Below are 230,686 nucleotides of genomic sequence, written 5' to 3' on the forward strand. Positions count from 1 at the left end.
GACAGGGCGATCGCCAGCAGTAGGCTCAAGGCCGTCGCGCGCCCGTAGTCCCCGGATACGAAGGCGTACCGGTAGATCAGCATGAGGATCGTGACCGTGCGGTTCTCGGGACCGCCATTGGTCATGATGTAAGGCTCGGTGAAGACCTGGAAGGTGCCGATCAGCTGCAGCAGCATCATCACGAGCAGCACGCCGCGCATCTGCGGGAGAGTGACGTGCCAGAACCGCCGGAGTGCATTCGCCCCGTCTGTCTCCGCGGCGTCATACAGCTCGGTCTGTACGCCCATCAGCGTGGCGAGATAGATGATGGTCGCAGTTCCGAACGACGCCCAGGTGGCCTGCAGCACGATCGAGGTCATGGCGAGGTCGCCGTCGTTGAGCCACGACAACGGGCCCAGCCCGGCCCATCCGAGGATGGTGTTGAGCACGCCGGTCGGGCTCGGGTCGAAGAATGCCTTCCATAGCAGGACGGCGACCACGGGCGGGAAGATCACGGGCAGGTACACGAGCGCCGAGGCCAGTCCGCGGGTGCGGCGCAACTCCGCGATGAAGACCGCCAGGATCACCGGCACGGGGAACCCGATCACGAGGGCCAGCAGCGCGAACCACAGCGTGTTGAGCGCGGCCGTCAGGAGCAGCGGGTCGGCCAGGACTCGGGTGAAGTTGTCGAGGCCGACCCAGTCGGTGGTCAGGAAATTGGTGCGCTGGACGCTGAGCGGCAGCGACCGGAGGATCGGCCACCACGAGAACAACCCGAACGACAGCAGCACTGGCAGGAAGAACACGAGCGTGGACAGTCCGCCCCGGCGTACCCAGTTGATGAGGCCGCGCGAACGACGGCTCGGCACGGCTTCGTGCATGCGGTACGCCGGCCTGGACCGGGCAGGGACGGTCAGGGGAATCACCTCATCTGTACGCGGGCGGATCGCTGTCGCGCCGCGGGAATCGCGGCGCGACAGAGACGGTCGGATGACGAATCAGCCGGCGGCGATAATCGCCTGCACCTTGCGCTGGGCGTCCTTCAGCAGCGCGTCGATGTCGGCGTCTTTGCGGGTCAGGACCGCTTGGACCACAGCGTCAAGCGCCCCGTACGTTTCCTGCGCCTTCGCCGGCGGCTCCGGCACCAGGGCCAGCGTCTGCGCCGTGGCGAAGTACCCGGCGTAGTTCTGCCGCGGCACGTTGACGTAGTCCTTCACCCAGCCCAGATACCGGTCGGTCGTCGCCTGGTCGAACAGGGGCAGCGCGGGGGCGCCCACCGGCTGCTTGTCAGCGACCTTGGCCTTCGCGTCCGCGACGGCCTCCTGCTCGCTGCCGTACTTGCGGAGGTTGACGAACTCCAGCCACTTGATCGCGGCCTTGACCTCGGCTGCCGAGGCGCGCGGGTTGATGATCGCGACGGTACCGCCGCCGAGCGCACCCAGCCCCTGGGCCCCCTGCGGCAAGGGCGCGAGGCCGAAGTCGTCGGGCTTCATGCCCATGTTCGACACGAGCGTCGTGTACGCGTCCGCGCCCTGCACGAACATGCCGATCTTGCCGCCGGCGAACGCCTTCATGGCGTCGTTGTAGCCGATCAGGAAGTTCGAGCCGAACGTGTTGTCCTCCCACCGCAGGGAACGGTAGAACTCCAGCACGTCGCGGGTGGCGTCGTTGTCGACGGTCGCGTTCTTGCCGTCCGCCGACTCGATGGTGCCGCCGTTGGCGTAGCTCATCGTGGTGAGCACCCAGCCGCCGGTGTTGTCCTTCGTCATGCTCCCGAAGCCCTGTACGCCGGTGGCCGCCTGGATCGCCTTGGCGTCCGCGCGGACCTCGTCCCACGTCGTCGGGGGCTTGTCGGGGTCGAGGCCCGCCTTCTTGAACAGGTCACGGTTGTAGAGCAGACCCATGCTGTACGCCTGAATCGGCACCCCGTAGACGTGGTCGCTCGAGTCCTTGACCACCTTCATGACGGACGGGTTGATCCGGCTGACCATGGAGTCGGCGCCGATCGCGCTGGTGATGTCGGCGATCTGCTTGCGGGCGATGAGGCCCTGCATCTCGGTGAAGGGGACGTAGAATACGGTCGGGAGTTTGCCGCCGGCCAGCAGGGCCTGGAACGTCCGCACATCGAAGACGGCCTCGTCGCCGACGACCTTGACGTCGGGGTTCGCCTTGGTGAAGTCGGCGATGTTTCGGTTGAAGTTGTTGAGCAGCTCCGGCTGCTGATTGTTGGGCATGCCCGCGACAGTGATCGACACCGGCCCGGTTGCCTTGCTGTTCGACTCGCTGCACGCGGTGACGAGGGCGAGCGCCGCGACGGCCAGGACCGCCGGCGCGAGAAGCCGGGTTCTTGTGCTTTTCATGGGTCTCCTCGAACGGTGTTGGTGGTGGATCACTCGGTGTGAGTGGTGCTGCCGGTCAGGGAGCGATGAGTCCTCCGTCCCGGCCGCGGACCCGCGCGGCCCACGCGTCGTGCCCGGAGAGTCCGGCGGGGAACCGGGCGGCGGCGGCCTCGTCGAGGTCGATCCCCCAGCCCGGTGCCTCGTTGGGGCGCAGCCAGCCGCGCTCGATGCGCAGCGTCCCGGGGAAGACCTCGTGCACGGCGGGGGTGTACACATGGCCTTCCTGGATGCCGAAGGCCGGGCTGGTCACATCCAGCGCGACGTTGGCTGCCGCACCGATGGGCGATGTGTCGCCGGGGGCGTGCCACGCCGTGCGCACCCCCACCAGTTCCGCGGCGGCGGCGATCTTGCGCGCGGCGGTGAGGCCGCCGATGCCGGAGACGTGGGAGCGGATGAAGTCAACGCCCCCGCCGAGCACGAGGCGCGCCGCGTCCGTCAGCGACGTGGTGAGCTCGCCCACCGCGAGGGGCACGGGTGAGGCTGCCCGTACCTCGGGCAGGCGGTCCCAATGCTCGGGCGCGATGACGTCCTCCAGGAAGAACAGGCGGTACGGCTCGAGTGAGCGGGCGAGCACGACGGCCTGCTTCGGCGAGAGTCGCGAGTGCACGTCGTGCAGCAGAGCGATGTCGGGGCCGAGCCGGGCGCGGGCCGCCGCGAAGAGTTCGGGGGTGAGCCGCAGGTACTCCTCGACGTTCCAACCGCCCGGGTACTGGTGGTCGGCGGTTGCGGTGTGGGGCACCGCCGGGGCACCGTAGTGGCCAGCACCCGGCTGACCCGTCTGCAGCCGGATGTGCCGTAGCCCCTCCTCCCGGAGGTGTTCTGCCTGGTCGAGGGTCTCCTCGACGGTCGCGCCGGCGGCGTGCAGGTAGGTGTCGGCCGCCGCGCGTACCTTGCCGCCGAGAAGCTCGTGCACCGGCCGTCCGGCCCGCTTTCCCGCGATGTCCCACAACGCCTGGTCGAGCCCGGAGACCGCGTTGTTGCCGACCGGGCCCTCACGCCAGTAGGACGAGAACCTGGCGAGGCGGACGAGGTCTTCGATGTCGCCCGGGTAGCGGCCGATGACCAGCCGGGCGAGATGCTCCTCCACGTAGGTCGCGACCGCCCGCCAGCGCTGGGTGAAGGTCGCACAGCCCAGGCCGTACAGGCCGTCGTCGCTCGTCTCGACCTTGACGACCAGCAGCGGAATGCCCTCCGGTGCGGTCGCGATCGCCCGGACCCGGGTGATGCGCACGTCGTCGGGTGCTTCCCAGGGCTGGGCGAAGGGGGACGTCGCGTCCTGCGTGCTCATGCGGATGCCTCCATGACGGATGCCTCGCCGTCGGCGAGCGAGACGACGGGAGCCCAGCCGAGTACGCGGCGCGCGGCGGACGTGTCGATCGGCGCTCGACGCCCGTCGAATCGTTGCCTGCGTTCGACGTGGGCGGCGTAGCGGTCGAGAAGGTCGTCCGTGGACTCGTTCAGGATGGTGTCCGCAGCGGCGACCAGAAGCGTGTGCATCCCGGAGATCGGCTGGGTGAGGCCGCGCAGGATCGCGTCGACGGCATCGGCCATCTCCAGGTACGCCCACCCCTCGCGGGCGAGGCGCGCCCGTTCATCGGGAATCGCGATCATGCGCCGCACCGTGTCCCGCAACGCGGCGAGCTCGCGGACGAGCGGGAAGCGCAGCGCGACGACGGTCATGTCCCAACGGCTGCAGGCGAACGCGGCGATCTGCTCGTCGACCCACTTCGACAGCGAGTACGCGTCGTCGTGCGCCACGGGCGACGCCTCGTCCAGCGGGTAGTACGCCGGCATCACGTCGTGCCGGTTCATCGGTACCCCGAAGGCGTTGATCGAGCTGGCGATGACCGCCCGGCGGATGCCCGCCTCCCCGGCGCACGCGAGGACCGTGAATGTCGCGGAGGTGTTCCCGACGAACACGGCACGCGGCGTGTCGAGGTCGGGATGCGCCGTCGCCGCCAGATGAACGACCGCGTCCACGTCCGCGAGCGCCTCTCGCACCAGGACTTCATCGGCGGCGTCGCCCGTGAAGACCCGGTCCGCCGGGGTCGGCGCGGACCAGGTACGGGACAGCGCGGTGACGGCGATGCCGCGGTCGACGAGCGCCTCGACCGTCGGCCGGCCAACGGTCCCGTCGGCACCGGTGACCAACACTCGGGCGGGTCGGATGAGCTCAGGCACGCCGATAATCCTCACTGTCGGAGCCAGAGTTGCGAAACTGCTTTCGCAGCAGAGAAGCACAGGCGCCAGAGGATGTCAATACACGGATGTCGACGGCCCGCTCCGGCGCACGCCGAGGCACGGCAGTCCCATCAGGACTGCCGTGCGGTCAGGAACGCTGTGCGGTAAAGGCCGTGCCGTCAGGAGGAAGGACCGCGCACCAGGGTCGGCGCCACGAGGTGCTCGCCGGGCGCCCGCTCGGGAGAAAGGACATCGGCGGCGGCGAGCCGACCGAGCCGCTGCAGCTCCAGATCGACGGTGGTGAGCCGACGGATGCCCTGGTCCAGGACGATGCCTTCCCAGTTGTCGACGCCGACGACCGCGATGTCCGCGGGCACCCGGAGGCCGCGCGCGGCGCAGACCTCAAGCACGCCCAGGCCGATATGGTCGTTGCCGCAGAACACGGCGTCGATCTCGGCACCGGAATCGAGCAGGTCGGACATCGCCTCCGCACCCCATCCGTGAGACCAGGATCCGTGCCGGGTGTCGCCGGCCTGCTTCAGCCCGGCAGCCTCCAGTTCCGTACGCATTCCGCGCTCACGCAGGCGCACGGCGATGCTGTCCCGACTGCCCGTGATGTGGGCGATACGCGTACGACCACGCTCCACCAGGTGCCGCGTCGCGACGCGGCCCGCGCCCTCGTTGTCAGGCAGGTAGACGACATCCTCGCGCTGGTCCGACGCCGCGAACGCGTACGTCACGGGTACGCCGAAATGATGCGTCACCGAGGGCGACACGCGTTCGTGACCGTCCCCGACGACGAGAAGACCGTCGATGCGGCGCGCCTGGAGCGCCCGGATGCTCTTGGTCATCTGACGCGGCACGAGCAGGTCCTCGTCGAACACGAGAGACGCCTGCTGCAGCTCGCCGAGCTGCAGCACCGCGCCGATGAGAACCGGACCTGCGAAGGTACTGGCCGCGCGGTAGGTCAGGACCCCGATGGTCCGGCTGCGCCCGAGCGCGAAGGAGCGCGCCAGCGCGTTCGGCTGAAAATCGAGCCGCTCCGCGACCTCACGCACGCGCGCCCGGGTCTCCGCCGAGATCCGATCGCCCCCGTTCAGGGCCTTGGACGCGGTGGAGAGCGACACCCCGGCGATCGCCGCGATGTCGCTCAACCGGACGTTGCGGTTCGACGGCATGCCGAGAGCATACCGGCGCGAAGGCATTGACAGAGTCCGACCGCCCGGCGAAAAATGCCGAACTGCGAAACCGATTTCGCACCGCAAAGCCTCCCCGTCCCCCGATCGCGATCATCCGACGCCTCATCGAGGAGCGCTCATGCCCAGGACGATCTCTCCGCTTTCCGAAAAGGCGCTCTCCCGCCGAGCGCTCGCACTGCTGGCCTCCCTCGCCGCCGTCATGGTGCTGCTGTCCGCCCCACAGCCCGCCGCCGCCGACACCGGGCCCGTCGTGATCGGCGACTTCGAACACGGCACCGATCCGTGGTTCCCGGTGACGACGGGCGGCGCCACAGCGACGCTCACGACCACCACCGACACCCCCGCCGGTGGCACCGCGTCCGCCCGTGTCCAGGCCAACGCGCCGAGCGGAACGGTCGAGATGGCGCGCGCCGTCCCGTCGGTCGACCTGCGAAGACTCGACCTCTCGGTACGCAGCGCCCAGCTGACCGGCCTGGTCCTGCGCCTCGTCGACAGCACCGGGCAGGCGCACCAGCAGACCCTCACGCTCTCCCCCGGCACGCAGTGGCAGAAGCTGTCGGTCACCACCTTCGCGGGTGGAGCTCAGTACGTTCACTGGGGCGGCGCCAACGACGGTGTGTGGCACGGGCCGCTGACGCAGATCTCGCTGCTGATCGACGCGTTCCGCATCTCTCCCGGCCCCGCCGTGGCGCTCGACGTCGACGACGTCATCGCCCAGGGACCGCCACCCCCGCTCGCCGTCAGGCCGACCACGCTCGGCAACGCCTTCACCACCGGCGACACCGTCTCGTTCGGCGTCGACACGGCCGCAACCTCCCTCAGTTGGTCGGCGCGGGACGCGTCCGGGGCCGTCGTCGCCGCCGGCTCCGGCACCCCGGCGCAGCTCGGGAACACCATCTCCCTCGGCACCCTGGGGACCGGCTGGTACACGGTTGACATCGCCGCCGTCCAGCCCGATGGCACCACCGTCAACGGCGGCACGGACGTCTCGGTGTTGCCCGCGACCACGCTGCGGGAACGGCGCATCGGTGCCGCGACCCACTACGGCGGGAGGTGGCCGACGGCCTCCGCACCCTTGCTCGGGAAGGCTGGTCTCGGCTTCGCTCGCGACGAGGCGTACTGGTCGGAGGTCGAACGGGTCAAAGGCACGTACGCCTTCCCCGCGCGCGTGGAGAACGCCAATGCGGCGCTACGCGCGAACAGCGTGGACTTCCTGCAGGTCCTCGACTACGGCAACGCGCTCTACCACCAGGGAGAGGCGCCCGCGACCGATGAAGGGCGAGCCGGTTTCGCCGGGTACGCCCAGGCCTCCGTCGATCACTTCGGCACCGCGCGCGCGGCGTACGAGGTGTGGAACGAGTGGAACATCCGCGACGTGACCGGACCCGCGGGGGCGACGCCGCAGAACTACGTCGCGCTGCTCGCCGCGACGGCCACGAAGGTGAAGGCGACGCATCCGGACGCGACACTGGCCGGGCCTGCCCTCGCGCCAATGAACGACTGGCAGGGCTGGCTCGACGGCTTCATCGCCGCCGGCGGCCTCGACCACATCGACGCGTTCTCGACCCACCCGTACAACTTCACCGCCGAGCCGGAGGCGTTCCGGACCCACGTGGCGATCCTGCGGCAGAAGTTCGCCGCGGCGGGGCACCCCGACATGCCGATCTGGTTCACCGAGCACGGCTGGTACACGACGCAGAACCCACCCGGCGTAGCGCCCGGCGTACAGGCACGCAACCTCGCGCGCGCCCAACTCCTGGGCCTCGGCGACGGGATCGGGCGCTACACCGTCTACGACTTCAAGGACGACGGCACGAACCCGGCCGATGCCGAGCACAACTTCGGGATGATCCGCAACGAGGTCGACGCTCGTGGTGCGTACGTCCCCAAGCCCGCATTCACCGCCGCGGGCGTGCTCACTCGCCAGACGGCGGAGCGCCCCGTACGCGCGGTCATGTCGCTCGGCACCGGCCGCTACGGAGTCGAGTTCGGCCCGCGTACGGGCGAATCCGCCGACACGCGGATGCAGGCGCTGTGGGCACTGACGCCGCAGACGTGGAGCGTCCAGGCGACCGGCGCGGTAACGGTCACCAACCTCTACGGCGGCACCACTGTCCTTGAGCCAGACGCCGACGGACGGGTACACGTCTCCGTGGGTGCGGAGCCGATCTATCTGCAAGGCGCACTGGGCCAGGTGGCGACCACCTCGCCGTTCTCGCTGGCCGTCACGGGTGCCGTCGGTGCAAGCGCGCCGGATGCCACCTGGCACATCGCCAACCCGGGGACGGCGGCCCGCACCCTCTCGCTCGTCTCCGACGGGCTGACCACGCAGGCGACCGTGCCCGCCGGGGCGACGCAGGACGTCGCGGCGGCGCTCGCACCCGCTCAGGTGGGGCAGCGCACCTGGACCGCGGTCGTACGGGAGGGAGGTCACGCGATCGGCGTCCTCACCGCCGCCGCGCAGGTCGTTCCCGCATTGCAGCTGACCGGTGAGCACGCGCTGAGCGCTGCCGGCACGGACGTGCTGCGGCTCAAGGTTCTCAATCGCAGCACGCACGCGGTACGCCTCGACGGCGTCACCTGGACCGTCGGCGGTTCGAGGGGAACAGCGCTGGCCGATGCGCAGGTGGCAGGCGGAGCCACGGCCGTACAGGATGTTCCGCTCACCGCCTTCGGTGCGTGGTCGGCGACCGTCTCCGGACCGGCGACCGACACCGCGAGCGGCGTCGTCGTGGCGGCGAGTTCGGTGGGGGTGGACGTCCCGTACCAGCCGGTGAAGATCGACGGCGTGGTGGACCGCGCCCTGGAGAAGCTCCCGGCCCAGACGCTGGGCAAGGACGAACAGGTGATCACCGGATGGAAGGGCCCGCAGGACCTCAGCGGAAGCCTGTGGATCACACACGACGACAGTCGGCTCTACCTCACCGCGCAGATCGTCGACGACGTCCAGGCACAGCCCGCGAGAGATGCGGCCATCTGGCAGGGCGACAGTCTCCAACTCGGGTCGTCCCCCGGCTGGCCGGGCGAAAGTGGGCGCCCCGTCGGCGAGGTCGGCACCGCCCTGACCGACGCGGGACCGGTCGACCTCACCCGATGGCTACCCGTCAGTGGCGGGACGGACGGCATCGCGACCATGGTGAAACGGGACGAGAAGACGAAGACGACCACCTACGAGCTGGCAGCGACGTGGACGGCGCTCGGGGTCGACCCGGCCAATCGCATCATGGCCGCCACCATCGCGATCAACGAGAATGACGGGTCGGGCCGCCGCGGCTGGAGCACCTGGGGCAAGGGTGTCGCCGAAACGAAGGATCCGAGCCTGTTCCACGCCCTGCGGCTCATGCCTCCCGGCGGTGACGAGGTGGACCTGTCGACACAGGCGCGTACGGTGTGCCTTGCGTCCGGTGGCGCCGTCGCGGTCGACGTGACGAACCGGGAGCTGCTGGCAGCCGCTGTCCGCATCACCACTCCATGGGGTCGCAAGGAGTTCCGCGATGTGCCGCCCGGTACGCGGGTCTCCGAGACCTTTCCCACCGGGTCGGTATCGCTTCCCGCCGGGAAGGTGACCGTGGATGCTTCGGTCGTCGCCGCGAGCGGCCAGCCGTCCTACCAGGTGCGGCAGGTGCCCTACCCGCCGATCCACTGCCCCTGACCGAGCCACCCGGACGACGGCGGAGAGGCCGCCCCTCTCCGCCGTCACCCTTCAACACAGTCACAAGCCAGCCGGCTGGCCGCGGCACGGCTCGCCCCGGGCCCGCTACATCGCGGTGGCGGGCGAGGGAGGGCGGTCCGAGAGCAGGCCGCGTGCCGCGCGCACCTGGCTGACCGAGCGGCTCAGCGCCCCGGCGATCCGCTCCTCGAGTCCGGGGCCGAGCCGCGCGATCGGGATGGACAGGCTCACCGCGTCGACGGCCGGGCTGTGCAGGGGTGCCGCCACCGCGAAGCACGCCAGGCCCTCGGTGTTCTCCTGGTTGTCGATCGCGTAGCCACGCTCGCGGGTGGCCGCCAAATCCTCGTACAGGGCATCGGGGTCGGTGATCGTGTCCGGGGTCAGGGCCGCCAGCGGCCAGCTCAGCAACCCGCGAACGGCCTCGTCGGTGCGCTCGGCGAGCAGCACCTTGCCCAACGCGGTGGCGTGCGCCGGCAACCGCCGGCCGATCGCGCTGTAGAGCCGCAACGGATGCACCGATTCCCGTTTGGCCATGTAGACGACGTTCGGGCCGTCGAGGCGGCCGAGGTGCACGGTCTCGCCGAACTGCTGGGACAGATCGTCGAGCACACCGGCCAGCAGGCTCACCGTGTCGTCGGTCTCCAGGTAGGCGGCGCCGACCTGGAGCGCACGCACACCCAGCCCGAATCGGGTTCCGGTTTCGTCGGCCTCGACCCAGCCGCGCTGCATCATCGTCCGCAGGATGCCGTGCAGGCTGCTCTTGGGAATGTCCAGCGACCGCGCCAGGTCGACCAGCGACCGCCGATGCCCGGAAGCGGCCAGGGCTTCCAGCACCTCCAGCGTGCGGTCGGCCGACTTGACCGGTTGGAACCTCTCCCCCGACATCACGCCGCCACTGTAGCGGCATTGACATGGGGCGCGGCATCGCTAGGGTCACATACATGACCGATATTCATCCTCGTGAACAAACGCCGAGGGGCTCGAGGGCCGTGGAGGCCATCGCCGCCGGCCGGATCCTTCCGGTTGTCGTCCTCCACGACGCCCGGGCCGCCGCCCCCTTGGGAGCCGCGCTGATCGCTGGCGGCGCCCGGAGTGTGGAGGTGACCTTCCGCACCGACGCGGCCACCGACGCCATCGGCGCCCTGTCCGGCAACCCCGACCTTCTCGTCGGAGCCGGCACCGTGCTGACCACAGCCCAGGTCGACCGGGCCGTCGAAGCCGGGGCCCGGTTCGTCGTCAGCCCCGGATTCAGTCCTGCCGTCGTCCACCACTGCCAGGCGCTGGGCATCCCCATCTTCCCGGGCGTCGCGTCAGCGACCGAGATACAGATGGCACTCGACGCGGGCCTCGACACGGTGAAGTTCTTCCCCGCCGAACAGCTCGGCGGAGTAGCGATGATCAAAGCCCTGGCAGCGCCCTTCCGCTCGGTGCGCTTCATCCCGACCGGCGGCGTGAACCCCGCAAACCTGCGCGACTACCTCACCCAGCCCGCCGTCCTCGCGGTCGGCGGCACCTGGATGGTCGCCCCCGACCTGATCACCGCCGGCAGATGGGACGAGATCACCGACCTGACCGCCGCGGCCGTGTTCGCCGCCCGGGAATGCTGACGAGGAGCCATGCCGCCGTTCGACCTACGCCCCGCTGAGCAGTGCCGCCACGACCTGGTCTCCCTCGGTGAGGTCATGCTCCGTCTCGACCCGGGCGAGGCGCGGGTCCGCACCACCCGCACCTTCCGCACTTGGGAAGGCGGCGGCGAGTACAACGTCGCCCGCGGACTGCGCCGCTGCTTCGGGCTACGTACCGCCATCGTCACCGCGCTCGCCGACAACGAGGTGGGCCGACTGATCGAGGACCTGATCCTGCAGGGCGGAGTGGACACCTCCTTCATCAGCTGGATGCCCTACGACGGCGTCGGCCGCGCCGTGCGTAACGGGCTCAACTTCACCGAGCGCGGGTTCGGCCTACGGGGCGCCGTCGGCACCTCCGACCGCGGCCACACCGCCGCCAGCCAACTGCGACCGGACGACGTCGACTGGGACCACCTGTTCGGCGAGCTCGGGGTGCGGTGGCTGCACACCGGCGGCATCTACGCCGCGCTGTCGCAGACCGCCCCGGACACCATCGAAGCGGCGATGACCGCCGCACGCCGGCACGGGACGATCATCTCGTACGACCTGAACTACCGGCCCAGCCTCTGGAAGGCGATCGGCGGGCAGACCCGCGCCCAGGAAGTCAATCGGCGGCTCGCTCGGCACGTCGACGTGATGATCGGCAACGAGGAGGACTTCACCGCCAGTCTGGGCTTTGCGGTGCCCGACACCGACGAGAGCCTGTCCGAGCTGAAGGTGGCCAACTTCCAGCAGATGATCGAAGACGTCACCAAGGACTACGACAACTTCCGGGTCGTCGCCACCACCCTGCGAACCGTGCGCACCGCCACCATCAACGACTGGGGGGCCATCGCCTGGTCCGCCGACACCGGCTTCGTCGAGGCGACCCACCGCCCCGGCCTGGAAATCATGGACCGGGTGGGCGGCGGCGACAGCTTCGCCTCCGGTCTGATCTACGGCCTGCTGGAGCTCGGTGACCTGGCCACTGCGATGGAGTACGGCGCGGCCCACGGCGCACTGGCCATGACCACACCGGGCGACACCTCGATGGCCAGCCACAAGGAGGTGGAGGCGCTCATCCGAGGGACCGGCGCCCGCGTCCAGCGTTGACCCAGATGGCCGGACCGCCCAGTGCCGCTGACAGCGACGACCGTCGGCCTCGCCGAGCCGGTCGGCGATGACACGCCGTACGCGCGGCCAGCCAGGCGGCCCCGACCTCGCCCGGCACCGCGACAAGCACCAGCGCCGGCCATCGGCGGGTGAGTCGCCGGCGGACCGCGTCCGGGAAGATCCGACCGGCGGTGAGGACACTGCGGGCGAGCACGATCGGCGTGGTGTCGGCGCGCTCGCGGACCGCGGTGACGGAGGCTACCAGCCGATCGGCGGCCGAGGTTCTCGCCTAACTGCGAGGGACGAGCGTGGGGCGCTGTAGTTGTACGGAGATGGTTGTCAGGCCGACTCGCAGGTTGGCGAGGCGGGCTAGGTGGTGGGCGATGATGGTGGTGATCAGGGCGGGAATGGCGCTTGCGAGCAGCAGGGTGGCTCGGGCGCCGAGGTGCTCGGTGAGGAGGCCTAGTGCAGGCCCGCCTGCACATCCGCTGCCGAGGAAGACGAACAGGTGGGTGCCGATCACGCGGCCGCGGAGCGTGTCGGTGGTGGTCAGTTGTACTAGGGATTGTGCTGAGGTGAGCAGGGCGAGGTAGGTCGCTCCGACGGCAGTGAGGAGCAAGGCCAGGATGGTCTGGGTGTGCGCGGCCGCTGCCAGGAGGAGTGCCAGGGCGAGCAGCATCGCGGAGCCCGCGATGGTGCGCAGGCGAAGCGGGCGTGTTCGACGGGCGGTGAGGAGGGCACCGAGAAGTGAGCCGGCCGCCAGGGAGATGCTGAGCAGTGCTACCCCTGTGGGTCCGGAGTCGAACTCGTCTTTCGCGAACGTCGTTAGCGTGGCCGGCAGGTTGACCATGAAGAACCCGAACGATCCCACGATCAGTGATGGCCACAACACGGTCGGCGTGCGAATCGCGTAGCGGAGTCCCTCGCGGACTCCAGTCCGTGGTGCTGCACTGACGTGGGTCCGACTGGTCGCACTTGGCAGCCGTGCTGCAACGGTGGCGGGGACCACGTAGGCGATGGCGGCGGCGCCGAAGGCATAGTCCGTGCCGAAGGTGACCATGAGAACGCCACCCAGTGCGGGGCCGATCATCGCGCCGAGTTGGAAGGCCAGCGAGACGAGGCTGATTGCGTTGCGCAGGTGGCTGGCTTGAACGGTTTCGGTGAGGAACGAATGGCGGGCTGGGCTGTCGATGGCGTAGACCACGCCGAGTGCAATCGCGAGGCAGGTGACTTCCCATACCTCCACATGGCCGCTGGCGGTGAGCATGGCGAACGCCGCCGCTAGCACACATTTCGCGCTGTTGGTGACGAGCACGATCCGACGGCACGGGAAGGTGTCGGCGATCGCGCCGCCGTGCAGACCGAGCAGGAGCGTCGGGAGCAACTGGGCGGCTGTCACGAGGCCTACTGCGGAGGGGCTGTTGGTCAGTGTGAGGACGAGCCAGTTCTGGGCGAGTAACTGCATCCAGTAGCCGGTTCCGGCAGCGAGCCATCCAACCAGCAGCATGCGAAAGGTGCGGTTCTCCATGGAGGCGAAGGCGCGGGGATAGCGAGCTGGGGTGGTGGCGGGAGGGGCGGGCTCCGCGGTGCTCATGGGGTCCTTCTGAGAGGCGTCGGTTCGTCCGATCCTCCCCCGCGACGACATATACTTGGATCCAATCGCTGCGATAACTCCGATTGGGTTCAGTAATGACTCTGAGAGGACCTCGGGGAGGAACCGGTGTATGACCCGGAGCTGCTGCGCACGTTCCTCGGCGTCGCCGAGGGGCTGAGCTTCACTGCAGCCGGACGAAGGTTGGGACTCAGCCAGCCCACGGTGAGCCAGCACATTCGCCGACTCGAGGAGCAAGTCGGCCGCGCACTGTTCGTCCGCGACACCCGCAGCGTGACGCTGACGGCTGATGGAGAGGCGCTGGTCCCGTTGGCCCGCGACATCCTCGCCGCCCACGAACGCGCCGTCGAACACTTCACCGGTCCGACCCTCGCCGGCCGGTTGAGGTTCGGTGTCACCGACGACCTCGCCCTGACACCCCTGCCACGAATTCTCCGCAACTTCCGGCAACTCAACCCGCGAATTGGCCTCGAGCTCACCGTGCTGCAGAACGACGCCTTGTTGCGTCGCATCGAGTCAGGCCACCTCGACATGGCCTTCGTGAAGCGGAGTGCGGGCGTGCCAGCCGCGAATCAGGGCCAGCTGGTCCGCCGCGATCAGTGGGTCTGGGCCGCAGCAGAGGCCAGTCCGGTGCTGGCGCAGCCGGTACCACTGGTGGCCTACCAGAGCCCGAGCCTGAGCAGATCGATGAGCGTCGAGGCTCTTGAGGCGGCAGGTATGCGTTACCGGATCACCTGCGTGGCTCGAGGGGTCAACGGAGTCCTCGCCGCAGTCAGGGCCGGACTGGGCATCGCGGTGTTCGCACGATCCCTTCTGCCCTCGGACCTCGTCGAGCTACCCGCCTCGACCGGGCTCCCAGTACTGCCCGCTCTCGACCTGGTACTGCTGACCAATCCTCACGCTCCCGAGCAGGCCACCACCGCGCTCACATCCGCAATCTTGTCCCGCAGCATGCCGTTGACCCCCGCACCGGACTGAGCACCACCACGGTCCCGAGGGCAACCCGTGCACCAGTGCATCCTTGGGCGGCGGCTAACCTGCCCGGCCACGACACGTCCGCATCACAAGCCGAGGGGCAGGGTCTCCGCCGATCTGGTCCGCTGGTACTACGACGGCCTCGCCGCCTTGGTCGAGACCTTGTGCACGACGGCGGACGACGCCCCGGCGATGGTGTTCCTCAGGGACGCTCCGGCGCCCCGTCGATCCTGGGCGCGGCGCCAGGCCCATGAGACGACCATTCACGGCGTTGACGCGATCTCGGCCGTCCAATATCCAGATCCGCTGGAACCGACGGGCCGGCGAGCACGGGCGGAACGACAACTTCGTGTGAAGGTTTCCGCCGGATTTGCTGGTCGGCCTTGAAGCTTGTTTTCGGAAACAGATACCCTCCGATGGAAGATCCACCGTCCACCTGGGAGGTATGGACCATGCGCAAGCTGATGTCAGCGCTCGGCGCGGGGGCGCTGCTGACGGCCGGGCTGTTCGCCGGCGCCGCTCCGGCACAGGCGGCGACCTGCACCCTGGTGCAATCCGAGATCTACAACGGCGCCAACATCATCTCCTGGGCACGAGGCTTGGAGGGCTGCTCCGGCGACGTCTACTGGGAAGTGCAGTCGGGCGACAGCGGCACCTGGCAGGTCGCGCAGAGCGGCACCACTCACTACGACAACACGGTCACGAGCTACTACGGCGACGTCGATCTGCCGTGCTATCTGCGGGTCTACGCGAAGTTCGGCAGCCAGGAGAAGCTGACGCAGCCGGCGCGCAACAACAACTGCGGCGTGGGCTGAGGCGCGACGCACGACGCCGCCCAGCGGGACCATCTTGGTCGGGCGCCGAGTAGCACTCCGTACCTGACGAGACGGCCGGACCTGGAAGGTCCGGCCGTTTCGGTTGGTAGCGGGGGCAGGATAATGGTGCTCTGCTCGATGTCAGAGCGTCATGAAGCGCTCGTTCTCCGGCCGCTGGGGGCCTGGAAGCCGGTGAGGCCGGGTGTGTCGTTCGTGGTCAGGGCGATCTGGTTGAGCACCAGCCCCGCCTCGCGAGGTGCCAGCGTGATCGTGTGCTCACCGGGCTTGAGCGCCAATGCGGCCGCAGCGACGCTGGTGCTGCCGTACCAGGTTTCGAACCCGGTCTCCGGCCCGGACTTGTTCGACTGGTATCGCCATTGCCCGTCGACGAGCACGTGGTAGGAGTCGGCGTCGGCGTTGGGGTTGCTCGAGTTGACGAACAGGTAGTACGTGCCACCGGTCTGGATGTCGACGGTGAGGTCGAGCCGCGGTGGTGCTCCTGGCGCGGAGCTCCCGTTGACCTTCTGCGTCGGGCCGGCCTTGAACAACGCCTCGGCCTGGGCCGCAGAGGTGGCCAGCCACTGCGCCTTCGCGCCGGCGTCGGCCGGCGGAACGACCTGCAGGCCGTTACGAGCCAACGCCCAGCCGTGCGTCCCGTTGTTGCTGTCGGTCGCACGGGCGGAAGCGCTCTTCTCCAGCGCGTCCGCCGGATCGATGACCACCAGGCCGTCCTGCTCCAGGTACGGGCCGGTCGGCGCACCTTCTCCTCTGCTCACCGTGACAGGCACCACCCAGGTCTCACCACGGCCGTCGGTGATGGAGACCTTGGCCGTCCCGGCCCTGTGCCCGGTGATCCTGGCCTCGCCGTCCTGGACGGCGGCCGTGGCGGCGGTCTGGTTGTCCGACTTCGCGGCCACCGCGGCCGCCACGCCCTCGACCGTGCTCGTCCGGCCCACCGACGCCTGGATCGCCGGCAGCCGGTGGCCCCGGCCGCTGGGCGTGAGGAATCCGGAGAAGCCCGGCGTGCTGTTCGTGGTCAGGGCGATCTGGTTGAGCACGATCCCGGCCTCGCGAGGCGCGAGCGTGATGGTGTGTTCGCCCGGCTTGAGCGCCAGCGCGGCACCCGTGACGCTCATGCTGCCGTACCAGGTCTCGAACCCGGTCTCCGGTGCGCTCTTGCCCGACTGGTATCTCCATTGCCCGTCGACGACAAGGTGGTAGGAGTCGGCGTCGGCGTTGGGGTGGCTCGAGTTCACGAAGAGGTAGTACGTGCCGCCGGTCTGGATGTCGACGGTGAAGTCGAGCTGCGGTGGTGCTCCTGGCGCGGAGCTCCCGTTGACCTTCTGCGTCGGGCCGGCCTTGAACAACGCCTCGGCCTGGGCCGCGGAGGTGGCCAGCCACTGCGCCTTCGCGCTGGCGTCGGCCGGCGGGACGACCTGCAGGCCGTTACGAGCCAGCGCCCAGCCGTGCGTGCCGTTGTTGCTGTCGGTCGCATGGGCGGAGGTACTGTTCTCGACCGCGTCGGCCGCGTCAAGGACGACCAGGCCGTCCTGCTCCAGGTACGGGCCGACCGGCGCACCGTCCGCCCGCCGCACCGCGACGGTCAGCACCCAGGCCTCGCCGCCACCGGCGGTGATGGAGACCTCGGCTCGCCCGGCCCTGCGTCCGGTGATGCTCACCGCACCGTCCTTCACCGCGACCGACACGGCGGTCTCGTTGTCCGACTCCGCGGCCACCACGCCCGCCACACCCTCGACCCTGCTCGTCCGGCCCACCGACGTCTCGATCGCGGGCAGCCGGCGAAGCTGCGGCATCACGCCGGGAAGTGCCGCCACGGTCGCCGCCTGGGGTGCGGCGATGTTGTTCGGGCTCTCGGGCGGGCCGACCAGGCCGTCGCCGACGGCGCCGTCGCGAGTCTCGATGATGATCCGGTCGAAGAGGATCGCGGTGTCCGAGCGGTAGACCATCAGGTCGTGCCAGCCCGGCGTGGTCACCTCGACGGTGAAGGTCAGGGGTTCGATCCCGTGCATGATGTTGAATCCCCAGGGGCTGGTGCTCGTACCGGCGACGGAGTTGCCGCGCAGCAGGCTGGGGACCTGGTTGTCGAGCCCGACGGCCGTGCGCGCGGTGCGCGGCGTGCCGTTGTCCTCGGTGCCTTCGTTCAGCGTCGGAATTCGGTAGAAGGTCCCGGTGAACCTCCCGGTGGAGGTGAAGTGGACCCGGTATCTCAGGCGGGCGGTCGTCTCGAAGCCGGAGTCGACCCGGGGCGCGATCTCCGGGAAGCTGCCCATCGATGCCCCGCGCTGGCCCACGCCTTCAAGGGGGGCCCACCGGCTCCCGTCGGCGCCGGGCACGTTCTCGGAGAAGTGCTCGGCCTCGAGGGCCACGTATCCGTTGGCCTCCAGGTGCGCCGGCTCGGCGACCCGGCGCAGGTCCACGGCGGCCCGCTTCGCGTCGACCGTGAACGTCGCGACCGGGTCGCCGGCCTTGGCGCCGTCGGCGGCGTTGAAGACCCGGATCGTTCCCGTCGTGGCCGGGTGGTCCTTGGCGACCGTCACCGTCACTCGGTGCTCTGTCGCGGTCGTGCCTGAGCGCTGAGACAGGGTGATCCACGCAGCGTCCGCCTCGGCGATCCACTCCTGCGGCTTGGCGACGTCGTCGCGGGAGAACACGTCGAAGAACCGCTTGTCATCGGGCGCCGCCGAGTTGAACGTCAGCGTGCCGCGCCCGGGCTCCTTGCTCCCCTCGGCGGCGGCGCCCACCGCATCGGTCGGTGCGGCCACCCGGGCATACCGGTCGTTGGTGAGCATGATGGCGCCCTCGTTCGGAAAGCCTTCGGGATGGCTGTGGCCGATGGCGTGGTCCCACTTGCCGTCGCTGATCGTGTTCCAGTAGTCCTCGTCGGCGAGGATGCGCTCACGGGCCTGCTTCGAGAGCAGCTCGTAGCTGCCCGCGCTGGCGTAGCGGCCTTGGGCGGCGGCGAGCTGGTTCTTCCAGTAGTAGCCGATCTGCTCCGCCATGTTGCGGTAGGACCGGACCCGGTGGAGCACCTGCTGATAGAACGCGGAGCGATAGCGCGGGTCGAGCTTCGCGGAGACGCCCTCGAGAATCCTCACCAGCTCATTGGACTCGTTGATGTAGCGCTGGAGTTCATCCCCGTCCGAGGTGGCGCTGAACGGGAAGACCTGACCGGCGTGGATCCTGCCTGAGTTCGCGTTGGAGGAGTTGATCTCCCCCCAGAACTCGGCGCGCTTGGTGTTCTCGAGCGCGTCGAACCTTTTCAGCGCGTCGGCGACCACGGCGGCGTTGTTGCCCCTCAGCCGGAAGTCTCGCTGCACGTGCTCGGTGAGGAACCTGCTGCCGATGTTCGTGTCGTCGTAGCCCTCGACGTCCCACGCGAGCTTGGCGAACAGGTCGAGCTTGATCTCGCCGGGCTTGATGTCCCCGACGTTGAGGATCCAGTAGCGCCCCGCACCGGAGTTCCACGCCCGACGCAGCTGCTGCACCATCAGGGACATCGGCGTCGAGTTCAGCCACAGGTAGCTCTTCGGCTCGCCCCAGTAGGAGATGTGGTAGTAGACGCCGTTCCCGCCGGACCGGGCGGCTTCTGTCCGCGTGGGCACCTGGCGCAGATAGCCCTGGTTGTCCTCGGCCCACATCAGGGTCACGTCGGCGGGGATGTGGTCCTTCAGCCCGGCGTTGTAGAGGTCGTTCATCTCCTTGTAGGGGATGAACACCTGCGGCACCGCGTCGGCGCTGCCGTAGACCGCTGCGATCAGCGTGCGCTGCTCGCGAATGACGTCGGCCTCCATCTCGACCTTGTCCTTGAACCCGTACGGGTTACCGGGTGTGAACACCGGATCGCTGTCGTGCACGCCGCGGATACCCAGGGCAAGGATGTTCTCGAAGTCGGCGTTGGCGACCACCCGCTGGCGCCAGTACTCCAGGATCGCGGGCTTGTTGATCGAATAGTCGAAGGCGGCCACGGCGTCCGCGCCCTTGATGTGGAGCGCGTCCTTGTTGCGGTCGTACCACTGTCGCCACTCGCCCTCGTTGTTGCGCAGCATCAGCTCCGCGTGAGACGAGGACGCGACCACACCGAACGCTGCCGCCTCGCGAGCGTTGATCGGCGTCCCCGTGTCGTACGTCCCGGTGTCGGTGACCGCGTTGAACGCCCTCGAGGCCAGGTGCATCGCCGGCCACAGCGTGTTCAGCCTCAGCCGCAGCATCAGCTCGAAGACATGCCGGTAGAAGTTGACATCAGGCGTGCCGTTGCCGGTGGGGAACTTCCTCTTCGCCCACGCGACGGTGCGTTCCTCATCGTTGATGAAGAATCCGCGGTACTTGACGTCCGGCCCGTCGTCGACCCGGGTCTTACCTCTGACGTCGATGTCGTCGCGCTGCTTGACCGGCACGTCGCTGTACCAGTACCACGGCGAGACGCCGATCTCCTCGGAGATCGAGTAGACCCCGTAGATCGTCCCGCGGGCATCGCTGCCCGCGATCACCAGTGCGTTGTCGACCCCGGGGACCGGGTTCTTGACGGTCTTGGTCGCGTACGCCTCCCACTTGCCCTTGATCCCGGCGGCCTCGTCGAACTTGCCGGCTGCGACGATCTCGTCGATCAGCCAGCTCTGACCGATCTGGCCGACGATGATCGCGTTCTGCTGACCCGCGGCCTGGGTCAGCAGGGCCGGCAGCTTGCTCTGGTCGGCCTTCGCCAACCGCGCTTCCTTGGCCGACTCGTCGTCGACGAACAGGCTCTGCACCTCACCGGGATCGATCGCCCCGGTCACCATGGCGACGTCCTGGCGCAGGTCCTGAACCGCGCGGCGCACCTGCGTGTAGTCCCGGTCGGCGTGGTCGCCGCCGTAGGACGGGTCGATCAGGATCGGTGAGGTCGTGTGACCGTTGAAGATGGTGAAGTCACCCGACGATGCGTGCGCCGGCGCCACCCCCACCGACGTCAGGGACGCGGCCAGCACAACGCCGGTCACGACAGCCGCGAACCATCGCCTGGCCCGACTGCGCTTGCCGTGTTGCACACCTCGACCTCTTAGCCCGGGCTGCGACATCCCTCGCTCCTCTCGTCCGACACGGTCACCGTGCGGCCGGCACGGTCGCAACCTAGGAACCAGGTGACAACTTCTGCAAGGTGTTGCCAGAATTGCCATTGTCGTGTCTAGATGCGTTCGTGGAGCCCACCATCTTCGACGTCGCGCAAGCTGCCGGCGTGGCCGCATCGACGGTCTCCCGGGCGTTCAACAAACCCGGCCGGGTCAACGAAGCGACGCGACAGCGGATAGTCGCTGCCGCCGCACAGCTCGGCTACCAGCACAGACCGCAGAACCGCGCCCTTCCGGGTCCACGCCACCGCACCATCGCCATGGTGCTGTCCGACATCACCAATCCCCACTTCTTCGAACTGATCCGCGGCGCGGAGCAGCGCGCGAAGGCGTCCGACATCACGCTCGTGATCGTCAACGCCGAGGAGTCCCGCCGCATCGAGGAGAACCAGATCCGCGACCTGGCCTCCAGCGTGGACGGATTCCTGCTGGCCTCCAGCCGACTCCGCGACGAGATCCTGCGCGACCTCGCCAAACTGCACCGGATCGTCCTGTTCAACCGAGAGCTGCCCGGGTTGACCAGCGTCACGTTCGACACCGCCGCAGGCTGTCAGCAGATCCTGGAACACCTGGCCTCGCTCGGGCACCAGAACTTCACCTACTGCGCCGGGCCACCCAGCTCCTGGATGGGTGCGGCGCGCTGGGCGGCACTGAGCGCCGGCGCCGAAGCACACGGTCTGACGGCACACCGGATCGGTCCGTACACCCCCAACGTCGCCAACGGCGGGGCCGCCGCCGACGGAGCACTACGCACCGATGTGACGGCCGTCGTAGCCCACAACGACCTCCTGGCGATCGGCATCATCCGACGCCTCGCCCAGCGCGGTGTCCGAGTCCCGGCCGACATCAGCGTGATCGGATTCGACGACATCTTCGCCGCCGACTTCGTCCATCCCTCGCTGACCACCCTGGCTGGACCCGGCTCGCACGCCGGTCGGCTCGCGGTAGAGCTCGTGATCGAGCAGTTCGCCGCACGACAGGGCGAGGGCGAGGCGATCCGTCTGCCCACCGAGCTGGTGCTTCGCGAGTCGTCCGGCCCAGCCGAACGCCGCGCCTGAGCGGCGCGGCCGCGGCGAACGCGACGAGCGCCTGCAGACCACCAATACCAACGGAAACCTCGACGCCTTCTTCGACGTGGCTGTACCAGAAGGGCAAGCCGGCCTCCTGATGAACGTGCGGCGGCTGGGTGACCACCAGCCCGACCAGTGCCGCAGCGGGCTCGGGGGCGGGTGGCCGGATCCGGCCGATTTCGCCGGCAAGGGTTGTAGCCGCCATCGGTGCCTTTGTAGCGTGACCCGGATCCTTGAATCGATTCACGTTCGCCCCGAACCGCGAGGCATCGTCCCGCCCGCCCGAGGAGAGGCGCAGTGATGACCGAAGAACGCAGAATCAGCCGACGCACTGTCCTGCGGGGAGCCGGCGCGCTCGCCGCCGCTCCGTTGATGGCCCAGGTCCTCGCCGCGGAGGCCGCAGCGGCGCAGGTGCCCCCGCAGCCCGGACCGCGCATCGACCGGCGAGCGGTGGTCTCCCGCCACCCGGTCGTCCGGTACGCCAACGACCGGGAACTGCCGGTCCAGGTGGGCAACGGCCGGTTCGCCTTCGGCGCCGACGTCACCGGCCTGCAGACGTTCGTCCCGTTCTCCACCCTGTCCGACTGGGGCTGGCACAGCGACGCCCTGCCGCCGGGGAAGACCATCGCCGACTACAAGGGCACGGTCTGGAACACCTACGGCCGGCCGGTCTACTACTGGACCGGCGACAAGAACGAGCCGGAGCTGCACAACTGGCTGCGGGGCAACCCGCACCGGATCAACCTGGGCCGGATCGGCCTGCACCTGCTGAGGGCCGACGGCACCGAGGCCACCGAGGCCGACCTCACCGACACGGTGCAGCGGCTGGACACCTGGACGGGGGTGCTGCACAGCAGCTTCCGGCTGGACGGGCATCCGGTCACCGTGGAGACCTCCTGCCACCCCGGCATCGACGCGGTCGGCGTCCGGATCACCTCGCCCCTGGTGGCGCTCGGCCGGCTCACGGTGTTCCTCGACTTTCCCTACGCGACCGCCGCCGGGCAGGACAAGTTCTCCGCCCCGTACGTCGGTTTCTGGGACCGGCCGCAGGCACACACCACGACCCTGTCCTCCCGCGGCAACGCCGGCGCGACGATCACGCACGTCCTGGACGAGACCGAGTACCAGGTCGCACTCACCTTCACCGCCGGCGCGACGGTGACCCGGGAGGACCCGGCGCGGCACCGCTACCGGATCACCGGCGGGCGCTCCGAGGGGCTCGACCTCACCTGCCACTTCGCACCGGAGGTGGACCGGGCGGCCCCACCAGCCGCCGAGGTGTCGGCGCAGAGCGCGTCCTGGTGGCCCCGCTTCTGGCACACGGGAGGGGCGGTCGACCTGTCCGGCAGCAGCGATCCCCGGTGGCGGGAACTGGAGCGGCGGATCGTGCTCAGCCAGTACCACCTGGCCGTCAACGAGGCGGGCAATGAGCCGCCGCAGGAGTCGGGCCTGGTGAACAACGGCTGGTACGGCAAGTTTCACATGGAGATGTACTGGTGGCACGCCGCGCACTACGCGCTCTGGGACCGGTGGCCGCTGCTGGACCGCAGCACCGACATCTACTCCCGGTTCCTGCCGCGCGCCCGGCAGCTCGCCGCCGAGCAGGGTTTCCGGGGCGCCCGGTGGCCGAAGATGACCACCGCGGTCGGTGACGCGACCGGACGCGAGTCGCCGAACGTGCCGACCGCCCTGCTGCTCTGGCAGCAGCCGCACCCGATCTTCCTGGCCGAACTCGACTACCAGGCCCACCCGACCCGCCGGACGCTGCTCAAGTGGCAGACGGTGATCTTCGAGAGCGCCGAGTTCATGGCGTCGTTCGCCCACGATGACGGCACCGGCCGTTACGTCCTAGGGCCGCCGCTGATGTGCGCCAACGAGCGCAACCCCGCCGGGGCCACCACGAACCCGACCTTCGAGTTGTCGTACTGGCGGTTCGGGCTTCGGGTCGCCCAGCAGTGGCGCGAACGCCTCGGTTTGGGCCGCGACGCGCGCTGGGACGACGTGCTCACCCGGCTGGCGCCGCTGCCCGTGCAGGACGGCCGGTACGTGCTCTACGAGGGTGTGCCGGACATGTGGACCCGGTTCAACACCAACCACCCCGACCCGGTCGCCCCGTACGGCATGCTGCCCGGCGACGGCGTGGACGTCGAGACCATGCGGGCGACCACCGCCAAGGTGTACGAGACGTGGCCGGTGACCGACCTGTACAGCTGGGACTTCCCGCTGCTGGCGATGAACGCCGCCCGCCTCGGCGACCCCGTACGGGCGGTGGACTTCCTGCTGCACGAGCGGCTCGGCTTCACCGACACCGGGCTGCCGGCCAGTGGCAAGAAGGGCGTCCCTTCGCCATACTTCCCGGCCGCGGGCGGGCTGCTCTACGCCGTCGCGATGATGTGCGCGGGCTGGGGTGACTCCCCAGACGTGCCGGGCGGGGCGGCCGGGGCGGCCGGCGCCGACGGCACCGCACCCGGGTTCCCGGAGGGCTGGGTGGTTCGGTGGGAGGGGCTTGCTCCGGCGTTGTGACGGACGGTCGGGGGGGGGGGGCGGCGTCGCCGGGGCCCCCCCCCCCCCCTGCCCCCCCGCTAACCCCCCCCCCCGCCCCCCGGGGGGTGGGGAAGGTGAGCCGCGGATTATAGGGCCGGGCGGGCCGAAGTGGCCCCCNTACGGGCGTGGGGGGGGGGGGGGGGGGGGGGGGGGGGGGGGGGGGGGGGGGGGGGGGGGGGGGGTTTGGGGGGGGGGGGGGGGGGGGGGGGGGGGGCGCCCCCCCCCCCCCGCCCCCGAGTTCACTCCTCGATCGCCCCGCCCACTGCCCGCAGGTGTTTCCGGAAGGTCAGCGCCGGATTCTCGGCCCGGGCGGCCAGATGTGCCCCGAGGCTGATCTGAGCGGACGGCGGTTCCCCGGCCCACCTCCGGTCGGCCTGCCGTCGCTCCGCGTCTCTGATCGACTCGGCGAGGTCGAACACCTCCCCCACCCGGTCGGCCGGCACGACCAGCGCGCCGTCCTCGTCGGCCAGCGCACCGTCGCCGGCGTCGACCGTCCACGGGCCCACCCGTGCCCAGTGCACCGGGACGCCGGCCCGCAGGCAGGCGTCGGCGACGTGGGCGGTGGTCAGGTCGCCGGACCGCCGACGCAGCATCTGCGGGATCGACCTTCGAGGACGAGGCGGCGCCTGGCCGCACGGATCGGGGCGCGAGATCGTCTCCCGGGTGGCCGCGCGGTTCGGTGCGGCCACCCGGGGAGAATGGTCAGGGACTTCAAGAGGTGCCTGTGTCGGCGGCCACGTGGTAGACGATCGTGTTGATGTTGATTCCGTTGAACAGGTTCAGCGCGACATAGTGACGATCGGTGTACCAGTACTGGTCGTCGTTCAGGGTGATCGTGCCGCTCGTGAAGGAGCCGTCCGCGTTCATGGTCACCGGAATCGCCGTGCCACTCCTGTCCACGAAGATGCGGGCCGTGCCGCCGCTTACAAAGCCGGGATATGTGGCCAGGTCGACCTGGCCGGTGATCGTGAAGCTGTGTCCGGAGACCTTGTTGATCACATTCGGGTTGCTGGTGCTCACCGGTGTCAGTTGCACGGTCTGATCACCTGCGTGAGCTACCGTCTCGTCCAGGACGTTCAGCGGTGTCGTGTGGTAAACCGTCTCCGCTCCGGTCGACGGGTCGATGTAGGTCACATTCTCGACAACCAGGTTTTTTATGTTCTTGTTGGAGTTGAAGGCGGCCTGCAGCGTGTTGCTCGTGTGGAAGGTCGAATTCCGATAGTAGACGTTCTCCACCGGTGAACGCGAGGCTGCGCTGGAGAACTGGAACGTGGTCCTGCCTGGTGTCATCGTCGGCGCGGTGTTGACGTCGTCCAGGTAGATGTTGCGGACTGTCGGGTTGAAGATGTCGGCGCTGGGGAACGACACGGTTTCGGAGTAGTTGCTGTCGAGTTGGACCATCGCGGACCGCGCCATCTTCAGCAGGTTGTGCCGGAGATAGATCTTCTCGACGAATCCACCCCGGTACGAGTTCGTCTTGATCTTCAGGATCATCGCCAGCCCAGGTCCACCGAACTCGTTGTGTTCGATGAACACGTTCCGGATGCCTCCCGACATCTCGCTGCCCATCGAGACCGCGGCTGAGTAGGTGCCGATGTTGTCGTTGTTGTACAGCGAGTCCCGGACGATGATGTTCTCGCTTGGTTGCCGATGCAGCCTGCCGTTGACGTTTCGGCCGGCCTTGATCGCGGCACCGTCATCGCTGACCGTAACCCGGTTCCTCTCCATGACAACGTTCTTGGAGGACTCCGGGTTGGTGCCGTCGTCGTTGTTCCAGCCGGTGGCCTCGAAGTCTTTGGTCTTGTCGCTGTAGATGTCGAGGTCCCTGATGAGTACGTTCTCGGAGTTGAGCGGGTGGACGATCCAGAACGGCGTGTTCCTGATCTTCACGTCCTCGATGAGGACGTTGCGAGAGTGGTTCGTTTCGATGAAATGCGGACGGAAGGTCGACTTCATGGCCACCGCGTCTACTGGCGGCGGAACCTGCTTCACCGTGTCCCCGTCGAGCACCGGGATCGTGCTGGGCATGTGCCCGTCGTCGGTGAATATCCGCTTCCTGATCGGCACGTCCTCGAAGTTCATCTGGTTGAGGATGCCGTTTTCACCGTACGGAGCGTCGAGGCTCTTGTTCTCCACCGACGGCTCACCCCAGTAGCCCTTCTTCCACGGTCGCCAGTTCCACATGTCCTCCTGGCCGTCAAGCGTCCCGCCGCCGGTGACTGCGATGTTCGTCTGGTTGAGCGCGTAGATCAGCGGAGAGAAGTTGTAGAAGTCGGTCCCCTCATAACTGCTCAGGACGACCGGGTAGTACTCGTTGGTCTTGTTCCGCATGAACTTGACCACGGCACCGGTCTCGATCCGCAGGTTGACGTTGCTCAGGAGGGTTATCGCCCCCGAGTAGTAGGCGCCGTTGGCGTTGCGTGAACCCATGGCGGGGATGACGACGATACCGCCACCGCTCTCGTGACAGTCTCTGATCGCGGCATGAATCGCCTCGGTGTAATACCACACCTCCTGCGAGCTTGCGACCAACGGTGACGTCTTGTTCGCCGGGTTGTCGGCCTCATTACCGACGTAGAACGTCTCGGTGGCGCGTCGCACCAGGCCGGCATACTTCGGATCGGTGATGTCGCAATAGTTGTCTTTGAAGGTCGGCGTGTTGGCGTTGACCGTCTGGTCTATCTCGTTGTACTGGTCCTCGTTCCAGTACGCGCCGTCTCTTTTCTTGGCGTCCGGGTCGTAGATTGCCAACCGATAAGCGAATCGGTCCTCGCCGTTCTCGGCGGTAACCTGGAGCTTATCGCCGTCGGCGATAGCGCCCGACCGCTTCTCCTGATGATCTTTGTTCACCACGATGTGGCTTTGTCTCGACGTGTCCTTGGCGACGATCTGCGCCTTGAGCTGTTGAACGGTCACGCCGTTCCTGACAGTGATGGTCGAGGTCCCGACAGTTTTTATCATGCCGGATTCGTTCTGTTTGGCGACAACTACGGTCCCGGTGGAGCGCAGTTCCACCGTGCTCGCCTGGGATTCGACGGGATCTGCCCATGCCACGCGTGGTGCGCTTGCGACCACCAGCGCGGCCACCGCGACGACCATGACCCGTCTCCTACCTCGCCTCTTCATCGGTATGACCTCCGGTGTGCGTGTCGTTACCGTTCATGTTTCGAGGAACAGCCGAACTGATGGCTGGCGCGTTCGTCCCGCGTCATCCAGTCGGCGCGGCCAGCTCGCTGCACCGGGCCCCAAAAGGCCCGGCGAGCACGACGATCTCCGGCCTTTCCAGAGCACCGTGGGACCGAACACCACAAGACACTCTTCGGCTCGGGTCCTGGCCAGGCTCAGATCACCAGCTCCACGCCGTTCTGGCGGACGTTCTTGAGGACGAGGTCGTCGACGTACTCGACGACGTTGGGCTGGCTGGTGGCGCCGAAGTCGATGTCGGTCAGGGTCATCCCCCTGATGTGGTCGTCCGCGTAGCCGCGGAGGTTCAGCGCCCGGGTCGCGGTCCCCACGATGACGTTGCGGACGTCGATGTCGCCGACGATCGGGTTGAAGCCATGGCCGGGACCCTCCTCATAGAAGAAGTTGATGTCAATCACGGATCCGCCGACCTCCCCGATGGTCAGGTCGCGGGCATGGAAGGCCTCGATGAAGCCGCCGCGAACACTGTTGGTCTTGAACCGCAACGCGATGTTGAGGTTGGGGCTGGACATCTCGCAGTCCCGAACGAATACGTTGCGGGCACCGCCGGACATCTCGCTGCCGATCGTCACCCCGCCGTGGCCGTCGCGCATCGTGCAGCCCTCGATGAGGATGTCCTCGCTCGGCACGTTGACGCGACGGCCGTCGGCGTTCCGTCCCGACTTGATCGCGATGCAGTCGTCTCCCGTGTCGAAGGTGCAGTCACGGATGACGACCATGCGGCTGGACTCCGGGTTGCAGCCGTCATTGTTCGGCCCGTGCGAGTTGACGGTCACACCCTGCACGAGCACGTTCTCGGACAGCACCGGATGGATCTCCCACATCGGTGACCCGACGATGGTGATTCCCTCGATGAGGACGTTGCGGCAGCGGTAAGGCTCGACGAAGGACGGCCGCAGGTAGCCGCTGTCGCCGAACACCCGTTGCTCGACGGGAACTCCCTGCTCGGCCTGCGCGAACAGCGCATTCCTGGCCTCGGTCTGCCGCGGGTCACCCGGCTTCCAGCCGAACTTGGCCGCACCGCACCAGGGCCACCAGTTCTCCATGTCGGCCTGGCCATCGAGGACGCCGGAGCCGGTGACGGCGATGTTCTCCTGCTCGTACGCGTAGATCAGCGGCGAGTAGTTGTAGAGTTCGACCCCTTCGAACCTCGTCAGCACGGCGGGCAGATAGTCGGCGGGGCGCCGGCTGAACAGCACCACCGCGTCGGCAGTGACGTGCAGGTCGACATTGCTGAGCAGGTGGATCGGACCGGTCAGCCACCGACCGGCTGGCACGACCACGTGACCGCCGCCTGCGGCGTGGCAGGTCTGGATGGCCCGCTTGAGCGCTTCGGTGCAGTTGGTGACGCCGTCGCCGACGGCGCCGAACTGCCGGATGTCGTACGAGCGGTCGAGGAAGTGGGGGCGGCGCACCTTGCCGCTGATGTACTCGGCTCGGGCCCACGGGCTGCCCGGCGGCAACGGGGACGCCGCGGCGCTGCCGGACTGCAGCGCATAGGCCGCCAGACCCATGGCGCCGATGCTGCGGAGAAACGTGCGGCGGCTCGGTTGGCTCGGCATGTGCAAGTCTCCTCGGTCGGTTGACAAGTGGAGGGTAAACCTTTTCCTTGTCGTCGTCGTCTCCCTTACTCGGCAAGACCCTTCAAGAGCGGAGCGCTGCCCCGACGAGCTGCGGGGCTTCGGCCTCACAACGCGGGCACGAGTCCCACCCGGCGCACCACCCGGCATGGTGCCGGCAGCGTGGCCGCCGCCCCGTTGGTCGCCAGTGCTCTCCAACCCGGGCGGGCGCGCACGCCTAGCCGGTGCCCGGCTTCCGGCGCGATGGCGCAGGACGACACGTCGGGCAATCCTGCGAGCCAGAGTATCGAGCCATCGAAGCAGGTCGCTAGTATCTGGCCGGATGTGGCCAAATCCCGTCCTCTGTCCGGCTTCTCCGGCCATCCGCCACAGAACTGAACCGCGTCGACTCTCACGTCAGTTCCAGTTCCGCCGCGCAGCGGACGGCGTCCGAGGCGACCTGCAGCCCCGGGGGGCAGGGGCTTGGGTCACAACACGTCAGCCAGTAGGTGCCCGTACGCCTACCGCAGCTCGCGGCGGTATCCGAACACCGACGACTTCAACCCGTGCGGTCGCCCTGTTAGCGCCGTCCGCGCTGCGCCACGTACAGGTCCTCGACCGACGGTGCTGACCCGTGGGCGGCGAGCAGCGATTCCAGGTCGCCGGAGAAATCGCGGGACAACCCGCTGCTGGTGTTCTCGACGCCCTGCACGCCCAGCGTGACGCTGCGCGGCGCCACGTCGGCGATCGTGATCGCGTACTGGCGGCCGTTCGTAATGCGGACGTTCCAGTGGGTCATCCGGGCGCCGAAGAGGGGACCCGACGCGGCGGAGCCACCCACCCGCCCGTTGTTCTCGAGCGTGATGTTGGTCCGGGCGTTCTCGAAGGGCATGGCCCGGTGGGAGTCGAACGTTCCCTCGGCCATGCGGCCACCCCGGTAGACGTTTCCGGCCGACAGTCCCTCCAGGTTCAACCCGTGATGGACGGCGTCGGAGGGAACGGGGACGGTGAACCGTTCGATCTCGAAGTCTTCCACCAGGTTGTCGTTGGACTGCATGCGGCAGGCGAAGCTGTGGTGGGCGGCGCGTCCGCCGACGGTGACTCCCGTGATGGTGATCGACTTGGCGGAGGTGAGTCCGAAACCGAGGTCGCAGTTCTCCACTCGTACGTCCCGCGCCCAGCAGTCATGGACCGCCTGGAAGCACACCCCGTTCGAGCCCGGATGCCTGTTGTGCGCGGTCTGCGGGACGAGCTCGTTCCTGATCGTGAGGTGCTCGACGCCGGCGTCGTGGACGGTGGGGCCGATGGCGCGCAGCCGGGCCGGCCATCCGGGCCGGAGGTCATACTTGAGTGGCTGGGCCAGCCGGACCGTCCGCTCGCCGAGCACTGCTTCGACCCGCACCGGCCACTGCAGGGTCGCGTACTGCACGTACTGCCCGCCGGACCCGGTGACGAGTTGGGGCGCCCCGCGTGGCCAGTCGTAGTCCCGGGTGCCGGGCACGTCGCCGGCGAGATACTTCAACAGGCTCGCGTCCGGCGGGTTCTGGCACTCCAGGACGACCATGTCCCCGGCAGTCAGCCGGCTCGTGCTGGACACCATGAGGGTCCGCTGACCGCGGGAGGCGACGCCGACCTCGGCGAGCACGTCACCGAGCAGCCACCCTTCGGTTCCTGCGTAGTCCTCGGCCTCTGAGCGGGCGCGGCGCTCGGGCGAGACGAACCAGATCTGGCCGCCGGTCCAGGACCAGCGGCTGTTTCCGTTGGGCTGGCGGTTCGGCCGGTAGCCGCCCTCGAGGTGACGGGTGAAGTGCAGCACGGTGGAGTCGCGGCCCGCCCCGCGCAGCACTACTGAGGACCAGTGCATCCAGACCGGCCCGGACAGCGTGTAGGTCCCCGGCGGCACGAGGACGACTCCCCCGCCGTGCTCGCCCGCGTGACGTACGGCGGCGTTGAATGCCGCCGTGCAGTCCGTCCCGTCGGGGCGGGCGCCGAAGTCGGTGACCTTGGCGATGACCGGGGGCGTCGGCGGGCGCTCGCCGAGCCGGTAGCCGGCGGCGGACACGTCCGGCACCAGCGGGTGGCAGCCGGGAGCCTCCCGCCACTGTTGCAGGAGTTCAGTGGAGGCGTCCTTCGATGGCTCGGCGGTCTCCGCGGCCGCCGCCCGCGCCGGCCGAGCGGTGCCGGCGAGCGTCGTGGCGGCGGTGGCGGCTGCCCCCAGGCCGAACAGCCCTCGTCGGGTGATGGTGGGATGCGTGATCGGCGGCATGGCAACTCCTCCGAACCCTGCTCGTGTACGGCAAAGGATTGCAATCGTTTGCGGTGCGAGGTTCACGACACCAAAGGGCTGGCCGGCGGTCAATGCGTGACGAGACTGAAACTTGTTTCAATCGTTGATCGGCTCCCACCGAGTACGACCCGGCTCACCTGATTCGCATGAGCCGGGCCGCCCAGCGTTGCGTGACGGTCCAGGGCGCGGACGACTGCGGCTATTCCCCGGCGGCTGGGGCGTACGCCTGTTGCGGCAGGCGGTATGCCAGGTCGATCGCGGTCTCCACGGCCTCGTCCTCCGACAGCCGGTGCTCCAGGACGAGCCGGGCCAGGTAGCCGGCGTCGATGCGGCGGGCGAGGTCGTGGCGGGCGGGGATCGACAGGAACGCGCGGGTGTCGTCGACGAAGCCGGAGGTGTTGTAGAAGCCGGCGGTCTCGGTGACCAGTTCGCGGAAGCGGCGCATCCCGTCGGGGCTGTCCAGGAACCACCACGGCGCCCCGAGCCGCACCGAGGGGTACACGCCGGCGATCGGGGCGAGCTCGCGGGAGTAGACGGACTCGTCGACGGTGAACAGGATGAGCCGGAAGTTCGGGTCGCGCCCGAACGCGTTGAGCATCGGCCGCAGCGCCCGGGTGAACTCGGCGCTGACCGGGATGTCGAATCCCTTGTCGGCGCCGAAGGCGGTGTGGATGGCGGTGTCGTGGTCGCGGAGCACCCCCGGGTGGATCTGCATGACCAGGCCGTCGTCGCACGACATTCGCGCCATCTCGAACAGCATGTGACCGGCGAAGGCGGCCGCGTCGTTGTCGCGCACGCCGCCGTCGCGCGCCTCGGCGTAGATCCGCCTCGCATCGGCCTGCGGCAGGGGCTCGGCGGCGGCGGTGAGGTGACCGTGGTCGGTGGCCCGCGCTCCGGCCTGCGCGAAGGCTTCGCGGCGGTTGCGCAGTGCGGCGAGGAAGCCGTCGTAGTCGCCGGTGTCCACTCCGGAGAGCTCCTGCAGCTGCTGGAGCCGCCGGGCCCAACCGGTGGAGCCGACGTGGGTCAGGGCGTCCGGGCGGAACGTGGGTATCACCCGGGCGCCGAGGCCCGCCGCCGCGAGCCGGGCGTGGTCGTCGAGCGTGGAGGTGGCCGGATCGGTGGTGGAGATCAGCTCGATGTTGAAGGTATCGAGCAGTGCCTGCGGCCGGAAGCCGGGTTCGGCCAGGCGGGCCTCGATCAGGTCGTACAGCAGGTCGGCGGTGTCCGGGCCGGGAGCTACGTCGATCTTGAGGACCTCGACGATCTCGTGTTCGAGCCAGTAGCGGCTGGGCGTGCCGCGGAAGAGGTGCCAGTGGGCGCAGAAGCGCCGCCAGATCTGTCGAGGGTCGCTCTCGACCGCACCCCCGTCGGCCCTGGGGACGCCGAGGCTCTCCAGCGGAACGCCCTGGGACACGAGCATCCGGGTCACGTAGTGGTCCGGCACCACCAGCAGCTGCGCCGGGTCGGCGAAACGGTCGTCGTCGGCGAAGACGGCCGCGTCGACGTGCCCGTGCATGCACAGCAGCGGCAGCGCCTGCGTCGCCTGGTAGATCCGGCGGGCGACGGTGCGGATGTCGTCTCCGGCTGGCAGGGCTCGGTCGGGGTGCAGACGCAGCTGGGCCACGCAAATCTCCTTGCCGGCTAGGGCTGAACAACTCCTGCAAAGGATTGCATCGACCTCGCCCACCGACAAGGGGAAGCTGCGTCCGTCTCCCGGAAACATTCACGTAACCGAGTATTGACACAGAACTGCAATCGGTTTCAGACTGCGAGGCACGCCACGGAGCAGGGAGGTGAGCCGTGCGAGCGACGATCCGCGAGGTGGCCCGCGAGGCGGGTGTCTCGGCGTCGACGGTGTCGCGGGCGTTGTCGACGCCGGAGATGGTCAACGACGCCACCCGGGAGCGGGTCCTACGAGCAGCCGAACGACTGGGCTACGCGCCCAACCGGGCTGCCCGTGGTCTGATCACCGGCCGCACCGGCAACCTGGGACTGATCGTCCCGGACCTGACCAACCCGTTCTTCCCCAGCGTGGTCAAGGGGGTGCAGGCCAAGGCACGGGAGGCGGACTACGCCGTCTTCCTCGCCGACACCGACGAGGACCCGGCCGCCGAGATCGGGCTCGTGCGGGTCCTCGCCAAGCAGGTGGACGGCCTCATCCTGTGCTCCCCCCGAGCCCGGGAGGAGGAGATCCGCGAGCTGACCGAGCACACCACGCTCGTCATGGTCAACCGCCGCTTCGGCAACCTTCCGTCCGTCGTCTTCGACAACGCGGAGGGCGTGCGACAGGCGATCGCCCATCTCCAGGCGCTCGGCCACCAGCGAGTCGCCTGGGTCGGCGGGCCGCGGACCTCATGGTCCACCCGGGACCGGATGCGTGCCATGCGCGCCGCGACCGGCGCCGCCGGCATGGAACTGTACGTGGCCGGTCACTTCCCGCCCTACTTCGAGGGCGGGGTCGCGGCGGCCGATCTCGTCATCGCCTCCGGCGTCACGTCGGTCATCGCCTACAACGACGTCATGGCACTCGGTCTGCTCAGCCGGCTGCGGGACCGTGGCGTCGACGTGCCGCACGACATCAGCGTGATCGGCATCGACAACATCCAGATGTCGGCGATGTCCTCGCCGGCACTCACCACCGTTTCGCTCGTCAAGGAACAAGCGGGCCGAGCCGCGGTCGACCTGTTGCTCGCCCTGCTGTTGCAGCCCGACAGCGTGCGCAACACGCGTCGGGAACTGCCCGCTCAACTTCTCGTGCGCGGCTCCACCGGGGTTGCGCGAACCACCTGACCACCACCTCCCCGACCGCCGGCCCACGGCCGCGACCTTCGGGGTGACCGAGGAAGGGACGTTCCATGGGGATCACCCGGCGCAGTGCCTTGATTGCCACCGCATCATCCGTACTCACGTTCGCCGTCGGCTGCGGGGCGCCGAGCGGCCCCGGCTCGGACAGCGGCGACAGCAGCGCGCCCGTGCCCGACAAGCCGAAGAAGGCCGTCACGCTCAACGTCCTGGACGTGGCGGGCAACCTGCAACTGACGCAGGGGATGATCGACGAGTTCGTGCAGAAGAACCCAGACATCATCTCGCGGGTCACCTACTCCAAGTCGCCTGCCCCGGAGCTGGCCGGCAAGATCAAGGCGCAGCAGAACGCCAACCGGGTCGACATCGGCCTGGTCCTGACCGGCGTCGACGGCCTCGCCGCCGGCATCGACCAGAACCTGTGGATGGACCTGCTGCCCACCTACGCGGACCGGCTGCCGGGAATGAACGACTACCAGGAACCGGCCGCCGCGATGCAGAAGCTGGCCGGCAACGCGGGCGTGACGGTCACCTACTACCCGTCCGGTCCCCTCCTGGAATACCTGCCGGCGAAGGTGTCCAACCCGCCGACCAGCGCCGAGCAGCTCCTCGCGTACGCGAAGGCGCACCCGGGCAAGGTCCAGTACGCCCGCCCGGCCAACTCCGGCCCGGCCCGAACCTTCCTGATGGGACTGCCCTACATCCTCGGCGACAAGGACCCCAAGGACCCGGTGAACGGGTGGGACAAGACCTGGGCCTACCTCAAGGAGCTCAACCAGTACGTCGAGTACTACCCCAGCGGCACCGCCGAGACGATGAAGAACCTCGCCAACGGGACCGCCGAGGTGATCGCCTCGACCACCGGCTGGGACATCAACCCGCGGGTGCTCGGCACGGTGCCCAAGGAGGCGAAGGTCAGCTCGCTGCTGGGCTTCCACTGGGTGACCGACGCCCACTACGCCGTCGTCCCCAAGGGCGTCTCCACCGACACCCAGGCCGCCGTGCTGGCCCTGCTGAAGTTCATGCTCACCCCCGAGCAGCAGGCCAAGGCGTTCGACCAGGGCTACTTCTACCCGGGGCCGGCGGTGAAGGGCGTCGACCTGTCGATGGCGCCGCAGAAGAGCCAGGACGCCATCAAGGAGTTCGGCCGTCCGGAGTACGAGCAGCTCATCGCCAACAACCCGACCGAGGTTCCGCTGGACGCCAAGGCGCTCGTCGCGGCGTTCGACCGCTGGGACCGCGAGATCGGCAGCGGAAAGGTGAAGCAGGGATGAGCACCGCGACCTCAGGCTTCTCCGAGCTGCGGCTGGACGGTGTGTCCCGCCGCTTCGGAAGCCAGGACGCGCTCAGCGACCTCGACCTGACCATCCGGGCGGGCGAGTTCATCGCCCTGCTCGGCCCCTCCGGCTGCGGCAAGTCCACCGCGCTGAACTGTCTCGCCGGGTTGCTGCCGCTGACCGCGGGCAGCATCTGGCAGGACGAGCGCCGGGTCGACACCCTGCCGCCGGAACGCCGCGGGTTCGGGATGGTGTTCCAGAGCTACGCCCTGTTCCCGCACATGTCCGTCCGCGGCAACATCGCCTTCGGGCTGCGGATGCGGCGGCTGCCGAAGGACGAGATCCGCCGGCGTACGGCGGAGGCGATCCGCCTCGTCCGCCTCGAGGAGCACGCCGACAAGCTGCCCGGTCAGCTCTCCGGCGGACAGCAGCAGCGGGTGGCGATCGCCCGCGCGGTCGTGCTCGAACCGTCGCTGGTGCTCATGGACGAGCCGCTGAGCAACCTGGACGCGAAGCTGCGCCTGGAGATGCGCACCGAGATCCGCCGGCTGCACCAGTCGCTGGGACTGACCACCGTCTACGTGACGCACGACCAGGAGGAGGCGTTGTCACTGGCCGACCGCCTGGTCGTGCTCCGGGGCGGCCGGGTGCAGCAGATCGGGTCGCCCGAGCAGCTGCACACCCGACCGGGCAACTGGCACGTCGCGGACTTCATGGGCTACCGCAACCTGTGGCCGATGCGGGTCCAGTCCGTACGGGACGGCCTGGTCACGGTGGAGGCCGACGGGCTGCGGCTGGTCGGCGACCCGGTCGGCGACATCTCGCCGGGTGACGCGGTGATCGCCGGGGTCCGCCCGGAGGACGTCCGGGTCGCCGAGCCGGGCGCACCGGACGGCGTGCCCGCCGAGATCGAGGTGGTCGAGTACCAGGGCCGGGAACTCGCGGCCGAAGCCCGCACCGCCTCCGGCCTGCAGGTCCACGTCCGCACCGAGCAGCGCCTCGCCCCCGGCGACGCGGTCTCGTTGCGCGTGGCACCGCACCGGCTGCTGGTCTTCCCGACCGACTCACCCGAGCGGCCCCCCGCCGCCCCCGTTGACCCGGCGGACGCGGTGGTCGAGGAACCGGGGCTCGTCGGATGAGTGCCACGGCAACCCGCCCCACAACGTCCGCCGGTGCGCCGCAGTCTCCTCGGGCGCACTGGCGGCACCGCCTGGCCGAACGGGGCGTCGATGCGCAGTTGTGGCTGCTCGCGCCGGCAGTGCTCTTCGTCGTCCTGCTGTTCCTGTACCCGTTCTTCTACGGCCTCGGCCTGTCCTTCCAACCCACCGAGGGTGGCCCGTTCAGCGACTACGCGCGGTTCTTCGGCGACGCCTACCAGCGGGACACCATGTGGATCACGCTGCGCCTCGCCCTGCCGGCGGCCCTGCTGAACGTGCTCGCCTCGGTGCCCATCGCCTACCGGATGCGGGGGCGGTTCCGGGGCAAGCGGCTGGTCACCATCCTGCTGGTCGTACCCATCACGCTCGGGACCGTGCTGACCGCCCAGGGCCTGCTCAACTTCCTCGGCCCCACCGGCTGGTTCAACCGCGTGCTGCTCGCGCTGCACCTCACCGATGAGCCGGTACGGCTCGTGCACAACTACTGGGGCGTCTTCTTCTCCCTGGTCATCACCGGGTTCCCGTTCGCCTTCCTGCTCGTGCTGTCCTACCTCACCGGCATCGACCCGACGCTGGAACGCGCGGCGGCCACGCTCGGCGCAGGTTGGTGGCAGCGGTTCCGCATGATCACCCTGCCGCTGCTGGCGCCAGGGCTCGCCACCACGTTCTGCCTGACGTTCGTGCTGGCCTTCAGCGTGTTCCCGTCCGCCGTGCTGGTCGGCAACCCGGCCGGCGAGACCCGGGTCATCTCCATCGCCGCGTACCAGGCGGCCTACGAGCAGTACGACTACCCGTACGCGTCGGCGATCGCCATGATCATGGGCCTGATCGAGCTGGTCGTCATCTCGGTGGTGCTGCTGGCCCGCACCCGCCTCTACACCGGATCAACGGGAGGTAAAGGCTGATGAGCACCGCCACCGGCATCCACCGCGGCGACGCCATCGCCGCCGGCGACCCTCGACCACGACGGCGGATCGTCGCGCGCCCCGCCGCCTGGCTGGTCTGGGGCGTGGTGATCTTCTTCTTCCTCAACCTGCTCGGTGTTGTCGGATCGGTCCTGGTCAGCTCCTTTGGCCAGCGCTGGTTCGACACCTGGCTCCCCGACGGCTACACCGCCAAGTGGTACGGGCAGGCGTGGCACGAGTTCGCGCTCTTCGACGTCATCGTGGTCACCCTGCAGGTCTCCCTGCTGGTCGTGGCGCTGTCGCTGGTGGTCGGGGTGCCGGCAGCGTACGTGCTGGCCCGGCGCAACTTTCCCGGCAAGCGGCTGGCGTTGCTGGTCTTCCTGCTGCCGATCCTGATGCCGCCGATCACCTACGGCATTCCACTGGCGACGGTGCTCTACAAGTTCGGCCTGGCCGGTCACCTCTCCGGCGTCGTGCTGGCGAACCTCGTGCCGTCGGTGCCGTTCGTGATCCTCACGATGACGCCGTTCATCGAGCAGATCGACCCGCGGATCGAAAGTGCCGCCCGGATGTGCGGCGCCGGGCTGTGGTCGGTGTTCCTCCGGGTGCTGTCGCCGCTGCTGCTGCCCGGGATGCTCGCCTCGGCCATCCTCGTCCTGGTGCGCACCGTGGGCATGTTCGAGCTGACGTTCCTCACCGCCGGCCCGGACTCGCAGACCCTCGTGGTCGCCCTGTACTACTCCATGTCCGCGGCGGGTATCCGGGCACAGCAGTCGGTGGACGCCATGGCCGTGATCTACACATCCATGATGTTGGTGCTGCTCGTGGTCAGCCTGCGCTACGTCAACCCGACGCAGCTGGTCGCCCGGGTCAAGGAGGAGCCAGACTCGTGACCGACCTGATCACGCTGCTGCGCGGGCAGCGGGTCCTGCCGGTGCTGCGGCTGCCGACGGCGGCCGAGGCCAGGGCCGCCACCGCCACCATGTTCGGTCACGGCCTGCGCGTGGTCGAGCTGACCGCGACGACCCCGGACTGGGCCAGCGCGGTGCGCGACGCGCGCCGCGGCGCGCCCGACGGCACGCTGGTCGGCCTCGGCACGGTCACGAGTACCTGCCCGGGCCGCAACCTCGTCACCCTGAAGATCATCACCGATGAGGGCGTCACCGTGGACACCGCCCTCGAAGACGGCACGGTGCACCCATGAGCATTGCCCCGGACGTACTCGTCCTCGGCGAGATCCTCGTCGAACTGACCGCGCTGGAACCGCTGCGCGACGGCGCGGCGCTGCGGCTGGGATTCTCCGGCGACGCGCTGAACGCCGCCGCCGCGGCCGCCGCGGCCGGCGCGCACACCTGCCTGTTGGCCCGGGTGCCCGACGACGAGTTGGGCGACGAGTTGGTGGCCCGGGTGGCCGCGCTCGGCATCGACGCGTCGTGCCTGATCCGCACCCCGGGGCAGCACGGCCTTTACCTGCAGCACGCCGACCCGTCCGGGCAGCGGGAGTTCGTCTACGTCCGGCGTGGCAGCGCCGGCTCGTGCCTGTCCCCCGCCGACGTGCCGCCCGACGTCGTCGAACGCGCGGGCGTGGTGCTCTCCAGCGGCGTCGCCTGCGCGATCTCGACCACGACGTTCGAGGCGGTGCAGGTAGCCGCACGCGCAGCGAACTGCTTCGTCTACGACCCGAACTGGCGGCCACGACTCGTCGACGCGGACACCGCCGCCGGCCACCTGCGGGCGCTGGCCCCGCACGCCCGGCTGGTCACACCGGCGTGGCCCCGCGAGGCCGCAGCCCTGCTCGGCGCCGCGGTCACGGATCCCGCCGAGGCGTGCGCCGCGTTCCGCGCGCTCGGGGCGGCAGCGGTCGCCCTCACCCGGGGCGCCGACGGCGTGCTGCTGGACGACGGCGGGCAGCGGACCGAGGTGCCCGCGTACCCCGCCGACCGGATCGTCGACCAGACCGGCGCCGGGGACGTGCTGGCCGGCACCGTCGCCGCCCGGCTCGCCCTCGGCGACACCCTGCCCGACGCGATACAGCTGGGCGCGGCCGCGGCGGCGCTGTCGCTGCGCGGCCACGGCGGCACGGGTTACCTGCCGGCGCTCGACGAGACCCGCCGACTGGTCGCGCAAACCGAAGTGGAGGTGCCGGGATGAGCCTGGTGGTGTTGCACGAGGGCGACGACGTCGCGGTGGCGACCACCGCGCTGCCGGACGGGACGTCCGTCGTGGTGCGCGGGGCGGGCGAGGTGACCCTGCGTGGTGACCTGCCCGCCGGGCACAAGATCGCCCTGCGGGACCTGCCCGCCGGGGCGCTGGTGCGCAAGTACGGCCAGGTGATCGGGCGTACCCTCGCCGAGATCCGTGCCGGGGAGCACGTGCACGGGCACAACCTCGGCATGCCGCAGGACACCGCCGCCCGGACGGCGCAGGGACAACCAGCGCCGGCGCCGCTGCCCGCCGACCTGCGGCGGACGTTCCACGGCTACCGCCGGCCGGACGGCCGGGTGGCCACCCGCAACTACGTCGGGGTCCTGACCACCGTCAACTGTTCGGCGACCGTGGCGCGCAAGGTCGCCCGGCTCACCGAGGACGTGGCCGAGGAGGTCGACGGAGTCGACGGGGTGGTTGCCCTGACCCACGGCACCGGCTGCGGCATGGCCGCGCAGGGTGACGGCTGGGAACTGCTGCGCCGCACCCTGGCCGGCTACGCACGCAACCCGAACATCGGTGGGCTGGTCGTCGTCGGGCTCGGCTGCGAGGTCAACACGGTGACCGGCCTGATGGCTGACCTCGGCGTGGCCGACCACGTACCGGTGTCGTCGTACACCATCCAGGAGCTGGGCGGCACATCCTCGGCGGTGCGGCGCGGCGTGGAACTGGTCCAGGGCATGATCGACGATCTGGCCGGCGCGGCCCGCACCGAGGTCGACGTGGCGGAGCTCGTCCTCGGCCTGCAGTGCGGGGGGTCCGACGGCTGGTCCGGCCTGACCGCGAACCCGGCCCTGGGCGTCGCCTCGGACCTGCTGGTCGCCGCCGGCGCGACCAGCGTCCTGGGTGAGACGCCGGAGGTGTACGGCGCGGAGCATCTGCTGGCCGCCCGGGCCACCGACCCGGCGGTGGCCGACGCGCTGATGGCGCGCATCCGCTGGTGGGAGGAGTACACCCGGCAGCAGGGCACGACGCTGGACGCGAATCCCTCACCGGGCAACAAGGCCGGCGGCATCACCACCATCCTCGAGAAGTCGCTGGGCGCGGTCGCCAAGGCAGGCCACAGCCCGCTGGCGGCCGTCCGGGAGTACGGCGAGCAGATTCCCCGGCCGGGCCTGGTGTTCATGGACACCCCCGGCTACGACCCGGTCTCGGTGACCGGCATGGTTGCCGGCGGGGCGAATCTGATCTGCTTCACCACCGGCCGCGGTTCCGTCTTCGGCAGCCGCCCCGTGCCGACGGTCAAGCTGGCCACCAACGCCGAGCTGGCCACCCGGATGGCCGGCGACATCGACCTGGACTGCTCCGCGGTGGTCGAGCAGGGCGTACCGCTGCCGGAGATGGGCCGCCAGGTGTACGACCTGCTGCTCGACGTGGCGTCGGGCCGGCGCACGGCCAGCGAGGAGCTGGGCCTGGGCGGCGAGGAGATCGTGCCGTGGCAGCTGGGAGCGGTGCTGTGACCGACGGGACGGGAACCGGGCAGCGGCTGCGCCTCGACACGCTGGAGCGGATCACCGGGCCAGGCCAGAGCTGGCGCGGCCCGCAGGTGAATCCGCGCGCGCTGCGCGTCGGGATCGTGCACCTGGGGATCGGCGCGTTCCACCGGGCCCACCAGGCCGTCTTCACCGAACTGGCCGCCGCGGCGACGGGCCGCGACGACTGGGGCATCACCGGCGTCACCCAGCGGTCGGCGTCCGTGCGGGAGCAACTGACGCCGCAGGACGGCCTCTACTCGGTGCTCGAACGGGCCGCCGACGCGGCCTCGCTGCGCGTCATCGGCAGCGTCCGGGAGGTCGTCTTCGGCGGCGCCGACCCGGCGGCGGTGGTCGACCGGATCGCCGACCCGGCCGTACGCGTGGTCACGCTGACCGTCACCGAGAAGGGATACCGGCGCGACGGCGCCGGCGGCCTGGACCGGAACGATCCGCAGGTCGCGGCCGACCTCGCCGGCCGGCCGCCCGCAACCGCTGTCGGCCAGCTGGTGCGCGGGCTGCAGCACCGCCGGTCGCGGAGCGGCGCACCGATCACCATCCTGTCCTGCGACAACCTGACCGGAAACGGGCAGGTGCTGCGCGCCCTGGTGGACGACTTCGTGGACGCGCTGCCGCCGTCGCAGGCGGCGGGGCTCGCCGACTGGATCGCGACGTCGGTACGGTTCCCGTCCTGCATGGTCGACCGGATCGTGCCGGCCACCAGCGAGGAGGACCGCGCGGACGCTCGCCGGATGCTCGGCCTCGAGGACCGGGGCGTGGTGGTCGCCGAACCGTTCAGCCAGTGGGTCATCGAGGACGACTTCGCCGCCGACCGACCCGCCTGGGAACGCGCCGGCGCGGTCCTGACCAGGGACGTCGCCGGGTGGGAGGCGGTGAAGCTGCGCATGCTCAACGCGAGCCACTCGCTGCTCGCCTACCTGGGCGCCCTGTCGGGACACGACACCATCGCGGGCGCCCTGTCCGACGACCGACTCGCGGCGGCCGCCGAAGCGCTGATGGTGCAGGACGTGGCGCCCACCCTGCGGGTGCCGGACGGGCTTGATCTCGACGACTACCGGCGCCAGGTGCTGACCCGCTTCGCCAACCCGGCGCTGCGGCACCGCACGGTGCAGGTCGCGATGGACGGGTCGCAGAAACTGCCGGTGCGGCTGCTCGGCACGGTTCGGGACCGCCTGTCCGCCGGGCAGGTGCCACGGCACGCGACGCTCGCGGTCGCGGCCTGGATGGTGTACGTCGCGCAGGGCCGCGACCTGCGGGGGCGAGAGCTGCCGCTGGACGATCCCCTAGCTGACCGGCTGAGCGCCGCGGCGGCGCCGGCCGACGGTGACCCGCACCGTCTCGTCGACTCGCTGCTGCGCGTACCGGAGATCTTCGGCGCGGACCTTGCCGAGCACGACGGCTTCCGGGCGACGCTGATCGACCACGTCGCGCGGTTGCTGAAGGGCGAGCCGGTCTGACCCGACGGCGGCGCTGTCCCCTGCGGAGTCAGCGCCGCCGTCGGTTGTCTAGGCGATCAAGGAGCTGGCGGGGAGGAAGCCCTCGTGGGGTGAGCAGCGGCCGCCGCCCAGCCCGCGAGGGACCACATCCGTACGTTGGCGGGATCGCGCGGGCGACGGTAACCGGTTACAGTCCTCGAAACCGGATCAACCACGACCGCCAGGAGGCACCCGGTGACGAACCCCAGCGGAACCCGGCCGTCCGACGCCCGGACCGATTGGGAAGCCCGCATAGCGCGCCGCAGCGACGAAGGCGGCACGGCCGCGCTACCCGACCTGCCCCCGCCTGCCGGGCTCACCGCCACCCCGGGCCACGGACACGTCCGCCTCTCCTGGCAGCCCGTCGACGGCGCGGTCGGCTACCTGGTGCACCGTGCCCCGCTGGACGGCGACCGGGTGTCCGGGCCGTTCACCCCGGTGGACCACCTCGGCGGAGACGTGCTCTCCGTGCCCGACACCTGGTACGTCGACACCACCGGTACCCCGGGCGAGCGGTACGCGTATGCGGTGGCCGCCGTACCCGAGGTGACCGTGACCGGCGCGCTGAGCGGCCCGGCCCCGGCGGCCGCCCTGCCGGCCGGCGGTGAACCGCCCACCGTCACGCTGCACCTCGACGCGGACGCCGCGGGCACCACCCTGCACCGGCCCTGGCAGCCGATGATCGGCAGCGAGCGGCTGTCCCAACTGCTCTGCCGGGACCGCTCCGGCGGCCGGGAGATCGGCGCCGAACTGCTGGCCGCGCTCCGCCGGGTACGCGACGAGATCGGCGTGACCACCGTGCGGGCGCACTCGATCCTGCACGACGACCTCGGCGTCTACCGCGAGGTCGACGGCGAGCCGGTGTACGACTTCAGCCGGGTGGACCAGGTCTACGACCTGCTGCTGGGCATCGGCATGACGCCGGTGGTGGAGATCGGGTTCATGCCCCGCGACCTGGCCAGCGACCCGGACCGCACGGTCTTCACCTACCGCGGCATCATCTCCCCGCCGCGCGACTGGGACCGGTGGTCCGGGCTGGTCCGGGCGCTGGTGGCCCACCTGCTGGACCGGTACGGCGAGCAGGTGCTCGGTTGGGACTTCGAGGTGTGGAACGAGGCCAACCTGGAGGTGTTCTGGTCCGGCAGCCGCGAAGAATGGATGCGGCTGTACGACGTGACCGCCCGCGCGGTCAAGGACGTCGACCCGCGGATTCCGGTGGGCGGCCCCTCGTCGGCCGCCGCCGGTTGGGTGGACGCGTTGCTGGAGCACGCCGCCCGGTCCGGGGCGCCGGTGGACTTCGTCTCCACCCACACGTACGGCAGCCCGCCGCTGGACCTGCGGCCCACCCTGGCCCGCCTCGGCTTCCCCGACGCGCGGATCCTGTGGACCGAGTGGGGGGTCACCCCCACCCACTTCCACCCGGTCAACGACGGCACCTCGGCCGCCACCTTCCTGCTCACCGGCATGCGGTCGGCCGCCGGCCGGGTCGACGCGCTGTCCTACTGGGTAGCCAGCGACCACTTCGAGGAACTCGGCCGGCCGCCGAGGCTGCTGCACGGCGGGTTCGGCCTGCTCACCGTCGGCGGCATCGCCAAGCCGCGCTACCACGCCCTGCACATGCTCGCCCAGCTCGGCGAGACCGAACTGCCGGTGCGGGCCGCCGGCGACGGCGCCGACGGCCTGGTGCAGACCTGGGCCAGCCGGCGCGCCGATGGCAGCCTCGCGATCCTGGTCTGGGTGGCCACCCTCGACCAGGACAAGCGGGATGGTGATCCGGCGCTGGCCCGGCGGATCCGGTTGGTCATCGACGGCGCGGCCGGCCGGCCCGCCGTGGTCTCCCGACTCGACCGGGAGCACGGCGACATCACCACCCTCGCGGACCGGTTGGGCGTCGCCGAGTGGCCGACCGATGAGCAGTGGGCCGCGCTGCGCGCCGCTGACCAACTCCCGGTGGAGAAGGTGCAGCCGGTCGCCGAGGCCGGGGCCGCGGTGATCGAGCTGGACCTGCCGCAGCCCGGCGCGGTGCTGGTCGAGGTCTTCGGGGCCTGAGGCAGGCCCGAGAAGTAGGCCCTCAGCCGGTGGCTGAGGGCCTACTTCCTGGATCAAGCGTGACCAGGGCATTTGCTAACCGAACGACGCACGCCGCGATCCACGGGTTGGACAGGTGCTACACCTGTGGCTCGATGTCACTCGTCGTCATGAAGCGGCCCGGCGCAGCTGCGGAAGGTCCTGGTTGGCCGGAACGTTGAACGTCTCCTGTGCGATCAGTGGACGGATCCGGCCTTCGAACTGCGGCGAGACGAACGCGCGGCGGACGAGGTCGTTGGCGAGCTCGTTGCCGAGCGCCCCCATGATCATGGCCTGGTCGAGCGAGAGGTGGCGCTTGGCCACGGTGCCGCTGCCGACCGCGATCGCGTCGTAGAAGCCGCCGGGGCCGTACGAGTCGAAGTTGGCCTTGAGCCGGGCGAGGTTGTCGACGACCGGTCCCTTGGCGTACGGGAGAGCGAGGAACGCCGCGTGCGGGGTCACCACGCCGTCGCCGTAGTCGGGGTCCGGGCCGGCCGGGCGGCAGTCGCCGAACCCCGCGTCGTACTTCGAGCGCTCCATATCGGACGGGTAGCCGTCGGTGTCCATGCCCATCGCGTCGACACCCCAGGCCATGTAACCGCCGGCCGGGTCGCTGGCTGGGGAGAAGCCCCAGTAGCCGTACCCGGCGTCATTCATCCCGTGCTCGATCTGGCCCGCGACCGTCGCGGGGTGGTTGCGGCCCCAGCTGTTGGGTGCCCACCTTGCTTCGGGCACGAACAGGTCGGGCATCAGCGCCTCGAACATGTCGCCGCCCCAGCTGGGTACGAACTGGATGCCGCGGTACTGGTACGCGCCCTCGTACACCGGAACGCCCTCGTAGGTGGTGTTGAAGCCGACCGGCTGCATCTCGTGCCAGCTCCAGTCGCAGGTGGCCGGCAGGGTGCGCATCGTGTTGTAGTAGGCCTTTGGCGGGATCTGGCCCATCGCGATGCCGAGGTACGTCGCGATGCGCGGTTCGGTGACCGTGATGTCGTAGTGGTTGCAGGTGAACCAGACGCCGTCGCGCTGCCGTGAGCATCCCGGGGGCGGCGCGTCCCAAAAGCCGCCGGCGATCAGGCCGCTGGCCCCGAACGGGGTGGCCGCCGCCGGGTTGTAGTAGAAGCCGAAGTTCATCTTCCGCAGGATCGCGTCGGCCTTGCCACGCAGCTCCGGCACGGCGCCCTTGACCACGTTGAGCGCGGCCGCGAGCCAGCCGTTGTCCACACTGGACAGGAACGGGTAGACGGTGCTGCCGTTGTCGGGCCAGACCGTGACGACGGAGCCGTCCCGCGGGTCGTACCAGTTGTAGTACATGCCTGACGCGGTGTGGTGCTTGAGCCCGGCGAGCGTGTCGAGGGTCTTGGCGATCCGGTCGCGGGCTTCCGCCTTGGAGATGATGCCGAGCTCGCGGGCGACCACCGCGGACCACATGTATCCGCCGATGTTGGTGGGGGACGTGTAGGTGGAGCGGCCGCCCGCGGCCAGGTCACCGGTGATGTTGTCGGCGACCAGGCCGGTGCCGGGGTCGGTCATGGCGACCATCGACCGCCATGTGTCCTTGGCATAGCCGAGCAGTGCCCGGTCGGCGCCGCGCTCGTCGGGTGCCGCGACGGCGGCCGAGCCGCCTGCCAGCACGAGTGCCAGCGCGAGGAGTGGTGCGAGAAGGCGTCGCATGGGTCTCCTTGTCTGGTTCCGGGGATGGACTATTTGATTCCAGTGGTCGCGATGCCGCGCAGGAAGTGCCGCTGGAGGAGCAGGAACACGATGAGCACCGGAAGCACGACGACGACGGCTCCCGCGAGGAGCAGACCGTAGTTGCGTTCGTTCTCGCCGACGCTGTAGAGCGCGAGGGCGACCGGCAACGTGTACTTGTCCTCCGTGGTGGCGACCACGAGGGGCCACAGGAAGTTGTTCCAGGAAGCGAGGAACGTGAGGATCCCGAGGGTGGCCAGTGCCGGCCGGCACAGGGGCAGCACCACCCGCCAGAAGATCCGGAACTCGCCGGCGCCGTCGACCCGGGCCGCCTCGATGAGCTCGTCGGGGATCGACTGGAGGAACTGCCGCATGAGGAACACGCCGAACGGTCCGACGAGGAACGGCAGGATCAGGCCGGCGTACGTGTTGGTCAGGCCCATGTTGCTGACCAGCACGAACTGCGGGACGAAGGTCACCATGCCAGGCACCATGAGCATGCCGAGCACGGCCAGGAAGAGCACTCGCTTGCCGGGGTACCGCAGCTTGGCCAGCGCGTACCCGACGAGCGAGCAGAACAGCAGGTTACCGACCGTGACCAGGGTCGCGACCAGCGCCGAGTTGAAGAAGTAGAGCGGGAAGTCCAGCCGGGAGAACAGCTCGCGGAAGTTGTCGAGCGTGGACGTCTCGGGCCACCAGGTCGGCGGCACCTGGCGGATCTCCCGTTCCGGCTTGAGCGACGAGAGCCCCATCCAGACGAACGGTCCGGCCACGGCGAGCAGCCCGAGGACCAGGACGACGTAGAGCACGGTCTTGGCGACCCGGTCACGGGTACGCAAGGCGGTGTCCTTTTCGACCATCGTCAGTTCCTCTCCCCCAGCAGGCGGAACTGCACGACCGACAGCGCCACGATCGCCAGGAAGAGCACGTAGCTGGCGGCAGCCGCGTAGCCGTAGTTGCCGAAGCCGAACTGGTTGTAGATGTGGAACGACACCGACAGCGTCGAGGAGAGCGGGCCGCCCTGCGTCATGACGAACGGCTCCTCGAAGAGCTGGAGGTAGCCGATGCCGGTGATCACCCCGCCGAAGAGCAGCGTCGGCCGAAGCATCGGCAGGGTGACGTTGCGGAACTGCTGCCACCGTGTCGCGCCGTCGAGCGTCGCCGCCTCGTAGAGGTCGGCCGGCACCGCCTGGAGTCCGGCCAGGAAGATCACCATCAGGAAGCCGAAGTTGCGCCACGCCGCCATGACGATCAGCGACGGCAGCGCGAGCCTGGTGTCGAACAGCCAGCTCGGCCCGTCGACCCCGACCAGTCGCAGCAGGTTGTTGACCAGCCCGATCTCGGGGTCGAGCAGGAAGCGCCAGACCACCGCGATCGCCACGATGCTGGTCACGACCGGCAGGTAGAAGCCGACCCGGAACAGCGCGCGGAAGCGTACGAGCCCGGAGTTGAGCGCCGTCGCCGCCGCCAACGCCAGCACCATGGTCAGCGGCACCCCGACGACGACGAAGGCCAGCGTGTTGACCGACGACCGCAGAAAGAGGTCGTCGGAGAACAGGCGGGTGTAGTTGTCGATGCCGACGACGTTGACGGCGAGCGGGTTGCGCAGATCGGTGGAGCGCAGATCGGTGAAGCTCATGACCAGCGACGCCACCACCGGCAGCGCCATGAACACGAGGAACAACACGGTGAAGGGCGCGGAGAAGGCCCAGCCGGTCAGCGCCCGCCGCAGGCGTTGACGCCGCCGGACCGACCCGGCGGGCCGGTCGGGGCTGGTCGCCCCGGCCGGTCGCGCCGGTGCCGTCGCCGCGGAGGCGCCGGTCATGTCAGCTCCCGGTCCCGATGGCGCTCGCCTGCTGCTGGATCGCCTTCGCCGTCGCGGCCGGATCGACGTTCTGCTTGCACAGCTTCTCGACCTCGAGGTCGAACGCGGCCGCGATCTGCTCCCAGGTAGTGATCGCCGGCGGTGCCTTGGCACTCTTGAGCTGCTGGCCGAACGCGGTCAGGAACGTGTCGCCGGTGATCGTCGAATCGTTCCAGGCCGACTGCACGGCGGGCAGGTCCTTGACCGCCTGGTACCACTTGACCTGCACCTCGGGCTTGCTCAGCCACTGCACGAACTTCCAGCCGCCGTCACGGTTCTTGGCGTCCTTGAAGACCGCGAGGTTGCTGCCGCCGATGAACGAGGTCGACGACTTCTTCATCGGCATCTGCGCGACCGCGTACTTGTCCTTGAAGCCGGCGCCGCCCTGCTCCTCGACGATGCCCATGTGCCACGGGCCGGAGATGAACGCGCCGATCTCACCCTTGACGAAGCCGGGCTCGAGCGAGCCCTCCGGCAGCGCGGTCGGGGACAGGCCCTCCTTGAAGAATGACTGGTAGTAGGCGAGCGCCTCGGTCATCTCCGGGGTGTCGAAGCTCAGCTTGTCCGCGCTGGCCACGTCGGCGCCGTTGGACCAGGCGAACGGCAGGACCGACTGCCAACTGCCGGTCTTGCCGGGCTGGAGGTTGAGGCCCCACTTGGCGCCGGCCTTCTCCTTCATGCCCTTGGCCATGGCCTTGAGGTCGTCCCACGTCTTCGGGCCGTCCGGGAATCCGGCCTTCGCGGCCAGGTCCTTGCGGTAGTAGATCAGCCGGGTCTCGACGTACCACGGGACGCCGTACGAGGTGCTGTCGACGATCGTGGTGTCCCAGGCGCCGGGGAAGAAGTCGTCTTTCTTGATCAGATCCGACGGAGTCGGGTCGAGCGCGCCGGTCTTGGCGAACTCGCCCTGCCAGGTGGTACCGATCATCGACACGTCCGGCGTCTGCTTCGCGGCGATGGCGCTCGCGATCTTCTGGTGCGCCGCGTCCCAGGGCACCGCCGTCACGGAGACCTTGGCGTCGGGGTTCTCGGTGGAGAACTCCTTCGCGAACTCGGCGAGCTTCTCGCCTTCGGTGCCCATCGCCCAGACGGTGATGTCCCCGCTCGCCTTGCCCGCGCCGACGGACTTCGCCTCTTCCTGGCCGCTGCCCGAGTCACGGCCACAACCGGCCAGCGCGACCGACGCGGCCAAGACGACCCCAGCCGCGGCGGCTAACCGCTTACTTCTCATGTCGTACCTCCAGGGGGTTGGTGGTTTTCAGGGGTGAGCTGTTCACCTGCCGGTGCCTCCGGTCGGGGGCGCCGGGCAGCCGCAACTGCGGCGCAGGACGAGTTCGGTGGGCAGCACGAGACTGCCCGCAGGGGTGTCGCCGGGCTGGCCGGCGGCACGCAGGATCAGCCGGGCCGCTTCGGCGGTGAGCTCGCGGACGGGTTGCCGGACGGTGGTCAGGGCGGGGGTGACGAGAGCGGCGGCCGGCATGTCGTCGAAGCCGGTGATGATCAGGTCCTGCGGCACCCGCAGGCCCCGGCCGAGGGCGCCGACCAGCACGCCGAGGGCGATCTCGTCGTTGGCGCAGACCACCCCGGCGGGCCGGGGGGTGTCGCCGCCCAGCAACTGGTCGGCGGCGAGCACCCCGTCGGCCTGCTGCATGCTGACCGCGACCGGCTCGGCGGGTGGCTCGATGCCGAGGTCGTGGTGCGCCCGCCGGAAGGCGGCCCAGCGTTCACTGACGTCGGGTGAGCCCGCCGGGTTGCCGACGAAGACCAGGTCGCGCAGGTCGTGGTCGGCGAGCAGGTGTCGGGTGAGCGCCAGCATGCTGCCGGCGTTGTCGGCGCGTACCGAGGGGATGTCGCCGGGGCCCTCGCCGGCGACCACCACCACGGGGACCATCTTGGCGAGCCGGAGCAGCGTCTCGTCGGAGATGGTGCCGCCCATGACGGCGACACCGTCCACCCGGCGGCCCATCTCCAGCACCTGGTCGTCGGAGTCGGAGCGCAGGTGCGTGCAGAGGATGTGCACGCTGGCCCGGGACGGCACCGCCTCGGACTCGAAGCCCTGGATCAATTCGGTGAAGTAGGGGCCGGACAGGCCCGGGAAGACCAGGCCGAGAGCGCCGTGCCGGCCCGCGGCCAGGGCCCGACCGAGGTGGTCGGGGCGATATCCGTGCTTCTCGATCGCGTCCAGCACCCGGCGGCGCATCTCCTCGGAGACCTGGCCGGTGCCGTTGGAGACCCGGGAGACGGTGGCCACGGAGACGCCGGCGAGCTTCGCGATCTCGCGAACCGTCATGCGGCTGTTGCTCATCGCTCCCTCGATCCGTAACGTGCGGTTAACAGAAACCGGTTTCAGCCGACCATAGGCAGCCGAGACGAAGTTCACAAGTCTCTGATCCACAATCTCCCGTGTGAGGAGCTCTGCCCCATATGACAGAAGTGCTGCTCCGGGATCGCAGGATCCTCATCAACGGCCGGCCCGAGCTGCTGCTCGCCGGCGAGGTGCACTACTTCCGCCTCGCCCGGACCGACTGGGCGGACCGGCTCGACCAACTCCGCGACTGCGGCGCCGACACCGTCGCCACCTACGTGCCGTGGCTGTGGCACGAACTGCCCGACGGCTCGGTCGACCTGACCGGGCGTACTCACGAGCAACGCGACCTGGCCGGCTTCCTCGACCTCGCGCACCAGCATGGGCTGCGGGCCGTGGTCCGCCCCGGCCCGTTCATCATGGCCGAGGTCAAGAACGAGGGCATCCCGTACCGGGTGTACGACGAGCACCCGCACCTGCTGCCCACCACCTGGGACGGCGCGCCGATCAGCACCCGCACCATCGACTACCTGGCGCCGGAGTTCCTCGCCGCGGCCGACGGCTGGTACGCCCAGGTGATGCCGCTGGTCGCGGAGCGGCTCGCGCCGCGCGGCGGCCCCGTGGTGGCGGTCCAACTCGACAACGAGATCGGGATGCTGTCCTGGGTGACCAACTCCCCCGACCTCACCGACGGCCTCTGCGCCGACCTGGCACGATGGGCCGTCGAGCGGTACGGCAAGGACGCCGCCGCGGCGCGGATCGGCGCCGACCCGGCCGATCCGGCGGCGTGGGCGGCCGCCCTGCGTACCCCGGTCGAGGAACGCTCCCTGGCCCTGCACGACGACCTCGGGCGCTACATGCGGGACCGCTACCGCCGGTACGTGACGGCGCTGCGAGCCAGCGCCGAGCGATACGGAGTGACCGGGGTGCCCTTCCTGGTCAACGTGCACGGCACCGGCGGCGGGCGGGGACGCACCTTCCCGATCGGGATCAGCCAGCTCATGGAGGCGTACCGCGGGCAGCCGCAGCTCACCTCCGGCTCGGACTTCTACCTCGGCGACCTCACCGTCGGCAACGTCGCCGACCTGTACGTGTCCAACGCCTTCCTGGCCGCCGCGCACGACGGGGACCAGCCACTGACCTGCCTGGAGTTCGAGGCCGGCAACGGCGACTACGGCGAGGACCTGTCGACGCGCTACCCGCCCGAGGCGATCGACCTGAAGACCCGGCTCTGCGTGGCGCAGGGCAACCGGCTGCTCAACCTCTACCTGTTCGCCGGCGGACACAACCCGCCGCTGGCCGAGCCGGTCGGCGACGGCAACGACCGGATCGCGTTCACCGGCGAGCGGCACGGCTTCGCCGCCCCGGTCGGCCCGGAGGGGCAGCTAAACCCGACGTATCCGGCGGCCCGGCGGGCGCTGCACGCCGTACGCGGGGTGGCCGACCTGCTCGCCGACGGCGACGAGGAACACGACGGGCTCGCCCTCGGTTTCGTACCCGACCACTACCTGACCGAGTACCACCACCCGGCGTCCACCAACCGGTCCGAGCAGGTCGCCGAGCTGGAACGGTTCCGCGGCATGGGCGCGCGGGACGTACTGGCGCGGGCGCTGCTGCTCGCCGGCTACTCGTTCCCCGCAGTGAACCTGCAGGCTCCGGCGGGCGGCACAGCACAGGGCCCGGGAGGCACGCCGCCCGTGCTGGTGCTGGCCACCGCCCCCACCCTCGGCTCGGACGTCCAGCAGCGGCTGGTCGACCATCTGCGGGCCGGCGGCCGGCTGTTGCTGCACGGACCGCTGCCCACCCGCGACCACGACGGCACGCCGTGCACCCTGCTGGCCGACGCGCTCGGGGTGCGGGCGGACGGTTGGCTGGAGGGCGGCCCACACTACTTCCCATCGGTGGTGGGCCAGGCCTGGGCGGCCCGCCCCGCCGAGGTCCGGGTCGGCTACGCCCAACTGCTCACCGGGTCGGGTGAACGGCTGCTCACCGAGGTCGGCTCCGGCCGGGCGTGCGGCGTCGAGGTGACCGTGGGCGCCGGCCGGGCCGTGCTGATCGCCACCGACTACCCGTGCCACCTGGACTTCTGGCGGTCAGCGCTGGACCGGCTCGGGGTGCGGCCCCGGCTCCGGCACGACGCAGGCGAACCCGGGCTGCTCCTCACCTCGACCGTGGACCGATCAGGCCAGCGGCTGCGTCACCTGATCAACGTCGCGCCGTCAACGCTCGAGTTCAGCCTGTGGCACCGGGACGAGCCGGTACTGTCCGGCCGGCGGCTGCGGATCGGCGCCCGCGCCGGGCTGATGCTGCCCGCCGGGGTCCGCGTCGGACCGGCCACGCTGCTGGAGAGCAGCTGCGAACTGGTGGCCCGCAACGGCTCGGAGGTACTGCTCCGGCCGACCCAGACCGAGGATGTCGCGGTCTTCGCCACCGACCGGCCGGTACACGCCGACCGGGGCGAGGTGACCGTCGCCGGCGGTCGAACCACCCTGACCGTCCGGGCCACGGATGGCGAACCGGTCCGGGTCAGAATCGGCTGACCGCCGCTCCCCGGTGGGGCACGTGGCGTCAGCCCGCCGCCAGCGGTCGGGCCAGCCAACTGGAGAGCCAGTCGAACGCGGTTGGCTCCATCGCCAGCCAGGTACCGGCGTTGTGGCCACCGCCGTTGATGTACCTGGTGGTGACGCTCATCGGCGCGCGGGCCAGCCGGGCCAGGGTGATGGCGCTGCGCAGCGACGAGTGGTCCGCGCGGGCGCAGCCAAGGTAAAGCGCGATGGCGGGTGGCGGTAGGTGCTGCAAACGCCAGGCATCGTTGTTCAGCGTGTTCTCGGAGCCGTCCCCGACGGTGATGCCTGGGGTGGTGTAGCCGGAGAGGCTCGCTGCGGCTGCGTATCCGGTCGGGTGGCGCAGGGCCAGGTTGGCGGCACAGAAGGCGCCCGCCGAATAGCCGATCAGCCCCCAGCCGGCCCGGTCGGTCCGTACGCGCAGGTGGCTCTTGACGGCCGCCGGCACGTCGACGGTCAGGTACGTCTCGGCCTGCGGTCCGTGGCTGAGGTTGGTGCACTCGGTGTCCAGCAGTTCGTTGGGCGTTATGTACGGGAACAGCACCACGGTCGGTGTCATCCGACCGGCGGCGATCTCCCGGTCCAGGTATTCGGGTGCGTGCAGGGTTTTTGTCCACCCCATCGGTGACGACGGGTAGCCGTGCAGCGCCTCGATGACCGGGAAGCGGGCGGCGGGGCGCGCGTCGTAGGCGGCCGGCAGGTACGCCGTCACCGGCAGCGAGAGACCGCTGGCCCTACCGGGGACGGTGAGGTTGACCAGGCGTCCACCGGATCCGCCGCCGGGCGGCGGCGGATCCGACAGCGCAGCTGCGGCCGGTGGTGCGCCCGTCAGATCGGACCACGAGGTGTAGGTCTCGACCTGGCGGTTGACCCATACCAGGGCGGCGGCGAGGGCGGTCGCCACGCAGAGGCTGGCGCTGCTGGCCCGCAGCGCCACCCGCCACCATCCGCTGCCACGCTCCCAAGCCAACGCCAACGCGACGGCGGCCACGACCGCCGCCGCGACGGCGAGCACCAGGAGCGCGAGACTGTCCGGCGCCATCTTTCCCTCCTAAGCGGACGTGTTGGCAGCGCCGACGGGCGGCTGCACCGGGGCGGGGCGGCGCGGCGGCACCGGGCTGGCCTGGCCGTGCGGTGTACGCACCTGCCGCACCAGTGGCGCGGGCTCGGGCAGCGGGGCAGGCAGCTGCCGGATCGCCCAGAGCAGCGCCGCCCGCAGCGCGTCCAAGCCGGCCGGCCGGGTGGAGCCGACACGAGGCACTGCGGCCGGGCCGCCGGTGGCGGTACGCGCCGGAGTGCCCAGCACGGCCACCGTCACGCCCACCGGCAGCCCTTGCGGTGCGGCCGCGCCAGCGGGCCGGCCGCGCCCCGCACCGACGGGAACCACCGCCAGCGCCGGATAGCGGCCGGGCGCGGCCAGCACCACCTGGCGGGCCAGCGGCTCCTGCCGCGCTGACGACACCAGGGCCCAGCTGTGCCCGGTGACGCGCAGGTCCCGGCTCAGTTGGGCGGGCAACGTCATGGCCAGCGCCGGTACCGATGCTGCCGAGGTGGTGTGGGCGAAGATCAGCACAGCCGGTCCTGCCGCCGTCTCCGCCGAGCGGGCCAAATCAGCCTCGGCCGCATCGCCCCACCCGTCCCCCGCGCTGCTGAGGACCAGCACCGCCGGGTATCGCCAGCCGGGGTTGCGCAGGTAGTCGGCGGGTACGGTCACCCTCGGTGGGGCGGCCAGGTGCCAGTCCGCCCACCCGTCCGGTCGCCACTCGAAGGCGAACGGCTGTGCGGAGTCGCTGTGCTCGTGCTGGCGCACCCACTGGTCCAGCTGGCCCGGCGTGCTGGCATGGTGACGGCCGCCAGCGATGGCCTGAGTCAGCAGGTCGTCCCAGTTCGTATAGAACTGCGCGGAACGGTTGACCGCCAGCCCCACGGCCAACAGCACCAGGGCCTGGGTCAGCAGCACGCCCACCACCCGCACCGGGATGCGGAGCCGGCCGAACCGCCGCCAGCCGACAACGGTTGCGGCGGCCGCCCCGACGGCAGCCAGCCCCGCCAGGACGAGCAACGAAATGCCGGTCAGTGCCATGTGCACCTCCACGCCCTGAGCCGTGCCGGTAGGGCTGATGGTCCACCCGTTCGCTGAGAGAGGCTGCAAAATTTGCTGGAGGATCGCTGAACGCGGCGGTGTGGGCCGCTCAGGTCACTCACAGCGCGCACGCTGATGGGGCTCAGCGAGGCGGCCGATGATGGCCCCATGGCGCCGCAAGGAGGCACAGCATTCGTCGGCGAGCCCTGGCGGCCACGCCCACCGCTGACGCGGGCCGGCGTGGCCCGGCTTGTGCAGGTGGCCGGCGTGTTCACCATCCTCACCTGGCTCCTGCCGCCGCGTCGTGGCGGGCTGGAGGCCCTGGCGGAGTACCTGCCGATCACCGGCATCCTCACCGCCCGCGCAGCCACGGCGGTCAGCGGGGTGCTACTGGTCTACTTGGGCGGGGCTGCGACGGGGCAAGCGCAGCGCCTGGCGGTTGGCCGTCTTCCTGGCCAGCGTCGGCATGGTCCTGCACATCGCCAAAGGGCTCGATTTCGACGCGGCGGCGGTCTCGGGCGCACTGCTGGCCATGCTGGTCGCGGTGCACGGCCAGTTCCGGGCGGTCGCCGATCCGCGCAGTCCGTGGCGCGCGCTGGCGGCGTTCGCCGGCTTTGCGGGCGCCGGCTTCACGCTCGGCATGCTGGAGATAGCCCTACGGCCGAACCGCCTGGTCGGCACGCCGGGCGTGCGGCTGTGGGCGGAGCACGCCGCGCTCGGTCTGGTCGGCGCACCCGGCCCGCTGCGATTCCGGCACCCGCTGGGCGCCGAGGCCGTCAGCCTCACCACCGGCGCGTTCGGGCTGCTCGCGGTCGGCGCCGCCACGGTGCTGATGCTGCGCCACGCCCGGCGCGGTGCCGACGAGCGGACTGCGGAACAGGACCACCGGCTACGCGAGCTGCTGCGCCGGTACGGTGCGGCCGACTCGCTGGGCTACTTCGCCCTGCGTCGGGACAAGCTGCTGATGTGGGCGCCATCGGGAAAGGCTGCGGTGCCGTATCGCGTCATCAACGGGGTCAGCCTCGCCACCGGTGACCCGATCGGCGACCAGGATGCGTGGTCGCAGGCGATCGACGCGTGGCTGGCCGACAGCGCCCGGCATGGGTGGACCCCGGCGGTGCTCGGCTGCGGGCCGTCCGGCGGACGGTCGTACCGCCGCAGCGGCCTGGACGTGGTGGAGCTCGGCGACGAGGCAGTGGTGGACACGGCCGGGTTCAGCCTCGAGGGCCGGCCGATGCGCGCCGTGCGCCAGGCGGTTGCCCGCGCGAAGCGCGCCGGGTACACCAGCGAGGTGATCCGCCAGCGCGACCTGTCGCCGGCCGCACTGGCGGAGGCGGTACGTGCGGCGAGCCAGTTCCGGGACGGACCGGTGGAACGCGGCTTTTCGATGGCGCTGTCCCGCATCGGCGACCCGCAGGACGGCGACTGTGTGCTCGTGCTCTGCCGCGACGGCGCCGCTCGGCTGCGTGGCGTCCTGCAGTTCGTACCATGGGGCAACGACGGGCTGTCGCTGGACCTCATGCGTGGCGACCGCTCGGCGGTCAACGGCGTGATGGAGCTCATGGTGGTCAGCGCGATCGAGGCGGCGCCCGGCCTGGGCGTGGGACGGCTCTCGCTGAACTTCGCCGTGCTGCGCTCGGTCTTCGCCCGCGCCGAGGGGCTGGGGGCCGGGCCGGTCCTGCGGATCTGGCACCGGCTACTGCGGCTGGCCTCCCGGTTCTGGCAGATCGAGTCGCTGTACCGGGCGAACGCCAAGTACCAGCCGGCGTGGCAGCCGCGTTACCTGTGCTTCCCCACTGCCCGCGACCTGCCCCGGATCGCCATGGCCGTACTGAAGGCGGAGGCGTTCCTGCCGACCGGGTGGCGCAGTGCGCGGCGCGCAGACGGCGACGCCTGCGCGCCATCCCTCGAACCGCTCGGGGTGAGGTGATGGCAGAAGGGGCGCGGCGACGCACCGCCCTGCGACGCGCCGCTGCGATCGCCATGCTCCTGTCGACTGCGATCAGCGGCGGCGAACCGCCGCCGCCCGCAGCCAAGCCCGCCGCGGGTGCGGTGGTCGCGCTCGGCGACTCCGTGCCGGCTGGGTCGGCCTGCGACTGCGTGCCCTTCCCGGACCTGTACGCCCGCATGCAGGTGCCCGCCGTCCCATCCGTCAACCTCGCGCGCGGCGGCTTCAGCTCCGACGATGTGTGGGCGCAGCTCGAATCCCCTGATACGCACGAGGACCTGCGCCAGGCTGGCATCATCATGATCATGGTTGGCGCCAACGATCTGGCCGCCGCGTTCGACGCCGACGGCGACGACGCAACCTATCGGCGAGTCGCGGCGCGAGTCGGCGCCAATGTGGCCGCCACGATTGACCGGATCCGCGAGTTGCACGACGGTCCCGTCACGGTGCTCGTGCTCGGCTACTGGAACGTCGTCAAGGACGGCTCCGTGGGGCTTGCCGAGTACGGTGATGCCGGCATCGCGCAGTCGGCTACCGCCACCCGGTACGTCAACCAGGCCCTGCGCGACGCGGCGGCTGAGACGGCTGCACTCTACGTGCCCACCTACCCGGCGTTCAAGGGCGTCGCCGGCGACCAGGACCCCACCGACCTGCTCGCTGACGACGGCGATCACCCCAACGCGGTGGGCCACGAACTCATCGCCCGCGCGGCGAACGCCGCCGTGGCTGCCAGCAGATGACCATGGCCGCCACCGCGATCGCCGGGCCGACGAACACGTGGCCCCGGACGACGGTGCGGACCAACCTTTCCGCGTAGGCGTTCGCTCGCGGACGCTTCGCCACCTGCTGACCGAGACCTACCCCTCCATGGGTGTGCCTGCCGTCAGGGCGAGGCCGGTCACGGCCAGCAGGTCCGGACGTCGGAGGTGGTGAGCAAAGTGCGGCGCCTACCTCCAGTCGAGATTGCCGTCGACCCGGTCGCCGTTGATCATGAGGTTGTCGAAGCGGAGTCGCTCGACGTTCTCGAGGACGAACGGCTTGTCAGCCTTCTTCACCACGATGTCCTTGAGCAGGACGTCCCGCAGCGGCGCGGCCTGCGGACCGTGGACTTCGAGCACCTGACCGGCGGCCTCGACGGTGATGTCGGAGAACACGATGTCGCGGTACACCGGCGGGAAATTGCCGCCCAGTTCACCGGGGTAGTTCAGCTGGAACCAGATGAAGGTGTCGAAGGACTCGACTGTCATGTTCCGCACGCGGATGTGCTCGACCGTGCCGCCCCGGTCGAGGTTGCCCTTGAACCGGATGGCGGAGGCGCCGGTGCGCAGCACGTTGTCGGTGAAGTAGACGTGGCGGATGTCGCCCGACATCTCACTGCCGAGGGCGATGCCGTCCTCGCCACCCATGTCGTTGTTGCGCACGACGATGTATTCACTCGGCCGGCCGATGGTCCGCCCGTCGAGGTCTCGGCCCGACTTCACCACCACGGAGTCGTCGCCGGTGCGGAAGGTGTTCTTCTCGATGAGCACGTGGGTGCTCGAGTCGACGTCCACGCCGTCGTTGTTCGCCCGGTGGCTGTCCACGACGAGGTTGCGCACGATGGCGTCGTCCGTGTAGACGAGGTGGTTGATCCAGAACGGGGAGTTGTGGATCGTGTAGTCCTGCAGGAGCACCCGCGTGGCGTGGAAGAACTGGACAGCGCTGGGCCGCAGGTAGGTGCCGGCGCCGAAGATCCGCTGCTCGACCGGCACGCCGGTGAAACCCATCTGACGCAGCCGCAGCTGGTCACCCTGCTGCTTCCCTGTCCAGCTGTGGAACTCGTGCTGCTCGTTGCCGTCGATGACGCCCTTGCCGGTGATTGCCACGTCGTGCACGTCATTGGCGTAAATCAGCGGTGAGTAGCCGAACAGCTCGGTGCCCTCCCAGCGGGTGCGCACGACGGGCAGGTAGTCCTTGGCGGCCGGGCTGAACAGCAGCGTGGCTCCGCCGGACACGTGCAGGTCGATTCGGCTGGCCAGATGGATCGGCCCCTTGCTGAACCAGCGGCCGGCGGGCAGGACCACCCGCCCGCCACCATCCTGGGAGGCGCGCTTGATGGCGGCCATGATGGCCGGACGCGCGTCGGCGCTGCCGTCGCCCACGGCACCGAAGTCGGTGACCACATAGTCCCGATTCGGGATGGCGGGCGTCTCGATCTTGTCGACGATCCGCTGGATCATCGCCGAGTCGGCGTTGGCGCTGGCTCTGGGGCTTGCGTCGGCTCCGGCGGCCGCGGTGACTGTCGAAGTGAGAGCCAGGGCCAGCAGGACGAGGACGGCACGGGGACGGCGTCGGCCTCGTGGTGCTCGCTTCGGTTCCGGCGGTTGCGTCGTCACGGCATTCCCTTTCGGTTCGGGGGAACGGACGGGTGGTGACGGTGGTGCGTTGCCTCGTACGGCGTCGGGCCCGGGACTGCCCCGCGGAAACCCGGTCGGGGTCTGCGCATTGTGGGGCGTCGGAAGTCCGGAGGTGACCGTCCACCGACGATCAAGCATGCAAACGTTTGCATGGATTATTTCGACCATCGCCGCTCCTTGTCAACGGCCCTGAGGCAACAGATCCGCCGGCAAGCGCAGATCAGGGCCGACCGCCCCGGTGCCGAGGCGTGGGACGCTCCAGACCCGCGTCGGACGCCCGAGCTGCTTCTGTCAAACGTTTGCATCGAATGGCGGCTGAGGTGGTCCGCGCATCGAACGCCCCGGTCGTACAGTGGCGACCAGCAATCGGATCAGGAGGTGCGGTGTGACGGGCGGAAGGCGGGTTCGTCTCGTCGACGTCGCACGCGAAGCGGGCACGTCGGTGTCGACAGTCTCCCGGGTCCTCAACGGCTCGGAGCAGATCTCGTTCGAGGTGAGCAACCACGTCCGCTCGGTCGCCGCGCGGCTGGGCTACCGGGCCGACGGCGCGGCGAAGGAGCTCAAGCTCGGCCAGGTCCGCACCATCGGGGTGACCGTGCCCGATCTGGCCAACCCGTTCTTTCCCGAGGTGCTCAAGGGCCTCGGCGCCGGGGCGCGCGCGGCGGGCTACCGACTGCTGATCAGCGAGAGCGGGGAGGACCCTGACGAGGAACTGCGGCTGACGGAGGAGTTGACCAGCCACGCGAGTGCCCTGGTGCTGTGCAGCTCACGGCTGCGACCGAAGCACCTCGCCAGGATCCTCGACGGGCCGATCCCGGTCGTCTGCGTCAACCGAACGGCGAAACAGGCGGGGGTGGTCTGCGTCGACTACCGCTCCGGCAGCCGGCAACTGCTGGACCACCTCGCGAACCTCGGCCACCGGCGGATCGCGTACGTGGGTGGGCCGCCTGCTTCCTGGTCGGACGGGCAGCGTCGCCGCACGTTGCGCACCCTGACCCGGAAGATGGGCATGGAACTGGCGGAGATCACCGGGGGCTGGTCCGGCGACCACGGGTACGACGCCGGGCCGGAGGTGCTGGGCATCGGCGCCACGGCGGTGATCACCTTCAACGACCTGGTCGCGATCGGGCTGCTGAGCTGGTTGCACGACACCGGTGTCGCGGTGCCCGGCGCGGTGTCGGTGACCTCGTACGACGACATCCCCGTCGCGGCGTACGCGCGACCGCCGCTGACCTCGCTGCGCAACCAGCGCGCACAGCTCGGCCGGCTGGCCTGGGATCACCTGTCGGCGCGCCTGGCCGGTGACCAGTGGCCACAGCCGGTCATGCTCACCCCGACGCTGATCGTCCGCGCCAGCACCGGGCGCCCCTTGGAGAACGGCGAGGCCGATCCCGCCTGAGACCAGGGCGTGTCCTGCCGATCATGGGCTCTGTGGGTCGTCCGGGGCAGCGCCGACACCCAACCGGATGCCATAGTGCCGCCATGAAGGCAGACCTATACAGCTATTTGAAGGGCGGCCGTGACGCGCTGCTGTGGAAGCTCGACGGGCTCAGCGAATACGATATTCGACGTCCGTTGACCCCGACCGCCACCAACTTACTCGGTCTGGTGAAGCACTCGGCGGCCATGGAGATCCTCTACTTCGGCGTCGTGTTCGGCCGGCCGTTCGAGCAGGAGCTGCCGTACGTCGGCGACGGAGCGGAGACCAATGCCGACATGTGGGCGACTGCGGATGAGACCCGCGAGGAGATCGTCGCTCTTTACCGTCGCGCGATCGCTCACGCCGACACCACCATTGAAGCCCTTGCACTGGATGAGGTCGGCCGTGTGCCGTGGTGGGGCGATGCAGCGGTCACGTTGCACCACGTCCTGGTCCACGTGATCGCGGAAACGCAACGGCACGCCGGCCACGCTGACATCGTGCGCGAACTCATCGACGGCGCGGCCGGGCTGCTGCCAAGGAACGACAACCTGCCCGCCGCCGACGAGTCATGGTGGCTGGACTACCGCCAGCGAGTGGAGCAGGCCGCCCTCGACGCCAACAAACGCAGCAACTAGGTTTTCTGTCGCATGGAAGCCAGATGATGGCGGCGATGAGTACCGGCGCACCCGTGCGCAGCTTCCACAGGATCCCGTTGATGACCTGGCGGTGATCCCGCCACCGCCCCCGCGCACCGCCCGGCTCCGGCAGAGCACATCGTCAACGATCAACCACTAGAAGATCGGCAGAACAGCCCTAGCTGCGCCCCGGGCGGGGTGGGGCGGTCGAGCCGCGGACGGCGAGCTCGACCGGCACTCTGGTCGCCGTCGTCGACGGTCCGGTGCCCTCGGTGGCGAGCCGCTGCCAGGCCAGCCGGCCGACGGTCCGCTTGGGTACGGCTACCGTGGTGAGCCCGGGCGGGGTGAGGGCGCTGAGCGGGATGTCGTCGAAACCGGTCACTGAGACATCGTCCGGCACCGTGACGCCGAGTTCGGTGAGCCGGCTCAGGACGCCCAGCGCGACGTAGTCGTTGAATGCGACGATCGCGGTCGGCTTGTGCCCGAGTGCTTCCTCGGCCATGCGGTGTCCGTCCGGGGCGGTCGAGCCGCATGGGATCTGCACGACGTCGAGTCCCCGGCCGGCGGCGGTGCGCAGGGCGCGCCGGCGCTGCCCGTCGGACCAGGCGTGGGGCGGGCCCTGCAGGTAGACGAGACGGCGGTGTCCGAGCGATGCGAGGTGGGCGCACAGCTGTGTCATTCCTTGGTGGTAGTCCACCAGCACGGCCGCCACCGACGGGTGTCGTACCAGGCGGTTGACCAGGACGAGGGCCGGGAGCTTGGTGGCCAGCTCTCGGAGTCGGGGTGTGCTCATCCGGGGTGAGCACAGCATCACGCCGTCCACCCACCGGCCCAGCTCGGTGGCGGCCCGGTATTCGACCTCGGGATCCTCGTCGGTGTCGGCGACGAGGGTGCGCCAGCCGCGCTCGGCGGCCGCCGGCGTCGCGCCCTTGAGCACCTCGGCGAAGTAGGGATTCGCGAGGTCCGGGACGACGACGCCGACGGTGTGCGAGCGCCCGCTGAGCAACACCTGCGCCGCAGGGTTGGGCCGGTAGTCCAGGTGCGCTGCGGCGTCGCGTACCCGTTGGGCCAGGTCGGCCGAGACCGGCTTGGCGCCGGTCAGCACCCGGGAGACGGTCGCGGTGGACACCTGCGCGAGTCGGGCCACGTCGTGGATGGTCGACCGGGTCGGTGAGCTGCGGGGCGTTCGCTGCACCGCCACATTTGACCATGCGGCCCCCGGTGCTCCGGACACTCAGGCCGACGCGAGCACGAGCGGTTGCCCGTTCTCGACGACGTTGCGTAGCACGAGGTTGTCGACGTACTCCACGACGCCCGGCTTCCCCGTGGTGCCGAAGTCCACGTTCGTGAGGGTCACGTTGGTGATGTGGTCGTCGGCGTAGCCGCGAAGGTTGAGAGCGCGCCCGGCCTGGCCGACGGTCAGGTCCCGGACGTCGATGTTGCGCACCACCGGGTTGAACCCGTAGCCGGGACCCTCCTCGTAGAAGAAGTTGACGTCGATGACGGCGCCGGCGACCTCGCCGATGCGGATGTCGCGGGCGTAGACGTCGGTGATGAACCCGCCGCGGACGGAGTTCGTCTTGAACCGCAGGGCGATGTCCAGGTTGGGGCTGGACATCTCACAGTTGCGGGCGAAGACGTTGCGCACCCCGCCGGACATCTCGCTGCCGATGGTCACCCCGCCGTGGCCGTCGCGCATCAGGCAGTCCTCGATGAGGATGTCCTCGCTCGGGACGTTGACCCGGCGCCCGTCGGCGTTTCGCCCGGCCTTGATCGCGATGCAGTCGTCACCCGTGTCGAAGGTGCAGCCGCGGATGACGACCATGCGGCTGGACTCGGGGTCGCAGCCGTCGTTGTTCGGGCCGTGGGAGTTGACGGTGACGTTCTGCACCAGCACGTTCTCGGACAGGGTCGGGTGGATCTCCCACATCGGGGAGCGGACGATCGTGACCCCCTCGATGAGCACGTTGCGGCAACGGTAGGGCTCGATGAAGGACGAGCGCAGACAGTCGCCCTCGCCGAACACCCGCTGCTCGACCGGCACGCCCTGCTCGGCCATGGCGAACAGCCGGGCCCGGGCGGCGTCCTGCTTCGGGTCGCCCTTCTTCCAGCCGTACTCGGCCTTGCCCTTCCACGGCCACCAGTGCTGGTTGTCCGCCTGGCCGTCGAGCACACCGGCGCCGGTGATCCCGATGTTCTCCTGCTCGAAGGCGTAGATCAGCGGCGAGTAGTTGTAAAGCTCGACGCCCTCGAACCGGGTCAGCACGGCCGGCAGGTAGTCGGCGGGGCGTTGGCTGAACAGCACCACCGCCTCGGCGGTGACGTGCAGGTCGACGTTGCTGAGCAGGTGGATCGGCCCGGTGAGGAACCGGCCGGCCGGAACCAGCACGTGCCCTCCCCCGGCGGTGTGACAGGCGGCGATCGCCTGCCTGACCGCCTGCGTGCAGTCGGTGGCGCCGTCGCCGACGGCACCGTACTGCCGGATGTCGAACCAACGGTTGGGGAAGTGCGGGCGGTGCACCTTCGCGCTGATGTACTCGGCGCGAGCCCAGGGGTTGCCGGGAGGCGTGGGATCGGCGCTTGCCCGGCCGGCGACCAGCGGCGCGAAGGCTGCGGCGGAGGCGGTCACCCCGGCCCATCGGAGGAAGTCACGTCTGCTGTGTTCGGTCGTCATGAAAGCTCTCCTGGTCTGGCCGGAACGGGTAGGTAAAGCTTTTCCTACCGGCCAAACGCATCGGCGTCAACGGATTGGCGGAGGGTGGCTATCGCCGGCCATTGGACGCCGGGCGAGGCTCCGTCCAACGGCAGGTCACGGGAAGTCGTCGGGCTTGGTGTCGGGCAGCGCGGCGAGCAGTTGGGCGGCCAGCCGCCGTACGGTGCTGTCGTCCTCCTGGTGGGCGAGCCGGACGAGGACCTCCCGGGTCCGGCTGTCCCCCCGGTAGTGACGGGTCAACGCGAGCAGCGCGGTGCGGCGGATCTCCCAGTCGTCGTCGTCGGCCAGCCGCAGCAGCAGTTCCCGTACCCCCATCCGGTCGGCCAGCGTGGCTCCCAGCTGTTCCACGGCGCGGCGCCGGACCTCCAGGTCCGGGTCGTCGCGGACCAGCCCCACCAGCAGTACCCGAACCTCCGGATCGGCCCCGAAGTGCTCGCCGAGCGCGGCGGCGATGCGGGCGCGGATCGCCGGGTCCTGGTCGGCCAGGCGGCGCATCAGCCGCAGCGTCACCGCCATGGACGCCGAGCCCCGTTCGGTCAGGCAGCGTACCGCCGCGTCGAACACGGCCGGGTCGGTGTCCGATTCGACGCATTCCAGCAGCACGTCGGTCACCACGTCGGGGCTGCCGTACGCGCACAGGGCCTGCACGGCGGCCAGTCGGATGCCGGCGTAGCTGTCTCGGCGGGCCCGCCGGCACAGCGTCTCCAGCAGGCTGTCGGCCTGGCCGTGGCGGGCGAGTGCCTGTGCGGCGGCGCGCAGCACGTTCGGGTCGGGGTCGCGGCTGACCTGCTCGGCGAGGCATTCGCGCACCTCGGGGTCCGGTGGCTCGCCGAGGTGGGTCAGGCTGCGGGTGACCCGCAGCCGGACGATGGGGTCCCGCTCCTGGGAGGCCCGGCTGATGAGCAGGTCGCGGGTGGCGTGGCCGAGCAGCGGCCGGCCGGTGAGCAGGTCGACCGCGGCGAGCCGGACGCTCGCGGTCGGGTCCCGGCGGGCTCGTTCCAGCAGCAGTTCCCCGGTGCGGTGGTCGGGGTAGGCCTCGGCCAGGGCACGCACCGCGGCGAGGCGCACGGTCGCGTCGTCGTCGGCGCGCGCGGCGTACGCCGCTACGGTCCATCCGGAGTCGTCCGCGCGGTCCTGGTCGAGCAGTGCGGTCACCGCTGCGGCCCGCACGGACGCGTCCTCGTCCTGCTCGATCTGGTCGACCAGCCGGGCTCGGCAGCGCCCCTCCGGATCGGGTACGAGCGCCAGCCGCTGCACGGCGACCGCGCGCAGCCGCGCGGAGGTGGCTGAGCAGGCCAGCTTCAGCAGCAGTTCGGTGCCGTCGGGGCTGGGCCCGTCCGGCAGCAGTTCGGTCACCAGGCCGCGCCGCACCTCGTCCGGGGCGTCGCCGGTGACCCGCTCCAGCGCCCGTGTGCGGGCCGTGTCGGCGTGCTCGGGCAGTGCCAGCAGGCCTTCCAGCGCGCACTGGACCACTGCGGGGTCGGTGTCGGTGTCCAGTAGTCGCTGCAGCGTCTCGGGTACGTCGGGCAGGTCGGCGCAGCGGGCGGCGAGGACTCCCACGGCGGCGCGCCGCACGGCGGTGGCGGGGTCTTGGGTGGCCCTCGCCAGCACCTGGCGGACGTCCTGGGACAGCTCGGCCCGGCCGCCGAGGGACTGCACGGCGAGCGCGCGTACCGCGGGGTCGGGTGATTCGGTGAGGTCGCGCAGCACGTCGATGAGCTCGGGGTCGGCGCTGAAGTGTGCGACCAGGGCCCGGACGGCGGCCTGCCGTACCGCGGTCGACACTTCCGCCTGTGCCTGGGCGAGGAGCAGGTCCCGGCACCGGCGGCGGCTGGGGCTGGTGGTGTCCAGCCGGCCGGCGGCCTCGGCCAGCCCGGCGACCATGGTGAGGTGGGCCTGCCGTTCGCGGCCCTGCCCGAGTTCCCGGACCAGCAGCTCCTCCAGCTGTTCCTCGGCGGTGGACAGCACCGCGGCGATGCGGGTCGCGAACGCGGAGCCGGAGCGCCAGCTGGTGCGCACTCCGCGGCGGCGGTACCAGTGCAGGAAGGCAGCCCGGCCCGGCCAGTGCCGGCCGAGCGCCCGGATGGAGGACAGCAGTTCCTGTTCGGTGAGTTCCACCAGGTTGGGGTCGTCGGCGGAGATGCCGTGTTCGACCAGGAGCACGATCTGGCCCAGCACGGCGTCGCCCGCGCCGGCCAGCTCGGCCGGCTGCGGCGCTTCCGCCACGCACTGCGCGGCCAGCACCAGGTTCCATGGTGGGCCGGTGAGGTTCAGCGGCGGCCAGGGTTGGTTGACCTCGGTGGCGAGGAGGGTGACCAGGTCGTTGGCGGTCGGGGCGGGCAGCGCGCTGGCGACCAGCCGGAGCACCTCCCGCCAGGACGGGTCGGCCCAGTGCTCGCGGAACAGCGCGCGCAGCTGGTCGAGGCCCCAGGCGTCCGGATCGTGCTCGAACCTGTCCACGATCTCCTCGGCACAGAAGAACTCCAGGAACGTGCGGTGCACGAACCCGAACAGTCGCAGGCCGTACCGTTCCAGGATGAAGCTTCGCTGGCGCAACTTGTCGATCATTGAGTAGGCCATGGCGAGCGCCCGCTCGTTCTCGAATCCGTAGAAGTCGACCAGGTGGTCCCGGAAGATGCGCGCCAGCTCGTCGGATTCGATGTAGTTTCCCGCCGGACCGGACTCCCGGAACTGCATCCGGAACGCCAGGTGGCGCAGCAGCCTCCGCTTCGCCTGCGGGTCCAGCGGCGGCACGTCGCCGTGGCTTTCCCGCAGTTGTTTGGTCACGTCCCACTCGGAGATCAGCACGTCGGTGACGTGGGCGTAGAGGCGGCGCCGGTTGCGTGGCAGTGGGTGGCCTCGGCCGACGATGGCCATGAGCATCAGCAGCAGCGGGTTGCCGGCGATCTCGTGCATGGCCCGGGATCTGCGCACCACGTCGAGGATCTGCCGCCGCTGCCGGTCCGCCTCGGCCGGCGGGGTGGGCATGACGTAGCGGTACCAGTTGCCGAGGAACCGGGCGATCCGTTCGTCGTCGAGGTCCTCGAGGGTGAAGTGGTCGAAGCCGGCGTTGGCGAAGGTGTGTCGCAGGTAGCCTGCTGCCCGCGAGGTGACCACCGTCCGGACACCGGGGTATTCGTTGGCGAACGTGGCGATCTGTGCGGCGACCTCCTCCCGCTGGGCGGGGTCGAACACCTCGTCGAGGCCGTCGAACAGGAACAGTGCCTGGCCGCCCTGGCGCAGGTACGACTCCAGCACGTCCTGGTCGATTCCGGCGAGGCCCTGCTGGTGGCGGTGGCCGACGTAGTCGAGCAGGCCGTCGCACCGGCCGTCCCCGCAGTGCACGGCGTACGAGCGCAGCTCGATCAGGACTGGCAGGTAGCGGTCCAGCGCGGCCAGTCGGGGCTCGACGCAGGCGCCGGCCAGGGCCAGCGCCAGATAGCGTGCGGTCGCTGACTTGCCGGAGCCGGGGTCGCCGAGCAGCACGATGGCCCGTCGGCTCGGATCGCACACCACGTCGAACAGGGCGAGCGCGTCCTTGGCCGCGTACTCCTCCCAGAGCCGCTCCACTTCCTCCGGGTCCACCACGCCGGGTAGGCCGCCGGGGTCACCGTCCGGTGTGGAGCCGGCCCAGCGCCACCACGCGAGGGGCATTTCCGGCCGGGCGTCCTCGTGTACCCGGGGTTCCACGAACACCTTCGGCAGGCCGACCGTGAGGTATCCGATGGTGGGTCGTGGCGACACCCCGTCCAGGGGGACCGCCTGGTAGCGCAGCGCCAGCTGCTTGTAGTAGTGGTTGCGTACGGCGTCTGGCAGGTGGGTGTCGGGGTCGGCGGGTTCGCGGGCCGGGGAGCGGCCGCTGCGCACGTCGGCCAGCGCCACGGTGACCTTGGCGGACAGGTCGTCCACACTGGAGAAGAAGGCGCACAGGTGGCGTTCCTTGAGTTCCCGGCGCAGCGCGACGACCTGCTGCCAGTCGGCGTCCCGGTCGATCATGTCCACCGGCCACGGCGTGTCCTCGGCGAGCAGGAAGATCAGGCAGGGTTTCCCGGCCGCGAGGGCCTCACGGTATTCCAGTTCGGTGATGGAGGATTCCTGGCCGGGCGGCCGGAACCCGTACCGCCAGGCGAACAGCCCCACGTAGAGGTCGCAGCGGCGTACGTCGGCCAGGCAGCGTTCCAGGGGTGGCCTGATGTCGGCGCCGTACGCCTCCATGGCCACGTCCTCGATCTCGAGGCGACGTGCCACGGCGTGCACGGCAGCGCGATATTCCAGCAGGTCCTTTTGGGTGGCCGAAATGTAAACCTTCATGAACGGCAAACTCCAGGGGGTAGCTGGGGACCGCACCATTGAAAATATCAGCCGACGTCACATCCCTCCGACCCGCGAACGCCCGGCAACCCCCGCCACACATGGGATTCCCGCCAACGGGGGGCCTATGATGTCCACTGGACAGATACGGGCCCGGAACGGGCGGAATCCCGTGCCCACGGGTGTTTCGGCATTTCCCGCACGGGTCCGTGTCGGTGCGGGTCACGGCGGCGTACGTCAATCACCATGGGACCGCATTCCGCGGGCGACCGCGGATCGGTGGCGGCGATGCGGAGGAAGCCATGCTCACGGTGGGTGAGGTGCACACCAGCCTGCTGCAGCACAGCACTGCGCTGGCACAGGAGCAGAGCGCCGAGGTGCTCAGCCTGGTCGAGGGCGAGGCCGTGCTGACATCGCGGCGCCCGTCGCTCTACGCGGTGTCGCCCGACGTGCGCACCGGCGTGGACTGTTGGCTGCCCAGCGCCAAGAAGCGCCAGCTACGCGGCGTGGGCGCGGTGGTCACCCGGGCCATCATCACCGGCGGCCGGATCGGCCAGGCGTCCTCGGTCATCCAGGTGGTCCCCGGGGAGCGCCGCCAACCGTGGTCGCACTACCTGGCCAGTCCCGGCGTGCTGGAGACGGTCGGGAAGCTGGACGCCGCGGACCTGGCGGCGGGCTTCCTGCACGGCAACGCCGCCGACGTGTTGAACCTGGAGGCGATCACCGGCCGGGTGCTCGACGGCGTGCAGATGTCCGACCTGCTGGACCGGCGCCCGCCGTTGCGCGCGGCGCGCACCCGGCTGCGCTGGACCGCGCGGATCGCCGAGCGACCGGACCAGGTCTCCTCGGCGGTGGTCACCGTGGACTCCCCCACGCTGCGCACGGTCGAACTCGTGGTCGGCCCGCAGGACGTGCCGGCCGCCGTGGCCGGCCTCTGCGAGGATCTGGCCCTGCACGACTGGCTGCTCACCATGCTGTCCGCCGTCGTGGAGGCCGCGGTGACCCGATCGGTCTCCGGGCAGGAGCACATCGAGCGGCTGCGGCCGGTGCTGGAGCACCTGCTGCACCTGTGGCTGCCCGGCGCGCGGGTGGACCCGCGGCTACGGCCGATCTGGGACCGGCTGGAGCAGGTACCCGGGTTCAGCCGGCAGTGGAAGTCGTCGGTCAACTGGATCCGGGATCAGATCAGCGTGAGCAACCAGGCCCTGCTGCGCGACCTGGCCGGCCGGGTGGCGGTCAACCAGCCGTGCCCACGCTGACCACGTTCACTCGCCGATGAACACGTAGCTCAACCGGTCGACCAGCTCGCTGGGCAGCTGCAGGCCCTCCCCGCCGGCCCGCTTGGCGACCTGCCGGGCGACCGGCGGGGGCACCGCGACCTGACCGAGGATGGTCCGCACGGCCAGCTCCACCGGCAGGTACCGGGTGTCCATCAGGGTCAGCGTGCGATACGCGCAGAACGGCGCGGCGACTGGGTTCAGCTGGACGACCGACGGCAGCTCGTCCCAGTCGGTGGGCAGTTCGCCGGCAAGCCGGCACGGCTGCGTGATCGTCTCACCCCGGTGCCGTAGCACGCCCAGCCGAGTCATCTGCCAGACCGAGGCGAGCAGCGCGCAGGCCCACACCCGCGTGTTCGGCTCGTCGGACCACAGCTCGACGTCGACGAAGATGGAGTGCTGGGGATCGCCGGACTGCACCGGCGGGGACCACGGCAGTGGCAGGGTCATCGCCGGCGCGTCGACATGTCCGGGCGAGCGCTTACCGTTGGACAGCCAGCCCGACTCGCTCAGCGGCGGGCGGCTCCCGGTGGTGTGCCGGGGCGGCTCCACCACCAACGTGTCGACCACCAGTTGGGCCAACTCGACCCCGTCGTGCCGGGCGAAGCAGGACTCCCGAGCCACGTAGTCCAGCGTCAGGCCGTGCTCCGCCGCGGCGCTCTGCACCTGCGGGATCACCTCGCGCGGGGTGCCGAACCGGTGGAAGTAGTCGTCCACCAGGAAGCAGGTGCTGATCCGGGGCTGCCGGTTCGGCGGCAGTCCTCGTCGGGCCAGCGCCGGGATCGCCCCCGCCCAGTCCGCGATCCGCTCGAACTTGCGCCGCAGCTCGTGGCACCCGTCGCCGAAGTCCTCCGCGTAGAAGTGCCCCAACTCCACCGACAGATGCGAGTACGCCACGCTCTCCGTACGACGCACCGCAGCCGCCTCCTGGAACCTGACATCCACGCCGATCACGCGGTCTCCCATGCCGTTTCGTCGAAGAGCTTCTCGGTCAGATCCACGAAGGCGTCCACGGTCTTGGCGTTCGCGATCTTGGTCTGCACGTCGTGGTCCGAGATGAGCTGCTCACGCCACTGCAGCAAGGGATCCAGCGGCACCGCGCCGAGCAGCGTGGTGCGCCCGACGCTCCGCCGTCGGGCCAGCTCCGACAGCTCCGCGTCGCACTTGCGCAGGAAGGCCTGCTGCGCGAGGTCGAGGTGGCCGACCTCGGGACCGCGCGAATCGATCACCGCGGTGCGGATGAACCGCAACGACTCCCGCAGCCGCTCCGGCTCGTGGCCGTATTCCTTGCCCATCGCCAGGATCCCGCCGGCCTCGAAGGCAAGGTCCGCGGCCGCCGTGACGTGCTGGGGGGTCCACCGGTGGAAGACCAGCCAACGAACGGTCACCTTCCGCAGGGTGGGGGTGGCGGTCGCCGCCAGCGCGATCTGGCTGGCGTAGGACCGGCCGGCGCTGAGGTCCACCAGAGTCAGGTCGAACTCCTCCTCCAACCGGAGGAAGAGCTCGGCGCAGCGCTTGGCGATGTCGTTGGTGAAGCCGAACTCGCTGCCGTTGCGCTGCCCGGGCAGCAGCACCAGCGGACCGGACCCGATGGGCCGCTGCCGCAGGCTGGCCCGCTCCGAGGTGCCCCACACGTCCAACTGCTCCGGCGACGGGATCTCTCCGCGCAGGTACCGGTGCAGGCCACCGCCGTTCGGCCCGGCGCCCTCCACCCCGTTGACCGCCTGCGGGATCTGGAACGTGATACCGGCCGTCGGCGAACCGAAGTCGTAGTCCAGATAGCAGGTGGGGCGGCCGGACAACGCGCTGCGGTAGGCGATGTTCGCCGCGGTCACCGAACGCCCGGTGCCGCCCTTGTGCGACGTGACGAAGACCAGCATTCAGATCCCCTCGCTGGCTTTCTGCTGCCCGGTGGTGATGTCGTTGAGCAGCAGCAGCAGGGTGTTCGCCAGAGCGGCCGCCGTGCCAGGCCGTTCGTCCACCAGCATCTGCGCCCGGCGCAGGCTGGCCCGGATGCTGCGCATGCTGCGCTGCATCGCCTCACCGGCGAACGTGCCGCGCATCAACTCCCGGTCGAACAGGTACTCGGCCTCGTCGATGAGATCCTGCGCGTACGCGGCGAGCCGGCCGGCTCGCGGGAACGGCCGCTCCCAGAGCAGCTGACCGGCGCTGACCAGCGCCTGCACCACCCGCTCGGTCAGATACCAGGAGGGTGCGTCCGGCTTCGGCGCCAGCCCGGGGAAGGCACCGCCGGCGTGGTCCCACAGCCCGCGGTGCCGGCCGTCGGGGATACGCCGCAGCAGCAGGTGCTCCCACACCTCGTCGGCAAGTTCGAGCAGCTCGCTGCGCTGCCGGGCGTTGCTCAGCAGACCGGCGACGGTCGCCGCCCGCTGCAGCAGCACCGTGGAGAACTCGTTGACGTTCCACGTCATGATCGGCTTCGACGTGTCGTCGTTCAGCGTCACCCGCTTGCCCGGCGCATGCACGATCAACGCCGGCTCGTCCGGCGAGGCGCGCCGGGTGATCCGCGACCGCTGCGCCAGCTCCACGAGCACCGCGGCGATCCGCCCGAGCTCCTCGTCGGCGCCGCGCCCACCGGCGAGCAGTCCCTTCACCGCCAGCGACGTGGCCTGCAGGGTGTAGTAGTCGGTGCGGTCACCGTCAGTCGTCCGCCACGGGATGTCCTCGATGGGCCACCGCCGCCGGTTGCCGAAGGTCGCCACCGTCGCCCAGTAGGTGCGGGTCAGCTCCCAGCGCAGTTGCAGTGCCCGGGACAGCCGCTGCTGCTCCTCGTTGAGCAACCCGAGCAGGCGGGTGCGCTCGGAGTTCAGGTCTTCGATGGCGTCCATCGCGATGACCGTGAAGTAGAGGTAGGGAGCGTTCTCCGCCGAGCCCTCGCGCTGCTGGCCGATCGGTTCGGTGGTCGGGACCTCCTCGGCGCCGGCGATGGTCCCCCACGACCAACCGCACTCGAACAGCATCTCGCTGTTGTCCAGGTCCTCGGTCACCCGACCTGACCCGATCACCACGCTGCGCAGGCTGGCCATGGTGTCCCGCAGCTGTTCGCGCAGCGCCGCCACGAGCTCGCGGCGGGGCAGCTCGTCCTGGTTGACCATGTCGCACAGCCGGACGCCGTACTCGTCGGTGGCGGTGAAGACGAAGGTACTGAAGCTGCGCAGCAGCCCCACCATGGCCGCCGTGAGGCGCGCGCTGGCCATCGCCTCGAGGTTGTCCAGTTGCGCCAGCAGGTCGCGCCGCTGGGTGGCGCCACGGTAGACCTTTACGAAACCGATCGTCGCCAGGGTGAGCGTGACGGACACCGCGAACGAGTCGACGATGTCCTGGGAGCGCTGCTCATCGGTGAGGTCCGGGCCACCCTCCAACGGGTTGAGGTAGCTACCACCGTCGAACAGCGGGGTCCCGGTGTCGTCGGTGTACCGGGTGTAGTAGTCGATCATCACGCCGACCAGGCGACGGGGAATCTCGATCGCACCGCCGATCGGACCCAGTGCCTCGATGACCTCCTCGTCGGTGCGGTCCGGGTCGTCCAGCGACAGGACCGGGACCTTGGCCGCCGGGAGCAGCAGGGTCAGCAGTTGCTCGGCGTCGCTGATGGAGTTGCTGCCGCTGCGGCCACCCCAGTGCCATTCACCGTCCTGCCAGCAACTGCGTACCGTGGCCCGCCAGATGTCGAGGATCTCCTGGCGCGGCTGTATCCGCATGATCCACCGCCGTCTGCTGTAGTCGTCGACTCGAAACTGCTGGTGTTGCCGTGCGCACGAAGATCCACGATGGTGTGTGCCACCACATCGTATCGGTCGCGTCGAGTACCGCTAGAGCGGCTTCGATGGCCGCGTGTCGGCGACGGCAACCGGTCGTCCAGGTGCGACTCGCGCCCCGATCTTCGGCGGAAACAGTCCACGACAAGATGTGAGTCCACTTTCGGCGCCATCCCCGTTGGACGCGGGATGAAAGCGAGCCAGCTTCATCGTGGGAAGTGGCCCTGAACGGCGCAACGCAGCGCATCGACCCCAGCCGCACGGGACCGCCACGATGACGCCGCCGTGGACGTGGATCAAGCCCTCGGCCAGCCGGGTTCAGTGCCCGTTCTTCTGGGCTGCCGCAGCTCGTGACCGCTGCCGGCGCGGGCGTTCCTCCCGACCGGCCCAGCTGCCGCGCACGTGGCCGATGTGCGCCTTGATCAGCCGCTCGAGGCCACGCCGGTCGTTCGCGGCGATGAGATCGAGCATCTGGAGGTGTTCCGCGGCCGAGGAGGCCAACTCGCCGTTGGCGGCGAGCCGGGTGAGGCCGTACAGCCTCGTCCGGGAGCGCAACTCGCCGACGAGCGAGACCAGGTTCGCGTTGCCCGCCAGTGCGAGCAGCTCCAGGTGGAACACCCGATCCTGCTCGATGTACGCGATCAGATCTTTCTCCTGCGCCGCCTCGACGATACGTTGCGCGATCGGCCGCAGGCGGGCCAGGTCATCGGCGCCTGCGACGCCAGCCGCCCGGATGGTCATCGGAACCTCGAGAAGCTGTCGGATCTCAGTGATGTTGTCCAGTTCCTCGTCGGAGAGTTCGGTCGGCCGGAAACCCTTGTTCGGCACCGTCTCGACCAGGCCCTCCTTGACCAGGTCCAGCATCGCCTCCCGCACCGGCGTGGGCGACACGCCGAACTGCGCGGCGAGGGCGGGCGCGGAGTAGATCTCCCCGGGGCGCATTTCACCGGCCACGAGGGCCGCACGCAGGGCGTGGGCGACCTGGCCCCGCACGCTGCGCCGCGCCTCGAGCATCGGCAAATGTAACGACTGCGCCATTACTGCACCCCCTCCGCTTGGAGGATAGTTGGACCGGATCCACCGCCTCGCACCACCCGGATCGTGTCGCATCCCCAGGTCGGTACGACCGCCTTGGGGACCGGGTGCAGCGCAGTGTAGAACCCCGGCGCGGCCCGGCCCTGCTCCCGGTGGCCGATGCGGGAACCCCGCTGTCCACCGAGCGGGAGGACGTGGTTCGGCATGCCCCCGGTGTGCGAGCAGATCGCGTGGAACAGCCGCTTGCCGCGCACGTGTCTACCGCCCTTCCACTACCGGCACCCGGCGGCGGTCGCCTTCTCGGTGGCCTCCCGCACGGCGCGCTCCTGCTCGGCGGTGAGCGGAACCCGCGGCGGCCGACACGGCCCGCCATACCGCCCGACGACGTCCATCGACAGCTTGATCGCCTGGACGAACTCCGTCTTCGAATCCCAGCGCAGCAGCTGATGCAGCATCCGATAGAGCGGCAGGGCGGTGGCCAGGTCACCGTTGGCGGCGGCATTGAACAGCTGCACACTCGCCCGCGGCAGCGCGTTGACGTAGCCCGCGACCCAGCCCCGCGCTCCGGCGAGGCACATTTCCAATGCCACGTCGTCAGCGCCGACCAACACGTCGAGGTCCGGGGCCAGCTCGGCGATCTCGTAGCTGCGCCGGACGTCGCCGGAGAACTCCTTGACGCCCACGATCAGTCCCTCGCCGCACAGCTGGGCGAGCAGGGCCGGGGTGAGATTGACCTTGGTGTCGATCGGATTGTTGTACGCCACCACAGGTATGCCGACCTTCGCCACCTCGCGGTAGTGCTCGACAACGGCCCGCTCGTCGGCCCGGTAGGCGTTCGGGGGCAGCAGCATGACCGCCGCACAACCGGCCTCAGCGGCGTCCTCGGCCCATCTCCGCGCCTCCAACGCACCGTACGCGGCGATGCCGGGCATCACGGTGAAGCCGTCCGGAGCGGTGTCGACCGCCGTACGCACCACGGCGCGTCGCTCCTGCTCGGTCAACGTCTGGTACTCCCCCAGCGACCCGTTCGGGGTCACGCCGTCGCAGCCCTCGGCGGCCAGCCACCGGACGTGCTCCGCGAACCGATCGAGATCGACCTGCAGCCGGTCGTCGAAGGGCAGCGCCGTGGCGACCAGCACCCCGTGCCATGGCTTCAATCGCGCGTGCATCCCGTACTCCCTGTCTTGTGTCGCATCCGTCCGGCCGAACCCGACCTGAATCCCGTCGCCGTCGTTGAAGGCACCACCACGACGGAGGGGCGTACAATGTCACAGTACAACAGCGCAAAGGAAAGACTCCAGCCGTAACGTCGCATAAGGTGCACCCGCCCGACCACCTCCCCGCACCCGGCGGCGTGATGGCACGCCGCTGCGCCGGCGGAGCACTGGCAGTCGCCTCGTGATCAGACCCGGCCGCCGCACGACCATCGCCGCCACCGCGACCTGGTCGTCATCAGGAGCGCGAATCGCAGACACGCCTACGCCTGTGACGCCACCCGAACCGGTTTGCCGGACCGGGCCTGGACCGAGGACCCGATCACCGGCGAACCTCATCACCGAGCCCGGCTTCTACGGCTGGCCCCTGTGCATCGGGGGCCAACCGGAGCCGGCAGCGAGAACCTCCTCGTCTCCGACCCAGGGGTCCGGCCCGGAACGACCTCACGCTGCTGTCCGATCAGCAGCGACGCGTCCTGGCCGACCAGGCGCTCGACGACACGGGCGTTCGGCCGGGTGGTGGACGACCACGCGCGCCGGACGCCCACGACCATGGCGCCGGTTCGCGTACGCCTGGCCCAAACGTCGCGCCGGCACCTCACCGTTGGCGGTGCGGCTCCCCGACGGCGTCGAGCCGTACCAGCACGGCCTGCTCGGGTGCCAGCAGTGGTGGCGGCAGCCCCAGCACCCCGAGCACCCGACCGCCCACGTCGACCGAACCCGATTCGAACCAGGCAGGGTCGGATCGGCCAGCCGTGGCGGGCGGTCCGATCTGATCGAGGAGGGTGACCCGGTACGAGCGGTCCGGATCAAGGCCCGGCATCCGCCAGGGGGCGGGCACGGCGTCCACGGACGTGGCCAGCTGTACGTAGGCGAACACCGCGGCCGAGCGGTCCGCCGACACCACCCCGTGCACCCAGGCCGACGGGTCCGGGTGGTCGACGCGGACGACGGCTCCCCCGTGCAGCAGCGGGCGGAGCCCTCGATAGGTGGCGATCGCCCGGCGCAACTGCCGTCGCTCCTCGTCGGTGGCGGTGGAGACGTCCCATTCCAGGCCGAGATGGCCGAAGATCGCGGTCGCCAGGCGGAAGGACAGGTCGTGGGTACGCGAGGTGGTGTGTGAACGCGACGGCCCGACGTGCGAACCGATCAGTTCCGGGGGCAGGAACAGCCCCGTCCAACGCTGGATCGCCTGGCGCTCCAGCGCGTCGTTGCAGTCGCTCGCCCACACCCGGTCGGTGTACTCCAGCATCTGCAGGTCGATCCGTGCCCCGCCCGAGGAGCAACTCTCTATCTCCACCCCGGGGTGTCGCCGGCGCAACTCGGCGAGCAACCGATACACGGCGAGCGTCTGGTCGTGTACCGACGCCAGGCCGTCCTGGCCGGCGTCGACCAGGTCACGGTTGTGATCCCATTTGAGATACCTGATGTTGTGGTCCCGCAACAAGCTGTCGAGCCGGTCGAGGATGTACCGGTACGCCGCCGGATGCGCCAGGTTGAGGACCTGCTGTCGGCGGATCGTGACCGGCAGCACGCCCGGCGCCGGGCCGAGGACCCAGTCCGGGTGCGACCGGAACAGGTCGGAGTCCGGGTTGATCATCTCCGGTTCGACCCACAGCCCGAACTCCATGCCCAACGCCTCGACGTGGTCGATCAACGGCCCCAGGCCGTCGGGCCAGACGTCCGGATCGACGAACCAGTCCCCCAGGCCGGCGCTGCTGTGCCGGCGCCCGGCGAACCAGCCGTCGTCGAGGACGAACCGTTCCACGCCGACGTCGGCGGCCGCCTCCGCCAGCGCACGCAGCCGGGCGTGGTCATGATCGAAGTAGACGGCCTCCCACGTGTTCAGCACTACCGGCCGCGGCCGGTCCGGCACCGGGTGCTGCGGCCGCGACCGTAGCCACCGATGAAACACCGCGCTCAGGCCGTCGAGACCGGCGGGGCTGTAGGCGGCGTAGATCCAGGGTGACCGGTACGCCTCCCCCGCGGCCAGGATCACCTCGCCGCTGAGCAGCAACTCACCGCCGCCGAGCGTGGACCGGCCGTCGGGCAGACGCTGTGCGTAGGTGAGATGGTTGCCGCTCCACGCGACATGGATCCCCCACACCTCGCCGCTGCGGAACCCGAAGCCTCGGGTGCCGGCCACCAGGCCGATGGTCGCGTCATGGCCGGTACGGCCGTGTCGGCTCTCCCGAACCCACGCGCCCCGGTCGAACGCCCGACGCTGCGGGTGGCGTTCGCGTGCCCACCGGCCGGTGAAGTCGAGCAGCTCGTCGGCGTGCGGCGGCACCGGAAGGGCAACCTCCAGCCCCTCCAACACGTACGCCGTGGCGCCGCGGTTGGTCAGCTCGTGACGCACCCGCACCAACCCCGACGGCCCCAGCTCCACCTCGGTCACGAGCTCCAGGTCGGCGCGGTGATCGACTGCGGTGAACCGGCTCGTACCGGCGGTGACCGCGACGTCGGTCAGTGCGAAGGCCGACGACCAGCATGTTCCCGTGCGGTGCCCGCGCAGACCGGGGCGACCCATGTGTCCGGTGGCCGCCTCGGGCAGCATCGCCAGCGGCACCACCGGGTCGGGCGAGTTCACCGGCAGTGCCTCGCCGAAACCGAGACCGACGCTGCGCGCGTCCGCCTCGCTCAGCTCCGGACCCCAGTACCGCAGCACCGGCAGCCCCGGTCCGCTGGCGTCGATGACGATGCTGACGGCGCCGCCGCGCAGGTGCACGACCTCCGGCTTGAGGTCACCGCCCATGGGACTGCCGGCCAGTCAGGAGCTCCGCGGTTCGCGCTGCAGCGGGCTGCGGCTGTCTCGGTGCCGCCGCCCCGGACCTCGGCGTGGCGGTCGCCGCCGGCTGGATCCGGCCGGCCTCGATCTCCTTCGCGTAGTGGCAGGCAACCTGATGCCCCGGCGCGACCGTGTGCAGGGCCGGCCGCTCGTCGGCGCAGCGAGTGGGCTGGCGCCACGGGCAGCGGGTGTGAAATCGGCATCCGGCGGGCGGATTGGCCGGCGACGGCAGGTCGCCCCGCAGCAGGATCCGGTTGCGGGCGACTTCGACCGCTGGGTCCGGCACCGGAACCGCGCCCATGAGGGCCTTGGTGTAGGGGTGCGTCGGCTTCCGGTAGAGCGCCTCGGACGGCGCCTGCTCGATGATCGATCCCAGGTACATCACCGCCACCGTGTCACTGATGTGCCTGACCACGGCGAGGTCGTGGGCGATGACCAGATAGGTCAGCGAAAACGTCTCCTGCAGTTGCTTGAGCAGGTTGATCACCTGTGCCTGGACGGATACGTCCAGCGCGGACACCGGCTCGTCGGCGACGACCAGCTTGGGGTTCAGCACCAGGGCCCGGGCGATCCCGATCCGCTGGCGCTGACCGCCGGAGAACTCGTGCGGGTAGCGGTTGAGTGCGGTCGCCGGCAGTCCCACCACGTCCAGCAGGTGCCGGATGCGCCGCGCGTGTTCCGCCGATCCGCCTGGGATCTTGTGGGCGCGCAGCGGCTCGGTGAGCAGTGACTCCACGCTCTGCCGAGGGTCCAGACTGGCCATCGGATCCTGGAAGACCAGCTGGAAGTTCCGCCGTGACGAGCGCAGCCGCCGTTCGCTGAGCCCGAGGAGGTCCTCGCCGTCGAGGGTGACGGTGCCGCTGGTCGGTTCGATGAGCCGGGTGACGGCGCGTGCGAGTGTGGACTTGCCGCAGCCGGACTCTCCCACCAGGCCGAACGTGGTCCCGGCCGCTACGTCCAGGTCCACGCCGTCCACGGCCTTCACGGAGCCGTGCTGGCGGCGGAAAAGTGTTCCGCCGCGGATCGGAAAGTGGACCTTGAGATCGCGTACCTGAAGCAGGCTCATTCGGCGCCCCCCTCGTGGCGTCCCGCAGCGGCGGGGTGTGCCGCCGGCTGCAGCGGGCGTGGACAGCGGACCTCGCGCGGCGGGAAGAGGCTGAGCTCCTGCACCGGCGGTGCCGCGCCCAGACACGCGTCGACGGCGTGGTCGCAGCGGGGTTGGAACGCGCAACCGCGATCCCACGGCACGACGTCCCGCACCGAGCCGCGGATGGTGTGCAACAGGCCGCCCCGCTCGCCGTCCATCCGGGGTATCGAGCGCAGCAGACCGTCGGTGTACGGGTGGGCGGGCTGCCCGAACAGGCCGCCGGCCGGGGCGGATTCCACGATCCGACCGGAGTACATCACGTGCACCCGCTCGCACAGTCCGGCCACGACCCCCAGGTCATGCGTGATCATCACCAGCGCCGAGCCGCTCTCCTCGACGAGGTCGCGCAGCAGGTCAAGGATCTGCGCCTGGATGGTCACGTCGAGCGCCGTGGTGGGCTCGTCGGCGATGAGCAGCCGGGGTCGGCAGGCGATCGCCATAGCGATCATGACCCGCTGCCGCATCCCGCCGGACAGTTGGTGTGGGTACTCCCGAAGCCGGCGAGCCGGGTCCGGGATGCCGACCCGGTCGAACAGGGCCTGGGCATCTTCTCTGGCCTCGGCGGCCGACCTGTCACCGTGCCGGACGATCACCTCGACGAGTTGCCGCCCCACGGTGACCACCGGGTTGAGCGACGTCATCGGGTCCTGGAAGATCATGGCCACGTCCCGGCCCCGGACGTCGCGCATCTGCCGGGCGGACAGGGACAGCAGGTCCTGGTCACCGAGCATGATGCTGCCGGTCACCCGCACGTTCCGCGCCGGCAGCAACCGCATGATGGCCAGTGACGTGACCGACTTGCCGGAGCCGGACTCGCCGACGATCCCCACCGACTGCCCCGCCTCGACGTCGAAGGTCACGCCGTCGACGGCCCGCACCGGCGGATGACCGGGCCGGGTGAAGGTGACCGTGAGGTCCCGTACGCGCAGGAAGCTCATCCTGTTCACCGCCGTAGCTTGGGGTCGAGTGCTTCGCGCAGCGACTCGCCGACGAGAGTGAAGCCGAGCGCGGCGAATACGATCGCCAGCCCCGGGTACAGCGCCAGTTGCGGGGCGGAGGTCAGCGCGACCTGGGCGTCGGTCAACATGCGTCCCCATTCCGGCGCCGACGGATCGCTGCCGGACAGACCGAGGAAGGCCAGGCCCGCTGCCTCGACGATGGCCAACGCGAGGGTCAGGGTGCCCTGGACGATCACCGGGGTGAACGAGTTCGGCAGCACGTGACGGAAGACGATGCCGGCCCGGGAGATACCGAGTGAGCGCGCCGCCAGCACGTAGTCGGCGGCCCGTTGCCCGAGCATCTCACCGCGCAGCAGCCGCGCGAAGATCGGCACGTTGACCACCGCGATGGCGATCATCACCGAGGTCAGGCTCTGCCCGAGCAGCGCGGCGACCGCGATGGCGAAGAGCAGGCCCGGTACGGAGAGCATGATGTCGACCAGCCGCATGACCAGCACGTCGACCCAGCCGCCGAAGGCGCCCGCGAGCAGCCCCAGGAACACCCCGACGGTGGCGCCGATCGCCAGTGACACCACGCCGATCAGCAGCGACTGCCGAGCCCCGTGGACGAGCCGGGAGAAGACGTCCCGGCCCAGCGGGTCGATGCCCAGCCAGTGCTCGGCCGAGGGCCCGGGGTATGCGCCGGGCCGGACCTGGGACAGCCACGAGTTGTCCTTCGGCGAGTACGGCGCGATCCACGGCGCGAAGACGGCGACCGCGACGAACACCAGGATCAGCGCGAACCCGACCATCGCCATCGGATTTCGCACCAGCCGGCGCAGGGTCTCACCGCGCAGGCCACGCGCCGGGGTCGGCTCGCCGGCCACCGCGCCCACGCCCGCCGGCCCGGCCAGATCCCCGGGGCGAGCTTGCTCCGCGACGCTCACGACACCCTCACCCGCGGATCGAGCAGTCCGTAAACAAGATCGACGATCATGTTGATGAGTACGTAACTCACGGCAATCACCAAGATGAAACCCTGAATGGTCGGGAAATCGCGTGCGACGATGCCGTCGGCCATGAACTTCCCGACGCCGGAGAAGGCGAACACCGTCTCGGTGAGGACGGCTCCGGCGAGCAGGACGCCCATCTGCAGGCCGATGACGGTGGTCACCGGCAGCATCGAGTTCCGCAGGACGTGCCGGCGGGTCACCGTGCCGGGCAGCAGGCCCTTCGCCTCGGCGGTGCGCACGTAGTCCTCGTGCAGGACATTGACCACCGAGGCGCGGGTCATCCGGACGATCACGGCGAGCGGTATCGAGGCCAACGCGATCGCTGGCAGGATCAGGTGGATCAGGGCATCCCCGCTCGCCGGCAGGTTGCCGGTGAGGATGCCGTCGAGGACGTAGAAGCCGGTGGGATGATCAGCGCTGGCGCGTGGATCCGCCCGGCCCGCCGTCGGCAGCCAGCCGAGCTGGACGGCGAAGACGAGCTTGAGCAGGTACGCCAGGAAGAAGATCGGGACGGTCACCCCGAGCAGCGAACCCGAGACCAGCACGTTGTCCAGCCAGGTCCCGTACCGGCGAGCGGCCATATAGCCCAGCGGAATGCCCACCGCGACGGCGATGACGAGCGCGGCGACGGCGAGCTCGATCGTGGCCGGGAATCGGCGTGCCATCTCCTCGATGACCGGCCGCCCGGTCTGTAGGGACGCGCCGAAGTCCAGCCGGACCGCCCGCCCGAGGAACTGGAGGTACTGTTCCCAGAGCGGGCGGTCCAGGCCGAGCTGCGCCTCGATCTGTTCGATGGCCGCCGGTGTCGCCTTCTCCCCGAGCAGGGCCTCGGCAGGCCCACCCGGGAGCGCGCGGACCCAGGCGAACAGCAGGATCGACAACCCCAGCAGGATCGGGATCAGCTGAAGCAGCCGTCGAACGACAAAGCGAAGCACGAGATCATCAGCCTTCGATCTTCACGAGCTTGAAGTACTCGAGGCTCACCGGTGACGGCTGGTAGCCGGTCACGTTCTTGCCTAGGGCCAGCAGCGGCCGGTTGTGCACGAACGGCACGCCGGGGATGTAGTCGAAGATGAGCTGGTTGGCCTCCTCGTACAGCTTCTGGCGAGCGGCCTGGTCGGTCTCCGTCAGGGCCTTCTTGAGCAGCCCCTGGATGTTGGGCTCGGTCAGGTTGAACTGCGGGGTGGTCTCGCGGAAGAAGGTGCCCACGAAGTTGTCCGGGTCGGCGTAGTCGCCGCTCCAACCGAGCAGGAAGAGCTGCCCCTTCCCGTCCGCCTGGATGTTCTGCAGGTAGTCCGGCGTCCACGGGACCGTCTTCGGGACGATCGTGAAGCCGACCTTCTCCAGGTCCGCGGCGAAGGACTCGTAGACCGCCTGCGGGTTCGGCATGTACGGACGCGACACGTTGGCCGGGTACCAGAACTCCAGCTTCAGGTCCTTCTCCCCCGACTCGGCGATGAGCTGCTTGGCCTTGTCCGGGTTGTACTCGTAGCCCTTGATGCTCTTGTTGTAGCCCCACTGCGACGGCGGCAGGAACTGGTTGGCCACCTCGGCGCCCTCGGGGTACGCCGCGGACAGCAGGCCCTGCCGGTTCACGGCGTGCGCGATCGCCTCGCGGATCTTGTGGTTTTTCAGCAGCGGCACCTTCTGGCTCATGCCGATGTACCCGACATTGAAGGCCGGACGCTCGACCACCTGGCCGACGTCCTTGACCGCCTGGATGTCGGCCGCCGCGACGCCCTCGTAGGCGTCGATCTCGCCAGCCTGCAGCGCCTGCATCCGCGCGGTAGCGTCGGCGATCGGCCGGAAGATGATCTCGTCCAGCGGGGGCTTGCCCTCGCGGTAGTTCTCGTTGGCCGCCAGGACCAGCCGCTCGCCACGGTCCCAGCTCACAAACTTGAACGGCCCGGTACCGGCGACCACCTTGGTGCCGAAGCCGCCGGTGTAGGCGATCGAGTCACCGCTGACGGCGAGGTCGGTCCCGCCCTGCTCGATCGCCTTCGGGCTGGCGATGGAGAAGGCCGGCAGCACCAGGCCGGACAGCAGTGCCGAGGACGGTTCCTTCAGGCGCAGCGTCGCCACCGAGTCCTCGGTGGCCTCGCAGGAGCCGTAGCGGCTGGTCTTCGGCGCGGCTTCGTTGTCCTGGGTGGCGAAGCCGCCGAAGATCGTCTGCCAGTAGTACGAGATGTCGCCGTTCTGCTGGGCGCCCTTGAAGTGGTACCAGCGGTCGAAGTTGTAACAGACCGCCTTGGCGTTGAACGGCTCACCATCGTGGAACGTGACGCCCTTGGCCAGGTTGAAGGTGTAGCTCAACCCGTCGTCGCTGACCTTCCAGTCGGTGGCCAGCGACGGGACGACCTCGGTCGTGCCCGGCTTCAGAGCCACCAGCGTCTCGTAGACCTGGAAGATGACGCGGAAGGACTCGCCGTCGGACACGTACGCCGCGTCCAGGGTCTTGGGGTCCTCGGAAGCGCCGAAGACGAAGGTCTTGCGATCCCCGTCCCCGGTCGATTTGGCCCCACTGCACGCGGTGACTGCGGCGAGCAGCCCCACGCTGGCCGACAGGGCGACTATCCGCCCGACCTTGCCGTACACACGCATTATCTCCTCCTTGGCTGTCCGTCGCGCGGGCCGCTGGGCATGCGCGGACCTCCCCTGTGGAACAGCAGAGAGCGCTCGTGCCGGGACGGTTGTCGCCCGACGCGGGACCCCGAGGTCCCGGCGGGCGTGAGGCGTGGCGGACGGGTGGTCACCGCAAACATGTCGAGGGTGCGGAGCACCTTCTGGGGCTGAGCTTTGCCACGGAGACTAGCCACCGAACACGGCTGGTGCAATGTACAATTGCAACCTCGTTTCTCAATCGTGACCCCGAAGTCCGGGGTCACACACCCCCGTCGATCGCCACAAGCGACCAGCCCCCCGTGCGACCACTCCCGTCCATCAGCGACCCCGGCCGCCAACGCTGGTGCGCCGGGACCCACCCGAGCCACCGCAGGGAGGACCGCCGTGTCCTGGAGACCACGACCAACCCGACGGCGCTGGACGACGATCGTCCTGGCCGCACTCACTGCCGGCACCCTTGTCGCGCCGCAGACCGCCGGCGCCACGCCACCACCGGCAGCAGCCGGCGCGCCGGCCATCGTTCCGCTCGACCCGCAGAACTGGGACAACCAGTACGACCTCACCTGGGACGACTTCGTCCCCGTGCCCGGGACGGACTGGAGCGATCCCGCCCGCCAGCCCTCGGTAAAGAGGTGGAAGGCCGCACTCGTCGTCCTCGACTACCCCAACATGCCGTTCCAGATCAGCCAGGCCCCGGGCTCGACGGTCTTCGGCAATCCGAATTCAGCCACCTGCTCGGCATCGGCGACAACTACAACGGCGCGTTCGCGGTACCCACGCAGCGAACCTTCACCGGCCAATGGGACATGTTGACATCCTCCCGGCCCTGAAGGTGCCGGGATTCTCACGGTCGCCCGTGAGGTTTCCTGTTTCATCGCCGACTGCCTTTCCGGGAGGATCTTCCCTTGGGGTCTTACATCAGCTCCGCAGGCGTTTTACCTCTCCGCCAGCCCGGCGGCGAGGATGTTCTTAGCAGCGTTGATGTCCCGATCATGCTCGACCCCGCAACCCGGGCACGTCCAGACGCGGACATTGAGTTCGAGGGTGGTGTTGATCCGTCCGCACCCGGAGCAGGTCTTGGACGACGGCAGCCACCGGTCGACGGGGATCACCTCACGCCCGTACCAGGTGGCCTTGTACTCCAACATACTGCGGAACTGACCCCAAGCCGCGTCGGAGATGACACGGGCCAGACGGTGGTTGCGGAGCATGTTACGCACGCTGAGGTCTTCGATCGCGACCGTTTGAGTCTCACGGACGAGTCGAGTGGTCACCTTGTGCAGATGGTCCCGCCGCCGGTCAGCGATACGAGCATGGATGCGGGCCACTCTGAGCCGGGCCTTGGCCCGGTTCGCGGACCCGTCCTGTTTGCGGGCCAGGTTCCGCTGCGCCTTGGCAAGCTTGCGCCGGTCGGCCTGCCCGTAACGCGGGTTGGCCACCTTGCCCTGCTCGTCGCTGATTCCGGGGACCGGGTGGGACAGGGTGAGCAGGCTGCTGATGCCCGCGTCCACACCAACCTCGACCGCGACGGGCGGCAGCGGCGCCACGGCCGGGTCCTCCACCAGCAGGGACACGAACCAGCGGCCGGCAGCGTCCCGGGACACGGTGACCGTCGACGGTTCCACCCCTTCCGACAGGGGCCGCGACCACACAATGTCCAGCGGGGTGTTCATCTTGGCCAGAGTGAGCCGACCGTCACGCCAGCGAAACGCGGAGCGGGTGAACTCCGCCGACGCCCGCGACTTGCGCTTGGACTTGAACCTCGGATACCGGGCCCGCTTGTCCCAGAACGCCACAAACCCAGCCTGAAGATGCCGCAACGTCTGCTGCAACGGCACCGAACTGACCTCGTTCAGGAACGCCAGGTCATCGGTGCGTTTCCACTCGGTCAGCCACGCCGACGAATGCACATAGTTGGTGCGCTGGCGGTCGACCGCCCAGGCGCGGGTGCGCGCCTCAAGCGCCCGGTTGTAGACCAGACGCACGCACCCGAACGTCCGGTTCAACTGTTCGGCCTGTTCAGGAGACGGATAAAAGCGGTACTTGTACGCCCGCTTCACCACCTCACCCACGCCTCACATTTTACCGTCCACGTAAGACATTCATCCGAAGGGAGGAAGCGGCGTTTCCTCCCGGCCCTGAACGGCCGGGCTTCCACGCCGCAAATCCGATGAACCCACCACGAGCGCTCCTGCTCGGCACCGCCATACTGACCGCAACATTCGCCAGCGGCTGCTCCGACCCGCCCGCCGCGCCCGTCCAGACCCAGGTCATCCGCCTGACCGTGCCCGACTGGAACCTGCGCCCGCCCGGCACCAGTTGCGCCGGGGCCGGGCCCTACCGCTTCGCCCACGCCGAGGCGCCGTTCGTCATCAAGGACGGCAACGGCCGCGAGGTCGCGCGGGGCACGCTCCCCACGGGAACCTCCGAGAAGGCGATGGACGTCGACTTCAGCAAGGTCAAACGCGAGCCGACGCTCTGCGTGATGCTGCTCAAGGTCGAGGTGAAGGAACAAGTCGAGGGACACGTCCTGGTCCTGGAGGATCGCCCGGGCGTACCCATCAAGAAGAGCGACGCCGCGGACATCGCGGGCGAGGTGGTGGTTTCATGAGGTCCCGCAGTTGTCTTCCGGCCTTGCTCGTCCTCGCCATGGCCCTCGCCGGCTGCACCGGCTCGGCCGACCAGGCCGACCAGCCCCCGCCGGCGGCCCTCCCGGGCCCGGTACCCAAGGGCGTCACCTTCGTCGCCCCGCCGACGAACGCCCCGCGGGCACCCGGATTCACCCTGGAGCTGCTCGACGGCACGGTCCTGAACATGGCCGAACAGTGGGACCGCCGGCCGGTCGTCCTGGTCTTCCTCGAACCCTGGTGCACGCTCTGCGCCGACCAGCAGAAGGAGATCAACCGGCTCGCCGAGGAGTACCGGGACGTGGTCCTCTTCGTCGGCGTGGGCACCGACTCGACCGTCGAGCGCATGAGCCAGTACGTCCGCGACAACAAGGTCAAACATCCGGTGGGGATCGATCGGACCGGACAGGTCTGGCGGACGTACCGGGTGGAGGAGCCGCCGCTGGTCGCGCTGGTGAGCAAGGGGGGCAAGCTGCTGCGCGGCTGGCCCGGCGGCACCGACACGCTGGGCGCGCAGATCAAAGACCTCGTGGCCAGGTAGCCCGTCCCCGCAGACTCGGTGCCGAGGCCTCCCTGGCGGTTCCGACGCACGCGCCACGGTCCCGGAAACACCACCGGCGGCAGCCCGTTCGGACTGCCGCCGGTCGCGTCTGGCGAGCTACCTGCGGATCATCGTCCCTCGCCCTGGCCGGCGCCGGGAGTGGTGTCCTTGACGTGCACCTGGCAGGTCACGCTCGTCGACTTGCTCGGGTCGCTCTCCGAGGTCGCCGTGAGGGTGACCGTAGCCTGGTTGGCCGATCCCGCCGTCCGGGAGGCGTAGACCGGCACCTCGACCGTGCCGCCCGCGTCCGCCGCGACGACCTCGTACGGCATCCAGGTCGTCCAGCCGGCGCCCGCGGAGTCCGCCGAGAGACGGTAGACGTCGGAGCCGACGAACTTCGTCACGTCGCGCGGGTGGCCCGCCGTGACGCCCGCCGCGCCGGTGTTGCTCAGCGGGAACGTGCACTGCGCCGTCCGCGACGGCTCGACACCCTGCTTCACCGGCTGCCCCAACGCCACGCCCCGGGCGTTCGGCCCGGATCCGTCCAGCGACCGGATGGCCACCGTGTACGACAGAATGCCATCGGCGTCGCGCTGGACGTCCAGCACGTAGATGTGCAGCCGGTTGGCCTGGTCGACGTACTCGTACTTGGAACCGGAGTCGGTCCCCGCGTGGAACAGGGCATCGTTGAGCTGCCGGTGGTCGGCGATGGTGGCCATCACCGGGGTGCCGTCCGGCGAGTAGTAGTCGACCATCTCGATGTCCTGCGGGTTGGCGTCGATCACCCAGTCGAAGCAGTTGTAGCCGCAGGTGTTGCCCTCGCGGGTCTTGTTCTTCGCGATCAGGACGCCGTTGTCCGGGGTGAACGAGTCGAAGCCCATCCGGTCCACGACCTCGACGGTGTAGTCGTCCCAGCCGGTGTTGCCGTGGCAGAACGGATCCGTGTTGATGCTGCAGTCGGGGGTGCGGTCAGGGCGCCCCGGACCGTCCAGGGCGACCCGGATGCCCGAGACACCCTGCGCCCCCGGATCGACCGCCCGCGCGGTCACCTTGGCGACGACGACGCCGGAGTCCGCCAGTGCCTGCCGGCTGACCCGGAGCACATTGTCCGCCAGCACGATGTTCATCGCTATCTTGTTCCGCAGCATCAGACCGGCCGGGCTCCAGCCGCCCTGGTTCGGCGGTACCACCCAGCGCATGTGGTGGCCCCCGGGACCGTTGAACGAACCCCGGTCCATCATGTCCCACGGCGCCGAGCCGACCCGGTGGAAGGGCGACGGAGGGTTCTCCCGGTGGGAGAACGGGTTGTTGTTGTTGTCCCCGATGCTGAAGAAGAAGTGGCCCATCTCGTGGGTGATCGTGCCGGAGCTCTCCCCCTGGCGGATCGACGACTGGCCCCACTGCTGGGCCGCCGCCTTCCACGACGTCCACTCGACGTAGCGGGTCGGCGCCCAGTTCGGGAGGCTGCCGTCCTTGTTGAACTCGGCCGGCGGGCCCCACTCGTCGGGGATGTCCTCCTTGTTCTGGAACATCATCTCGCCGAATTCCTGCCAGATGCTGGTCTCGTCGTAGCCGGCGTAGACGCGCAGGATCACGTCGTACCCGCAGTTGCCCGTGCAGCCGCGCGCCGTCCGCCACGCGTTGGCCGCGTCGTTGTTGAGGTTGCCGTTACACGTGTAGCCCTTCGGGCAGGCGGGCTGCTGGTTGAACTCGTTCAGCCCGTACTCGAAGAGGTTGCGCGGCATCTTGTAGGGGCCGAACGCATCCAGCTGGGCGACCCCGAACTGACCACGGCTCTGCTCCATCCAGTACTCGTGGATGGTGCGCCCGTGGTTGAGCTCGTTGGGCTCCATGTAGTACTGGCGGTAGAACTCGGGGACCTCATCGCGGCTGATCGGGTCGATCTGCGGGTTGCCGAACAGGTCACTCTTCTTGGGCTGGGTGATCACGAAGGGTTGGTCGGGGAAGTCGACCGCGACCAGGGCGATCTTCAGTCCCCGCACGGACGGCTTGACGTTTGGGTCGTTCCACTTCGTGTTCGGGATGTCCTTCCAGTCCGCCCAGGTCATGTCGTACTGGTTTTTCCAGTTCTGCGGGTCGACGGGCTGGAGCTTGCCCGAACCGTCCGCGGTGGGTGCGGCGTACCCGGGCTGGATCGGGGCGGCAAGCAGGAGGGCGACGGCACCCGCCGCGGCAACCAGGTGCCGCCACTTCCGCCGCCAGGGCGTTCGTCTTGGGATGAGCTGTGCTGTCACAACGTCCCCTTTCTGTGTGACGCTCGTGCGTGACATCCGGGAGAACTTCGGATCATTGCGCCGGAGGTACAACCCGGTCGGGCACCCGAGAGCCGGGCCCGACGACCTGTGGACGGAGTAGGGCCCGAGCGAACCAGCAGAGTGCTATTGCACTATCACACCGCAGCAGGACGAGGTGGTCAAGAACTTAACTCCCCCAGACCCTCGAATCGCGTCCAAAATGGCCGGCGGGCAACGCGCGATGGACCTGTCAGCAGCCGGGCCCACCTCGGCGAGCTGACCGAGGTGGGCCCGAAGGGTGACTACTGGTACACTGGCACCTGCGGGTTGTTGAAGGTCAGCGTGTTGGCTTTCTCGACGTTGCCCTTGTTGTCGGTTGCCCGGTACTCGATCGTGCGTTGGCCCGGTCCCTTCACCCGGAACGGCGCCTGGTACTCCGTCCACGGCCCGCCGTCGATGCGGTACTCGACGCGAGCGACACCGACGCCCCAACCGTCGTCGGCGTTCAGGGTCACCAGCGGGTTGGCCACCGGGTCCACGTCGCTGTTGGCGTGATGGCTCAGGGCGATGGCCGAAACCGGCGCGTCGACCTCGATCGTCTTGAGGGCGGCCTCCAGGTTGGGCAGCGGCCCGACCTGCTGACCGGCCGTGTTCGCACCCTGCGGCGTGCCGGTGGCCCTCAGGACCTCGACGATCTGCTGGGCGGTCCAGGGCGCCTGGCCGGTCGCCTTGAGGTACGACTGGATGGCCACGACGGCGTTCGTCACGATCGGCCCGGCGCCCGACGTGCCCCCGAACGACTGCGTGTAGCGGACGTTGAGGTCGGCGGGGTTCGTGCCACCCTGCAGGTTTCCGTTGCTCCCCGTGGTGGTGATGTTCTGCCCCCAGCCCTGCAGGTCGAACCGGGTGCCGTAGTTGGAGAAGCTGAGCCGCTCGTGGTCGGTGCTGCTACCCGCGCCGACCATGATCGAGCCGGAGTGCTGCACGGCCGGGTCGAACCAGCGGATGCCGTTGCGGGTGTACATCGGGTCGTCGGAGTTGGTGTTGCCGTTACCGCCGGTCGAGACCACGGTGACGCCCAGCCCGGTCAGCAGCTTGATCGCGTCGAACACCGCCGGGATCCATTCCAGCGGCGCGTACCGGGTGCCGCCGAGTGGGCTGGAGGTCTGCTGCTCCAGCAGCACGACATCGCCGGGTCGCAGGCCGCCGTTGGCGGCCAGGTAGACCAGCGCCGGCCCGGGGTTCCACGAGGTGCGCCCGGAGGGCAGCCGCTCGTTCGGCGAAATGCCGTAGAACTGGGCGTCGGGAACCCCACCGGTCACCCCGTACTCGTTGTCACGGCCGGCCATGATGCCGAAAACGGCCGTGCCGTGCTCGTCGGCGAAGCCCGTGTAGCGCGGGAAGGCGTCGCCGCCCAGGTCGCTCGACCAGTCCAACTGCAGATCCTCGTGGAACGGATTCCAGTCGTACTCAAGGTCGGCGACCTTGATCCCCGCGCCACGCAGTCGCGGGTCTCGCCGGCTGAAGTCGGCGTCGATCCCGGTCGGCGCCGGGCGGAGGTATCCCTGCCGGCCGGTGAAGTCCGGCGTGGTCGACGGCGGTGGCACCGGCTCCGGTACCGGATAGACGTGCGCGACCTCCGGCAGCGCCGTGAGCTCGGCCATGACGGCCTCGGCGTCCACCCCGGACGGCATGGTGAGGCGGTACCACGACGACATGTCGGGCACCTCCCCGCCGGTGCGCTCCTCCGCCTCACCGGCCAGTTCGGTCAGCTCCGCGGACGAGACACTCTGCACCATGGGCACGAGGTCCCGGACCTGGCCATGCCGGTCGAGCACGCTCTCGACCCGCCCCAGGCTCTGGCCGCGCGCGCTGTGCAGGCCGGCGTTCGCACCGCGGATCGCCAGCGACTCGGCAAACTTGATCTCGAATGCGACTTCGGTGTCGACCTGGTCGGACCCGGTGATCTCGCGACCGTCGGACATTCGACCGGACAAGTTCAATTCAGTACTGTCCGGGCCGAGCCCGCCGGAACTGGCGAGGTCCGCCTTGTCGAAATGCAGCACGAGATCCGTACGGCCGTCGCCGTCGGCATCTCTTTTCGTCGCCATCACCGCACCGTCCGCCCATTTCGCGGGCGATGCACCACTGACCCCGGACGCACCGAGCCGGACACTTCCGGCGTCCACGGCGGTGGCGTCGAAAGTCGGGGTGCTCCGCACGACCGCCGGCACCAACCCCGTTCCGGCCAAATTGATGTGGTCGGACAGCCCGACGGCGAGGTCGACCCGCCCTGCTACCGACTCGTTCGCGTACGCTGGCTCGACGGCCAAGGCGCCGGGCACGACGAGTGCACCGAGCGCGATGGCGGCCGAGAAACGCCTGACCATAGCGGCTCCTCCGTTTCTGGACGCAGCAGACCTGCGTGGTGCCCGCCACATGACGGCCGCCACCGCGACAGGAATCTTGCTCAGAACTGTATTTCCTCATTCACTGCGATAACTATCTACAATAGTCGCGTGTTCTTGACTGTGGATCGAACCGATGTCGCAACAAACCGGTTCTCCGCTGCCTCGCAAACGATTCATGGCATGGTGCGACCACCGCTTGGCACGCATATTGGTGTCGGCTGTCGGGGCAGTGCCGTTGCCCCATCGAATCTGGCGTCCGGCCAGATTGAACGCCCCCCGTCAAACCTGCAGCGGCAGGCCGTCCTGATGAAGACGGAAACCGTCGAGGTCGGCAGGATCGACCGCGAGGCGGAGGCCGGGAAGCTGTTGCGCGATCCGTTCGAACATGATTCGGCTCTCCAGCCGGGCCAGGTGAGCGCCGAGACAGAAGTGGATCCCGTACCCGAAGGCGATGTGCTTGCGAACGTCGGGTCGGTGGATGTCGAACACGTGCGGCCGGTCGAACACCGCGGGGTCACGGTTGGCTCCCCACAACGACATCCCCACCCGATCCAACGCGGGGATCCGCCCACCGGCTATCTCCAGGTCCTGGAGGGCGAATCGCGGTGGCACGATCTCGACCGGACCCCGGTACCTGAGGGTCTCCTCGACCACCGCCGCCGCCAGCGACGGATCGTCTCGCAGCGCCTGCCACTGTTCGGGGTGGGTGAGCAGGAGACGAATGCCGTTGACGATCAGGTCGACCGTGGTCTCCTGGCCGGCGACGAGCAGCAGCTGCACCAGCGCCACCAGCTCATCGCGGTCGAGTGGTTCACCCCGCTCCGCCAAGGCCACCAGCTGCGACATCAGGTCGTCGGCCGGAGCCGCCCGGCGCTGGGCCGCCAGCTCGTCGAGGTAGGCCGCGAATTCGGCCGTCGCCGCCGGGCCGTCGATGCTGGCCGACACGATCGCGGCCGACCAGGCCCGAAACCGTGGTCGGTCCGGCTCGGGAATGCCGACCAGCTCCGCGATGACGTTGACCGGCACCGGGTCAGCGAGGTCGCTCACCCCGTCGATGCGTCCCCGCTCGCGTGCCCGCGCGACCAGCCGATCCGCGAGGTCGGTGATCCAGGGCTCCAACCGGGCCACCGCTCGCGCCGTGAAGCCGCCGCTGACCAGCCCCCGTAGGCGGGTGTGGTCGGGCGGGTCGAGGTTGATGAGCTGGCGAGCCTCGATTCTCGCCGCCTCCGACAGTTGTCGTGGGGCCGACTGCTGCATGCCGGGGCACAGCCGTTGAACCTCGTGTCCGATCGCCGGGTGACGCAGCCCCGCCAGCACGTCGGCATGTCCGGCGATCACCCAGAAGCGGTTGCCCGCGGGATCGACCTGCAGCACCGGCCCACCACTGTCGCGCACCCGGTCGTAGAACCGGTGCGGGTCACGGCGAACCGCCGGATCCCACAGCTCCGAGATGCCGAACTCGGCGGCCACGCTGCCTCCTCGAGCAGGAAGTCCACTGTGCGCTGCCGTCGCCCTGCGCACCCCGCCGGCGCCCACCTGGCCGCCACGTCGTGAGCCCCGCTGCGGCACGGCTGCCGGCGCCGGGGCAACCCAAGTTGAGCGCTAACATAGATAGGTTTCCGGCAGGTGTCAATCGTTGGGTTTACTGGTACGTAGGGATTGACGACGCCGCGAGTTAGCGCTCACACTGCCTGTCATCAGGGGCTCCGTAGCCGATGCCCCAGCCCCCTTTCGTGGCGGCCACGGAGACCGACTCCCGCGGTCCGGCGCAATGGAGGACGATCGATGAATTAGGTCAGACCTGACGATGAGCCTCGTCCCGGCCTGAGGGCAACCGGCACGCACTGGACCGCGCACCTCACGGACAGCGGACCGCTCCGTACGCCTGCCGGCGCGGTCGCATGCCGTGGCGCCCGACGGACGCACCCGTCGCCGGCCGAACGCCGGTCATCCCCGCCTGTGGACGGGGGCGCCGACGGCGTGCCCGGTCCCTGCTGGTCACGGTCGGTACGAGAGGAGCAGCGTCCACCTGGCCGGGGCGATTCCATCCAGCGGTTCTCGATCCAGATACAGCGAGCAGGAGCCTGGCCGCGCGGTCAGCCCACACCCACGTGGAAGGACGATCCTCAGTGACTCAATCCAACAAGCCCGCCGTCAATCGACGTCAGATTCTTCAGGCATCAGCCATCGGTGTGGCTGCGGTAGCCGGCGCCAGCGTTCTCCCGGCGACCGCAGCCGCGGCGGCGACAACCACCGAGCCGGCAACCGGCCCGACCGCGCTCGGCTCGACCCCACCGGATCTCGGTCCCGGCGGGACCGCGCCGGTCAGGCCCTTCCAACTGCGGGAGGTGAAGCTGGGCAACGGCCTGTTGCAGGAGAAGCGCGACCGCACGAAGAACTACCTTCGCCAGTTCGACGAGCGGCGCTTCCTCGTCCTGTTCAACAACCAGGCCGGTCGGCCGAACCCGGCGGGCGTCTCGGTCCCCGGCGGCTGGGAGGACGGCGGCCTGCTCAGCGGCCACTGGGCCGGCCACTTCATGACGGCTCTCGCGCAGAGCTACGCCGACCAGGGCGAGCCGATCTTCAAGAGCAAGCTCGACTGGATGGTCAACGAGCTCGCGGCGTGCCAGGCAGCGATCACCGCGCGGATGGGCACCGGCGGCCCCGGCGGCGGGGATCCGCAGCAACCGCAGATCGGCCGGGTGGCCGGCCGCTTCGGCAACGGGCTGCGCCTGAATGGACCGAGCAAGGCGCAGCACGTCACCCTTCCCCAGGAAGCCATCAGTCAACTCACCAGCTTCACCATCGCCACCTGGGTGAACCTCGCCTCCACCCAGAACTGGAGCCGGCTGTTCGACTTCGGTCAGAACACCACGGTCAACATGTTCCTCACCCCACGCGCCGGCGTCACCGGCAACGCGCCGAGATTCGCCATCACGGTCGGCGGTTCGGGACAGGAACAGCAGATCAACGGCAACGCGGCGCTGCCGACCAACCAGTGGGTGCACCTGGCCGTCACGCTGTCGCAGAACACCGGCACGCTGTACGTGAACGGTCAGCAGGCCGGCCAGAACACGAACATGACCCTCAGCCCGGCCAACCTCGGAAACCCCGGGAACCGGTGGATCGGGCGATCGCAGTACGGCGACCCGTTCCTCGACGCGACCATCGACGAGTTCCACGTCTTCGACCGCGCCCTGAGCCAGCAGGAGGTCCAGTCGCTGCTCGACTCGCCGGCCGGGAGCACCAACGGTGGGACCATCGCCTGGTACCGGTTCGACGAGGACGGCGGCACCACCCTCAAGGACGCCTCGCCCAACGGCCGCGACGCCGGCGTCGTGCCGGCCCAGGACGGTGGGAGCACCCTGTGGACCCCGACCCACCCCGGCTACCTCGGCGCGATCCCGGAGGACGCGGTGCTCCGGCTCGGGCCGCCGCGCTGGGCCGTCTACGGCGGCAACGCGAACACCAACACCTGGGCTCCCTGGTACACCCAGCACAAGATCATGCGCGGCCTGCTCGACGCCTACTACCACACCGACAACGAGCAGGCGCGCGACGTCGTCGTCAAGATGGCGAACTGGGCGCACCTCGCGCTGACCGTCGGGGACAAGAACCACCCCAACTACACGGGCCCCATCACACGGGACAACCTGAACTACATGTGGGACCTCTACATCGCCGGCGAGACGGGCGGGGCAGGCGAGGTCTTCCCCGAGATCTACGCGCTCACCGGCGACGGGAAGCACCTGGAGACCGCCAAGTTCTTCGACAACCGCGAGTCGTTGTTCGACGCCTGCGTCGAGAACCGGGACATCCTCGTGGTGACGCCGCAGAACCGGCCCGGCCGGCGCCGCCCGGACCGGCTGCACGCCAACTCGCACGTGCCGCAGTTCGTCGGGTACCTGCGGGTCTACGAGCACAGCGGCGACCGGGAGTACTTCCAGGCCGCGAAGAACTTCTTCGGCATGGTCGTCCCGCACCGCATGTTCGCCCACGGCGGGACGGGCGGCAACTACCCCGGTTCCAACAACAACATCGAGATGTTCCAGAACCGGGACAACATCGCGAACGCGATCGCCCAGGGCGGTGCGGAGACCTGCACCACCTACAACATGATCAAGCTGGCCCGTAACCTGTTCCTGCACGAGCACGACCCGGCGTACCTGGACTACTACGAGCGGGGCCTGCTCAACATGATCGTCGGCTCGCGCGCCGACAGCACGAGCGTCAGCAACCCGCAGGTCACCTACTTCCAGCCGTTGACCCCGGGCACCAGCCGCAGCTACGGCAACACCGGCACCTGCTGCGGCGGGACGGGAGTGGAGAACCACACCAAGTACCAGGAGACGATCTACTTCAAGTCGGCCGACGGCAGCACGCTGTGGGTCAACCTGTTCGTACCGTCCACGCTGACCTGGGCCGAGAAGGGCTTCACCATCACCCAGGAGACGAGCTACCCCCGCGACGACCGGACGAAGCTGGTCGTCGACGGCAGCGGCCAGCTCGACATCAAGCTGCGGGTACCGGGCTGGGTGCAGCGGGGCTTCTTCGTCACGATCAACGGAGCCGACGCCCAGGTCAACGCCAAGCCGGGGACCTACGTCACGCTGAGCCGGACCTGGCAGCCGGGCGACACCATCGAGATCAGGATGCCGTTCAGCATCCGGATCGAGCGGGCGCTGGACCGCCCCGACACCCAGGCCATCTTCTGGGGTCCCCTCGTCATGCAGATCCTCGGCAACCCGGGCGGTGGCAACTACCGCGAGCTGTCCCTCTACCGCCACCTGAAGCGGGACGGTGACTACGCTCGCTCGGCCATCACCCACGCGAGCACCACCGCGGCGGGTGACATGCTCTTCACCACCCACGGCTTCACCCTGCGGCCGTACTACATCAGCGACTCGCAGGCCGCCTCGTCGTACTTCCGCCGGGTCGAGCCGACGATCGTGTTCGGGTCCATCGACACCGGTGTGCCCAACTACAAGCGCAACGACGGCCTGCCGAACTACGACGTTCCGGTGACGGGCATCCCCTCACCGGGCACCGACGGCCTGACGTTCCTCGACCTGGTGTGGGACCAGGCGCCCTTCACCAACCACGGCGGCTTCCAGTCGGCGGTCGCCCGTACCGCCGACGCGTTCCTCGCGGCCGGCATCTTCACCGAGGCGGAGAAGGACCTCGTCGTCTCGAGCGCGGCCCACGCGAAGAACGAACTCGCCCCGTAGGTGACGCCGGGGGCGGTCCGCCCCAGCGAGTGAACGGCCGCGGCCCGGCCGAGTTGAGCCGACCGGGCCGCGGCTGTTTCCGATGGGTGCGCCGACAGCCAGCTGAGCAGGAAACGCGTGTCGCTGCCGGGCTGGTCCGCCGAACCACGCATCGGCCGGCTCCTGGCGGAAGGGCCGGCGCCACGGAGGCGGCGGACGACACGGCGTGCCACCACCGTGAATGTGAGCGTGCACAGGGCGGCAATCCCATGCGGGTCCAGCGGGCACGCACCCGATTGGGGTCCGAAGGCCGCCAGGCGCGGGAACAGCGTTGCGAGCAGGTTTCCGGAGAGCTCTTGACGGATCCAATGTGAGCGCTAACACTGTGGCGAGAAGGTGAACGGGGAGGATGTCATGACTGCTTCGGCTAGGCCCGACGACCAGGTCGTCGTCGGCGTCGACTTCGGCACGTTGTCCGGGCGGGCACTGGTGGTACGGGTACGCGACGGCGCCGAACTGGGCACCGCGGTCCACGCCTACCGGAGCGGTGTCATGGACTCCGTGCTGGCCGCCGACGGGCAGCCGCTGCCGGCCGACTGGGCCCTGCAGGACCCCGACGACTACCGGGACGTGCTGCGACACGCCGTGCCCGCCGCACTCGCCGCGAGCGGTGTCGCCGCGCAGCAGGTCATCGGTATCGGCATCGACTTCACGGCCTGCACCGTGCTGCCCACCCTGGCCGACGGCACCCCGCTGTGCGAGCTGCCCGACCTGCGTACCCGCCCGCACGCCTACGTGAAGCTGTGGAAGCACCACGCCGCCCAGCAGCAGGCCGACCGCATCAACGCCCTGGCCCACGAGCGCGGCGAGGCCTGGATCGGCCGCTACGGCGGCAAGATCTCCGCCGAGTGGCAGTACGCCAAGGCCCTGCAACTGCTGGAGGAAGACCCCGAGATCTACGGCCGGGCCGAGCGGTGGATCGAGGCCACCGACTGGATCGTCTGGCAGTTGTGCGGCGCCGAAACCCGCAACGTGTGCACCGCCGGGTACAAGGGCATCCGCCAGGACGGCCGCTATCCGTCCCGGGACTACCTGACCGCGCTGAACCCGGGGTTCGCCGACTTCGTCGAGAAGATAGACGGCCCGCTGGCCGCCCTGGGTGCGCGCGCCGGCGGACTGACCGCCCAGGCCGCGGCGTGGACCGGCCTACCCGCGGGCATCGCCGTGGCGGTCGGCAACGTGGACGCCCATGTCACCGCCGCCGCCGCGCAGGCCCTCGAACCGGGCCGGCTGGTCGCCATCATGGGCACCTCCACCTGCCACGTCGTCAACGGCACAGAGTTGGCCGAGGTGGCTGGCATGTGCGGCGTGGTCGACGGGGGCATCAGCGCCGGCCTCTGGGGGTACGAAGCCGGCCAGAGCGGGGTCGGCGACATCTTCGGCTGGTACGTCGAACACGCCGCGCCCGACGGGTTCGCCTCCCACGAGCTGCTGACCGAACAGGCGGCTGCCCAGCCCGTGGGCGCCCACGGGCTGGTGGCGCTGGACTGGTGGAACGGCAACCGGTCGCTGCTGGTCAACCACGACCTGAGCGGAGTGATCGTCGGGCTGACCCTGGCCACCCGGCCGGCCGACATCTACCGCGCGCTGCTGGAATCCACCGCGTACGGGACCCGCATGATCATCGAGGCGTTCGCCGATGCGCGGGTGCCGGTGAACGAGTTGATCGTCGCCGGTGGACTGACCAGCAACCCGCTGCTGATGCAGATCTACGCCGATGTCACCAACCGGCCGCTGGGCATCATCGGCTCGGCCCAGGGCCCGGCGCTGGGCTCGGCGATCCACGCGGCGGTCGCGGCGGGCGCCTACCCCGACGTGTTCGCGGCCGCCACGGCGATGGGCCGGGTCGACCGCGACGCCTACCTGCCCGATCCCGAACGGGCCCGTGCCTACGACGCGCTGTACGCCGAGTACCGGCGGCTACACGATCACTTCGGCCGCGGCGGCGACGACGTGCTGCTGCGCCTACGCGCCATCCGTAACGCCGCCCGGTCGGCGGTCAACCACGCGCGGGCCGACGAGGCCCCGCTCCCCGCGAAGGTGATGGCATGAGCATGCAGTTCAGCACAGGTGCCGAGGTGGCACAGCTGTGCGAGACGGTCGCCGCCCTGCACGCCGAGCTCGTCCGGTACGGCCTGGTGGCCTGGACGGCCGGCAACGTCTCGGCGAGGGTGCCGGGACGGAACCTGATGGTGATCAAACCGAGCGGGGTGTCCTACGACGACCTGCGGCCCGACAACATGGTCGTCTGTGACCTCGACGGGATCGTCGTGGAGGGTGACCTCTCGCCGTCGAGCGACACCGCCGCGCACGCCTACGTCTACCGGTCGATGCCCGACGTCGGTGGCGTCGTGCACACCCACAGCAGCTACGCGACGGCGTGGGCCGCCCGGGGCGAGCCCATCCCCTGCCACCTCACCGCACAGGCCGACGAGTTCGGCGGTGAGATCCCGGTCGGCCCGTTCGCCCTCATCGGCGGTGACGACATCGGCAAGGGCATCGTCGCCACCCTCTCCGGGCACCGCTCCCCCGCGGTGCTGATGGCCAACCACGGGGTCTTCACCATCGGCCCGGACGCGAGGGCGGCGGTCAAGGCCGCGGTGATGTGCGAGGACGTGGCCCGCACCGCACACCTGGCCAGGGCGCTCGGCCAGCCGGTGCCCATCGCCGCCGAGGACATCGACTCGCTCTACGAGCGCTACCAGAACGTCTACGGGCAGGCCCCGGTTGCGTCCACCAACCGGTAGCACGAGCCGGTGCCAGCCGGCATCTCACGACTGAACTCGCCGCACCTGAACAGCGCGCATCGTCCATGGCCCGGCCTTCCGGCACGCCCGGCGCGGCCAGGCACAGCCAGGTACCCCACCACACCCCGTAAGGAGTCATCACATGAACACCGGCAATTCGATCAGCCGCCGCGGGTTCGCCACCATGCTGGCGGCCGGGCTGCTCGCCACCGGGCTGACCGCCTGCTCCAACAGCGACACCGGTGGCGACGGCGGCAAGAAGGCCGACGGCAAGATCGTGCTCGGGTTCTCGCAGGTCGGTGCCGAGAGCGGCTGGCGGACCGCGAACACCAACTCCATCAAGGAGGCCGCCGGCGCCGCGGGCATCGAGCTGAAGTTCGACGACGCCCAGCAGAAGCAGGAGAACCAGATCAAGGCGATCCGCAACTACATCCAGCAGAAGGTCGACGTCATCGCCTTCTCGCCGGTCGTGGAGTCGGGCTGGGACACCGTGCTCAAGGAGGCCAAGGACGCCGGGATCCCGGTGATCCTGACCGACCGCGCCGTCGACTCGGCCGACAAGTCGCTCTACAAGACCTTCCTCGGCTCGGACTTCGTCAAGGAGGGCCGGCTCTCCGGCGAGTGGCTGGTCGAGCAGACCAAGTCGGCGACCGGCCCGGTGAACATCGTGGAGCTGCAGGGCACCACCGGATCGGCACCCGCCAACGACCGCAAGAAGGGCTTTGCGGAGGCGATCGCCGCCAACCCCAACCTGAAGATCATCGCGTCGCAGAGCGGTGACTTCACCCGCGCCGGCGGCAAGCAGGTCATGGAGCAGTTCCTCAAGGCCAACCCGAAGATCGACGTGCTGTTCGCGCACAACGACGACATGGGCCTGGGCGCGCTGGAAGCGATCACCGCCGCGGGCAAGGTGCCGGGCAAGGACATCACCATCATCACCGTCGACGCGGTCAAGGACGGCATGCAGGCCCTGGCCGGCGGGAAGTTCAACTTCATCGCCGAGTGCAGCCCGCTGCTCGGGCCCCAGCTGATGGACCTGGCGAAGAAGGTCCACGCCGGCGAGACGGTGCCGACCCGGATCGAGACCGAGGAGACCACCTTCACCCAGGAGCAGGCCAAGGAGGCCCTGCCGAACCGCAAGTACTGACGGGCCGGGGCACCGGCACAGCGCCTGCGCCGCGATGCCCGCCGGCGCACCGAACGGGCCGGCGGTGGACCACACCGCCGGCCCCGACCACTCTCCCGCACCGTGAGCCGACGGGCCGGGACCGCCGTGAACGGTCGCGGCGGCAGGGCACCTGACGACAATCACGAAAGGTCTGGTGGGATGTCGGATAGGCATCCGGTCCTGACGATGACCGCGATCAGCAAGTTCTTCCCCGGAGTCCGCGCCCTCGACGGCGTCGACTTCCGGATGTTCCCTGGCGAGGTGCACGCCCTGATGGGCGAGAACGGCGCCGGCAAGTCCACCTTGATCAAGGTGTTGACCGGGGTGTACGCCAGCGACGCCGGAACCATCACGCTCGACGGGGCTCCGGTCTCCTTCACCGGCCCCAGGCAGGCCACGGCAGCCGGGGTGAGCACCGTTTACCAGGAGGTGAACCTCTGCCCGAACCTGTCCGTGGCGGAGAACATCTTCATCGGGCGCCAGCCGCGACGGTTCGGGACCGTGAACTGGCGCGAGATGCGCCGCCGCGCGAGAGCCCTGCTGGCCCGCCTCGACCTGGACATCGACGTCAGCGAGCTGCTCGGCAGCTACTCCCTGGCCGTACAGCAGATGGTGGCGATCGCCCGCGCCGTCGACGTCCGCGCCCGGGTCCTGATCCTCGACGAGCCCACGTCCAGCCTCGACGCCGACGAGGTAGCGCAGCTGATGCGCATCATGCGCCAGCTGCGTGACGAGGGCATCGCGATCCTCTTCGTCACGCACTTCCTCGACCAGGTGTACGAGATCGCCGACCGCATCACCGTCCTGCGAAACGGCCGCCTCGTCGGCGAGTACCCGACCCCGGAGCTACCGCAGTTCGCCCTCGTGGAAAAGATGATCGGCAAGGAACTCGACACCCTGGAGCGGCTCGACGAGCAGGCCGGGCGGGACCTGGCGGCCGTCGAGACGGGCACCCCGGTCGTCGAGGCGACCGGCCTTGCCCGAACCGGCTCCGTGGCCCCGTTCAGCCTCACCATCCACCAGGGTGAGGTGGTCGGCATGGCAGGCCTGCTCGGGTCGGGCCGCACCGAGGTCGCCCGGCTGTTCTTCGGAGCCGATCGGGCCGACCGGGGTCAGCTCGCCATGGACGGCCGGCCCGTCACCATCCGGGGACCGGTCGCCGCCATCGAACAGAACATCGCGTTCTGTTCCGAGAACCGCCGCACCGAGGGCCTGGTGGGCGACCTGTCGGTGCGGGAAAACATCATCCTGGCCATGCAGGCGGCCCGCGGCTGGCTACGGCAGGTGCCCCGACGCCGCCAGGACGAGCTGGTCCGGCGCTACATCGAGACATTGAGCATCCGCCCGGCCGACCCGGACATGCCGGTGCGCAACCTCTCCGGGGGCAACCAGCAGAAGGTCCTGCTCGCCCGCTGGCTGATCACCGAGCCGCGGCTGCTGATCCTCGACGAGCCGACCCGCGGGATCGACATCGGCGCGAAGACCGAGATCCAGCGCCTGGTGGTGCAACTCTCCGACGGCGGGATGGCGGTGCTGTTCATCTCCGCCGAACTGGAGGAGGTGCTGCGGCTCAGCCACAAGGTCGCCGTGATGCGCGACCGGCAGCTGGTCACCCAGCTCGCCAACGACGACAGCCTCGACGCCGAACGCGTCATGCGCGTCATCGCCAGCGGAGCGGAGCAGAAAGGGCAGGACGCGGCATGACCACCTGGAAGACACGCCTCTCGGGCGCCACCGGTCACCGGCTGTTCTGGCCGGTCGTGGTGCTCGTGGCGCTACTGGCGGCGAACGCCCTCTACCGGCCGAGCTTCCTGGCCGTCGAGGTCAAGGACGGGCACCTGTACGGCAGCCTGATCGACATCGTCCGGCTCAGCGCCCCGCTCATCCTGGTCGCCCTGGGCATGACCCTCGTGATCGCCACCGGTGGGATCGACCTCTCCGTGGGGTCCGTGGTAGCCGTCAGCGGCGCCGTCGCCTGCCTCTACATCAGTCACCAGCCGGACCAGAGCAGCGTCGGCACCGTACTGGCCGCCCTGCTCATCGCGTGCGGGGTCGCGCTGCTCCTCGGCGCCTGGAACGGGGTGCTGGTCGCCGTGATCGGCATCCAGCCGATCATCGCCACCCTGATCCTGATGGTCGCCGGACGCGGCCTGGCCCAGTTGATCACCTCCGGGCAGATCATCACCATCAACAGCAGTCCCTATCGGATGATCGGGGTCGGACACCTCCTCACCCTGCCGTTCGCGATCATCATCGCCCTGGCCGTGACCCTGATCGTGGCGGTATTCACCCGCCGCACCGCACTCGGGATGATCATCGAGGCGGTCGGCGGCAACGCCGAGGCCAGCCGGCTGGCGGGCATCCGCGCGCGGCGCATCAAGCTCCTCGTATACGTCGTCAGCGCCGCCTGCGCCGCCGTGGCCGGGTTCATGATGACCGCGAACGTGTCCAGCGCCGACGGCAACTCCGCCGGCCTGTGGGTGGAACTCGACGCGATCCTCGCTGTGGTCATCGGGGGCACGGCGCTGACCGGCGGTCGTTTCTACCTCAGCGGCACCGTCGTCGGCGCGCTGATCATCCAGACCCTGACCACCTCCGTGTACGCCATGAACATCGACCCGCAGACCTCCCTGCTGTTCAAGGCGATGGTGGTGATCGCGGTCTGCCTCATCCAGGCACCGGCGTTCCGCGCCAGGTTCCGCCGGCGGCGAGTGCCCGGGGCGCCACCGTCGGTCCCGGTCGAGCAGAAGAAGGAGCAGGTGGCAGCCTGATGAGCACCCCGCAACTGACCGCGCGGCTGGGCCGACCGACGTGGTGGCGCCTGCCCCGGCGGCAGGTCCCGGTACTGGTCAGCCTCGGTCTGCTGCTCGTCATGTACGGCATCGGCGTCTCGCAGTACCGTGCCTTCTCCAACATCCAGGTCATCTTCAACGTCTTCATCGACAACGGGTTCCTGCTCGTCGTCGCGGTCGGCATGACCTTCGTGATCCTCACCGGCGGCATCGACCTGTCGGTCGGCTCGGTGGTCGCGATGACCGCCATGGTGTCGGCCGCACTGCTGCGCGAGGGCCTACCGTCCCCGCTGGTGCTGCTGATCGCGCTGCTGATCGGCCCCACGCTCGGGTTCGTGATGGGCTGCATCATCCATTTCTTCGACATCCAGCCGTTCATCGTCACCCTGGCCGGCATGTTCTTCGCCCGCGGCCTGTGCACCTGGATCAGTTCGGTCTCCGTACCCATCTCCGACGGCTTCTGGACCGCCGCGGCACAGGAACGGATCAGGATCGGCGACAACTTCGTGACCGTCAGCGTCCTCATCACGGTCGTGGTGGTCGCCCTGGCCGCGTACACGCTGGCGTACACCCGACTGGGCCGCGACGTGTACGCCACCGGCGGCAACCCGCAGTCGGCGCTGCTGATGGGCCTACCGGTCGGCCGCACCCGGATCGCGGTCTACACGATCAGCGGTCTCTGCTCGGCGATCGGGGGCATTCTGCTGTCCTTCTACACCCTGTCGGGAGCCCCGCTGATCGCCGTGGGCATGGAGCTGGACGCGATCGCTGCGGTGGTCATCGGCGGCACCCTGCTCACCGGCGGAGCCGGCTACATCCTGGGCACCGTGCTGGGTGTGCTCGTGCTCGGCGTCATCCAGACACTGATCACCTTCGACGGCACGCTCAACTCCTGGTGGACCAAGATCGTGATCGGCGGCCTGCTGTTCGCGTTCATCCTGCTCCAACGCCTCATTGCCATCGGCAAGAAGTAACCCGCGACCCGCACATCGGAAGGCAACCCCATGACTAGCCCATCCCCGGCCGCCGAGGTCTGGTTCCTCACCGGCAGCCAGGGCCTCTACGGCCCCGAGACCCTGCGTCAGGTGGCCGATCAGTCCCAGCAGATCGCCGCGCGGCTCGACGCCGATCCCGCCATCCCCGCCCGGGTGGTCTGGAAGCCCGTACTCACCTCCAGCTCCGAGATCCTGGCCGTCTGCCGCGACGCCGCCGTACAGGGGGTCGTGGGGATCATCGCGTGGATGCACACCTTCTCCCCGGCGAAGATGTGGATCTCCGGCCTGGACGCGTTGCGTACCCCGTTGCTGCACCTGCACACCCAGGCGAACGTGGCGCTGCCGTGGTCCGAGATCGACATGGACTTCATGAACCTCAACCAGGCCGCCCACGGCGACCGGGAATTCGGGTACGCGCAGACCCGCCTCGGCGTCGCCCGCAAGACGGTCGCCGGGCACGTCAGCAACCCGCAGGTCACCGCCCGAATCGCGGCGTGGACCCGAGCCGCGATCGGCTACTCGGAGATGCGCTCGCTGCGGCTGGTCCGCTTCGGCGACAACATGCGCGACGTGGCCGTCACCGAGGGCGACAAAGTCGAGGCGGAGCTGAGGTTCGGCGTCTCCGTCAACACCTACGGGGTGAACGACCTGGTCCAGGCCGTCGACGCCGTCACCGACTCGCGGATCGACGAGCTGGTCAAGGAGTACGACGACAGCTACCGGCTGGACCCGACGCTGCGCTCCGACGGTGAGCGCCACGATTCCCTGCGCTACGCCGCCCGTATCGAGGCTGGGTTGCGGGACTTCCTCGAGGCCGGCGGGTTCGGCGCCTTCACCACGAATTTCGAGGACCTCGGCGGGCTGCGGCAACTGCCCGGCATCGCCGTGCAGCGGCTGATGGCCGACGGCTACGGCTTCGGCGGGGAAGGCGACTGGAAGACCTCCGTGCTGGTGCGCACGCTCAAGGCCATGTCGGTGGGGAGCAGCGGTGGCACTTCCTTCATGGAGGACTACACCTACGACCTCACCCCTGGGCGGGAACTCGTCCTCGGCGCGCACATGCTGGAGGTCTGCCCCAGCATCGCCGCCGCGACGCCGACCGTGGAGGTCCACCCGTTGAGCATCGGCGGGCGCGAGGACCCCGTACGGTTGGTGTTCGACGCCCGGCCCGGTCCGGCGGTGGTCCTGGGGCTGGCCGACATCGGCGAGCGGTTCCGGCTGGTGGCCAACGAGATCGACGTGGTCGCCCCACCACAGCCGCTGCCCAAGCTGCCGGTCGCCCGGGCGGTGTGGCGGCCCCGCCCGAACCTCGCCGCCTCCGCGGAGGCTTGGCTCACCGCAGGAGCGCCGCACCACACGGTCCTGTCCCAAGCCGTCGGGACCGAGGAACTGCACGACCTCGCCGAAATGACCGGCACCGAACTTGTCGTCATCGACGCCGACACCACGCCTCGGCGGTTCGCCCACGAGATCCGCTCGAATCAGGCCTATTTCCGACTGGCCAGAGGATTCTGAGCCGAAATCACAATTGATAGGTGGCGATTTAATAATCGGCGCGACCCGGTGCCGGAAACGCGCCGGCACGCCCATCCGCAACCAAGAGCCGCACGGCCCTCTCCACCGCTATCGCCGGGGAGGGCCGTGCGCCTCTCCCCGCCGAAAGCGGCAGGACTACGATGACCTCGACAGGGAGGTGCCATGATTCAACAGCCGGCCGTGCGCGCCGCAGTCATGAACGATGTCGCACGTCTTGCCGGCGTCTCCCATCAAACCGTCTCCCGAGTGCTGAACAATCATCCGAGCGTCCGGCAGGAAACCCGGGAACGGGTGCTCCGGGCCGTGCATCAGCTCAACTACCGACCCAACGCCATGGCCCGCGGGCTGGCCTCACGACGCTCCCACGTCATCGGCGTGGTCAGCTTCGACACGATCCTCTACGGCCCGGCCGCCACCCTGCTCGGCATCGAGCGCGCAGCCCGCGCCGCCGGCTACGGCATCAGCATCGTCACCCTGGAACGGCTCGACCGGTCCGGGGTGACCTCCGCCATCGACGCCCTGGCCGAGCAGTCCGTGGCCGGGGTCGTGCTCATCGCCCCGATGGTCAGTGCCGCGGTGCACGGCCTACCCACCGGCGTACCCGCGGTGGTGGTCGAGCCCGGCGGCGACGGCGAGTTGCCCAACGTCGCGGTCGACCAGGTTGCCGGCGCCCGCCTCGCCGTCGAGCACCTCCTCGAGCTGGGGCACGAGACCGTGTGGCACATCGCCGGGCCACGCGACTGGCTGGAGGCCCGCGACCGCACCGACGGGTGGCGGCTTGCCCTGGAGACGGCCGGCCGCCGCGTCCCGCCGGTCATCGCCGGAGACTGGAGCCCGCGGTCCGGCTACGAGATCGGGCAGACCCTGGTCGATCGCCCGGACATCACCGCGATCTTCTGCGCCAACGACCACCAGGCGCTCGGCCTGCTCCGCGCCCTGCACCAGCGGGGCGTGCGGGTGCCGGACGACGTCAGCGTGGTCGGATTCGACGACATTCCGGAGGCTGCCTACTTCTCCCCGCCGCTGACCACCATCCGGCAGGACTTCGACGAAGTCGGCCGCCGGTGTGTCGCCGCACTGCTGGATCTGATGACCGCCGACCCGTCCCTCGGGCGGGCGAACCCGCCCCCGGTGGCGCCCACGCTCGTGGTCCGGGACAGCAGCGGAAGCCGAAAGTCCTGAGCAAAGACCCCGAACGGCCCGGCGGAATCGTTCTGCGCCGGGCCGTTCGTTTCACACGCCGCTTGAGCCACCTACCGGAGGCCTCGCCAGCCAGCCATGACCCGGCGCGGCCCGACCCCGATCGACCCTCGGCAGGCAGGAGCGGTCACGGGGCCAGATCCCGCTCGGACTTGGCGGCCGCGAGGAAGATGGCCTGCCGCTGCGATTCGGTGTGCCGCCCGGTGGTGACCCATTCGTCCGAGACCGCCATCACGCGCTGAAGGAACTGTCCGTGGTTGCGGAAGGGTGCCGTCTCCCAGACCCGGTCGAGGAAGGTCTCGCCGTCCTCGTCCCGAATGCCGTCGTTCGGTACGCCGGTGGCGGCCGACCCGAAGACGACCTCGGGTTCGACCCGCTTGACATACGGATGATACGCGTTGAACTGCCCAGGCACCGGGTCGGAGAGGTAGTACGGCGCCAGGGTGTATCCATGCGTCGTGAAATGCATCGGGACATTCGTCGGCTGGATGGCACTGGCCAGGTCGCCGTCCAGTTTCAGGTCCTTGAAGAAGGTGAACTCCCGGTAGCTGGGCGTGTCGTCGCGGACGACCATGAGAGTGGGGCCGTAGAGAATGGACTGGATCGACTTGTTGTCGAGCGCCTTTTCCACCCGGAAGCTGAACGGCATCGAGATGTCGACCGTGTCGCCGCGGGACCAGTGCCGGTCGAGGGTCACGTAGCTGCCGGGTGTCGCGGTCAACTGCTGGCGGAGGCCGTTGATCCGGACCGTGTAGCCCTTCACGGCCCACGACGGCACCCGAAGGCAGATCTTCAGCCGGCCGCTGCCCTCGTCGATCCGTAGCCGGCTGGCCCCTTCGGTCGGGTACTGCGTCTCCTGGGTGATGACGAACCCGCGGCCGGGCCAGGTCAACGTCGAGGCGATGAAGAGGTTGACGTAGAGCGTCGACTCGTCCGCCGACTGGAAGTAGATCGACTCCTGGTACTTGGTGTGGCTCTCCAGGCCGGTGCCGTTGCAGCAGCTACCGTTTCCGCCGTACCGGCTGTATTCGATGGTGCTGCCGATCCTCCGCGAGCGGCCGGGCCACATGTTCTGGTGGTAGGTCACCTCGGTGGCGGTGACGCTGTCAACGTCTCGGCGTGAGCTGAGGATCTGGTTGTGCAGCGCCTTCTCGTAGAAGTCCAGGTAGGCCGGATTCTGGTCGTGGAAGAACAGATTCCGCGTCAGCCGGAGCATGTTGTAGGCGCAGCAGGTTTCGGCGTGCCGCGGGTCCGAGGACGAGGTGAATCCGGAGGTGATGATCCCGCGTACCCCGAAGTGCTCGCTGCGGCCGGCGCCGCCGTTGCTGAAGGTGCGGTGTGGGACGACCATGGCCCAGAAGTTCCTGGCGGCGGTGTGGTACTCCTCGACGCCGGTCTGCTCGAAGATCCGCAGGTAGCCGATGTTCGGGGCCATGTACTGGTTGGCGTGCCGCCCGTTCAGCTCGTCGCGCTCGGCGAGCGAGGCGTCGAACAGCGTGGTGAAGGTGAACGCCTTGGCGGCCTGCAGGTACCGAGCCGAGGCTTCGGCGTCCGGGGCGAGCGCCGAGAGTTCGGCCATGACCTCGTTCATCGAGCCGGCCTCGCCGGCGCTGTAGATGTTCCACATCCGATCCAGCTCGGCCTGGCTGTACCGGCTGAGCCGGTGGTAGGCCCAGTCCCCCATTCGGAAGGCGATGTCCAGCGCCTCCTCGTTTCCGGTCAGGTGGTAGGCGTTGAGCAGTCCCCTCATGATCTTGTGGCAGGTGTACCACGGCGCCCAGACCGCGTTGGCGCCGCTGTTCGGCTGGAGTGTCGGTGGTTCTAGCCGGCTGAACTGCCCCTCGGGGAAGGCGGCGAGGAAGCCGGGATAGCTCGTGCCGATGATGGTGGCGTCGCGGCCGTTGCCCGAGTGGTCGACGGCGGTCTCGCCCTCCTCCTCGAAGCGGTACCAGGCCACCATGCCGGTGGGGTCCGGCGACTCCGGCGCCGGGTCGGCGGTGGCGAGTGCCTGCACCTCGGCCGCGGTCAGGGCGCGGCGGTAGACCCGGAAGTCGTCCACCGTCGCGTTGAGGTATGGGTCGTTGGTGCTCTGCGACCGCCCGATCCAGTTGTTGGTGGTCGAGCCCAGGTTGGCCGGGGTCAGTCGGATCGTGTTCGCCCCGACCTCGATCCCGTTGACGTAGAGCCGGCCGGTGGCGTCCGCGGTGGAGATCGTCACCGCCACGTGGGCCCACTCGCCGATCGGGACCGAGTTGCTCGCGCCGTCGATACGCTGCTCGTTGCCGCTGCCGCTGGTGGTGATCGCGAACCGCGGGCCCAGGTTTGCCGAGACCCACGGCGACAGCGTCAGGTAGGTGCTCGAACTGGCGCCGAAGGTGAAGATCTTGGCGTTGGTCTGGCTGGTGGCGAGCTTGAGCCAGACCGCGATCGTCACGTCGGTGACGCCGGCGAGAAGCCCCGCGGGCAGCAGGACGTACTGGTTCGGGTGCGGGTCGCTAAGCCGTACCGCCTTGCCGGACCGGCCGGCGACCCGGCCGACCTCCCGCCCGTCCAGCGCGCGCTGGCACTTGCCCAGCTCCTCGACCAGGTAGTCGAGCTTGTCGAGGAAGACCTCCTCGCCGGTGGCGGCGTAGGCCTGGGACAGGAGCGTCATGTAGTGCCCGGTGAAGTGCCCGCGTAGCAGGTGGTTCGGGGTGTCCCAGCCGCCCGGCCAGGTGCCGGGGGCAGGCAGGCCGGCGTTGGCCCGGAACAGGTGCAGCATCCGGTCCGGTCCGTCAAGGACGTTGGCCGTGCCCGGGTAGTTCCTGGCGTAGTTGAGCATCCGGTCGCGCTTCTGCTGGAAGATCCCCTCGTGCAGGGCCACCTGGCCGAGGTCGAACGGCTTGGCTGTGGTGCGGCCGAGCCGCACGGGAGTATTCCCGGTTCCGGCGCCGCCGCCGTTGGCGCTGGCCGCCGAGGCTCCCGTGGCCGACGCGATGGTCATCGCGGCGGGGGCGGCGGAGGCCAACACGCCGAGCCGGAGCAGATTTCGCCGGGAGAACTGCTTACCCACTTCTCACTCCCTTGGTTTGCCCCGTGGTCGGGGCCCGCTGACGAGGGATTCACCGGAAACCGCCATCGCAGGACAGGCGCAGGCGGGTGTCCGGAGGTGGTGGCCTCGGCACGTGGTCGTCCACCGTCGCTGGCGAGCCGGGCATGTGAGCGCGCTCAAGGCCGTTGCCTGAGTACAACCTGCAGGTAACCGGGCAGGTAAAACGGTTCAAGTGTTACCGCTCACATCAACATTGTCAATGGAGCTGCGCGGTCCGGCGCGGCCCGCCCACCGTTTCCGGCCGGCACGTCCGCTGCCGATAAAGCAGCGGAGGGGCTGCCGAAAGCAGCCCCTCCGCGTACCTCAGTTCCCCGTCATCGGAGCTTGAACAGCGCGGTCAGGCTCGACCCGTCGCGGGTCGTGGCGGTGACCGCGTAGCAGGCGCCGGGGGTGGCCGGCGTCTTCCAGTTGTACTGGAACTGGCCGTCCGCGTACTTCAGCGAGGTGGCACCACTGCCGAGCACCTCGATGTCGGCCGTCGGGGCGCCAGCCGCGCAGGTGATCTGCTTGGCGTCCATCGTGACCAGTGCGGGGTCGGTCAACTCGGTGTCACCCGAGAAGACCTGGAACTTCATGGGCACGGTGCTGCCACCCTTGACGGTGTTGAGCACCCCGCCCATGTCGACCGGGCTGTTGAAGCCCTTCACCGTCCACGGCAGCACGGTGTACGTCTGGGTGGCGGTACCCACGTTGCCCGCGGCGTCGGTTGCCGCCGCGGTGAGGGTGTGCGTGCCCACATCGGTGCGGTAGCCACTGACGACGCAACCCGCCGGACCAGAGGTGGCGTCGCTCGCGGTGCAGGCGGGGGCGGCCGGAACCGCGCCGAAGTACACGATGCCGACCGTGGCGGAGAACTCCGCCCTCGGCGCGACCGTGTCGACCTTGACCGTGGCCGCCTTCAGCTCCTCGACGTTGCCGCTGGTGTCGGTCGAACGGAACTCCACCCGGTGGGTCCCCTGCTGGTCGACGAGGACCGGTGCGTCCCCGTAGGCCGTCCAGTCACCGCCGTCGAGCCGGTACTGCGTGCTGGCCACGGCGAACGCGTCCTTCGCCTGAAGCGTGAAGGACGGGACCGCCTTGTACCACCCGTTGTCGCCGTTCGGATCCGCCGGCGACCAGGTCAGGGTCGTCGTCGGGGCCACCGTGTCCGTGCCCACGGTGAGGGTCAGCGTGGTCTGCGTGGCACCGGCCTGGCTGACGTAGTCGGGCAGGATCAGATCGCCGATGACGACGTACCGGCCCGGGGTGTTGACGATGTTCCCGTCGTAGCGCCAGTCGACGCCGATGGCCTGGTTGTCCCGGGATCCGTCGTTGTAGGACACCTCCACCTTGTTGGGCAGGTAGGGCTGCTCACCCACGTCCACGGTCTGTTCGAACGTCTCGGCACCCTGGATCGAGATGCCGCCCTGGGACATCTCGGGCCGCACGTAGATGCGGGCCTCGGCGATCAGGCCGTAGGCGTCGTTCGTGCCGTAGACCACGAACGGGTCGACGTTGGGCTCCGCGACCATCGCCGGCGTGATCTCCTGCCACTTGAACCCGACCTTGCCGCGGGCGCCGCTGGCGTAGATCCCGTCGAGCTCACTCGGCAGGGTGGGCACCTCGCCCACGCCGGTCCGGATCAGCACCGGCGAACGCACCGAGTCGACCGTCTCGCCGTTGGCGCGCCAGCGCAGCACGCCCGTGCCCGCGCCGCTGCCCTGAACGCCCCAGATGCGGATGCGCAACCGGCTCGTCGTGATCGGTTCGAAGTCGAAGTGGTTGTAGGCGTTGATGGCCACCCCGTTGGCGTACGTCGACCCCTTGGTGAGGGTGACGGGCGTCCAGGTGGTGCCGTCTGAGGAGGTCTCGATGGCGTAGGTCGTGCCGTTGGGCCGGCGGGTGCCGCCGTTGTCGTCGTACCAGTAGATGTCGGTCGACGACAGCCGCACCGGCGAGGTCCAGTTGTACTGGATCCACGCCTCCCGGGCGGTGCTGGTGCCGTTCTGCGTCTGGCCCCAGTTGCCCCAGCCGTTGCCGGCGCCCGGGTTCGAGCTGCTCGGGTTGCTGGCTTCGTTGACCCGCTGGTGGTTCTCCCACGACGCCGTACCGCTGGTGGTGACCGTCGCCGAGGAGCCGAACTCCGCGGTCACCGCCCGCTTGGCGAGGGTCACCGCAACGGTTGCCTCGGACCGCTTGGCGCCGTCGTCGGCGACGAACCGGAACACGTAGTCACCGGCGACCGTGCCGGTCACCCGGGTCGCCAGCGCCTTCGGATCGACGAAGATGACACCCGCACCCTGCGGCGCGGAGACGGTCTCCCAGCCGAAGCTGAGCTCGCTGTCGTACGGGATGCCGTCGTCGGACGCCGTGCCGACCAGCCTGGTGGACAGGTTGCCGTCCGCCGAGCCGTCGCGCGTGGCGGTGACGACGGGCGCCTGGTTGGAGACGGCCGGCACGTCGCGCCCGGAGTTGAACACCTGGACCTCGGCGATCGCCGTGTAGTAGGTCGGGCTGTTCGTGAACGCGATGCGCACCTTGTTCGACGTGACGGTCTTGAAGAGCGCCTCGTTGAACTTGGCCGCCGGGACCGTCGGGTTCTTGAACTGGTCCGGCACCTCCTTCCAGCCGCCGCTGCCGTTGGGCACCTGGACCCACCAGCGCGCGGGCTCGTGGTAGCCGCCGGCCTGCCGGTCGCTGACGAAGGTCACCTTCACGTTGTCGAAGGACTTGGCCGACCCGAGGTCGAGCTCGACGTAGCCGTTCTTGTCGGTGGTGCCGTAGTTGCCCCAGAACGGCTCGTTCGCGGTGACGCCGTCGGTCACGGCGGCCAGCGACACCGGCCGCTCGGGCTCCGCGATCGCGCCCGGCGTGTAGTTCATCGAGGTGGTGCTCCAGCCCGGCGTGTGGAACTGCCGCCACGGCGTCGGCCGGGCGCCCTGCTGGGTGTACGACGAGCTCAGCGCGGCGCCCGTCGCCAGGTTCGGCGCGTTCTGGCTGAGGTCGATGCCGGCCGTCTTGAGGTACTCGACGACGCGGTCGTCCTTGATCGTGGTGTTCACCGCGCTCGGGAAGTTGCTCCCGCTCCCCGCGGTGAAGGTGACGGTCACGCCGTCCTCGGCCTGGACCTGGTTGGTGTTCGGGTCGTAGGTGAGCTTGCCGAGCTTGTCGGTGCTGACCTTCTTCTCGCCGTCCAGGAACAGGCTGTAGCCGGCGCCCAGGCCGTACTTACTGCCGTCGGGGTCCCAGACGATCGTCACGTCGTGCCCGTGGTAGCGCAGGTTGTTGGCCATGAAGTGGTCGTAGCCGAACTTGATCGGCCACAGCTCGATCTTGTCGTCGGACCGCGGCTGGAGGCCCGCCATGTCCTCGACGAAGATGTAGTTCATGTTCCCGAGCATCACGTGGTTCGGGTTGTTGCGGTTGTAGGTCTTCGCGGTCGCGTTCCAGTTGGAGTAGTACTCCGCCTGGTTCGGGACCCGCACGTCCGCACCCGGGTAGATGCTCCAGGCCATCCAGTCCAGCAGCCGCTTGGCGTACTCGGGGGTGACGTACTTCTGCTGGGGGTCGTAGTGGCGCAGCGCCGAGCGGACACCGCGGTACTGCACGGTGAAGTTGATGTTGGAGAAGTTGTTGGAGCCGCCGATCCCGTAGGCCGCCCGGTCGTACTGGTTGGCGGTGTAGAACGGGAAGATCGGGAAGTTGTCGCCGTAGGTCAGGAAGCGGTACCCGTCGACGTAGTTCTGCCACTGGTCGAACGGGATGAGGTTCTCGGCGTAGACGTCGTAGAGGTTCGACTCCTTGGCCGGGATCAGGGCACGGGCGGACGCGGGCAGCGGGTTGGCCTTGCCGTTGGAGCTGGCCGCGCTGGTGGCTCCGTACGACGTGCGGGCCAGGAACATCCGCATGTCGGGGCTCCACAGCTGGCTGAGGATCGCGTCGCGGGTGCCGTTGGCGGCGGTTGCCATCTCGTTGACCTTGGCCTGGTCGGCGCCGGAGATCTGGTAGAGCTGCCGGGCGGCGTCGAGGGCGCCCCACACGTACGCCGACTCGGGGCGTTCGATCGTGCGCGCGCCGGGAGCGCCGGCGTTGGACTTCGGGAAGCCGAAGGAGATGGCGTCGGCGTCGTTGCCCGGCATGTAGTTGGTGTCGTAGGCGATGAGCTTGTTCTTGTTGCCGTCGTAGTGCTCGAGCTGGCCGACGCCGTCGCCCTCGAAGTACTGGGCGAACTTGCGTGCGATGTCCTTGCCGCCGCCGTGCACGTTGTAGGCCTCGAGGCCGGCCGTGCCGATGTACTGGGAGTAGTGGTTGTTCCAGCTGGTGTGACCGGGGCTGTCCAGGAAGGCGGAGGAGCCGGACAGCTCGCCGATGTTGAGGATCTGGCCGTACGGCAGGTAGGGCGTACGCAGCCACTTGGTGTCCTGCAGGTGCATCGGCTGGGTCAGCGCGATGGCGTTCTGGTAGAGGTTCGATCCCTCGACCGTGGTGGGGTACTGGTAGGCGTAGCCGGGCGCGTTGGCGTCGAGGCTGTTGTAGCGCTCGCCCCACCAGCGGTAGACGATGGCCTTCTCGAGCGCGGGGTCGGGGACGTTGATGTAGGGGACGTCCTGGGCCCAGCGGCGGTTGAACTCGGTGATGCCGGTGCGCACGGCCTGGGCCGCCGGCATCGCGGCGTACTCCTGGTAGCTCTCCACCGTCTTGGGCAGCGTGGCCGAGGAGACGGCGCCGACGACCGACAGCGACACCGCGCCGCCGGCGGGCACGGTGATCTGCCGGTCGAGGTTGGTGCCGCTACGGGTGAAGCCGGCACCGGTGAGGTCGATCGTGACGGTGTTCCACGGGGTGTCGACGAGGCCGTTGTTGGCGCCGCTGGTGATGGTGCGGGTGCCGGTGAGCTCGGCGGCGCTCTTGCCCGCCTGGGTGGCCAGCGGCGACGCGGCGCGGACGGTGAACGTCGCCGGCGAGCCGCCGGGGTTGGTGAAGTCGATGGCCGTGACGGCGACGTTGTCGTAGGTGATGAACTTCGTCAGGTCGGCGGTGACCCCGGTGGTGCCGATCGTGTAGCGGCCCTTGGCGTGGCTCGGCGCGTTGAACCGGTTCGCGCTGACCTCGGTAACGGTCTGCCCGGGCACGGTGACGGTGTAGAGGTTGCCGAGGTTGTTGGGACCGCCGACGTAGGTGCTGCCGGCAAAGCCCATGGTGGTGAAGTTGTTGGTGCTCGCGCCGCGCATGTAGAGGGAGCGGCCCCTGGTCATCAGCACCGCGGACCCGAGCGTCCCACGGACGCCCAGCACGCGGTCGAGGTAGTAGTCCGTGCCACCGGCGGCGAGGTCCTTGTCGAAGATCGACTGGTGCATGTTCGAGGCGGTGAAGGGCACCCCGGGCTTGAGCTGCGCGGCGACCTCGGCGACGTTGTTGTAGACCGGGTCCCCGATCTCCATGACGTGGCTCTGTCCGTTGGTGTAGACCCCCACGTCGCCCTCGTTGCCGGGCAGGATCGGGCCGGCGGCGTGGGCCGGGGACGGCAGGCCGACGACCCCGCCCACGACCAGCGCGGCCAGCGCCGCCCAGAGGGGCGTCCTCCTCACGCGTCTACTCATCGTGCGTTTCCTCCTTGATATCGGTGCGGCCGGCCATCGGGGGCGCTACCAGCTCCGCACCTTGGTGGTGGTGGTGGTGTTTCGGGGCATTGCGTGCGGCTGTCGGTATCCCGAACCCGCGGCGGTCTCTGGGACCTCGGCACCGGTCTCGTCGCGAATGAACGGCAGCGGTCGGGCGGTCGCGGCCGCCCGAGGTGCGCTCCTGTGAGCGAGGCCACATGAGACCCGAGTGTGAGCGCTAACATTACTGCCGTCAATCCTCGACCTGGCTTTTCTTTCTGGACGTCCACGCCGGCGGGGCACAGCGTTAGCGTTCACTTCGGCGGGCCGGGCCGAGAGTTGGCCGCCGGCCAGGGACGAGGCTCGCGCTGAAGCGGCGGCCCGAGCCGGATCGGATCCGGGGACGAGCCGACCCGGCGACCGCCTGTCGCACGGGCAGACACGCCGCGGCCGACCCGCTGGTCTCCTCCGGTCCATCTCGGGCACCCGCCGACCGTCAGTCCGTCGGAAGCCAGACGCGCATCGTGGAGGGTCCCCGGTTGGCCCAGGCGTGGTACTCCACCAGGGCCACATCGGCGAACTCCTCCCCCGCTCCGGGTGCCGACTCGGCCCCGGCGCTCCGGTAGGGCCAGTCGTGGTCCTGCGGGCGCACGCGCCGGCAGCGCACGACGACCCTGCCGTCGACCAGGCGAGGCGGCTCGCTCGGGTCGACGCGCAGCTCGTCAACGGTCTCGACGCCGGCCACGTCGACGGACTCCAGGGCCAGCACGAGCGGGCCGCGCTCCACCGCGACACAGCCACGGACCGCGTCGATGCGGGCATCCGGGTACGTGAAGCGGGGTGCCATCGGCAGGTACAGGACCACCTTGTCGCCGCGGCGCCACGTCCGTCGCTCGGTGACGACGCCCGGGCCGACCGGCCGGCTGCTTCCGTCAACGGTCAGCGTCGCGCCCTCGACCGCCCAGCCGGGCACGCGCAACGACAGCGACCAGGGACGGTCGTCGTCGCTGTCGACCCGCACCCGGACATGGCCGTCGTGGGGGTAGTCGGTCGCGACGGTGACGCACCGGTCACGCCCGTCGGCCAAGCGGTGCGTGACGGTGCCGGGCAGGTACTGGTGGAGCTGCAGGCCCTCGTCGTCCGCGGTGGCGACATACGCCGCCAGGCTGGCCATGGTCCGTGCCACGTTGGTCGGGCAGCAGGACACCTCGAACCAGGGCGCGCGCAGCGAAGCGGCGGCACGAAGGCTAGGCCGGTCGGTGTCCGGGACGGTGCCGAGTTCCCGGCGGTGCAGGGTGTTGGTGTAGAAGAAGCTCCGGCCGTCGGCCGACGGCGACGTCGACACCACGTTGAACAGCGTCCGCTCGATGAGGTCGGCGTACCCGGGGTCGCCGGAGGCGAGCAGCAGCCGCCACGCGAGCATCACCGAGCCGACGCCGGCGCAGGTCTCGGAGTACGCGCGGTCGGGCGAGAGCACCCAGTCGTCGCCGAACGCCTCATCCTGGTGGCGGGAGCCCTGCCCGCCCGTGACGTACGTGCGCCGCGCCACCGTGTTCTTCCACTGCCGGCGCACCGCGGCCAGCAGGCTCGCGTCGTCGGTCTCGACCGCGACGTCGACGGCGCCGGCGGAGAGGTAGTTCGCCCGCACCGCGTGCCCGCGCAGCACTGTCGCCTGGCGCACCGGGATCTCGTCCTGGAAGTACTCCCGGCCCCATTCCACGTCGCGGAGCCGGCCGTGGCCCCTCCGTTCGACGAAGAGAGCGGCCTGGGTGAGGTAACGGTCATCGCCGGTGACCCGGGCGAACTCGACCAGCGCGGTCTCGATCTCCGGGTGTCCGCAGACGCCGTCGATGCCGTCCGGTCCGAACGTCTCGCAGACGTTGTCGGCGGCACGGCGAGCGACCGCGAGCAGCCCGTCATCGGCGTCCGGACGGGTCCGCGCGCGGGCGACCGCCGCCTGCAGGAGGTGACCGGCGCAGTAGAGCTCATGCCCCCACTCGAGGTCGGACCAGCGGGGCGCCTGGCCCGGCCGGCCGAACTTGGTGTTGAGGTACCCGTCCGGCTCCTGCGCCTCGGCCACCCGCCGAACGACGGCGCGGAACCGCGACTCCACGCCCACGTCGCCCGTCCGGCCGATCTCCCACGCCATCGCTTCGAGGAACTTGTAGACCTCCGAGTCGGAGAACTCACGCCCGCGCCGCTCGCGGGCCAGGTCGCCCTTCCCGGCGGCGAGGTCGAAGTTTCGGATCCAGCCTTCCCGCTCGAGCCAGTGCTGGATGTGCTCGAGGGTCGCCGCCGCGTTGACCGACTGGCGCTCGGCCCAGAATCCGCCCGTGATCCGGACGTCGCCCAGTCCGAGCGGCCGGAGCCGGCCGCGGCTCGCCATGACAGGTGCGGCCGTGGGTGCGGTGCCGATCATGGTCATCCTTTCAGGGCGCCGGACATGAAGCCGCGCACGTAGTGTCGTTGAAGCAGCAGGAACAGGACCATGCACGGAAGCGCGAGGACGACCACGCCCGCCTCGGTCGCGCCGTAGTCGACGACGCCCTGGACCTGGCCGCGAAGGTTGGACACGGCGAGGGGCAGGGTCATCCGCTCGGAGTCGTTGATGAGGATCAGCGGCGCCATGAAGTCGTTCCACGCGGCGAGGAACGCGAAGAGCGCGACAGTGATCATGCCCGGCTTCACCGCGGGCACGAGTACGCGCCAGAGCGCACCGAAGGACGAGCATCCGTCGACCAGCGCGGCCTCGTCGAGCTCCCGCGGCACCGCCTCGAAGGAGATGCGCATCAGGAAGGTGGAGAACGGCAGCTGGAACACCGTGAGCACGAGGGCCACGCCGACCAGGGAGTTCTGCAGTCCCACCTCGTTGAGCAGCACGTACAGCGGGATGAGCAACGTCGCGTACGGGACCATGAGGATGGCCAGCGTGATCAGGAACAGCACGTTCTTGCCGGGGAACCGGAACCGCGCGAACGCGTACCCGCCGAGCAGGGAGATCAGCAGGGTCAGGGCGACCGTCAGCGCGGACACGAACGCCGAGTTCGCGAGGTAGCGCCAGATACCGGCCTGGTAGTTGGTCAACGTCTCGTAGTTGCCGAACCCCCAGCCGTGCGTCTGGTTCGTGCCGGCCTGCGGCGCGACGGAGGCGACGGCCGTCCAGACGAGCGGAAACAGGAAGATCAGGGCCAACGCCCCGGTCAGTACCCAGTAGGGCGTCCGCAGTGCGACGCCGGCGAGGGTGGTACTACCCGAACTGCCTGGTGCGGCCGGGGCCGTCGTAGGCGTCGACGGCCGTTCGCTGATCGCGGTGGCGGTGGACGGGGAACCGGTGGGCATCGCGTCAGCTCTCCTCGGACCGGAAGGCGCGCATCTGCAGCGCGTTGATGATGACCAGGGCCACCAGCGCGATGATGGAGAGGGCCGCCGCCACCCCGAGGTCGTTCTGGCCCTGGAACGCCACCGAGTAGATGAGCTGAACCACGGAGATCGTGCTGTTGTCCGGGCCGCCCTTGGTGAGGATGTAGAACTGCTCGAAGGCGAGCAGGGAGCCGGTCACGCAGAGCACGGTGGTCAGCGCCAGCGTCGGACGCAGCAGCGGCAGGGTGACCTTCCAGAACGTCTGCCAACGGCTGGCGCCGTCCATCCGGGCAGCTTCGTACACGTCCGCCGAGATGCCCTGCAGGCCGACGAGCATGAGCACCATGTAGAAGCCGGCGTAGCGCCAGACGATGAGGAAGATCGTGGAGAAGAGCGCCGCGTTCGGTGAACCGAGGAAGGTGAAGCCCCAGCGCTCCATCAGGGGTGCCACCGGGCTGGCGTACGGCGAGTAGAGCACGTAGAACAGCAGTGACGCGGAGGCCAGCCCGAGCGCGCTGGGCACCAGGAACGAGGCGCGGACCAGGTTGTTCCATCGGCTCGACTCCTGCACGAGCAGGGCCAGGCCCAGCCCGAGCAGCAGCAACAGCACGGTCGCGAGCACCGTGTACTTGACGGTGAACACCACCGATGAGGTGAAGAACCGGTGGTTCACCGCCTTCACGAAGTTGTCGGGGAAGTTGATTCCCTGGTCGCCGGCCAGAAGCGGCCATCTCGACGCCGACATCCGGATCACCAGCAGCAGCGGAACAGCGAACAGCGCCGCCACGAAGACCGCGGTCGGTGTGGCGTAGAGCCAGCCGAGCAGGGCTCGACGGCTGCTGCGACGGGCGACGCGTCGAATCGCCGCACCGGATGGAGGTGCGTTGACTCTCATGGGAACCTCTCGTTCATTGGCGGGCGGGCATCTGCCGCGTGCCGGGTCGGTGTCGTGCCGCGAGGGTGTGCCGGACCGGCGGCCCGGCACACACCCACGGCGAACGTCTACTGCCCCAGCACGGCAGAGATCTCGTCGTTGTCCTTCTGGAGATTGCCGCCCTCGCCCAGCACCTGGTTGCGCACGAGGGTCAGCCACGGGCTGTTCGGCGCGTTGAACGCCTGCTGGAAGTTCAACGCGACCGGCGTGTCACCCTTGCCGGCCACCTCGTTGATGGTGACCAGCCGCGGGTCCTGGGCGGCGTACTTGTTGTTCGCCAGGTCGGAGCGCGACACCACGTCCTTGTTCTTGGCCAGGACCTCGACCTGGGCTTCCTCGGACATCATCCAGTTCAGGAAGTTCCAGGCCTGCGCGGCCTTCTTCGAGTCCTTGGAGACACCGATGCCGTCGCCACCGACGAAGGTGGAGGCGCCACCGTTCGGGCCGGGGATGCCGGCGACCCCGACATCGAACGGCGTCGAGGAGAGCAGCGTCGCCGGGTAGAACATCAGGCCCACCTTGCCCTGGGTGAACCCGGCCGTCCAGGTCGGGCCCGCCTCGTCCTTCGACGACGGGAGCACGGCACCGGACTTCCACAGGTCCCGCCAGGTGCTGTAGACCTTCTGGGCGGTGTCGTCGGCAAGCTTGGACTTGGCGCCGTCCTCGCTGAGCACCTCACCGCCGCTGGCCCAGATGGTGGGGAACCAGGTGAAGACCAGGCACCCGCCGCAGTTCAGACCGGTTGCCGTGCCGTAGACGCCATCCTTCTTCAACGCCTGGATCGCCTTGGCGGCGGCGGCGTACTCCTCCAGCGTCGCCGGGGCCTTCTCCGGGTCCAGGCCGGCGTCCTTGAACAGCTGCTTGTTCCAGAACATCATTGACAGGTCCAGCACGAAGGGCAGCACGTACGACTTGCCCTCGCGCGTGCCGGCCGCGAGGTGCCCCTTGTTGATGGAGTCCTTGAAGCCGAGGCCGTTGATGTTCGAGCTGAGGTCCTTGAACAGCCCCTGCTGCACCCAGTTCGGCACGTAGACGATGTCCGCGGCGAACAGGTCGGGAAGCCCGCCCGAGCCGGCCGCCGCACCCACCTTCGCCACGTAGTCGTCGTTCGGGACGACGGTCAGCTTGACCTTGTTCTTGTGGCTGGAGTTGTACGCCTCGACGAGGAGCTTCGCCTGCTTCTCCAGCGGTGCGCGGGTCCAGAGGGTCAGCTCACTGCCGTCGTCGGTGCCATCGGGCCCGGCCTGCACCGCCGCCGACCCCTTCGAGTCGTCCTTGCCGCACGCTGCCGCGCCGAGGGCCAGCGCCGCCACGAGGACTCCTGCCAGCGAGCGCAGGCCAACTCGCCCGCGCGAGGTTCGTCTCATATCCTTCTCCTAGGCTCATCGTTCGGTGAGATCCGCGCCGCGGTCCCGGCGAGGCTGGAAATTTCTACGTGTGGTGCGTCTGTCCGCACGGACTCCGTTGGCGTCGGAGGTCCCACGGGCCTGGTCGGGCCGGCCGGAAGGCGGGATTACGGTCGCTGGGCCAGGCGGTGGTACGTGCTGTTCCAGCGGATACGATCGGCGAACGACCGGGGGTCGGTCGCGGCGTCGATCATGAGCAGCTCGACACCGGCCATGTCGGCGAAATCGGCGAGGGCTTCCCGGCCGACCGCGGTGCTGAGCACGGTGTGGTGCGGACCCCCCGCGAGCAGCCAGCACTCGGCGGACGTGGCGAGGTCGGGATGTGGTTTCCATACCGCGCGGGCGACGGGCAGCCGCGGCAGCGGTTCGTCCGGCTCCACCAGGTCGATCTCGTTGGCGGTCAGCCGGAGCCGGCCGCCCAGATCGGCCAGGCCGACCACGAGACCGGGGCCGGGCGCGGCGGTGAAGACCAGGCGAACCGGGTCCTCGCGATCTCCGATCGACAACGGGTGGATCTGGAGGCTCGGCCGGCCGTCGGCGATGCTCGGGCAGACCTCGAGCATGTGCGCGCCCAGGATCTTCGGCTCGCCCGGCCCCCAGTGGTAGGTGTAGTCCTCCATGAAGGAGGTGCCGCCGGGCTCGTCTCCGGCCACCACCTTCAGGATGCGCAGCAGCGCCGCCGTCTTCCAGTCCCCCTCGCCGCCGAACCCGTAGCCGTCGGCCATCAGGCGCTGCACGGCGAGACCGGGGAGTTGCCGCAGACCGCCCAGGTCTTCGAAGTTCGTCGTGAAGGCGTCGAAGCCACCGGCCTCGAGGAACTGGCGGAGGCCGAGTTCGATCCGGGCGCCGTAGCGCAGGGACTCGTGCCGCTCGCCGCCGCGGCGCAGCTCGGGTGCCACGTCGTAGCGCTCCTCGTACTCGACGACGAGCTTGTCGACGTCAGCGTCGCCCGTCTCGTCGACGGCCGCGACGAGCGCGTTCACCCCGTAGGCGTTGACCGAGACGCCCAGGGTGGCCTGCGCCCCAACCTTGTCGCCTTCGGTGACGGCGACGTCGCGCATGTTGTCGCCGAAGCGGGCCATCCGCAGCGACCGAGCCGCCCGCCAGCCGGTCGCCGCGCGGGCCCACGCGCTGACCCGGTCCGCGACGCCCGGATCGCCGGCATAGCCCGCGACGGTCTTGCGGGCCACCCCCAGCCGCGACTGCACGTACCCGAACTCGCGGTCGCCGTGTGCGGCCTGGTTGAGGTTCATGAAGTCCATGTCCAGCTCGGCCCACGGCAGCGACCGGTTGGCCTGGGTGTGCAGATGCAGCAGCGGCTTGCCGAGCGCGGACAGGCCGGCGATCCAGGCCTTCGCCGGTGAGAACGTGTGCATCCAGGCGATGACGCCGACCACGGCATCGTCGGCGGTGGCGTCCAGGCAGGTGCGGCGGATCGCGTCGGCTGTGGTCAGCACGGGCTTCCACACCAGGCGAGCGTTAACGCGCAGGCCGCCGGCGAGCGCCTGGCACACCTCGCGGGACTGCGCCGCGACCTGTTCGAGGACGCTCTCGCCGTACAGTGCCTGGCTTCCCGTCAGGAACCAGATCTCTCCGGGTTCATCTACTGTCGGCACGAGTGTCACTCCGTTCCATCGGACCGGCCGGGCTGGCCGTACACGTTCTGGTAGCGCGCGTAGAGCCGGTCCACGTCGACCGGATCGATCGCTCGCGGCGTGCCGAGCTGCCGTGCGAGGTGGACGGTCCGCGCGACGTCCTCGCACATGACCGCCGCCTTCACCGCGTCGCGGGGCGTCGACCCGATCGTGAACACGCCGTGGTTGCGCATGAGCACGGCGGGCGATCGGTGCCCGGAAAGCGTCTCCACGATGCCCCGGCCGATGGAGTCATCGCCGATCATGGCGAACGGTCCGACCGGGATCTCGCCGCCGAACTCGTCGGCCATCGCGGTGAGCACACACGGGATCGGCTCGCCGCGAGCTGCCCACGCCGAGGCGTACGTCGAGTGGGTGTGGACGACACCGCCGACCTCGGGCCGGTGCCGGTAGACGTACGCGTGGGCCGCGGTGTCGCTCGACGGGTTGAGGTCACCCTCGACCAGGTTGCCGTCCAGGTCGCAGACGACGATCGAGTCCGCCGTCAGGTCGGCGTAATCCACCCCGCTCGGCTTGATGACCATCAGATCGTGACCCGGCACCCGGCCGGACACGTTGCCCGCCGTCCAGGCCACGAGGCGGTACGCAGTCAGCTGCGCATGAAGCGCCGCAACCGCCTCCCGGATCGTTCGCACCGCTTCGGTGAGCGTCGTCTCGTACGTCGTCATCGGGTCCCCGCCTCCCGCCGGATCCGGCGCAGCTCGTGCATCACGTCGTTGCCGCCGCGACCGAAGTAGTCATGCAGCGTCAGGTACTGCGCGTAGAGCGCGTCGTAGGCAGCGGCGCGCTTCTCGTCCGGCTGGTAGACCGCCACGTCGCGCCGGCCCATGGCCGCCGCCGCGTCCGGCACGCTCGGGTACGCGCCGGCGGCGACCGCGGCGTGGATCGCCGAGCCGACCGCGGGTGCGTGCACGGAGCCCACGATGCTGATCGGCAGCCTGGTCACATCGCTGTAGAGCTGCATCAGGAACCGGTTCTTGACCAAGCCCCCCGCGACGACGAGTTCGGTGACCGGCACGCGTCCCGCGCGCAGGGCGTCGACGATGGCGCGGGTGCCGAACGCGGTCGCCTCCAGCAGCGCCCGGTAGATGTCCTCGGGCCGGGTCGCCAGGGTCAGCCCGACGACGAGACCGGAGAGTTCATGGTCGACCAGGACGGAACGGTTCCCGCTGTGCCAGTCGAGCGCGACCAGGCCGTGCGCGCCGACGGGTTGCAGGGCTGCCTTCTCGGTGAGCAGGTCGTGCACCGAGATGCCTCGGGCGCGTGCCTCGTCGACGTAAGCCGGAGGGGTGTTCCGCTCGGTGAACCAGGCGAAGATGTCCCCGACGCCGCTCTGGCCGGCCTCGTAACCCCAGAGCCCCGCGACGATTCCGCCGTGGACCACCCCGCAGATGCCGGGCACCTCGGTCAGCACCTCGGCACTGACCACGTGGCAGGTCGAGGTGCCCATGATGGCGACGAGCTGGCCGGGCTCGACGGCCCCGGCCGCGGGCGCGGTCACGTGGGCGTCGACGTTGCCGGTGCAGACGGCGATTCCCGCCGGGAGACCGGTCAGCGCCGCAGCCGCGGGCGTCAGGCTGCCGGCTCGGGTGCCGAGCGCCGCGATCGGGCCGGCGAGCTTGCGGCTGACGAAGTCGGTGAAGCCCGGGTGCAGCGCCGCGAGGAAGTCCTCGGCGGGGTAGCGGCCGTCCTGGTAGATCGCCTTGTAGCCGGTCGCGCAGGCGTTGCGGACGTAGGTGCCGGTCAGCTGCCAGACGATCCAGTCGGCGGCCTCGACCCAGCGGTCGGTCCGGGCATAGACCTCGGGGTCCTCCTCGATCAGCTGGAGGCCCTTGGCGAACTCCCACTCCGAGGAGATCCGGCCGCCGTAGCGACTGATCCAGGGCTCACCGCGCTCGTGGGCCAACTGGTTGATCCGGTCGGCGTGGCGCTGGGCCGCGTGGTGCTTCCAGAGCTTGACGTACGCGTGCGGCCGGCCCGTCAGCTCGGGCAGCTCGCACAGCGGTGTGCCGTCTGCGAGGGTGGGCAGCACGGTGCAGGACGTGAAGTCGGTGCCGATGCCGATGACCTCTTCTGCGTTGATGCCGGCTGCGTTGACCGCCTCGGGCACCGCGTGGCGCAGCACGTCGAGGTAGTCCGCGGGGACCTGGAGCGCCCAGTCGGGCGGCAGCCGCTCACCGGTGGCAGCCAGGGATTCCTCCATGACGCCGTGCGCGTACTCGTGGACCGCCGACCCAACCACGGCGCCGTCGCGGACGCGGACCACCACCGCCCGGCCGGACAACGTGCCAAAGTCGACACCCACCACGTACCCGGAGGCGTGAGCGATAACGGGGCGCGGCAACATCGGGTTCCTCCAACCAGGTACGTGCGCAATCGCGGCGTAGGCGTGTGAGCGGAGTCACCCGAGATGTTAGCGTTAACTTCAGCGGCGTCAAGACTCGAAGAAGAGATTGTTTCGAGCAGGTTGCGCGCGGTCGTCGAGGGCGCCCTACCGGCGACGGTGCGACGTGCTGTTGCGAACCACGAGCTCAGGTGGGATGAGCGACGAAGCTCCGGGCTCCTCGCCCCCCTCGATCTCGCTCAACAGGATCTCGATGCTCCGCCGCCCGACATCCCGGAACGGCTGGCTGACCGTGGTCAGCGGCGGCGTCATGAACGCAGCCTCGGGGATGTCGTCAAACCCCACCACGCTGACGTCCTCCGGCACCCGCACCCCTGCCTCGTGCAGCCCCCGCAGCACACCCAGGGCCATCGAGTCGTTGGCCGCGAACACCGCGGTGGCCCGGCGATCCCGGGCCAGCTTCTGACCGGCAACGTACCCGGACTTGGCGCTCCAGTCGCCGACGAGCTCTCGCGGCACCGTTCGCCCATTCTCCTCAAGCGCGGCCAACCAGCCGTCGACACGCCCGTTCGCCTCGCTCCAGTCCGACGGCCCCCGCACGTGGTGAACGGTCTCATGGCCCAGGGACAGCAGGTGCTCGGTGAGCATGCGGGCACCCAGGACCTGGTCGACCGAGACACTGGTGACGTTCGGCAACGCGTTCTCGACCGCCACGACCGGAACGTCGGTCGGCAACGCGCGGACGAACGCCATCGCCTCGGCAGCCTGCGGAGCGATCAGGACGAGCCCGTCCACCGACTGGCCCACGAGACGTTGGACGGCCTGGGTCGCCGCCTCAGCAGTGGGCCGGCGCAGGCTCGCCACGCTCACCGCGTATCCCGCGTCCTCGGCGGCGTGCTCGATGCCGTTGAGCATCGAAGCCGGACCATAGAGCGTGGTGTCGAAGCAGACGACGCCGAGCGTCTGCGAACGCCGGGTGACCAGGCTCCGCGCGGCGCTGTTGCGTCGGTAGCCGAGCTGCTCGATGGCCAGCAGGACCCGCTCGCGGGTCTTCGGGCGCACCGACTCGGGCTCGTTGAGGACGCGGGACACGGTCATGTGCGACACGCCTGCCAGGCGCGCGACGTCCCCCATGACCGGCAGCCGGCGGCCCCTTGGCGCATTCACTTCCGATGGTTCCTTCACCATTTGAGGCTCATCATCCTCGATTTCGGAGCGGCGCCAGGGCAGCATTCCAGCGGGTGGCCAGCTCGATCGGACGCAGCGGTCAACTTGACCAACGAGTCGTCGACCCCCACCACGCCCGGCAGGACCTCATCAGGCAGCCGGACCTCGCCCGGCCCGTGCAGCCTGGCCACCTTCATGGTCGAGTCGGCCATGGAACCCCTCCCCGACGCGGGACGTTAACGGTAACATTTTGGCGGAGGACCGGAATGTTGCCTCGTTCGGTGACACTCCGCAACCCCGCTCCGGTGCCCGCACGGCGGCGTCGCGCCCCGACCCCGTCCGTGCGCCTCAGCCGAAGGGCACGGTCGACTCGCGCAGCACGACGCGGCCGGGGAATTCCTCCGAGCTGGCCATGGCGACGCCGTCGATGGCCGCGAAGAGCCGCTGGCCGGCGATCGCACCGAGGCGTTGGAGGTTCATGTCGATGCTGGTCAGGCGCGGGCGGGAGTGCGCGGCGACGGCTTCCCAGTTGTCAAAGCCGATCACCGAGGTGCTGCCCGGCACGTCGCGACCGAGGTCGCGCAGGGTGTCCAGGACGCCACGCGCGATCTGATCGCTGCCGCAGAAGATCGCGTCGACCTCGGGGTGCTGCCCGACGACCAGGCGTGCCGCGGCGCGCCCCCAGGACTCGTCCCACGACCCGAAGTACGGCCGGTCGCCGACCAGGGCCAGGCCGGCGGCGGCGAGCGCCGCGACGGCACCCTCGGCACGGTCCCGGGCCGCCTGGAAGCTGGCTTCACCCGTGATGTGGGCGATGTTGCGCCGGCCGCAGGACAGCAGGTGGTCGACGGCGAGCCGCCCACCACCCACGTTGTCGACGGTGATCGAGATGTCGTCCGGGTTCGCGGAGGGGGCGTAGACGTAGACGACCGGGACCGGGATGGTGCCGGTCAGCGGGGAGCGGGGATCGGTGCGGGATCCCACCACGATCAGGCCGTCCACGCGCCGGGACAGCAGCGCCCGGACGTGGTGCATCTCCCGGATCGCGTCGCCGCGCGCGTCACACAGGAAGACCGAGACCTGCCCCGCGCCGAAGGCGTCCTCCGCTCCCATCAGGATGGGAATCGAGAAGCGCCCCTCCAGGTCGCTGGTCAGCAGTCCGACGGTGCCGGTCCGACCACTGAGCAGCCCGCGGGCGAGGGCGTTCGGCGCGAAGGACAGCACCTGCGCGGCCTCCAGCACGCGCGCCCTCGTGGCCGCCTTCACCTCGCCTCGCCCGTTGATCGCCTTGGACGCGGTGGCGACCGACACCCCGGCGAGCTTGGCGACATCGGTCAGCGTCGGCGCGCGGTTGGCGAGGGCCTCGCGCTCAGGGTTCATCCGACGCTCCCCTCCGCGCGATCGACACCTGCACGCCGCACCATGACGGACCGCCGAAGGTGCCTTGACGGCCACTCCGGGCGGCAGTACATTTCTTAAACCTTTTCGCCAATGTTTCGGCACGAGCGCAGCCCAGCGACCTCCGCCGGCCGTCGGTCGCGCTGAACATTACACCGAAAAGTCAGCCACCCACGCGCCAAGGAAGCGACCGCGACCCGCGTCCCGACGCGCTACTCGCGACGTCGACGCGCTGGCCTGCCGGTACTTACCAGCTCCAGGGAGACCATTTGAAGATCCATAACTCCGCCGGCGCGGCCTCGAATGTTAGCGCTAACAGCGGTCGCCTCCCTTGATCGTGGGCCAGGAGCCGGCCTGACAGGCCCCTCCGAAATCCTTTGCGATCCGGGCCGCCGACGAACCGGCGGGTGCGGCTCCTGACGCCACGATTCGACCGGTCGGGCCGGCGGCCCTTTGCCCCATCGGCGCCGACACCGCTCCCCCACACCAACAGTGAGGAGATCCGAACCGTGAACACCACGCTGGGGCGCGGTGCCGCGCCACCAACCCGCCGGCCGTTGCGGCGGTTCCGTCAGGCGGCCGCCGCGGTGGCGCTCGCCGGGCTCGTCGCCGGCGGCCTGGTCGGGGTCGCCGCACCCGCCTACGCCGCCGACTCGTACACCTTCACCAACACCCGCAACCCCATCCTCGGCGACGGCAGCTACTACTCTGCCGACCCGGCGCCGGTCGTCGTGCCGGCGGGCGCCCCCGGCAACGACAGCGGCCGGGACCAGCTCTACATCTACACCGGCCGCGATCAGGCCGGACCGTCCACCAACGACTTCATCATGAACGAGTGGGGCGCGTTCCGGACCACCGACGTCGCGTCGGGGCAGTGGACCCACTACCCGTCGCTGATGCGCCCGGAGACGGTCTTCGCCTGGGCGACGCCAGGACGCGCGTACGCGGGCCAGATGATCCAGGGCGTGGACGGCCGCTACTACTGGTACGTTCCGGTCTCCGAGCGGAACAGCACGGCGTCGGACAAGTTCGCCATCGGGTTGGCCGTCTCCGCCACGCCGACCGGGCCGTGGAGCGACTACGTGGGCGGACCGCTGATCTCCCAGCGGGTGCCCACGACGAACACCATCCAGAACATCGACCCGACGATCCTCATCGACGGCGAAGCCCCCAACCAGCGGGTGTACGTCTACTGGGGCACGTTCAGCCAGCTGCGGATGCTCGAGCTCCAGCAGGACATGAAGACGCCGGTCGGCACCCAGCGCTCCATCACCGGCCTGACCGGCTACTTCGAGGCACCCTGGATCTTCAAGCGCAACGGCACCTACTACCTGGCGTACGCCGGGAACAACGCCGGCCCGACCTCGTCGTGCACGCCGGCGAACTACCACGCCTGCATCGCCTACGCGACGGCGTCGTCGCCCACCGGACCGTGGACCTACCGGGGCACGGTGCTCCCGCCGGTGTCATCGACCACGAGCCACCCGGGAATCCTGGAGTTCAACGGCCAGTGGTACATCGCGTACCACACCGCCGACGCCGTGGGCGGCGGGCACTTCCGCCGTTCCGTGGCGCTGGACCGGGTCGAGTGGGACGACACCCAGACCCCGCCGCGGATGAAGCCGGTCACGCCGACTCCGGTCAAGGGACGCGACCTCACGCCCCGAGCGAACATCGCCCAGGAGGCGAAGGTGACCGTCTCCAACGAGCCGGTGCCCACGCAGTACTGGGTGAAGGCACTCAACGACGAGATCGTCCGGTCGAACCCCCTGCCCCCGGACATGTGGGGGACCTGGACCGGTAACAACCCGCCCCAGCAGTGGGTGCAGTACACGTGGAACCAGCCGATGCGGATCTCCGGTTCGCAGATCGACTTCTGGAACGACCAGCCGCAGGGCACCGGCGTCGGCGTCGCCGCGCCTGCCCGCTGGCGTATCCAGTACTGGAACCTCGCCACCGGCCAATGGACGGACGTGCCGAACCCGAGCGGTTACCCGACCGGCACGCAGGGCTTCCAGAACACCACGTTCGACCCGGTGACCACCACCCAGGTCCGCGCGCTGTTCGACGCGTCGACCAACGGCAGCACCTACTCGGCGGTGGCGGTCGAGGAGTGGAAGATCCTCGCCGCGCAGCCGGCATCCGTCACCGCGCCGTCCATGACGGTCGAAGTGGGTGAGGTCGAGCTGCCCGACACCCTCCCCGTGGCGTTCGGCGACGAAACGCTGCAGATTCCGGTCTTCTGGGACCTGCTCACGCCGGAGCAGGTCGCCGAACCGGGCACGGTCACGATCCAGGGCAGCGTGCTCGGCTACGCCGGCGGCCGGGTCGCCGCGCAGGTCAACGTCATTTCACCCGACGACACCGAGGGCGACGTGACCCCGCCGACCGTGACCCTCAAGCCCAGCGGCAGCGCCGGCGCCGCCGGCTGGTTCCGGTCCGCCGTGCGGGTGCGCGTCGCCGGTGTCGACGACCGCGGCGGCCGGCTCACCATCGAGTCGCGGGTGAACGCCGGCCAGCCGGTGGTCGCCACCGACGTACGACACGTGGACGTCAACGTCTCCGGGGACGGGCAGCACACCGTCACGGCGACCGCCACCGACCGGGCGGGCAACGCATCGGCACCCGCGAGCCTCGCCGTACGCATCGACGCGACCGCACCGGTCAGCGCCGCCACCGTGGACGGCACCACCCGAGCGGTCACGGTGACCGCGAGGGACACGACCTCCGGAGTCGCCCGCATCGAGTACGCCATCGACACCGGGGCGTGGACCACCTACAGCGACGCGATCGCGGCGCCCGACGCGAACAAGCACACCGTGTCGTTCCGCGCGATCGACCTGGCCGGGAACCTGGAGACCGCCAAGACGGTCACCATCCCGGCGGACCTGTACGGGCCGCTCACCGGCAACATCGGACCGATCGCGACCCCGTCCGCCTCCTACACCGCGGGCTGGAACAGCCTCACCGCGCTCAACGACAACGCCGATCCGCCCAGCCCGAGCCAGGCGCAGATCTGGGGCACCTGGTCCGGCACCCGCCCGGCGACCCAGTGGGTCCAGTACGACTGGTCCCGCCCGGTACGGCTCGTCGGCACGGAGCTGAAGTTCTGGCGGGACTCCAACCGCGGCGCCGGCGACGGGGTGGCCCAGCCCGACGGGTGGGTGCTGCAGTACTGGGACGCGGCGGCCTCCGCCTGGCGCGACGTGACCGGCGCTTCCGCCTATGGCACCAGCACCACCGCGTTCAACACCGTCACCTTCGACCCCGTCACCACACCCCGGGTACGGGCCACGGTCCAGGCCAACGGCAACGGCACCACCTACTCCGCGGTGGCGATCACGGAGTGGCGAGTCTTCGCCGACGACCCGGGGGTCGCGGCCCAGTTGCTGAAGGCGGCGCAGGACGCGGTCGCCGCCGCCGAGGCCAACCCCTCGGCAGAGACGATCACGGCCGCCGAGACGGCCATCGCCAAGGTCACCGACGCCACCCACGTCACCGCGCTGAACCAACGACTGACCATCGTGAAACACCTCGTCCACGCCCACGACCTGCTCAACCGCATCGCCGCAACCGAACTCACCACCCCCGCACAACTCGACGCCGCCGTCACCGACCTCACCGACGCCACCACGACCCTGGAACAGATACCCACCGACCGGCAAGGCGACCTGCCACACCAACTCGCCACAGCGAAACGCCGCATCGCCGACGCCCTCGCCGACTTCTTCGCCAAACCCGTCCAAGGCAAACCGGAACCCATCAAACGACCCTGGCTCGACCTGGTCATCTCCGACACCTACGACCAGTCCGGCACCACCGACCTGCACGACCGCGTGATGTCGATCGTGCGCAGCCACACCACCGGCCAGCAGGCCACCATCGCCATCAACGAATTCCTCGCCACCCGCTAAACGGAAAACACTCCCCCTCGACTCGGGGCGGCGCCGGACCCACCGGCGCCGCCCGGAACCTCAGCGCGGGCGAGTTCGCCAGGAACCCGGCCCGGGGCGGACACGTCATAGGCCCTATGACGGGTAGCAGCGTCCCCCATCGAACGGCCGCCACCGGCGTCCTCCGAGGCATGGCTCAAGCCCGGGCCATGCGAGTGATGCTGGTCGTCAGCCTGTCCCTGGTCGCCGGCTGTACGGCGGAACCGGCCGCCGCGCCACCACGTGACCGGGCAGTGCCGGCCGGCGGTTTCCGGCTCGTTGCCTTCGACTCCTGCGCGGAGGCGCTGCGGCAGCTCAAGACGGCTGCCAAGGCGTACGTCGGGCCCTGGGGGTTCGGCCCGAACGGGGACCTGCGGGCCGCGGACGGTGCGGAACAGGCCGGGGCGCCCGCCGCAGCGAAGCAGGCGAACCCGGCGCCCGGGGCTGGCGCCCCCGGCTACTCGGGCACCAACACCCACGAGGCCGGAGTTGACGAGCCGGACCTGGTCAAGACCGACGGCAAGCGGATCGTCACCGTCAACCGGGGCAAGCTGTACGTGATCGATCCGGCCGCCCGCCGGCTGACCGGCGAACTGGAGCTGGTGCCCGGCGCCGACGGGTTCGGTGGCACGGAGGACAGTCTGCTGCTCCAGGGCGACCGGGCGCTGGTACTGCTCCGCGAGGGGTGGGCCGGGACGGCGAAACCCGCCGCCGCTGCGGACGGGCGTCCCGTCCCGACGTCGGAGGACCTCGTCGGCCCACGGCTGATCATGGTTGACCTCTCCGGAGCGCCGAAGATCATCGGCGAATACCGGATCGACGGGAGCCTGGTGGACGCCCGCCAGGTGGGCACGACGGTTCGTGTCGTGGTCCGCTCCGCGCCTCGGCTGGCCTTCCCGTACCGCGAAAAGGTCACCGACGCGCAGCGCACCGCCGCCAACCGGGAGATCATCGACAGCGCCACCGCCGACGACTGGCTGCCCCGGTACGAGATCACCGCCGGCGGGCGGACCAGCACCGGGCGGGTCGGCTGCGACCGGGTGAGCCGGCCGGCCAGCTACTCCGGCACATCGCTGGTGACCGTGCTCAGCTTCGACCTGGGTGCGGCCACGCTCGGCGCCGGCGACCCGGTCACCGTGCTGGCCGATGGCGACACCGTCTACAGCAACGGGCAGCGGCTGTACGTCGCCAACGATCAGCGCTGGCGCGTGCTGCCGATGCTGACCAGGCGGAACACCGCCCCCGATCCGAAGGACGAGACCACCGAGATCTACCAGTTCGACACCTCGGGCGAGGGCACCCCGCGGTACCTCGCCGCCGCGACCGTGCCGGGCTGGCTGATCAACCAGTACGCCATGTCGGAGTGGGACGGGCACCTGCGGGTGGCCACCACCAGCGGCCGCACCTGGGGCAGCAAGCCCGACTCGACCTCCAGCGTGTACGTCCTGGGCGCCGACGGCACGACGTTGACCCAGGTCGGCAAGGTCACCGGACTGGGCAAGGGCGAGCGGATCCACGCGGTGAGGTTCGTCGGCGGCGCCGGGTACGTCGTCACCTTCCGGCAGACCGACCCGCTCTACACCGTCGACCTGCGGGATCCGGCAGCGCCGAAGGTGAGCGGTGAACTGAAGATCAACGGGTATTCGGCGTACCTGCACCCGGCCGGCGAAGGGCAGCTCCTCGGCGTCGGGCAGGAGGCGACGGACCAGGGCCGGGTCCAGGGCACCCAGCTGTCACTCTTCGACGTCTCCGATCCGGCCAAGCCGACCCGAACCGCTCAGTACCACGTCAAGCAGGGGAACTCCGAGGCGGAGTTCGATCCGCACGCGTTCCTCTACTGGCCGCCCGAACGCCTGGTCGTGGTCCCACTGACCGTCTACGGAGGCGCCGGGAGGCCGGGTCCGCCGACCAACGTGGCGCTGGCGCTGCGGGTCGGCGACGGAGGGTTCACCGAGGTCGGCACGGTCGACCACCCGCTGGACACCGGGCGCCCCGAGGATCTGATGCCGATCCGCCGGTCACTGATGGTCGACGGGGTGCTCTGGACCGTCTCCGACGCCGGCCTCAAGGCCACCGACATCTCCACGATGAAGACCCTCGGCTGGCTGCGGACGGCCTGACGGTCGCCGCGGCCCACGCGCTACCTCATCCGAAGCTCCGCACTGCTTCAGCCGTGGGTACGACCCGTGGCCAGCAGCATGCTCAGGTAGCCGTCCCGCAGCGGCGGCGTGGGCGGCACCTCGTGGACGTTCAGGTCGTACGCGCCGGCGGCGATGCTCGCCACCACGTCGACGCGCTGCAGTTCCACGGCCGGGAACCAGCGTTGGCCGACGTGGTAGCCGCGGGAGCCGAGCATGAACGCCACGGCGAACGGCGAGCCGGGCTGCAGGGCACTGAGAAACCGGCCCACGGCGTGCTGGAATTCCGCGCGGTCGGCCGATATCGAGCAGGCCACGAAGAACATGGTGCCCGCGTCCCAGGTGCGCCTCGGCAGGTCGAAGACGCTCGTTTGCCGTACCCGGCCCACCTGCGCCAGCCGGCCCCGCGGGTCGGCCAGCGCCGAATACGCCGGGTGCTCCGCGCAGACCTGCCAGTACGGATCCCACAGCTCGTCGTAACCGTCGATCTGCGTGCGCAGCCAGCCCACGTTCGACGCCGACCATTCACACAGGTCCATGGCCCGCGCGAACGGCAGGAGCGACAGCGCCGGGTAGAGATTGGCCCCAGACCCCACATCGACGCAGCGCACGTCGGAGAGTCCCGCATCGGCAAAGAAATCTCTGGTACGGCAGAGAATTTCGCGGTCATCGGCGCGCAGCGCCGAGTAGTTGTGCCGAAGATAGGCGTGGGAATCGAAGTTGTCCCACTCGACGTCGGAATTGGCCGGCCGCTCGGACTGGGTTGGTGGCGGTGGGGTTGACGACGCGCCGCAGCCGCTGCCAGCTGCCGGCGTCAACGCCATGGATATGCCTCCATCGGTGTCGGCGGATCACTTTGGTCGTCGCCCCGGCGCGCTCAGCCCACCGCCCATTGTGTATCGAAGGTGGTACCGACTGGCAAGTGGACGGAGGGCATCAACCACCGGGGAATGACAGCCGACTAGGAATCCGATTGTCGATCGGCGGGAGTCGGTCAGATTGCCGACAGCGCGAGCACGGCCGCGATGGCGACAGCGCCGATCCAACCCTGCTCCCCCGGTCCCGGCTCGCACGGGCCGCCGCCGGCCGGTCGTGCCGGTGCTTGTCCGGCAGGTCGTCCGACATTCCAGGCCCTCGCCTGGCCGACCGGCGGCGAGCACGCGGTCGGCGGCTATGAGCGGACGCCGTCAGAGGCCGAACATTGGGCGGCAAGCTGCCATGCCGTCAACTCTTACATCGGGCCGTTCCTGCTGAAGCCACCGCTGTCTGGTGAGCCGTAGGCGGTCCGACACGACGGCCTCGCCGTCGCGGGGGTCTACCGAGATGCCGTCGGCCTCGTAGCCGAGCTTGCGGGACACTCTTTGTGAGGCGTGGTTGTCCTGGAACACCTCGGTCAGCGCCGCACGTGCGTCGAGGTGATCGAAGGCCAGCGTGAGCAGACCGATCCGAGCTTCGGTGCCGTGACCCTTGCCGTGGTGTTCGATCCCCAGCCATGAGGAGGTGGTGACCTCGCGAACAACGACGAAATCGCGTGCTCGAAGGGTGACCACGCCGAGCGGGTTCCCGTCGTGGAAGACGGCGAGCCCGAGGCGCCACGCTGCCACGCTCCACCCGGCGAGCTGGTCCCAGTGTCCCTGCAGCACGAACCGCGCCCGATCCTCGGGGCTGCCGTCGGTCCACGGGGTCAGGAAGGGACGCTCGTCGGCCCGGTGCACGCCGTTGGCTGCCAGCCGAGCGAGTGCCGCGAGTTCCTCCTCGTGGGGCAGGCGGAGTTCGAGTCGTGGCGTGTAGATGATCAGGCCGTACTGGGGCCACAGGTCGGCAAGCACGGGCCCGATCATGACGACTGGGCCGGTGCCACGCTACCGAGTATCCGTAGGCCAGTGGGCGATCCTCCGGGACCACGGTGCCGGCGTAAGGGGCCGGTGTTGATTCCGAAGCTACGCTTCGCGGGTGACTACTGAGGGAACCCGCCGTCCGGTTTCGGAGTCCCTCCCCAGAGCCCGCAGTGGACCGAGGCGGGTTGGGTGGTCGGCGCTCGCGGTGTTCCTCGTCGCGTTCGCAATCTTCGAGAGCCTCAAGTACGGTTTGGCGACCATGGCCGCTGCCCTGGCGTTCTTCGCGCTGCCCGACCTGGCGCGGCTCGCCGGCCTTCGTGCGCCCGGGCTGCTCTACCAAGCCGTGCACCGGGTGTGGATTCCGCTCGTGGTGCTGGTCGTCTACAGCTTCGGGCCGATCGTGTGGCCACCGCTCTTCACCGCCGCTCTCGGTTGGCTCGCTCGCATCGCCGTCAATCGGGTGGTCTCGCACACCCCACTGGCCATCGATAATCCTCGGTAGTTGCCCTGCACTGGGCACCACCGCGGCAATCCGCCGGCCAGGCAGCCGGGTTGATCGACTGGCGTCGCGCACAATGCTTGCCATGGTGTGGGGGCATGATCGCGTGCGATGGGTGGCGGCGGGACCGGCGATCGGGATGGCGTTGGGTGCCGTCGACTCGGTGGTGAATCATGTGCCGATCTGGCTAGGCGAAGTCGGCACTGCGCGCGCCGATCGTAGTGGCTGGTCGCAGATCGCGGAGTTCGCGAGTCTGGTTCTCGACGCCGGATGGGCGTGGGCCGCGACGGCGGTGCTGGCGGGCTGGCTGGTGAGCGGGCACACCCGACCCGTTGCGGGGTTGCTGCGCGGGGCGGTAGCCGGGGGCCTCGCGTTGGCGTTCGCCACCACCGCTTACTACGGCATGGACGTGCTCTTCGACGGCGGCCCTTGGTGGGGCATGGCGACCCGGTACTGGCTGATCGGCAGCGTGGTGCTCGGCCCTGCGCTCGGGGTTGCCGGCGCGTTGATCCGGCGACCCGGTCCGGCCGGGGCACTCGCCGCCCTGCTGGCGCCGGCCGGCGCCGCTCTGCAGATGGTGATACTGCCTCCGCCGCCGGAGAGCTTGATGGCTCAGCCGGTGCGGCTGACCGTTTGGGCATCGGCGGCAGTAGCCACTGTGTTGATCATCCGGGCGAAGGGCCGTTGCGGGTTTCTGGCGCCGTCGGTCAGGCCGCGCTGAGGCGGGTCTACCCGAGTTCAGATCGTCGACCCGGTTCGCCGCGGTGAACAGCCAGTGGACTCAGCGGCGGCTCACCTCGAGCTCGAGCAGGCCCTGGGTCTGCACGACCGACACCGACAGAGTCTTGTAGCCGACATCGTCGAAGAGCACGGTCATGCGGTCCTTCTCGTACCCGAGCACCACGCCGGGTCCCCACTTGGCGTGCCGCACCGTGCTGTGCAGCGGGTACGGGCCGTCGTCCGGGATCACCTCTGACGTGCCGCCGGCACAGTTGTCGCAGTGTCCGCAGGGCAGGCTCAACTGCTCCCCGAAATAGCCCAGCAGCGATTGCATCCGGCAGCCGGGAATCTCCGCGAAGCGGCGCATCATGTCGGTGCGGGAACGCTGCCCGGCCTGATAGCGGGCGTATTCGGCCAGCGCCTGCCGCGCCGCCTCATCGGGCAGGGGTGCGTACCGAGGGACGGTGAGCTGTCCCCTGGGGCCGGTAGCCACCGCGCCGACCTGCTCCAGCAGACTGAGGTGGCTGGCGAGCTTGCGGGTGCCCAGGTCGGTTGCCGCCGCCAGCGCGGTGCGCGTCATCGGGCCGCCGTGCAGCGCTGCTGCGACCGCTCGTAGCTCGTGCCGGTCGGGTGCGCCGCCGGTGAAGAAGCGCTGCAGGGCGACGTCCTCAGGCCGGTAGAGCAGCAGCGCGCGGGCTGGCTCGCCGTCACGCCCTGCCCGGCCGATCTCCTGCAGGTAGCTGTCGGGTGAGTCGGGCAGCGCCACGTGTGCCACCCAACGGATGTTCTGCTTGTCGATGCCCATACCGAACGCCGAGGTGGCGACCATGATCGGCACCCGGTCGGCGAGGAAGTCCTCGTGGCGGCGGTGACGCGCTCCCGCCGCCATGCCCCCGTGGTACGCCTCGGCGGGGAAACCCGCGTCGGAGAGCCGCTCGGCGAGTTCCTCGGCGGCACGCCGGGTCGGCACATACACGATGCCCGGCGGGTCGGCCTCCTTGAGGAAGGCGAGAAGCCTGCGCCAGCGGTAGTCCTCGCTGGGGCAGTGCGTGGCGGTCACGAAAAGGTTCGGCCGATCCAGCCCACCCAGAATGAGTCGCGGCTTGCGCATGCCGAGGCGCGCGGTGATGTCGTCGCGTACCGGCGGCGACGCGGTGGCGGTCAACGCCACCACCGGCGGTCGCCCCAGCTCGCGGATCAGGTGGCCGATGCTCAGGTAGTCGGGGCGGAAGTCGTGCCCCCACGACGAGATGCAGTGCGCCTCGTCCACCGCCACCAGTGCCGGACGCAGGGCGCGGACCTCGGCCAGCCGCTCCGGCGAGCTGAGCTGCTCCGGTGTGATGAACAGGAAGGTCGCGGCACCCGAGCGCAGCTCCGCCAGGGCGGCGGCCTGTTTGCCGGGGCTCTCCGCGGAGCTGATCCGAACCGCGCGCAATGCCGGATCGTCGCGCTCGTTGAGGTTGCCGATCTGGTCCTGTTGCAGCGCCAGCAGCGGTGAGATCACCACGGTGGGACCGCGCAGCAGCGTCGCCGGAACCTGGTAGATGGCCGACTTTCCGCCGCCGGTGGGCAGGACGACGAGCGCGTCGCGGCCCGCCAGCAGCGCCCGCATCGCGCGTAGCTGCGCCGGGCGTAGCTTCTGCCAGCCGAAGTGCCTGCGGGCGGCGCGGCGTAGCCGCAGGGCGCGAAACATGAACATCATTGCCGGGCATGTTAGGTCGTCGATCCGCTGCGGCTGGTGGCGGGTGCATGTCCGGCTACCCCACCGCGGCGCAGGTTTGTAGGTATCCTTCCTTGACTGACCGTGGGGCTGTAGCTAAGTTTCGATGAACTGAGCTGCTTGGAGGCACCCTATGGAGCGCAGGACCTTCCTCACCGGAGCCGGGGCGGTCGCCGGTGGCGCCCTCGCCGGGACCTTGGCCAGCGCACCCGGCAGCGCCGACCCGGGGATCCGCCGGATCGAGACGGGCCTGGACGTGCTGGTGCGCTCCGCCTTCGCGGAGCTGCGCGGGCAGCAGGTGGGAGTGATCTCCAACCCGACGGGCGTCGACTCCGCCTACCGTCACCTGGTCGACCTGATGCACGGCTCGGGCCAGGTCGACGTGGTCGCGGCGTTCGGCCCGGAGCACGGCTTCCGGGGCTCGGCCCAGGCAGGCGGCAGTGAGGGCACCGGCACCGACGCGCGGACCGGCATCACCGTCTATGACGCGTACGGCGCCTCGCAGGCCAAGTGGGAGGCCATGTTCACCCAGTCCGGGATGGACACCGTGGTGTTCGACATCCAGGATGTCGGCGCGCGTTTCTACACCTACATCTGGACCATGTACACCTCCATGCTCGCCGCGGCTCGCGTCGGCAAGCGGTACGTCGTGCTCGACCGGCCCAACCCGATCGGCGGCCGGGCGTACGGCCCGATGATGACCCCCAGCTACACCTCCGGTGTGGGGCTGAAGGAAATCGTCCAGCAGCACGGCATGACCGTCGGCGAACTGGCACGCTTCTTCAACGCCGAGTTCCTGCCCGCCGAGGTGGGACGGCAGGTCGACCTGCACGTGGTGCAGTGCCGGCACTGGAAGCGGAGCATGCTGGCGGCCGACACCGACCTGCCCTGGGTCATGCCCAGCCCCAACATGCCCACCACGGACACGGCGCTCGTCTACCCGGGCACCTGCCTCTTCGAGGGCGTCGCGTCGATCACCGAAGGTCGCGGCACCTGCCGGCCGTTCGAGCTGATCGGCGGGCTCGCCACCGACTTCGACTACCACTGGAGTGACCGCCTCAACGCCCGTGACCTGCCCGGAGTCGAGTTCCGGGAGGCGTACTTCTCGCCGACGGCGGCCGGCCAGAAGCCGGCGCTGCTCAACAAGCTCTGCGCCGGCGTCGAGGTGAAGGTCGTGAACCGCGGCGCCTACGACCCGATCCGCACCGGGGTGGCACTGCTGGTCGAGGCGCGGAAGTATCCGGCCTTCGCCTGGCGGCAGGACGCCTGGGACGCACAACGGCCGTACTGGATAGACAAGCTCACCGGATCACCCCGGCTGCGCACCATGATCGACGCGGGCGCCGACGTGGACGACGTGGTGGGCGCATGGGCCGACGAACTGGCCGCCTTCGACCGGCAGCGCCGGCCCTACCTGCTCTACTGATCGAGCCGGTCACGGTCATCGCCCCGATTGATCGACGGGAGACAGGTCTCCACCCGGCAGCAGGGCAATCGTCATGGATGTCGCGCGCACCTGGCGCAACCGCTGGCGGGCGCGGGTGGCGCGGGGTCGGCGAGATCGCCGCCAACCCCGCGCTTCCAGATCCTCAGCCGTACAGTGACTGCCAGAAGTCGTAGTGGTGGGCGGCTTTGGCGTCGATGGGCCGGACGGCATCCGGGCTCAGGGACAGCACATGCCGCCCGTCATACCGGGACCAGATCGGTGCGCCCGGAGCCGTCGGGTCGCCGGTGTACGCGAATCGCGTCCAGTAGGCGATCATCTGCTCGCCCAGCGCCTGCTGGGCGCCAGACAGCGGCTGGGCGTAGCCGACGGTGAACAGGTACGGCAGTTCCGCGGTGTGAAAGGCACCGAGCGGAAAGCTGGGCGGGTTCGCCCCGACGAAGAACGGCGGGTGCCCGTCGCCGAACTCGTACACGTATGTCGGGGTATGGCGGGCCAATGCGGCAGCGGTGTCCAGGGTGGACCGGACCCAGACGGCATCGGTGAGCGCGGCGCCCAGAGCTTCGCTCGGTGACGGGTACCTGCCGCTCGGATAGCGGGCCGCGACCTTTCCCGCGTTGCGGTGCCACTCCTGGCGGAGCTGGTCGAGGTACTGGGTGTTGGTCAGCGGGCACTCCTGCGGCCGGCCGGGCAGGGTCGGCACCCCCGGGCCGCAGTTCGCCCCGGACACCTCCAGGCCCCACACGCGTAGCCGCTCCTCGTCCCGGTTGTAGCCGTGGATCACGGGCACCCGGTGGAACCGGCCCGTGGCCAGCGCCTCGGCCGGGTCGGTCGGCAGGATCGGGCCGCCCAGCACGGGTCCGAGGTCGGGTCGCGACGCCGCCGCCGTCAGGAGCTCGTCGACCGGCTTTGCCCGCAGGCACGCCGCGGCGGTGGCCACGTCTGAGCAGCCGAGCGACCTTGCCAGAGCCAGCCCTTCCTGCTGCGCCACCGCCCGCGGTCGCGGCGATGACGTGGTGGCCGGGGTCCACCCTGCGGTGCACGGCCCGCTCTGCATGATCACCTTGTCGAACAGTCCCGCCGACGCCGGTGAGGCCAGGTGCGCGCAGCTGCTGAAGCTGCCAGCGGACTGCCCGAACAGGGTCACGTTGCGCGGGTCGCCACCGAAGGCCGCGGCGTTGTGGCGCACCCAGCGAAGGGCGGCCTGCTGGTCCTCCAGGCCGAAGTTGCCCGACCTGGCCGCGCCGGCGTCGAAGGCCTGATGGGCGAGGAAACCGAGTGCGCCGAGCCGGTAGTTGACGGTCACGACGACGACATCGCCGCGGGTCGCCAGAGCGGTGGGGGTGTAGATGTCGCCTGCTCCGTAGGTGAGGCTGCCGCCGTGCAGCCACACCATCACCGGCCGCAGCCGGGCGCCACCGCCACGTGGTGTGGTCACGTTCAGGAACAGGCAGTCCGCTGCGGTGCTCGGCCGGCCCATCGGTATGCCGGCGGGCTGGGCGCAGGCGTTGCCCGGCTTCGTGGCGTCGCGCACCTCCGTCCACGGCGTGGGCGGCTGCGGTGAGGCCCAGCGCAGCTCGCCGACCGGCGCCGCCGCGTACGGAATCCCCTGGAAAGACCGGTACCCGCCGGTGACCATGCCCCTGATCGGGCCGCTGTCTGTCACGACGACGGCGGAGGTGCCGCCGCCCGTCGTGGGGTCCGCGGTCGAGGGCGGCGCGAGCGCGACGGCAGCGACGGCCAGGGCGCTGAGGGCGGCGACCGCGATCAGCGCGCCCCGCGCCAGCCGCGATGACCGATGTCGCACCCGAACCGGCTCAGGCGAGTGGATCATGTTCGTCATACCGTCGATCCAACCCAGCGCCGGCCGGCCCGTCAGGAGTGTCAGCACCTCGGCATTGGTGGTGCCAGCGCCACTGGCCCGTGCGTGGCGCCGCTCCGGCGACTGACCCCGACCACGTCCGGTGGCGGGTAGATCACAGTACGTCGGGCCCATCGCAGCCGGACCTGACCCACCCTCCACAATGGGTCGCCGGCATCAACCGAGCAGAAGGAGTAGGACGTTCATGCGATCGGCACCCGCGGCGAGGATCATCCGATGGCGCTACCTCACCGCCGTGCTCGCGGCCGCGACAGCTGTTGTAACGGCGGCGCCTGCCCAGGCCGACGGTCGCAGGTACGTGTCGGCGGCCTCGGTGGAGGCGCTGCGCGGCGACCTGTCCACGGCCAACCCCACGGTGCGCACCACCTACCCCGGGGATCCGTTGCTCGCCGCCGACTACGTCAAACCGATGGGCCCACTCGGCCACTACGGGCTGATCGGCCCCTGGGGACCACTCGGAGTCGCCGGCCCGGTCGGCAACACGGTCTGGGACCCCTCGACCTGGATCACCGGAACGTGCTGGGACGACTGGGCCGGCATGCTCGCCTGGCGCAAGGGCCCCATGAGCGACTGGGGACCGCTCGGCCCCGACGGCCCGCTGTCCCCGCACGCGTACGAGGAAGCCCTGCCCGCCCTCGGCGACTTCAGCAAGCAACTCCAGGCCGGCGGCGTCTGGGGCGTGCTGGGCCCCGTGGGACCTCTGGGTGCTCTCGGCCCGCTGGGCCCACTCGGTCCGACCGGCGCGCACGGCCTCGGCCGGACCTCCGACGGCGCGTACGTCGACAGCGGCGGAAGCGTACGCCGCGCCGTCGAGGTGCCGTACGACTCCGCCACCCGCCGCTACGAGCTGTACGAGTTCTACCGGGACGAGTACGCCCGCGCTCTCGGGTACGGCAACGACACTTCGTTCATGGCGGAACGGAGCTACCTGGCACCCGGCAGCAGCGTCGAATACCGGTTCACCTCCGCCAGCACCCAATGGGTCACCATCAACATCGTGCCGATGTGGATGCGTTACGACCTGGCGACGCTGTCCGGTTACGTGAGCAGCGCGGCGGGCAACCACCTGAACTACCCGACGGGCGCGGCCCGTGGGAGCGCGCTCGTCGACGACTTCGACCTGCAGCTGACCGACGACACCGGGCGGGTGCTAGCCGCGTCCGACTCCGTCGAACTGGCCGACGCGATTCAGGTCCAGGTCGCCGCCGGCACGCGGCTCACGCTGCGGGTCAGCTACTACCAGCGCGGCTCCTACGTCGGCTACCACGACGGCTACCGGCTGTTCGTCACCGGTTCCACGCCCTACCTCGCCGGCACCGACATCACGGGGGCCCACCAGCGCCCGGTCGGGGTGGTGTGATCCAGCAAGCGCCGTGGCACCAGGGGTGAGGAGCGAGGCCGGATGATCATTGCCAGGAATCGTCGGTTCGGCCTGCTGTGGTGCAGCACTCTGCTGTCCAACCTGGGCAACTGGCTGATGATCGTCGCGGTGCCGGTCTACGCGTACACGATGACCGGCTCGACGATGAGCAGCGGCCTGGCCTTCGTCGCCCAGACGCTGCCCGCGGTCGCCTTCGCCCCGCTGGCCGGGGTGCTGGTCGACCGGTGGGACCGCCGCTTCGTCATGGTCGGCGCGGACCTGCTGCGCATGGTCATCGTCCTGGCGCTGCTCCTGGTCAATGAGCCGGGCATGCTCTGGCTGCTCTACGCGGCGATGTTCGCCGAGAGCGCCGTCGGGCACTTCTTCCAGCCCGCAGCCCGGGCCGTCGTCCCCACCATCGTGGGCCGGGGCCGGGACCTCGAGGCGGCGAACGCCTGGAACACCGTCGCGGGCGGGATCGTCCGCCTCGCCGGCGCGCCTGTCGGCGGCGCGCTCTACGCGATCGTGGGCTTCGACGGGCTGGTGCTGATCGACTCCGCGACGTACCTGGTCTCCGCCGTGTTGATCTTCGGCATGGGTCGCCTGCGGGCGGACGAGCGAGACCACGAGCAGAAGGCCGTCTCGTCCTGGCTGGTCACGTTCCGGGGCCAGGTCCGGGACGGTCTGGCCTTTCTCCTCGGACACCGCGTGCTACGCGCGGCGCTGGTCGTCTCCTGCCTGTTCCTGCTGGCCAATGCCGCTCTGAACGTGCTCCTCGTGCCGTACGTCACCAGCGTGCTCGGCGGCGACGCCGGTGATGTCGGTGTCCTCATGGCCGCGCTGGGTGCGGGCTTCCTGGCCAGTGCGTACGCCGGGAACGTCCTGTCCCGCAGCGGGCGGCTACGGGCATCGGTCACGGGGTGCCTGCTGGCGATCGCCGGCTGCTTCGCCGGGCTGTTCCTCGTCCCTCATTTCGCCGCCGCGGTGGTGTTCATCGCGCTGGCCGGTGTGCCCGGTGGTTCACTGCTGATGCTGGCTCAGGTGCAGGTGCAGCGGCAGACACCAGACGGGCAGCTCGGCCGGGTCAGTTCGGCGTTCTCCGCGGCGGAGATGGCCGCGACGGTGGCCGGCGGCGCGATCGGCAGCGTGGCCGGTCAACAGCTACCCCTCACCCTGACGGTCTGGCTGGTCATCGTCGTTCTCGCCGTCAGCGCGGTAGTGGCCGCGCGGCTACTACCGTCCCGCGTGATGACTGAGGTGACGATTGCCGGGCAACGGGAATCGGTGGCCGGAGAGGCTGTGACCTGGCCCGAAAAAGCTGCCGGTTGAATAGTCCGCCGCAAGTTCCCGATGTGCCGCCGCCGGAGGGCGTTCGGCATCCGGCATGGTGCGGCCGGTCACCTAGGTGCCGCGCTCGGCCTCGCCCCGTTCGATGCAGAACTCGTTGCCCTCAGGGTCGAGCAGAGTGACCCAGCCGCGCCCATCAGCGGTGCGGTGGTCCTCGTAGATCGTCGCCCCGAGGGCGACGATGCGCTCCACCTCGTCGTCGCGGGTCCGCTCGGTCGGCATCCAGTCGAAGTGGATCCGATTTTTCGCCGTCTTGCCCTCGGGCACCCGGATGAACAGGATGCCGGGAACGGGTGAGGGCGCCTCGATGAGGACCTCGGCATCGCCCGGCTCGTCCAGGTCCGACACCGGCCACCCGGTGACGTCGCTCCAGAACGTCGCGAGCGCATATGGCTCTGCACAGTCGACGGTCACGTGGCGAAGGATCATGGCGCCAACCATAGCTGGGCGGGGTATCGCAGGAGCCGCCCAGCTTCCCGCCCTCGGCTTTCCGGCCGATTCCGGCGTGCTGCCCGAAGTCCCTGATTCGAGGCCGCCCCGCCCCGGGATGAGTTGACGACAAGGGACGTGCCCGGCCCCGGTTCCCCAGGGCCGGGCACGCACGTCTGACCGGTCCGGCTCTCCCCCGCCGTGCTGAGCTTCGTGAGTTCTGCCCTGGCTCAGGCGGCGACGTGTTCCTCGGCAGCCGGACTCACCCGGGCCACCGAGCCGTTGATCTCCTGCGGGTTGCGGAGCAGGTTCAGGATCGGGCACACCCGTTGCACCTCGGCGTGCAGCCGGGCCAGGTCCTCGTCCTTGGCGGGCGAGGCGACCTGCACCTGGTAGCGGAAGTTGTAGGGATAGACGGGCGCATCGACGTTGTCGGGCGCCTGGCCACGTGGGTCGTACTCGGCCTGCACGTCGACGGCGAGCGAGTCGAGCGGGATCTTCAACTCGGCCGCCTTGATGAGGAAGATGTGGGTGACGCAACTGCCGAGCACGCCGGCCTGCAGTTCCGGCGAGCCGGGGCCGAGGTCGTATCCGGCGAGGTCGGGGCGGCTGTCGCTGATGATCTGGAAGTCACGGATCCGGATGCGCCGCACGCCGCTGCGTCCTTCGGCCGTGACTCGCGCCCGCAGCGGAACGGGGCCGCTGTTCGCGGACTCGCGTCGGGCGGCCAGCGCCGCCCGCTTCTGGGACAGGTACTCACGCAGGTTGCTCATGGTCTGCTTCCTTGTCAGCGCAGGGTCACGGGACCGCGCGGCGTGTCCAGCAGCGCCCGCAGCCCGTTCTCGGGCCCGGCGGCCACCTCGAGGGCGACGCCGAGGGCGGCGAGGTCACGCTGGACGGCCGGTGGGTCCGGATGGGTGGCGGTGAACGTGGTGAGCCGCAGCTGCGGCAGCGCGGCCCGGGCGGGATGCTCGGTGCCGGTCCAGTCGATCAGGAACGGCACCAGCCCGTCCGCGGCTGGGTCCGCCCGTCGGGTGAGCCGCCAGGACAGCAGGACCCCGTCGGGCCTGCGGCGCGACAGCGGGTGGATCTCCCCCGGGTCGTACCCGCGTTCGCGGGCGACGGCGACGGTCTTGTCGAGATCGTCCGGATGCACCGCCCAGGTCACGAGACGCGGTTCGGCCAGCCGGTCCAGGCCGAAGGATCGGGGCGCTTCGGCAGGGTCGGCGTCCGGGTCCGGGCCGATGATCTCGAGGTATGAGGTCGGTCCGAACCCGACGAGGTAGTTGGCGGTGCCGCTGGGGTGCCGGCCGCCGGGCACCGGGGAGATTCCGGTGCGTGCCGTGAACTGGGCGACGCCGGCGGCGAGGTCGGGCACCGCGTAGACGAGATGGTCGAGCAGGGGTTCGGTCATGTCGTTGCCTCTCAGACGGCTGTCACTCGGTCGGCGGTGGGGTGGGCTCCCCGAGGGAGAGCATGAGCCGGTTGGCCCAGTTGAAGAAGGCGGCCGCGTGCAGCAGGTCGCTGATCGCCAGGTCGTCGAGGCCGACCGCGCGCAGCGTGTCGATGTGCTCGACGCCCAGCGCGCTCGGTGTGGCCGTGAGCGCCGCCGCAGCATCGATGAGTGCCTGCCAGCGCTCGTCCTGGGGTGCGTCGACGCCCTGGTCGAGCAGCCGCTGCACGTCCTGGGGGCGGTGCGAGTAGTGCGCGGCGAACCGGGCGTGCACGGAGGCGCAGAAGACGCAGCCGTTGCGGCGCGAGGTGGCCGTCGCGGCGAGTTCCCGTTCCGCCCGCGGCAGCCCGCCGCTGGGGTTGTAGAAGATGTCCTGGTCGGTCTTCGTCCGGGCCTGCAGGATCTCCGGGTCCCGGGCGAGCAGCAGGAAGTACGGCGAGCGGGCGCGGGCCTTGTCGACCAGGGCCGCCCGGTGGACGTCGGTGAGTTCGGCTTCGGTGAGCGGGGCGAGCCACGGGATCCAGCCGAGCTGGTCCTGGGTGAAGGCGAGTGGCCGCTCGGTGGTGGGACGGTCGAGCACGGTGTCGGTCACGATTGGGGTCCTTTCCGGGGCGCGGCCAGCAGCCGGAGGCCGGTGACCACGCGTACCTGGAAGCTGAGGAAGGCGATGAGCTGCGACAACGTCACCACGTCGGTGGTGCTCCAGCCGGCGTCGAGGAGTGCCTGCAATGCCTCGCGGCTCGCCTCGCGTGGGCGGAACACGAGCAGGTGGGCGTGTTCCAGCGCGGCGGCGAGGCGCACGTCGAGTCCCTCGCGGTCCACCGCTTGGTAGACGGGCCCTGCCACGCTCTCCGCGGCGTGCGGACCCGGTGCGGGATAGGCGCCGTACGGGCCGCTGGTGCGGGCGGCGTCGATCTCGTTGGCGATCACCGCGGCAAGGCCCGGGGTGTGCTCCGCGAGTCTGGTGGCGTAGAAGTCGGCGGTCGGGGCGTCCTGGTGCAGGCCGGTGACGAACGCGGCGACGGCGAGCCGTTCGGTGGTGCTGACGTCGCCGGGCAGGCGCGGCGAGAAGAGCGCCTCGTAGCTCGCCTGCGCGTTCGTGCGGGCCTCCGGCCGCCGGTGGCGTATCTCGTCGAGGTGGGATCCGGGCTCGATGCCGGCCAGGTGGTCGATGACGTCGGTAGGGCTCATCGGATCTGCGGCGTGGAAACCCGGCCGTTCAAGGCCGGGAGGAAACGCCGCTTCCTCCCTTCGGATGAATGTCTTACGTGGACGGTAAAATGTGAGGCGTGGGTGAGGTGGCGAAGCGGGCGTTCAAGTACCGCTTCTATCCGTCTCCTGAACAGGCTGGGCAGTTGTCCCGGACGTTCGGGTGTGTGCGTCTGGTGTACAACCGGGCGTTGGAAGCCCGCACCCGGGCGTGGGCGGTGGATCGTCAGCGCACCACGTACGTTGAGTCGTCGGGGTGGCTGACCGAGTGGAAGCGCACCGAGGAGCTGGCGTTCCTGAACGAGGTGTCGTCGGTGCCGTTGCAGCAGACGCTGCGGCATCTGCAGGCGGGGTTCGTGGCGTTCTGGGACAAGCGGTCCCGGTATCCGAGGTTCAAGTCCAAGCGCAAGTCGCGGGCGTCGGCGGAGTACACGCGTTCCGCGTTCCGGTGGCGTGACGGTCAGCTCACCCTGGCGAAGATGAACGCCCCGCTGGACATCGTGTGGTCGCGGCCTCTGCCGGAGGGGGCGGAGCCCTCCACGGTCACGGTGTCCCGGGACGCTGCCGGCCGCTGGTTCGTATCCATCTTGGTGGAGGACCCGACGGTGACGCCGCTGCCGCCGGTCGCGGCGGAGGTTGGTGTGGACGCGGGCATCACCAGTCTGCTCACCCTGTCCCACCCGATCCCCGGGATGAGCGACGAGCGGGGCAAGGTGGCCAACCCGCGTTACGGGCAGGCCGACCGGCGCAAGCTCGCCAAGGCGCAGCGGAACCTGGCTCGCAAACAGGACGGCTCCGCAAACCGGGCGAAGGCCCGAATGACGGTGGCCCGCATCCATGCCCGTATCGCCGATCGGCGGCGGGACCATCTGCACAAGCTGACCACTCGACTCGTCCGTGAGACTCAAACGGTCGCGATCGAAGACCTCAGCGTGCGTAACATGCTCCGCAACCGGCGTCTGGCCCGCGTCATCTCCGACGCGGGCTGGGGTCAGTTCCGCGGCATGCTGGAGTACAAAGCCCTGTGGTACGGGCGTGAGGTGATTCCCGTCGACCGGTGGTTGCCCTCGTCCAAGACCTGCTCCGGGTGCGGGCGGATCAACACCACCCTCACCCTCAACGTGCGCGCTTGGACGTGCCCGGGTTGCGGGGTTGAGCACGATCGGGATATCAACGCTGCTAAGAACATTCTCGCCGCCGGGCTGGCGGAGAGGTAAAACGCCTGCGGAGCTGATGTAAGACCTCAAGGGAAGATCCTCCCGGCAAGGCAGTCGGCGATGAAACAGGAAACCTCACGGGCGACCGTGGGAATCCCGGCCCTTCAGGGCCGGGAGGATGTCAAGTTCTGCTCAGTTCTGTTGACGGATCCGGGATGGATGGTGCCCAGCCGAGTGCCGGCGCGACCTCGGTCGCGAGCAGCTCGATGGAGCGGAGGACGAACGGGTGCGGCGGGTCGACCGAGTGCACCTGGAAGACCAGGTCGGTCGCCCGTTGGAGGGTCGGGTCGGCCCGCAGGCTGGCGAGGACGTCGTCCGGGGTGCCGACGTGCACGTCGAACGCGGCGATGAGCTGCTCGACGCCTCCGTCGGGTACCGGGTGGCCCTTCGCCTTGAACTGCCGGGCGGCGCGGCCGAGTCCGGCCTCGGCCAGGCGCAGCGCCTCGGCGCGGCTGTCGGCGACGAACGCCGTACGCGATGCCATGATGCGTGGCGGCACGTTCGCCGGCAGGTTCTCGTGGTAGGCGTCGACGATCGGGCGCTGGATCTCCGCGAGCGTCACGTGCGGGGCGTCCTCGGTCCGTGGCTGGGTCCGCGAGAGCATGAGCCCGTTGCCGGCCTTCCCGGCGCGCGCTCCCCCGCTCACTGAAAAGGTCGCCTCCCAGATGGCGCCGAGCAGGCGCGGCGCCGCCGGGTAGAGGTGGTTGGCTCCGTCGCTGACGGGGCGCCCCGACCAGGCGTCGACGAGCACCGCGAGGTGCTCGGCGTAGACGGCGGAGCGGTTGGCGCTGTCCTGCCCGAAGGCGCTGAACGACGACGGGGTGCCGCCGGTGCCGACGCCGACTTCGAGCCGGCCGCCGCTGAGCAGGTCGAGCACCGCGGCGTCCTCGGCGACGCGTACCGGGTTCTCCAGCGGCAGGGTGATGATGCCGGTGCCGAGGCGGATCCGGTGGGTCTGCGCGGCGATGTGGCTGAGGAACACCAGCGGGGCCGGCAGACCACCTTCGGCCTCGTCGAAGTGGTGCTGGGCCACCCAGGCCGAGTCGAATCCGTACGCCTCGGCGTGCCTGATCTGCTCGGCGGCCAGCCGGTAGCGCACGTCCGCGGGAGCGTCGTCGAGCAGCCGGGTGAAGAACCCGAGTCGGGGCCGGCTCATGCCACGAGGTCCGCGACGACGCCGGGTACGGCGGCCAGCAGCTCGCGGGTGTAGTCGTGCCGCGGTGTCTGGAAGACCTGCTGGGTGGTTCCGGTTTCCACGATGTGCCCTTTCCTCATGACCGACACGGTGTCGGAGATCTGCCGCACCACCGAGAGGTCGTGCGAGATGAACAGGTAGGTCAGCCCGAGTTCGCGCTGCAGCCCGTCGAGCAGGTCGAGGATCTGCGCCTGCACGGTCACGTCGAGCGCGGACACCGCCTCGTCGAGCACCAGCACCTGCGGGTCCACGGCCAGCGCCCGGGCGATCGCGACGCGTTGGCGTTGACCGCCGGACAGCTCACGTGGCTTGCGGTCGAGCACCGTCTGCGGCAGGGCCACCCGGTCGATGAGGTCGCGTACCCGTCTGCCGCGGCCGGCCCGGTCGGTGAGCCGGAAGTTGCGCAGCGGCTCGGCCACGATGTCCTCGATCGATTGCCGGGGATCGAGCGAGCCGGCCGGGTTCTGGTAGACCAGCTGCACGCGGCGGCGTAGCTGGCGGAGTTCCTCGCCGCGCGGGCGCGAAACGTCGGTGCCGTCGATGGTCACCGATCCGGAGGTCGGCGTGGCGAAGCGGGCGACCATGCGCGCCGTCGTCGTCTTCCCGGACCCCGACTCGCCGACCAGGGCGTGCGTACTCCCCCGCTGTACCTCGAACGACACCCCGTCGACGGCCCGGAACGGTGTGCGTCCGATCTGGAACTCCTTGACGAGGTCCCGGGCGATGATGGCGTACGGCGAGGGGGTGGAGCTGCCGGCGTCGGCGGCCCGGGCCGGTGAACGGAACGGCCGTGGCGTCAGCGACGGGGCGTCCCGGAGCAGCTGCCGGGTGTATTCGGCTTCGGGGTGGGCCAGCACGGCGTGGGTCTCGCCCTGCTCCTCGATGCGCCCGTGGCGCATGACGACGAGCCGGTTCGACCGTTCGGCGGCGACACCGAGGTCGTGGGTCACGAGGAGCACGGCGGTGCCGAACTCCGCCCGAAGGTCGTCGATGAGGTCGAGGATGCGCCGCTGCACGGTGACGTCGAGCGCGCTGGTCGGCTCGTCCGCGATGATCAGCTGCGGTTGCATGGCGATGGCGATGGCGATGAGCACCCGCTGGCGCATCCCGCCGGACAGCTCGTGCGGATACTGCCGGGCGCGCAGCTCGGGATCGGGCAGCCCGACCCGGGTGAGCAGTTCGACGACTCGCCGCGAGATCGTGCGCCGGTCGCCGTGCCGGTGGATGCGCAGCACCTCGCCGACCTGCGCGCCGATCGTCCTGACCGGGTTCAGCGAACTCGTCGGATCCTGCGGGATCAGGCCGACCTGAGCGCCGCGGACCGACTCCAGACGCTTCGCCGACCAGCCGGCGATGTCGGTGCCGTTGAGCAGGATCTGGCCGGTGTCGACGGACCCGTTCGCTGGCAGCAGCCCGATGATCGCGTGTGCGGTGGTCGACTTGCCGGAGCCGGACTCGCCGACGATCGCGAGCACCTGGCCCGGCTCCACCGAGAAGGAGATGCCGTTGACCGCCCGGTGGGCCTGGTTGTGGGTCCGGTAGGAGACGGTCAGGCCGCGTACCTCGAGCAGGCTCATCGGTCCTCCCGGCCGATCGAGCGGCTGATCCGGCCGGCGGCGAGCACGACCAGGACGACGACCACGCCCGGCAGGGTGGTCAGCCACCACGAGGTGGCCAGGTAGTTGCGCCCCTCCGAGATGAGCAGTCCCCACTCCGGGTCCGGTGGCTTCGCGCCGTAGCCGAGGAAGCTGAACGTGGAGATTGCCAGGATCGCGGAGCCGAACTGCACTGCGGCGAGCGCCACGACGGGACCGAGCGAGTTGGGGAGCACGTGCCGCCACAGGACGCTGGAGAAGCGGCCGCCGCTGCCGAAGGCGGCCTCGACGTAGTCGGTGCGCCGGACCCGTACCACCTCTGCTCGGGCGAGCCGGGCGAAGGCCGCCACCGAGCCGATGCCGACGGCGATCGCCACGTTGACGGTGCCGGAACCGAGCAGGATGATGGCCGTCAACGCGAGCAGCAGCCCCGGGACCGCGAGCAGCACGTCGACCACCCGCATCACCAGCTCGTCGAGGAGGCCGCCGACCGAGCCGGCGAGCAGACCGAGCAGCGTGCCCATCACGAGCCCCACCGCGACGGCGACGAACGCGCCGGACAGGGAGCGGGCCGAGCCGTGCACGACGCGGGCGAACAGGTCCCGGCCCAGCGCGTCGGTGCCGAACAGGTGCGCCGAGCTCGGCGCCTGCAGCTTCTCCACCGGTACCCCGTTGATCGGGTCGTGCCCGGTGAACAGGTCCGGCACGATCGCCCACAGCACGACGACGGCAATGGCAAGCCAGGCGAGCGCCAGCCCCGCGGGAGGCAGCGGCACGGCCCGGCGGGCGCGGGCTGCGGCGGGCCGGAGAACGGCGGGTTCGGCGGTCATGCGGTGACCCCGACCTTCGCCGTCAGCCGCGGGTCGAGAACCGGGTACAGCAGGTCGACCACGAGGTTGACCAGCACGAATACGGTCGCCGAGAGCACCACGACGGCCAGCATCACCGGGGTGTCCTGGGCGGCGACCGCCTGCTCGGTGAGGCGGCCGATGCCGTTGCGGCCGAAGACGGTCTCGGTCACGACCGACCCGGCGATGAGCTCGCCGAAGGTGACCCCGGCGATGGTGAGCGTGGGCAGCAGCGCGTGCCGGGCGACGTGCCGCCAGAGGATCCACCGCCGCGATGCGCCCTTGGCGGCCACCACCGCGACGAACGGCTGTGCCTGCACCTGGTCGAGGCTGCGGGCCAGGACCTGGGCCAGCGGCGCCGAGATCGGTACGGCGAGGGTCAGCACGGGCAGGATCAGCTGCTCGAACTCGGTACCGCCGATGACGGGCACGAGTTTGAGCTGGAACGAGAACACCTGGATCAGCACGATGCCCAGCCAGAAGGTGGGGATCGAGATGAACAGCGGCGGCAGCGCCAGCAGCACGCCGCGGATCCAGGCGAGCCGGCTGTGGCTCGACACGAAGGCGACCGTGACGGCGAGCAGCACGGCGACGAGGAAGCCGAGGGTGGCGAGCTTCGCCGTCGCCGGCAGGCCCTCGGCCAGTCGGTCGAGCACCGGGGTGCCGGTGTCGATCGAGAAGCCGAAGTCAGCGTGCAGGAAGCCGTGCAGCGTGTGCAGGTACCGGGCGAGGGCCGGCTCGTCGCTGCCGTACAGCTGGCGGATCTGCGCGATCTGCTCGGGCGAGAGCCCCAGTTCGGGGTTCTGGAACTTGATCAGGATCGCGTCGCCCGGCAGCAGTTGCAGCAGCACGAAGCCGGCGGTGAAGGCGGCCCACAGCACGAGCACCGCCTGCCCGACCCGGAGGGCGAGATACTTGGTCATGAGCCGCCGTCCGCCCTACTTGTCCTTCTTCGACAGCCACACGTTGTAGAAGCTGGGCCGCGCGACCGCCTCGAAGCTGACGCCGTGCACGTACGGCGCGGCGCCGTACACCTGCGGCTCCTCGAACAGCGGGATCGCGTAGCCCTGCTCCACCACGTACCGCTGGATCTCGGCGACCTTCGCGTTGCGTGCGTTCTCGTCGACGAGGGCGGACTCCTCCTCCAACAGCCGGTCGAGCTTCGCGTCGTTGGACAGCAGCACGTCCCGGTTCTTGGTGTGGAAGTGGCTCTTGATGACATCCTGGTCCGCCCGGCCCACCATCGAGTGGGTGATCGGTGTCTTCTCGGCGTTCTTGAGCTCCGCCGCCTGGGTGCCGGAGTCCGCGGCTCGGACGTCGAGCTTCACCCCGATCCGGGTCCACTGCTGGGCGACCAGTTCGAGGGTCTGCTTCGACAGCGGCTGCGGGCCGGAGACGAACACGCTCAGCTCGAGCTTGCGGCCGTTCTTCGCGCGGACGCCGTCGCGGCCCCGGACCCAGCCCGCCTGGTCGAGCAGCGCGTTGGCCCTGGCGGGGTCGTAGGCGAGCTGCGCGGACAGGTCCACGTACCCCGCGGCGAGGTGGCTGAGCACGGAGGTCGCCACCGGGTAGCTGTCGGTGAACAGCGTCTCGACGACCTCCTTGGCGCTGGTGCCCGCCTGCAGCGCCTTACGGACGTTGACGTCCTGGAGGATGCTGTTGGCCGGTCGCAGGTAGAGCCCGTTGTTGACGCCACGGGTCGGTTCGGCGTAGATGCGGTAGCCGGCGGCCTTCACCGTCGCCTCGTCGTACGCCTGCACGTAGCGCACGTAGTCGGCCTGCCCCGAGGTCAGCGCCCCCACCCGGACGTTGTCCTCCGGCGTCACGACGATTTTGATGTGGTCGAGGTAGGCGCGGCCCTGATGCGGGAAGGACGGGGGCGCCCAGTTGTAGTCCGGGCGGGCGACCAGGTCGATCTCCTTGTCGATGACCTGGTTCGCCACGGTGAACGGTCCCGAGCCGATGACGTTCTTGAGCTGGCACTGCTCCTCGTACGGCAGCGAGATGGTCTTCTTCGACACCAGACCCGCGCCGATCACCGAGGTGCCCTGCAGGAATCCGGGCGACGGCTTGTTGAAGTGGAACTTCACCGTGCCCTTGTCGACGACCTCGCTGCGCTCGTAGTTGTTGACGAACTCGGCCACCGGAAGCTTCCGCTCCTGGTCGCCGAGGCCGTAGACGTCGTAGTTCGCCGCCACGGTCTCCGCGTCCAGCGGGCTGCCGTCGCTGAAGGTCACCCCCTCACGCAGGTGGAAGGTGTATTCGGTCGCGTCGGTGTTGATCTCCCACGACTTCGCGATCCACGGCTCGATCTTGAGCGTCTTCGGGTCCTGCCAGGTGAGTTTGTCGGTGAGCTGATTGAGCACGCCCCCGTTCGGGTAGAAGCCCGCGGCCGGCAGGTAGAGGCAACTCGGCGGCTGGTGTTCGAGGTAGACGAGCGTGCCACCGTGGACGGGGTCGCCGGCGTCATTCACGTCGCCGAGCGGGCCCTGGTCGGAGCAGGCGGTGAGCAGCCCGGCCACGGCGAGGGCGGCCGCCCCGGCCGCCGTGACGGACCGGAACCTGGATCGTGACATGCGTGATGGCCTTTCGTGCAGGCAGAGAGGATGCGCGGAGCGGGATGGCGGATTCAGGCGCTGGGCAACCGGCTAGCACCGGGGCCGCCCTGTGTGGTGTGCCCCGGGGAGAGCCGGCAGAGATCAGAAGCTGGCAGCCGCCGGGCGACGGGCGCGGCGGCTGCCGCTCGCGCGGGAACCGGCGGAACCGACTGCGCGAGCGGGTTCCTGGCTAGGCGATCAGCGCGGACACAGCGCGCTGCAGGTGCGCTGATGGTCGACGTAGCGCCGCGCGACCAGGGAAGTCACGGTGTGCTTCCCGGTCACCTGGTGGCTGCTACGGATCATGGTCAGGAAGTTATCCCATAGAGTTAGTAGGAAACAAATCCCGCTCGCATCCTGAGACACGGGAAACTCCAGGTAACCGGTCCCGCCACTGAGCCCCGCCTCAGCCGGACAGCTCCCCGCATCCGCGAGCCCACACCGCCGACGCACCACCAGATCCCGCATCCCCCGCCGCCCGGCCACGCTCTCGTAAGCTGGAGCCACCCGATCCGACCGGGAGGTACCGTGGCCATCGACGAGGAAAGCATGCTCGATGAGATCCGCCGGATCTGCTCGGCCTTCCCGAGCGTGACCGAGCGCCCCAGCCACGGCGCGCCGACCTGGTTCATCCGCGACAAGAAGTCCTTCGTCATGCTGTGGGCGGACGGGCACCACCACAACGTCTTCCCCCACCTGTGGTGCGCCGCGCCGCCCGGCGCCCAACAGGAACTCATGGCCGCCAACCCGCAGGTCTACTTCCGGCCGCCCTATGTGGGCCACCGCGGCTGGATCGGGGTGCGGCTGGACCAGGACGTGGACTGGGCTGAGGTGGCGGAGGCCTGCGAGGAGGCGTACCGGGCGACAGCGCCCAAGCGACTGCTCGCCGAGCTGGGCAATCGCCCGGCGACGGGCTAGCGACGCCGGACGGCTCGCGGCGGGAATGTCGGAGGGTGCCGTTACCGTTTCCCCCGTGACCAGCCCTGGCGACGTACCGTCCGAACTCCTCGACCGGCTGCGGCCCATCTGTCTCGCGCTGCCGCAGGCCTACGAGGAGCCGGCCTGGGTGGGCGTGCGCTGGCGCGTCCGCCAGCGCACCTTCGCCCACGTGCTCACCGTCGACCCCGACCACCAGATGGCCTACGCCCGAGCGGCTGGCACCGACGAGCCCGTCTGCGTCCTGACCTTCCGGTCGCCGGTCGACGAGGTGCACGCCCTCGTCGCCCAAGGCGACCCGTTCTTCAAGCCCGACTGGGGCGCCGACGTCCTCGGCATGGTCGTCGAGGAGGCGACCGACTGGGACGAGGTCGGCGAGTTGCTCACCGAGAGCTACTGCCTGCTGGCCCCCAAGAAACTGGTGGCCCAGGTGGCCGTTCCGGCCGAACAGCCGGCTCCCGGCCGACCCGCTCGCGCCTGACCGAGGCGCCCGGCGATCACCCATCCCGCGGTACGCCCGAGCGGGTCTCCCCCAGTTCTCCACGGCCACTCGTCGCGCGAGACCGGCCGGTCACCGCTCGCGCCTGCTCCCTGACCGCTCGTCCGCGGTGAACTCCTTCGCCCCACGCCATCGACAGGCAACGATCAGGACCGTTCCGCATCGAGCAGGAACGTACGCGGACCTGCCATGGTCAGGAGGACAAGAAATGAAGAGATCATCGGCTCTCGGCATCGCTGTCGCGGTCGGGCTCGCGTTCGCCGGGCTGTCCGTGCCGGCAAACCCGGCGGTCGCGGCGGCGACACCCGGCGTCGCCGCCCCTGCCCAGGCCTCCGACGGCGCGTACGTGGCGCAGGAGACGATCGTCGGCCCGCGCCTGGTCGATCTCACGATCCAGTCGCCGGCGCTCGGCCGGGCCGCCACCGTGCGCCTGCTGACGCCGGACGGCTGGGAGCAACGGGCGCGCGGGGACCACTGGCCCGTGCTCTACCTCTTGCACGGCTGCTGCGACTCGTATGTCAGTTGGACCCGCTCCACGGATGTCGCCAGCATCCCCGAGCTCAGGGACGTCCTCGTCGTGATGCCGGAAGCCGGTGCCGCCGGCTGGTACAGCGACTGGTGGAACGGTGGCCATGGCGGCGCCCCGGCGTGGGAGACCTTCCACCTGAGCGAGGTGCGCCAGATCATCGAGCGCGGCTACGGGGCGGGCCCGAAGCGGGTGGTGGCGGGCCTGTCGATGGGCGGCTTCGGGGCGATGTCCTACGCCGCCCGCAACCCGGGCATGTTCCGGGCGGCGGCGTCCTTCAGCGGCGTCGTGCACCCGTTGCGCGACGTGTCGTTCTGGCTGCCGTTCTTCGCGCGCACCGGGCTGGACCCGTACGCGCTCTGGGGCGACCCGGTGGCGCAGCGGGACATCTGGCAGGACCATGACCCGTACTACCTGGCCAAACGGCTGCGGCACACGGCGCTCTTCGTGGCCACCGGCGACGGCACCGCGGGCGGGCCGTTCGACGCGCCGGGGCGGACCGACGGCCTGGAGGCGCTGATCCACCAGGAGAACGTCGACTTCGTCGAGCAGCTGCGCGAGCAGGGTGTCTCCGTCACGACCGACTTCTACGGTCCCGGCAGCCACAGCTGGCCGTACTGGCAGCGGGAGCTGCACCGGTCGCTCCCGATGCTGCTCGCCGCGTTGGAGACGGGGCGCGGCGTGCTGACCCATGCCCCTCAGCACTGAGGCCGGTCGGCCTGCAACGGCCGGAGGGAGCGTTCCGATCGGAACGCTCCCTCCGGTTTCAGGGGGTGTTACGGGTTAGCTGGTGAACTTGAAGTAGGCGCGGTACTGGAAGCCGTTGTCGAGGGTCAGGACGAACTCGCGGCAGGTGCCGGCCCAGGACGGGTCGGTCTTCCACGGGTAGTTGTACTGACCGGGCGTGCTGACCGACAGCGAGGATCCGCCGGGGTTGCGGGCCGCGACCGGGGTCGGCCGCGGGGTGGTCGCCCCGCTCGGGTTGACGGTCTTGAGGGTGTCGCAGTCGACCAGCCGCGAGTACGGCGAGCCGCTGGCGAGGATGTTCAGGCCCCGGTCGGCGGCGAGCTTGAACTTCATCGGTGCCGCGTCACCGGCGACGACGGTGTTCAGCGCCGGCTGCGCCGAGCGGCCGACGAAGTCACCGCGGCAGGACGGGTGGGTGTCGAACGCCTCGGTGTTGTCGTCCCGGGCGGTCGTGCCCTGCACCGCGCTGTAGCCGAGACCACGGCGGGCGAAGGAGCCCCAGAGGATGCAGGCGTTCTCCCCGCCGGTGAGGGCGGCGTCGGCGGCGATGATCGCGTTACGGCCGGTCACGAAGCCCGGGCCGCAACCCTGCATCTTCAGCCCGTCGATGACCAGCTGCAGCGCCAGGTTGTTACCGCCGGTGTTCCACCCGTCGTAGATGTTCGGGTTGAACCCGTGGCGGTCGATCAGGTTCCAGGTCATGTCCCACAGGACGGAGGTCCAGCCGTGGCCGATGCCGTGCGGCGCGGCCAGGGAGGTGCCGTTGAGCCAGCCGCCGGTCTTGATGCTGTCGTAGGTGAACGGCTGGATGTCCATGTTCCGCGAGTACGGCCGCGGCCGGATGCCGCCGCCGTGCCGGTCGTCCTGGAACAGCACGTACGGGCCCATGCCGCGCTGCCCGTCGGCCGTGTCGAACTTCGGGTCGAGCAGCATGGTGAGCGCGACGTAATCGCTCCAGCCCTCGCCCATCTGCTCGTTGCCGCTGAGGCAGTTGACGGTCGGGCCACCGGTGAGCCGGTTGGAGATGCCGTGGGTGTACTCGTGGATGATGACACCGGCGTCGAGGTCGCCGTCCCGGATGCCCGGGTGGTTCGGGTGCATACGCACCGAACCGGTGGCGGTGCCGGCGGCGATGGCGGCCTTGATGGTGGCGCCGTCGGCCTGGGTCACGGCGACCGCCGGGATGGTGACGGGCGCGGTCGTCATGGCGCCGGTGAGCACCGGCGCGGTACCCGTCGCGTTGTGGGCGACGACGACCGCCTTGGCTCCGGCGGCCTGGGCGACCTGGGCGCGCTGGAGGTAGGTGCAGGCGGTGGTGCCGCCGTCGACCACGCTGATCCAGCCGCCGGAAGGCAGCGTGGCGGGGTACGCCGCGGCGGTGCAGCCGGTGCCGGCGTAGACGAGCTGGTGCCCGGCCAGGCCGGCCTTGGTGGGCGCCGGCGTGAACCGCGACCACGACGCGTCGAACGAGCCCACGCCGTCCACGACGACCTGGTTCGGGCTGCCGAACTGGGTGCCCGGCCACAGGTACATCTGCATCCGCGGCGTGCCCACGCCGTCCACCGGCGGGGTGGAGAAGTTCGCGTTGTTGGTGCCGCCGCCGTCGGCCGCCTCGGCCCGGACGTAGTCGCCGCCCGCGCCGCCCCGGCCGTAGTTGTTGTCCTGGAAGTTCCCCGACGCCTCGTCGAAGCCGTAGCGGTGGGTGACGTCGTGGATGATGTTGTTCCAGTAGAAGAGGTTGGCGGTCGCCGCGTCCCGATAGTTCTGCGCGTGCCCGCCCAGGTCCATCGGGAAGTCGAAGTTCAGGTTCGCCCCGCCGTCCGGGCTGCTGCCGACGTCCGGCGCGTTGTTGTTGTCCTGGTCCTGGTAGGCGTGGACGTTGTTGCCCTGGGTGGTGGTGTGCTCGGCGCCGGCGGCGCCGTTGGTGTCGTGCCAGCCGTGCGGGGACGCGTCCCCGTCCGCCGGGTTGGTCACCAGGGTCCGCGGGCCGTCGTTCGGGCTCTCCTTCGGGGCGTTGAACACCCGGTAGCTCGATCCGTCCTGGACGGGGTTCGGCGAGCTGGGGTTCGCGGCGCTGAGCGGCGGCGCCGACGTCGCGGTGCGACCCAGGTTGCCGGCGATCTCCGCCGTGTCCTCGTGGGTGGTCCAATCCTCGGCGTTGAGCAGCTTGCCGGTCTGGGCGTCGACGCTGGCGTTCCACAGGTGGGTGTCGGAGGAGTCGTCGATGACGAGTTGCCAGGCCAGACGCAGCCCGTCGTCGGTCGGCTGCCAGCCCAGTTTGGCCGGGATGGGCTGGTCGGAGATGCCGCTGCCGGACACCACCGTGCGCTGCGCCGCGCCATCGCTGCGGCTCATCACCTTCGGGTTGGCCGGGTCGGCCAGATCGAGGCCGTCGGCGGCGGCCTGCACGGCCTCGACCGCGTCCAGGGAGGCGGTGCCGGAGGCCTTGTCCGACAGGCCGGACACCAGAGTGCCGGCGCCACCCACGAAGATGACACTGCCGTCCCGGGCGATGTTCACCGTCGTCATGGCCCCGAACACGTCGAGGTCCTTGTACCGCTGGGCCAGGTTGATGTGGGTGACCCCGTTGTGGCGGCTGGTGGAGCTCGACGCCACCGCGAGGTCGGACAGGTCTCCGGCGGCGACCTTGAAGTCGCCGGGATGAGCCCGCAGATAGGACATGGCGATGTCCTTCGCCGCGCCTTCGTTCGGGCCGGTCAGGAAGATCGGATTCTTCGGACCAGGCCCATCGGGCTCAGCCCAAGCCGGTCCCGCGGTCAACGACGTCGTAGCCGCGACCAGGGTCGTGGACAGCAACAACGCGGCGTTGCGACGACCACGGGACGGACGCCAATGCAGAGGCACCGCTGCTCCTTTCGGGGGTTGGAAAAGACAGCACGGAGCGCCGATCCACCACCGCCACCGGGCGGCCCGCCACGCCCATCCGCAGCGCTCGCCCGGCGTTCACGTTCAGTAACCAGACCCGTGCGAGGTGAATTGCATCGACGCTACGGTGCCCTTTGCGGCCGATCATCCGACGAGTGGCGAAATATTGGACCGGCGGGTCCTACGCCTGTCGTGACCTGCAGGATCACGCGAAGGTAAAGACTCGAAGTCGTGGGCGCAAATATGCCCATACCTCGCGCGGGCTCCTTGACCAACGACTGATCGACGGTACGGTCCTTACTCACACGACGCGTCCTCCCAGCATATGGACGTCGCGCGTCAGGTCCTTCGATCGGAAGGCGGCACATGACACACCAACCAACTACTAGATCACGCAGAGGCCGGCAGGCGCTCGGCCTCATGGCCGCGGGGCTGCTCATGGCGGCCTCGGTGCCCGGCACGGCGTCGGCAGCGGAGCCCGATCCGCGCGTCGGCCTCGGCGCCGGCTGGCTCGACGCGCAGTCGGCGATCAGCAACCTGGAGCACGTCGCGCACCGCGACAAGCCGGCGGGCTTCGTCGACCCGGCGAACCCGGGTAACGGCGGGTTCTACAACTCGGACCTCGCCTTCAGCGGCAAGTACGCGTTGTCGGGCAACTACAACGGGTTCAACATCATCGACGTCTCCAAGCCCACCGACCCGACCGTGGTCACCAGCGTGGTGTGCCCCGGCGGGCAGGGCGACCTCTCCGCCTACGGCAACCTGGTCTTCATGTCGGTGGAGGAGTCGCGCGGGCGGGTCGACTGCGGCACCAACGCCAGCGTCGGCACCCGGTTCCAGGGCGTTCGGATCTTCGACATCAGCGACGTGCGCAACCCGGTGCAGGTCGCGGGCGTTCAGCTCTGCCGCGGCTCGCACACGCACACCGTGGTGACCGACCCCAAGGACCCCAACAACATCTACATCTACGTCTCCGGCACCACCTCGGTGCGGCCGGCGACGACGATGGAGGGGTGCAACAACAACGCCGCGGACGGTGAGAACCCGTCGCGGTGGCGGATCGACGTCATCAAGGTGCCGCTCGCGGCGCCTCAGCAGGCCGCCGTCGTGAACCAGCCGCGGCTGTTCCAGGACCCGCAGACGGGCCGGATCGACGGCCTGCAGAACGGGCCGCAGACGCCTCGGCACCCGTCCGGCAGCACCTGGTCGCCGTCGCCGAACACCAACGCCTGCCACGACATCACCGCGTACCCGGAGATCGGGCTGGCCGCCGGCGCCTGCCAGGGCAACGGCATCCTGATCGACATCTCGGACCCGGCGAACCCCCGCCGGATCGATGAGGTGTCCGACCCGAACTTCGCGTACTGGCACTCGGCGACGTTCAACAACGACGGCACCAAGGTGATCTTCACCGACGAGTGGGGTGGCGGTAGCGGTGCCCGCTGCCGCGACACCGACCTGCCGGAGTGGGGCGCCAACGCCATCTTCGACATCGTCGACAAGAAGATGAAGTTCGCCAGCTACTACAAGCTGCCGGTTCCGCAGACGCTGCAGGAGAACTGCGTCGCGCACAACGGGTCGCTGATCCCGGTGCCGGGTCGCGACATCATGATGCAGGCCTGGTACCAGGGCGGCATCTCGGTGTTCGACTTCACCGACTCGAAGAACCCGCACGAGATCGCGTTCTTCGACCGGGGTCCGGTCAACCCGAACTCGCTCGTGCTCGGTGGGTTCTGGTCGGCGTACTGGTACAACGGCAACCTCTACGGCAACGAGATCGCCCGCGGCTTCGACGCGTTCAAGCTGACCCCCAGCCAGCACCTGTCGAAGGCGGAGATCCAGGCGGCCTCCGAGGTGCAGCTCGGCCAGTTCAACGCCCAGGGCCAGCCGAAGGTCAGCTGGACGCCGAGCTTCGCGGTCGCCCGCGCGCACTACGACCAGCTCGTCCGTGCCGAGGCCCTCGGTCACCCGCTGAAGTCCCAGGTCGACATGTTCCTCCAGCGGGCCGAGCGGTTCTCCGCCAACGGCCAGCGGGACGCCGCGGTGTCCCAGCTGCAGGAGATCGCCGGCAAGCTGACCGCTTCGGACCAGCAGAAGCTGAAGCAGGCGATCCTGGACCTGGCGGGCTCGCTCTGACCGGTCCCTGACGGAAGGGCACCTCGGCTCGAAGCCTTCGAGCCGAGGTGCCCTTCACGGTCGTGCATCGACGGCACGCTGGAGGCGCACACCAGCCATCCCAGCTCCGATGTCTCGACCCACCCCCGGCCGTGGAAAGCGCCTCCCAGCGTCACTCGCAATGATCGGCCCTTGGTACAGGTAGCCGTTTCGTGATCTGGTGAGGGCGACCGACATGAGGCACCATGGCCTTCACTTATGCGCAGCTCAAGCCCGGATTGGTACGTGAATCATGCACCTCTCTCGTCGCGTGGTCATCTCCGCCGTGGTCGCCACGGTCGTCGTCGGCTCGGGGGTGGGTGTCGCCCTCTGGGCGAACGGCGATGATCCGGGCTACCGTCCGCCGAGCGCGCACGTGGTGCAGCCCGGGGCACCGGGCCAACCGGGCAAGCCGCTGTCCGGGACCGACCTGTCACAGGTCTCGCCGCCGGGATTCACCGCGGCGGACAGCCTCTTCATCCAGGGGATGATCCCGCACCACGCACAGGCCCTGGAGATGACCGCCCTCCTGCAGGGACGCACCACCAACCCGGACGTGACCCTGCTCGCCAAGCGGATCGACGTGTCGCAGACGGACGAGATCGCGCGGATGCAGCGGTGGCTCACGGAGCGGAACGTCCCGAGCACGGGGCCGAACGGAGGTCACGCCGGGCACGACAAGCTCATGCCGGGGATGCTCACCGCCGAGCAGCTCAACCAGCTCAAGCAGGCGCGCGGCGCGGAGTTCGACCGGCTCTTCCTCACCTTCATGATCCGCCACCACCAGGGCGCGTTGGCGATGGTGGAGGAGCTCTACGCGACCGGCGGTGGGCTCGAGCCGGCGAGCGACCAGTTCGCCCGTGAGGTCAACGCCGACCAGAGCATCGAGATTCAACGGATGCAGGAGATGCTGGCCAAGATGGGCTGATATCGCGGCGACCTGGCTGGCGGGCATCCGCCGGCTGCCCCTGGTCGCCGCCTCGCGCCGAAAGACGGCGGCCCGGCTGGTCACCAGCCGGGCCGCCGATCGGGTCGTACGGTCAACCGCCGAGGCTCGCGGCGGCCGAGGCGATCGCCGAGGCGAAGTAGCTCACCTGGGTGTAGACACCCGGGTAGTTGGGCCGGGCACAGCCGTTGCCCCAGCTGACGATGCCGACCTGGATCCAGGCGTTGCTGGCGTCACGACGGAACATCGGGCCGCCCGAGTCGCCCTGACAGGTGTCCACACCGCCGCTCGCATAGCCGGCGCAGATCTCCTCGGCGGCGATGATCTGGCCGCCGTAGTAGGAGTTGCAGGTGGAGTCGCTGACGAATGGGACGGTCGCCTTGAGCAGGTACCGCTGCTGCGGGCCACCCTCGTACGCGGCGCCCCAGCCGGCGACCGTGAAGGTGCCGTTGTCGTACGCGGTGGTGTTGGCGATCTTCAGCGTGCTCAGCGAGGTCACCGGCGTGGCCAGCCGGATCAGGGCCCAGTCCTTACCGTTGCCGTTGTAGCCCGGAGCCCGGTAGACGTAGTTCGACCTGACGGTGATCCGGCTGGACGACTGGAGGTCGACCACGCCGAGCGTCGCGGTGATGCTGGTGTTGGTGCCCGTGGCACCGACGCAGTGCGCGGCGGTGAGCACCAGCCGCGGGCTGTAGAGGGCGCCGCCGCAGCCCATCGAGAGCCGCACCATGAACGGGAACTCGCCCTGGGCGGCCCGGGTGCCGCCGACGACGTACGGCGAGACGGTGCCGTCGGACGCGGCGGCGGGTGCCGCGAGAGTGAGGCTGCCTGCGGTCACCGCGGCGAGCGCGGCGGCCAGCAGGCCGGTGAGGGTGCGCCAGCGAACCATGTGTTCCTCCGCATCAGGACTGGCACGCCTCGTGAGCGCACCTGATTCGAGATTGCGGACATCATATTGAGATCAATGGATGAGCCGCGACATACCCTCTGGGTCCTATCCGCGCGTTATGGAACCAGGTCCGCCCCGGCGCCGTCCGGTCGACGGGTCAGGCACCGGCTGCGACGGCCACCCCGAGGCACAACAACGTCACCCCGGTGACGGCCTGCATCATGCGCCGGAACTGCGGCCTGGTCAGACTGACCTCACGCCGCCGCCCACCGTCCGTGCGCACCGGCTGCAGACCGACCCGCTCGCCCTCAGCCTGCCCGACGACCACCCGCTCATCCGCCGCCAACGGAAACCGTCCGGGCTGCGGCTGGAGCAACTTCGCGATCAACCGTGGATCGTCATCATCGCCGGCCGCGCCGCCCGCCAACAGTTCGACCAGGCCGCCGCCGAAGCGGGCTTCACCCCACGGGTACAGTTCGAGACGGAGAATTACAACGTCGCCCAGTCCCTCGTAGGCACCGGCATCGGCGTCGCCATGCTCTCCCGACTGACGATCGCCCCCACACCCGGCGCCGTCCACCGCGAGCTGATCCGCCCGCGCCTGCACCGCCAGATCTACGCCGTCACCGCGGCCGACACCACCCTGACCACGCTCGCGGCGCGTCTCACCACCCTGCTGACCGAGGTCAGCGCAGAGCTCGCCAGAACGTGGGCAGCACACCCGGTGGCCGACTGATCCGCGCCGGCCTCCGGGCACCCGGCCTTCTGCCCACAGCCGATTTCCTGGTACGAGGGCCCTGTGTCGGGTCAGGTAGCGACATGCCGCCCGACACCATGCCGCCCCGGCTTCTCCCGTCCTCGCCGTACTGGCCGGTGCTCAGCCATCCCCTGCTGCGCCGCGTCCTGCCCGGACTGGCGGTGTCCGCCCTCGGCGACGGCATGTCAGTCAGCTTCTCGGCCCTGAAGGGCCGAGCTTGCAGATCGTGCTCGATGCTGGCTGCATCGGTCACGCCGCGTTTGGCAGGCTGACTGCTGCCCAGTCCGTAGCACCGCGGGTGGCGATGTTGCGGGCTGCGTTCACGTCGGCGTGCTCAGCGAAGCCGCACGACGTGCATCGGAAGGTGGACTGGTTGGGCCGGTTGGCCTTGGCGATGTGCCCGCAGGCGGAGCAGCCCTGCGAGGTGTACGCCGGATCGACGTAGACGGTCGCCACTCCGGCGCGTGTCGCTTTGTAGGCGATGAACTGGCCGAGTTGGTGGAACGCCCACGTGTGCAGGGTGACCCGCTGGGGCCGTCGGAGCCGTACCCGGTCGCGGATGCCCGTGAGGTTCTCCAGGGCAATCCCGCGGCCGGTGCGTTCGGCCTCGGTCACGATCTGCTTGGCAATGCGATGGTTGGTGTCAGCCGCGAACCGGGCCTCCTTACGCCGGCGGACCTTCAGCAGCCGCTTGGCCGATTTGGTGCCGATCCGCTGGAGTTTGGCCCGCAGCCGCTGGTGGCGATGCCTGACCCGGTTGAGGCCCTTGCCGCTGTGTCGGGTGCCGTCGTTGGTGGTGGCGATGTTCGCGACGCCCAGGTCAACGCCGAGAAACCCGTCAGGCTCCTTCACCTCGACGTCGGGAATGTCGCAGGTGGCGTACAGGAACCACTTGCCGTCACGGTGCACCAGGTCGGACTCGCCCTTGCGGTGGGCGGCCAGCGTGGCGTACTGCTGCTCAGAGCAGCCGAAGCGGATGCCGGCCTGCCGCCCCGCGATGGTCCAGATCGACACCGTACGAGTCTGCATCTGCCAGGACAAGCAGCGGTCGTCGAACGGCTGCGCGGCATCCCGACGGAACCCGACCGGCTTCGCCTCGGCGTTGCGGCGGCGTTTCGACCCGGGCTTGCCGAGGTTACCGGCACGGATGTTGGCCTTCAGGGTGGCGTACGCGCCAGCGACCTTGCGGGCGACATGGATCGCAGGCTGAGCCGACAACCCCATCGCCTTCAACCGGCCGTAGGTGAGCCGCTGCAACGACTGCTTGCCGAACACCCGCGCCCGATACGCCTCACCGGAAACCACATTTGCGGCCTCGTTGCACAGGCTCAGCGTGTCCCGCAACGCCGCCTCCTGGCCGGCGTCGGGGAACAGCCGCACCTGCACGACCAGCTTCACGTCCACAGTATACCGTCTGGCCTATGTCACCCCGATGGACCCCAGACCCGAATGTTCGCCGTGGCCGGACTGTCGTGTACAACCTGCACGTACATCTTGTCTTCGTCACCAGGTCCCGGCGGGACGTGCTCAACGACGCCATGCTCACCCGTTGCGGGCAGATCATGGCTGACGTGTGCGCCAAGCTCGGCGCGGAACTGCGGGAGTTCAACGGCGACGACGACCACGTCCACCTCCTCGTCCACTACCCACCGAAACTACCGATCTCAACCCTGGTCAACCGGCTCAAAGGCGTCTCCACGCACTACCTGCGGCAGGAATTCACCGACCAGATCAACCCGCACATCACCCACGGCCACCTGTGGTCACCGTCGTACTTCGCCGGATCATGTGGCGGGGCACCCCTCACCGTCATCCACGAGTACATCGAAAACCAGAAGCGTCCAAGCTCGTGACGCGATTCCTCCCGGCCCTGAAGGGACCGGAATTCCTCGCTAGCCCACGTTGATCGCGGTGACCTGGTTGGCGATCCAACTCGCGCCGCCCGGGCAGCGCGGGACCTGGGTAGCGGTCGCGGTGGCGGCCTACACCCTGCCCAGCGCGGCCGGAACCGTGATCTTCGGCCGGCTGCTGGGCGGCCGAAACGGCGCCCAGCTCGCCGGCTGGGACGCGATCCTGCGCGCCGCCGCACTGGCGGCCATCCCCGCCGCCCACCTGGTCGGGGTGCTCAGCATCGGGTGGTACGTGATGCTGCTCGCCGCGTCGTCGCTGCTGCACTCGTGGGGCTCCGCCGGGCGCTTCACCCTGATCGCCGAACTGCTCCCCCGACGGCACCACCTGCCCGCCAACGCGGTGCTCTCGATCATCGGCCAGGTCGCCACCATCGCCGGGCCGCCACTGGCGGCCATCCTCATCAGCTGGGCCGGCCCGGTGTGGGTCATCGCCATCGACGCGGTCAGCTTCGCCGTCCTGGCCCTCACGTACCGCCTCGCGATTCCGGCCAGCGGCAGAACACGGCCGGCCGACGATGGTTTGTCGCGCACCGCCGGGTTCGCCGTCCGCCGCGACCGGACGTTGCTCGGGCTGCTGACCCTGACCTTCGGGTTCTTCTTCCTCTTCGGGCCGTTCTACGTGGCCATGCCGATCCATGTCGTGGAGGATCTGCACGCCGCCGCACCGACGCTCGGGATCTACTACACCGCGTTCGGGGTCGGTGCCCTCGTCGGCGGGCTCGCCACCGGGTACCTGCACCGCTGGTCGTTGTGGCCCACCACGGTCGGCATCGTCATCGGCTTCGGCGCCGCCATGCTGCCCCTCGGCCTGAACACGCCGATCGGCCTGTCGCTTCCGGCCTTCGCCCTCGCCGGCCTGATCTGGGCTCCGTACCGGTCCACGTCGATGGCGCTGTTCCAGCGCAGCACCACCACGACCACACTCCCGCAGGTCCTGGCGGCCAACGGCGCCGTCACCGTCCTGGCGGTGCCGCTGGGCACCATGCTCGGCGGCCCGCTGACGACCGCCTTCGGAGCCCGGCAGACCCTGCTCGTGTGCGCCGTGACGACCATCGCCCTCGGCGTCGTCGCCGCGGGGCTCACCATCCGGGCCCGCACTCCGCGCCCACCTGGCGGCGATCCGCCCTCGGCAGGCTCCCCGGGTGGCGCCGCTCGTGACGGCGCCACCCGGGGCGCGGAGACCCGCTACTGAGCCCAGCCGTAATAGCCCCGACGCTCGGCGGGGATGCCGTGGCGTGGTTCGGTGAGCTGCCTGGCCATTACCGGGCGAGTCGGCCGCGGGATTCCGGCGGGCATTGGTTGCTGGCCGCCACCTGCTGGTCGGCCTTGTGCTCACCTGCAGGAGGCCCACCAGGACGGACGCGCCGCGGCGCAGCGGACCAGCAGGCCAGACCCGCCGCGGAGCTCAGGGAGCCGTCGGTCCAGGAACAGCCGACGCGCAAGAATTGACGATCATCGCTTTATTTCCTAGGTTGATCGTCATGATAATCAATGTTCGGCGACTTCTGGCGATGCTGGCCGCCTTCGTGATGGCCACTGTCGTCGGCATGCCCGATGCGGTCGCCGCAGCCGTCCAGCCCATCAACGACCTCGGCACCGGCAGCTACCTCGGCTTCCAGGGCGGCCTGTATCCGGCGGGCCGGAACACCATGCCGGACGCTCACCGCACGGCCGGAGTCACCAGAGCCCTGCGCGTACGCCCGCTCGACACCACCGGCGCGCCGAGCGCCAACGGCAAGTACGTCCTGCTCTCCATCGGCATGTCCAACACCACCCAGGAGTTCTGCTCGGGAGATGCCAGCGGAAAGTGCGCGCCGTTCTCCCTCATCGGTCAGGCCGCCGCGGACCCGCAGGTCAACCACGACAAGTTGGTCATCGTCGACGGCGCCGCGGGCGGCCAGACCGCCGGCACCTGGGACGCGCCGGCCGACGCCAACTACGACCGGGTCCGGGACACCAGACTGGCGCCCCTCGGCCTGACCGAGCGGCAGGTCCAGGTCGCCTGGGTCAAGGTCGCCAACGCCAATCCGTCGGTGTCCCTGCCCGCGACCAACGCCGACGCCTACCAACTCGTGACCCAGCAGGGCAACATCCTCCGGGCGTTGAAGAAGCGCTATCCCAACCTGCAGCAGGTCTTCTTCTCCAGCCGGATCTACGCCGGCTACGCCACCACCAGCCTGAACCCGGAGCCGTACGCCTACGAGACGGGCTTCGGCGTCAAGTGGGTGATCCAGGCGCAGATCACCCAGATGTCGGGCGGTGGCACCGATCCTCGGGCCGGCAACCTGGACTACAACAACACCACGGCGTGGGCGGCCTGGGGTCCCTACCTCTGGGCCAACGGCCTGCAGCCCCGCTCCGACGGGCTCGTCTGGGACCGGTCGGACTTCGGCTCGGACGGTACGCATCCGTCCAACTCAGGGCGGCAGAAGGTGGCGAGCCTGCTACTGCGCTTCTTCAAGTCCTCACCCCACACGGCCTGCTGGTTCGTCGTCGGCGGCACCTGCGGTTAGTCCCTGCCGCGTGGGCGTCGCGGCACGGCGTACCCCTGATCCCGGCGTATCCGGTGGCCGGTCCCGCCACCGGATACGCCGACCGGCCCCCGGTCAGCCACCGTCGGCGCCGCTGACGCTGCGCAGCAGTTCGGTACGCGCGGCCTCCAGCGCGACGAACAGCGCCCCCGTGAGCGATGCCGCCTCGCCCAGCGCGCTGGTCTCGATCCGCGGCGGGAACGGTGCGTACGCGTTGACGGTCTCCCGGACCGTGGGCAGCAGCAGCGGGTTTCGGCCCACACCCCCACCGAGTACGACGAGTTCGGGGTCGAAGACCGCGCAGGCGCTGGCGATCGTGAGGCCGAGTTGTCGCGCCTCCGCCTCCACCAGGTCCCGCGCGGCGGGCACTCCCGTGGCGGCCTGGGCGAACAGCTCCTCCACCGACGACGGACGGGTGCCCGGCCAGGTCGGGCGGGCCTTCAGTGCCGCGAGTACGCCGTACGCCCCCGCCTCGCCCGCCAACTGCTCCCTGCCTCGCCCGCCCCGCTGCTCGGGCGGGACGGAGCCCGGCAGCGGCAGGTAGGCCACCTCACCCGCGGCGCCGTGCGCCCCGCGGACCAGCTCACCGTTGTGGACCAGCCCCATGCCGATGCCGGCACCGACGGCCAGGAACGCGAACGTGGCGACGTCGCGGCCATGCCCTCGCCAGCGCTCGCCGAGCGCCGCGAGGTTGACGTTGTTCTCCAGGACGACGGGCGCGTCGACGCGCGCCTCGATCGGCGTGATCAGGTCGAAGGAACCCTCCTCACCGAGGTTGCGGGCGACCGACATGGTGCGACCGTCGGCGTGGATGACCCCGGGTGCCGACACCCCGACCCGGCGAAGCGGCCCGAGCTGGCCGCCTACCGCCTCCGTCGCGGATCCGATCATCCGGGCAACCTTCGCGGCGACCCGGCTCGCCCCGGTGGCTCGGGTCGGCTGCCGCTGTTCGTAGCAGAGCGCCCCGCTCATGTCCGCCGCCGCGACGCGGAGGTTGTCCCCGCCGACGTCGACTGCCACCACGTATCCGGCGGTCGGCGCCAGCCGGTAGTAGGTCGGCACCCGGCCGGGTCGGCCGCGGCGCACGCCGGCGTCGACGATCAGGCCACTGTCGACGAGCCGACGGACCACCTCGGAGATGGTGGGCCGGGACAGGCTGGTCAGGCGGGCGAGTTCCGGCCGGGTCATCGGCACACTGTCGAGCAGCGCGGCCAGCACCGCCCGGCCGGACGGGTCGACGGAGACCAACGGGAAACCACCCCTTCGCCGGTTGACCCGGATGCTGCGACGGCGGTCTTGACCGGTGATCGCGAACCGAGTACAAGTTTTTGTTAAGCAGCCTACCTAATGCCCCAGGAGGGCGATCATGTCGGAGAGCATGAGCGAGCTGTCCAGGCGAAGACTTCTCCAACTGACGGCTGTCACCGGCGCGGGCCTCCTTCTCGCCGCCTGCGACGTGGGAGGCAGCGACACCGGCACCGGCGCTGACAGCGGCGCGGCAGGCAACGGTGAAGGTCAGATCAAGGCCCTGTTCATGAAGCAGGCCGGCTACTCCGAAGACGACATCCGTGCGATGACCGACGAGTTCCAGAAGAAGTATCCGAAGATCAAGGTCGAGCCGTCCTTCGTCGCCTACGAGGCGCTGCACGACAAGATCGTCGCGGCGGCCCCCGCCAGCACGTTCGACGTGGTGCTGATCGACGTGATCTGGCCGGCCGAGTTCGGCAGCAAACGCATCGTCACCGACGTGACCGACCAGTTCCCGGCGGAGTGGAAGAGCGACATGCTCGGCGGCGCCCTCGCCACCGCCGCCTACCGCGACCGCTACTACGGCGTGCCGTGGATCCTCGACACGAAGTACTTCTTCTACAACACCGACATGCTCAGCAAGGCCGGCGTCGACCCGGCCAGCCTGTCCACCTGGGACGGCGTCCTCACCGCCGCCCAGACCCTCAAGGCCAAGAAGATCGTCGACCATCCGCTGATCTGGAGCTGGAAGCAGGCCGAGGCGCTGGTCTGCGACTACACCCAGCTCGTGGGCGCCTTCGGCGGCAAGTTCCTGTTCGACGACGGAAAGTCGATCGCCTTCAACACCGGCGGCGGCCTGCAGGCGCTGGAGTTCATGAAGCGGACCCTCGACACGAAGCTCACCAACCCCAACTCCGTCGAGTCGTTGGAAGAGGACGTCCGCAAGATCTTCTCCGACGGCCAGGCGGCGATGGCGCTCAACTGGACCTACATGTTCAACGCCGCCAACGACCCCCAGCAGTCGAAGATCGCCGGCAAGGTCGGTGTGGCGACCACCCCGTCGGGGCCGGCCAGCGCCCCGGGCGTCAACGGCTCGATGGCTCTGTCGGTCAGCTCCGGCAGCAGGAACCAGAAAGCGGCCTGGACGTACATCAGCTACATCACCAGCGCCGAGGTGCAGGACAAGTACGCCAAGAGCTCACTGCCCTGCTGGACGAAGTCGTACGACGACCCCGCCGTGGCGTCCACCCTGCCGCAGGTCGTACCGGTGGCCAAGAAACAGCTCGCCAACCTCATCGCCCGACCCCAGGTGCCCCGCTACAACGAGATCAGCCAGATCCTGCAGGCCGAGCTGCAGAACGCCCTGCTGAACCGGAAGCCGCCGAAGAAGGCCCTGGACGACGCCGCCGAACAAGCCCGTACGCTGCTCTCATGAGCGCCGCGCCACCGGCGCGCCCGGCACTCACGCCACCGGCCACCCGGCCAGCCCGGCCGGCGCGCCGGTGGCCGTTCGCGCGGCGCGCCGGCGGCGGCCAGACCCGACTGGCGCTGCTCCTGCTCCTACCCGCGGCGCTCGTCGTCTTCGGCGTGGTCCTGTACCCGGCCGGACGCGCCCTGGTCATCTCGTTCTACGACGTCGACAGCCCGTTCCCCGGCCGGTACCCGTTCGTCGGCCTACGCAACTACACCGAGATCCTGGCCGACGACCGCCTATGGGCGGCGGTCGGACACACCGGCTACTTCACCCTCGTCTCCACCGCGCTCGAGCTGGTCCTCGGGCTCGGGCTGGCCCACCTGCTCGCCGCGCCGATCCGGCTGCGCTGGCTGTTCCGCGCGATCGTGATCCTGCCCTGGGCGCTGCCGACCATCGTCAACGGCGCGATGTGGCGGTGGATCCTCAATGCCCAGTACGGCGTGGCCAACGCGCTACTCACCCAACTGCACCTGCAGGACGATTACCGGTCGTGGCTCGGCAACGACCCGTTCCTCGCCCTCAACATGGTGGTCGTGGCCGACGTCTGGAAGAACACCTCCCTGGTGGCGTTCTTCCTGCTGGCCGGGTTGCAGACGATCCCCCGCGGGCTCTACGAGGCGGCGCGGGTCGACGGCGCCGGCCCGATCCGCGCCTTCTTCCGAATTACGCTGCCGCTGCTGGTGCCGAACATCGCCCTGGTGCTGGTGCTGCGCACCATCGAGGCGTTCAAGGTCTTCGACATCGTCTACGTGATGACCGGCGGCGGGCCCGCGAGCGGCACGCAGACGATCACGTTCTTCACCTACCTCCAGGCGTTCTCCGCGCAGCGGTTCAGCTCGGGTGCGTCGCTGGCGTACCTGACCGTCGTCGCGATTCTTCTGCTGGCCCTGCTCTACCTGCGGCTGCTACGCCAGAGCGAGCTGAGGTCACCATGAGAGCGAGCCTGCGCTACCGCGTCTTCATCCACCTGGCCGCGCTCGCCACGTCCGTGGTGATCCTCGCGCCGTTCGCCTGGCTGCTCTACTCCTCGTTCGTCGGCCAGACCGACCTGGTCTCCCGGCCGATGCGCTGGCTGCCCGAGCACGTCACCCTCGACCGCTACCGGGAGATCTTCGCCGGTGGCGGCACCGGCGCCGGCGCGGCGTTCCGCAGCGCGATGGTCAACAGCTTCCTGGTGGCGGGCGGCACGGTCGTCATCTCGCTCGCCGTCGGGGTGCTGGGCGGCTACGCCCTGGCCCGGCTGCGGTTCCCGCTGCGCCGCGCGACGCTGCTGTCGTTCCTGGTCACCTACATGCTGCCGCCGATCGCGCTGATCATCCCGCTCTACCTGCTCATGTCGCGCTTCGGGCTGCTCGACACGCGCACCGGGCTGATCGTCGTCTACTGCTCCCTGGCCACCCCGTTCGCCCTGTGGAACATGAGCACCTTCTTCGGTTCGCTGCCCGTGGAGCTCGAGGAGGCGGCCCGGGTCGACGGGTGCAGCCGCCTCGGCGCCCTCGTCCGGGTAATGCTGCCGCTGTCCAAGCCCGGCATCCTGGCGACCGCCCTGTACGCGTTCCTGTTGTGCTGGGACGAGTTCCTCTACTCGCTGATCTTCACCTCGACCAGCCAGGCCAAGACGGTCCCGGTGGCGATCGCCGAGTTCACCGGGCGCAACGCCGTGGACTTCGGCCTCATCGCCGCCGGCGGCGTACTCGCCGCGTTGCCGCCGGTGGTGCTGGCGGTGGTGTTCCAGCGTTACCTCATCGGCGGCCTCGCCTCCGGGGCGGTGAAGGGTTGACCCTCCCCTACCTCGCCGGCGTGCGGGCGCAGCCGGAGAACCTGCGGCTGCGGCACATGCCGGCCGACACGAAGCTTTCGGCGGGGTGAACGGGAGCGGGGGCGGTGCCGGCCGCCCCCGCTCCCGCCCGTCGTTACGGCACCGGAATCGACGACGTGGGGATGTTGTAACCCCGAACGCGCAGGTAGGGCGCCTGGCCGCCGAGGTCGCTGGTCTGGTAGCTCGCGGTGACGGTGGTCGACTCCCCGGGCCACAGGGACACGTAGTTGTCGGTGTAGTTCACCGGCAGCACCTCGTTGCCCCCGTTGCCGGCTGTGATCTCCGGCCGCAGGAAGAACGCGATGTTCGTCGGGCTGTTGTTGGTCAGTCGGATGGTGGCGGTCTCCTGCCCGCCAGAGGCGGTCCGGGTCACGCTGGCCGTCAGGTTGGGGTTCGACGGCAGGCTGTTGAGCCCGGTGAGGTTGGCGTACGTCCTGACCGAGGTCATGTACCAGTTCTTCTTGTTGCCCAGCGCGTCGGCCTGGGTGGAGTACCAGTAGAGGTTGTTGCTGACGACTGTGCCCGCCGAGTCCTTCAGCTGCAGCCGGATGAAGTAGGTCGCGGACAGGCCGGTCAGCGCCGGGAGGGTGAGGACCTGCGTGGACGCGTTCGCCGCCGCAGTGACCGGCACCGTCGTCGTGTACGCCTGCGTCAGGCTCGGGATGTTGTACACACTGGCCGTGGCGGTCAGCCCGCTGCGTGCGCTCAGGGTGGAGTTGACCGCGTACACGTTGCGGGTCTTGTAGTCGTAGGCGATGTGGACCGGCTCGTTGGCCTTCTTGCTGCCGAAGTAGCCGCCACCGGGCTTGAAGTAGTAGTCGTACAGGTTCCAGTGCACCGCCGGCCAGGCGTTGTTGAGCATCCAGAAGATGACCCCGAACGACTGGCTGTACTCGTGCGAGTTCCACGCCTCGAAAAACGACCTCGTGTTCTCGTAGTTCTGCAGCTCCGACTTGCGGGAGTAGTCCTCGGCGCTGGTGGTGGTGCCGTACCGCTTGTTCACGCCGTCGGTGAAGACCTGGATGTTGTCGAAGACGCTCCTGGGTTTGCCGGCGTGGTAGTTCCAGGTGGTCCCGATCGGCCACAGCTCGGCGGCGGGGATGAACTTCTGCAGGCTCTCCAGCGGCGGCGGCGCCTCGGTGCCCTGCTCGGCGTTGGTGCCGAAGGCACTGCCCGACTGGGCGGGGCTGTCCCACCACAGCACCGGCGGCTCCCACTTGTACGGGCCGTCCATCTTCATGCCGGCGTTGGCGTTCGACCACGTCGCCACGTTGTCCACCGTCGGGTTCTGCCAGTGCAGCCGGGCCGCCGTGTTCTTGTACATGGTCAAGTGGGCGGCGGTCGGCGGCTGGTCGCTGCCGTAGTTCCACATGAACGGGCTGGCGTGGGCGCGCAACGCCCGCAGCTGGCTCTCCAGCGACGCGTTGGCCACCTGCTCCTGCTCGGCGGTCCAGGTACTGTCGTTCTCCCACGCGCTGCAGCAGACGAAACCCGGCATGATCATGACACCGGCCTGGTCGGCCAGGTCGTAGAGTTCCTCGTTGCCGAGTGTGCCCTCCAGACGGATGGTGTTGAGGCCCATGTCCTTGACGTACTGGACGTGCGTGGCGTTGGTCCTGGTGTCCCACCGCTGCAGCATGTCCCACATGTAGCCGCCGCCGCGGAAGAAGATTTTCTGCCCGTTGACCTGGTAGCCGACGAACGAGGTGCCGTTGACGGTGGTCCGGTAGTCGGTGAACTGGCGGATGCCGAAATTGATCGACTTGGTGTCCGACGTGGCACCGGCGACCGTCGCCGACGTGGCGAGCTGGTAGAGCTCCGGGCTGCCGTACTGGTAGGGCCACCACAGGGCGGGGTTGGCCACGTGCAGCTGCGGATAGCTCGCCGGGTCGAAGGTGACCTCGCGGCGCTCGTTGGCGGCCAGCGTGACGGCCTGGCTGACCGAGATGGTGGGATAGCCGGCCTTGCTGATCGTGGCGCTGACCGTCGCGGTGACCGGGGCGTTGGTCGCGTTGACGGCGTCGACGTAGACGGTGAGGTCGGCGGCGTTGGTCGCGGGCAGCGGCAGCACCGTCCTGACATACGGGTCACGCAACGCCACCGGCCCGGTGGTGTCCAGCAGCGTCCTGCCCCAGAGCCCGGCGTTCATGTCGGGCGCCTCCGGGTTCCAGTCCACTGTGCAGAAGGACAGGTCCTTGCAGTCGTGGGCCGGCGGGGTGACCAGGATCGCCAGCGCGTTGGACGCGCCGGGCCGGATCAGGTTCGTCACGTTGTACTCGTGCACGACCATGGTGCCGACCGCGTTGGCGTCGAGCTGGGTGCCGTTGAGCCAGATCTGAGCCCGGTAGCTGATCCCCTTGAAGCGCAGCCAGTACGCCTGGTCCGGGGTCGCGGCCGAGGCGGTGAACTGCCCCCGGAACCACCAGTTCTGGCCGGTCAGGTCGGGCACCGACTGCAGGTTCCTACCGAAGTAGATGTTCTGGTAGACGTTGTTGGCTACCAGCCCGGCCAGGACGGTCGACGGGAGCGAGACCGGGCTCCAGCCCGCGGTGCTGTAGCCGACCTGGGAGATGGTCGCCCCCGGGTCGCTGACGTTGGTGGCCGACCGCAACGCCCAGCCCGTCGACAGTTCGGTCGAGCCCACGGTGGCAGCGCTCGCGCTCGGCACGTGCACGAGCCCGACGCTCGCCACGAGGGCCAGGGTCGCGAGCAACGTGCCGAGCAGTCGGCGGTTCAGCAGGCGAGGTCGGTCGATGATGAGGCGCGATGACATGGATGGTGGCCTCCTCGATCTGATCAAGGCGGTGTGCCGCGTGGTGCGCGGCGGCTAGGAGCCGGTGGGCCAGGACACCTGGGTGGAGTGGTAGTAGTTGATCCCCATGACGCGCCAGCGCGGGCCATGGGCGCCGAGCCGCTGCTGGAAGGACGTCCAGTCGTGGGTGCTGGCCGGTGACCAGCCCAGCTCGGCGATCGCCGGCAGGCGCGGGAAGGCCATGTACTCGACGTCGGCGAGCGTCTCGATCGTCTCCGTCCACAGCGGCGCCTCGACCCCGAGCACCGACGTCTCTCCGACTCCGGAGAGATAGCTGCCCGGGTCCCAGCCGTACGCGTCCTGCACGTCGATGAAGCCGGCCCAGCGCTGGCCCAGCCGGGTGCGGGAGTTGTACTTCATGTCGAGGTAGCTGCGGTTGGCCGGCGACATGATGACCTTGGTGCCGTTCCCGGCGGCGGTCGCCACCGCGGCGTGGGAGGTCGTGGTCCCCCAGTACTGGGCGACGGTGGACGGCAGGATCGGGGCGTTGACGACGTCGTGCCAGCCGACGACGGTCTTGCCGTGCGCGGCGACGATCTGCTGTGCCCGGTTCACGAAGGTGGCGTAGTCGGCGGTGGTGGTGGAGCTGGCCTCGTCGCCGCCGATGTGCAGGTAGGGCCCGGGAGTCAGCGCGGCGAGCTCGCCCAGGACCTGATCGATGAACGTGTAGGTGAGCTCCTTGCTCACGCAGAGCGAGCTGAAGCCGACCCTGGTGCCGGTGTAGAGCTTCGGCGCCACGCCGTCACAGTTCAGTTCCGCGTACGAGGCGAGCGCCGCGTTGGTGTGACCCGGCATGTCGATCTCGGGGACGACCATGACGTACCGGGCGGCGGCGTACGCGACGATCTGCCGGTATTCGTCCTGGGTGTAGTACCCGCCGGTGCCGCCGCCGACCTGGGTGCTCCCGCCGTAGACGGCGAGGTTGGGCCAGCTGTTGACGGCGATGCGCCAGCCCTGGTCGTCGGAGAGGTGCAGGTGCAGCCGGTTCACCTTGTAGAGGGCGATCTCGTCGATGTACCGCTTGACCACGGCGACCGGGAGGAAGTGCCGTGCGACGTCGAGCATCGCGCCGCGGTGGGCGAAGCGCGGTTGGTCGACGATGCGCCCGCCGGCCACCTCCCACGGCCCGGGCTGCACTGTCGCGCTCTCGACGGCGGGGGGCAGTAGCTGACGCAGGGTCTGGACGCCGGCGAACAGTCCCGCCGGCTGGTTGGCGCGTACCGCGATCGACGCGGTCGTGACGTCCAGCTGGTAGCCCTCGTTGCCGACGCTCGCCGGTGCCCCGGACAGCAGCAGCGCGATGCCGTCCGTCGGGGTGGGGCTCGATGCGTCGACGACCGGCATCGGATAGCCGGTGGAGCGGCGCAGGATGGCGGCGAGTTGGCCGGCGACGTCCGCGACCGCCGGTGAACCGGCCTCGGTGTAGATCGCCGTGGCCGCGGTGACCCGGTAGGTGACGCCGGCGGCCGGATTGGCGGTGACCGGCGCCGGCACGACGGAGGCCAACGAGACGGCGGCCGCGGCGGGAGTCGCGGGTGCGGCCGGAGCGATCCCGCTGCCGACCAGGGCGAGGATGACGGTGGTGAGCAGACGTACGCCGCCGATGGTCATGACTGCCTCCGGAGCCCAGCGATGCCGCAGGAAGCGCGCGCGACGCTCACCGCACATCGACCTTCGTCGCTAGCAGTCAAGGTAGCCGCCATCTATTAATAAGGCAAGCTACCTAACAAATATCGGCTCACCCCTCTCTCTGGGAACCGGCTGCCTCCTCAGTGGGCATGCGAACGGTGCATCGTCAGGGGCTGCGACGGCGCTGGTTGCGGACCCGGCGCTCCTCCTCCGTCACGAGCGCCTGGATTCGGCGCATGGTCGCGTCCGGCGCCAGGATCGCCTCCCGCCACCGGTCCAGCGTCCTGGACAGGTCCCACACCGTCGCTCGCAGCTCCTGCAGCTCCCGTTGGGATGTCGCCAGCTCCTCCCGGACCGCCAGCGCCTCGTTCTCCAGCTCGGTGACCCGGGTCCGCAACGGCTGCACCAGGGCCAGAGCCGCGTCGGTCAGCGCCCCCGCCGTGTCGGCCTTCAACTTCCGCCGCTGCACCGCGATCGTGGCGAGCACCCCGAGGCCGCTGGCGCCACCGAACAGCCCGAGCGCCGAGATCAGAACCTGCGCCCAGTAGGGAGAGCCGGGCGTCTGCGCGATGATCATGTCTTCGCCTCCGGCCACGGATCGATGCCGGCTTGGTGCATCCGGATGATCCAGCGCAGCGACCGCACGATCTCCATCGAGCGCAGCCACGAGCCGATCGCCACCGCGCCGACGAACGAGGCCGCCACCACCGCCTGCGCGCCGGCGACCACCAGGACGGAGACGACGTACATCGCGGCGATCGCGCCCAGCATCAGCACCGCGGCGAGCTCGATGCCGAGCCCGGTGCCGAGCTGCCCCGGCCAGAACATGCCGAGCAGCCCCGCGACGCCGACCACGATCAGGCCGAACTCCCAGCAGACTTTGATCGCGTCGGGCATCGCCACCTCCACCGACTGCGGCCGGACGCGCAGCACGACCAACAGGACGCCACACACCGGCGCGGAGACCAGGACGGCAAGCTCGAAGACCCGCTGGCTGGTCCGTTCATGGATGCTTCCCACGGGTGTGCTCCTCTCCTGCGGGCACGGCCCAGGGTCGACGCCCGGAAGCTGATGGAACCCGAAGCCGGCACATTCCCGACGACGCCGTCGACGCGGCACCGAACACGCGGCCGGGATGCCGCCAACGGCATGCCGGCAGCTTGAGCCCGTGGAGCGACACCATCCGTGGTCGCGCATGCCGGCCGAGCCGCTCGATCCGACTGCCGCTCCCAACCGCATGAATCAAACATATGCCCAGGTCAGCGGTAAATTCGCGGGCTACCGAGGCGGGACGATCACTACCGCGCTCACCGCTGCGGCTGTCGGATTGTCGACAGTGCCCGCAACGGGCCGGATCGTCGCGCGCCGGGAGGTGTCACGCCGCGTCGGCGGCGCCCCACACCGCTTCCACCAGGCCCGGAAGTATCCGGGCGGCCGGGCCGCGCAGGTTCACGTCGGCCACCGCATCCAGCGGCGTCTCCTCCGGGTTGACCTGGATCACCGCGGCGCCGAAGCGGGCCGCCACCTGGGGGATCTCCGCACCCGGATACACCAGGCCGGAGGTGCCCACGGTCAGCAGCAGGTCGCAGGAGGACGCCGCCTCGACCGCGCGGCCAACGCCTCCTGCGGCAACGCCTCACCGCCATCATGGCGGACGGTCGTGGCGGGCTCGTCGCCGGCAGGGCGACGCGGGTCAAGCGGGGACGAACCAGACCGCGGCGTCCGGCGGCAGCAGGAGGGAGCGGCCGACCGGTGGGACCCGCGCGCTCGCCAGCAGCACCCGGCCGACCCCGGTCAGCGGCGCCGCCTGGTCGCCGACGTTGACCGCGCAGCCGAACCCGTCGCCGCGCCGGAACGCCACCACGCCTGACCCGGTGTCCCACCAGGTCAGCTCGTCGGCCGCGCCGTCGCTCAACTCTCGACGCAACCGGATCGCCGACCGGTAGAGCGTCAGCGTGGACCCAGGATCGGCGGTCTGCCGCTGCACGCTCAAGGCATCCCAACCGTCGGGCTGCGGCAACCACGGCGGGTCGGCGCCGTGGGGCGAGAAGCCGTACGTGCCGCCGTCGACCGTCCACGGGATCGGCACCCGCGAGCCGTCCCGCCCGCGTACGGTCCGCCCGGAGCGTTCCCACAGCGGGTCGCGCAGCGCCTCGTCGGGCAGGTCCACCTGCGGCAACCCCAGCTCCTCGCCCTGGTAGACGTAAGCGGCGCCGGGCAACGCCAGCATCAGCAGCGCGGCGGCCCGGGCCCGCCGCAGCCCCCGCTCTCCCCCGCCGTAGCGGGTGACCGTCCGGACCGCGTCGTGGCTGTTCAGCACCCAGGCCGGGAGGGCACCGACCCGGCGGTACGCCTCGAGCGTGCACCCGATGGTGTCCCGCAGCGCCGCGGCCGACCAGTCGCACTCCAGCAACTCGAAGGTGAACGCCTGGTGCAGCTCGTCCGGGCGGACGTAGCGGGCCTGCCGGTCGGCGTCGAAGAGGCACACCTCGCCGATCAGCGCCCGCTCCCCCGGCATCGCGTCCACCATGGCCCGCCACTGCCGGTACAACGTGTGCAGCGGCGCCTGGTCGAAGAACGGCATCAGGTGGTTACGGCGGAACTCGGTGTGCTGACCGGCGCCGGCGTCGACCAGATCCGGGTGCTTGAACAGGGCATGTGCCATGTCGATGCGCAGCCCGTCCACGCCCCGGTCGAGCCACCACCGGACGATGTCCGCGTACTCCGCCGGCACCTGCGGGTCGTCCCAGTTCAGGTCGGGTTGCTCGGGGCTGAACAGGTGCAGGTACCACTCGTCGGGCCCGCCGTCCGGGCTCGGCACCCGCCGCCAGGCGCTCCCGCCGAACGCCGACCGCCAGTCGTTGGGTGGCCGGTCCGGGTGGTCCTTGTCCAACGGGTGGAAGACGTACCGGCGGCGGGCGGCGCTGCCCGGTGGTGCGGCGAGCGCCGCCCGGAACCAGGGATGCCGGTCCGAGGTGTGGTTGGGCACCAGGTCGCAGACGACCCGCAGGCCGTGCCGGTGCGCCTCGGCCACGAGCGCGTCGAGGTCGGCGAGGCTGCCGAAGAGCGGGTCGACGTCGCGATGGTCCACGACGTCGTACCCGCCGTCGACCATCGGTGACGGGTAGAACGGGGTGAGCCAGACGGCGTCCACGCCGAGGGAGGCCAGGTGGGGCAGGCGGGCGGTCACCCCGGGCAGGTCACCGGTCCCGTCTCCGTCGGAGTCGGCGAAGCTGCGGACGTACACCTGGTAGCAGACACCGCCGCGCCACCACGGCCGCCCCGGCGCGGACGGGGTCACCGACGGACCAGGGTGAAACCACCGGACAGGACCGTGACCCGCAACTGGGTGGCGGAGCTGGCGTGCCGCGAGCGGAGTTCGCCGGCCGCGTCGTACACCTCCACAGTGGCCGCTGCGGTGCCGCCGGCGGTGACCTCCACGGTCCGGGCGGTCCGGGCGGCGCTGCGCAGCAGCGTCGTGCGGTGCCCGTCGCAGGCCAGGGTGAGCCGGGAGACCAGCGGTTCCAGCAGGACCGCGTCGACGGTGGCCGGGCCTGCGGCGGTGGCCTGCGCGGTCAGTTCGGTGGCGTCGGCGGCCAGTTCGCGGGGCAGGGTGACCGGCAGCAGCGCGCCCGGCGCCGGGGAGGCCCCCTGGGCGCCGACCCGGGCGTGATCGACCTCGCCGAGCGGTCCGGCGTCGCTACCCCAGACGGTCGGGGCCGGCACGCCGGGGCGCAGGTCCACCACCGGCAGCACCAGCCGGGGCTGGTCGGCCGGAGGGAGCTGCCAGCGCAGCCCAGCCCCGGCAGGCAGCTCGACGTAGCTGCCGCTGATCAGCGATTCCCCGGTCCACGCCGACGGCGGGCTGACCACGGTCGCGCCGCCCTGGCGGGCGGCGTCCTCGGCCTCCAGGGTCAGCGTGCCGACCCGTTCGACGATCTCGGTGCGCCGGGCGAGGGCGGCCAGTTCCGGCCGGGCGTCCAGGGCGAGCATGCTGAGCAGGGTGTGGATGGTGGACTCGGCGCCGGAGTTCCGGTTGACCTGCCCGTCGCCGTTGATGCCGTCGATCGCCCGGCCGGTGTGCGGGTCGTAGCCGGGCGTCCCGGCCGGGTTGGCGCCGAACCACCAGGCGGCGGTCAGGGCGGCGAGCTGGGCGAAGCCGGACCGCCTGGTGGCGTCGGCGACGGCGAGCAGCGACTGCACCCTCGAGTCGACGCCGTAAGCGATCTGGGTGCGGTCGGTGCGGGTGGGCAGCCGGCCGTTGTCCGGGCCGCCGGAGGTGAGCAGCCATGGGGTGAACACGGCGGCATCGGTGACGGCGGGGCCGAGCAGGGCCCGGTCGCCGAGGGCCTGCGCGGCCCGGGCGAGCGCGGCGGGCATCTGCGCACCCCAGCCGTGCCAGACCGAGCGGGACAGCGCCCAGGGGCGCACCGCGCCGAACGGCCATTCCCGCACGTCACCGTCGGCGAGCGCGGCGATGCCCTCGGCGAGTTGGCGCAGCGCTCGGCGGGCGGTGGCGCCACCGCCGGCTTCGACGTAGGCGGCCAGTCCGAGGACCGCTTCGGCGGTGGCGTCCGCACCGTCGACGATCAGCCAGGCTGGGGTACGTTCCCCGTCGATGACCTGCCACTGCCGGTAGCGGACGAGCACCTGGCGCTGCACGGCGGCGACGGCCAGGTCGAGGCGGGTCCGCAGGAAGCCGGCGAAGTCCGGGTCGGTGTCGCGGAACGTCGCGTACCCCTCGCCGAGTGCCCAGACGGTTCGGGCCAGCCAGTACGACGCGTCGCTGTCGGACGGGTCGGGCAGTTCCTTCGGCTCGGCGCTCGGGTTGAGCGTGCCGCCCGGCTGCATCCACAGCACCACGTTGCCGGCGTTGGGGCCGTCGGCGGTCTGCAGGTAGGTCAGGCCACGCAGGAGTTGGTAGGCGGCGTCCCGGCTGGTGGCGGCCCCGGTCAGCCGCCAGTGTCGCAGGTAGACCACGGCGGCGCGGGAGATGTCGTCGGCGTTGTACGCCCCCTGCCCCCAGGTGCCGCTGTCCGGGTCGTACGCGCCCCCGCCGACTCGGCGGAAGGCGCCGTCCGGCCCGGGTTCGGCGTAGGTCCACAGCGCCCCGATCGCCGGGGTGTCGGCGAGCCGGTAGGTGGTGTGCCCGGGCTGCTGCGGCGGAGTGACCTCCTCCCGGAGGAAGTCCAGGTGGGCGAGGTTGGTCAGCGGGCTCGTGCTCGGCGCGCTGGCGGGGCGGGCGGCGCCGGCCGGAGCGGCGGCCAGCAGTGGGGTGGTGGCGGCGAGGCCGCCCAGCAGCAGCGATCGGCGTTTCACATCGACCTCCTCGGTCAGGACGGGCAGGCGGTGGTGGGGTGTGATCGTCCGAGATGGACGGTGCGGTCCTCGCGGGCGGACCGGGCGGCCGCGGCGGCGACGGTGACGGCCGTGGCGCCCTCGGCGACTCCGGCGGCGGGCCGGCCGCCAGTACGGACGCAGCGCACCAGGTCGTGCATGGCGGCCCGCACGCTCTCGGCGTAGACGTACGGTTTGGCGGCCTCGCCGCCGAGGTCGAGGGTGATGCGGCAGTGGTGCGGCAACTGCCGCTGCCGGCCCCGTTCCCGGGCGTTCGCCGGGCCGGCGTGCCGGTGCACGGCCACCGTCACGGCCGGGTCCCGCAACCGGTGGCCGTCGACGGCGAGCAGTTCTTCGGCGCGGGCCGGCAGGTGCTCGACCAGCGCCGCTCCGGCGTCGTCGGTCCAGAGGTCGATGGCGGCGTGGACGGGGATCCAGCCGGTCACCCGGGCCTCGGCGGCGCCGAAGTCGATCCGCATCAGTTGCCGTTCGCAGCGGTGGGCGTGGCTGAAGCCGTGCGCGAAGGTCGCCACCGCGCCGTCCGGGTAGCGGGTGGTGGCGACCGCCAGGTCGACCAGGTCGGTGCCGGGGCGCTGGCCGAGCATGCCCTGCACCGACTCGGGGGTCGCGCCGACGAGGGCGTCAGCCGCGTCGAAGAAGTGCACCCCGTGTTCGACGAAGATCCCGCCGCTGACCCGCTCGTCCCAGAACCAGTGCTCCGGGCCGAGGTCCTCGTCGCTGGCGTCGTTGTCGAAGGCGAACCGCCGGACCGGACCGAGCAGCGGGTCGGACGGGGAGCCGGGCGGCGCGGCGAACCGCGGGTCGCGCAGCCGGGCCAGCGCCCGCAGCACGGGGTTGTAGCGCAGCACGTGGTCGACCACCAGGACGCGGCCGGTGGCGGCGACCGCATCCCGGATGGCGGCGGCCTCGTCCTCGGCGACGGCCAGGGGCTTCTCGGCGAAGACGTGCCGGCCGGCGCGCAGCGCCGCGAGGGTGGTCTCCGCGTGCCCGGCCGGCGGGGTGGCCACCACCACGACGTCCACGTCGTCGTCGGTGACCAGCGCCCGCCAGTCCGGCACCGGCCGGGCGGCCAGGGTCCCGGCCAGCCGCCCGGCCCGGTCGGTGTCCGGGTCCGCGACCACGGTCACCGTCACGTCCGGCAGGTCCCGCAGGGCGCCGGTGAGGAAGGTGGCGAAGCCGCCGGCCCCGACGACGCCGAGGCGCAACGGGGCCGGGCCGCTCACCGGAGCCGCCCCGACGGCACCGCCGGCCGGGTCACGCGGGTCGGCCCGGCCGGCCGGCTCACCCGACACGGTCGAGCCGGGCGACGCCGATCTTGGCGTCGGCCATGCCGTAGAAGACGTACCGGACCCCGTCCACCTCCTCGATCGCGGTCGGGAAGACCACGTTCGGGACGGTGCCGGAGCGTTCGTCCTCGGTCTCGGGCACCAGGATCGGCTCGGCGGTTCGGGCCAGCACCCGGCCCGGGTCTGTCGGGTCGAGCAGCATCGCGCCGGCCGCGTACTCGACCTGCTGCGTGCTGGGGTCGAAGGTGTCGGGGATGTGGCCGGTCACCCCGTGGTGGATGAGCAGCCAGCCCTCCTCGACCCGTACCGGCGGCGGGCCGGCGCCGATCTTCAGCTCCTCGTAGGGGAACTCGGACAGGGCGACGCAGCGGTGGTCGCGGAGCCGCACCAGCGCCCTGATGTCGGCGTGCACCTCCTCGGCGGGCACGTAGGAGATCCAGATGCCGGGCCGCTCGTCGGTGATCCCGGCCGGCAGGTGCACCCCCTCACCGGGCCGGAACCAGCCCAGGTCCCACATCGGCCGGTGCAGCATGGCGTAGCAGGGGCGGCCGTCCGGGCCGGGCACCGGCTCGGGGAAGAAGACCGCGTCCTTGTTCGGAAACAGGTTCAGGTCGGTGTCCAGGCCCGGCTGGTAGGCGAACTGCACCGGTCCGAGCCGGCGCCAGGTCCGCAGGTCGGTGGAGACCGCCAGGGCCAGCCGTGGGCCCAGCGGGCCGTAGGCGACGTAGGTCATCAGGTGGCGGCCGAGCCCCGGCACCCAGGTGGTGCGCGGATCCTCGACGCCGGCGTTGTTCAACCCGCGCTCCCAGCCCTCGTCGGGGGCGAGGACCACGCCGCGCCGGAGCACCCCGGCCGGTACGCCGTCGCGGAACTCGACCTCGGCGAGCCCGACCCGGGAGACGTTCCCCTCGGCGACCAGCCGCGGCAGCAGGTGGAGCTTCCCGTCCGGGGTACGTCCGCTGGCCGGGTTGAGCACCCCCTCGGCTTCCAGCGGCTCCCCCGGTTCGGGCGCCATGACGACGCCCAGCCGGGTGAGGGTGTAGGGGACGGCGGTGGAGACAGTCAACGATTCAACCCTTTACGCCAGATCCGATGTTGGTCGAGGTGAAGTGCCGTTGGAAGGCGACGAACAGCGCCACCGCCGGGGCGGCTAGGACGCAGGCGCCGGCCAGGATCGCCCCGTACGGGTTGGCGGTCCGCGCGGCGACGTTGGTCATGTAGTTGGCGAGCGACACGGCCAGCGGTTGCATGTCGGCCTGCTTGGTGATCAGGAACGGCCAGAGGAACTCGTTCCACGGCCCGATGAACGTCAGGAGCACGGCGGTCAGCAGTGCCGGGCGTACCAGCGGCAGGGCGATCGACCACAAGATGCGGACCTCACCCGCGCCATCGGTCCGGGCGGCGGCGAACAGGTCGTCCGGCAGCTGCAGGAAGAACTGCCGGAAGACGAAGACCGCCGTGGTGTTGATGGCGTACGGCAGGATCATGCCGAGATACGAGTCGGCCAGGCCGTAGCTGCGCACGATGAGCACGTAGAGCGGGATCAGCAGCAGTTGGAAGGGCACCACCTGGACCAGCAGCACCAGGCCGAACAGCGCCCCTCGTCCGCGGAAGCTGAGCCGGGCCAGGGCGTAGCCGGCAAGTACGCCGAAGACCACCGTGGCGAGGATGACGCCGCCGGTGAAGATGCCGGAGTTGACCAGCGACCGGAGCAGGTCGATCCGCTCGTTGATGTCGCGGTAGTTGCCGAGGGTGAGATTCGCCGACGGAAGGGCGCCGGCCGGTGAGGTGTCCGGCTCGGCCTGCAGCGAACCGATGAGCATGTAGTAGAAGGGGAAGAGGAACGCCACCGCGCCGACGGCGAGCAGGATCGACCGCAGCACGGTCCAGCCGCGGCCGGAACCCCGTCCGCCCGCCGGGGGTTTGCCACGCCTCTCGACGGGACGCGGCGCGATGTCTGGCACGACGCGTGTCATCAGGGCCTCTCCAGGATCCGCCGGTTGATCAGCGAGACGACGACGACCCCGATCACGAGCAGCACGCCGATGGCAGCCGCGACATCCGGCTGCGCCTGCTCGATGCCACGCTGGTACATCAGCAGCACCGGCGACGCGGACGCGCCGTTCGGCCCGCCGCCGCCGGTCAGCAGGTACGGCTCGGTGAACAGGTTCGCGCCGGTGATGGTCGCAACGATCACGACGAGCGTGGTGGCGGGGCGGACCGCGGGCACGGTCACCGAACGGAACCGCTGCCATCGGCTGGCCCCGTCCACCGCCGCTGATTCGTACAGTTCGTTCGGCACGTTCTGCAACGCGGCCAGGTAGAGCAGGATGAAGAAGCCGAGCTGCTTCCAGGCGACGTAGACGGCGACGGTCGGCATCGCCAGGTGCTCGCTGACCAGCCAGGACGGGTCCGGCGCCAGTGGACCGAGGAGCTTGTTGACCAGGCCGCCAGAGTTGAACAGGAACAGCCACACGCCCACCACCGCGACGCTCGCGGTCACGTACGGCACGTAGTAGGCCACCCGGAGGAAGGTGCGTCCGCGGATGGCGCCGTTGAGCGCGTTCGCCAGCAGCAGCGCCAGGACGGTGGTGAGCGGCACGTTGATCAGGAGGAACACGATGATGTTCCCGAACGCCTGCCGGACGGCCGGATCACCGAGGACGGCGGTGTAGTTCGCCAGCCCGACGAACGGGCGGTCGACCGGCACGCCCGGTGCGGTGAAGAAGTAGTCGTGGAAGCTGATCCACACCGCGAACCCGAACGGGTAGGCGAACACCAGCGCGAGGAACACCGCATACGGCGCGACGAGAACCGCGCCGACCGGGTGGCGACCGAGAACGGCCGCCACCCAGCGCCGCGGGCCGCGCCGGGAGACATCCCGACTGAGCGGCCCGGACATCAGGACTGCCCGGCCAGCCCGGTGGCCTTCTTCGCGGCCTCGGAGAACGCATCCGGCAGCGGCCGCTTGCCGAAGATGACCGACTCGGAGTACGCGTCGCGGAAGGTCTGCCAGATCGTGATGGAGTTGGCCACGTTCGGCACCTCGACGGTGCGCCCGGCCTGCTCGGCGAAGCTCTTGTAGGCCGGGTTCTTCGTGAAGTAGTCCGGGTAGGTCGACGGCAGGTCAGCCCGCAGCGGCATCTGACCGGTGGCCTCCAGCAGGGCGCCGTCCTGCTCCTTGCTGGTGGCGAACTTCAGCACCTCCCACGCGGTGGCGCGGTTCTTGCACGCCGAGTACATGGCGACGTTCTTGGCGTCGCTGAAGGTCTTGACCTCGGCCGCGGGCTTGCCGGTGGAGGTCGGCACCGGGGCCGCCCCCCACTTCACCTTCTCGCCGTACACCGCGATCGCCCACGGGCCGACGATGGCCATCGCGGCCTTGCCGTCGGCGAACGAGTCGCCGTTGTACTTCTCCTTCGGCGCGAGACCCTCGTCGTAGAGCTTCTTCCAGAACTCCGCGACCCGCAGCCCTTCGGGCGAGTCGAACTGGGCCTTGCCGTTCTCGACCAGCTGCTTGCCGCCGGTCTCCGCGGCGAACAGCGGGTAGTAGTCGAACCACGACTGGAAGAACTCGCTGCTCGGGGCCGGGTAGATCGCGGCCGGCGCGGCGCCGGACGACTTGATCTTACGGGCGGTGGCGAGGAAGTCGTCGTACGTGGCGAGCGGCGGGTTGTCCTGGTCGACGCCGGCCTTCGCGAGGATCTCCTTGTTGTAGAAGATCATCACGGGGTTGGACTTCCAGGGCATCTGGTAGAACTTGCCGTCGGCGGACTTGTACTGGTCGGCGGCGGCACCCGTGCGCTGCTTGATGTAGTCGGCGGCACCGTCGAAGCTGTCGAGCGCCACGAGCCCGCCCTGCTTCTGGAACTGCGGCACGGCGGCCGGGGCGGTGTTGAAGATCAGGCACGGCGCGTTGCCGGCGGTGATCGCGGCGCCGATGACCTCCTCGGAGGACTTGCCGGCGGGGATCTCCTGAGCGGTGATCTTCTGGTCGGCGTGCTGGCCGTTCCACGCCTCGACCATGGCCGTGCCCCAGGCCAGCTCCTCCTTGTTGTTCGACAGCCAGATGGTGATGGGCCCCTTGGCCGAGGAGTCGGCCTTGGTGCCGGAGCCGCCGTCACCGCAGGCCGCGGTGAGGCCGAGGGAGAGGACGAGGAATGCGGCGGGGACGGTACGTCTCATATCGGTCTCCGATCTCGACTGCCGTGACGCGGGGCTGACCAGGCCGAGGCGATGCCCGGGCGGCGTGGTCACGGCGCTTGGTGTGGTGTGGGTGGTGGTGGAGCGGTGGAGGCGCGGACGACGAGCTGCGCGGGAGGCATCTCGACGTCCGGGCCGCCGGTGCCGTCGATGAGATCGAGCAAGGTACGGGCGGCGACGCCGCCCCAGCCGGACGGATCGGTCCGGACACTGGTCAGGGCCGGGCTGATGTGGGCGGCCAGTTCCGTGTCGTCGAAGCCGGTGACGGAGAGCTGGCCGGGGACGTCGAGTCCGCGTTCCCGGGCCACGGCCATGCCGGCCATCGCCATCACGTCGTTGGCGTAGATGATCGCGGTCGGCGGGTCGGTCAGGTCGAGCAGGTGGTGGGTGGCCCGGGCCCCACCGGCCGCCGAGAAGTCGGAGGGCACACAGGGACCGGGGGGCAACCCGGCGTCCCGGAGCGCGTCCTCCCAGGCGTCCCGCCGTGCGGAACCGTGCAGGAAGTGTTCGGGACCGGCGACGTGGGCGACGTGCCGGTGCCCCAACTCGACCAGATGCCGTACGGCGGCCGCGATCCCCGGCCGGTCGTCGACGAGCACCGCCGGGAACGGGCTGGCCACGTCGGGACGGCCGAGGGTGACGGCGGGCAGCCGCAGCTCCTTCAGCAGGGCGATCCGTGGATCGGCGATCCGCAGGTCCAGCAGGAACACCCCGTCCACCCGCCCGTCGGCGGCCAGCCGCCGGTAGCCGTCCTCCTCCGCCCGTTGGCTGGTGACGACCTGGAGGACCAGCGCCTGGTTCCGCTCGGCGAGGACGCGTTCCACGCCGGCGATGAAGGCGGGGAAGAACGGGTCGGCGCCGAGCAGCTCCGGCGGGCGGGCGAGCACCAGGCCGACCGCGAACGCCCGGGAGGTGGACAGGGCCCGGGCGCGGTGGCTCGGCGTCCAGCCCAGCTCCTTCGCCACCGCCAGGATGCGCTGGCGGGTCTCCTCGGCCACCCCGGGCCGGCCATTGAGGGCGAAGGAGACCGCGCCCTTGGAGACACCTGCGGCACGGGCGACGTCGGTGATCGTCGGTCGACGTTGGGCCACCAACTCGGCCTCCCTCCCGTGCCGCCAGGTCCGGAGCGAGCAGTCGGCCGCTAAACCGGTTTGGGAGATGCTAGACCGGTTTAGCGAACGGATCAATGGCTGGCTCCGTTACCGCCGGAGGTGGGCGGCCCGGGTTCTGGACCAGCGCGTGCGACCCTGGCCTTGATCAGGCCTTCGGGACCCTCGCCGGCTCCGCAGGATCAACCTGGGCGGCCCGGCGGCGGGACCGCAGCAGTTGGATGCCGATGGGCAGGACCGAGACCACGACGATGCCGATGAGGATGATCTCGATGTTGGACTTGACGAAGGCGATCTGGCCGAGGAAGTAGCCGAGGACGGTGACGCCCACACCCCACAGCGTCCCGCCGATGACGTTGAAGATCAGGAACGTGCGGTAGTGCATGCGCGAGACACCGGCGATGATCGGGGTGAAGGTGCGCACGATGGGCACGAACCGGGCCAGCACGATCGATCGGGCACCGTAGCGGGCGAAGAACTGGTTGGCCCGCTGCACGTTCTCCTGCTTGAACAGTCGCGAGTTGGGGCGGCGGAACAGAGCCGGGCCGACCCGCTTGCCGAACAGGTAACCCACCTGGTCACCGGCGATGGCGGCCACGGCCACCAGCAGGCATAGCAACCACAGCGGCTGGTGCAGGTAACGGCCGTCGGCGACGAGCAGCCCGGCGGTGAACAGCAGCGAATCGCCCGGCAGGAAGAACCCGATCAGCAGCCCGGACTCGGCGAACACGATGGCCAGGATGCCGATCAGTCCGAAGGTGGAGATCAGCCACTCCGGGTTGAGGACACTTGGACCCGCAGCGAGCAACGGCTGGGGCGATGGCACGGGCACCTCCAGGACAGCGGGGGACGTGGGGCTACCGACCGACCGTCGGGCGCGGGCTCCGCTGCTGTGCCCACCGGTCGTACGCCCGCCCACCGGCGTGGACGACGGCGACGGCGGCGGCAGCGATGAACACGCCGGCGAGAATGTCCGCCGGATAGTGCACCCCCGCCCAGATACGGGCGAATCCGATAATGGTGGCCAACACCGTCAGCGCTACCCCCCACTGCCGGGACAGAAACGCCCCCACCGCGAACGCCACCGCGAAGGCGGCCGTCGCGTGGTCGCTGGGCAGCGACGGCCCCGCGGCGTGCGGGATCAGCTGGTGCACCGAATGGGTCTGGAACGGTCGCACCTCGGTGCTGACGGCGGCGACGACCTGCCCGACCACGAACGCCACCGCGAGCGCCCCCGCGACCCGCACGACGGCGGCTGGTCGGGCCCGCACGCTACGCAGCACGGGGACCGCCGCCACGACGCCGAGGACAAAGATCAGCCACATCGCTGACCACTCGAAGATGTCGTCGATCGGGTCGCTGCGCCCGGCTGCGGCGTTGATCAGCTCGAACAGGTGGTAGTTCATCCCCGTACCACGCTTCCTGGTCGACCCGGCTCCCCCGTACGGCCGGCTGCCGCCAGCCTGCCCGCCGGCACCTGAGAGGAGCCTGAAACGGACGAAGGCAGGGTCAGTGCGACCGGGTGCCGCAGCTGAGCGGCAGGAGGATGCGGACCCTCAGGCCCGGTCCCGGCACGACCTGCACGGTGCCGCCGTGCGCGGCGACGATCTCCCGGGTGATCGGCAGCCCGAGGCCGCTCCCGCCGTCGGCGCGGGCCCGGCTGTCGTCCAACCGGACGAACCGGTCGAAGATGCGCTCCCACTGGTCTTCGGGGACACCCGGCCCGTCGTCGCCGACCTCGACGCAACCCCACCCGTCCCGTACCGAAACGTGCAGCGCCACCTGGGAGCGCGCGTGCCGGGCGGCGTTGTCGGTCAGGTTTCGCAGCGCCCGGCTGAGGTCGTGCGCATCGCCGCTGACCCGTACCGGAGCGAGGTGGGCGCGGACGGTCAGATCGGGCCGACGGGCGGCGATCCGGCTCCGCTCGGTATAGGCCAGGTCGTCCAGATCGACGTCGTCATGGCCCCCGGTGGCGCCCAGCTCGTCGATGCGCGCGAGCAGCAGGAGATCGGACACGAGGCGGCCGAGGCGCTCCGACTCGAGGCGCAGCAGCCCGACCAATTCCTCGGTGGCGGCGGTCCGCGGGCTCAGCGCCAGCCGGTCCAGCCCGGCCTGCAGGGTGGCCAGCGGGCTACGCAGCTCGTGGCTGGCGTCGGCCACGAACCGCCGCTGGCTCGCCGCCGCCGTGTCCAGCCGGTCGAGCATGCTGTTCATCGTCTCCGCGAGCGCCGCCACTTCGTCATGGGCGGTCGGTACCGGGACCCGGGCATGCAGGTCACGGGCGGTGATGCCGGCGACCCGGCGACGGATCGCCTCGACCGCGTGCAGCGACCGCCCGACGAACAGGAACACCGCCGCGCCGACCACGAGCAGCATAGCATCGGTGGCAGTCCGGCGATCAGGATGGCGGCGACCGCCTCCGTGCTCTCGTTCACCGGACGCAGCGACTGCGCCACCAACACGGTCGTGGTGCCGGAGCCGACGGCGACCCCTTCGGCGACCACCCGGTACGGATCCTCGTCGGCGAACGGCAGCAGCCGCTGCTCGCGCAGCACCTCGCCGGGGCGGGGACGCAGCGGGGACAGCGGCGCGGCGCCGCCGAGCGCGGCCGAGGCGGCCTCAACGCGACCGGAGGGGTCGAGGATCTGCACCAGCGTCTGCTCCCCCGGGCTGGGCTTCAACGTCTGGGCGATCGCCGCCTGGTCGCCGCCGGCCACCGCCGAGGCCACCTCGGCCGCCCGCTGCCGGGCGGCGGCGTCCACGTTGCCGACCAGGTCCATCCGGGCCAGGTAGACGAAGGCCGCCGCGCCGACGGCAAACGCCAACGCCACCACCACCGCGGCGGCCAACGCCGAACGTAGGCGCACCCCCAGGCGCCTGCGCACCCACCGGACCAGGTCGTTGAACGACCTGCGCCTGCCCGCCATCTCCGCAGCGTAGGCACCGCCGGCCGGAGAAGACACGGAGAGGCGAACAGTGCGCTTTCCGTCAGCCGCCATCGGCCGCCAACCGGTACCCCATCCCCCGCTCGGTCTGGATGGCCGACCGGCCGAACGGCTGGTCGATCTTGCGGCGCAGGTAGCCGATGTACACCTCGACGATGTTGGGATCGCCGTCGAAGTGGGCGTCCCAGACGTTCTCGATGATCTGGGTCTTGGACACCACGTCCCCGCGATGGCGCATGAGGAACTCCAGCAACGCGAACTCGCGGGCGGTGACCCGGACCGGCTGCCCGGCCCGGGCGACCAGCCGCCGCGCGGGATCCAGCGTCAGGTCACCGGCGGCCAGCACCACCGGGCGTGCGGGGGCACCCCGGCGGACCACGGCGCGGAGCCGGGCCACCAGCACCACGAAGGAGAACGGTTTGGTCAGGTAGTCGTCGGCGCCGAGATCGAGGGCGTCGGCCTGGTCGTACTCGCCCTCCTTGGCGGTCAGCATCAGCACCGGCGTCCACACGCCGCGCGACCGCAACTGGCGGCACACCTCGTAGCCGCTGAGACCGGGTAGCATGATGTCGAGCACGACCACGTCGTAGGTGTTCTCGCTGGCCGCCCAGAGCCCGTCCGGGCCGGTGTGCTGCACATCGACGGCGAGCCCCTCCTCGACCAGCCCCGCGCGGATCACCTCCGCCAGAGCGGTCTCGTCCTCGACGACAAGCACTCGCACCAGTTCCGCTCCCATCCTGTCTCCAGACCCGCAGCTCCCCTCGGGCCGACGTCGCCTTCCCGCCCGGCGGCACCACCGGGCGACGCCGACCCCGGGCATGGTGGGGCAGCGGCGCCTCGGTCACCGCCGCGCTGCCAGATCCCTCTCGTCGCGTGTGACGAGCGGTAGCGACGCATCCCGCCTCGTCACGCCCAGATAGCCGACCAGGACAACGATCGTCGCCAGGAACAGACCGCTGGTGATCACCGGGCCGACACCGAGGCCACCTTCGTCACGCCCCTGCGAGAGGTAGTCACCGAGCGACGCGCCGAGCGGGCGAGTCAGCACGTAGGCGATCCAGAACGCCAGGATCGGGTTCAGCCACGACCCAGCGTACGCCGCCCCGACCACGGCGATCAGCGCGGCGAAGATCAATCCGGAGCGCCAGTAGCCCAGGTTGAAACCCTCGGACAACAGATCGCCGGCCGCCGTGCCGAACGCGAAGGTGAACAGGATCGCCGCCCAGTAGAAGCCCTCCCGGCGGGCGGTGACAATCGAGTGGATCGACAGAGTGCCCTCACTGCGGTACCAGATGGCGAAGGTGACGGCGAGGGCCACGGCGAACACCGCCGTGCTCACCTCAAGCGGGACGCCGAGGCTGTCGGTCAGATTGTCCGTGATCAGCGTGCCGACGATGCTGACCAGCACCACCGCCAGCCAGTAGATCCCCGCCACGTACCGCCGGGCCCGGAACTGCCAGACGAGCACCGCGGCCAGCGCGACGGCCATGACCAGCGTGGTGCCCGTGAGGCCGAAGTGAAGGTTGACGTTGAGAAAGTCCGCCGCCGTCTCGCCCACCGTGGTCGAGAGGACCTTGATGATCCAGAAGTAGACGGTGACCTCGGGGACCTTGTTGAGCATCTGTCGCATTTGCGCTGATTTGCCAAGGGTCATGCCGGCAAACTCCCACGCCCATGCTGAGAGCAGGCTGAACCCGCACGGACCGGTCAGCGCCACCAGCGCCTCGGTCATGAGGTGGCGCGACCCAAGCAGCCGCCGGCCCGGACGGAGCGGGGCCGCGTCGGGCCGGCTGAGCAACTAAGTTGCGGTCATGGATTTTCAGGATGTTGTCCGGCGGCGACGTATGGTGCGCAACTACGACCCCGACCGACCGGTACCCCCCGACGTCGTCGAGCGCATCGTCCACAACGGGCTGCGGGCGCCGTCGGCAGGTTTTTCCCAGGGCTGGGGCTTCCTGGTGCTCGACAACCCGGCCGACATCGCGCGGTTCCGGGACGCGGTACGGCCCGAGGAAGGGCCCGAGAACTGGTTCGCGGCGCGGGTCGAATCCCCGCTGCTGATCGTCCCCCACTCGAACAAGGACGCCTACCTGGACCGCTACGCCCAGCCCGACAAGGGGTTCGTCGACCGGTCGGACGCCTGGTGGCCCGCCCCGTACTGGGACATCGACACGGGGATGGCGTCGCTGCTGATGCTGCTGACCGCAGTCGACGCCGGACTGGGCGCGTGTTTCTTCGGCATGCCGGTGGACCGGATCGACGCGTTCCGTGCGGCGTTCGGCGTGCCGCCGCAGTTCACCCCGATCGGAGCGATCTCGATCGGCTACAGCGACGAGCCGCCCCGCGACCTCCGCAACCGGCGTCGCCCGGTCGACGAGGTCGTGCACCGGGGCCGGTGGAGCTGACCGGTCGAGCAGTCGCGACGGCGGCGAAGTGCGGGCGCGCCGAGCATCCCGCACTCGTCGCCGTTCACACGTCCACGGTGAGCCGGACTGTCACCACCTCGCCCACCTCCAGCCCTTCGGCCTTCCGCACCGACGCCTTCACCGGCACGATGTACCGCCCGTCCTTCGGGAACAGCGAGGTCCGCCAACTGGTGCTCCCGATGCGCGCCGCGACCGGGATCATCCCCCAGCCGTAGGTCACGGCTGCGGAGGCCGCTTCCAGCGCACCGCACTGCTCGTCCGGGACGGTGACGAAGTGGAACGGCGCGGGGCCCCGCCAGAACCACATCTCGCCGCTGAACTCCAGGTCCATCCGGTCAGCATAGGAGTCGGTCAGGTACCACCGGCGTACGCGTGAGCCGCACCGCGAGCGCGACGGTCCAGGCGAGCAGCGGGAACACGGCCACCCGTTCCATGCCGCCGACGCCGAAGCCGAGGTCGACCTGGGCCAGGAACAGGGCCGTGCCGGCCAGGCCGGTCAGGCCCAGCGCGAGACTGTCCTCGCGCATCGCGCCAAGGACCGGCGACCGCCGGGCCAGCGACGCCACCAGCATCCCGACGTTGCCCAGTAGAAAGATCAGCAGGGCCGCCAGGAAGTGGTTGTTCTCGTGCACGTCCGCCGGATACGCCCCGGCCAGGACGTATCCGCCCGCACCGGCGAGCGTCAGCACCTGCGCCGCCCGGGTGGCGGCCGTCGCCCTCCGTGCGGAGCGGCGGCACCTGGCCGTGGTGGTGCTGAGCCAGTACGTGCAGACCGAGTACGCCTCCGCGCTGCTCGACAGCGGCGACGGCCGGCACGTCGGCTACCTGCTCAAGGACCGGGTGGCCGACGTCGCCGAGTTCGCCGACACCCTGCGCCGAGTCGTGGACGGCGGCACGGCCATCGACCCGGACGTCGTCCGGCAGCTGCTGCACCGCCCCCGTGATCCGCTGGCCGCCCTGTCCGCCCGTGAACGCGAGGTGCTCGCGCGGCTCGCAGAGGGCCATTCCAACGCGGCGATCGCGGCGAGGCTCCACGTCACCGAGGCGGCGATCGGCAAGCACGTGGGGAACATCCTGACCAAGCTCGACCTGCCGCCCAGCGACGACACCAACCGGCGGGTGCTGGCGGTCCTCACCTACCTGCGTACCGATCCGTCCCGGCGCGACCGGCGGTGATCGTCGCCCGCTCCGGCACCCTCGACCGGGCGGTGCCGGCTCAGCACCCAACGGCGGGCTGAGCCGGCCGGCGCGGTCAGGAGGTGAACGACCAGGGGCCGAACCGGCTCCAGGCCACCACGGCGGCCAGCACCAGCAGCACCACGTTGACGACGATGCCCTGGGACTCCTTGCGGCGGGCGTGCACGACGATCGCGCCGAGCATGACGAGGACAAGCCCCAGCGCGGCCAGCGGCACCAGCACGGGGGCGATGTCGAGCGCGGCGGGCAGGATCAGCCCGACCGCGGCGAGCACTTCCAGCGCGCCGATGAGTTTGATGGTGCTGGCGCCGACGTTCTCCGTCCAGCCCATGCCGGAGGCGGCCAGCTTCTCCTTCGGCTGGACCAGCTTCATCGCCCCGGCGGCGAGGAACGCGACGGCCAGCAGACTGGCGATGATCCACAGAACGGTGTTCACCACGGCCCTCCCGGACCTCTCATGACTTCAAGCGTTGAGCGAACCGTAGAGCGGATCACTTCAAGCTACAAGTGATGGGTGGCCTGGATCACTTCAGGCGTGAAGTTATGCTGGAGGCATGGAGACGCCGCAGGAGCCGCGCTGGCTGGACGCCGAGGAGAGGCAGACCTGGCTCGCCCTGGTCAGCGTGCTGATCAAGCTGCCGTCGGCGCTGGACGCCCAGTTGCAGCGAGATGCCGGGATCAGCCACTTCGAGTACCAGGTGCTGGCCGGGCTGTCCGAGGCGCCCGACCGCACACTGCGCATGAGCGACCTGGCAGTGCTGGCCGAAGGGTCACTCTCGCGCCTGTCACAGGTGGTCGGCCGGCTGGAAAAGCGCGGCTGGGTACGCCGTACCCCGGATCCCACCGACGGCCGCTACACCCTGGCGATCCTCACCGAGCAGGGCTGGGCCAAGGTCGTCGAGACCGCGCCCGGCCATGTCAACGCGGTGCGCACCCTCGTCTTCGACCCGCTCACCAAGGCGCAGCAGCGACAGCTGCGCGACATCGGCCGCCGCATCATGCGTGTCGTCGACCCGGACGGCAGCTGCCCCGGCTGACCACCCGCACGGGCGGTGCCGACATGACCTCCATCCTCAACCGGCCGTGCCCGCCGGCGCGTACGACCAGTTCCTCACCGAGGCGCTCCCCCGCGCCCGGGCCCAGCGGGAGCGGGCCCCCGCGGACGGGCCGCTGCCCCTCCACCTCAGCCACCACTGAAGCGGAACTGGAGCCGGCCACGTGCCGACTAGGGAATGAGCCCGCGGCGGCGGCCTTCGGCGACCGCGGCGGTGCGGTTGTCGACATTGAGCTTGCTGAACACCTGGACGAGATGGGACTTGACGGTGGCCTCGGTGATGAACGTGGCCCGGGCGATGGCGTGGTTGCTGTGGCCCTCGGCGACCATCTGCAGGATCTCGAGCTCGCGTGGGGTCAGCGCCCGCCCGGGCGCGCGTACCCGGGTGATCAGGCGGGTGGCGATGGCGGGGGCGAGCACGGTCTCCCCCGCCGCGGCGGAGCGGATGGCGGTCAGCAGGTCGTCAGGCTCGGTGTCCTTGAGCAGGTATCCCGTGGCGCCGGCGGTGATGGCGGGCAGGATGTCGGCGTCACTGTCGTAGGTGGTCAGGACCAGCACCCGTGGAGGTCGCGGGTGGGCCAGGATCCGCCGGGTGACTTCCGCGCCGTTGATGCCTGGCCCCAGGTGCAGGTCCATGAGGACCACGTCAGGAGCGCTGTCTTCGACCTGCGCGATCGCGTCGACGCCGGTGGCGGCCTCCCCGACGACCGTGATGCCCGGATCGGCGTCCAGCGCCGCCCGCAGCCCGCGTCGGACGATGGGGTGATCGTCGACGATGAAGACGCGGATCGGTTCGGCAGGACGGGGCGCGCGGGTCACGACGGTTCCCCTTCGGTAGGGATGGCAGCGCTGATCGCGGTGCCCTGTCCGGGAGCGGATTCGACGACGAGCGTGCCACCGACGGCGGCGAGTCGGCGGCGCATGGTGGCCAGGCCCAGACCGGTGCCGGTCGTGGGGCTGAACGGCTGGTTGGGGTCGAACCCCCGCCCGTTGTCGACGACGTCGAGGCTGACCGCCCCGGGCAGGAAGGTCAGGGTGAGGTCCACCCGGTCGGCCGCGGCGTGCGCGCGGACGTTGGCGGTGGCCTCCTGTCCGACCCGGAGCAGGGCGACCTCCACCGGGGTGGGCAGTGTGTAGGGAAGGCCGTCGACGGTGATCCGGGCGTCGAGGCCGAGGCGGCGGCTGTCGTCGACCAGGTGGCCGAGGGCCTCGGTGAGCGGGCGGCCGGCCAGCGGGGCGGGGGTGAGGGCACGGAGGAGGCGCCGCGTGTCCTCCAACGCCGACTGCGCGGCCTCGACGGCGGCGTCCAGTTGGCGGTGGGCGGCCGCCGGAGCGTCCGGCCAGCGACCGGCGGCCGACTTCACCAGCAGGACGATCGTGGACAGGCTCTGGGCGACGGTGTCGTGGATCTCACCGGCGAGCCGTTCGCGCTCGGCGAGCATGCCGGCGTGGCGCTGTGCGGCGGCGAGCTGGCCCTGCGCGGCGGTGAGGTCGGCCAGCAGCCGCGCGGTCAGCTCGTTCTGCTGTCGGAGATCCCGGTAGACGGTCATGATCACGACGGCCACACCAGCGCCGATGACCGGGCCGAGCACCGCGGGAAGACTCAGCCTGCCCTGATGTGCCGAGAACGCGGCGACGGCCACCGCCGCCAACCCCGCGACGACCAACGGGCCGAGCACCCGCGGGAGTAGCTGCATGGCCAGCAGGAACAGGGCGAACGCCAGCCACACGAAGTCCACCGACAACGCGGCCAGCCCGATCCAGCCGGCGGTGAGCCCGGCGAACCACAGCCCGGCCACCACCGGTCGTCGAGCGCGCCGGGCGAGTACGACGCCCAGCAGGTACCACAGGGCCACTACCGCCACCGCGGTGACCAGCACGCCGACCGGTGGACGGCCGAACCCCGCCGCGCGTACGGCGCCAACCAGCAGCAGTGCGACGAACAGGACGTGCTCGGCCCGACGGAGCAGGGTCAGCGTGACCGCCGCGACACGCGGCTGCTGGTGATCCATGGCCCAGTCGACGGTAACGGCCGACGCCCGGCCCGACCCCCAACTTTTGATGGGTTCACCCATGCCTCTTTCGTCTCCGCACGTCCCAGCCCCGGTCCGATGGCACCGCCGGTGCTGGCGGGAAGGCTTGTGGCATGTTCATCGCAGTACGTGACCTTCGATTCGCCCGGGGCCGCTTCGCCCTCCTGGGCACCGTCATCGCGTTGATGACGCTGATGGTGGTTCTGCTGACCGGGCTGACCGCGGGACTGGGGGCGGCCAGCGTGTCGGCGGTGGCGGCACTCCCCGTCGACCACGTCTCGTTCCAGCAGCCGACCGACGGCCAACAGGTGTCCTTCGCCACCAGCACCCTACCGGCGGACTCGGCAGCCACCGTGGCGGCGCAGCCCGGCGTCACCGCCGCATGGCCACTCGGCGTGTCGACCACCCGCCTCCAAGCCGACGGCGGGGCCACGACGGTGACCCTGATCGGCGGCGCTCCCGAGTTGTACCCGGCAGTACGGCAGGGCCGGGCACCGAGCGGCGCCGAGGTGGCCCTCACCGCCGATCTCGCCGATGCGCAGTCGGTGTCGGTCGGCGACCTCGTCGCCGTCGCCGGGCAGCCGGTCACGGTGGCCGCAGTCGTGGCCACCACCTCGTTCAACCATCTGCCCGTCGTGTACGCCCCGATCAGCACCTGGCAGGACCTGGCCCGGACGGACAGCATCACCGCCGTCGCCTCGACCGGCGGCGACGCCGCCGGCGCCGCCGGCGTCACGACCGTCAGCCGCGACGAGGCGTTCACCGCGGTCGGCGGCTACGCCTCCGAGCAGGGCTCACTCAACCTGATGCGGGGCCTGCTGCTGGCGGTCTCCGCCCTGGTTGTCGGCGCCTTCTTCACCGTCTGGACCATGCAACGCGGCACCGACCTGGCGGTGGTCCGCGCGCTCGGCGGCAGCCGCGGCTACCTGCTGCGCGACGCCCTCACGCAGGCCGGAATCGTCCTGCTGGTGGGTGCCGCCGTCGGTGCCGGCGCCGCCGCCGGCCTGGGTGCGGTGGCCGCCCGGGTGGTGCCGTTCGTCCTGGACGCCACCACGATCGCCGTCCCGCTCGCGGCGATGGTCGCCGTCGGCGCGCTCGGCGCCGCCTTCTCCGTCCGCCGGGTCAGCACCGTGGACCCGCTCACCGCCCTGGGGGCAGCCCGATGACTCTCACCCTGACCGATGTCCGCCTCACCTACCCCGACGGGGACCGCCGCCTGATCGCACTCGACGCGGTCGACCTGCGGATCGCCGCGGGTGACCTGGTGGCGGTGACCGGGCCGTCCGGCTCCGGCAAGTCCAGCCTGCTGGCGGTCGCCGGCGCGCTGACCAGCCCGGAATCCGGCACGGTACGGATCGAGGACACCGACGTCACCTCCCTCGATCAGCAGGGCCGCGACCGGCTCCGGCGCGAACGCATCGGCTTCGTCTTCCAGCAGGCCAACCTGCTGGCCTCGCTCACCGCCCTCGACCAGCTCCTGCTCGTCGCGCACCTGTCCGGCGGATCCCGGCGCTCGGCCGAGGCCCGCGCCCGCGCGTTGCTCGACCGGGTAGGTCTCGGCGGCAAGGCGCACAAGCGTCCGCACCAGTTGTCCGGCGGGGAACGTCAGCGCGTCGGGGTCGCCCGCGCGTTGATGGGCGCCCCCGCCCTGCTGCTGGTCGACGAACCCACCTCCGCGCTCGATCACGATCGCGGCGCGGTCGTGGTGCGGCTGCTGCGCGACATCACCCACGAGCAACAGGTGGCTACCGTTCTGGTGACCCACGACCTGCAGTACCTGCACCTGGCCGACCGGACCGTGGCGATGCGGGACGGCCGGGTGTGCTCGCCGGCTGAAGTCAGTCCGCACTCGCCCGCCGCCGTCCCGGGCCGCTGAGGTCAGTCGTAACCGGAACCCCTTTTTCCACCTCAGGCCGACGCGCGGCGCGCCAACCACAGGCGGTGGGCGAACAGGGCGACGTAGCCGGCGAGGACCGCGCCGAGCACGGCCAGTGCGCCGGTGTCGGCGGACCGCCGTGCCGCGTCCAGGATCACGCCGAGCATCGCTGCCGCGACGATCAGGGACACGTGGTTGGAGGCCCAGAAGACCACCGGCGTCATCCGCCTGGCGTCGAGGTCGCGCATCGCGCCACGGCGCAGCTGCCGGACGAGCCAGACCGACAGTGGCGCGGTGGCGGCCATGACGGCCCAGACCAGCCACGGCACCCAACCGAGCAGCGCGAAGGCGGTGAGCATCGCGTACGCGATCGGCTGCGCGGTGACGATCAGGCGCACCGCCGGCTGGTAGCCGACGATGACCGGCAGGGTGCGCTTGCCGACCGCGGCGTCCGATCGGCGGTCACCCAGGTTCATCACCATCATCCGCGCCACCTGCAGCATCGCCGTGGGTGCCAGCACGGCCACCAGCAGCATCGGCACGGTGCCGGTCTGGAGCACCACGGCGACCGCGGGCCAGAGTCCGTTGAGGATCGCGGCCACCGTCAGCTCGCCCGCGCCTCGATAGTTCAGCCGCACCGGCGGTGCGGTGTAGAACCAGGCCAGCACCACGGCCGCGGTGGCGAGCAGGCGCGCCGGCCAGGACGGCATGACCGCCACCATCAGGGTGGCCACGCTGAACAGTACGAACGCGGCGCCGAGCGACACCATGGGCGCGACCGACCCGTCCACCAGGGCCCGGCTGCCGCCCGTCCACGGCGTGAAGTAGACGTTCGCGCGGTCGGCCTCGAGGTCGAAGTACTCGTTGCAATAGTGGGTCATCACGTGGACGGTCCACGCGAACAGCTGGGCGACCGCGTACCAGGTGACGTCGAGCGGGTGGCCCTGGTGCACCGAGACCGCCACGGCGAGACCCACCGGCAGGAGGTTGTAGAGCAGGAAGCGGAGCCGGGCGAGTCGGAGGAAACCCTTCCAGCTGGTCCGGTCCGGCCGGCGGTCTGGGCCGGTGACAGCGTGGTGAGTGTCCGGCAGCAGGCTCGGCTTCAGCATCGCACCCATCGACATACGCCTCCCCGTAATCAGTTCGCTACAGAACCCTATGGGGCGGGTGTCGGGAAGGGACAGGGTGTGTCAGGAAGGTAACTGCCTCCAACGTGCGCGGGCTGCGCGCCCACTCCCCCACAGCCAGGCCAGGGCGCCCTGCGCCGGCGACCCGACGGTGCGGGCGGGGTGCCCGCACCGTCGGGTCGGCTCGCGCCTGCGCCGGTCCGGCCTCTCGCGGAGCCGGCACGGTCGCCCGGGCGACGGCCGCGGCTGCGGCTGCGGAGCGACGGTCAGCAGTATCCGTTGACGGCGCCGCTGCTGCCGGTCCAGAGGTAGGCGTCGGACACCCAGGTGCCGTCGGTGAGCCTGTTCCACAATGCCGTGGTGCCCCATCGGCCGCTGTGTGTGGTGCCGTTCGCCGAGCAGGCGATGCTCACCGTCGCACCGTCGGCGACCGATCCGGCGATCGCGTAGCCGGTGCCGGGTCCGGTGCGCTTGTTGACCGAGCCACCTCCGTTGGCGTCCACCACACCCTGGGTGAAGCCGAGCGCACCGTAGTTGTAGAGCGCCCCGCCGACGTTCACCTGGGCCGAGCCGTGCAGCGCGTACCCCTGGTAGGTGCCGCCGCCCGGGATGATCACCCACTTGCCGAGGTTGTGGCCGTGCATCGGCACGTAGGCGTTGTTCTGCCGCAGCGCGAAGTGCACGTGCCGGCCGCTCGCGGCGCCGCCGCAGGTCACGTCCGTGCCGGTGTCCCCGAGGTAGGCTCCCTCGCCGACTCCCGCGCCGTTGACGTTGATGCTGTTCCACAGGTGGTAGTAGTCGGTGGCGTAGCCGCGGTCGTGGATCACCCGGATCCAGCCCCGGCACATGGTGTACGCGGTGCCGCCGCGGGCCGCCAGCACCCGCTGGTCGCCGCCGGCCAGGTCGATCGCGCTCCACGGGCTCTCGCTGCCGCCCCAGCCGTGGGGTCCGCCGGTCAGATACCAGGACTGGCCGATTCCGTACGGCAGTCGCATGCCGGTGCGGTAGTCGCCACCGGCGTACATCGGCGTCACCGCGGTGAACACCTGCTTCTCGCGGTCGGAGACCACCGCCGCGGGTGCCGCTGCGGCCAGTTCGGCGAAGGCCGGTTCGCCGTCGAACGCGATCTGCCAGCCACGGTCCTGCGCCCGGGCCACGAACAGCCAGCCGGCCGGGTAGGCGTCCTCCTGCTGCGGCGCGACGACGACGGCGGTGCCGAAGGCCCAGTGCTGGCCGGCTCGCCGGGTGATGTTCACCCGGGTGTCGGACGCGTCGGCGGCACCCAGCGCCGGCTCCGCCTTCAGGCTCGCCTGCCGGAGCAGCTTCGCGGTGACGGCGGTGGTCACGTCGGTCGACGGGGCCGCCTGGGCGGCGGTGGGACTGGCGGTGAGCAAGCTCGCGCCGAGCAGTGACGCGGCGGCGACACCGAGCGCGATCCGGAGATGGGGCATGGGTCCTCCTTCACCAAGGGGTGGGAGGGAGGCTAGCCATTCTATCGATATATGTCTACGCCTGTGGTCAACTCGGCTCCGGCCCGCCCGGGTGGTCGGCTCACCCGTTGGGGACGACATCGGCCCCGGCTCGGTCGAGCCGCCGAGCCCGTTCGGGGAGACCGCGGGCGAGCCGTTCGGCCAGGACGACTGGCAGCTGTCCGACAAGAGCGCGACTCGCCCCGCAGCCGCACCTAGCTTCGCCGGTAATCACAGACTGTTGCGGCGGGTGGGGGGATTCATCTTGAACCGAACACACATCGTCACCGGCGCCACCGGGTTCGTCGGGCTGGCGCTCGTCCTGGAGTTGCTGCGGCGTACCGACGACGACGTGCTGTGCCTGGTGCGGCCCGGTGCACAGGACCCGGACGTGCGGCTGCGCAGCCTGTTGACCGCGGCGGCGCACGCCTACGGCCAGCGCGTCGACCTCGACGGGCGGGTGCGTACCGCCGCCGGCGACATCACCCGGCCGGACTGTGGCCTGGTCGAGCCGGTCCGCGGCCCGATCGCGGACTTCTGGCACAGTGCCGCCTCGCTGCGCTACGAGGAGTCCGCCGCGGCGGAGATCTTCGCCACCAACGTCGACGGCACCCGGCATGCGCTCGCCCTCGCCGACCGGCTCGGCGCCGCCTCGTTCAACTACGTCAGCACGGCCTACGTCGCGGGCACCCGCGACGGGGTGATCACCGAGCGCCTCATCGCGCCCGACAGCAGCAACAACGCGTACGAGCGCAGCAAGGCCACCGCCGAGGCGCTGGTCCACGGCCACGCCGGCACCGCGACCCGCATCCTGCGGCCCAGCATCGTGGTCGGCCACCGCGGCACGCGAGCGGTCGTCGGCAGCTACACCGGGATGTACGGCTTCCAGCGCCGGCTCGCCGTGTTCGCGCAGAGTCTGTCGGCGCGCGCGCCGCAGCGCCTGCGCCGGCCCGTGCGGATGCTGGTGGACCCGGGCACGCCGCTGAACTTCATTCCCGTCGACGCGTTGGTCGAGCAGATGATCGGCATCGCCGCCTCGGGCAGCCCGGAACGGATCTTCCACCTCACCAACTCGACCCCGCCGGGCGCCGGCGACGTGCTGCGGCGGATCTTCGGGCTGGCTGGGCTGCCCGAGCCGGAGTACGTCACCGACCCGTCCGAGCTCGACGACACGGACCGGGCGTTCGCCACGGGCATCGAGTTCTACCGCTCGTACCTGGTCGGCGAGAAGCTCTTCGACCGGGTCAACAGCGACCGGGCGCTGGGCCGGCCCGACGCGGGGAATATGCCGTTCCCCGACGACGAGGTCACCGCCTACGCCCGCTGGTACCTGGACAACGTCCAGCGCCGCCGGCAGCCGGGGCGGCACCGGGCGGCACCCGTCCGCTCCGGCCGACCCGCGCCGGGCGCCGCACCGTAGCCGGCTGATCCGACCCGGATTGTCCTGCTTGGCGCCGGTTACACGTCGGTATGGGCGTACAAGTCGCTGCGCCGGCGGCTGGGCCGGCAGTTGCGCCGGGGCGCGGTGGAGATCGTCTTCGTGGACCCGCTCGGCTACCACTCGTACCACGGTTTCACCGCCGAGGTGCTCGGCGGCATCATCGCCGAGGGGCACGAACGGAGCCCGCTGCGGACGACCTGCCCGCGGGCGCGGCTGGTCCGGGGCACCGCGCAGCACGTCGACCTGGCCCGCCGCGAGGTCGCCGTGGCGCTGACCGGCACCGCGGGAGAGACGCTGACCCTGCGCTACGACCACCTGGTCGTCGGCTGTGGCAGCCACGACGACCTGGCTCGGGTGGCGGGGCTCGCCGAGCACGGCTGGTCGCTGAAGAACCCGGGCGGATCCGCTGCCGTGCGGGAGCGCTTGCTGACGCAGGTGGAGCTGGCCGACGCGAGCCCGGACGAGCAGACCCGGCGGGGCCTGCTCAGCGTGGTCGTGGTCGGGGGCGGCTTCACCGGCGTGGAGATGTCGGCCACGGTCGCCGAGATCTTCCGCAGTCTGCGCCCTCGCTACCGGGTGCTGCGCGAGGTCGAGCCGCAGGTGCACCTCGTGCACGGCGGCCCCGATCTGCTGCCGCAGCTGCGTCCCCGGTTCGGCCGGCTGGCCGGCTACGCGCACCGCCAGCTCGTGCGGGCGGGCGTGCGGGTGCACCTGGGCACCCGCGTGGCGCGGGTCGACGAGGACGGCGCGTACCTCGATGACGGGTCGGTGCTCGCCAGCCGCCTGGTGGTGTCCACGTTGGGCCAGGCGGTGGCCCCGGTGCCGGGCACGGAGTCGCTGGAGTCGCGCGACGGCCGCCTGGTCACCGACGAATACCTGCGGGTACGCGGCGACGGCGAGCGGGTCTGGTCCGGTGGCGACCATGCCCACGTGGTGCATCCGGTCAAGGGGGAGCCCTGCCCGGCCAACGCATTGTGGGCGATCAAGCACGGCGGATGGATCGGCGGAAACATCGCGGCGACGCTGCGCGGCCGGACACCGCGCCGGTTCACCTACCGCGGGCTCGGGCAGGCGGCGAGCCTGGGCGTCGGCAAGGGCGCGGTCGAACTGTACGGGGTGCAGGTCACCGGCCGGCTCGGCTGGTTGATGCGGGCCGGGTTCTTTCTCTGGTTCATGCCCTCGCGGCGGCAGGCGGTACGCAGCCTCGTGGACCTGCTCGGCGCGCCTGTTCTCGGCCGGCGCCTGACCGCGCTGGCGGCGTCCGAGCAGTCGGTCCGGGCGGGCAGCCCGGAGCGGCTCGCGGTGCTGAGCCAGCCGCCCCGTCCTCGGCAGCGTGCTGAGCAACCGCCTCGCCAGCGCGACGGCAGCGAGCACGAGCAGCTTCCCCAGCCGGAGCCGCGGTAGGACGTTGCCGCGCCTGTAGGAAATCTTCCCCTAGGCCGTTGACTTCGGTGGTTTTCAACACAACAATCGCCATCAATATCGATAGCTATCGCTGTCGATCGGCCACTTGGGAAGGAGGTTCCATGGCAGCTCTGGTAGGTGAGATGTCGTGGTTCTGCTGCGGCAGCGCCTGGGGTCCCTGCGGCACCGCGGGCGGTGGCGCCTGCGGCACCTGCAAATCCGGCAACTACCAGCACGCCTGGCCCAACGCCTCGGACGCGTGCTTCTCCATCACCCGCCCGGACACCTGCGGCGTCAGCATGTCCCGCCGCACCTGCGGCTTCCGGCACTACACCACCAACCCGTGCAGCGGTAAGCGGGTCGGCACCACGATCGCCGACTGCGGTCCGCAGACCGACCTGTGGTGTGGCGAGCGCAGCTGCTGCGGCGCGTCCTGCGGCACCAACCGGATCATCGACCTGACGCCCGCGGCGTACAGCGCGATCGCCAGTCTCTCCACCGGGCTGCGGCCCTGCTCGGTCGACACGGTCTGAAGGGGAGGGCAGCACGATGAAGCAGACCATGGACCGCCGCCGACTGCTCGCCACCGCCGCGCTCGGCGGCCTGGTCGGCGCCACCGGCCTCGGCTCACTCGCCCCCGAGGCGGCCTTCGCCGCCGAGGCCGTGACCGTCGAACCCGGCGCTCCGGATCCGAACTTCGCGGAGGGCCGGATCAGCAAGATCTCCGGCAGCATGCTGCTGGTCACCGGCTCGGACACCGTCCTGCACTCGATCCGGATCACCGACGGCACGAGCATCTGGAAACTGCACCCGACCACGTTCGACCAGGTGGCCGTCGGCGACGGGCTCTACGCCCGCGGCCTGCGCCTGCCCGACGGCACCCTCGCCGCGGACTCCGTCTGGGTCAACATCGTCAACCTGCACGCACACATCGCGTCGGTCGGTCGCAACATGCTGCACCTCGACCACAAGGGACAACGGATCGTGGCGCACGTGGTGCCGGGTCGCTCCGCCGCGGTCTACAACGGCACCCCGGCGATCAGCGACATGTCCCTGCTGCGGGTCGGCCGGCACGTCCAGGTGCTCGGCGCCTGGCATCCGGACACCAACGAGATCTCTGTCGCCACCGTCTACGCCGCCGCCTGACCGGCAAACCCCGGGCGGTGCGCCGCCGCGCACCGCCCGGGCACCGCACGCCGGACAACCCGATGGAGGAACCCATGATCGAAGTGCTCGCGGCGCTGCAACCGCTGGTCATCGGTGCGGTGCTGATCTGGTCCGCGCGCGTCAAGCTGTTCAGCCGGCACGCCGCCGCGATCGCCAACCGGTCGGCGCTCGTCCGCCTGATCGGGCAACGCCGGGCGCTGCCCGCGTACCGGGTGCTGGGCGGCATCGAACTGACCCTCGGCGCGCTGCTCCTACTGCCACCCGCGCTGCGGCTGGAAGCGATCGCCGCGACCGGACTGGCCGTCGGCTTCCTCGCCTACCTGACCTACGCCCGTCGCGTGGCGCCGACCTCCTCCTGCGGCTGCCTGAGCGCGCAATCGACCCCCGTCTCCGGCCGCAGCCTGGCCCGGGCCGGCCTCCTGGTGGCGGCGGGCGCCCTCGCCGGGCTGGCCGCCGGCGGCTGGTGGACGGCGCTCGCCGCCCGGCCGCTGGCCGGCGCCGCCGTGCTGCTCGCCGAACTCGCGGCGGTGGTGGCGCTCTCGCCGGAGCTGGACGCGGCCTGGCTGCTGCCGCTGCGCCGGCTGCGCGCCCAGGTCACCCACCCGCTGCGGGGCGGCTCCGGCGTACCGCTACTCGCCACCGTGCAGCAGCTCCAGCTCAGCGAATCCTACCGGCGGGTAGCGCCGCTGCTCCGCTCCGACGTCCGGGAGCACTGGGACGACGGCGACTGGCGCTTCGTCGGGCACGCCGCGCTCTACCAGGGGCGTCCGGTGACCGCGGTGTTCGCCGTGCCACTGGCCGACCCGGAGCCGGACGCGGTGCGGGTCGCCGTGGTGGACGACGCCACCGGGCAGACCCTGCTGAGCCTCGCCGGCACCCCGCGGCCCGCCGGCCCCCGGCTCGCCGTCGTCCCGGCCTAGGAGGCGGTCAGCGGCCAACTCGTGAACCAGGCGGGATCACCAGGGCCCGGCGATCCCGCCTGGTCCGGACGGGCGATCCGCTTACGCCACGCCGGCGGTCGGGTCGGCGGGCCGCATCGGGGATCGCCCGGCGAGGTGGGTGCGGTAGATCTCGACGGCGACGACGAGGTCCTGCCACGGCATGCCGGTCCCCTTGAACAGCCGCGGCCCGCCGACGGGCAACCGCGCACGGCCGGTCACCACGTCGCGTAGCGGATACAGGTCCTCCGCCCGGACCACGCCGGCGGAGAGCGGCATGACGATGTCACCCGCCTCGAGCCGGGTGCTGGCGAGCGACTCGACGACGACCCGCGAGCGGGCGACGAGCGTGTCGTCCACCTCCCGGCGGTGCGGCGAGTGCGAGCCGATCGCGACGACGACGGCGTCGCCCTTGACCAGCGCGCCGTCGAAAAGCGGCGTCGCCGCACTGGTACAGCAGCAGATGACGTCCGCCCCCGTCACCGCCTCAGCGCACGAGCCGGGATCGAACGCCCGCACCGGAACCTCCCTGCAGTCCCACCGCGCCGCGAGCCGTTCGCGCCGCGGGCCGTCCCTGCCCACGATCGCGACCTCGCTGATCTCGTACAACGCGAGCATCGCTTCGACGTGGGCACGTGCCTGGGGACCGGTGCCGAAGACCGTCAGCCGCAGCGGATCCCCAGGCGCCCCGGGCAGCAGGTGCCGCACCGCGAGCGCGGACACCGCGGGGGTACGCAGGTTCGTCAGCGCGGTGCCGTCGATGAGGGCCGCCGGCCGCTGTCCCGGGCCCTCGAAGAGGACGAACGCGCCCTGGATCAGCGGCAGGCCCCGGCGAGCGTTGTCCGGGGTGCTGGTGAGCAGCTTGCAGCCGGTGTACTCCCCCCGCGTGGCGGGCATGACCAGCAGCTCGCCGGACTGCGTGGCCACTCGCGAGCGGGGTGTCTCCCGTTCCGGATCGAGCCCCGCGCGAAGCGCGGCCTCCAGGGCGTCCACCGCGACCCGGACCGAGGTCTCCGCAACAGCCTCCTCGGAGATCAACTGCAGGCCGCCGAACGAGCCGGGCGGGCGGGTCGGCACGGTCACGGTGGCCTCCGGTGGGACGGACGACGGGACCCCAGCAGGTTAATGCCGCCGGCGGTTGCGGCTGCCCCGCGCAGGTCCGTACCCGGATAGCGGCTCAGCCCGGGCGCCCGGAGTGCCCGCTTTGGCGCTTAGCACACTCTTGTCCGATCTTCGTAGCATTCCGGCCGACAGGCTAACCTGCTCCGTACATCTGGTGGCTCCTGCGCGGACACCGATTGCCGTTAGGTTGCACCAGTCCATCCCCCTATCGAAGGCCCCAGCTTTGAAGCTCCGTAGCCAACGCAGATCACTCAGTGTGCTCGGCGTAGTCGTCACCAGCGGTGCGCTGGCCCTGACCAGCAGCGCTCCAGTCCTCGCCGCCGAAGCGGCGACCCCCTTCATCAGCGAAATCCACTACGACAACGTCGGTACCGACACCGGCGAGGCCATCGAGATCGAGGCGCCGGCCGGCTACGACCTGACCGGCTGGCAGATCGTCCTCTACAACGGAGCGAACAGTGCGGCGTACAACACCCGCACGCTGAGCGGCCCGGTGCCGGCGGCCGGTGTGGTCGTCGCCAACTACCCGACCGACGGCATCCAGAACGGCTCCCCCGACGGCGTCGCGCTGGTCTCCCCCACCGGCACGGTGACCGAGTTCCTCACCTACGAGGGGACGTTCACCGCGGTCGGCGGCCCCGCCAACGGGATGACCGGGACCGACATCGGGGTCGCGGAGACCACGAACACCCCCGTCGGCCACTCCCTGCAGAAGATCAACGGAACCTGGAACGCCGAGGCGCCGAACACCTTCGGCGTCCGCAACGGCAGCGGCGACCCGGGCCCGGACCCGGACCCGGGTATCGGCTGCACCGTCACTGTCGACCGCACCATCGCGGAGGTCCAGGGCACCGGCACCGCCACGCCGCTGGCGGGCACCCGGGTCACCGTCGAGGGCGTGGTGACCGCCGACCACCGCACCGGTGGCTACAACGGCATGTACGTCCAGACCGCCGGCAGCGGCGGAGACCGTGCGGTCGCCGCCGGCACCGCCTCCGACGGCATCTTCGTCTACCTGACGACCAACACCGCCAACCACCCGTCGGTCGCGATCGGCGACCGGGTGCGGGTCAGCGGCACCCCGAGCGAGTTCAGCGGCTTCACCCAGCTGAGCATCGCCGCCAAGAGCGACGTGCAGATCTGCGCGCACGGCGCGACCCTGCCCGCCCCGGTTCCGGTCAGCCTGCCGCTGGCCGACGACGCCCGCGAGTCGGTCGAGTCGATGCTGGTGGCGCCGGTCGGCCAGTACACCGTCTCCGAGGTGTACAACACCAACCGGTACGGCGAGGTCGCGCTCGCCGCCGGTGACCGCCCGGCCCGCAACGCGACCGATGTCGCCCGCCCGGGCTCGGACGCCGCCAAGCAGGTGATCGCCGACAACAAGCTCCGCCGGGTCCTGCTCGACGACGGCAAGACCACCAACCTGGCCACCGCCGGGCAGCTGCCGCCGTACCTGTCGAAGGAGAACCCGCTGCGGGTCGGCGACTCGGTCGAGGCGTTCGGGCCGTCGGTGCTGTCGTACGGCTTCAACGAGTGGCGGCTGCAGCCGACCACCCCGGTCAGCGCGGACACTCCGTCGGTCGGCCGGACCACCTTCAAGGCCACCAACCCGCGTACCACGGGCCCGGCGAACGTCGGCGGGGACGTGCGGGTGGCCAGCTTCAATGTCCTCAACTACTTCGTCCACTTCGGCGGGGACGCCCGTGGCGCGGCGAACGAGGCCGCGCTGGCCAAGCAGGAGGCGAAGATCGTTGCGGCGATCAGCGCCCTGGGTGCCGACGTGGTGGCGCTCGAGGAGATCGAGAACTCGGTCCGGTTCGACGCAGGCGACCCACAGCAGGCGCTGAAGCGCCTGGTCAACGCGCTCAACGCCAAGGACGGCGCGGGCACCTGGGACTACGTCCGCAGCCCGGCCGAGCTGCCCGCCCCGGCCCAGCAGGACTTCATCACCACGGCGATCATCTTCAAGCCGGCGAAGGTCCAGCCGAAGGGCCCGTCGCGCTCGGTCAACGACGAGAGCGTGTGGTTCAACGCCCGCGAGCCGATCGCGCAGACGTTCACCGCGGGGAAGATCTCCTTCACCGTGGTCGTCAACCACCTCAAGTCCAAGAGCGGCACCGGGACCGGCGACAACGCCGACTCCGGTGACGGTCAGGGCAGCTGGAACGGCGACCGGGTCCGGCAGGCCACGGCGCTGACCGCCTTCGTCGACCGGGTCAAGGCCGACAGCGGCAGCGACGACGTGCTGCTGCTGGGTGACTTCAACGCCTACACCCAGGAGGACCCGATGCAGGTCCTCTACCAGGCCAAGTACAAGGACCTGAACGACACCGGCAAGGCCACCTACGTCTTCGGTGGCGAGTCCGGCTCGCTCGACCACGCCCTCGCCTCGCCGTCGCTGGCGTCGCGGGTCACCGGGGTCGACGTGTGGCAGATCAACGCGGTCGAGTCGTTCGCCTTCCAGTACGACGGGCTGGCCGCCTTCTACGAGGCGAACCCCTACCGGGCCAGCGACCACAACCCGGTCGTGGTGGGCATCAGCACCAGCGCGAAGCCGGTCAACCTGCAGCTGCTGAGCATCAACGACTTCCACGGCCGGCTGGAGTCTCCGGCCACCGTCGGTGGTCAGCCGGTCGGCGGCGCCGCTCAGCTCGCCGGCCTGGTGGGTCAGCTGCGGGCGCAGAACCCGAACACCGCGTTCGTCTCCGCGGGTGACAACATCGGCGCGTCCACGTTCATCTCGGCGATCGACGGGGACACCCCGACGATCGACGCGCTGAACGCCGCCGGGCTGGCCGCCTCGGCGGTCGGTAACCACGAGTTCGACAAGGGCATCGCCGACCTCACCGGCCGGGTGTCCGATCGGGCCGATTTCCCGTACCTCGGCGCCAACGTCTACCGCGGCGACACCCGGGCGCTGCCGGCGTACTCGGTCAGCACCGTGGGTGGGGTCCGGGTCGGCTTCGTCGGCGTCGTGACCGAGCAGACCGCGTCGCTGGTCAGCCCGGACGGCATCGCCGGCCTGACCTTCCGCGACCCCGTCGCGGAGGCCAACCTGGTCGCCGGGCAGCTCAAGGACGGCAACCCGGACAACGGCGAGGCCGACGTGGTGGTGCTGCTCGCGCACGAGGGCGCGGCGACGGAGAACATCAACTCCGCCGACGCGCTGGCCAACGACCCGGTCTTCGGCAAGTTCACCCGGGTCAACGCCACCATCGACGCGATCTTCAGCGGCCACACCCACCAGCCGTACGCGTTCAAGGTCCCGGTGCCGGGGTCGGACAAGCTGCGCCCGGTGGTGCAGGCCGAGGACTACGGCAAGCGGCTGGGCAAGGTGACGCTCACCTTCGACCCGAACACGGGTTCGGTGACCGACGCCGCCGCACAGCTGGTCGACGTGGTCGGCGCGCCGCAGGACGCGGCGGTGGCCGACATCGTGGCCGCCGCCAAGACCAAGGCCACCGAGCTGGGCAAGCAGCAGCTCGGTTCGATCACCGCGGACGTCAAGCGGGCCTACACCAACGGCAACGAGGACCGGGGCAAGGAGTCGGCGCTGGGCAACCTCATCGCCGACGTGCAGCTCGCCGGCACCAAGGACGCCGGCCGGGGCGGGGCGCAGATCGCGTTCATGAACCCGGGCGGCCTGCGGGCCGACCTGCTGTATCGGACCGACGGCACGGTGACCTACGCCGACGCCTTCGCCGTCCAGCCGTTCGCCAACGACGTGGTCACCAAGAGCTACACCGGCGCCCAGATCAAGCAGGTGCTGGAGGAGCAGTGGCAGCCGGACGGCGCGTCCCGCCCGGTGCTGTGGCTGGGTGTCTCGAAGGGGTTCAGCTACACCTACAACCCGGAGGCGCCCAAGGGCTCGCGGATCACCTCGATCAAGCTCAACGGCACGCCGCTCGACCCGTCGGGCACGTACCGGGTCACGGTGAACTCGTTCCTCGCCTCCGGCGGTGACAACTTCACCACCCTCGGCCAGGGCACCAGCCCGGCGACCACCGGCGACAACGACCTCACCATGCTGGTGAGCTACTTCGCCGCCAACTCGCCGGTCACCGCGGACACCCAGCCGCGCTCGGCGATCGGGCAGGCCGGTCCGCAGTGCACCACGACGATCACCGGCAAGTACAGCAAGGCGCTGGTGGTCACCGCCGGCCTGACCTGCCTGGAAAACGCCACCATCGGCGGCTCCGTCACGGTCAACCCGGGCGCCTCGCTGGTGGTCACCGGCGGCACCATCAGCGGGCCGGTGTACGCCACCCGCCCGGTGCTGTTCGACCTCTCCGGCGCCAAGGTGTCCGGCTCGGTGACGGTGTCCGGCGCGACCGGCGGGCTGAGCATCAGCAAGGGCAAGGTGAGCGGCTCGGTGTCGATCACCGGCAGCACCGGTGGGGTACGGATCGACACGGTCACGGTCAGCGGTCCGGCCACCGTCAACAGCAACACCGGCAGCCAGCCGGTGGTGGTCGCCGCGAACACCATCAGCGGGTCGCTGGGCTGCTCGGGCAACACCCCGGCCCCGGTGAACGACGGCCGGCCGAACGTGATCAAGGGCTCGGCCACGGACCAGTGCGCGCGACTGTAGTCCGGATGTGAACCCCGGTCAGCGGCCGGAGCCTGCCAGGCTCCGGCCGCTGACCCGTTTTGCGGGCAGGGCGCGACCAGCAGTTGCCGGCGCCCGCCACACTTGCCGGGACGGCGAGCAGCCCCGCGCACCGGATACCGTGCTCGACGTGCGCGAGCAGACGGGCCGCAGCCGCCAGGTATTCGCCTTCCCCCACCAGCCGCCCGGCCTGCACGATGCGGCGGCGCGCTCGACCGTCCGCGACCGCGCGGCAGGGCGATGCCGGCGTTGCTAAGCTCGCCGCGATGGGCGTGGACGTCGAACTGGTCAGGGTCGAGCAGATGGGCGGGCGGTCCGAAACGACGCGCTAAAAGGTTGCCCGGGTGGCCGGGACGGCGCTGACGAACGGGACGACCACTGACCGCAGCGGGCCGCCCGCCGCCGTGGGATGGCGGGCCGGCGGCGGTGGGGTGAGTCAGCGGCGGCGGCCGTAGGCGTTGGACGCGATCGAGACGCCGATCGCCGCGAAGACGACCTGCAGGGCCAACTCGATCCAGTCGATGCCCCGGGTTTCCGCCACGCCGAACACCGTGGCGACGAGGGTGCCGAGGACCGCGGCGACCACGCCGATGAGCACCGTGAGCCAGATCGGGATGCTCTGCCGGCCGGGTACGACCAGCCGACCCAGCGCGCCGATGATCAAGCCGATAATGATCGCGGATAGGATGCCGGTGACTTCCACGAGTGCCTGCCTTCCGACGGATTGTCGCTGGCCTCGATCATCGCCGGGGCAGTCAAGGGGCCACCCCGGTGCCGACGGGTGCCCCGACCCGGCGACCGGTTCGGGGCACCACCGGGGTCAGCCCTCGTCGCCGCCTTCCTCGTCGTCGCCGAACGAGTCGAAGACCTCCTCGGCGATCATGCCGCCGGCGAAGCCGAGCGCCGCGCCGCCGGCCAGGCCGGCGGCGACGCCGCCCATGCCGGAGCCGCGCCGCTCGTGGTGGTACTCCTCCTTGTAGTGGCCGCCCGGGTGGCCGTAGCCGGGCGCGCCGTAGCTGGGCTGCCCGTAGCCGGGCGGCGGCGGGGGCGGCGGGTAGCCGCCGGGCGTGCCGTACCCGGGGGTGGGCTGACCGTAGCCGTGGCCGGCGTGCAGGCTGCGGTACTGGCCCAGGGCCTGGCGGACCCAGGTGTCCACCTGGGCGGTCCAGTCGACCCGGTCGGCGTCGGCATGGGCGACCTGGTAGCGGCCGTAGGAGTCGTGTCCGCCGCTGAACAGGCCACCGCGCTTGTCGAACTCCAGCACGACGTCGACGCCGTGTTCGTTGGTGACGAAGGTCAGCTCGACCTCGTTGACACCCTGCGCGTACTGCGGGCCGGCGAAGTACTCGATCTCCTGGTAGAAGGGCAGGCTCTGGTGCAGGCCATAGATGTGGCCGCGTTCCAGGTCGGCGCCCTTGAACTGGAACCCGAGCCGACCGAATGCCTCGAGGATGCGCTCCTGGACCGGCAGCGGGTGTACATACACCGGGTCGAGGTCGCCCTTGTCCACCGCGCCGCGGACGGCCACCTCGGTGCGCAGGCCCATGGTCATGCCGTGCAGCTGCTGCCCGTACAGGCTGGTCACCGGCGTCTCCCAGGGCATCGCCAGCTGGAACGGCAGCGACAGGTGCTGCCCCTCCCGCAGCAGCAGCCCGCCGGCGACACCGACCCGGTGGAACTCGACGAACGCGTCGTACTCCTCCCCCGCGCCCTGCATCTCCACCCGGGTGACCAACCCGACGGTGATCTGGTCGATCTGCACGTCGTGGCTGCCGCCGACGAGGTTGACCTGCCCGCCCAACGTCAGTCCAGGGCGGGTGTTGGGATTGGACAGAACCGTGTCGACGCTGGGTCCGCCCACCCCGAACGCGCCCAGCATCTTCTTGAACACCACTACGTCTCCCTCGTCAGGCAGCGAACGACACACGACCCGGACGTGAAACGGTCACATCCGAACCCTTATGTCGTAACAAGATCACCGGTGTCCATAATGGATGCCGTTGGCCGAGGAAGGTAACAGGGCCACCTGAGAAGTAGCTGAGTGTGTTCGCTCAGTTACTGCGAGGCACTCTCTTGAATTCGCGCCGGTCACCCCGCTCGCCCCCCACCCGGTAGCCGGCACTGGTTCCGGCACCAACCTCGCTGGTCAGCCCAGCGATCGGGCGCGCCCATCTCTGACCGACGGCCCACATTTGCTTAGACGTTTATCTATCTGCCCAATTGCCTGGTTCTGCACGGGGAGCCGCTCGTCGCCCGACTGTCCCGCACCCGGCGAAAGCCCGCGTGAATGTGACGGGTGCCACGCCCGACTTTCCGTTCGGAAGTCCTTTCGGCGACAGCTCCCTCGAACTGCGACAACGCATTTCCAGCCAATGCGAACGGCGCCGTCCGATGAGCGACACCGCGACGGCCGGCCGCGCGGCTGCCGAGGTCAGCCCGGCCTGCTATGAGTCGGCGCACCACTGTCCGCGACATGACAAACGACGCCAGACGTCCGGCGTACGCGCCACCGAATCAGCCGTTCGGACGGAGCGCGGCCGCCGGTCGGTCGAATGCGTCGTGTTTGTAAGCCAGCTCTGTCCATTGTCTTCCGTCACCGTGTCACCAACCGGTCAAAGGCTTTACCCAAAGGCACGGATATATCAATGCTCACTCGGGGCCAAACAATGGCCCGTCGACGCAGGGCCGGACAACGGCCCGGCATCAGGGAGAGGAACACGAATGTTGAGCACGAAGGCCACCAGGCCCGCACGAGCGGCGCTCGCCGTGATCGTGTCGGGCGCGATGGTGGCACTCGCGGCCGGCAGTGGTCCCGCGTACGCCGCGGACCCGAACGACGCCGCGAAGGCCCGTGCCACGCCCGCCTACCAGTTGGCGCAAGGCGAGACGTGTGGGCTGCGCCCGTCGGCGAGCAAGAGCCTGAAGGACGAAACGCTGAGCTGCCTCGGCGTCGAGGCCAAGCTGGACCGCACCCTCGCCGTGGGCGAGACGGCGACCCTGCGGGTCACCGTGCGCGGCCAGGGCAAGATCGGACCGAGCGAGATCAGCGTGACCCTTCCCGCCGAGCTGGAGTGGGTGCAGACGCCGGCCGAGCTGGGCGTCCAGGATCGCAAGAGCGTCCTGCCCGAACGGTCCGGAACGGTCTCCGTCGCCCGGACCACCCGCACGCTGCGGGCCGGTGACCGCTTCGCGTTCAGCGGCGTGGTCCGCGCGGTCAAGGCGGGCCCGGTGCAGATCCAGGTGCGGGCCACCGCGCCGCACGGCAAGGACGTCCAGGCCGGTCAGGACGACGTCTTCCTGACCATCGGGGAGAAGCCCGGGTTGTCCCGGCTCGGCCACGCCACGCCGGCCGGCGACAACGCCACCAAGCCGGTACCCACCGCGGCACGCGCGCCCCGGCTGGCGGGGCAGAAGCCGCGCAGCGTCGGTGTGGACCGGGTGGCCGGCGAGGCGCGGGCGGAGGCCGCGGCCAAGGGCCTGACCTCGATCAGCCCGCTGGCGGCGTGCGACACCCGGGTCGCCGGGAACTGGAGCTACCAGGACCAGAACGGCAGCTGGCACAACCAGATGAACTTCCAGGTGCAGGTCTGGGACGACGACACCTTCGGCGACTCGCTGCTCGCCACCGGCGTGACCGACGCCAACGGCAACTACAACATCTGCTTCGACTCGCAGGTCGAGGGCTGGCCGGACAGCGGCACCGCGGACATCTACCTCCGCTTCATCAGCTCGAACTCGCTGTGGCGGGTGCAGCGCGGCGGCAACCCGCTGTCCTTCCAGACCGGCACGACCAACGACGTGCCCACCGGCAGCACGCTGAACCTCGGCTCGCTCACCGCCGGCGACGGCGCGCTGCAGCGCGGCCTGCACGCGTTCGACGCTGCGAACGACGCCTGGCTGTGGATCCCGAAGCCGAACAACCTCTGCTGGGACCAGGACGACACGAGCTGCCGGCAGGTGGTCATCAACTGGGCCCCGGACTCGACCGACGGCACCTACTACAGCACCGGCGACAACCAGGTCCACCTGGCGGCCGACGACCCGAACGCGCCGGTGACGGTCGTGCACGAGATCGGCCACGCGGTGATGGACGACCTGTACAACGACAGCTTCCCGTCCGCGCCCAACTGCAGCCCGCACAGCATCACGGGCGCCAGCTCCGCGGGCTGCGCCTGGACCGAGGGTTGGGCCGAGTGGTTCCCGGCCACGGTCTACAACGACCCGTTCTACCGCTGGCCGAACGGCGCCTCGCTGAACCTGGAGAACCCGAGCTGGGGCAACGGCTGGGGCGAGGGTGACACGACCGAGGGCCGGATCGCCGGCGCCCTGATCGACATCACCGACTACGCCAACGAGGGGACCTGGGACCGGCACGGGGAGGGTCCGCTCAACATCTGGACCACCTCCCGGCGACACAACTCCGTCAACTTCGCGGACTTCTGGGCCCAGCGCGCCGCCGACGGATTCAACGTGGCCGACTCCGGCGCCCTCGCGTCCGTCTACCAGAACACGATCGACTACCAGTTCCGGGACCCGCTGGGCAACTACGCCCCGCTGACCCGCCCGACGCCGACTCCGCCGCACAACTTCGGCTACTCGACCTCGTCGCCCTACTGGTCGGTGGTCGCGCTCAAGCCCAACTCGGGCGATCTCGACCTGCAGCTCTGGGACGACCGGGGGCAGGGCGCCTACCTGGTCGGCAGCGCCCAGGGCGGCACCAACGTCGACTTCGTCGCGGTGGACTCCAACCGCCGTGCGCTGGGTGACTACTACCCGAGAGTGGTCAACTACTCCGGCGGCGGTGGCTACCGGATCGAACTCGCCCAGGGCGCCGTGGTCCTGAACGCCGGCAGCAGCACGATCACCATGGGCACGAACAACGTGGTCACGGTGCGGGACACCTACCTGACCGCCGGGGTGCCGGTCACCATCTCGGTGGCGACCACCAACACCGGCCAGGACGCGGAGCTGTTCGTGCTGGACAGCGACCCGGCCAACGCCGGCACCTGGATCCGCTCGCGGTCCACCGCGGTGGCGACCGCCACGAGCGGCGGAGCCGGCGCGACCGAGACGATCACCTTCACCCCCACCCGCAGCGCCTGGTACGGGGTCGTCGTGATCAACAAGGCGGGCTCGGGGAACTACACCCTCACCCGGTCCTGACCGTCCGGACGACTGCCTGAAGAACCGGTCCGGGGGCGCCGACCACGGCGTCCCCGGACCACCGTCCGCACCGGGCCACGGTCCGGCCCGGACGCCGCACGGAACCGGCGGCGCCGTTGTGGCGTCCGAACGGCACCACCACGACCCGGAAGGCGAACGCCATGCACCGAGGCAGAGCCCTGGCGCTGCTCGCCGTGCCGGCGCTGCTCGCCACAGCGGCGACAAGCACCGGCTGCGCCGGCCGGGGCGGCACCGACCCGGAGCCGCCAACCGGTGGCGGGGCCTTGGTGCTGCGGCTGAGCGAGCTGCCCGGCATGCTGCCACCCGGCGGCACCGCTGCCGTACCCCCTGGCTTCTCGCTGTTCGGTGACGGCCGGCTGATCAGCGTCCCGGACCAACCCTCCGCCGGCTGGCCGCAACTACGGGAGGACCGGATCCCGCCGGACGAGGTACGCGAGTTGTTCCGTGACGCGGCCGCGCTGTCGGACCGGGCGGCGGCCGGCGGACCGGACGAGCCGGTCGTCCGGGTCGTCGTCGGCGCGCCCGGCGGGCCGCGCACCGTCACCCTCCCCCGGACCAACCCGGCAGCCGCGCGACTGCGGGCGGCGCTCGCCGGTCATGCCGCCGACTCGCCGGTGCCATACCAGCCGGCCGCCGTGGCGATCGTCGCCATGCCCGCCGATCCCGCCGAGCCGGCCCGGCCCTGGCCGTTGCCGGCGTTGGCCGGCGAACCCCTGGGCGGCACGGCGGCCGGCGCCACCTGCCTGGTGCTGCGAGGCGCTGACCTGGACACCGTCCGCCGGGAGGCGGCCACCGCCGGCGCCGACACCCGCTGGCGCAGTGCCGGTCGGGTATGGCAGGTGGCACCGCGCCCGCTGCTGCCCGACGAGACCGGCTGCGCCGACCTGTAGCCGCCACGCGCTGCGTGGACGAACAGCACCATCGCTGGGCCGGAAGATCAGGCGTGCGGCCGGCGGCACGCCAGGGCGTGTCGCCGGTTCGTGTGATGCGGGCGCGGACGGCCCGCTGGTCGGCCAGAGTCGGAGTGGGCACCGACCGGGTGCCGGGCGGGGGCGGATCGAGCGATCATGGCGAGACCGGCTGAGGGCAGCCACGGCAGGCGCCTGCGCGGCGGGCCGGGGCAGGTGGTCGCGCGGGAGGCGGCCCGGCTGCTCGGCGGGCCCGGCCGGGCCCGGGTCGTGTTGCTGCTGGGCGGGGCGCTCGCGCTGAACAGTGCGGACACCGGCACCCTCGGCGCGGCCGCGAACCAGTTGGAGGCGGATCTCGGCATCAGCCACGCCCAGCTCGGCCTGCTGGCCACGGCGTCGTCGGGGGTCGGCGCCATCGCCTCCGTGCCGCTGGGCGTGCTCGCCGACCGGACCAACCGGGTACGCCTGCTGGTGATCACCACCGCGCTGTGGGCCGCTGCCATGGCCGTCGGCGGCCTCGCGCCCAGCTACGAGTGGCTGCTCCTGTCCCGGCTGCTGCTCGGCGCCGCCCTGGCCGCGGCCGGCCCCGTGGTGGTCTCGCTGACCGGCGACTACATCCCGCCCGCCGAGCGCGCGGGGGTGCTCGGCTGGATCCTCGCCGGCGAGCTCATCGGTGCCGGCGCCGGCCTGTTGGCCGGTGGCGAGATCGCGGCGGCGTACTCCTGGCGGTACGCGTTCTTCCTGCTCGCGGCGGCGAGCGCGGTCCTGTCGGTGGCGCTGTGGCGGCTGCTGCCCGAGCCCGCCCGGGGTGGCGCCGGCTGGGGCGCGTTCGAGCCCGGACCGGACTCCGAGCAGCAGCCGACCGGCCGGGCGCAGGCGGTGGTGGCCGCACGCGGGGTCGCGCCGGCGAGCGACCGGGTGCTGACCGCTGATCCGGCGGGGTGGTCGCTGGGCCGCGCGGCCGCCTACCTGCTCGCGATCCCCACGAACCGGCTGCTGATCGTGGCCTCGGCGATGGGCTACTTCTTCTTCGCCGGCATGCGCACGTTCATCGTCGTCTTCGCCGTGCGTCACTTCGGCATCCCGCAGACGGCGCTGGGCGCCCTCGTGCCGGTCATCGGGGTGGTGGCGCTGGCCGGCACGGTGCTCGCCGGCCGGCTCACCGACCGGGCGCTGAGCCGCGGACACACCAGCGTCCGCATCGTCGTGCCGGCCGTCGGTTTCGTCGCCGCCGCGCTGCTGTTCGTACCCGGAGTGTGGTTCACGTCGGTGGCGTTGGCGCTCCCGTTGATCGCGCTCGGCGCGGGCGCGCTCGCGGTGGCGAACCCTCCCCTGGACGCGGCCCGGCTGGACATCGTTCCCGGTCGGCTGTGGGGGCGGGCGGAGAGCCTGCGGACGGTGCTGCGGCTCGCCGCCGAGGCGGTCGCCCCGGCCATTTTCGGCTGGCTGGCCGACGAGCTCGGCGGCTCGGCGGGACGGTCCAGCGGTGTCGGCCTGCGCAATGCCTTCCTGATCATGCTGGTCCCGTTGGCGGCCAACGGCCTGATCATGATCGCCGCCCGGCGTAGCTATCCGATCGACGTGGCCACCGCGGCGGAGTCGGACCGGGCGTCGAAGGGCTGACCGGAGGCTCGGCGGGCGGCGCCATCGCGCTCTGGGCGAGGCATTAGAAGCGATTTCAAGCGGTAGGGGTGATCAGCATGGTTATGCTCGTTTTGCACATGTTCCAGGTGACTCCATCGCCCACGGCGCTACCCGCACCACCCACGGCCGGATCACCGCATCCGCAGCAGGCTGTGCGACGCCCCGCTGCCGTGGGGCGATCGACGCCCGGCCCGCCGCCGCGGACGGGGTTGTGGCCGCTGGGTTCGCGCACGACCGGCCGGACGGAGAGATGATGTCCCTGCTCGACACCGTCAACCAGCCCGACGACGTCAGGCGGCTCACCCACGAGCAACTGCGGCTGCTCGCCGGGGAGATCCGGGCGTTCCTGGTCGAGGCGATCTGCCGGCGTGGTGGGCACCTCGGCCCGAACCTCGGCATGGTCGAGCTGACCATCGCGCTGCACCGGGTGTTCCGGTCCCCGCATGACCGGATCATCTTCGACACCGGGCACCAGGCGTACGTCCACAAGCTGCTCACCGGCCGCCGGGCCGGGTTCGCCCAGCTTCGCGGATCGGGCGGCCTGTCCGGCTACCCCCGGCGAGCCGAGTCGCCGCACGACCTGGTGGAGAACTCGCACGCCTCCACCGCCCTGTCCTACGCCACCGGGCTGTGCCGGGCGTACGCCCTCGACGGCCCCGACCGCGCCGTGGTCGCGGTGATCGGCGACGGCGCCCTCACCGGCGGCCTGGCCTGGGAGGCCCTGAACAGCCTGGCCGGGTCCCCCGGCCGGGTGGTGGTCGTGCTCAACGACAACGGCCGCTCGTACGCGCCGACCGTGGGCGGCCTGGCCGCGCATCTCGCGTCGCTACGGGCCACGGCCGGGTCACCCGGCGGGCGGTCCGGGGAGGCGACGGGCTCGGACTTCTTCCAGGCGCTGGGCCTGCGCTACCTCGGCCCCGTCGACGGGCACGACGTGGGCCAACTCGAAGCGGCGCTGCAGCAGGCCCGGGCGTCGGACCAGTCGGTCGTGGTGCACTGTGTCACCCACAAGGGTCACGGCCACCCGCCGGCCGAGGCCGACGACGCCGACCGGCTGCACACGGTGGGCGTGGTCGACCCGGGCACCGGACAGCCGGTCGGGTCCCCCGGCCGGACCTGGACGGACGTGTTCGCCGAGGAACTCGTCGCCATCGGCGGACACCGCCCGGACCTCGTGGCGGTCTCCGCGGCGATGCTGGGCCCGACCGGACTCGGCGCCTTCGCGGCGCGCTACCCCGAGCGGACCGTCGACGTGGGCATCGCCGAACAGCACGCCGTCACCTCGGCGGCCGGGCTCGCGTTCGGCGGCAAACACCCGGTGGTGGCGGTCTACGCCACCTTCCTGAACCGGGCGTTCGACCAGGTCCTGCTCGACGTGGCGCTGCACCGGCTGCCGGTCACCCTGGTGCTCGACCGGGCCGGGATCACCGGCCCGGACGGGCCGAGCCATCACGGCATGTGGGACCTGGCCATGCTCGGCACGGTGCCCGGCCTGCGGGTGGCCGCCCCGCGCGACGCGGCCTCGCTCCGCGAGGAGCTGCGGGAGGCGGTCGACGAGCGGCGGGGACCCACGGTGCTGCGGTTTCCCAAGGCCCGCGTCGACAGCGACATCCCTGCGGTGGAACGGATCGCCGGGCTCGACGTCCTGCGTCGGGCGGCGGCTGCGCAGGTGCTCCTGGTGGCGGTCGGGGCGATGGCCGGGCCGACCCTGCGGGCGGCGGAACTGCTGGCGGCGGGCGGTGTCGAGTGCACCGTGGTGGACCCCCGGTGGGTGCGGCCGGTCAACCCGGAGCTCGCCGTGCTGGCCGCCGACCACGCCCTCGTCGTCACCGTCGAGGACGGGGTCCGCGACGGTGGCGTGGGTGCCGCCGTCGCCCAGAGCCTCGCCGACGCCGCCGTCGCCACGCCGGTCTGTGCCCTCGGCCTGCCGACGACGTTCGTACCGCACGGCGACCGGCCCGACCTGCTCGCCGAGTACGGCCTGGACGCCCACGGCATCTGCGCGGACGTGCTGCGCCGGTTGTCGTGGGTCGGCACCGGGAGCCGGGACGCGTCGCGGCGGGTACGGGCGAGCGTCCGCAGCCGGCTGACCCCGCTCGCCGGTTGAGCTGCCGCCGCCCGTGCCCAGAGAAAGGAGAGAACCAGGGATGAGTCCACCAGCCATCGCCCCTGACATACGTCGGGTGGAGCAGGCCCGGGCGCAGGAGAACTTCCCGGTCGCCCTCCGGGTGCTGCCCGCGCGGTACCGCCGTCACCTCCTCGCCGTGTACGGCTACGCCCGCCACGTCGACGACCTGGGCGACGAACCGCTGGCCGACGGGCTCGACCGGCTCGCCGCCCTGGACGACGTCGAGGCCGAACTGCGCGCCCTCCACGCGGGCGCCGACGTGCCGAACCCGGTGCTGCGCGCCCTCGCGCCCACCGTGGCCGAGTGCCGGCTGCCCCTGGACGCGCTCGTCCGGCTGGTCGAGGCGAACCGGGTCGACCAGCACGTCACCCGCTACGCCACCTTCGAGCAGCTCGTCGGCTACTGCACCCTGTCCGCCAACCCGGTCGGCGAGCTCGTCCTGCACGTCTTCGGGCAGGCCGATCCGGCGACCGTCGCGTTGTCCGATCGGATCTGCACCGCCCTGCAACTCGTCGAGCACCTGCAGGACGTGGCCGAGGACCACCGCCGCGGCCGGGTCTACCTGCCGGCGGCCGACATGGAACGGTTCGAGGTCACCGAGGCGGACCTCGGCCGCAGCACCGCGAGCCGCCAGCTGCGGGAGCTGATCGGGTTCGAGGCGGAGCGGGCGCGTGCCTGGCTCGACGCGGGCGCCCCGCTGGTGTCGGCCCTGCACGGCTGGGGCCGGCTCGCGGTCGGCGGCTACCTGGCCGGCGGCCGGGCGACGCTCGACGCGCTGGCCGCCGCCGACCACGACCCGCTGGCGGTCACCGCCCGGCCCCGCCGCCGGGACATCCTCGGCAGCTGGCTGGCCGCCACCGTCCGGAGTGCCGGATGACCACGACCACCACCCGGACCGAGGCCGCCTACCGGCACTGCGAGCAGATCACCCGTAGCCAGGCGGCCAACTTCGCGTACGGCATCCGGCTGCTGCCGGCGCCGAAACGGCGGGCGCTGTCGGCCATCTACGCGGCCGCCCGCCGCATCGACGACATCGGGGACGGCACGCTGCCTCCCGACGAGAAGTTGGACGCGCTGGCCCGGACCCGGGCGGCCCTGCACCGGCTGCCCGGCGACAGCGGCGCCGACCCGGTGCTCGCCGCCCTCGCCGACGCCGCGACGCGGATGCCGATCCCGCTGGCCGCCTTCGACGAGCTCATCGACGGGTGCGCCGCCGACGTTACCGGCCGCCGGTACGACAGCTTCGACGACCTGCTCTGGTACTGCCGCTGTGTGGCCGGGTCGATCGGCCGGCTCTCCCTCGGCGTGTTCGGGGCCACCCAGCCGGGCCGGGCCGCACCACTGGCCGACGCGCTGGGCGTGGCCCTGCAGCTGACCAACATCCTGCGCGACCTGGTCGAGGACCGGGTCGGCGGACGCGTCTACCTGCCGGCCGAGGACCTGGACCGGTTCGGCTGCACCCTCCGCCTGGACGGGCCCGGTTTCGCCGATCCACCCGAGCGGCTGGTGGAGCTGGTGCGCTTCGAGGCCGCCCGCGCCGCACGCTGGTACGACGTCGGCCTGCAGCTGCTGCCGCTGCTGGACCGGCGCAGCGCGGCCTGCACGGCGGCGATGGCCGGCATCTACCGCCGCCTGCTCACCCGGATCGCGGCCGATCCGCTGGCGGTCACCCGCAGTCGCGTGTCGTTGCCGGGCCGGGAGAAGGCCTGGGTCGCGGCGCGCGCTCTCGTCGGCCGTTCCGCATGACCGGGCCGGCCGCGCAGCCGGGAGGCGGATCCGGCACGGTGTGCGTGATCGGCGGCGGGCTGGCCGGGATCGCCGCGGCGGTCCGGCTCGCCGATCTCGGCCTGTCCGTGACGCTGCTGGAGACCCGGCCGGAGCTGGGTGGCGCGACGTACTCCTTCCGCCGCGACGGCCTCAGCGTGGACACCGGCCAGCACGTCTTCCTGCGCTGCTACCACACCTACCGGCGGCTGCTGGACCGGCTCGGCACGGCCGGCGGCACGGACCTGCAGCCGCGGTTCACGGTGCCGGTGCTGCTGCCGGGACAGCGGCCGCACGTGCTGGCCCGCCGCCGGCTGCCGGCCCCGGCGCACCTGCTGCCGGCCCTGGCCGGCTACCGGCTGCTCAGCCCGGCCGAGCGGGTCGCCGCCGTCCGGGCCTGCGCCGCGCTGCGGCACGTCGACCCGGACCTGCCCGCCACCGACGGGCGCAGCTTCGGCGACTGGCTCGCCGCGCACGGCCAGAGCCGCCGGGCGGTCCGGCGACTCTGGGACCTGATCACCGTGGCGGCGCTGAACCTGCCCAGCACCCACGCGTCGCTGGCGCTGGCGGCGCGGGTGTTCCGCACCGGGCTGCTGGAGGCCGCGGACGCCGGTGACATCGGCCGGCCCCTGGTCCCGCTGACCGACCTGCACGGCGTGCCCGCCCGTCGGCTGCTCGACCGGCTCGGCGCCAAGGTCCACACCCGGGCGAAGGTGCGGTGGATCCGACCGGAGCCGACCGGATTCCGGATCGGCGTGGGCGACAGCGAGCTGGACGCCGACGCCGTGGTGCTGGCCGTGCCGCACCAGGCCGCCGCGTCGCTGGTGCCGCCCGCCGCCGCGCCCGCCGCCGAGCAGTGGCAACGGCTGGGCGCGGCGCCGATCGTCAACGTGCACCTGCGCTACGCCGCCCGGATCACCGACCTCGGCATGGCCGCCGCCGTGGAGTCCCCGGCACAGTGGATCTTCGATCGGTCAGTGCCGGGCATGGCCGGCGAGCAGCATCTGGTGGTGTCGCTGTCGGCCGCCGACGCGGAACTCGAGCGGCCGGCGGCGGAGCTGGTGACGGCACAACGCCAGGCTCTCGCCGACCTGTTCCCGGCCGCGCGGCACACCCCGGTACGCGACGCGTTCGTGACCCGGGAGCCGAAAGCCACCTTCCGGCAGGCGCCCGGCACGCGGGCGTACCGGCCGGGTCCGGCCACCCGCCTACCGGGGCTGGTACTGGCCGGCGCATGGACCGACACCGGCTGGCCGGACACGATGGAGGGCGCGGTGCGCAGCGGCGAGGACGCCGCCGACATCGTCGCCCGCCAACTCCTGTCCCGGCCCCGACATCACTCGGAGGCCGCATCATGACCGTCGCACGCAGCCGCAGCACGGACCAGATCCAGACCTACGTCGAGCCGGCCATCCGTGCCCTGCTGGACCGGTTGGACCCGGGCAACCGCCTGGTCGGGGGCTACCAGCTCGGCTACTGGGACGCCGACGGGTCACCCGCCGCCAGCCAGGGCAAGGGACTGCGCCCGGCGCTGGCGCTGCTGTCGGCCCGGGCCACCGGCGCCGAGCCGAGCGCCGGGGTGCCGGCCGCCGCCGCGGTGGAACTGGCGCACAACTTCTCCCTGCTGCACGACGACGTGATGGACGGCGACACCGAGCGCCGCCACCGGCCGACCGCGTGGACCGTGTTCGGTGTCGGCCCGGCCATCCTGGCCGGAGACGCCCTGGTCGGGTTGGCGTACGAGGCGCTCGTCGAGACGCCCGGGGGCTGCCCGGCCGCCCGCCGGCTCGCCGTGGACATCCGCGCGCTGGTCGCCGGGCAGGCAGCCGACCTGGACTTCGAGCGGCGCGACGACGTCACCCTCGACGAGTGCCTGCGAATGGCCGAGCAGAAGACGGCCGCGCTGCTCGCCGGCTCGTGCGCCCTCGGCGCGATCCTCTGCGGCGGCCCGCCGGGCCTGGTCGACGGGCTGTCCCGGTTCGGCCGCCACCTCGGACTGGCCTTCCAGCTCGTCGACGACCTGCTCGGCATCTGGGGGGACCCACGACGGACCGGCAAGCCGGTCGGTTCGGACCTGCGGGCCCGCAAGCGGAGCATCCCGGTCGTACGGGCGGTGACCAGCGGTCAGGCGGCCGGCCGGGCGCTCGCCGAGCGGTACCGGTCGCCG

General features: G+C 70.3%; 172 protein-coding genes and 2 pseudogenes (2 of these 174 only partly in view). 75 read left to right on the forward strand and 99 right to left on the reverse strand.

Annotated elements, in window-relative coordinates; translation table 11 throughout:
- From ACFYML_RS03465 to ACFYML_RS03485, 5 genes are all read right to left on the reverse strand, one after another.
- Window positions 1-770: the 5' portion of a carbohydrate ABC transporter permease gene (locus ACFYML_RS03465; protein WP_387419070.1), read on the reverse strand. 52 nt of this gene lie to the left of the window's left edge; only the first 770 of its 822 coding nucleotides appear in the window; its start codon is at window positions 768-770; its stop codon lies beyond the left edge, outside the window.
- Window positions 771-977: 207 nt separating this feature from the next.
- Window positions 978-2,339 carry an extracellular solute-binding protein gene (locus tag ACFYML_RS03470; protein WP_387419071.1) on the reverse strand — a complete coding sequence of 454 codons (1,362 nt, stop codon included), beginning with the start codon at window positions 2,337-2,339 and terminating at the stop codon, window positions 978-980.
- 55 nt (window positions 2,340-2,394) lie between these two features.
- Window positions 2,395-3,666 (reverse strand): enolase C-terminal domain-like protein, encoded by a 1,272-nt coding sequence (locus ACFYML_RS03475; protein WP_387419072.1) that lies wholly within the window; start codon window positions 3,664-3,666, stop codon window positions 2,395-2,397.
- Entirely contained in the window at window positions 3,663-4,559 is an 897-nt protein-coding gene (locus ACFYML_RS03480; protein WP_387419073.1) for an NAD-dependent epimerase/dehydratase family protein, read from the reverse strand. The genes ACFYML_RS03475 and ACFYML_RS03480 overlap by 4 nt, the downstream gene beginning before the upstream one ends.
- A gap of 179 nt (window positions 4,560-4,738) precedes the next feature.
- On the reverse strand, window positions 4,739-5,737 hold the full coding sequence (locus tag ACFYML_RS03485) for a LacI family DNA-binding transcriptional regulator (RefSeq protein WP_387419074.1): 999 nt from the start codon (window positions 5,735-5,737) through the stop codon (window positions 4,739-4,741).
- On the opposite strand from ACFYML_RS03485, the gene ACFYML_RS03490 reads away from it, so the two are divergent.
- Window positions 5,673-9,410, forward strand: coding sequence for a hypothetical protein (locus ACFYML_RS03490; protein WP_387419075.1), 3,738 nt, complete (start codon window positions 5,673-5,675; stop codon window positions 9,408-9,410). The genes ACFYML_RS03485 and ACFYML_RS03490 overlap by 65 nt on opposite strands.
- Before the next feature lie 105 nt (window positions 9,411-9,515).
- On the opposite strand, the gene ACFYML_RS03495 is transcribed toward ACFYML_RS03490, so the two are convergent.
- Window positions 9,516-10,313, reverse strand: coding sequence for an IclR family transcriptional regulator (locus ACFYML_RS03495; RefSeq protein WP_387419076.1), 798 nt, complete (start codon window positions 10,311-10,313; stop codon window positions 9,516-9,518).
- Between the two features lie 104 nt (window positions 10,314-10,417).
- Between ACFYML_RS03495 and eda the strand changes: the two genes are divergently transcribed.
- The gene (gene eda / locus ACFYML_RS03500; protein ID WP_387419077.1) at window positions 10,418-11,035 is read left to right on the forward strand and encodes a bifunctional 4-hydroxy-2-oxoglutarate aldolase/2-dehydro-3-deoxy-phosphogluconate aldolase; all 618 of its coding nucleotides are present in this window, start codon (window positions 10,418-10,420) and stop codon (window positions 11,033-11,035) included.
- Window positions 11,036-11,044: 9 nt separating this feature from the next.
- On the forward strand, window positions 11,045-12,148 hold the full coding sequence (locus tag ACFYML_RS03505) for a sugar kinase (protein WP_387419078.1): 1,104 nt from the start codon (window positions 11,045-11,047) through the stop codon (window positions 12,146-12,148).
- 289 nt (window positions 12,149-12,437) lie between these two features.
- Here the strand turns inward: ACFYML_RS03505 and ACFYML_RS03510 are convergent, their stop codons facing one another.
- A complete protein-coding gene (locus ACFYML_RS03510) occupies window positions 12,438-13,742 on the reverse strand; it encodes an MFS transporter (RefSeq protein WP_387419079.1) in 1,305 nt (434 codons plus the stop codon).
- Window positions 13,743-13,868: 126 nt separating this feature from the next.
- Between ACFYML_RS03510 and ACFYML_RS03515 the strand changes: the two genes are divergently transcribed.
- From ACFYML_RS03515 to ACFYML_RS03525, 3 genes are all read left to right on the forward strand, one after another.
- Entirely contained in the window at window positions 13,869-14,738 is an 870-nt protein-coding gene (locus ACFYML_RS03515; RefSeq protein ID WP_387419080.1) for a LysR substrate-binding domain-containing protein, read from the forward strand.
- A gap of 27 nt (window positions 14,739-14,765) precedes the next feature.
- Window positions 14,766-15,122 (forward strand): maleylpyruvate isomerase N-terminal domain-containing protein, encoded by a 357-nt coding sequence (locus ACFYML_RS03520; RefSeq protein WP_387419081.1) that lies wholly within the window; start codon window positions 14,766-14,768, stop codon window positions 15,120-15,122.
- A gap of 65 nt (window positions 15,123-15,187) precedes the next feature.
- Entirely contained in the window at window positions 15,188-15,550 is a 363-nt protein-coding gene (locus tag ACFYML_RS03525; protein WP_387419082.1) for a hypothetical protein, read from the forward strand.
- A 149-nt stretch (window positions 15,551-15,699) separates the two neighbouring features.
- On the opposite strand, the gene ACFYML_RS03530 is transcribed toward ACFYML_RS03525, so the two are convergent.
- Window positions 15,700-20,724 (reverse strand): glycosyl hydrolase 115 family protein, encoded by a 5,025-nt coding sequence (locus ACFYML_RS03530; RefSeq protein WP_387419083.1) that lies wholly within the window; start codon window positions 20,722-20,724, stop codon window positions 15,700-15,702.
- Between the two features lie 20 nt (window positions 20,725-20,744).
- On the opposite strand from ACFYML_RS03530, the gene ACFYML_RS03535 reads away from it, so the two are divergent.
- Window positions 20,745-21,734 (forward strand): LacI family DNA-binding transcriptional regulator, encoded by a 990-nt coding sequence (locus ACFYML_RS03535; RefSeq protein WP_387419084.1) that lies wholly within the window; start codon window positions 20,745-20,747, stop codon window positions 21,732-21,734.
- Window positions 21,735-22,046: 312 nt separating this feature from the next.
- Window positions 22,047-24,269, forward strand: coding sequence for a hypothetical protein (locus ACFYML_RS03540; protein WP_387419085.1), 2,223 nt, complete (start codon window positions 22,047-22,049; stop codon window positions 24,267-24,269).
- Window positions 24,270-24,529: 260 nt separating this feature from the next.
- On the opposite strand, the gene ACFYML_RS03545 is transcribed toward ACFYML_RS03540, so the two are convergent.
- The 5 genes from ACFYML_RS03545 to uxaC form a co-directional block, all read right to left on the reverse strand.
- A complete protein-coding gene (locus ACFYML_RS03545; protein ID WP_387419086.1) occupies window positions 24,530-24,979 on the reverse strand; it encodes a hypothetical protein in 450 nt (149 codons plus the stop codon).
- A gap of 22 nt (window positions 24,980-25,001) precedes the next feature.
- Window positions 25,002-27,389: a glycoside hydrolase family 28 protein gene (locus ACFYML_RS03550; RefSeq protein WP_387419087.1), complete on the reverse strand. Its 2,388-nt coding sequence runs from the start codon at window positions 27,387-27,389 to the stop codon at window positions 25,002-25,004.
- Between the two features lie 242 nt (window positions 27,390-27,631).
- On the reverse strand, window positions 27,632-29,185 hold the full coding sequence (locus ACFYML_RS03555; protein WP_387419088.1) for a glycoside hydrolase family 28 protein: 1,554 nt from the start codon (window positions 29,183-29,185) through the stop codon (window positions 27,632-27,634).
- 448 nt (window positions 29,186-29,633) lie between these two features.
- The gene (locus tag ACFYML_RS03560; protein WP_387419089.1) at window positions 29,634-31,319 is read right to left on the reverse strand and encodes a glycosyl hydrolase family 28-related protein; all 1,686 of its coding nucleotides are present in this window, start codon (window positions 31,317-31,319) and stop codon (window positions 29,634-29,636) included.
- Between the two features lie 220 nt (window positions 31,320-31,539).
- Window positions 31,540-32,964, reverse strand: coding sequence for a glucuronate isomerase (gene uxaC, locus ACFYML_RS03565; protein WP_387419090.1), 1,425 nt, complete (start codon window positions 32,962-32,964; stop codon window positions 31,540-31,542).
- A 176-nt stretch (window positions 32,965-33,140) separates the two neighbouring features.
- On the opposite strand from uxaC, the gene ACFYML_RS03570 reads away from it, so the two are divergent.
- The 10 genes from ACFYML_RS03570 to ACFYML_RS03615 all read left to right on the forward strand — a co-directional run bounded on the left by ACFYML_RS03570 (window position 33,141) and on the right by ACFYML_RS03615 (window position 44,703).
- A complete protein-coding gene (locus tag ACFYML_RS03570; protein WP_387419091.1) occupies window positions 33,141-34,130 on the forward strand; it encodes a LacI family DNA-binding transcriptional regulator in 990 nt (329 codons plus the stop codon).
- 65 nt (window positions 34,131-34,195) lie between these two features.
- Window positions 34,196-35,416, forward strand: coding sequence for an extracellular solute-binding protein (locus ACFYML_RS03575; protein ID WP_387419092.1), 1,221 nt, complete (start codon window positions 34,196-34,198; stop codon window positions 35,414-35,416).
- Window positions 35,413-36,558 carry an ABC transporter ATP-binding protein gene (locus tag ACFYML_RS03580; protein ID WP_387419093.1) on the forward strand — a complete coding sequence of 382 codons (1,146 nt, stop codon included), beginning with the start codon at window positions 35,413-35,415 and terminating at the stop codon, window positions 36,556-36,558. Before ACFYML_RS03575 ends, ACFYML_RS03580 begins: the two co-directional genes overlap by 4 nt.
- On the forward strand, window positions 36,555-37,481 hold the full coding sequence (locus ACFYML_RS03585; protein WP_387419094.1) for an ABC transporter permease: 927 nt from the start codon (window positions 36,555-36,557) through the stop codon (window positions 37,479-37,481). The genes ACFYML_RS03580 and ACFYML_RS03585 overlap by 4 nt, the downstream gene beginning before the upstream one ends.
- On the forward strand, window positions 37,481-38,374 hold the full coding sequence (locus ACFYML_RS03590; protein ID WP_387419095.1) for an ABC transporter permease: 894 nt from the start codon (window positions 37,481-37,483) through the stop codon (window positions 38,372-38,374). The genes ACFYML_RS03585 and ACFYML_RS03590 overlap by 1 nt, the downstream gene beginning before the upstream one ends.
- Window positions 38,371-38,685, forward strand: coding sequence for a hypothetical protein (locus ACFYML_RS03595; RefSeq protein ID WP_387419096.1), 315 nt, complete (start codon window positions 38,371-38,373; stop codon window positions 38,683-38,685). The genes ACFYML_RS03590 and ACFYML_RS03595 overlap by 4 nt, the downstream gene beginning before the upstream one ends.
- The gene (locus tag ACFYML_RS03600) at window positions 38,682-39,632 is read left to right on the forward strand and encodes a sugar kinase (protein WP_387419097.1); all 951 of its coding nucleotides are present in this window, start codon (window positions 38,682-38,684) and stop codon (window positions 39,630-39,632) included. Before ACFYML_RS03595 ends, ACFYML_RS03600 begins: the two co-directional genes overlap by 4 nt.
- Window positions 39,629-41,146 carry a UxaA family hydrolase gene (locus tag ACFYML_RS03605; RefSeq protein WP_387419098.1) on the forward strand — a complete coding sequence of 506 codons (1,518 nt, stop codon included), beginning with the start codon at window positions 39,629-39,631 and terminating at the stop codon, window positions 41,144-41,146. Before ACFYML_RS03600 ends, ACFYML_RS03605 begins: the two co-directional genes overlap by 4 nt.
- Entirely contained in the window at window positions 41,143-42,636 is a 1,494-nt protein-coding gene (locus ACFYML_RS03610) for a mannitol dehydrogenase family protein (RefSeq protein WP_387419101.1), read from the forward strand. Before ACFYML_RS03605 ends, ACFYML_RS03610 begins: the two co-directional genes overlap by 4 nt.
- Window positions 42,637-42,849: 213 nt before the next feature.
- Complete coding sequence (locus ACFYML_RS03615) at window positions 42,850-44,703, forward strand: xylan 1,4-beta-xylosidase (protein ID WP_387419102.1); 1,854 nt, start codon at window positions 42,850-42,852, stop codon at window positions 44,701-44,703.
- A gap of 147 nt (window positions 44,704-44,850) precedes the next feature.
- Here ACFYML_RS03615 and ACFYML_RS03620 read toward each other — a convergent pair whose 3' ends face one another.
- Genes ACFYML_RS03620 through ACFYML_RS03640 form a run of 5 tightly spaced genes read right to left on the reverse strand, consistent with a single transcriptional unit; the run spans window position 44,851 to window position 50,582 of the window.
- Window positions 44,851-46,395: a DUF3131 domain-containing protein gene (locus ACFYML_RS03620; protein ID WP_387419103.1), complete on the reverse strand. Its 1,545-nt coding sequence runs from the start codon at window positions 46,393-46,395 to the stop codon at window positions 44,851-44,853.
- Window positions 46,396-46,424: 29 nt separating this feature from the next.
- Window positions 46,425-47,273, reverse strand: a complete 849-nt coding sequence (locus ACFYML_RS03625; protein WP_387419105.1) for a carbohydrate ABC transporter permease — start codon at window positions 47,271-47,273, stop codon at window positions 46,425-46,427.
- A 2-nt stretch (window positions 47,274-47,275) separates the two neighbouring features.
- A complete protein-coding gene (locus ACFYML_RS03630) occupies window positions 47,276-48,238 on the reverse strand; it encodes a carbohydrate ABC transporter permease (RefSeq protein ID WP_387419106.1) in 963 nt (320 codons plus the stop codon).
- A gap of 1 nt (window position 48,239) precedes the next feature.
- On the reverse strand, window positions 48,240-49,508 hold the full coding sequence (locus ACFYML_RS03635; RefSeq protein ID WP_387419107.1) for a sugar ABC transporter substrate-binding protein: 1,269 nt from the start codon (window positions 49,506-49,508) through the stop codon (window positions 48,240-48,242).
- Between the two features lie 42 nt (window positions 49,509-49,550).
- Window positions 49,551-50,582 carry a LacI family DNA-binding transcriptional regulator gene (locus ACFYML_RS03640; RefSeq protein WP_387419108.1) on the reverse strand — a complete coding sequence of 344 codons (1,032 nt, stop codon included), beginning with the start codon at window positions 50,580-50,582 and terminating at the stop codon, window positions 49,551-49,553.
- Between the two features lie 119 nt (window positions 50,583-50,701).
- On the opposite strand from ACFYML_RS03640, the gene ACFYML_RS03645 reads away from it, so the two are divergent.
- Window positions 50,702-53,122, forward strand: a complete 2,421-nt coding sequence (locus tag ACFYML_RS03645) for a beta-galactosidase (RefSeq protein WP_387419109.1) — start codon at window positions 50,702-50,704, stop codon at window positions 53,120-53,122.
- 28 nt (window positions 53,123-53,150) lie between these two features.
- Here ACFYML_RS03645 and ACFYML_RS03650 read toward each other — a convergent pair whose 3' ends face one another.
- Together ACFYML_RS03650 and ACFYML_RS03655 are read right to left on the reverse strand one after the other, a co-directional pair.
- Complete coding sequence (locus ACFYML_RS03650) at window positions 53,151-54,188, reverse strand: alpha/beta hydrolase (RefSeq protein WP_387419110.1); 1,038 nt, start codon at window positions 54,186-54,188, stop codon at window positions 53,151-53,153.
- 9 nt (window positions 54,189-54,197) lie between these two features.
- On the reverse strand, window positions 54,198-55,229 hold the full coding sequence (locus ACFYML_RS03655) for a hypothetical protein (protein WP_387419111.1): 1,032 nt from the start codon (window positions 55,227-55,229) through the stop codon (window positions 54,198-54,200).
- A 439-nt stretch (window positions 55,230-55,668) separates the two neighbouring features.
- Between ACFYML_RS03655 and ACFYML_RS03660 the strand changes: the two genes are divergently transcribed.
- Window positions 55,669-57,159 carry a phosphatidylglycerol lysyltransferase domain-containing protein gene (locus ACFYML_RS03660; RefSeq protein ID WP_387419112.1) on the forward strand — a complete coding sequence of 497 codons (1,491 nt, stop codon included), beginning with the start codon at window positions 55,669-55,671 and terminating at the stop codon, window positions 57,157-57,159.
- Window positions 57,159-57,917, forward strand: a complete 759-nt coding sequence (locus ACFYML_RS03665; RefSeq protein WP_387419113.1) for an SGNH/GDSL hydrolase family protein — start codon at window positions 57,159-57,161, stop codon at window positions 57,915-57,917. The genes ACFYML_RS03660 and ACFYML_RS03665 overlap by 1 nt, the downstream gene beginning before the upstream one ends.
- Before the next feature lie 207 nt (window positions 57,918-58,124).
- Here the strand turns inward: ACFYML_RS03665 and ACFYML_RS03670 are convergent, their stop codons facing one another.
- Window positions 58,125-59,396 (reverse strand): glycoside hydrolase family 28 protein, encoded by a 1,272-nt coding sequence (locus ACFYML_RS03670; protein WP_387419114.1) that lies wholly within the window; start codon window positions 59,394-59,396, stop codon window positions 58,125-58,127.
- A 562-nt stretch (window positions 59,397-59,958) separates the two neighbouring features.
- Here ACFYML_RS03670 and ACFYML_RS03675 point away from each other — a divergent pair.
- A complete protein-coding gene (locus tag ACFYML_RS03675; protein WP_387419116.1) occupies window positions 59,959-60,972 on the forward strand; it encodes a LacI family DNA-binding transcriptional regulator in 1,014 nt (337 codons plus the stop codon).
- An 83-nt stretch (window positions 60,973-61,055) separates the two neighbouring features.
- Entirely contained in the window at window positions 61,056-61,631 is a 576-nt protein-coding gene (locus tag ACFYML_RS03680; RefSeq protein ID WP_387419117.1) for a DinB family protein, read from the forward strand.
- A gap of 43 nt (window positions 61,632-61,674) precedes the next feature.
- On the opposite strand, the pseudogene ACFYML_RS03685 reads toward ACFYML_RS03680, so the two are convergent.
- The 4 genes and pseudogenes from ACFYML_RS03685 to ACFYML_RS03700 all read right to left on the reverse strand — a co-directional run.
- A pseudogene (locus tag ACFYML_RS03685) lies at window positions 61,675-61,764 on the reverse strand (IS5/IS1182 family transposase); the annotation flags it as partial.
- A 45-nt stretch (window positions 61,765-61,809) separates the two neighbouring features.
- Entirely contained in the window at window positions 61,810-62,826 is a 1,017-nt protein-coding gene (locus tag ACFYML_RS03690; RefSeq protein ID WP_387419118.1) for a LacI family DNA-binding transcriptional regulator, read from the reverse strand.
- 39 nt (window positions 62,827-62,865) lie between these two features.
- The gene (locus ACFYML_RS03695; protein WP_387419119.1) at window positions 62,866-64,305 is read right to left on the reverse strand and encodes a glycosyl hydrolase family 28 protein; all 1,440 of its coding nucleotides are present in this window, start codon (window positions 64,303-64,305) and stop codon (window positions 62,866-62,868) included.
- Between the two features lie 135 nt (window positions 64,306-64,440).
- Window positions 64,441-68,655 carry a HEAT repeat domain-containing protein gene (locus ACFYML_RS03700; RefSeq protein WP_387419120.1) on the reverse strand — a complete coding sequence of 1,405 codons (4,215 nt, stop codon included), beginning with the start codon at window positions 68,653-68,655 and terminating at the stop codon, window positions 64,441-64,443.
- A 302-nt stretch (window positions 68,656-68,957) separates the two neighbouring features.
- Between ACFYML_RS03700 and ACFYML_RS03705 the strand changes: the two genes are divergently transcribed.
- On the forward strand, window positions 68,958-69,914 hold the full coding sequence (locus tag ACFYML_RS03705; RefSeq protein WP_387419121.1) for an SCO2521 family protein: 957 nt from the start codon (window positions 68,958-68,960) through the stop codon (window positions 69,912-69,914).
- A gap of 6 nt (window positions 69,915-69,920) precedes the next feature.
- Here the strand turns inward: ACFYML_RS03705 and ACFYML_RS03710 are convergent, their stop codons facing one another.
- The 11 genes from ACFYML_RS03710 to ACFYML_RS03760 all read right to left on the reverse strand — a co-directional run bounded on the left by ACFYML_RS03710 (window position 69,921) and on the right by ACFYML_RS03760 (window position 84,447).
- Window positions 69,921-70,886, reverse strand: coding sequence for an SCO2522 family protein (locus ACFYML_RS03710; RefSeq protein ID WP_387419122.1), 966 nt, complete (start codon window positions 70,884-70,886; stop codon window positions 69,921-69,923).
- The gene (locus tag ACFYML_RS03715) at window positions 70,883-71,812 is read right to left on the reverse strand and encodes an SCO2523 family variant P-loop protein (RefSeq protein WP_387419123.1); all 930 of its coding nucleotides are present in this window, start codon (window positions 71,810-71,812) and stop codon (window positions 70,883-70,885) included. Before ACFYML_RS03715 ends, ACFYML_RS03710 begins: the two co-directional genes overlap by 4 nt.
- The gene (locus tag ACFYML_RS03720) at window positions 71,813-73,654 is read right to left on the reverse strand and encodes an SCO2524 family protein (RefSeq protein ID WP_387419124.1); all 1,842 of its coding nucleotides are present in this window, start codon (window positions 73,652-73,654) and stop codon (window positions 71,813-71,815) included.
- Window positions 73,655-74,029: 375 nt separating this feature from the next.
- Window positions 74,030-74,725 carry a GntR family transcriptional regulator gene (locus ACFYML_RS03725; protein ID WP_387276096.1) on the reverse strand — a complete coding sequence of 232 codons (696 nt, stop codon included), beginning with the start codon at window positions 74,723-74,725 and terminating at the stop codon, window positions 74,030-74,032.
- 293 nt (window positions 74,726-75,018) lie between these two features.
- Window positions 75,019-75,915, reverse strand: coding sequence for a dihydrodipicolinate synthase family protein (locus ACFYML_RS03730; RefSeq protein ID WP_387419125.1), 897 nt, complete (start codon window positions 75,913-75,915; stop codon window positions 75,019-75,021).
- A 643-nt stretch (window positions 75,916-76,558) separates the two neighbouring features.
- A complete protein-coding gene (locus tag ACFYML_RS03735) occupies window positions 76,559-78,715 on the reverse strand; it encodes an alpha-galactosidase (RefSeq protein WP_387419126.1) in 2,157 nt (718 codons plus the stop codon).
- Window positions 78,705-79,814 carry an ABC transporter ATP-binding protein gene (locus tag ACFYML_RS03740; protein ID WP_387419127.1) on the reverse strand — a complete coding sequence of 370 codons (1,110 nt, stop codon included), beginning with the start codon at window positions 79,812-79,814 and terminating at the stop codon, window positions 78,705-78,707. Before ACFYML_RS03740 ends, ACFYML_RS03735 begins: the two co-directional genes overlap by 11 nt.
- Window positions 79,811-80,833 (reverse strand): ABC transporter ATP-binding protein, encoded by a 1,023-nt coding sequence (locus tag ACFYML_RS03745; protein ID WP_357442942.1) that lies wholly within the window; start codon window positions 80,831-80,833, stop codon window positions 79,811-79,813. The genes ACFYML_RS03740 and ACFYML_RS03745 overlap by 4 nt, the downstream gene beginning before the upstream one ends.
- 5 nt (window positions 80,834-80,838) lie before the next feature.
- Window positions 80,839-81,780, reverse strand: a complete 942-nt coding sequence (locus ACFYML_RS03750; protein ID WP_387419128.1) for an ABC transporter permease — start codon at window positions 81,778-81,780, stop codon at window positions 80,839-80,841.
- Window positions 81,777-82,781, reverse strand: coding sequence for an ABC transporter permease (locus ACFYML_RS03755; RefSeq protein ID WP_387419129.1), 1,005 nt, complete (start codon window positions 82,779-82,781; stop codon window positions 81,777-81,779). Before ACFYML_RS03755 ends, ACFYML_RS03750 begins: the two co-directional genes overlap by 4 nt.
- Window positions 82,782-82,788: 7 nt before the next feature.
- Window positions 82,789-84,447 (reverse strand): ABC transporter substrate-binding protein, encoded by a 1,659-nt coding sequence (locus tag ACFYML_RS03760; RefSeq protein WP_387419130.1) that lies wholly within the window; start codon window positions 84,445-84,447, stop codon window positions 82,789-82,791.
- Between the two features lie 405 nt (window positions 84,448-84,852).
- Between ACFYML_RS03760 and ACFYML_RS03765 the strand changes: the two genes are divergently transcribed.
- Window positions 84,853-85,281, forward strand: a complete 429-nt coding sequence (locus ACFYML_RS03765) for a hypothetical protein (protein ID WP_387419131.1) — start codon at window positions 84,853-84,855, stop codon at window positions 85,279-85,281.
- 122 nt (window positions 85,282-85,403) lie between these two features.
- Here the strand turns inward: ACFYML_RS03765 and ACFYML_RS03770 are convergent, their stop codons facing one another.
- Window positions 85,404-86,540 (reverse strand): RNA-guided endonuclease InsQ/TnpB family protein, encoded by a 1,137-nt coding sequence (locus tag ACFYML_RS03770; protein WP_387419132.1) that lies wholly within the window; start codon window positions 86,538-86,540, stop codon window positions 85,404-85,406.
- A 98-nt stretch (window positions 86,541-86,638) separates the two neighbouring features.
- Here ACFYML_RS03770 and ACFYML_RS03775 point away from each other — a divergent pair, with 98 nt between their 5' ends.
- Both ACFYML_RS03775 and ACFYML_RS03780 read left to right on the forward strand, forming a co-directional pair.
- On the forward strand, window positions 86,639-87,079 hold the full coding sequence (locus ACFYML_RS03775; RefSeq protein ID WP_387419133.1) for a hypothetical protein: 441 nt from the start codon (window positions 86,639-86,641) through the stop codon (window positions 87,077-87,079).
- On the forward strand, window positions 87,076-87,636 hold the full coding sequence (locus tag ACFYML_RS03780) for a TlpA family protein disulfide reductase (protein ID WP_387419134.1): 561 nt from the start codon (window positions 87,076-87,078) through the stop codon (window positions 87,634-87,636). The genes ACFYML_RS03775 and ACFYML_RS03780 overlap by 4 nt, the downstream gene beginning before the upstream one ends.
- Before the next feature lie 128 nt (window positions 87,637-87,764).
- Here ACFYML_RS03780 and ACFYML_RS03785 read toward each other — a convergent pair whose 3' ends face one another.
- The 3 genes from ACFYML_RS03785 to ACFYML_RS03795 all read right to left on the reverse strand — a co-directional run bounded on the left by ACFYML_RS03785 (window position 87,765) and on the right by ACFYML_RS03795 (window position 93,772).
- A complete protein-coding gene (locus ACFYML_RS03785) occupies window positions 87,765-89,891 on the reverse strand; it encodes a peptidase M6 (protein ID WP_387419135.1) in 2,127 nt (708 codons plus the stop codon).
- Between the two features lie 302 nt (window positions 89,892-90,193).
- Window positions 90,194-92,281: an OmpL47-type beta-barrel domain-containing protein gene (locus ACFYML_RS03790; protein WP_387419136.1), complete on the reverse strand. Its 2,088-nt coding sequence runs from the start codon at window positions 92,279-92,281 to the stop codon at window positions 90,194-90,196.
- 300 nt (window positions 92,282-92,581) lie between these two features.
- The gene (locus ACFYML_RS03795) at window positions 92,582-93,772 is read right to left on the reverse strand and encodes a cytochrome P450 (protein ID WP_387419137.1); all 1,191 of its coding nucleotides are present in this window, start codon (window positions 93,770-93,772) and stop codon (window positions 92,582-92,584) included.
- 722 nt (window positions 93,773-94,494) lie between these two features.
- On the opposite strand from ACFYML_RS03795, the gene ACFYML_RS03800 reads away from it, so the two are divergent.
- The 9 genes from ACFYML_RS03800 (at window position 94,495) to ACFYML_RS03840 (ending at window position 107,989) form a co-directional block, all read left to right on the forward strand.
- A complete protein-coding gene (locus ACFYML_RS03800; RefSeq protein WP_387419138.1) occupies window positions 94,495-97,530 on the forward strand; it encodes a beta-L-arabinofuranosidase domain-containing protein in 3,036 nt (1,011 codons plus the stop codon).
- 393 nt (window positions 97,531-97,923) lie between these two features.
- Window positions 97,924-99,621 (forward strand): ribulokinase, encoded by a 1,698-nt coding sequence (araB, locus tag ACFYML_RS03805; protein WP_387419139.1) that lies wholly within the window; start codon window positions 97,924-97,926, stop codon window positions 99,619-99,621.
- Window positions 99,618-100,316, forward strand: coding sequence for an L-ribulose-5-phosphate 4-epimerase (locus ACFYML_RS03810; RefSeq protein WP_387419140.1), 699 nt, complete (start codon window positions 99,618-99,620; stop codon window positions 100,314-100,316). The genes araB (ACFYML_RS03805) and ACFYML_RS03810 overlap by 4 nt, the downstream gene beginning before the upstream one ends.
- A 142-nt stretch (window positions 100,317-100,458) precedes the next feature.
- Complete coding sequence (locus ACFYML_RS03815) at window positions 100,459-101,463, forward strand: ABC transporter substrate-binding protein (protein WP_387419141.1); 1,005 nt, start codon at window positions 100,459-100,461, stop codon at window positions 101,461-101,463.
- A gap of 180 nt (window positions 101,464-101,643) precedes the next feature.
- A complete protein-coding gene (locus tag ACFYML_RS03820; protein ID WP_387419142.1) occupies window positions 101,644-103,188 on the forward strand; it encodes a sugar ABC transporter ATP-binding protein in 1,545 nt (514 codons plus the stop codon).
- Window positions 103,185-104,255, forward strand: a complete 1,071-nt coding sequence (locus ACFYML_RS03825; protein ID WP_387419143.1) for an ABC transporter permease — start codon at window positions 103,185-103,187, stop codon at window positions 104,253-104,255. The genes ACFYML_RS03820 and ACFYML_RS03825 overlap by 4 nt, the downstream gene beginning before the upstream one ends.
- Window positions 104,255-105,250, forward strand: a complete 996-nt coding sequence (gene yjfF, locus ACFYML_RS03830; protein ID WP_387419144.1) for a galactofuranose ABC transporter, permease protein YjfF — start codon at window positions 104,255-104,257, stop codon at window positions 105,248-105,250. Before ACFYML_RS03825 ends, yjfF begins: the two co-directional genes overlap by 1 nt.
- 30 nt (window positions 105,251-105,280) lie before the next feature.
- A complete protein-coding gene (gene araA / locus ACFYML_RS03835) occupies window positions 105,281-106,786 on the forward strand; it encodes an L-arabinose isomerase (protein ID WP_387419145.1) in 1,506 nt (501 codons plus the stop codon).
- A gap of 183 nt (window positions 106,787-106,969) precedes the next feature.
- Window positions 106,970-107,989, forward strand: coding sequence for a LacI family DNA-binding transcriptional regulator (locus ACFYML_RS03840; protein ID WP_387419146.1), 1,020 nt, complete (start codon window positions 106,970-106,972; stop codon window positions 107,987-107,989).
- Window positions 107,990-108,134: 145 nt separating this feature from the next.
- Here the strand turns inward: ACFYML_RS03840 and ACFYML_RS03845 are convergent, their stop codons facing one another.
- The 12 genes from ACFYML_RS03845 to ACFYML_RS03900 all read right to left on the reverse strand — a co-directional run bounded on the left by ACFYML_RS03845 (window position 108,135) and on the right by ACFYML_RS03900 (window position 128,923).
- The gene (locus ACFYML_RS03845; protein ID WP_387419147.1) at window positions 108,135-111,059 is read right to left on the reverse strand and encodes a beta-L-arabinofuranosidase domain-containing protein; all 2,925 of its coding nucleotides are present in this window, start codon (window positions 111,057-111,059) and stop codon (window positions 108,135-108,137) included.
- A 353-nt stretch (window positions 111,060-111,412) separates the two neighbouring features.
- Window positions 111,413-116,677, reverse strand: coding sequence for a PxKF domain-containing protein (locus ACFYML_RS03850; protein ID WP_387419148.1), 5,265 nt, complete (start codon window positions 116,675-116,677; stop codon window positions 111,413-111,415).
- 496 nt (window positions 116,678-117,173) lie between these two features.
- Window positions 117,174-119,096, reverse strand: a complete 1,923-nt coding sequence (locus ACFYML_RS03855) for a glycoside hydrolase family 127 protein (protein WP_387419149.1) — start codon at window positions 119,094-119,096, stop codon at window positions 117,174-117,176.
- Between the two features lie 2 nt (window positions 119,097-119,098).
- On the reverse strand, window positions 119,099-120,016 hold the full coding sequence (locus ACFYML_RS03860; RefSeq protein ID WP_387419150.1) for a carbohydrate ABC transporter permease: 918 nt from the start codon (window positions 120,014-120,016) through the stop codon (window positions 119,099-119,101).
- 4 nt (window positions 120,017-120,020) lie between these two features.
- Window positions 120,021-120,932: a carbohydrate ABC transporter permease gene (locus ACFYML_RS03865; RefSeq protein ID WP_387419151.1), complete on the reverse strand. Its 912-nt coding sequence runs from the start codon at window positions 120,930-120,932 to the stop codon at window positions 120,021-120,023.
- 107 nt (window positions 120,933-121,039) lie between these two features.
- Window positions 121,040-122,338: a sugar ABC transporter substrate-binding protein gene (locus tag ACFYML_RS03870; RefSeq protein ID WP_357442881.1), complete on the reverse strand. Its 1,299-nt coding sequence runs from the start codon at window positions 122,336-122,338 to the stop codon at window positions 121,040-121,042.
- A 146-nt stretch (window positions 122,339-122,484) separates the two neighbouring features.
- Entirely contained in the window at window positions 122,485-123,993 is a 1,509-nt protein-coding gene (araA, locus tag ACFYML_RS03875; RefSeq protein ID WP_387419152.1) for an L-arabinose isomerase, read from the reverse strand.
- A gap of 5 nt (window positions 123,994-123,998) precedes the next feature.
- Window positions 123,999-124,700, reverse strand: a complete 702-nt coding sequence (locus ACFYML_RS03880; protein ID WP_387419153.1) for an L-ribulose-5-phosphate 4-epimerase — start codon at window positions 124,698-124,700, stop codon at window positions 123,999-124,001.
- Window positions 124,697-126,379, reverse strand: coding sequence for a ribulokinase (gene araB, locus ACFYML_RS03885; RefSeq protein WP_387419154.1), 1,683 nt, complete (start codon window positions 126,377-126,379; stop codon window positions 124,697-124,699). The genes ACFYML_RS03880 and araB (ACFYML_RS03885) overlap by 4 nt, the downstream gene beginning before the upstream one ends.
- A gap of 144 nt (window positions 126,380-126,523) precedes the next feature.
- Entirely contained in the window at window positions 126,524-127,564 is a 1,041-nt protein-coding gene (locus ACFYML_RS03890) for a LacI family DNA-binding transcriptional regulator (protein WP_357442869.1), read from the reverse strand.
- On the reverse strand, window positions 127,558-127,755 hold the full coding sequence (locus ACFYML_RS03895) for a hypothetical protein (RefSeq protein ID WP_387419155.1): 198 nt from the start codon (window positions 127,753-127,755) through the stop codon (window positions 127,558-127,560). Before ACFYML_RS03895 ends, ACFYML_RS03890 begins: the two co-directional genes overlap by 7 nt.
- A gap of 136 nt (window positions 127,756-127,891) precedes the next feature.
- Window positions 127,892-128,923, reverse strand: a complete 1,032-nt coding sequence (locus ACFYML_RS03900; RefSeq protein ID WP_387419156.1) for a LacI family DNA-binding transcriptional regulator — start codon at window positions 128,921-128,923, stop codon at window positions 127,892-127,894.
- Window positions 128,924-129,450: 527 nt separating this feature from the next.
- On the opposite strand from ACFYML_RS03900, the gene ACFYML_RS03905 reads away from it, so the two are divergent.
- Window positions 129,451-132,855, forward strand: a complete 3,405-nt coding sequence (locus ACFYML_RS03905) for a family 43 glycosylhydrolase (protein WP_387419157.1) — start codon at window positions 129,451-129,453, stop codon at window positions 132,853-132,855.
- A 188-nt stretch (window positions 132,856-133,043) separates the two neighbouring features.
- The gene (locus tag ACFYML_RS03910) at window positions 133,044-134,993 is read left to right on the forward strand and encodes a beta-propeller domain-containing protein (protein WP_387419158.1); all 1,950 of its coding nucleotides are present in this window, start codon (window positions 133,044-133,046) and stop codon (window positions 134,991-134,993) included.
- 47 nt (window positions 134,994-135,040) lie between these two features.
- On the opposite strand, the gene ACFYML_RS03915 is transcribed toward ACFYML_RS03910, so the two are convergent.
- Both ACFYML_RS03915 and ACFYML_RS03920 read right to left on the reverse strand, forming a co-directional pair.
- Window positions 135,041-135,835, reverse strand: a complete 795-nt coding sequence (locus ACFYML_RS03915) for an SCO2525 family SAM-dependent methyltransferase (protein WP_387419159.1) — start codon at window positions 135,833-135,835, stop codon at window positions 135,041-135,043.
- Window positions 135,836-136,198: 363 nt separating this feature from the next.
- The gene (locus ACFYML_RS03920) at window positions 136,199-136,840 is read right to left on the reverse strand and encodes a GNAT family N-acetyltransferase (RefSeq protein ID WP_387419160.1); all 642 of its coding nucleotides are present in this window, start codon (window positions 136,838-136,840) and stop codon (window positions 136,199-136,201) included.
- Window positions 136,841-137,108: 268 nt separating this feature from the next.
- Here ACFYML_RS03920 and ACFYML_RS03925 point away from each other — a divergent pair, with 268 nt between their 5' ends.
- Together ACFYML_RS03925 and ACFYML_RS03930 are read left to right on the forward strand one after the other, a co-directional pair.
- Complete coding sequence (locus ACFYML_RS03925; protein ID WP_387419161.1) at window positions 137,109-137,351, forward strand: hypothetical protein; 243 nt, start codon at window positions 137,109-137,111, stop codon at window positions 137,349-137,351.
- Window positions 137,352-137,433: 82 nt separating this feature from the next.
- Window positions 137,434-138,069 (forward strand): hypothetical protein, encoded by a 636-nt coding sequence (locus ACFYML_RS03930; RefSeq protein ID WP_387419162.1) that lies wholly within the window; start codon window positions 137,434-137,436, stop codon window positions 138,067-138,069.
- 60 nt (window positions 138,070-138,129) lie between these two features.
- Here ACFYML_RS03930 and ACFYML_RS03935 read toward each other — a convergent pair whose 3' ends face one another.
- Window positions 138,130-139,770 carry a RecQ family ATP-dependent DNA helicase gene (locus ACFYML_RS03935; RefSeq protein WP_387419163.1) on the reverse strand — a complete coding sequence of 547 codons (1,641 nt, stop codon included), beginning with the start codon at window positions 139,768-139,770 and terminating at the stop codon, window positions 138,130-138,132.
- A 151-nt stretch (window positions 139,771-139,921) separates the two neighbouring features.
- Between ACFYML_RS03935 and ACFYML_RS03940 the strand changes: the two genes are divergently transcribed.
- The gene (locus ACFYML_RS03940; protein ID WP_387419164.1) at window positions 139,922-141,214 is read left to right on the forward strand and encodes an exo-beta-N-acetylmuramidase NamZ domain-containing protein; all 1,293 of its coding nucleotides are present in this window, start codon (window positions 139,922-139,924) and stop codon (window positions 141,212-141,214) included.
- A gap of 163 nt (window positions 141,215-141,377) precedes the next feature.
- Here ACFYML_RS03940 and ACFYML_RS03945 read toward each other — a convergent pair whose 3' ends face one another.
- A complete protein-coding gene (locus ACFYML_RS03945; RefSeq protein WP_387419165.1) occupies window positions 141,378-143,039 on the reverse strand; it encodes a carboxylesterase/lipase family protein in 1,662 nt (553 codons plus the stop codon).
- Between the two features lie 259 nt (window positions 143,040-143,298).
- Here ACFYML_RS03945 and ACFYML_RS03950 point away from each other — a divergent pair, with 259 nt between their 5' ends.
- Both ACFYML_RS03950 and ACFYML_RS03955 read left to right on the forward strand, forming a co-directional pair.
- Entirely contained in the window at window positions 143,299-144,474 is a 1,176-nt protein-coding gene (locus ACFYML_RS03950) for a hypothetical protein (protein ID WP_387419166.1), read from the forward strand.
- Window positions 144,475-144,516: 42 nt separating this feature from the next.
- Window positions 144,517-145,803: an MFS transporter gene (locus tag ACFYML_RS03955; RefSeq protein WP_387419167.1), complete on the forward strand. Its 1,287-nt coding sequence runs from the start codon at window positions 144,517-144,519 to the stop codon at window positions 145,801-145,803.
- 72 nt (window positions 145,804-145,875) lie between these two features.
- Here the strand turns inward: ACFYML_RS03955 and ACFYML_RS03960 are convergent, their stop codons facing one another.
- The 5 genes from ACFYML_RS03960 to ACFYML_RS03980 all read right to left on the reverse strand — a co-directional run bounded on the left by ACFYML_RS03960 (window position 145,876) and on the right by ACFYML_RS03980 (window position 148,894).
- Window positions 145,876-146,250 (reverse strand): VOC family protein, encoded by a 375-nt coding sequence (locus ACFYML_RS03960; protein ID WP_387419168.1) that lies wholly within the window; start codon window positions 146,248-146,250, stop codon window positions 145,876-145,878.
- Window positions 146,251-146,480: 230 nt separating this feature from the next.
- The gene (locus tag ACFYML_RS03965) at window positions 146,481-147,023 is read right to left on the reverse strand and encodes an OsmC family protein (RefSeq protein WP_387419169.1); all 543 of its coding nucleotides are present in this window, start codon (window positions 147,021-147,023) and stop codon (window positions 146,481-146,483) included.
- Between the two features lie 14 nt (window positions 147,024-147,037).
- Window positions 147,038-147,664, reverse strand: a complete 627-nt coding sequence (locus tag ACFYML_RS03970; protein ID WP_387419170.1) for a VOC family protein — start codon at window positions 147,662-147,664, stop codon at window positions 147,038-147,040.
- A 22-nt stretch (window positions 147,665-147,686) separates the two neighbouring features.
- A complete protein-coding gene (locus ACFYML_RS03975; protein WP_387419171.1) occupies window positions 147,687-148,295 on the reverse strand; it encodes an alkylhydroperoxidase domain protein in 609 nt (202 codons plus the stop codon).
- Window positions 148,292-148,894, reverse strand: coding sequence for a CMD domain protein (locus ACFYML_RS03980; RefSeq protein WP_387419172.1), 603 nt, complete (start codon window positions 148,892-148,894; stop codon window positions 148,292-148,294). Before ACFYML_RS03980 ends, ACFYML_RS03975 begins: the two co-directional genes overlap by 4 nt.
- A 98-nt stretch (window positions 148,895-148,992) precedes the next feature.
- Between ACFYML_RS03980 and ACFYML_RS03985 the strand changes: the two genes are divergently transcribed.
- Window positions 148,993-150,129: an RNA-guided endonuclease InsQ/TnpB family protein gene (locus ACFYML_RS03985; RefSeq protein WP_387419173.1), complete on the forward strand. Its 1,137-nt coding sequence runs from the start codon at window positions 148,993-148,995 to the stop codon at window positions 150,127-150,129.
- Window positions 150,130-150,250: 121 nt separating this feature from the next.
- Here ACFYML_RS03985 and ACFYML_RS03990 read toward each other — a convergent pair whose 3' ends face one another.
- The 5 genes from ACFYML_RS03990 to ACFYML_RS04010 are packed head-to-tail and all read right to left on the reverse strand — an operon-like array spanning window position 150,251 to window position 156,343.
- Complete coding sequence (locus ACFYML_RS03990; RefSeq protein WP_387419174.1) at window positions 150,251-151,285, reverse strand: putative FMN-dependent luciferase-like monooxygenase; 1,035 nt, start codon at window positions 151,283-151,285, stop codon at window positions 150,251-150,253.
- Entirely contained in the window at window positions 151,282-152,901 is a 1,620-nt protein-coding gene (locus ACFYML_RS03995) for a dipeptide ABC transporter ATP-binding protein (RefSeq protein WP_387419175.1), read from the reverse strand. Before ACFYML_RS03995 ends, ACFYML_RS03990 begins: the two co-directional genes overlap by 4 nt.
- Window positions 152,898-153,749 carry an ABC transporter permease gene (locus tag ACFYML_RS04000; RefSeq protein ID WP_387419176.1) on the reverse strand — a complete coding sequence of 284 codons (852 nt, stop codon included), beginning with the start codon at window positions 153,747-153,749 and terminating at the stop codon, window positions 152,898-152,900. Before ACFYML_RS04000 ends, ACFYML_RS03995 begins: the two co-directional genes overlap by 4 nt.
- The gene (locus ACFYML_RS04005) at window positions 153,746-154,690 is read right to left on the reverse strand and encodes an ABC transporter permease (protein ID WP_387419177.1); all 945 of its coding nucleotides are present in this window, start codon (window positions 154,688-154,690) and stop codon (window positions 153,746-153,748) included. Before ACFYML_RS04005 ends, ACFYML_RS04000 begins: the two co-directional genes overlap by 4 nt.
- Before the next feature lie 15 nt (window positions 154,691-154,705).
- Window positions 154,706-156,343 (reverse strand): TIGR04028 family ABC transporter substrate-binding protein, encoded by a 1,638-nt coding sequence (locus ACFYML_RS04010; protein ID WP_387419178.1) that lies wholly within the window; start codon window positions 156,341-156,343, stop codon window positions 154,706-154,708.
- Between the two features lie 549 nt (window positions 156,344-156,892).
- Here ACFYML_RS04010 and ACFYML_RS04015 point away from each other — a divergent pair.
- The 3 genes from ACFYML_RS04015 (at window position 156,893) to ACFYML_RS04025 (ending at window position 159,033) form a co-directional block, all read left to right on the forward strand.
- Window positions 156,893-157,282 (forward strand): MmcQ/YjbR family DNA-binding protein, encoded by a 390-nt coding sequence (locus tag ACFYML_RS04015; RefSeq protein WP_387419179.1) that lies wholly within the window; start codon window positions 156,893-156,895, stop codon window positions 157,280-157,282.
- Between the two features lie 55 nt (window positions 157,283-157,337).
- A complete protein-coding gene (locus tag ACFYML_RS04020; protein ID WP_387419181.1) occupies window positions 157,338-157,781 on the forward strand; it encodes an MmcQ/YjbR family DNA-binding protein in 444 nt (147 codons plus the stop codon).
- A gap of 226 nt (window positions 157,782-158,007) precedes the next feature.
- Window positions 158,008-159,033 (forward strand): alpha/beta hydrolase, encoded by a 1,026-nt coding sequence (locus tag ACFYML_RS04025; protein WP_387419182.1) that lies wholly within the window; start codon window positions 158,008-158,010, stop codon window positions 159,031-159,033.
- 75 nt (window positions 159,034-159,108) lie between these two features.
- Here the strand turns inward: ACFYML_RS04025 and ACFYML_RS04030 are convergent, their stop codons facing one another.
- The gene (locus ACFYML_RS04030; RefSeq protein WP_387419183.1) at window positions 159,109-161,754 is read right to left on the reverse strand and encodes a M36 family metallopeptidase; all 2,646 of its coding nucleotides are present in this window, start codon (window positions 161,752-161,754) and stop codon (window positions 159,109-159,111) included.
- A gap of 624 nt (window positions 161,755-162,378) precedes the next feature.
- Between ACFYML_RS04030 and ACFYML_RS04035 the strand changes: the two genes are divergently transcribed.
- Both ACFYML_RS04035 and ACFYML_RS04040 read left to right on the forward strand, forming a co-directional pair.
- Window positions 162,379-164,094 carry an LVIVD repeat-containing protein gene (locus tag ACFYML_RS04035; RefSeq protein ID WP_387419184.1) on the forward strand — a complete coding sequence of 572 codons (1,716 nt, stop codon included), beginning with the start codon at window positions 162,379-162,381 and terminating at the stop codon, window positions 164,092-164,094.
- Between the two features lie 271 nt (window positions 164,095-164,365).
- A complete protein-coding gene (locus ACFYML_RS04040; RefSeq protein WP_387419185.1) occupies window positions 164,366-165,040 on the forward strand; it encodes a DUF305 domain-containing protein in 675 nt (224 codons plus the stop codon).
- Between the two features lie 112 nt (window positions 165,041-165,152).
- Here ACFYML_RS04040 and ACFYML_RS04045 read toward each other — a convergent pair whose 3' ends face one another.
- Window positions 165,153-165,947 carry a S1 family peptidase gene (locus tag ACFYML_RS04045; RefSeq protein WP_387419186.1) on the reverse strand — a complete coding sequence of 265 codons (795 nt, stop codon included), beginning with the start codon at window positions 165,945-165,947 and terminating at the stop codon, window positions 165,153-165,155.
- A gap of 79 nt (window positions 165,948-166,026) precedes the next feature.
- On the opposite strand from ACFYML_RS04045, the gene ACFYML_RS04050 reads away from it, so the two are divergent.
- Complete coding sequence (locus ACFYML_RS04050; protein WP_387419187.1) at window positions 166,027-166,683, forward strand: LysR substrate-binding domain-containing protein; 657 nt, start codon at window positions 166,027-166,029, stop codon at window positions 166,681-166,683.
- A gap of 270 nt (window positions 166,684-166,953) precedes the next feature.
- On the opposite strand, the gene ACFYML_RS04055 is transcribed toward ACFYML_RS04050, so the two are convergent.
- The gene (locus ACFYML_RS04055) at window positions 166,954-168,102 is read right to left on the reverse strand and encodes an RNA-guided endonuclease InsQ/TnpB family protein (protein WP_387419188.1); all 1,149 of its coding nucleotides are present in this window, start codon (window positions 168,100-168,102) and stop codon (window positions 166,954-166,956) included.
- A gap of 23 nt (window positions 168,103-168,125) precedes the next feature.
- Here ACFYML_RS04055 and tnpA point away from each other — a divergent pair, with 23 nt between their 5' ends.
- From tnpA to ACFYML_RS04070, 3 genes are all read left to right on the forward strand, one after another.
- The gene (gene tnpA / locus ACFYML_RS04060; protein ID WP_387419189.1) at window positions 168,126-168,557 is read left to right on the forward strand and encodes an IS200/IS605 family transposase; all 432 of its coding nucleotides are present in this window, start codon (window positions 168,126-168,128) and stop codon (window positions 168,555-168,557) included.
- Between the two features lie 49 nt (window positions 168,558-168,606).
- A complete protein-coding gene (locus ACFYML_RS04065; RefSeq protein WP_387419190.1) occupies window positions 168,607-169,806 on the forward strand; it encodes an MFS transporter in 1,200 nt (399 codons plus the stop codon).
- Window positions 169,807-170,095: 289 nt separating this feature from the next.
- A complete protein-coding gene (locus ACFYML_RS04070) occupies window positions 170,096-171,127 on the forward strand; it encodes a hypothetical protein (RefSeq protein ID WP_387419191.1) in 1,032 nt (343 codons plus the stop codon).
- A gap of 93 nt (window positions 171,128-171,220) precedes the next feature.
- On the opposite strand, the gene ACFYML_RS04075 is transcribed toward ACFYML_RS04070, so the two are convergent.
- Window positions 171,221-172,393, reverse strand: coding sequence for an ROK family transcriptional regulator (locus ACFYML_RS04075; RefSeq protein ID WP_387419192.1), 1,173 nt, complete (start codon window positions 172,391-172,393; stop codon window positions 171,221-171,223).
- A gap of 118 nt (window positions 172,394-172,511) precedes the next feature.
- Between ACFYML_RS04075 and ACFYML_RS04080 the strand changes: the two genes are divergently transcribed.
- The 3 genes from ACFYML_RS04080 to ACFYML_RS04090 are packed head-to-tail and all read left to right on the forward strand — an operon-like array spanning window position 172,512 to window position 175,647.
- Window positions 172,512-173,828: an extracellular solute-binding protein gene (locus tag ACFYML_RS04080; RefSeq protein WP_387419193.1), complete on the forward strand. Its 1,317-nt coding sequence runs from the start codon at window positions 172,512-172,514 to the stop codon at window positions 173,826-173,828.
- Window positions 173,825-174,802, forward strand: a complete 978-nt coding sequence (locus ACFYML_RS04085; RefSeq protein WP_387419194.1) for a carbohydrate ABC transporter permease — start codon at window positions 173,825-173,827, stop codon at window positions 174,800-174,802. Before ACFYML_RS04080 ends, ACFYML_RS04085 begins: the two co-directional genes overlap by 4 nt.
- On the forward strand, window positions 174,799-175,647 hold the full coding sequence (locus tag ACFYML_RS04090) for a carbohydrate ABC transporter permease (RefSeq protein ID WP_387276221.1): 849 nt from the start codon (window positions 174,799-174,801) through the stop codon (window positions 175,645-175,647). The genes ACFYML_RS04085 and ACFYML_RS04090 overlap by 4 nt, the downstream gene beginning before the upstream one ends.
- 133 nt (window positions 175,648-175,780) lie before the next feature.
- Here ACFYML_RS04090 and ACFYML_RS04095 read toward each other — a convergent pair whose 3' ends face one another.
- From ACFYML_RS04095 to ACFYML_RS04185, 19 genes are all read right to left on the reverse strand, one after another.
- Entirely contained in the window at window positions 175,781-178,459 is a 2,679-nt protein-coding gene (locus ACFYML_RS04095; RefSeq protein ID WP_387419195.1) for a hypothetical protein, read from the reverse strand.
- A 54-nt stretch (window positions 178,460-178,513) separates the two neighbouring features.
- The gene (locus tag ACFYML_RS04100; protein ID WP_387419196.1) at window positions 178,514-180,109 is read right to left on the reverse strand and encodes a beta-N-acetylhexosaminidase; all 1,596 of its coding nucleotides are present in this window, start codon (window positions 180,107-180,109) and stop codon (window positions 178,514-178,516) included.
- A 184-nt stretch (window positions 180,110-180,293) separates the two neighbouring features.
- Complete coding sequence (locus ACFYML_RS04105; RefSeq protein ID WP_387419197.1) at window positions 180,294-180,704, reverse strand: hypothetical protein; 411 nt, start codon at window positions 180,702-180,704, stop codon at window positions 180,294-180,296.
- Window positions 180,701-181,147, reverse strand: coding sequence for a hypothetical protein (locus tag ACFYML_RS04110; RefSeq protein WP_387419198.1), 447 nt, complete (start codon window positions 181,145-181,147; stop codon window positions 180,701-180,703). Before ACFYML_RS04110 ends, ACFYML_RS04105 begins: the two co-directional genes overlap by 4 nt.
- 355 nt (window positions 181,148-181,502) lie before the next feature.
- The gene (locus ACFYML_RS04115; protein WP_387419199.1) at window positions 181,503-181,697 is read right to left on the reverse strand and encodes a hypothetical protein; all 195 of its coding nucleotides are present in this window, start codon (window positions 181,695-181,697) and stop codon (window positions 181,503-181,505) included.
- 123 nt (window positions 181,698-181,820) lie between these two features.
- Window positions 181,821-183,428: a glycoside hydrolase family 13 protein gene (locus tag ACFYML_RS04120; RefSeq protein WP_387419200.1), complete on the reverse strand. Its 1,608-nt coding sequence runs from the start codon at window positions 183,426-183,428 to the stop codon at window positions 181,821-181,823.
- Window positions 183,425-185,446 carry a hypothetical protein gene (locus ACFYML_RS04125; protein ID WP_387419201.1) on the reverse strand — a complete coding sequence of 674 codons (2,022 nt, stop codon included), beginning with the start codon at window positions 185,444-185,446 and terminating at the stop codon, window positions 183,425-183,427. Before ACFYML_RS04125 ends, ACFYML_RS04120 begins: the two co-directional genes overlap by 4 nt.
- Window positions 185,447-185,460: 14 nt before the next feature.
- A complete protein-coding gene (locus ACFYML_RS04130; protein WP_387419202.1) occupies window positions 185,461-186,708 on the reverse strand; it encodes a Gfo/Idh/MocA family protein in 1,248 nt (415 codons plus the stop codon).
- A 58-nt stretch (window positions 186,709-186,766) separates the two neighbouring features.
- Window positions 186,767-187,837 carry a hypothetical protein gene (locus tag ACFYML_RS04135; RefSeq protein WP_387419203.1) on the reverse strand — a complete coding sequence of 357 codons (1,071 nt, stop codon included), beginning with the start codon at window positions 187,835-187,837 and terminating at the stop codon, window positions 186,767-186,769.
- Window positions 187,838-187,841: 4 nt separating this feature from the next.
- Complete coding sequence (locus tag ACFYML_RS04140; RefSeq protein WP_387419204.1) at window positions 187,842-188,654, reverse strand: carbohydrate ABC transporter permease; 813 nt, start codon at window positions 188,652-188,654, stop codon at window positions 187,842-187,844.
- Window positions 188,655-188,746: 92 nt separating this feature from the next.
- Window positions 188,747-189,673, reverse strand: coding sequence for a carbohydrate ABC transporter permease (locus ACFYML_RS04145; protein ID WP_387419205.1), 927 nt, complete (start codon window positions 189,671-189,673; stop codon window positions 188,747-188,749).
- On the reverse strand, window positions 189,673-190,956 hold the full coding sequence (locus ACFYML_RS04150) for an extracellular solute-binding protein (protein ID WP_387419206.1): 1,284 nt from the start codon (window positions 190,954-190,956) through the stop codon (window positions 189,673-189,675). Before ACFYML_RS04150 ends, ACFYML_RS04145 begins: the two co-directional genes overlap by 1 nt.
- 68 nt (window positions 190,957-191,024) lie before the next feature.
- Window positions 191,025-192,065: a LacI family DNA-binding transcriptional regulator gene (locus tag ACFYML_RS04155; RefSeq protein ID WP_357435379.1), complete on the reverse strand. Its 1,041-nt coding sequence runs from the start codon at window positions 192,063-192,065 to the stop codon at window positions 191,025-191,027.
- A gap of 166 nt (window positions 192,066-192,231) precedes the next feature.
- Window positions 192,232-192,909, reverse strand: coding sequence for a DedA family protein (locus ACFYML_RS04160; protein ID WP_387419207.1), 678 nt, complete (start codon window positions 192,907-192,909; stop codon window positions 192,232-192,234).
- A gap of 31 nt (window positions 192,910-192,940) precedes the next feature.
- Window positions 192,941-193,489 carry a phosphatase PAP2 family protein gene (locus ACFYML_RS04165; RefSeq protein WP_387419208.1) on the reverse strand — a complete coding sequence of 183 codons (549 nt, stop codon included), beginning with the start codon at window positions 193,487-193,489 and terminating at the stop codon, window positions 192,941-192,943.
- 103 nt (window positions 193,490-193,592) lie between these two features.
- Complete coding sequence (locus tag ACFYML_RS04170) at window positions 193,593-194,411, reverse strand: sensor histidine kinase (RefSeq protein ID WP_387419401.1); 819 nt, start codon at window positions 194,409-194,411, stop codon at window positions 193,593-193,595.
- Entirely contained in the window at window positions 194,294-195,010 is a 717-nt protein-coding gene (locus tag ACFYML_RS04175; RefSeq protein WP_387419209.1) for a hypothetical protein, read from the reverse strand. The genes ACFYML_RS04170 and ACFYML_RS04175 overlap by 118 nt, the downstream gene beginning before the upstream one ends.
- A 61-nt stretch (window positions 195,011-195,071) precedes the next feature.
- Window positions 195,072-195,749, reverse strand: a complete 678-nt coding sequence (locus ACFYML_RS04180) for a response regulator transcription factor (protein WP_387419402.1) — start codon at window positions 195,747-195,749, stop codon at window positions 195,072-195,074.
- A gap of 120 nt (window positions 195,750-195,869) precedes the next feature.
- Window positions 195,870-196,760 carry a hypothetical protein gene (locus ACFYML_RS04185; RefSeq protein WP_387419210.1) on the reverse strand — a complete coding sequence of 297 codons (891 nt, stop codon included), beginning with the start codon at window positions 196,758-196,760 and terminating at the stop codon, window positions 195,870-195,872.
- Window positions 196,761-196,839: 79 nt separating this feature from the next.
- On the opposite strand from ACFYML_RS04185, the gene ACFYML_RS04190 reads away from it, so the two are divergent.
- Window positions 196,840-197,433: a nitroreductase family protein gene (locus ACFYML_RS04190; RefSeq protein ID WP_387419211.1), complete on the forward strand. Its 594-nt coding sequence runs from the start codon at window positions 196,840-196,842 to the stop codon at window positions 197,431-197,433.
- A gap of 64 nt (window positions 197,434-197,497) precedes the next feature.
- On the opposite strand, the gene ACFYML_RS04195 is transcribed toward ACFYML_RS04190, so the two are convergent.
- Window positions 197,498-197,785 (reverse strand): DUF1905 domain-containing protein, encoded by a 288-nt coding sequence (locus ACFYML_RS04195; RefSeq protein ID WP_387419212.1) that lies wholly within the window; start codon window positions 197,783-197,785, stop codon window positions 197,498-197,500.
- Between the two features lie 4 nt (window positions 197,786-197,789).
- Complete coding sequence (locus ACFYML_RS04200) at window positions 197,790-198,143, reverse strand: DUF998 domain-containing protein (RefSeq protein WP_387419213.1); 354 nt, start codon at window positions 198,141-198,143, stop codon at window positions 197,790-197,792.
- Window positions 198,144-198,159: 16 nt separating this feature from the next.
- Between ACFYML_RS04200 and ACFYML_RS04205 the strand changes: the two are divergent.
- A pseudogene (locus ACFYML_RS04205) lies at window positions 198,160-198,630 on the forward strand (LuxR C-terminal-related transcriptional regulator); the annotation flags it as partial.
- Between the two features lie 76 nt (window positions 198,631-198,706).
- On the opposite strand, the gene ACFYML_RS04210 reads toward ACFYML_RS04205, so the two are convergent.
- Complete coding sequence (locus tag ACFYML_RS04210; RefSeq protein WP_387419214.1) at window positions 198,707-199,087, reverse strand: DoxX family protein; 381 nt, start codon at window positions 199,085-199,087, stop codon at window positions 198,707-198,709.
- Window positions 199,088-199,205: 118 nt separating this feature from the next.
- Here ACFYML_RS04210 and ACFYML_RS04215 point away from each other — a divergent pair, with 118 nt between their 5' ends.
- On the forward strand, window positions 199,206-199,688 hold the full coding sequence (locus ACFYML_RS04215; RefSeq protein WP_387419216.1) for a MarR family winged helix-turn-helix transcriptional regulator: 483 nt from the start codon (window positions 199,206-199,208) through the stop codon (window positions 199,686-199,688).
- A 188-nt stretch (window positions 199,689-199,876) separates the two neighbouring features.
- Here the strand turns inward: ACFYML_RS04215 and ACFYML_RS04220 are convergent, their stop codons facing one another.
- Both ACFYML_RS04220 and ACFYML_RS04225 read right to left on the reverse strand, forming a co-directional pair.
- Window positions 199,877-200,524 (reverse strand): response regulator, encoded by a 648-nt coding sequence (locus ACFYML_RS04220; RefSeq protein WP_387419217.1) that lies wholly within the window; start codon window positions 200,522-200,524, stop codon window positions 199,877-199,879.
- A complete protein-coding gene (locus ACFYML_RS04225) occupies window positions 200,521-201,717 on the reverse strand; it encodes a sensor histidine kinase (protein WP_387419218.1) in 1,197 nt (398 codons plus the stop codon). The genes ACFYML_RS04220 and ACFYML_RS04225 overlap by 4 nt, the downstream gene beginning before the upstream one ends.
- Before the next feature lie 134 nt (window positions 201,718-201,851).
- Between ACFYML_RS04225 and ACFYML_RS04230 the strand changes: the two genes are divergently transcribed.
- Together ACFYML_RS04230 and ACFYML_RS04235 are read left to right on the forward strand one after the other, a co-directional pair.
- Entirely contained in the window at window positions 201,852-202,904 is a 1,053-nt protein-coding gene (locus ACFYML_RS04230) for an FtsX-like permease family protein (protein WP_387419220.1), read from the forward strand.
- Window positions 202,901-203,614 carry an ABC transporter ATP-binding protein gene (locus ACFYML_RS04235; protein ID WP_387419221.1) on the forward strand — a complete coding sequence of 238 codons (714 nt, stop codon included), beginning with the start codon at window positions 202,901-202,903 and terminating at the stop codon, window positions 203,612-203,614. Before ACFYML_RS04230 ends, ACFYML_RS04235 begins: the two co-directional genes overlap by 4 nt.
- Before the next feature lie 32 nt (window positions 203,615-203,646).
- On the opposite strand, the gene ACFYML_RS04240 is transcribed toward ACFYML_RS04235, so the two are convergent.
- Window positions 203,647-204,732 carry a prenyltransferase gene (locus tag ACFYML_RS04240; RefSeq protein WP_387419222.1) on the reverse strand — a complete coding sequence of 362 codons (1,086 nt, stop codon included), beginning with the start codon at window positions 204,730-204,732 and terminating at the stop codon, window positions 203,647-203,649.
- A 275-nt stretch (window positions 204,733-205,007) separates the two neighbouring features.
- A complete protein-coding gene (locus ACFYML_RS04245) occupies window positions 205,008-206,192 on the reverse strand; it encodes a peptidase M23 (protein ID WP_387419223.1) in 1,185 nt (394 codons plus the stop codon).
- A gap of 283 nt (window positions 206,193-206,475) precedes the next feature.
- On the opposite strand from ACFYML_RS04245, the gene ACFYML_RS04250 reads away from it, so the two are divergent.
- From ACFYML_RS04250 to ACFYML_RS04270, 5 genes are all read left to right on the forward strand, one after another.
- Window positions 206,476-207,630, forward strand: a complete 1,155-nt coding sequence (locus ACFYML_RS04250; RefSeq protein ID WP_387419224.1) for an SDR family oxidoreductase — start codon at window positions 206,476-206,478, stop codon at window positions 207,628-207,630.
- Window positions 207,631-207,654: 24 nt separating this feature from the next.
- Window positions 207,655-209,055 carry an NAD(P)/FAD-dependent oxidoreductase gene (locus tag ACFYML_RS04255; protein WP_387419403.1) on the forward strand — a complete coding sequence of 467 codons (1,401 nt, stop codon included), beginning with the start codon at window positions 207,655-207,657 and terminating at the stop codon, window positions 209,053-209,055.
- Between the two features lie 122 nt (window positions 209,056-209,177).
- Window positions 209,178-209,588 carry a hypothetical protein gene (locus ACFYML_RS04260; RefSeq protein WP_387419225.1) on the forward strand — a complete coding sequence of 137 codons (411 nt, stop codon included), beginning with the start codon at window positions 209,178-209,180 and terminating at the stop codon, window positions 209,586-209,588.
- Between the two features lie 16 nt (window positions 209,589-209,604).
- Complete coding sequence (locus ACFYML_RS04265) at window positions 209,605-210,201, forward strand: cell wall protein (protein ID WP_387419226.1); 597 nt, start codon at window positions 209,605-209,607, stop codon at window positions 210,199-210,201.
- 74 nt (window positions 210,202-210,275) lie between these two features.
- On the forward strand, window positions 210,276-211,142 hold the full coding sequence (locus tag ACFYML_RS04270; protein ID WP_387419227.1) for a MauE/DoxX family redox-associated membrane protein: 867 nt from the start codon (window positions 210,276-210,278) through the stop codon (window positions 211,140-211,142).
- Between the two features lie 81 nt (window positions 211,143-211,223).
- On the opposite strand, the gene ACFYML_RS04275 is transcribed toward ACFYML_RS04270, so the two are convergent.
- Window positions 211,224-212,243, reverse strand: a complete 1,020-nt coding sequence (locus tag ACFYML_RS04275) for an ornithine cyclodeaminase family protein (RefSeq protein WP_387419228.1) — start codon at window positions 212,241-212,243, stop codon at window positions 211,224-211,226.
- 295 nt (window positions 212,244-212,538) lie between these two features.
- Between ACFYML_RS04275 and ACFYML_RS04280 the strand changes: the two genes are divergently transcribed.
- Window positions 212,539-216,873 (forward strand): ExeM/NucH family extracellular endonuclease, encoded by a 4,335-nt coding sequence (locus ACFYML_RS04280; RefSeq protein WP_387419229.1) that lies wholly within the window; start codon window positions 212,539-212,541, stop codon window positions 216,871-216,873.
- A 454-nt stretch (window positions 216,874-217,327) separates the two neighbouring features.
- Here ACFYML_RS04280 and ACFYML_RS04285 read toward each other — a convergent pair whose 3' ends face one another.
- A complete protein-coding gene (locus tag ACFYML_RS04285; protein WP_387419230.1) occupies window positions 217,328-217,594 on the reverse strand; it encodes a GlsB/YeaQ/YmgE family stress response membrane protein in 267 nt (88 codons plus the stop codon).
- Window positions 217,595-217,711: 117 nt separating this feature from the next.
- On the reverse strand, window positions 217,712-218,785 hold the full coding sequence (locus ACFYML_RS04290; protein ID WP_387419231.1) for a sporulation protein: 1,074 nt from the start codon (window positions 218,783-218,785) through the stop codon (window positions 217,712-217,714).
- 827 nt (window positions 218,786-219,612) lie between these two features.
- On the opposite strand from ACFYML_RS04290, the gene ACFYML_RS04295 reads away from it, so the two are divergent.
- From ACFYML_RS04295 to ACFYML_RS04330, 8 genes are all read left to right on the forward strand, one after another.
- Window positions 219,613-222,054 (forward strand): hypothetical protein, encoded by a 2,442-nt coding sequence (locus ACFYML_RS04295; protein ID WP_387419232.1) that lies wholly within the window; start codon window positions 219,613-219,615, stop codon window positions 222,052-222,054.
- Window positions 222,055-222,215: 161 nt separating this feature from the next.
- Window positions 222,216-222,965: a hypothetical protein gene (locus ACFYML_RS04300; protein ID WP_387419233.1), complete on the forward strand. Its 750-nt coding sequence runs from the start codon at window positions 222,216-222,218 to the stop codon at window positions 222,963-222,965.
- A 177-nt stretch (window positions 222,966-223,142) separates the two neighbouring features.
- Entirely contained in the window at window positions 223,143-224,606 is a 1,464-nt protein-coding gene (locus tag ACFYML_RS04305; RefSeq protein WP_387419234.1) for an MFS transporter, read from the forward strand.
- Between the two features lie 274 nt (window positions 224,607-224,880).
- Window positions 224,881-226,734 carry a 1-deoxy-D-xylulose-5-phosphate synthase gene (locus ACFYML_RS04310; RefSeq protein ID WP_387419235.1) on the forward strand — a complete coding sequence of 618 codons (1,854 nt, stop codon included), beginning with the start codon at window positions 224,881-224,883 and terminating at the stop codon, window positions 226,732-226,734.
- 40 nt (window positions 226,735-226,774) lie between these two features.
- Window positions 226,775-227,632 (forward strand): squalene synthase HpnC, encoded by an 858-nt coding sequence (gene hpnC / locus ACFYML_RS04315; protein WP_387419236.1) that lies wholly within the window; start codon window positions 226,775-226,777, stop codon window positions 227,630-227,632.
- A complete protein-coding gene (gene hpnD / locus ACFYML_RS04320) occupies window positions 227,629-228,501 on the forward strand; it encodes a presqualene diphosphate synthase HpnD (RefSeq protein ID WP_387419237.1) in 873 nt (290 codons plus the stop codon). The genes hpnC and hpnD overlap by 4 nt, the downstream gene beginning before the upstream one ends.
- The gene (hpnE, locus tag ACFYML_RS04325) at window positions 228,498-229,877 is read left to right on the forward strand and encodes a hydroxysqualene dehydroxylase HpnE (RefSeq protein ID WP_387419238.1); all 1,380 of its coding nucleotides are present in this window, start codon (window positions 228,498-228,500) and stop codon (window positions 229,875-229,877) included. Before hpnD ends, hpnE begins: the two co-directional genes overlap by 4 nt.
- Window positions 229,874-230,686: the 5' portion of a polyprenyl synthetase family protein gene (locus ACFYML_RS04330; RefSeq protein WP_387419239.1), read on the forward strand. Its footprint extends 195 nt past the window's final position; only the first 813 of its 1,008 coding nucleotides appear in the window; the start codon lies at window positions 229,874-229,876; its stop codon lies beyond the right edge, outside the window. Before hpnE ends, ACFYML_RS04330 begins: the two co-directional genes overlap by 4 nt.

The sequence above is a fragment of the Micromonospora sp. NPDC007230 genome, assembly GCF_042869115.1.
Classification (GTDB): domain Bacteria; phylum Actinomycetota; class Actinomycetes; order Mycobacteriales; family Micromonosporaceae; genus Micromonospora.

Coding starts and splice junctions, on each gene's coding strand:
- araB (WP_387419139.1), top strand. CDS start 97,924: ATGACTGCTTCGGCTAGGCCCGACGACCAGGTCGTCGTCGGCGTCGAC.
- ACFYML_RS03540 (WP_387419085.1), top strand. CDS start 22,047: ATGACCGAAGAACGCAGAATCAGCCGACGCACTGTCCTGCGGGGAGCC.
- ACFYML_RS04070 (WP_387419191.1), top strand. CDS start 170,096: ATGATAATCAATGTTCGGCGACTTCTGGCGATGCTGGCCGCCTTCGTG.
- ACFYML_RS03910 (WP_387419158.1), top strand. CDS start 133,044: ATGCGAGTGATGCTGGTCGTCAGCCTGTCCCTGGTCGCCGGCTGTACG.
- ACFYML_RS04040 (WP_387419185.1), top strand. CDS start 164,366: ATGCACCTCTCTCGTCGCGTGGTCATCTCCGCCGTGGTCGCCACGGTC.
- ACFYML_RS03530 (WP_387419083.1), bottom strand. CDS start 20,724: ATGGCAATTCTGGCAACACCTTGCAGAAGTTGTCACCTGGTTCCTAGG.
- hpnC (WP_387419236.1), top strand. CDS start 226,775: ATGAGTCCACCAGCCATCGCCCCTGACATACGTCGGGTGGAGCAGGCC.
- hpnE (WP_387419238.1), top strand. CDS start 228,498: ATGACCGGGCCGGCCGCGCAGCCGGGAGGCGGATCCGGCACGGTGTGC.
- yjfF (WP_387419144.1), top strand. CDS start 104,255: ATGAGCACCCCGCAACTGACCGCGCGGCTGGGCCGACCGACGTGGTGG.
- ACFYML_RS03655 (WP_387419111.1), bottom strand. CDS start 55,229: ATGGCACTGACCGGCATTTCGTTGCTCGTCCTGGCGGGGCTGGCTGCC.
- ACFYML_RS04080 (WP_387419193.1), top strand. CDS start 172,512: ATGTCGGAGAGCATGAGCGAGCTGTCCAGGCGAAGACTTCTCCAACTG.
- ACFYML_RS04095 (WP_387419195.1), bottom strand. CDS start 178,459: ATGTCATCGCGCCTCATCATCGACCGACCTCGCCTGCTGAACCGCCGA.
- ACFYML_RS03550 (WP_387419087.1), bottom strand. CDS start 27,389: ATGGTCGTCGCGGTGGCCGCGCTGGTGGTCGCAAGCGCACCACGCGTG.
- ACFYML_RS04030 (WP_387419183.1), bottom strand. CDS start 161,754: ATGTCCTATCTGCGGGCTCATCCCGGCGACTTCAAGGTCGCCGCCGGA.
- ACFYML_RS03590 (WP_387419095.1), top strand. CDS start 37,481: ATGAGCACCGCCACCGGCATCCACCGCGGCGACGCCATCGCCGCCGGC.
- ACFYML_RS03735 (WP_387419126.1), bottom strand. CDS start 78,715: ATGGGCGGTGACCTCAAGCCGGAGGTCGTGCACCTGCGCGGCGGCGCC.
- ACFYML_RS04230 (WP_387419220.1), top strand. CDS start 201,852: ATGTTCATCGCAGTACGTGACCTTCGATTCGCCCGGGGCCGCTTCGCC.
- ACFYML_RS03505 (WP_387419078.1), top strand. CDS start 11,045: ATGCCGCCGTTCGACCTACGCCCCGCTGAGCAGTGCCGCCACGACCTG.
- ACFYML_RS03815 (WP_387419141.1), top strand. CDS start 100,459: ATGAACACCGGCAATTCGATCAGCCGCCGCGGGTTCGCCACCATGCTG.
- ACFYML_RS03650 (WP_387419110.1), bottom strand. CDS start 54,188: ATGGCGCCGGACAGTCTCGCGCTCCTGGTGCTCGCCGTCGCGGCGGCG.
- ACFYML_RS03705 (WP_387419121.1), top strand. CDS start 68,958: ATGCTCACGGTGGGTGAGGTGCACACCAGCCTGCTGCAGCACAGCACT.
- ACFYML_RS04050 (WP_387419187.1), top strand. CDS start 166,027: ATGAGCCGCGACATACCCTCTGGGTCCTATCCGCGCGTTATGGAACCA.
- ACFYML_RS04000 (WP_387419176.1), bottom strand. CDS start 153,749: ATGACCGCCGAACCCGCCGTTCTCCGGCCCGCCGCAGCCCGCGCCCGC.
- ACFYML_RS04190 (WP_387419211.1), top strand. CDS start 196,840: ATGGATTTTCAGGATGTTGTCCGGCGGCGACGTATGGTGCGCAACTAC.
- ACFYML_RS03495 (WP_387419076.1), bottom strand. CDS start 10,313: ATGTCGGGGGAGAGGTTCCAACCGGTCAAGTCGGCCGACCGCACGCTG.
- ACFYML_RS03870 (WP_357442881.1), bottom strand. CDS start 122,338: ATGAGACGAACCTCGCGCGGGCGAGTTGGCCTGCGCTCGCTGGCAGGA.
- ACFYML_RS03525 (WP_387419082.1), top strand. CDS start 15,188: ATGCGCAAGCTGATGTCAGCGCTCGGCGCGGGGGCGCTGCTGACGGCC.
- ACFYML_RS04305 (WP_387419234.1), top strand. CDS start 223,143: ATGGCGAGACCGGCTGAGGGCAGCCACGGCAGGCGCCTGCGCGGCGGG.
- ACFYML_RS03950 (WP_387419166.1), top strand. CDS start 143,299: ATGCGATCGGCACCCGCGGCGAGGATCATCCGATGGCGCTACCTCACC.
- ACFYML_RS04145 (WP_387419205.1), bottom strand. CDS start 189,673: ATGTCCGGGCCGCTCAGTCGGGATGTCTCCCGGCGCGGCCCGCGGCGC.
- ACFYML_RS03620 (WP_387419103.1), bottom strand. CDS start 46,395: ATGCGACGCCTTCTCGCACCACTCCTCGCGCTGGCACTCGTGCTGGCA.
- ACFYML_RS03965 (WP_387419169.1), bottom strand. CDS start 147,023: ATGAGCAACCTGCGTGAGTACCTGTCCCAGAAGCGGGCGGCGCTGGCC.
- ACFYML_RS04175 (WP_387419209.1), bottom strand. CDS start 195,010: ATGGCGGGCAGGCGCAGGTCGTTCAACGACCTGGTCCGGTGGGTGCGC.
- tnpA (WP_387419189.1), top strand. CDS start 168,126: ATGTCACCCCGATGGACCCCAGACCCGAATGTTCGCCGTGGCCGGACT.
- ACFYML_RS03745 (WP_357442942.1), bottom strand. CDS start 80,833: ATGAGCTTCCTGCGCGTACGGGACCTCACGGTCACCTTCACCCGGCCC.
- ACFYML_RS04295 (WP_387419232.1), top strand. CDS start 219,613: ATGTTGAGCACGAAGGCCACCAGGCCCGCACGAGCGGCGCTCGCCGTG.
- ACFYML_RS04035 (WP_387419184.1), top strand. CDS start 162,379: ATGGCCGCGGGGCTGCTCATGGCGGCCTCGGTGCCCGGCACGGCGTCG.
- ACFYML_RS04090 (WP_387276221.1), top strand. CDS start 174,799: ATGAGAGCGAGCCTGCGCTACCGCGTCTTCATCCACCTGGCCGCGCTC.
- ACFYML_RS04185 (WP_387419210.1), bottom strand. CDS start 196,760: ATGACCGAGGCGCTGGTGGCGCTGACCGGTCCGTGCGGGTTCAGCCTG.
- ACFYML_RS03725 (WP_387276096.1), bottom strand. CDS start 74,725: ATGCTCGAGGCGCGGCGCAGCGTGCGGGGCCAGGTCGCCCACGCCCTG.
- ACFYML_RS04240 (WP_387419222.1), bottom strand. CDS start 204,732: ATGGGTGCGATGCTGAAGCCGAGCCTGCTGCCGGACACTCACCACGCT.
- ACFYML_RS04310 (WP_387419235.1), top strand. CDS start 224,881: ATGTCCCTGCTCGACACCGTCAACCAGCCCGACGACGTCAGGCGGCTC.
- ACFYML_RS04265 (WP_387419226.1), top strand. CDS start 209,605: ATGAAGCAGACCATGGACCGCCGCCGACTGCTCGCCACCGCCGCGCTC.
- ACFYML_RS03970 (WP_387419170.1), bottom strand. CDS start 147,664: ATGACCGAACCCCTGCTCGACCATCTCGTCTACGCGGTGCCCGACCTC.
- ACFYML_RS04245 (WP_387419223.1), bottom strand. CDS start 206,192: ATGCCCCATCTCCGGATCGCGCTCGGTGTCGCCGCCGCGTCACTGCTC.
- ACFYML_RS03960 (WP_387419168.1), bottom strand. CDS start 146,250: ATGATCCTTCGCCACGTGACCGTCGACTGTGCAGAGCCATATGCGCTC.
- ACFYML_RS03695 (WP_387419119.1), bottom strand. CDS start 64,305: ATGACGACCGAACACAGCAGACGTGACTTCCTCCGATGGGCCGGGGTG.
- ACFYML_RS03715 (WP_387419123.1), bottom strand. CDS start 71,812: ATGCTGGTCTTCGTCACGTCGCACAAGGGCGGCACCGGGCGTTCGGTG.
- ACFYML_RS03680 (WP_387419117.1), top strand. CDS start 61,056: ATGAAGGCAGACCTATACAGCTATTTGAAGGGCGGCCGTGACGCGCTG.
- ACFYML_RS03850 (WP_387419148.1), bottom strand. CDS start 116,677: ATGAGTAGACGCGTGAGGAGGACGCCCCTCTGGGCGGCGCTGGCCGCG.
- ACFYML_RS03640 (WP_387419108.1), bottom strand. CDS start 50,582: ATGAGCAACAGCCGCATGACGGTTCGCGAGATCGCGAAGCTCGCCGGC.
- ACFYML_RS03645 (WP_387419109.1), top strand. CDS start 50,702: ATGACAGAAGTGCTGCTCCGGGATCGCAGGATCCTCATCAACGGCCGG.
- ACFYML_RS04165 (WP_387419208.1), bottom strand. CDS start 193,489: ATGAACTACCACCTGTTCGAGCTGATCAACGCCGCAGCCGGGCGCAGC.
- ACFYML_RS04025 (WP_387419182.1), top strand. CDS start 158,008: ATGAAGAGATCATCGGCTCTCGGCATCGCTGTCGCGGTCGGGCTCGCG.
- araB (WP_387419154.1), bottom strand. CDS start 126,379: ATGTTGCCGCGCCCCGTTATCGCTCACGCCTCCGGGTACGTGGTGGGT.
- ACFYML_RS04010 (WP_387419178.1), bottom strand. CDS start 156,343: ATGTCACGATCCAGGTTCCGGTCCGTCACGGCGGCCGGGGCGGCCGCC.
- ACFYML_RS03485 (WP_387419074.1), bottom strand. CDS start 5,737: ATGCCGTCGAACCGCAACGTCCGGTTGAGCGACATCGCGGCGATCGCC.
- ACFYML_RS03775 (WP_387419133.1), top strand. CDS start 86,639: ATGAACCCACCACGAGCGCTCCTGCTCGGCACCGCCATACTGACCGCA.
- ACFYML_RS03585 (WP_387419094.1), top strand. CDS start 36,555: ATGAGTGCCACGGCAACCCGCCCCACAACGTCCGCCGGTGCGCCGCAG.
- ACFYML_RS03760 (WP_387419130.1), bottom strand. CDS start 84,447: ATGCGTGTGTACGGCAAGGTCGGGCGGATAGTCGCCCTGTCGGCCAGC.
- ACFYML_RS03600 (WP_387419097.1), top strand. CDS start 38,682: ATGAGCATTGCCCCGGACGTACTCGTCCTCGGCGAGATCCTCGTCGAA.
- ACFYML_RS04195 (WP_387419212.1), bottom strand. CDS start 197,785: ATGGACCTGGAGTTCAGCGGCGAGATGTGGTTCTGGCGGGGCCCCGCG.
- ACFYML_RS03855 (WP_387419149.1), bottom strand. CDS start 119,096: ATGATCGGCACCGCACCCACGGCCGCACCTGTCATGGCGAGCCGCGGC.
- ACFYML_RS03470 (WP_387419071.1), bottom strand. CDS start 2,339: ATGAAAAGCACAAGAACCCGGCTTCTCGCGCCGGCGGTCCTGGCCGTC.
- ACFYML_RS03740 (WP_387419127.1), bottom strand. CDS start 79,814: ATGAGCCTGCTTCAGGTACGCGATCTCAAGGTCCACTTTCCGATCCGC.
- ACFYML_RS03665 (WP_387419113.1), top strand. CDS start 57,159: ATGGCAGAAGGGGCGCGGCGACGCACCGCCCTGCGACGCGCCGCTGCG.
- ACFYML_RS03625 (WP_387419105.1), bottom strand. CDS start 47,273: ATGGTCGAAAAGGACACCGCCTTGCGTACCCGTGACCGGGTCGCCAAG.
- ACFYML_RS03580 (WP_387419093.1), top strand. CDS start 35,413: ATGAGCACCGCGACCTCAGGCTTCTCCGAGCTGCGGCTGGACGGTGTG.
- ACFYML_RS04235 (WP_387419221.1), top strand. CDS start 202,901: ATGACTCTCACCCTGACCGATGTCCGCCTCACCTACCCCGACGGGGAC.
- ACFYML_RS03880 (WP_387419153.1), bottom strand. CDS start 124,700: ATGACGACGTACGAGACGACGCTCACCGAAGCGGTGCGAACGATCCGG.
- ACFYML_RS03670 (WP_387419114.1), bottom strand. CDS start 59,396: ATGATCCAGCGGATCGTCGACAAGATCGAGACGCCCGCCATCCCGAAT.
- ACFYML_RS03825 (WP_387419143.1), top strand. CDS start 103,185: ATGACCACCTGGAAGACACGCCTCTCGGGCGCCACCGGTCACCGGCTG.
- ACFYML_RS04260 (WP_387419225.1), top strand. CDS start 209,178: ATGGCAGCTCTGGTAGGTGAGATGTCGTGGTTCTGCTGCGGCAGCGCC.
- ACFYML_RS04005 (WP_387419177.1), bottom strand. CDS start 154,690: ATGACCAAGTATCTCGCCCTCCGGGTCGGGCAGGCGGTGCTCGTGCTG.
- ACFYML_RS03630 (WP_387419106.1), bottom strand. CDS start 48,238: ATGACCGGCGCCTCCGCGGCGACGGCACCGGCGCGACCGGCCGGGGCG.
- ACFYML_RS03890 (WP_357442869.1), bottom strand. CDS start 127,564: ATGGTGAAGGAACCATCGGAAGTGAATGCGCCAAGGGGCCGCCGGCTG.
- ACFYML_RS04225 (WP_387419218.1), bottom strand. CDS start 201,717: ATGGATCACCAGCAGCCGCGTGTCGCGGCGGTCACGCTGACCCTGCTC.
- ACFYML_RS04215 (WP_387419216.1), top strand. CDS start 199,206: ATGGAGACGCCGCAGGAGCCGCGCTGGCTGGACGCCGAGGAGAGGCAG.
- ACFYML_RS03730 (WP_387419125.1), bottom strand. CDS start 75,915: ATGCACGCGCGATTGAAGCCATGGCACGGGGTGCTGGTCGCCACGGCG.
- ACFYML_RS03510 (WP_387419079.1), bottom strand. CDS start 13,742: ATGAGCACCGCGGAGCCCGCCCCTCCCGCCACCACCCCAGCTCGCTAT.
- ACFYML_RS04150 (WP_387419206.1), bottom strand. CDS start 190,956: ATGAGACGTACCGTCCCCGCCGCATTCCTCGTCCTCTCCCTCGGCCTC.
- ACFYML_RS03935 (WP_387419163.1), bottom strand. CDS start 139,770: ATGATGTTCATGTTTCGCGCCCTGCGGCTACGCCGCGCCGCCCGCAGG.
- ACFYML_RS03575 (WP_387419092.1), top strand. CDS start 34,196: ATGGGGATCACCCGGCGCAGTGCCTTGATTGCCACCGCATCATCCGTA.
- ACFYML_RS04105 (WP_387419197.1), bottom strand. CDS start 180,704: ATGATCATCGCGCAGACGCCCGGCTCTCCCTACTGGGCGCAGGTTCTG.
- ACFYML_RS03930 (WP_387419162.1), top strand. CDS start 137,434: ATGGTGTGGGGGCATGATCGCGTGCGATGGGTGGCGGCGGGACCGGCG.
- ACFYML_RS03780 (WP_387419134.1), top strand. CDS start 87,076: ATGAGGTCCCGCAGTTGTCTTCCGGCCTTGCTCGTCCTCGCCATGGCC.
- ACFYML_RS03560 (WP_387419089.1), bottom strand. CDS start 31,319: ATGCCGCCGATCACGCATCCCACCATCACCCGACGAGGGCTGTTCGGC.
- ACFYML_RS04300 (WP_387419233.1), top strand. CDS start 222,216: ATGCACCGAGGCAGAGCCCTGGCGCTGCTCGCCGTGCCGGCGCTGCTC.
- hpnD (WP_387419237.1), top strand. CDS start 227,629: ATGACCACGACCACCACCCGGACCGAGGCCGCCTACCGGCACTGCGAG.
- ACFYML_RS03900 (WP_387419156.1), bottom strand. CDS start 128,923: ATGAACCCTGAGCGCGAGGCCCTCGCCAACCGCGCGCCGACGCTGACC.
- ACFYML_RS03790 (WP_387419136.1), bottom strand. CDS start 92,281: ATGGTCAGGCGTTTCTCGGCCGCCATCGCGCTCGGTGCACTCGTCGTG.
- ACFYML_RS03810 (WP_387419140.1), top strand. CDS start 99,618: ATGAGCATGCAGTTCAGCACAGGTGCCGAGGTGGCACAGCTGTGCGAG.
- ACFYML_RS03860 (WP_387419150.1), bottom strand. CDS start 120,016: ATGCCCACCGGTTCCCCGTCCACCGCCACCGCGATCAGCGAACGGCCG.
- ACFYML_RS04045 (WP_387419186.1), bottom strand. CDS start 165,947: ATGGTTCGCTGGCGCACCCTCACCGGCCTGCTGGCCGCCGCGCTCGCC.
- ACFYML_RS03720 (WP_387419124.1), bottom strand. CDS start 73,654: ATGCGGATACAGCCGCGCCAGGAGATCCTCGACATCTGGCGGGCCACG.
- ACFYML_RS03475 (WP_387419072.1), bottom strand. CDS start 3,666: ATGAGCACGCAGGACGCGACGTCCCCCTTCGCCCAGCCCTGGGAAGCA.
- ACFYML_RS04270 (WP_387419227.1), top strand. CDS start 210,276: ATGATCGAAGTGCTCGCGGCGCTGCAACCGCTGGTCATCGGTGCGGTG.
- ACFYML_RS03915 (WP_387419159.1), bottom strand. CDS start 135,835: ATGGCGTTGACGCCGGCAGCTGGCAGCGGCTGCGGCGCGTCGTCAACC.
- araA (WP_387419145.1), top strand. CDS start 105,281: ATGACTAGCCCATCCCCGGCCGCCGAGGTCTGGTTCCTCACCGGCAGC.
- ACFYML_RS03980 (WP_387419172.1), bottom strand. CDS start 148,894: ATGAGCCCTACCGACGTCATCGACCACCTGGCCGGCATCGAGCCCGGA.
- ACFYML_RS03895 (WP_387419155.1), bottom strand. CDS start 127,755: ATGGCCGACTCGACCATGAAGGTGGCCAGGCTGCACGGGCCGGGCGAG.
- ACFYML_RS03955 (WP_387419167.1), top strand. CDS start 144,517: ATGATCATTGCCAGGAATCGTCGGTTCGGCCTGCTGTGGTGCAGCACT.
- ACFYML_RS03820 (WP_387419142.1), top strand. CDS start 101,644: ATGTCGGATAGGCATCCGGTCCTGACGATGACCGCGATCAGCAAGTTC.
- ACFYML_RS03865 (WP_387419151.1), bottom strand. CDS start 120,932: ATGAGAGTCAACGCACCTCCATCCGGTGCGGCGATTCGACGCGTCGCC.
- ACFYML_RS04085 (WP_387419194.1), top strand. CDS start 173,825: ATGAGCGCCGCGCCACCGGCGCGCCCGGCACTCACGCCACCGGCCACC.
- ACFYML_RS03840 (WP_387419146.1), top strand. CDS start 106,970: ATGATTCAACAGCCGGCCGTGCGCGCCGCAGTCATGAACGATGTCGCA.
- ACFYML_RS03700 (WP_387419120.1), bottom strand. CDS start 68,655: ATGAAGGTTTACATTTCGGCCACCCAAAAGGACCTGCTGGAATATCGC.
- ACFYML_RS03605 (WP_387419098.1), top strand. CDS start 39,629: ATGAGCCTGGTGGTGTTGCACGAGGGCGACGACGTCGCGGTGGCGACC.
- ACFYML_RS03925 (WP_387419161.1), top strand. CDS start 137,109: ATGGCCGCTGCCCTGGCGTTCTTCGCGCTGCCCGACCTGGCGCGGCTC.
- ACFYML_RS03635 (WP_387419107.1), bottom strand. CDS start 49,508: ATGAGAAGTAAGCGGTTAGCCGCCGCGGCTGGGGTCGTCTTGGCCGCG.
- ACFYML_RS03940 (WP_387419164.1), top strand. CDS start 139,922: ATGGAGCGCAGGACCTTCCTCACCGGAGCCGGGGCGGTCGCCGGTGGC.
- ACFYML_RS04100 (WP_387419196.1), bottom strand. CDS start 180,109: ATGACCATCGGCGGCGTACGTCTGCTCACCACCGTCATCCTCGCCCTG.
- ACFYML_RS03995 (WP_387419175.1), bottom strand. CDS start 152,901: ATGAGCCTGCTCGAGGTACGCGGCCTGACCGTCTCCTACCGGACCCAC.
- ACFYML_RS03990 (WP_387419174.1), bottom strand. CDS start 151,285: ATGAGCCGGCCCCGACTCGGGTTCTTCACCCGGCTGCTCGACGACGCT.